Here is a 230686-nt window from a genome sequence, read left to right as displayed (position 1 = left end):
ACACCGTCAAAAATAATCGTGCAGTCTGTCTGGCTCATCAGGCTACCTCAAATAACGACCACCACCTATCATGTGCATCTTTGCCATGGCGGCCACTAAGATAGTGTTAAAGGTAGTCGTTAATGATTGATGCGCAATAGCCACACCGTTTGCAGATTGTTGCTAATTATTAACAGTAAGGATGCAGGTTATTAACATTTACCTGACGGCTACAGCCTGAACGTGCCGTCGATCACGGTGACCGATTGGCCGGCAATCCACGGCACGCCGTCGATAAAGCGCGCGCTGACCTGGCCGTCGCGCCCCAGGACCGTGCCCTGGCGGACGCGCCAGGACTCGGCAAACGCCGGATTATCAGGAAATCCCTGGGCGTGCAGCAGGCGCGCCAGGCAGGCATTGGCGCTGCCGGTGACCGGATCCTCCACCAGGGCGCCCTGTTCCACCAAAAAGGCCCTGACTTCATAATCCGCCGGGCCGTTTGCCTCGTGCAGGCCATATACCGCCAGGCCGTTCGCTTCGCAACGCTTGAGCAACCGCTCCAGGGCGACGGCGTCCGGTTGCATCCGCAAACAAGACAGCGCGCTGTCGGCCCGGGCCACCAGCCAGCGGATCCCCATGTCCACCACGACCGGCGGAGACCAGGTGACCGTCGTCGCGCCGCCCACGGCGGCGTTAAGCAGGGGGAAATAACTTTCGTTCACCGTATAGATTTTGGCCTCGGGCGCCTGGAACGCCAGCCATCCGGCGCGGGTGATATCAAGGGCGACCAGGCCCACCCCGCACTCCTGGATGAGTCTATCGGCCGCCTTGGCCCTAAAGCCGCTTTCCAGCATCGCATGGGCAGTGCCGAGCGTGGGATGGCCGGCAAAAGGCAATTCTCCTGCCGGGGAGAAAATACGCACATGATAATCGGCGCCGGCGGCCGAAGGCGGCAGGACAAACGTGGTTTCGGATAAATGAGTCCAGCGGGCCACGGCCAGCATCTGCCGATCGGATAAGCCATCGGCATCCAGGATCACCGCCAGGGGATTGCCCATCAACGCAGTGGCGGTAAACACATCGACCTGTTTAAATCGACGCAGCTCGGTCATAACCCATCCTTTTTAACAGTAAGGCGATTATTGCCGATTCTGGCGTGGTTGCAGGATAACTGCAAGGACGGTAAGAGGGATATTGCGCTTTGAGATAACCGCCAGGCCAGGGGAGCGGTTAACCCGCCGCCTCAGCGGACGGGCGGCAAAAAAAACTGCGCCGCCAACTGTCAATAAAAGCACCTGACAGTTGGGGCGCAGCTCTCAATGGGTTTTATACCAGAGGATCGCAACCCTTAGCCGCGGCCCGGTCCGCCGCCATGGTGATAACCGCCGCCGCCGCCATGACCGCCGCCGCCGCCCCAAGGAGGTGGCCACAGGCAACCGCTAAGCGCGGCGCTAAGAACAATAATTCCGACAAATGCTAAAATGCGACGCATTGTTTTGCTCCATATATTAATAATTACGTTACCGTTAGATGATTATCCATTCGTTAAAAGGGGTCAACGGCGGCAACCGTAAAGATATTTGGCACAGATGTTTCTATTTGCGTTTATTGCATGGAAGCGTAAATTTGGCGGAAAACGGCAGGGCTAATTTATTCATTAACATAGGAAAAAGCTTATTTAGGGCTTTTATTTATTTTAATAAAGATATAATTAAGAATATTCCTGACAGAGGATAGCAACGGGCAGGAGAAAAGAAAGCGTTATTTTGTTACAACGTAAAAAAAAGCGTTTGCGCGATGATATTACGCAAACGCTTTAGGGAAAATAATGAATGGGCCAAGCCCGGATTTTTTGATGACGCGCCGGTAAAGCGCTATTCATAAACGACCGACGTACTGTGCATATTATTGCGCCCCGACACCGACGTTACCGGATAGGCGCGGTTATCGACGCGTACGGCGCGTTCACTGCCATGACCGGGCAGGGTAGGCAACCCTGTCCTGGCGCCCACGGTCGTCAATACCACCTGGTGAGGCTCATACCGGGCGGTATTGATGGTGTCGGCGGCAACACTGCCGAACGACACCATGGCGGCCAGGGCAACGATACCAAGATTAACTTTGTTCATCATGGCGCCATCCTTATTGGTAAATTACCGCCGTGCCATGCAGGTTATTCTGGCCGGTGGTGGAGGTAATCACAAAAGACTTCGCGCCTTCGGCCGAAGCCTTGGCGGACAGCTGGCTTTCCAGCGAAGACAGGTTGGCGCCGCCGGTGGCGCTGATGACGCCTACCGGCTGCTGACCCGCCGGGGCGGAGGTCGCCAGTTCTGCGGCAAAACTACCGAAAGAGACGGCGCTCAGGGCGATGGCGGCGATGGCATATTTTACGTTTTTCATAATCTTATCTCTCTATGCATTCTGGTTGCAGGATTTGTGGGTCAACGCTATTTGTTAACGTTCGATAAGTAAATACTAGTCCTCCTGGCGGCGTTGATCAACTAAATTTTTAATGATCGTTAATATAATAGATAAGCCATTGTTAATAATAAAAATTTATTTTTATTGTCAACGCTCACTCACTTTGGGTTGGAGAGGCCGCCGCAAGGGAGGAACAGGCATGGCCGCCAAATTTAACATTCTTTGGGCAATGTGACGAAAGGCACTTGTAATTTTTGTAATGATCGTTAATTATATAGGTGCCGGCTGATATCCACAAGGACGTTGTGCAAGCGGCAAGATGCCAGGCATAAAAATGCGATAAGAGAGGATGTTATGAATACCGATCATGTTGCGCCCATACGGAAAGGACGCGGACGCCCAAAACAGTTCGACCGTGACGATGCGCTGGATAAAGCGCTGGAACTGTTCTGGCGCCACGGCTACGAAGCGACCTCGCTGACCGATCTGGTGGAGGCCACCGGGGCCAAGGCCCCGACGCTGTACGGCGAGTTCGGCAATAAGGAAGGCCTGTTCCGCGCGGCGGCCGAACGCTACGTGGCGAAATTCGCCGAACGGGGTAAGGTGCTGCTGGCCGACCCCGCCTGTACGGCGGCGCAGGCGGTTGAAAATTTCCTGCGCGATACCGCGGCGCTGTACACCGACAAAGATTTGCCCTCGGGCTGCTTTATTATCTGTACGTCCGCCGCGCTCTCGTCTTCATCCGACGCCGTGGCGAAACTGCTGCGCGCGCGGCACCATTTCCAGGAAAACATGCTGGCGGATTTCCTGCGCGCGCGCCAGGCCCAGGGAGAATTGCCGGCCGGCACTCATGTGCCCACCCTGGCGAAATATCTGACCTGTATCCTGCAGGGGATGTCGGTGCAGGCCCGTGACGGCGCTACCCGCGCGGATCTGGATACCATCGTTACCACGTTGATGAAAGTGTGGCCGACTCTGGCGCGCATCGGCGCGGCCGCCGCCCGGGATACGGCACAGGTTTAACGGCGCCGCGCCGACCCGGCGCGGCCGAAAAGACAGCGGCGCGACGCAGATAAAGTTGATTCTGCGCAGGGCGCCGGTGTCCTGCGCTACGTAATATGCGTTTATCAGGTCACGTCGTGGCAATTCCGGACTGGATAAATGAACCCATTGATTGCCGATACTCCCACCGCTATTCGTTTCCTGCAGGCCTCGCGGCAAAGCGAGATCGCGGCGTTGCGACGTTTGCTGCAAACCGGCGAACTGGTGGGGGCGGTCAGTCAATTGGTGCATATGCTGCAACGCGAACGTGGCGTAACCACCCTTTACCTGAGCTCGGGCTTGCACGCCGATACGCTTGAAAAACCGGCGCGCGATGCCGTTATTGCCGAGCGTGCCGTATTGCGGCTATTGGGCCGGGAGGAAGGCGTCAATCGGCCGGCGTCCGACAGCCAAAGGCTGGGGCGAATTGCCGCGGTATGTTATGCGCTGGGACGTTTGCCAGCGTTACGCCGCCGCATCCGGCGGGCCGGGATCGATCAGGCGCAGGCGGCGGCGGTATTCAACGCGGTGATCCGCAGCCTGCTGGCGCTGGTATTCGACGCGGCGGATACGGCGGCGGAGCCGGCTGTTTCCCGGGCGTTGATCGCCATGTTCAGCTTTATGCAGGGCAAAGAGCTGGCGGGGCAGGAACGGGCGCAGGGCGCGGCGGTGTTTGCCGCGCGCGCATTTAGCGCCGCCGCCCGCCAACAGTTGCTGGACCTGATTGAAGGCCAGGAGCGGTGTTTCGCCACCTTCGGCGAATTCAGCGATCCCCTTAACCTGCAGCGCTGGGGCGAGATGGCGCGTGACGGCGATTGCGATGTCGAGCGGCTGCGCCGCATCGTTCTCACGGGTAACATCGCCGCGGATCACAGCCTGCGTTGGTATGAGGCGACGACCCGCCGTATCGACCTGATGAAGGGGGTCGAGGACGGACTGGCGGCGGTATTGATGCAATTATGCCGGGCCGGCATCGACGCCGCGCAAGACGCCGCGGGCGACTGGCCGGGAGATGCCGCGCTGGAAGCCCTGCTGGCGCGTCAGATGGACCAACCGGTGGAGTATAGCGTATTCGTTGCCGCCGCCGGACCGGACGACGCCGCTGAGCCGCTGGGCAATAACGGCCTCAGCCCGCAGCTGGGACGATCGGTATTATCTCTCGTCGGGCAACAATCGCGCCGGCTGCGGGAACTAGCCGATGAGCTGGCGCAACTGCGCGCCACCCTTAATGACCGGCGGCAAGTCGAAGACGCCAAGCTGCTGCTGATGCGTCATCAGCGGTTAAGCGAGGAAGAGGCCTATAACGCCCTGCGGCGTATGGCAATGAACCAAAATAAAAAGCTGACGGAAGTGGCCGCGGCCATCCTGGCGGTGGAAGAGATATTGACCGGCCGGCCATAACGGCGGGCCGGGGGTAAACGACATCAGGATATGACTTCGTGTTAAGCCAATGGCGGCGTAGCGCGGGTCAAGGATAAAGGCGTCCAAAAGCATGCAGTCATTGCATGTTTTTGGACGCCTTTTTTTTATGTAAGGACTTTTGTTATGAACAAACCCGTATTAGCTGTCATCGGCCACGGCATGGTGGGCCAGTATTTTCTGGAACAGCTGGTAGCGCGCGAGCTGCACCGGCGTTACCGCATCATCGTCTTCGGCGCCGAGCGCCGCCCCGCTTACGATAGAGTACATTTGTCGGCGTATTTTTCCGGGCGCAGCGCGGGATCGCTGTCGCTGGTGCCCGACGGTTTTTTTGCATTGCATGACATCGAATTGCGCGGCGCCACCACCGTTACCGCCATCGATCGTCAGCGGCAATGCCTGACGGATAACCACGGCGGAACAACGCCCTACGATCGGCTGGTGCTGGCCACCGGATCCTATGCCTTTGTGCCGCCGATTCCCGGCTGCGATCTACCCGGCTGCCTGACGTACCGAACCCTGGACGATCTTGACGCCATCGCCGCGCGGGCGCGCCAGTCACGGCGCGGCGCGGTGATCGGCGGCGGCCTGCTGGGGCTGGAAGCCGCCAATGCCCTGCGGCAGCTGGGACTGGAAACCCATGTGATCGAGTTTGCCCCGCGGCTGATGGCGGTGCAGCTTGATGAAGGCGGCGCGGCCATGCTGCGGCGGAAAATCGACGCTTTGCAGGTAACCGTGCACACCGGCAAAAACACCCGCCGTATCACCCCTGCCGGCCAAGACGGCCTGCGGCTGGAATTTGCCGACGGCGGGTCGCTTGATACCGATCTTATCCTGTTTTCCGCCGGTATCCGTCCCATGGACCGGTTGGGCCATCAGTGCGGACTGACGCTCGGCGCGCACGGAGGACTGGCTATCGACGATCGGTGCGTGACCTCGGATGCCCATATTTTCGCTATCGGCGAATGCGCCGCGTGGCGCGACGCCTTGTTTGGGCTGGTGGCGCCCGGTTATCAGATGGCGCGCGCGCTGGCGTCATGTCTTGCCGGGGAGGAGGCGGTATTTAGCGGGGCGGATCTCAGTACCCGGCTGAAACTGCTGGGCGTCGAAGTCGGCTCGCTGGGGGACGCCCAGGGCGCCGCCCCGGGCTGCCAAAGCTATCTATGGACCGACGGCCCGCGGCAGATCTATAAAAAAATCGTGGTTTCCGGGGATAAAACCCGCCTGCTGGGCGCGGTGCTGGTGGGCGACAGCGCGGAGTTCAGTACCCTGCAGCAGATGATACTCAATGGCATGCCCCTGCCGGAACGACCGGAAAGCCTGATCCTGCCGGCCGGCTCGGGGGACGCGCCGAAGGCCGCGGGTGTGGCCTCCCTGCCTGACAGCGCCCAGGTTTGCTCCTGCCATAACGTCAGCAAAGGAGATATCCGCGCGGCGGTGGCGGCGGGGGCGCGCGATCTGGCGGCGGTGAAAACCTGCACCCGCGCCGGCACCGGCTGCGGCGGCTGCGTGCCGCTGGTCAGGCAGGTCATGGAATATGAGCTGTCGCAACAGGGCGTGGTGGTGAAAAAAGACGTGTGCGAACACTTTGCCTATTCACGCCAGGAGTTGTATCACCTGATTCGCGTCAACCGTATCCGTACCTTCAGCCAACTGCTGGCGCAATATGGCCATGGCCTGGGATGTGAAATCTGCAAACCGCTGGCCGGTTCCCTGCTGGCTTCCTGCTGGAACGACTTTTTATTGCAACCCGAACATCTGCCGTTGCAGGATACCAACGATCGTTTTTTCGCCAATATCCAGAAGGACGGTACCTATTCCGTCGTGCCGCGCATGCCCGCCGGGGAAGTCACCCCTGCGGGGCTGATTGCCGTGGGCCAGGTGGCTGCCCGTTATAATTTATACACCAAGGTGACCGGCGGCCAGCGCATCGCGCTGTTCGGCGCCAGGATGGAACAGCTGCCGGCCATTTGGCGGGAACTGGTGGCCGCCGGTTTTGAAACCGGGCATGCCTATGGTAAATCGCTGCGCACGGTAAAATCCTGCGTCGGCTCAACCTGGTGCCGCTTCGGCGTGCAGGATTCCACCGGGCTGGCCATCAGACTGGAAAACCGCTACAAGGGCCTGCGCGCGCCGCATAAATTCAAGCTGGGCGTTTCCGGTTGTACGCGTGAATGCGCGGAAGCGCAGGGCAAGGATATCGGCATTATCGCCACCGACAAAGGCTGGAACCTGTATATTTGCGGCAATGGCGGCATGAAACCGCGCCACGCGGATTTATTTGCCACCGATCTGGATGCCGACGGCCTTATCGTCATGATCGACCGCCTGCTGATGTTTTACATCCGCACCGCCGATCGGCTGCAGCGCACCAGCACCTGGCTGGATAATCTGGAAGGCGGCGTAAACTATCTGCAGCGGGTGATCGTCGATGACGCGCTCGGCATCTGCGCCGAGCTTGAACAGGAAATGCAGTCGGTAGTGGCGAGTTACCAGTGCGAATGGCAAACCACCCTGGCGGATGCCGGCCGGCTGGCGTTGTTCCGGGGATTTATCAACAGCGACCGGCCGGATGAAGCGGTGGTCATGATGGCGCAGCGATCCCAGATCCGGCCCGCACGGCCGGAAGAAAAACCGCGGGCGGGCGTAAGCGCGCCGCCCGAGGGCGATGCGCGCTATGAGGTGTCCATGGGGGCGTTGCCAGCCGCGGCAGGAAATGGCCCCGGGCCGTCGTCCGCCGTTGAGGAAACCGGCTGGCGGCCGGTGTGCATGCTCGGTGATATCCCGGCCCATGCCGGCATCGCCGCGCGTTTAGGGCAGCGGCAGATAGCCCTGTTTTACCTGCCGACGGCCGCGGGCACGGCCGGCGGGGAAGGCCGGGTGTATGCTTTATCCAATCATGAGGCGGGCAGCGGCGCCAACGTGTTGGCGCGCGGCTTGGTGGGCGATGTCGCAGGCGAGCCGGTGGTGATTTCGCCGCTGTATAAAAAGCATTTCCGCCTGCGCGACGGTTGCTGCCTGGAGGATGCAGGCCTATCGGTCAGCGCCTGGCCGGTGGAAATCCGCCAGGGGCGCGTCTGGGTGGCGGCCTGCGCATTGACGGCGCGCGCGCCGGCGCCGGCGGAATAAGGGCGACGTCCGTGGCGGCCTACCGACGGTCTTCGTCATGCCAGCCGCCGCCGAGGGCGACGATCAGCTGAACGCTGGCCACCCATTGGGTGCTGCGCAGCGACAGCAGGTTTTGCTGCTGCGACAGGCTGGTATTTTGGGTGGTGGCGACATCAAGATAATCAATCATCCCCGCCCGGTATTGGTTAAGCGTAACGCGGGCCGATTCCTGCGCGGACTCGGCGGCGCGCTGCTGCGCGGCGGTTTCCGCCTCCAGGGTCGACAGCTCCACCAAATAATTTTCCACTTCCTCAAACGCCGACAGCACGCTCTGGCGATAGCTGGCGACGCTGGCGTCGTAAGCGGCCCGCGCCTGCTCAACGGATGCCTTGGTGGCGCCGAAGTCCAGCAGCGTTCCGCTCAGTTCCGGTCCCAGCGACCATACCCGGTTCGGCATGGAAATCAGATTATGCAGCACCGAACTTTGGAAACCGCCGCTGGCGCTCAGGGTCAGGTCGGGGTAATAGGCGGCCTGCGCCACGCCGACGGCGGCGTTGGCCGCGGCGACGCTGCGCTCCGCATAGGCGATATCCGGCCGGCGTTGCAGCAGTTGTGACGGCAGCGCCACCGGGATAACGGGCAGGGTGGCGGTGAGCCTGGCGGCGGGCAGGCTGAACTGCGCCGGCGACCGGCCGATCAGCACCGCAATGGCGTGTTCAAGCTGCGCGCGCTGCCACTGTAAATCCAGCGCGGAAGCGCGGGCGCTCTCCAATTGGGTCTGCGCCTGCGCCAGGGTGCCGCGGGACTCGCTCCCGGCGCGGTATTTATTCTCGATAATGTTCAGGTAGCGCTGGTAGGCCTCGACGCTCTCTTGATACAGCGCTATCTGCTCATCCATGACCCGCAGCTGGAAATAATCCTGCGCCAGCTCTGATTGAGCGCTCAGGGTAATATTGGCCAGTTCGGCGGCGCTGGCCTGGGCATTGGCCTGGTTTTCCTCCACCGTGCGTCTGAGCTTACCCCACAGGTCCAGCTCCCAGCTGGCGCTGACCTGCGCCTCATGCGTCGTGGCGGCGGCGGTCCGGGTGCCGCTGCGCGTGGTGTCGGCGGTGCCGGTGACCGTCGGGTACAGATTGGCGCGCGAGGCGGCCGTCAGCGCCCGCGCCTGGCGGTACAGCGCTTCATACTGCGCCACGTTCTGGTTGGAAATTCGCACCTGGCCCAATAAGCCGGAAAGCGTCGGATCCCGGTACACCGCCCACCATTCCCCCTTGCCCGCCTCATCCCGCGGCGCGGCCTGCGTCCAGCCCTTCGCCTGTTTAAATTCAAGCGGCACCGTCATCGCCGGCCGCCGGTAGTCCGGACCCACCATACAGCCGGCCAGGATCAACGCCAGCGCCAGGGGCAGCAGCTTCAGGGCGGGATGTGGGAATATCGTTATCATAAAGTCACTGTTGTCCGAAATCATAAGTAAGAAGGGTGAGGCGCCATCGTCGGGTTACCGGCTTCAGGCCGCGCCGGTTTTGCCAAAACGCCGCCAGGCCCGCTTGCCGGAACGGCTTAGCCGGTCCATATACAGATACACCACCGGGGTGGTGAACAGGGTCAGCAGTTGGCTCAGCGCCAGGCCGCCGGCAATCGCCATGCCCAGCGGGCTGCGCAAATCCGCATCCCCGCCGCTGCCCAGCGCCAGCGGCAGGGCGCCAAAAAAGGCCGCCAGCGTGGTCATCATAATCGGCCGGAAACGCATCAGGCAGGCTTGGGTAATCGCCTGCTGCGGGCTGAGCCCCTGGGTCCGTTCCGCCGCCAGGGCAAAATCGATCATCATAATGGCGTTTTTCTTAACGATGCCTATCAATAACAAAATGCCGATCAGGGCGATCACCGTGAGCTGGGTGCCGGTGATAATCAACAGCAACAGGGCGCCAAGCCCGGCGGAGGGCAGAGTGGACAGGATGGTCAACGGATGGATATAACTCTCGTACAGCATGCCCAACACGATGTAGACCGCCGCCAGCGCGGCGAGTATCAGCCAGGGCATGCTGGAGGCCAGCGCCGTAAAGGCCTTGGCGGTGCCCTGGAAGCCGCCCTGGATGGTGGACGGCAGGCCAATCTGCGCCATGGCCGTCTTGATAAGCTGCTGCGCCTGCTCGAGGGACACGCCGTCCGCCAGGTTAAACGCCACGGTGCTGGTGGCGGATTGCCCTTGATGCGCCACGGATAACGAGGCGTTGGCGCCGCTGAAGCTGGCAAAGGCGGCAATAGGGATTTGCTGGCCCTGGCCATTGACCACCATCAGCTCGTTCAGGACCGCCGGATCGACGGTGAACGCGGCGTCCAGGGTCATCACCACATGGTACTGGTTAAGGGTTTTATAACGCGTGGCGATCTGCCGCTGGCTGAAGGCGTTATTGAGCAGGGTATCGAGCATCTGCACGTTCACGCCCAGCCGGGTGGCCTTATCCCGGTCGATATTCAGCATCACCTCCTGGCCGCCGGTCTGGGAATCGGCGTCCACCCCGGTAAGCTGCGGGATCTTTTCCAGCGCCGCCTTGACCTTCGGCGTCCAGAGCCGCAGGGTATCGAGGTCGTCGGCCTGCAGGCTGTACTGGTAAAGGGCGTTGGCGCTGCGGCCGCCGATATGCAAATCCTGCGCCGGCATCAGGAACAGCTGGACGCCGGGCTGGTTAAGACCTTTGGCGGTCAGGCGGTTGGCTACCTCGGCGGCGCTGGCGTCCCGCTGGCTGAAATCCTTCAGGTGCACGAAAAAGTTGGCGCTGTTGCGCGAGCCGAAGCCGCCGCTGCCCATGGAGGAGAGCACGCCGTCCACCGCCGGATCCTGCTGGATGATGCGCGAAAATTCCTGCAGCTTGGGTTTCATGGCCTGGAACGAGACGTTCTGGTCGGCGCGCAGCATGCCCATCAGCAGGCCGGTATCCTGGTTGGGGAAAAAGCCTTTCTGCACCACGGTATAGAGAAAAATATTCAGCATCACGGTCAGCACCAGGCTGAACAGCGTCAGGCGCTGGTGGCGCATGACCCAGGCCAGGGCAACGGCGTAGGCCGCCAGCAGCCGGGCCAGCCCGCGCTCGATCAGCACATAGATCCGCGGCGGCTTGCGGGTCACCGGCGGCTTGCGCTTGAGCAGCCGGGAACACAGCATCGGGGTGAGGCTCAGCGAGACCACCATCGAAATCAGCAGCGAGACGGTGAGCGTTATCGCGAACTCGCGAAACAGCCGGCCGACGATACTGCCCATCAGCAGGATGGGGATAAACACCGCCACCAGGGACAATGTCATCGCCAGCACGGTGAAACTGACCTCCTGCGCGCCGCGGATTGAAGCGCGCACCGGCCCCAGGCCCTGTTCGATATAACGGGTGATGTTCTCCAATACCACGATGGCGTCGTCCACCACGAACCCGGTGCAGATAATCAGCGCCATCAGCGACAGGTTGTCCAGGCTATAGCCCAGCAGGTACATGACCGCGCAGGTGCCGATCAGGGATACCGGCAGCGCCAGGGCCGGGATAATCACCGCCTGCAGGTTGCGCAGGAAGACAAACACCACCGCGATCACCAGTATGACGGCGATCAGCAGCGTTTCTTCGGTATCGCGCAGCGAGGAACGCACGTTAGGCGAGCGATCCACCACCATATGCAAACCGACGTCGCCGGGCAGAGTGGCGGACAGCGCCGGCAGCCGCGCCTTGATGGCGTCGATGGTTTCCAGCATATTGGCGCCCGCCTGCCGGGTCACGCCAATCATCACCGACGGGGTCTGGTTGTAGTATCCGACGTTGTATTTATCCTCCACCGAGTCGTAGACCGTGGCCACATCCCCCAGCCGCACGGCGGTGCCGTTTTGATAGCTGACGATAAGCGCCCGGTAATCGCGCGCCAGATCCAGCTGGCCGTTGCCGTCCACCACCCAGGATTGCCTGTCCCCCTGCAATATCCCCTTGGGTAAATTGCTGGTGCTGTTGGCGATGGCGCTGCGCACCGTATCCAGGGATAAGCCGAAGTGGGTGATCATCTGCGGGCTCAGCTCAATGCGTATCGCCGGCAGCGAGCTGCCCAACAGCGATACCTGGCCGACGCCCTCGACCTGGGCGATTTTTTGCTGGATTTCGCTGGAGGCCAGATCGTATAACTCCCCGCTGGTGCGGGTGGGGGAGGTCAGGGCCAGCACGACGATCGGCGCGTCGGACGGGTTGGCTTTGCGGTAGGTGGGCAGCGAGGGTATGCTGGAAGGCAGCAGGCTGCGCGCGGCATTGATCGCCGCCTGCACATCGCGCGCCGCGCCGTTGATATCCCGGTCCAGGTCAAACTGCAATATCACGTTGGTGGAGCCCTGCCCGCTGCTGGACGTCATTTCGCTGATGCCGGCGATTTGTCCCAGGGCGCGTTCCAGCGGCGTGGCCACCGTCGCGGCCATGGTTTCCGGACTGGCGCCGGGCAGGCTGGCGCTGACCATGATGGTCGGAAAATCCACCTGCGGCAGCGGCGCCACCGGCAGCAGCCGGTAGCCCAGCAGGCCGAGCAGCACAATGGCCAGCGTCAGCAACAGTGTCGCCACCGGGCGAAAAATAAACACGCGCGAGATATTCATCAGCGCTCCTGGCGGCCGTAACGGCGCCATGTCCGCTGCGCGCGCTGTGACAGGCCGTCAAACCACAGGTAGATCACCGGCGTGGAAAACAGCGTCAGCACCTGGCTGAATATCAGGCCGCCGACGATCACCAGCCCCAGCGGCCGGCGCAGCTCGGCGCCGGATCCGTGCGCCAGCATTAGCGGCAGCGCGCCCAGCAACGCCGCCATGGTGGTCATCAGAATCGGCCGGAAGCGCAGCAGACAGGCCTGGTGGATGGCCTCACGCGGCGTAAGATGCTGGTGGTGCTCCGCCTCCAGCGCAAAGTCGATCATCATAATGGCGTTTTTCTTGACGATGCCGATCAGCAGGATGACGCCGATAAGCGCTATCAGGCTGAACTCAGTATCGGCGAACAGCAGCGTCAGCAGGGCGCCCACCGCCGCCGAGGGCAGGGTGGACAAAATCGTCACCGGATGGATAAAACTTTCGTACAGGATGCCCAGCACCACATACATGGTTATCAGCGCCGCCAGGATAAGCCACAGGGTGTTATCGGTGGCGCTCTGAAACGCCGAGGTTTCGCCCTGGTAGCGCAGGGTAATACTGGACGGCAGTTTCAGCTCATCGGTCACGTTGGTTATCGCCTGCTGCGCGTCTTCCAGCGAATAGCCGGGTTGCAGGTTAAAGGAGAGGGTGACCGCCGGGAACTGATTGAGCCTGGCGTACAGCAGCGACCCGGTACGCAGGTGGATTGCGGCGATAGCGGTGAGTTTCACCATGCCGGCTGAGGAACTGGTGGTGGAGCCGCTCGATGCGCTTGATGTCGTCGTGGCGCCGGACGAACCCGAACTGCCCGAGGTGCTGGCCGTACTCGTGCCGTCGGTAAGATTGGTGGCCAGGTAGATATCGTCCAGCGACGCCGGCGACTGCTGGTACTTCGGCAGCACCTCGAGCACCACGCGATATTGATTGGACTGGGTAAAGATCGTCGACACCAGGCGCTGCCCGAAGGCGTTATATAATGCGGTATCCACATCGGCGGCGGTAATGCCGTAGCGCGCCGCCGCGTCGCGGTTCAGTTCCACGTAGGCCACCTGGCCCTGATCCTGTAGATTGCTCACCACCTCGCTGAACTCCGGCCGCCCCGCGAGCGCCGCCACCACTTTCGGCGTCCAGGCGACCAGGTTTTCGCTGTCCGCGTCGTCGAGGGTGAACTGGTACTGGCTGGGCGTGACCTGATCGTTAACCGTCAGGTCCTGCGCGGATTGCAGATACAACTGGATGCCGGCGATATCCGCGACGGCCTGCTTAAGCTGCGTGATAATCGCATCGGCGCGCAGGTCGCGATCCGCGAAGGGCTTAAGGTTTATCTGCAGCCGGCCGCTGTTCAGGCTGGTATTGTTGCCGTCGATGCCGATGGTCGAGGACACGCTCGCCACCGACGGGTTTTTGAGAATGACATCCGCCAGCCTTTGCTGTCGCGCCGCCATCTCGCTAAACGACACATCCTGCGAGGCCACGGTTACCCCCTGGATAAGGCCGGTATCCTGCGGCGGGAAAAAGCCTTTCGGCACCACCAGATACAGCAGTGCCGTAAGGGCCAGGGTCAATAGCGCCACCAACAGCATCAGGCGCTGGTGATCCAGCACCACCGTCAGCCAGCGATCGTAGCCGGCCACCAACTTGTCGAACAGCTGCCCGCCCTTGCGGTTGAACCGGCTCTGTTGTTCCGCCGGGATATGGCGCAACAGGTAGGCGCACAGCATCGGCGTCAGCGTCAGGGACACCACCATCGACACCAGAATCGCCACCGCCAGGGTAATGGCGAACTCGCGGAACAGGCGCCCGACCACATCGCCCATAAACAGCAGCGGGATCAGTACCGCAATCAGCGAAAAGGTCAGCGAAATAATGGTAAACCCAATCTGCGCCGAGCCGTTAAGCGCCGCCTGCATCGGGGTTTCGCCGTTTTCCAGGCGGCGCGAGATGTTTTCCACCACCACGATGGCGTCGTCGATAACAAAACCGGTGGCCACCGTCAGGGCCATCAGCGACAGGTTGTTCAGGCTGAATCCGGCCAGGTACATCACGCCGAAGGTGCCCACCAGCGACAGCGGCACGGCGATGCTGGGGATTAATGTCGCGGCCAGGTTGCGCAGGAACAGAAACGTCACCATCACCACCAGCGCAATGGACAGCAGCAGCTCGAACTGCACGTCGCTGATGGATGAGCGGATGGTCTGGGTCCGGTCCGATAAAATCGCGATCTTAACCCCGTCGGGCAGCGCCGCCTGCAGGGTCGGCAGCTGGGCCTTGATATTATCCACCACCGAGATCACGTTGGCGCCGGGCTGGCGCTGGACGCTGATGACGATGGCGGGCATGCGATTGGCCCAGGCGGACTGGAACGCGTTTTCCTCCGCTTCGTCGATTTGCGCGATATCGCGCAGGCGCAGCGCGGCGCCGTTCTGGTAGGTAATGATCAGGTTGCCGTACTCGGCCGCCGTGCGCAACTGGTCGTTGGCATCAATGGTAATGGAGTGGTATTTGCCGTCGAACCCGCCCTTGGAGCCGTTGACATTGCTGTTGCCAATCAGCGTATCGACATCGGCCAGCGTCAGGTTATGCGCCGCCAGGGCGCGGGGATCCATGCGCACCCGTATCGCCGGCTGATGGCCGCCGGCCAGCGTCACCATACCCACGCCGGAAATCTGCGACAGCTTCAGGGCGATGCGGGTATTGACCAAATCCTGCACCTTGATAAGCGGCAGGGTATCGGAGGTGGCGGCCAGGGTAATGACCGCCGTATCCGCCGGATTGACCTTTTTATAGGTCGGCGGGTTGGGCAGGTCGGTGGGCAGCAGGCTGTCGGCGGCGTTGATGGCCGCCTGCACTTCCTGCTCGGCCACATCCAGCGACAGCTCCAGCGAAAATTTCAGGGTGATAATCGACGCGCCGCCGGAGCTGGTGGAATACATCTGGCTCAGGCCGGCCATCTGTCCCAACTGGCGCTCAAGCGGGGCGGTGATGGACGACGCCATTACGCTTGGACTGGCGCCGGGATAAAGCGTCGTCACCTGGATGGTGGGATAATCCACCTGCGGCAGGGCGGAGGTGGACAGCATCCGATAGGCGAAAATGCCGGCGACCAGCACGCCGATCATCAGCAAAATCGTGGCGACCGGACGTTGGATAAACAGTCGTGAGGGATTCATTGCGCCGTCACGTCCTTGGTTTGCGCCGTATTCACCACCGTCACCTTACTGCCGGTATTGAGACGGTCTATGCCTTCGGTGACCACCTGGTCCCCCGGGGCGACGCCGGACAACACGGCCTGCAAATCGCTGCCGAACGCCGGCCCGGTTTTAACCGCTTTTCGCTCAACGGTGTTGTCGGCCTTGATCACATAAACAAAATCGCCGTCGCTGCTTAACTGCAGCGCCTGGGCGGGAATCACGGTCGCGCCGGCCAGCGTCCCGGTTTGCAGCCGGATGTTGACAAACTGGTTGGGGTAAAGGCTTTCGTCATCATTGGCAAAAATCGCCTTTAGCTTGATACTGCCTGTATCGCTATCGATTTCATTGCTGATAAAATTCAGCTTGCCCTGGCCGAGAGGGGTAATGCCGTCCTGATCGATGGCCGTGGCCGGCAGGGAATTGCCCTGGTGCAGCGATTTCAGCAGCGTGGGTAAATTAACCTGGGGCAGGCTGAAGGTCACCGCAATCGGCTGGGTCTGGGTAATAGTGACAATGCCGGTGGTATCGCTGCTGTGGACCATATTGCCGGGGTCCACCAGCCGCAGCCCCACCCGGCCGGACACCGGCGCGGTAATGCGCGCGTACTCCAGATCCAGCTTGGCGGCATTGATTTGCGCCTGATCGGCTTTGATCGTGCCCAGGTACTGGCCGACCGTGGCGGTTTGGGTTTCCAAATCCTGCCGCGACAGCGAGTCCTGCGCAAACAGGGTCTTGTAGCGCGCCAGGGTCAGCTGGGCGCTTTTCAGCAACGCCTGGTTTTGCGCCAGTTCGCCCTGATATTGCTCCAGGGTGGCCTGGTAGCTCCTGGGGTCGATTTGCGCCAGCAGCTGGCCTTTGGCCACTTTCTGGCCTTCGACGAAATAGACCTGCATCAACTGGCCGTCCACCCGGCTGGTCACCGTGACGCTGGCGTTGGCCACCACGGTGCCGAGCGCGGAAAGATATACTGGCACATCCGCCTGTTTCGCCGTCCCGCTGTGCACCGGCGTGGCCAGGCCGCCCATGCCGGCGCCCGCCCTTCCCGGCCCTCCCGCCCGGGGATCGGCATTCGTGCCGCCGCTATGCCTTGGCAGAAAATAGAACAGGGCGGCTGCAATTAACAGCACGACGATTAACAACAACAGAATATTGCGCCATTTGATTTTACGTTGTGAGCGGATTTTCATGCGATACGGGCGGCCATCAGTGGTCAGGGAATTATCATCGTACTAGGATAAAGTAATTCAGGCCGCGTTATTGTAAAAGTTTCGTCAAAAAGCATTTCACTTATACGGGGAAACAGGCATAACGATAAAGATTCTCCCCGCCATCAGCGCTGCTTTAACCACGCTTTTACCCGAGATAAAGACTCTGCTGAGCAGCACAATGAAGGATGAGAGTGATTGATTTAAAATAACATTAGGTAACCAGGTGCATTAAATATGCAGGCAAATGGCGCGTTGTCACCCCCGGTGTTTGTAAACTTGATAATATAATTGTCGGGTTTTTGCCCTGTTGGCCAATGATGCCGGTAACCGCTGGGAATCGCTGGCTTTTTAATCGCTGCTCACGGATTTTGCGGCATATTGACGGTTGTTTACCCCGGGCTATCATGTTTCACTCTGGTTAAAAATGTTAACGTTATGTTTTTAATGGTGGCGAATCCCCATTTTTATTCGCTATTTTGTACTGCAATTCACGTTTGTTATTGTTATTCCCTACCGCTTATGGAGATAACTTTACTTTTCCCCCGCCGGCTTATTTGACAGTAAGCGTGCTCACTATATAATCCGTTTTAATTTTACAGGGCGTCCCAGCAAAAAATAATTTATGCCTTGGGTGCATGATTGAATATATTCATTTTTTTAATACACAATATATGAAATGGAATTAATATTTTTTCGGCAACGATGCTCACTGTATTGTTAAAATAAAGAATAATTTATTAATTTTTTGATCTGCCCTGCAAATATGGATACCGTATCCTTGTAAGCTGGCGTTAAATGAACCGGGCCTTAATCCTCCAGCATAAATCGTGGTTTGCGGCAGACTTTAACGCTGGGTTGACGCTGGGTTTAAGCATAATCGCCCGGCGATGCATATATAACACCAAGGTGGATTAATGTAATTAACATAAACCCCATCTGGTTACATAAATAATAACTTCTCTCATTGTTAAAGTGGATCATTAATTTTTGTATAGTAGTTTTAATGTAAGGCTATTGTGGGCGGCAAAAGGCTATATGAATAAGAAATGATCGGTGTATTGATGAAATGTGCACAGGTCATGCCCTAGGCTTATCCAGGGGCGAACCGCCATTTTAATCCGTCGTCATTCTCGGGTAGGAAGAAAATATGAGTAATGTATTTAATCGACCGCGTGCCATGAATATTCCACCGACGCCTCTGCCGATCAAAGGGATCAGGAAAGAGGTGGTGAACCATTTTAAAGTCCAGTACAGCTTTGGTGATTTTATCCTTCACTCTACCCGCGTTCTGTTTCATAAAGATCGGAAAATCAGCGTGTCGCCAAAAGAGCTGGGGGTGCTTATCCTGCTGCTGGAATCCGCCGGCGAGGTGGTCAGCAAGGACCGGCTGATCAATGAAGTCTGGTCCGGCGGCAATGTCGGTGAAGAATCCCTGACGCGGTGTATCTATGTCCTGCGCCGTATTTTGCAGGAAGGCAAGCATAACCGGTTTATCGATACCGTTTATGGTAAAGGCTACCGTTTTACCCTGCCTGTTACCCGCGTCACGCCCCGTGAACGCATGACCACGGCCAGCTGCATTTTTGCGGTGCTGCCATTTCACCTGGACGCGCATCTGGATACACTGGAACTGCATGATGCAATAGTGCAGGAAATGACCGGCTACGCGGCGGCCGGGCTGCACGTTCTGCCTTCGTCGCTGACGCTTGGCTGCACATCACTGCAAACGACCCTGGAATTGATGGAAAAGATCAAGCCGGATTATTACCTGACCGGCTACCAGCTGAGCCAGACAAGCGGGCCGCTGATGCGTGTTGAACTGATGCGCGCGCAGGATCATCTGGTGCTGCACCGGGAGGCGATAAACCTTGACAGCCGGCTGACGGTGGCGTGCATAAACCGCCGTATCAAGCCGCTGCTGTTGAAGCATATTCCCTGTCTGCGCGAGGACGGTCAAACCCTAAACACGCCTTCGTCCACGCTTGATGCGCGGGCCGTTCACCGTGCGGGGCGCGACGCCTTCCTGGCCTACACGCCGGAAAGCCTGGGCAAGGCCCTGGACCTGCTGCAACAGGGGCGCCGGCAGGCCCCGGATGATATCGACCTGCAATACCATCTGGCGGAATGTTATTTCGCCCTCGGGCAAATGGGCATGATGGATTTTGATCATGCGTTGCGCGAATGCGGCGCGCTGATCGACGGCGTACTGGCGCGCACGGCGGATCACCCCGAGGCGCTGGCGTTAAGCGGGGTGCTGCAGGGATTGAATCGCGCTTTCAGCGAGGCGGCCGAACGGTTTAAACAAGCGCTGGCGATGTCCGGGGATAATCCTTCGGTTAATTATTATTATGCATGGCATCTGCTTATTGTCGGCGACACCGGCAGAGCGCTGTATTTCGCGCGCCAGGCCCGGAAAATGCTGCCCGAGATGATGGCTGTTCAGGTATTGATGATGTGGCTGGAATATTGCGACGGTAATGCGCAGGCGGCGCTGGATATCGCCGGGGGCCAATCACCGGAGGAGCGCGCTCATCCGGTGCTGCTCAGCATGCGGGCGGTCATCCTGTGCAGCGAGGGGCAACCCGGCCGGGCCGCGGAGCTGATCCCCCATCTGATGAACGGCAGCGAACAGGACGGCATTGTCTACCTGAACGCGCTTTATACACGCATGTTCTCGCAGTCGGCGGCGGTCAACGGCGAGCAGGTCGCCACGTTGATGCGGCGGGCCACGCATATGATGCCGTCGGCGCTGCTGCCGGTTATCCTCCAGTGCCAGGGATACCGGGCGGCAAAAAAATGGTATGACCAGCTTTCCAGCACCTCCTCGCCCTGCCTGATGTTATGGCGCAACGACCCCCGGGTTAAACCCCTGCGAGCCGAAGTCCCGGAGTGTTGAGCACCATGCCCGCAGGTAAATATTTCATCGCGCTCGGTTTGCTGTTAAGCGCCACCGCCGTGTCGGCGGACTGCTGGTCGCAGGCGGAACGTCATTTTTCCATCGAATCCAGGCTGCTGCAGGCCATTGCGCTGACGGAATCGAATATGAACCCGCGCGCCACGGGCAAAAACGCCAACGGCACCCGCGATATCGGCCTGATGCAGATCAACAGCCTCCATTTGCCCCGGCTGAGGACGTTGGGCATTGATGAGCAACGGCTGTATGAAGATAGCTGCGTCTCGGTAATGGTGGGCGCCTCGGTGCTCGCGGACATGATGAAGCGCTACGGTTATTCCTGGGAAGCGGTGGGTGCTTATAACGCGGGAACCGCCGCGGGCCGCAAACACCTGCGCATGCGTTATGCCCAACGCGTTTGGGAACACTATAAACGCCTGGATACGAGCAACGCGCCGGTGATGGCGCGACCGGCTGCATCCTGAATATGTGATTAATCAATATATGCAAATGTATATTAGTCCTGATTATTAATGTTTTGTTTAACGACTTTCGCTCTGGGCGGTTTTATACATCATTAAATTTAACTCGATGAATCAGATTCCCATCATGATTTATGGAAGACACAAAGGCATTATCATGAGTATCAAGGTTAATCAAAAACGCATGGGGTTAATAATGAACAAAGAGAATATCATATTGCCCCACAGGCCGCTCGCGGAAAATTATAAACAGGATATAACCGAACCCACATGCTGGCTGATGCAAACCCATAATCAGGCGTGCCGCATCCATTTCCAGTCGGGCCAGGAATCCTCCACCCTGAATCTGTCGCAGGATTGGCACGGTATTCTGGTCATGAATAAAATCAACCTGGAAATTATTTCCGGTGCGCCCATCCAGCAGGAGCTGCCTTTATTTGCGCTGGTGAAATTGCAGGTATTTATTGATGAATCACGCCGGGTGTCATTGAAATACGATCCCTTGCAGCCTTGGGACAGCATTAAACTTAACAGCGATCCGCTTATTGCCAACTGCGGCGATGTCGAGCGCTGGCTGTTGACGCAAAGCAACCTGCTGCCCACCGAAATGGGCATGCTGGCATCTTTTCTGCGCCGGACGGAATGGTATTGGCTCATCCGCTTTTTATTAAATGAATCGGTCAGCCACGGCAAAATACATGAGCTGGGCGCGCGTTATGGTTTGTCCTATTCGCATTTCCGGCGGTTATGCCGTAATGCCTTGGGCAATTCAGCTAAAAACGAGCTGCGCGGCTGGCGTATCGCCAGGGCCTTGCTCGATGTGGTCGAAGAGGGGCAAAGCCTGACGGAGGTGGCGATGCGGTACGGTTACGCGTCCTCATCCCATTTATCCAATGATATCAGGGATGCTTTTGGCGTTTCCCCCCGGGGATTGTGGAACATCATCAACAAGAAACTGGAAAAATGAAAGCGCAAAAATTTATACAGCAAAGCCTGATATGTTGGTGCCTGATCGGCGGAATGGTTCCCCTGCTGGCGCAGGCCAATCCACTCACCGGGGGAGCTATCGCCGCCGAAGGTTATGTCGCCAATAAAGACGGCTTAAAAATGTTTTTCGACGCGCTGTCGTCGCGTCTGGGCAAGCCGGTCATTGTCAGCAAGCTGGCGGCGCGCAAGCAAATCAGCGGCGAGTTTGACTTCAGCAATCCCCAGGATCTGCTGGAGAAAATTTCCCAGCAGCTGGGCCTGATTTGGTATCACGACGGCCAGGCGATTTACGTTTACGACGCCAGTGAAATGCGTAATTCGATGATGTCGCTGAATAATACGTCCTTTACGGCGCTGGACAACTTCCTGCGCAAATCCAAGCTGCTCGACAGCCGCTATCCGCTGCGCGGCGATGACAGCAGCGGCACGTTTTATATTTCCGGGCCGCCGTTCTATGTCGATCTGGTGATGAATACCGCCAAAAATATGGACGAGCAGTCCGCCACCGGCATCGGATCCGGTGATGAGAAAACGGCGGTTATCCATCTCAGCAATACCTTCGTCACCGATCGGGTCTATGAGCAGCGCGGAGAAAAAATTACCATCCCCGGCGTGGCCACGGTGATTAACGAACTGCTGAAGGGCGGCACGAAAACGGCCGGCACGGCGGTGCACTCGCTGATGCCGGACGCCATGCCGGCGCCGAAAATGCCCGAGTTCAATCTTGAGGCGCTGGGTGCCGGGACCACGGTCTACCAGCCCCGGTCGAGCCTGGCGGAAGCGCTGCGCGTCGAATCCGCCGCCAGTCCGATCAACGTGATTGCCAATCCCAATACCAACAGCCTGCTGGTCAAGGGTACCGCCAAACAGGTGCAGCTGATCACCAATCTGGTGGCGGCGCTGGATACGACAAAGCGGCATGTCGAGCTCTCCTTATGGATTGTCGACATACAACGGGACGATCTGGATCAGCTTGGCGTCAATTGGCAGGGGAGCGTGAATATCGGCAACCAGTTAGGCGTGTCCTTTAACGGCGGTTCCTATTCCACCCTCGACGGCGCGCGTTTTGTCGCCTCCATCCAGGCGCTGTCGCAGAAAAACCGCGCCAATATCGTCTCGCGTCCGGTGGTGCTGACCCAGGAAAATATCCCGGCGATCTTTGACAATAACCGCACTTTTTATACCCAGCTTATCGGCGAGCGTAACGTCGAGCTGCAGCATGTTACTTACGGCACCATGGTGAACGTCCTGCCGCGCTTTACCGCCGACGGGCAAATTGAAATGGTGCTCAATATCGAGGACGGCAACGAACTCAATGAGACCACGGTATCCGCCGGCAATATTCTTCCCAAGGTCGGGCGCACCAATATCAGCACCGTGGCCCGGGTGCCCCAGGGAAAAAGCCTGCTGATCGGCGGTTATACCCGTGATGAAATCTCCGGGCGTGAGGGCAGGATCCCGGGGTTGGGCAGCATCCCCCTTATCGGCGGCCTGTTTAACTATAAGCAGAATACCCAGTCCAATATGGTGCGTATTTTCCTCATAGAGCCGCGGGAAATCACCGAGCCCCTGCAATCCGACGCCAGCAACGTGGCGGACAGCCTGATTGCCGGCCGCCGATCCGCCCCCTTGCCGGACTGGTCGCGCAACCTGCTGGATAGCCAGAAATGGCGGTAAACGCCACCGGCGGCATCGGCAACGCCGGCGCGTTCAGCCTGCCTGACGCCAGGTTGCCCGGCCGGCAGCCCGGGCAGGATGTCGCCACCAAGGTTAAGGTAAAACGCAGCGCCGCCAGCCTGGTCAAACTGGCGGAACAATCCGGCAAAAGCGCGTCGTCGGCGGCGGCCCAATTCGCCAGCAGGCGGCAGTACGAGAAATACGCGCGGGATACGGAGATGAATTTCGCCCGTATCCTGGAAAACGATGCCATCCCCAAGGTGGATCAGCTGCTGCGTATGCTTAACAGCGGCAATCTGTTCCAGAAGAATGCGTTTTTGCTTTTTGCCCGCTCCCTGTTTCCTGATGATAGTGATTTGGTGGTGGTGCTGCGCGAACTGCTGCGGCGCCGTAAGTTGAACGAAACGGTGGGAAAAGAACTTGCGCAACTGCTGGACGAGGTGGAGGCGCAGGCCGACCCCCGGCTTGTCAACGCCGGCATTAACTGTGCGCTCAAGGCCAGGTTATTCGGGCAGGCCCATCTGGAACTGAATCCGGCGATGTTGCGGGGAAGCTACCGGCTGTTTTTACAACAGGAACGCCGGGCGCTGGAGGAGTACCAGGACTGGATCGCCTGTTATGGACACCAGTATCGCAACGTGATACTGGCGTTTATCGAGGCCGCCCTGATGGCCGATGTGTATGCGGTAACGCCCAGCTCGGCATCGGTATACGGCGATTTTATCGGTAAATTGGGCCAGCTCAGGTTGATACGCTCCGGGGATGATCTGTTTATGAAACAGCTATTATCAAATAAAGTGATTAATGGTTTAAATAAAAGTGAAACGGATTGGCTGATATTTTTATTCTCGCTATTGCAGTTCCCTGAAGATATAGATGATCATCTTCATTATTTAATTGGGGAAACGTTTTTATTGCGCCGCCATGACGAACGCTCCGCTATTTTGCAGCCTCTGTTTCGTGCATGTAAATTATTGCCACATGAATTATTTGTCTGCAATGAATCTGCGCAGCGTATGTTTATTGAGTTCGAATATCTTGCCGGCCTGGCGTATAAGCGCGAAGTCATTGAAAACAGATTAAATCGAAAATGACGGTGAAAGTTCATCGTCTTTGCATGGGATAACGACGTGTTGACAAAATTTCTGCATAATATGCATTCCCGCCCGGAGCTGCTTATCCTGGCGCTGGTGATCATGATCATCAGTATGTTGATTATTCCTTTGCCGACATACTTATTGGATTTTCTTATCGGGCTGAATATCGTTATCGCCGTGCTGGTGTTCATGGGCGCGTTTTACATTGATCGCATCCTGAGCTTTTCCACTTTTCCCTCCGTGCTGCTGATCACCACGTTGTTCCGGCTGGCCTTGACCATCAGCACCGCCCGTCTGATCCTGACCGACGCCGACGCCGGTGACATCATCGCCTCCTTCGGCCAGTTTGTTATCGGCGATAACCTGGTGGTGGGCTTTGTCATCTTCGCCATCGTCACGGTAGTGCAGTTTATTGTCATCACCAAGGGGTCGGAACGCGTGGCGGAGGTCGCGGCCCGTTTCTCACTTGACGGCATGCCCGGCAAGCAGATGAGCATCGACGCCGATCTGAAGGCCGGCACGATCGACGCGGACGGCGCGCGCGAACGGCGCAGCGTGCTGGAGCGGGAAAGCCAGCTGTACGGCTCGTTCGACGGCGCCATGAAATTTATCAAGGGCGACGCCATCGCCAGCATCCTGGTGACGTTCGTCAATCTTATCGGCGGCATGGCCGTAGGCATAAGCCAGCATCAGATGGATATGTCCACGGCGCTGGATACCTACACCATGCTGACCATTGGCGACGGGCTGGTCGGCCAGATCCCCGCCTTGCTTATTTCCATCAGCGCCGGGCTTATCGTTACGCGCGTCAACGGCGACGGCGACAACATGGGCCGCACGATCATGGAACAAATCATGGGCAACCCGTTTGCACTGGTGATTACCGCGTTCCTGGCCCTATCGATCGGCCTGCTGCCGGGGTTCCCCTTGCCGGTGTTTATCCTGCTGGCCGGCGCGCTGGCGGCCGTGTTCTATTTCCGCCATCGCAGGCAGCGCAGGGCGCAGGCGGCCGACGTGGATGGCCGTGCCGGAACACTCCCTCACCAGGATGCGCAAGGCGAGAGCGGCATGGACACCCGGCTGAACATTATCGACGATCTTGACAAGGTGGCCGCCGAGACCGTGGCGCTGATACTGGTGGTATCGCGCGCCAATTTTGCCTTATTGCAACAGGAGCGGCTGTGCGAACGCCTGCGCAGCCAGTTTTTTGTCGATTTCGGCGTAAAACTGCCGGAACCGATTCTGCGCGCCGCCGAAAATGTCGATGAATCCACCGTCATGGTCTTGATCAACGAAATTCGCGCCGACGCCTTCACCATTCATTTCGATATGCTGCGCGTGGTCAATGCCTCCGATGAGATTCAACATCTCGATATCGACATGCGCGTCGACAAAGATTGTATCTGGGTGGCGCGCGAGGCCAGGGAAACCCTGCTGCAGCTGGGCTTCCAGCTGCGTCCCGCCGTGGATGAGGTATACCACTGCTTTGCGGTATTGATGTCCCATCACGTCAGCGAGTTCCTCGGCGTACAGGAAACCAAACATATGCTGGACCTGATGGAGAATAAATATCCGGACTTATTGAAGGAGGTGCTGCGCCATGCCACGGTGCAACGTATTGCCGAGGTGTTGCAGCGCTTATTAATGGAGCGCATATCTACCCGCAATATGAAATTGATCATGGAGTCGCTGGCGCTGTGGGCGCCCAGGGAGAAAGACGTCATTACCCTGGTGGAGCATGTCAGGGGCGCGCTGGCGCGTTATATATGCCATAAATTCGCTATTAATAATGAGCTAAGAGTAATTATTCTGTCGGCGGAGGTGGAGGAAACGATCCGCGGCGGTATCAGAAATACGTCGTCCGGGGCATTTTTACACCTGGACCCGTCGGTCTCGGATGAATTAATGGATTTGTTTACCGTAGGTTTAGAAAGCATATTGATTGCTCAAAAAGATATGGTTTTATTAACCTCGGTGGATATCAGACGCTTCGTCAAAAAACTCATCGAGTCGCGTTTTCGCGATCTCGAGGTCATGTCTTTTGGGGAATTAACTGAAGCTGTAAATGTTAATGTTATTAAAAGTATCTAATTAACCTGGAGTATAATACATGTATGTTGATATTGCCGCTTTAGTGCGCGAAGCCTTATTGGGAAATGGTTGTGATCCCAAACTGTTGGCTAATTTTGATAGCCATTCAACTATTGCGCTCGATTTTCATGATTTGCCAAGTATCTACATCAGCAGCCAGGATGAGGATATCTGGTTTTGGTCGCGCATTGCCGAATACGATGAGGCGGCCTTGCAAAAATGCGGATATTCCTTATTGAAGGAACATATGGAAGGCGAAGCGTTTATCCGCAGCCAGCAGTTTCAGTTCGCCCAGAATGAAGGCTATCTGGAATTTAAAGCATTATTACATCCGGACTCTCTGCAAAGCGCGGAAAACTTTAGCAAGGCGTTGGAAGGTTATTTTGAGCGTCTGGAACGTATCATCGAGGTTATGCATTAATGACCGCCCGGATGAGGCTGCTGCGGCGCCAGGCCCAGCCTCTGCGTTTAGCGGGGCCGATTATCGAGGCGGAGCTGCCGGGCGTCGCGGTGGGCGAGATGTGCGAAGTGCGCCGCGACTGGCGCACGGCGGAGATTGTCGCTCGCGCCCAGGTACTGGGCTTTCAGGGCAATCGCACGGTGCTGAGCCTGATAGGCCATGGCCGTGGTTTATGCCGGGATGTGGTTTTGCATCCCACCGGCGCCCAGTTGGGCATTACCGTCGGCATGGACCTGCTGGGCACGGTCATTGATCCCATGGGGAATGTGGTCGAACGGCTGCATTCCCCGGCGCCCGGCCCGCAGCCGGAAATCCGCCCCATCGATATCGACGCGCCCCCGTATCTGGATCGCGCCGTTATCGACACGCCCTTTATTTCCGGGATCCGCGCCATCGACGGCCTGCTGACCTGCGGCACCGGGCAGCGGGTCGGCATATTCGCCTCGGCGGGATGCGGCAAGACGGTGTTGATGCATATGCTGATCGACCGGTCCGAGGCGGATGTATTTGTTATCGGACTGATAGGCGAACGCGGGCGGGAAGTGACGGAATTCACCGAATCCCTGCGCCGCTCAGGCCGGCAGGATAAATGCGTGCTGGTGTACGCCACCTCGGATTTCTCCTCCCTGGATCGCTGTAATGCGGCCAGGGTGGCCACCACGGTGGCGGAGTATTTCCGCGATCGTGGGAAAAAAGTGGTGCTGTTTTTAGATTCCATTACCCGCTATGCGCGCGCGTTGCGGGATGTGGCGCTGGCCTCGGGAGAACCCCCGGCCAGACGCGGCTACCCGGCCTCGGTGTTCGACGCCATGCCGCGTATTCTCGAGCGGCCCGGGAACACCCGTCACGGCAGTATTACCGCGTTTTATACCATCTTGCTGGAAAGCGACGACGAGCCGGACCCGATTGCCGACGAAATACGCTCCATTCTGGACGGACATTTTTACCTGAGCCGCAAGCTGGCGGCGCAAAATCATTATCCCGCCATCGATATATTGCGCAGCATCAGCCGGGTCGCCGGCCAGGTGACCGATGGGCAGCACCAATCCCTGGCGGGCGAAGTGCGCCGCCTGATGGCCCGGCTTGAGGAATTACAGATATTCCTGGATATGGGCGAGTACCGCCCCGGCGAGAACGCTGAAAACGATCGCGCCATGAATAAGCAGCAGGCACTCATGGCCTTGCTGCGTCAGTCCACGCAGGAAAGCACCGACTTCGCCACCACGCTGCGGATGATGCATGCCGTCGTTGCGTAATATCAAAGTCCTCATCGGCCGCTGCGACGCCGGCCTGCGGCGCTGTGATATGCGGCGCATCGCCGCCGAGCGCCAATTGCGGGAGAACGAGGCGCAAGCCGATGCGCTGGGCCAACAAAAAAGCGGCTTGCGGCAATTGATTGAGCAGGAGCGCCCCAGCGGCAGGCTGGACAAAGCTCGGATTTTTTTGTGTCAGCACCGTATCGCGGTATTCCGGCAAAAAATTAAAGAGCTGGAAGCACAGGAACACACATTGCTGCATAAGCGCGAGGAATTCACGCGGCAGCTCTCCGACCTCAAGGCGGAAAAGCAGCATTGGCAGCGTAAACATGAAAAGTACCTGACATGGGCCGAAAAGCAGAAAAAAGCGCTCAGGCTTGCCGGCTTACGTCAGGATGAAAATGAAACGCAGGAGATTATTACATGGTCGCCGTAACTAACTTCGGCCGCGGGCATAATTACCCGGTCAAATTCGTGCAGGATATCAAGGATATTGCCCGCCAGCGGCAAAGCGATGTGAATGAGCGCCAGCGTCTTAAGAAACCATTCTCGCCAACTGAGCACCAGCACCCCGCCGGCGCCTTCATCGCGCAGATGATAGCGCGCGAAGACGGTGTCTTTTCCAGCCTGGGCGCATTATCGGCGGTGGAAACAATGATGGGCATGCATTCGGCCCTGGTGTCTGATCAAGCCCATGCCGAGGGGGCGAATGCCGGCGCGGCCAGTGCCCGCCCGGCCCACGTCTCTGCGTTTCTGGCGCAGCGGAATCTGGGTTCGGCGCCATCAAACCTCATCGCCGGCGGCAGCGAATTACTGCCAGGCCAGGTGGAAGAACCTGGCGCCGCGCCTGCGGGCGATGTGAATAACAGCGCTCAGCCCGGAAAGGGGACGCGCGCCCTGGCTGCACACACGCCGGCGGTGTTAGCGGACGGGAATAAAATAATTGCGCCTGACGCGCACGTCGCAGGCAACCTTGCACCGACCGATGGCACCTTGGGCGAAGCCGCCGATGCGCGCCTGTTAGCCGATTTGCTATCAAGCGCGGCCGCGGGCGCGACAATCCCGGCGAATAATCATGCCGCCGAGGTTAGGGCCGGCCAGCCGGCCGTGGATCGGCCGGCGAACCACGGCCACGAGGCAACGATGCCTCAGCCAAACCAGGCTGCCAACACCGACCGCACCCTGACCTATGCCTTCAGTTCGGTGCCGGGCCATCATCACGTACAGGTATCGGCCGGTCAGAACATCACGCTATTGCCGTCGAGTCAGGAAGTGATTAAGCAAATGGCTACTCATCCTATGCCGGAAAATTACCAGCTGTTGCCCGTGCGGGATGAGCAACACGGGCAACAGCCGAACCAGGATCCGGAGCAGGAGGAGGACGAGTGAGTACACTTTCGCTGCGCAAGCTGCCAAAGGCGCAGGCGTCCTGGCACCCGGCTCTGGCGGGATGGCGGGCGGGCGGCGTCGCTGTCGCTCTGGCATTACCTCCGGCGGCGGGACCACTGATGATGGTCATCGCCGACGATGGCGAGTGGCGGGCGCTGCTGGATCCCCGTGAATGGCTGGCGCAGACCGCGCCGGCGCTGGCCGCCATGGCTGTCGCCGCCTGCGACGACCGGCAAATCATGGCGTTGTTTAACGCCATGCCCCGGCCGCTGACATTTGCCGACGGCGCGCTGGACTACCGACATATACAGGCGTGGGAGCCTGCTGCGTCTAGCCAGGGCCGCGACCTGCCATTGCCCCGGCTCAGCGCCCGGGAATGCCCGGTCTGGGTGACGGCGCTGGATCGCAGCAGGATCAGGCTGCCGGATCCATCCTCCCACGGCCTGCAGGACCTGCCGCTGGCGGTGGAATTTATTCTTGGCGCCAGCCGGCTGCCGGTGGCAATAGCGCGCGATGTGGCGGTTGGCGATGTGGTATTGATTGCCGCGCTTTCGCGCTATGTGAAATGCCAGGGACGGCGGATAGGACATTTTTGCCAACGAGAGGACATGATAATGATCGATGAAAGCCAAGATGGAATGTATGAAGAATATCCTTTGACGGAGAGTGACCCTGCGCCCTCATTGGATAACACGGCCTTGCCCGGCGTACTGACCGAGCTGCCGCTGAATGTGGAGTTTATTTTGCAGCGGCGCTTCCTGTCGATAGGCGAGGTCAACGCGCTGTTTGCCGGCAAAATTCTGGAGTTAGACCCGGCGTGCGAGCACAGGATCGAGCTGCGAAGCAACGGCCATTTGCTGGCGCGGGGCGAATTAGTGCAATTGGACGATCGCCTGGGGGTCGAAATAATGCAACTTTACCCGGATGATCCCCATGCCTAATGAAATCGGGATAATTGCCTCACTGGCGTTTTTATCATTATTGCCGTTTTTGATTGCCGCCGGTACCTGTTACGTTAAGTTTTCCATTGTATTCGTCATCGTGCGTAATGCCTTGGGGCTGCAACAGGTGCCTTCGAATATGACCTTAAACGGGGTGGCGCTGATATTGGCCATGTTTGTGATGTCCCCGGTGGCGCGGGATGCTTATAACGCTTTTACTGAAGAAAAAGTCCAGTTCAACAGCGTGGAGACGGTGGTCGACTTTGTCGAAAACGGCATGAGCGGCTATAAAGCCTATTTGCAGAAATATGCCGATCCCGACCTGGCGCAATTTTTTGAAAAAGCGCAGTCCCGGCAGGGCAGAGACGACCCCTCCTATGAAGATGAGGAAACAACGCCTTCAATGCTGGCTTTGCTGCCGGCCTACGCGTTAAGTGAAATCAAAAATGCCTTCAAAATCGGCTTTTATCTGTATCTGCCGTTTGTGGTGGTGGACTTGCTGATTTCCAGTATTTTGCTCTCATTGGGCATGATGATGATGAGTCCCATAACCATATCCGTACCTATTAAGCTCATTCTTTTTGTGGTGCTTGACGGCTGGACATTACTCTCCAAGGGATTGATTCTGCAATATATCGATCTCGCTACCTGAAAAAGTATTAATAGGGTATAAAAATGAATGACGTGGTATTTGCCGGTAATAAAGCCTTGTACCTGGTGCTTATTCTCTCCGCGGGGCCGGTATTGGTGGCAACGGTGGTAGGGCTAATGGTCGGGTTATTACAAACCGTATTACAGCTCCAGGAACAGACATTGCCCTTTGGTATCAAGTTACTGTCCGTTACGCTATGTCTTTTTATTTTGTCAGGCTGGTATGGCGAGACATTGCTCGGTTTTGGCCAGGAAGTGATCAGAATGGCGATGAGCCGCTAGCCTATGAACGATTTGTCTGCATGGCTTGATGTCCAGCATTGGCTCAGTGTCATGATTTTAACCTCCGCCAGGATTATGCCGGTGTTTCTATTATTGCCCTTTTTAACCGGCAATATCGTCAGCGTTAATATCCGCATGCCGGTGGCTATCTTTATCGGCGCTTCGCTGTGGCCTTATTCCCTTGAGCGGATGCCGGTGGAAGAAATCAATTTTTGGGGCGTGCTGGCGCAGGAACTGTTTATTGGTTTGATCCTGGGCGTCCTGTTCGCCCTGCCGTTCTGGATTATGCACGGCGTCGGTCTGCGTGATTGACCATCAGCGCGGGGCCACCGTCAGCAGCACCTTTGATCCCATGAGCGGGGTGGATACCTCTGAACTGGCGAATCTGTTTAATCTCTTCGCCGGCGCCCTGTTCCTGGCCGGCGGCGGCATGCTGCTGCTGATGGAAACATTCCAGCAAAGCTATCGGCTCTGCGATCCGCTGCAAACCTGCACCCCGGCGCTAAAACCGGTGCTTGGGATCCTGGGCCATTTAATGACCAGGATTATCATATTGGCGAGCCCGGTGCTGGTCTGCCTGCTGTTATCGGAGGTAATTTTGGGGTTGCTATCGCGTTTTGCGCCGCAAATGAACGCATTTTCCATTTCATTGACGATAAAAAGCCTTATCGCATTTGTGGTGCTGATTCTCTATTTCTCACCCTATTTACCCGACGCTTTCAAAACGCTGGCGCCGCATCCCGGCGTATTGGACATATGGCTGAAACCTGATTAACCATGGCAAACAAAACGGAAAAACCAACGCCGAAAAAGAAAAAAGACGCGGCGAAAAAAGGGCAGACCTTTAAATGCCGCGAGTTGATTATCGCTTGTCTGCTGTTAAGCGGTATCGTCTTCCTTACCAAGACCACCACGCTGGCGCCGTTGCTTGAGGCCTACAGAAATATCATTGCCGGCAACTTCCACATGGATATCAAGGCTTATAGTGCGGCCATTATGCTGCTGGGGCTAAAAATAACCCTGCCTATCGTACTGGTCTGTCTGCTGGCGTCCGCGCTGCCCACTTTGCTGCAAACCGGATTTATGCTGGCCACCAAGGCACTGAAAATCAATTTCGGCGCGTTAAATCCCATCAAAGGATTTAAAAAAATCTTCAGCATCAGGACTATTAAAGACGGCATAAAAGCCATCCTGCATCTGGGCTGTTTCATTGCGGCGGCCATCATCTTCTGGCACAACAATAAGCTGCTGATCTTCGCCCAGTTGCACGGCACCGTGGGCACTATGATCACTATCTGGCGGGAACTGCTGCTGTCGCTGGTCATCACCTGCCTGCTGTGCATTATCCTGGTGTCGATATTGGATGCCCTTGCGGACTATTTCCTGCATATCAAAGAATTAAAAATGGAAAAACACGAGGTTAAACGCGAGTACAAGGAGCAGGAGGGAAATCCGGAGATGAAGCACCGCCGCCGCCAATTGCACCGGGAAATCCTCTCGGAGCAAACCAAGGCCAATATCAAGGATTCCCAGTTTATCCTGGTGAATCCGACGCATATCGCCATCGGCGTGTATTACGATCCGGATGTGGTGCCAGCACCATTTATTTCGATTAAGGAGTCTAATCAGCGGGCATTGGCGGTGCGGGCTTATGCGGAAAAAATCGGCGTGCCGGTGGTGACGGACATCAAGCTGGCAAGGAAGATTTATAAGAGCAACAAGTTGTATTCCTATGTTCATCCAGAAGATTTTGAGAAATTTATCGATATCCTTGTTTGGCTGAAAGAAGTTGAGAACGCTTGGCGCGATGAAACCTTAGCGGTGGGCGCGGAACCTCTTCCCGGCGATATGGTGCCGCCATCCGCCACACCTGCGGCCGCAGTGCCAGGGATTGAGCGGCAACTTAACGAATCGGCGGCGAAAGGAACGGATCAATAAAGAACGCCATGGCACTGGCCCGTCAAGGATCGAACTGATTTGTGCATGGGGTTTTGCCGGTGGCGGAAATGCCACCGCGGCCAAGGCAATATTAATTAAGCGATAATTGAAAGTTTTCCATTCCCCTTAATGTTTCAATCAAATCACCATCATTGTCGGTGATAACAAATTCAGGAGTTATATATGAGTGTTGTTGATAACGTCAGTGAAGACCGCATCGCAGAATTGCTGTGGAATGCGGTAAATAGCGGTATTACGTTAAAAGAAGTGCATGATATACCTCAGGTAATGATGGAGGGTTTATACACGCATGCCTATGATTTTTACAACAAAGGGCAGTTGGATGAAGCGGCTACCTTCTTCCGTTTCCTGTGTATCTATGATTTCTATAATCCGGATTATTACATGGGGCTCGGCGCGGTATATCAGCTTAAAAAAGAATTTCAAAAAGCAGCGGATATTTATGCCGTGGCTTTTTCACTGGCGGAAAATGATTATCGCCCGGTGTTTTACAGTGGACAGTGTCAATTAATGTTGAGCAAGGCCAACAAAGCCAGGCAATGCTTTGAACTTGTTATTGAACAATCCCACGACGCGATGTTAAAAAAACGCGCCGAGGTTTATATAAATAACTTGAAATGCCCCATGGACGAACAAAAAGACCCCTCTCAAAGCGAGGATATAACATGACGCAATTCCACGGAATTTTAAATGGATTAAGTGCCATGCCTAATGTCAATAATCGTCTTGACGCCATCGAGAATACCGGTGCTCAAGATAATAATATTAATACACCCTTATCGCGGGAACAGACTCTGACGCTGAATGCTCAGTCACGCCAGGCGACGGAAGCGCTGTTAGCGACCATCAGCGCCAGCAGCGATTTGCAAGCGAATATGCCCGCCGCACAAGCGACCGCGGCTGACCTTCCATTAGCGGCCCCATCCGGTAACGTGCAAACCCCGAACAATAACCGGATATCTTTGCAAGAGATATTCAATACCGTTAAGGAATTATTGGTCGATGTATCGCTGGGGAAACTGGCCGATCGACTGACGCTATTGCTATCGCAAAAAGCGGCATTTGACCTTTTCAATTCTGCTCTGTCAGCGGAATATCAACAGGCAATCGAAGCGAGTCAAACTGCGCTGGATACTGCCGAAGCGGATAGGATTGCGCTGCAAAATGCTGAAAATGAACTGGCGGAAAAGCAACGGGCGCTAGATCGGGCAAACGTGGCGCTGAGTCAATTGTCACCTGAGGATGAAGGCTTCGCGACGGCACAGCAATCCGTGCGCGAGGCGCAGGATGAACTTAACCAGGCCTCTGCGCAACGGGACTTGGCGCAAAGTAAGATGGCTGCGTCTTATCAGGCCGCCAGGGAAAGCATTACAAAGCTGGACGATATATATAACCAAGGCAAAAACGCGAATGCGCTTCCATTGGATGCGACTGAAGTGGATAGCGCTATAAACCGCTTATTAGCGTTAATGAACACATTTAACAAGTTGGTGCAAAAGAACCGCCAGCGGGCATTGGAGGAGGATTCCGCGCTATTCAGGCGCATGCAGGAAAGCCTGCATGTCGAAATGAAACATAAAGCCGCTAAAGCCGCCGAGGATATGCGTAAGTCCGAAGCATTGAATAAGACCATGGGGTGCGTCGGTAAAATTCTCGGCGCGCTTATTACCGCCATCAGCGTAGTGGCGGCGGTTTTCACCGGCGGCGCCAGCCTGGCCCTGGCGGCGGTGGGATTGGCTTTGATAGCGGCGGACGCGATAGGCAAGGCTATCACCGGCGTATCCTTCCTGGAACAGGCTATGCGACCGCTGATGGAAGGGATTATCCAGCCGTTGATAAGCATGTTGTCCAAGGCTATTACCAACCTGCTCGCAAAGCTGGGCGTCGATGCCAACACCGCGGCCATGGTGGGAGCGATTGTCGGCGCTTTGGTTGCTGCGGCGCTCATCGTAGCCGTTATGGTGCTGGGTAAAGCCGCCGGCGGTAAAATCGCCTCTTCCGCGCTGGGTAAAATGATAGCCGAAGCCATCAAGAAATTGGTGCCCGATGTGTTGAAAAATCTGGGCAGGCAAACCAGTGCCGCCATTACCGATAGCTTTAAGCGATTGATGGATAAGCTGTCTTTAAAAACCGATCGGCTGTCGAAGGCGACCTTCGCCAATCGGCTGGAAAAGCTTAACAATACCGTGACCTATGGTTCAAGCATGTTTCAATCGGTCGGCTCGATACGCCAGGGCGTCATTCAAAAAAGATTGGCGGAAACATTGGCTGCCTACGGTCTGTTACTTGCGGAAGATAAGCAATGGAAAAAAATGCTGCTGGAAGCCATAGATTATTTTAAAGGGGATATGGAATTAGTCCAGCAACAATTCAGAGAGATGTCCAGCCGCCAGGCTCAAACATATTCAAATACCTTGAGTTTGTTTAGTAATAACAGTCTTTCGGCTTAATTAACAGGAGTAATGCCATGAACGATATAACCCATAACAGCGGAATCAATTTCCATCAGGAAAATATACTGAACACCTCGACGGTAACAGAGCCTGTTGAAGACCGTCGAAAAAACTCATCCGTCTCTTTGACGCCAGAGGCATTGGATATTGCCGCGAGTATTTTCGGTAATAAACTATTATCAGACGGATCACAAATTGTGAATTTACGCCGCCCCGATTCAACGGTCGAACCCGTGACCGTCGCAACAATGGAAAAGATGATTAAGACCGGATTAAATCTGATGCCCGCGACGCCGGAGAAAATAATCGCGTCAAGTCATGAGGGTAACAATGATGTCACTATCCATAAGCTGAGTGGTCAAAAACGGATTGAGGCATTACTCGTGGCTTTCAAAGCCCTAAGTGAAGGGAAAGCCGTTAGTAATGGTGAGGTGGCGAGATTGGCGCTACTGGAAAATGAATCGGTAAAAAGCGCCGCCGCAGCGAAGATTAAACAGGGTATGGACGCGTTTACAGGAGGGATGAGCCAAGGCGTAATCGGCGGCGTGATGGCGACAGGCGTGTATAGGAAACAAACCAAAGCGAATAATATGGATCTCGCGACCATAAAACATGATAAAACCGCTCTTATCAAAAAACAGGGAGACCTGAATATTGCCACGATGAAAAGCACGCAGGGCAATATCGATTTGCAGCAGAGGCAGGCAGGACAAATCAGCTCCCAGCATCAATCGCATTTAGATGAGGCAGCTAAGCGGCGTTTAGAACGCGATATTGCAGCCACACAGCATGATATCGAGCTTAAGGACAATAAGACCGCCGCCATCCGGAATGAAGCAAATATGGCTATGGCGGCAGGCCAGCAGTTGCCGGGCTTTATCAATGGCATGACCCAAATGAATCAAGCACACCATGGCGCCGAGGAGTTCCTAAACACGCACTATGCCCAATCGTTCTCCTCTATGTCTGAAACGGCCAGGGCCAATGTTAAAGAACTGGCGGATGCCATGCAGTCGATTCTGGAACAGGTCAAAAAAGTACTGCAAGACAATGTCGCCACACTTGGCCAATTGGCCAGCCGCGCTTAATCTTTCACAGGCGCCGTCTGTAAATTCAGCACGGCGCGAGGCAATCTCTATGACTAGCATCTCTCAATATACCTTACCTCCCCACGGTTTAAATAAGCCTGACTTATCGCCCGCCTCTTTAGATACCTCTCGGGAACACCTCATGAGGACCCAGGCAATAAATGACGGCGAAAGAAGCTCTGGCCCGCCACGAAGTTTAATGAATGTATTTCATTGTCTCGACAAAGTAACAGATAATACGGAGCAACTGGCAAAGCTCCTTGACGCGCCGAATGCACCAGCACACCAAACGTTGACTGAGCAATTACCCGCCGCGATGCTGCTTATGCGTGATGCCATGGCTAATATCAAGAGTAGCAGCGCCTTATTCGACAATGATCCGGAACTCAACACTCTTAAGAGAAACACTCCTGAACTGGCTGATTTATTGGATAAAGGCCACACGTTAACGTCTACCGAGGACAAGACCAATCCCTGGCTAAGCGGTATGGGGCTGGTGGAAGACTATGTTGCTTATTATCGTACCTATGAAACCGGGACAACGCGCAACACTAATTTTTTTAGCGCCTTCAATGAATTTTTGAAAGTGAAGAGCAAATACCTGGATGTCCGCACGGATGATAAAGGCAATCAATTCATGTACTTCAAACCTGGAATTGAAGCTGAATTGACAGCATTAATCGAAAAATATACCAAAACGGAAGCTGGGATTCTATTTCCTGTTTCCGGGGTCGCCAGTGAAGCGGAGGCGAAATCATGGGCGGAGGAATGGGGATTGGATCCCACATGCGTAAAGCCTAGCGGTAGCGGTTATGTCGTTAGGGTCGATATCTCGCCCCTGCAGTCCATACTTGCGCTTTTCAAAGAAAAAATAGACGAGGGCGGGGGTAAATTTAAAGAGTTGAACTCTATAGAATATAATGCATTTGACAGCGCTTTTAATGGGCTGGCGGAAAAATTAAAAAACCAGGTGCAAATATTCATGACCAAACTGAGTGATACCCTCGGGAGGGTTGAAACTTGGACAAAACAGGTCAATACCTGGATTGAACAGAAAAAAGATCTGCTAATGCGCCTTTTTTCTTAATAACAGCGGGATAACATTGATGATAACGAATTCAATAATTCATATCCCTAATTTGGGAATTACACAGTCAGGACCCGCGGGCAATAAAACGGCTAAACACCAACGTGTCCCGGTAAATTTACGGAATGTTCCTTTACGGATTAATTCCGCCGGCAGGCGGCGTAGCGGGTCTGGGCAGAACACTGCGCCGGAAGAGGCCACGGTCGAGAACTGCCTGAGTGCGCATGAGCGGGCATCGGTAAAGCCGTGTATCAATATTAACGATTTTGAGCGGCAATACCGGCAAAATAGTATGAATGCCCTATTTACCTGCGCCGGGGACCAACGTGAAACATTGGCGCAGCTGTTTCAGAATTCGCGTAGTTTACTGGTCCAAAGCCATCTGGAGCATATTGCCAACGCCCATTTTCTTGCCAGGCAGCTCGGCCCTACCGAAGAATCGGCCGCGAAACTTGACGGCATCATGCATGAATTGACCGACATGATGTTAAAAGATGGACTGGGTGAAAAGTCGGTATTCGGCGGCTACCGTCCTGAGCGGGAAGCGGCCTGGGTACGCCGCCAGAGCCTTGAGGAAGAGCTGGCCTCATTGCTCAACGCAATTCAGGGCGAAGGCGGCGCCGAAGCGGGGGCGCGGTTCATCAATGAAAAAATCAAGCCGTTTGTGGTCGACTATATCGTACAAGAAACGGGGAGCGATGGCGACGTGGTGCAAAAAGAACACATTGCGCAGCTCGTCGAGAAAAACGCCTATCAATGTTTTCAGAATATCCGCGCAGGTATTCAGACTTATCAGGCTTCATCGCTGGAAAAAATCTTTCGTGATACGGATATGATATTAATTCTGCCCAAGTTACTGGCCGATTTAAATCTCTATAAGGATCATCCGCCGCCATTAAGGACAGGACTGCGAAGCGATGCGGAACAGCAGACAGAAGCCACTCAGCAAAATGATCAGTCCGACAGTACCGATAAGACCGGCGCTACGCAAAAAAACCGGTTAATGCCCGGCGTCGAATTTAACATTAAATATGCGCCGAGAATAACTATTGACGCGTCGGTAAAAATAAACTGGCCGCCAGGAACAGAAAAGAAAGAGGCTGGTAAAACGCAGTCGGTTGATGTGCGGGATAACTTGCAGGATATTTTCGAGCAGCTTAATCAAGCGCGCGATGCCGAAAAGCGGGCCGACGTCGGCAGCCCGCCCTCTTTCGCCAAAACACATATGCCCGCAGCCCGGGGCAGTCATTACGCGCAGGCGGCATTACACGCCGAACTTATCAGCAGCCGAATCCACCCACCTGAGCATAAGCAGAGTATTTTTTCCCAGCCGTTATCGCCCGGCGTAGGACAAAATAACGATCGCTCGCCCGCGAAAAGGGGTGTGACCGTGCAGGAGCCTGCCAACGTCCTGATGAATCAGGGTGCCGAAAAGATATCTTTTACGGCGACGACAACCCAGACCCCGCCCAAGGGGACGGCGCATGGCATTTTCCCGGTCCAGGATACGGCGCAAGCCGATAAATCCGGCGCGCTATATGCTGCGGCGAAAGAGGTGGCCGAAGCGTTGGGGAATCTTTGGGAGTCTATCCCTGAGCCCGCGTCTTCCTTGTATGCCAATCCGGCACCGGGGAATGGCCGGCCTGATGAGGGCGCCATTTCTGACCTTTATGATAGGGCTCGCAAAAGGGGCGCGACGCAAAAGGTAACCACTCATGCTGTTTTCGCCGGCCAGGATGCGCCGCAATCCGCTGAGTCCTCAGCGAATAACCTGACCGCGGAAATTCTGCGCCATGCACGGGAAAATCTCACCCCCATTCCGGCCCCAGCCGCTCAATCCACTAAGTCTAGCCCTATGGCGGCCTACCTGATTGAGGCGCGCAACCAACTGAAAGCCACGGTAACCCGGTCCGCCTCCGCCTCCGTGCCGGCGCCGGAGAATGGCCGGATGAAAACAGACGCCCCATCGGTTATCCTGTCCCATCAGGGTGCCCGGCAAGCCAATCATCCCAAGAACGATCATCAGGCGGCGCAGTTTGCTCCGTTAAACCACGATCGCGTAAACCTGGCCGCCGCAAGGGCCGGTTTGAGCAGCACAGGTTATATGCCTCCTTTACGTCAGGCGCAAGTCAATGCTGGCCCCGGCTCATCCACCCCTGTCCCGGCGACCCGAATTAACAAGGGGAAATTTGCTGATGACGAATAATTTGATAACGGGTGTAGCCGTTCCCACCGGCGGTGAATCGCTGCAGCGCGAGCTTTACGCCATGCTGGCCTACCGTTTGGGCCGCAAAGAGTCTGATATTGCCGGCCACCTTAATTTGGCGGCGGAGCTGTATGTCGATTCGCTTGATCTCATGGAAATTGAGATTGGGATAGCGGAAACCTTCGGCGTTGAACTTACAGAAACTGAGTTATTATCAATACGGACGGTTGACGATCTTCAGCGTATCGTCGTCGCAGCGCTTTATGCGTAGCCTCTCACTAAAAACCCCGCGTTAATAAATGATTCATTAACGGGGGTATTTCCAGTAAATAAGACATGTTAACGGCCCTATTCTAATCCGGCGAGTAAAGACTGCTGGCGTTGTTGCGCGTGTAATGTAAATACTGTAAAGTTCTATTTTCGCCATGCCGTGAAATAAGCCATGCTTTTCCATCCCACAGTGTGATCGTAAATAATCAGGGATGGAATTATTTGAAATAATATAGTTAAATAATTCGTTAGGGAATAAATGATTAAATATCTCAGTTTTGATGGATAATTTATCATTTTTTCATCATGAAGTCACCGGCCGCGAGGCGGTAGACTCTTTAGCATGACGAACCCTAGAGTATAAAGAATATTTTACCATGCAAACAGAACAAGGTAAAACAGACCGCCCGGAGAGTGTGGCCATTGTCAGGCTGCTCAATGGTAGTTTGAAGGGTTGCGAATATCCTTTATCCGCGCGGAAAACATTATTTATCGCAGCGGACTGCGGCGCGCTGGAATACGCCGGCGCGTCCCCCTCATTCCCTGAAGACTGCGTGCTGGTCCCCACCGAAGGCGGCGGGGTGAATTTTGAAATTATCCGCACCGACGGCCCGGAACATGGCATTTTGCTGCGCAGGCTGGACAACGACGGCGCGGATGATGTTCCGCTGGCATCCAATCACCCCGTTACCGTGGGCGCGCTGGCGCTGGCGGTAAGGACCGCCGGTGAAACCTGGTCGGAAGACGTCCTGAACTACCGGGCGGGCACGCCGAACACGCCGTCCGCGGTCCCGGCGACAATAAGCAGCAGGCCCGGCAAGCGGGGCATGGCCCTTCTGGCCATCGCGGTTGCCGCCGCCCTGGCGCTGGCGTACCTCTTAACGACGCCGGATGCGCAGCAGCGTGAAATTATCGCCCTGACACAGCAATTTGGCGCTGAACCCGGCAAGTATCAAATATTCCCGGGCCGCGACGGCGTGATGTATGTGCTGGCGGATAATGAGCGCGATGCGGCCTGGGGACGTCAATCCCTGGTGCGTATAAAATCGTCGCAGGCGATAAAAATCAATAGTGAGGATGAGGAAAAACAGCGTATCGAGCGCTGGCTGGGGCAAAATTTCCCCGCTTTAAATCTTCATCAATTGCAATTTGACCGACCGGCGGCGCCGGTACTGTTAGTAAGCAAACAGCGCGGTCAATTGACTGAAACGCAGCGCGACGCTATCAGCAAGGGGTTAATGCGTCTTCTGCCCTATGCTGAAGCTGTCCATTTTGCCGACGTAGACGATGACACCGTGGCACGGCAGGCCGAGGAGGGGATAAAAAAACTGGCGGTGAACTACACCAGAATCGATAACCAGGATAGCGTAATCTTTGTTATTAATGGCGCCATCGACGACGGTGAGCTGCAACGCATCCGTTTCTTTGTCGAGCAATATGCCAGGCAATGGAATGGCAACTATGTCCAATTCGCCATTGAGCTAAAAGACGATTGGCTTAAGGGTAAATCATTCAAATACGGCCATCAGGGCTTTGTGAAAATGACACCCGGACACTGGTATTTCCCTAACATTAAATGAAGAGGATTTTTTTATGAGTACAATCACTGATATTTATTCACGTAATTCAACGGGAGTGAGTGACAAAATGTCAGCCGCGGCAACGGCTCAGCAAGACCTTGAAGCGAATCCCACTGACGAAGCGTTGATATTAAGAGCCAATGGCACCAAGGCGGATTTGTCGACCTTTGTGACCATGCTAAATCAAGCCATGACCCAAAAAAGGGATCTTATTATGGGATTATTAAATGGCGCCAAATAATCGCCGTCTGCATAACGGATTTTATGACCGGCTGGCCATTCTGGCTTGAAAAAGGGTAAGCAGGGATGCTTAGCATGTGAATTTTATTCTTATGCTGCACGATTTTCCGGTTTCACACTAAGCCTCATTGTATTTATTAAGCGTAATTATCAAATTAACCAAGGTGCAACATGAACGAAATTGCCAAAATCGGCCCGCCTCACAGCGTTATTCCGGTCATGCATGACGATGCGGTGGAATCCCTCTCTTTCCTGGCATCGAAAGCGGCCGCCACGGCGGTTGACGCCACACAGGCCCGCAACGAGCTGGATAAACCTTTTACCAAGGACATATCGGCGGAGGCGATGCTGCGAAGAAATGCGCTGAGCTCAGATTTTCAGTTGACGATGAACTGGGTCAGTTCACTGGTAAATAAAGGCGTCAACGTCGTGCGCAGCGTGTTGAGTGGACAATGATGTTAAGACCGATATTTTGTGCCGCCCTGCTGGCGCTCTCACTTACCGCCTGCAACGACGAGCCATTGCTTAAAGGCCTGGATCAACAGCAGGCCAATGAAGTGATAGCCACTTTGCAGCGCAATAATATCCAGGCCTCCAAGGCCGATAAAGGCAAGACCGGCTATAGCGTCGGCGTGGGCAAAGCCGATATTCCGGCGGCGGTGGATTTGCTGCGCAGGCATGATTTGCCGTCGCAGCCGCGCATGGAAATTTCCCGGCTGTTCCCCAGCGACTCGCTGGTGTCGTCGCCGCGGGCGGAAAAGGCGCGGCTTTACTCGGCCATCGAACAGCGTCTGGAACAATCATTGCAGACCATGGACGGCGTGCTGTCGGCCCGGGTGCATGTCAGTTACGACATCGACTCGGGCGACACCGGCAGGGCGCCGGCGCCGATGCACATTTCAACCCTGGTGGCCTATCAAAGCGACGTCGACCCAACCCTGATGATAAGCGATATCAAGCGGTTTTTGAAAAACAGCTTCAACCAGGTGGATTACGACAATATTTCCGTGGTGCTCTCCAAACAGGGGCCGCTGCAGCATTATGCGCCGGTAGCGGTCCAGGCGGACGGTTCCGGTCATTTTCTCCGCTTTGCTCCCGCCGCCGGCGTGGCGCTGGCGGTCGCCGTGGCGGGACTGGCCTGGTACCGGCGCCGTGAAAAAGCCTCAGTGAAGCAGGAGACAGACGCTCATGAAGAGCATCGCGCCGCTTGATGCCATACTCTACGATCCGCTGTCATGGCTGCATCCGCGGCGCCTGCCGCTGCCGCCGGCGTTAAACGGCGCCAGGGCGCGCTCGATAATCAACGGCATCCTTATCCAGGCCCATGATTGGTCGGTGGATTGCCCGCCGGCCGCCGTTGACGGACCGGCGGCGTTGTTTATCCGCCACTGGCGCCTTATGCCGCAGGCGGCATTGTTGATAGCCGCGCAGCGCCATCGGGCCTCCCTCGCCCGGCAGGGGGGGCTGTTACAGCTGCCGTCCTGGGTGCGGCAATTCGCCGGACTGGCGATTGTCGATTCTTATGGCGACGATATGCCGGTGGCGATACCGGCCGCCTTAATCGCGCGGGGAAGAGGCGAACTGCTGGCGTTCGGCGCGCAATTGCCGCTAGCCATCCGGCAGCGCATCTCCCTGTTATTCTCACCCGAGCTGGATCGGGAAACGGGCGGTGAACCCCGCCCCGCCCCGAGCCCGCTTTTGATAAAACTGGCTTTCCAACATGCCGAAAAATATTCCACTACGCCGGATGCCGCCGATGTCGGGCGGTGTATTGATCAAGAGCCGGCAGCTGGCGCGCCAACGCGAGGCGCTTGATATCGTCAGTGAAGCGCGCCGTCAGGCGCGCTCTCTGGTTAAGCAGGCGCAGGCCGAGGCCGGACAGCTGCGCCAGCAGGGATTCCGGGAAGGGTACCAGGACGGCATGGCGACCTCGGCCGCCGCGGTGGCCGACTATTTATCGCAGGCGCAACGTCTCGAGGCCGAATTGCAATGTCAGGTTAACGCGCGCGCGCGCCAGTTATTGTCCATGGCGCTGGATCACCCGGATACCGTGCTGGCGCTGGTGGATGAATGGCTGGCGTCATTGCCCGAGGCGACAGCGGCCGAACCGATGATCTTGCTGCTGCCGGAAGCGGCGCGAAGATCCCATGCCCTGCTTAGGCAGCGCATCGACGCGGCAGTTCCGGGCGCCGGCCAGATTGAATATCATCGGGAGAACCGCGTCGTGATGAAGTATGGCCATCAGGTAGCCGAGTTCGCCCCCGAAGCGTTTTTAACCGAGGGCGTGCGGCGACTGGGCGGTTTTAACGCTATGGCGCAAGAGTGCCGCCGCCTTACCCAGGCCGGCCTGCGGCGCCTGCATGAGGTATTTTTGCAGCATCATGCCGTGGGCGGCGCGCACCCGGAGAAAAGTGGCTGAACTGTGATCGGCGCGCTAAAGGTATTTGGCCGTTAGGTTACAATTTACCCTGTTTCGCTATCATCAAATAATGAGCATAAGATGAAACCAACAATAATGATAACGATGGTGCTGGCGCTGCTGGCCTCCGGCTGCGCCACCTCCCCCCGCCCAGGCGCGCCGGGCAAGTCGGCGCAGAGCGCCTATCTGGCGCAGGTAGCCAGCCCGGGCTGCCTGGGTGCCTCCGCCATCAATCCCACCCTTACGCCGCCGGTTTTGTATCAGGGGATGGTCAGCTGTATTAAAACGGGACGACAAGCCGACGCGGTATTTTTATTCGCCATGGCCGGCACCTACTCCTATTTCGACGCGCTGCGCCTCGACACCGACGCCGCCAGGCAGGCGCACTCCTCCATGCTGGGCGAGGCGTTGAAAATGATCAACGCCAACCAGCAGCAGCTGTTTTGGCAATCCGCCAACGGCACATTAGGCAACAGACAGCAGCTTGCCGCCCTGTGCCGGCAGGTCGACGCCATCGGCAAGCCGGTGTATTTCCCGCAGTACGTTATGCAGCCCACGGGCACGGGAGCGGGGGCGGCGATGCCGGCCAACACCGACCCCCTATGGAAAACCGCCATGAACGGTTATCTGCACTGCGCGACGGATGTGATGAGTATCCGTTAAGCGGCGGCCCTTGGCGCAGGCGCCTATGGCTATTGCCATGGCGGAGCATGTACTATATCCGCCATGATAATTAAACAGGGTTAATTTCCCCGCATGGATACACCGTTACCGTTTAATAACAACGAGCCGGTAAATCAACAAATTTATCGCCTGCTGCGCAAGGATATCGTCGAGTGTGTCATTGAGCCGGGCAAGCTGTTATCGGAAAAGGACATCGCCGCCCGTTTCACCGTGTCGCGCCAGCCGGTAAGGGAAGCGTTTATTAAACTGGCCGAAGCGGGGCTGGTGCAGATCCTGCCCCAGCGCGGCACTTTTGTGATGCGGATTTCCGCCAAACGGGTGGCGGACGCGCGTTTTCTCCGCCAGGCCATGGAATGCGCCATCGTACGCCGCGCCGCGCTTAATATTACCGAACGTCAAATCATGCTGCTTGAGCATAATTTGCATCGTCAGGAATTGGCGGCGCAAAATCAGCAGGCGCGGGAATTTTTCGGCCTCGACGATGATTTCCACCGGTTGCTGACGGAAATAGCCGATTGTCCGCTGGCCTGGGATATCATTGAATCCATTAAGGCCACCATGGATCGGGTGCGTTTTCTCAGCCTGGGCCAGGTCTCGCCGCCGCAGGGGTTAATCAGCCAGCATTACAAAATCTTCAACGGCGTCAAGGCGCGCGATGCCGATGCCGCCGAGCAGGCCATGCGCGACCATCTCCAGGAGCTGATCTTTTCCATTACGCCGATTTCGCGGCAGAACCGCGATTGGTTCGATGAGAAATGAGCATCAGAGATTATTTTTTCATCAAGGACTTTAAATTGGCAAAAGGATTGTGGGTTGCCACGCCCATGTCTTTTTGCGCATCCTCGCCCGCGATCACCGTCGAGCCATACAGATCCGCTTCGGTATATTTGGAATGCTCATGATCGTGGCAATACAGGCAGAGCATTTCCCAATTGCTGCCGTCCTCGGGATTATTGCTGTGATCGTGATCGATATGATGCACCGTCAGCTCGCGCAGGTTGGAATAGACAAACTCCCGCGAGCAGCGGCCGCAGACCCAGGGAAATAGCTTCAGCGCTTTTTCGCGATAGCCGGTTTCAAGCCTGGCGTAGTTTTTTGGAATAAAAGCCATAAGGAACCTGTTTTATCGGGATAGGGGACACAGGCTATTTTAAACCCAAAACGGTCTCCCGGGCTACGTATTAACCTACGGCGCGCCAAGAGGGCGGACGGGTCCCGTCAATCCTGGTCGTGGCAGGCGGCGATAAGGTCTATGCTTAAGAAACGTTACCTGAATCGACAGGATCGCCTGACATTTTTAAGCTGAAGGGACGCTGACGCCAATGGATATCACGCATTTTATTTCCGTCTACGGTTATTGGGCGCTGTTTATCGGTCTGCCTGGCGGAGGGCGAAACGGTCACGTTGCTGGGCGGCGTGGCGGCGCATGAGGGCCTGTTGCATTATCCGGCGGCGGTGGCGGTGGCCGCCCTGGGCGGCAGCGTGGGTGATCTGGCGTTGTATTTTATCGGTCGCCGGTTCGGTAAGCGGGTATTGCGCCGGTTTAAAAAAGCCCAGCCGAATATCGCCCGGGCCAATCAGTTAATTTTGAAATATCCGCTGTGGTTTGTGGTGGGCGTGCGTTTTATGTATGGCTTTCGCCTGATCGGACCGCTGATGATTGGGGCCAGCAGGCTCGATCCGAAAAAATTTATTCCCCTCAATATCCTCGGCTCTGTTCTCTGGGCGCTGATTTTTGTCAGCCTGGGTTATGCGGGCGGCAGGATTATCGCGCCATGGTTGCAGAAGGTGGATCATCACCTGAAATACCTGTTTTTGCTGGCGGCGCTGCTGGCGCTGTTTTGGCTGCTGCCGCGGTTGATTCGTTACCTGCGCCGGCGCCGGGGAGCCTAGCGCCGGACCGGCGGTGGGCGATTATGTGATTCATTTCTCATCAGGTTATTCACCTGCCCAAAAATTCCGCCGCGCCGTGGATAAATCCTGTGCGGCCGACAGCTGTCGCCGGAATAGGGGTTATTTATACTTATTTTCCATAAATAAAATAATCAATGGATTAATATAATAATGAAAATAACCTGTAACCGACGTACCCCATTCAGCCTGCTGCTGCTGGCGGCATTAACGACCACCTTGGCCGGCGCCGCCCATGCCGCGACCTATGCCTATGTTTCCAACGCCGACAGCGCCGATATCTCCGTCTTTAGCCTGAACGAGGCCGACGGCGCGCTCACGCCGGTGCAAACCCTGGCGGTGGGCGGCACCGTAATGCCCCTGGCATTGTCCCCCGATAAACAGCATCTGTATGCCGGGCTGCGCTCCAAACCCTATCAGGTACTGAGCCTGGCCATTAATCCGGCCGACGGCCGCCTGACCCAGCGCCAGGCGGCGCCGCTGGCGGAAAGCATGGCGTATATTGCCACCGACCGCACCGGCCGCTGGCTGTTTTCCGCGTCTTATGGCGGCAACCTGCTGGCGGTTAACGCCATCAATCAGGACGGCCTGGCGGGGGATGTCCGGCAGATTATCAAGACCGGTCCCATGGCGCACGCCATCAGGAGCGCGCCGGATAATCGCTATGTATTCGCCTCGGTGCTGGGCGCCGACGCCTGGCTGCGCCTGCGGCTGGACGCCAAGACCGGGCAGCTGACCCAGGACCAGGCGCCCGCCTATACGCTGCCGGCCAAATCCGGTCCCCGCCATTTTGTCTTTTCACCGGATAAACGGTTTACCTATCTTATCGATGAACTGGACGGCAAACTGCATGTGCTGGCGTTCAACCAGAACAACGACCGGGTGAAACCGGTGCAGACGATATCGATCCTGCCGGCGGATTTCAGCGGCGATAAACCCTGGGGCGCGGACCTGCATTTAACCCCCGACGGCCATTTCCTGTTTGCCTCCGAGCGGACGTCAAGCACCCTGGCGGCTTACCGCGTGGATAAAAAATCAGGCCGGCTCACCCGCATAGGAACCTGGCCTACCGAAAAGCAGCCGCGCGGGTTCAATATCGATCCCTCGGGTCAGTATTTGCTGGCGGTGGGGCAGTTGTCGCCGCAGATGAGCGTCTATCGCATTGATAAAGCGAGCGGCGCGCTGGAAAGCCTTGGCCGGTACCCGGTGGGCAAAGGGGCCAACTGGATTGAAATGGTGAAATACTGATCGGCGGGACATGACGCCGCCTGGGGGAACTCTCCCCCGGCAGGCGCGATAACAAAGACGTGCGCCGGCCCCACCCCTGGCCGGCGCATTTCCCGCTCACTTGCCGCCTTTTGGCGCCGGAAACGTCCCGGCGCCGGTAAGGAACATATTGACCGCGCAGCCAACCATTTGCTGGATGCGGGTCAGGCTTACCGGCTGTAAATGGCGTTGAAAGATGCGGTGCTGGATCTCGGCGGTAAGCAATGAAGTGAATTGCAGCGCTTTCACATAGGCGTCCCCGGGACGCAGCTCGCCCCGGTCCATGGCGGTGGACAGCAGGCCCGATAATTTTTCGATGCTCTCCCTCGGTCCGGAATCATTAAACAGCATACCGATATCGGAATGTCCCGCTTCGCCCACCACCATACGATACACCGCGATCGCGCTGCCGTCGTTGGTTAGCACGGCCAGCATTCGTTCGCCGAATCGCGTCAGTTTGGCTTTGAGCGGCTCATCGGGCCGTTCTTCCAGCATCAATGCTACGGTGGCATCGGACAGGTGCTGGGTGGCATAGGCGCGCACGACGGCGGTAAATAATTCCTCTTTAGAAGAAAAATACCCATAGAGCGTCGCTTTCGAACCGCCCAGGCGTTTTGCCAGTTCGTTCATTGATGCGCGCTCATAGCCCATCTCCTGAAAAAGCTGCGCGGCAGCCTCGACAATCGCTTCGCGGCGCTCGTTAGTGCGTACTTTCATTGTTACTCCCGCAATATAAATAAACCCGGTTGTACATTTTCTTGACAGATAAATGCTAATGATGCAAAACTGAACCGTACGGTACTCTTTAGGAGAGTGTCAGTACCGTACCTCCCGGGGCCGGCGTTGTAAAGCCCCGGCCGGTGGCACGCCAAACCGTACCCGTAAGGATCATACGGCCTATTAACCGCGCCTTCAGTCCGATTATCGGTGGCATTTTATACAGGATTACTGACATGTACACATTTTACCAGGCCTATCGTCCGGCAATGCTGACGCTAACCATGCTATTAGCCGGCTGCGCGGGAAACCCGCCTGTGCAGTACGCCGGTATCGATTCCTCATCACAGCTGCGGCCCAACACCGACGACAAGGCATACCGCATCCCTTACCGGTATTCGGTTCCGGTCGATTGGAATAAATATACCAATATCATTATCGAACCGGTGGTTGTCTACCAGGGCGCGGACGGCCAGTTTGACGATATGCCGCAGAAAGACCGTCTGGCGCTGGCCAACTATATGCAAGATAAATTCAGCGCAGCGCTCAGGCCGCGGTTTAGGGAAGTTATCACCCCGGCGGCCAATACCCTCAGGTTAAAACTGACGTTAACCGGGGCGGATACCACGACGCCGTTTATCGGCACCTTCACCAAATTCGATATCGGCGGAGGCCCCTATAACATAGTGCAGTCCATCCGGGGTAAGGAAGGCTTAATGAACGGTTCCGTGAATTACGCGGTGGAAATTTATGACGCCAACACCCATCAACTGCTGAACGCCTTTGTCGCCAGGCAATACCCGAACGCCATGAACGTCAGCGCCAGCATCGGGGCGCTGAGCGCCGCCGAAGTGGGGATTGATAAAGGCGCGGACGAACTGGCCGCCATGCTGCAATAAGCATGATCCAGGCATAAGGGCCGGCCCGGATCTGCGTTGCGACCGGGCACGGCCTTTATTTTTAGACTACCGGAGAAACGTTATGAACAACCTATTCTTGCTGGGCTTAATTGCCGCCACTTTTCTGTTGAGCGGCTGCATTTGCCTGGGATGATCTGGGCTGCGTCCTTGCCTGATAATGCGCCCGTAATGCCATGCGTTTGATGACAGGCTGGTATCAGAAGGTATAACTCAATTGCGCGACCGCGCCATAGGTGCGGTCTTCACCTACCAGGCCGGTCACATCCAGATGAACCACATTAAAGGGCGACAGGCCAAAGCCGGTGGTAAAGACATTATTATCGCTATGACGCATATCCGCGCGATAGCCGGCACGCAATTGCACCCATGTCCAGGCGTTGATTTCGGCGCCGACGCCGGCGTATTGGTTTTTCTCCCGCGCCGAGAAACCACTGGCAGGGGTCAGGTCGATATCAATGGCGCTGGTGAAAAAACCGTTGCTCCAGGAGGTGCCGGCGGTGATCTGCGGGCGTATGTTAAAACTGTCCCGCACTCCGTCTACCTCTTTGGTCTCGACGCTGCGCGCCACCAGGTTCTGCGCGGCCAGGCCGGCAATCCAGTCCGGTGTGATATTGGCGGACAATCCCAGGTCGATATTGGCCCCGTTTTCCGTGCGCCGGAACTCCTCGTTGCGAAAATCCGCTTTATCGTAGTGGTTGATGGCGACATTGTAATTATAGGTGGCGACGCGCTGCAGCTTCGGCGTAATGCCTACCGAGAAAGCATGATCGTTCAGGGTGAATGGCAGGGCCATGGCCACGCCGTATTCCGTCACCAGCGCGCCCATCCCTTCGGCGCGTGACGTCAGCTTGTCCAGATCCGCCGGCACCGGCCTGATCAAGCCCGCCTGGACGGCGTCAAGGTACGCCAGGTCGCGATTGCTGACATCGGCTTTGACGTTGGCCGTTGCCCAATCCCTGGCGACCAGGGCGAAGGGCAGGATCGGGTTGGGTACGGCAATCACGCCATTCACTCCGGCTTCGGCCTTGCCTTTATCGCCGGAGACCTCGCGCAGGGCGTTCTCAAATCTTTTTATCGAGGCGGGCGAGCCCGTGCCTTTGTTGGCGTCGTCTTTTAATCTATCCCAAGAGGACTGTACGTTATCGAACCCATCCTGCAGGTTATCCGGATCCGACACCCTGACGCCCACGGCCGGGAGGATGATACTGATAGCATCATCCTCGCCGTAGCCGGTCAACAGCGCCGGATTCACCAGCGCCGCCGCGCCGTAATGAGACGATGCCACTCCGGTGCCGCCCATGGCGTCATTACGCGCCTCGCTCCAGGTGCCGGCGGCCAGCGCCGGGGAAATGGACGCCAGCAGGCCTGCGGACAGCAATATATGGGTAATACCGTTACGACTCATCGTGATATGACCTTATCTATCAGAAAAATAAACTGCGGTAAAAGCCATCAATTCATTTCTCCCTTAAATAAATTTCCAGCCGGGTATTTTTTTATCGGCAGCGGAAGGGAATTCATTAATCGTTTGAAACAATCGCGGGCATTCTGACGAATATCAGGCAGGGTAATATATCTACTTAAGCAAAATAGGATGAGATGACGCGGGGGAATATTGCGCTTTGTTCAAGCAGAAGTAGGGCGGGTGGTTTGGAATGCGGCGTAAAACGTTTTTTGCAAGGGGTAATAAATGATTATTTATTCACAGATGAAATTTTTTTTTTATTATATTAATCATTGATAGGATATTGAAAGAACCCGAGGGTGATAAAAAGGCGGATCATCAAGACGCTTGCTGCGCGCAGATCGCTGACAATGATACTGGACAATTGGCGTCCGGCGGCTAGAATAAATACTGGGTATACATACAGGGTAAGCCGATGACAATCGATCTGTTCGAGGATGCGCCGCCGCCGCCGTGGCACGAAACAATCGCCCCCGGCGCGGTGGTACTGCACGGATTTGTCCGCGACCACGGCCCGGCGCTGCTGGCGGCGGTCAATAGCGTGGTGGCGCAGGTGCCGTGGCGGCATATGACCACGCCGGGCGGCCATGTGATGTCGGTGGCGATGAGCTGGTGCGGCAATGGCTGGACCAGCGACAGGCGCGGCTACCGTTATTCAGAGCGGGATTCCCGGACCGGCAAGCCCTGGCCGCCCATCCCGGCTATCTTGATGGCGCTGGCGGATGAAGCCGCCGTAGCGGCCGGTTTTGGCCGTTACGTGCCGGATTCCTGCCTGATGAACCGCTACGATCCGGGCAGCAAGCTCTCCCTGCACCAGGATAAAGACGAACATGACTTTGGCGCGCCCATCGTCTCGGTTTCGCTCGGCCTGCCCGCCGTCTTTCAATTCGGCGGCCTGCAGCGCAGCGACCGCGCCCAGCGTATCCCGCTGGCCCATGGCGATGTGGTGGTATGGGGCGGGCCGTCCCGGCTGAATTATCACGGCATCCTGCCGGTTAAGGAAGGTTTTCATCCGCTGGTGGGATCCCACCGCATCAATATTACGCTGCGCAAGGCGCTGTAATGCTAATTTCAGGCCGCGCGTTTGCCGCTTTTTTTTATCTTTGCAACGCGCGTACCTGGGGAGTTCTCCGCCTGTATTTTTCGCCATTACCCACATTGATTGCCATGCGTTATATTCACTTTCCGGTCGGGTCGATCGTATTTTTGTTTTAACCCCCTATGAAAATTAGCTGACAAAACCGCTCGAATATTCAGGCGGGCTGGTATAACATCTTTTCAGAGTTATCATACCTTTATAGTGGCTACATTGTTTCCGTTAAGGCAAAGGGCGTTTTATGGCTTTATCTGATTCAAATTCTGAAGATACGCCCAAACAGGACGCCGGTTCGTCACGTAACTCAGGAATGGCGCTCTTGGTTGCCAGCGCCTTTTTTATGGAATTTCTTGACGGAACCGTGATTGCAACCGCATTACCCGATATGGCGAAGGCATTCGGCGTATCGGCCATCGATCTTAATATCGGCATCAGTGCCTATCTCCTGACGCTGGCCGTGTTGATCCCCGCCAGCGGCTGGGTAGCCGAGCGCTTTGGCGCACGGAATGTTTTCAGCCTGGCGTTGCTTATCTTCACTGTCTCGTCGCTATTGTGCGGATTAACGCATACCGTCGCGCAATTTGTGCTGATGCGTATTTTACAGGGTATCGGCGGCGCCATGATGGTGCCTGTGGGGCGTCTGGTGGTATTGCGCACCACGCCCAAAGATCAGCTTATCAAAGCCATCGCTACCCTGACCTGGCCGGCGTTGGTGGCCCCCATCATCGGCCCGCCGCTCGGGGGATTTATCACCACCTATGCAAGCTGGCACTGGATCTTTTTCCTCAATGTGCCTCTGGGCGCCATCGCGATCACCCTGGCGTGGATCATGATGCCGAACAAGACGCCGGAAGAAAAGCAGCCTTTTGATGTTATAGGTTTTTTTTCATTAGGCATTACCATGCTGTGCCTGGTGGCCGGGCTGGAAATGTTCAGCCAGGAAAACATTAGCCCCGTTAATGCCGTTGCTTTAATCGTGACCGGCCTGTTAACGCTGGCCTGGGCTATCAGGCACCTGCTGCGCGCCAGGGCGCCTTTGATCCGGCTGCGGCCGCTGTCGGTGCCGACGTTTCGCATTACCATGCGGGGCGGCTTCGTGTTACGCGCCACTATCAGCTCGGCGCCCTTTATGCTGCCGCTGATGTTCCAGGTCGGCTTTGGCCTGGACGCGTTCCATGCCGGCTCGCTGGTACTGGCGGTATTTGCCGGCAACCTGGCGATGAAACCGGCCACCACGCCCCTGATTCGCTACTTCGGTTTCAAAAAACTGCTGCTGGGCAATGGCGTGATGTGCGTGCTGTCGCTACTGTTTTGCGCGTTCCTGACGCCCGAGTCGCCAAAGATGATGACCCTGGTTCTCTTGTTCTGGGGCGGGCTGAGCCGCTCAATGCAATTTACCGGCATCAGCTCGCTGGCTTTTGCGGATGTTCCGCCGCAGGAAATGAGCTCCGCCAATACGCTGTTCAGCACGTCGCTGCAGTTGGCAAGCGGTCTTGGCGTGACCCTCGGGGCGTTGAGTATACGGGTTGGCGCATGGTTAACGGAGATTCTGGCGTTACCGCCCGCGCCGGGCATGGCTTTCCGGCTGGGATTTGTGGTTATCGCGTTGATTACCGCCCTGGCATTATGGGATATCGCCAAACTCGAACCCCATGCGGGCAGGAATGTCTCCCAAAAGGCACGGTAGGCCGCATAACCCCCTCCTCCGGTCTCTCAACGGTTGCCCGTTTTAGAGGCCACCGCTTAACGGCCCGATCGCTCCCCCGTCCCTTGCCGCCGGCGTAGAAAGCCTGCTGCTTTTTTATCCTGGAGAGGCTGCTTAATAGTTTAAATCACAGGAGTTTAATACTTTTTTACAATTGTACCCGCTGCGTTCCTTTATTTTTTAAATAATAAACTATGCTTATAACTGTCACATTAATGATTTTAATCATTCAGTAAAATAGTAATAATGCTTTTATAAGCTCATGCTAATTAATAAATTCCAAGTATGTTGAAGTTAAACTTCGGCGCCGCCTCAGGAGCAGATATGGATAACAAAAATGCCCCGGACTCTGACCGCCAGGATAATGATAATAAGATTATTCCGCTGGCGGAAGAACATGCCGAATTAAACATTGCCAGAGTGGTGGACCGCCGGTTGCGCGTGACGCGCACCACCCACTCGGAAGAACAACTGCTGGCAGCGGAATTATATCAGGAACAAATAGATATAGAGCATATTGCTAAAAATGAAGAACTGGAAGAAGGCAGGTTCCCGCCGATCCGGCAGGAAGGCGATGTCATGATTATTCCTGTTATTGAGGAGCGGGTTGAAATTATCCGCCGCTATATTCTTAAAGAGGAAGTGCATATACGGAAACTGAAAAAGGAGACGCCTTTTCAGGAAAAGGTAAATGTACGCCGTCAGGAAATAAATATTATCAAAGATGATGAAGAAGAACGATAACCGTAAACCCAAGCAAGAGGAGGATTCTACTATGGCCCATGAAAAAATAGTGACCGCTTTTAAGGCGTTACAGCAGGCGCAAGTGGCGAAAGAGAAACTGATCGCAGAAGGTATTGCGGAACATAATATCGATATCATTTCTGGTGAAAGACTGCGGGTAAAAGACAAGGAAATTCGCCATCCCAGCTTCTGGCAGCGATTGTTTGGCGATGATGTCGATGATGATTATGCCACTGAATATACCCGGGCCGTGCAAACCGGCGGGGTTCTGCTGACGGTGCGTGTGCCGAAAGAAGATGCCGACCGGATAGAAACGCTGCTGGATCAGTTGGCGGATGATTACGTTTCTTCCGGCAACACGGATACCCCGGCCTACAATCGCGGGCTGCCAGGCGATACCGGCGCGGTTTATGGCCGTACGGCGAGCGCCGGCGTGGACACGGGCGCGGCCGGCACCATCCCCCCGGTGGCGACCGGCGGGGCGCTGGAAACGGAAAACCGCGAGTCCCTGAAGCTGGCCGAGGAGCAGGTGGAGATCGGTAAGCATCAGGTCAGCGACGGTACGGTACGCGTGCGCCGTTATACCATTGAAGATGAAGTGGCCGAGGATATCTCGTTATATGACCAGCATGCGGATGTTGTCCTGCGCGCGGTGGACGAACCGGTGTATCTGAGCGATGTCGACTGGTCGGAAAAAACCATTGATATCGAGGAATCCCATGAGGAGCCTGTGGTGAATAAAACGGCGCGGGTCAGGGAAGAGGCGGCGATTCGCAGCGAAGTGAACCAGCGCGTGGAAACGGTAAGGGATACGGTGCGCCGCCAGGAAGTCGATGTAGAAAAAAATGACGCGAACCGTTTTGCCAGCGATAAATCCCCCGGCTTGCATAAGTAAATTCCCATCAGCGGCGCTTCGCTGCCCGCGGCTGAGTCATCGGTCTGGCCCGGGTAGTTTGGCGCCCTGACGCCGAACCCGCCGCCCTGGCGGGGCGGCGTTAAAAACTTATGTATCCGCCGTCTGTAAACCTGGCGGCATTGTCCTTCATTACTGCCGGACGGGCTTAAAAATCAGCGCTATGGCTAACAAACCCGCGGTGTCGTCAGGCTGGATTATTTGGCCACATCGGCAACCGGTTCGTGTAATTCAAAGTAATCAATTGATTAATAACATGTATCCTGCACAAGGGGCGTGCGGCCATTTGACCGTGGACAGTAATTAACGCTGTTTTTATCAACAATTCCTGCTTTGGCTAAGTTATGTAAAGATTTGTTGGTGCATTTGCCATTATATGACTAACATTAAAAAAGCTAATGTTAGGTTGTCAAAAAAAGGCAATCATTGGCGGGCGAACGCAGGATTCTGCTCAATCTGAACTGCGATTACACCATGAGAAGTTTAGCGATAAAGGGAGATTTTCACATGAGCGAAAGACCAATCACTACATCCGATAATTACCATGAGACATGGGTTGAGCCGGTAACCGGTGTCCCGTTGAAACGTATTTCGTGGAGTGCCATTTTCGCTGGTGTCATTATTTCGATGGTGGTCTATTTACTGTTGGCCATACTGGGTACGGCCGTCGGCGCCAGCACCATAGATCCCTTGAAAGAAAATAACCCCTTTGACGGCCTGGGCACCGGCGCGGCCATCTGGACCGGAGCCAGCATGCTTATTGCTATCGCGGCGGGCGCCTATGCCAGCGGGCGTCTAGCCCAGCGCGAAGGGGCGCTGCATGGTTTATTGATGTTCGGTGTGAATACCTTGATTTGCGCCTGGTTCCTTCTGGTCGTGTTGAATAACGCCATGAGCGGCGCCATGAGTATTGCCGGCACCGGTTTGCAAACCATCGGCAGTGGAATATCCGCCGCCGCGCCTTCGGTAACACAAATGGCGAAAGATAAGCTGGCGGAAAATAATATTAATCTCGACAGCGTGCAAAATGAACTTGAAACGACACTGCGCCAGACGGGTAAACCGGAGCTTCAGCCGGAGAATCTGCAAAATAAAGCCCAGGGCGAGGCTAATAATGCCCAAAATCAGGCGTCTGATACCGCTAATCATCCGCAGACAGCCGATACGGATGTCGCTCAATTTATTCAGGGGCTGATCCAGCGCAATGAAACCACCTTCCAGGCCGCCGATCGCGATGCGCTGAAAAACATCATTAAAGCGCGAACCGGTAAAAGCGATCAAGAAGCGGAGCAGATTGTCGATCAGACGGAAAAAAGTTATCAGCAAGCCCGCGCAAAATATGAAGAGCTGAAACAGCAGGCGGAGCAAAAAGCCCGTGAAGCCGGTGATAAAGCGGCGGCCGCTACCGCTAAAGCCAGCTGGTTCACCTTCTTTATGTTAATTGTCGAAGCGGTTCTGGCCGGGGTCATGGGCATGGTAGGGCGCCGCACGCAGCCCCGGCCGGTGACCGAGCGTCAGCGTCCGCTGTAAGGGACCCATAGCGTAACGGCGGGTGAACGTTCTGCCCGCCGTTGATAATCTATAACATGCCAGCCGTTGTTTTCGCGCAAGCTGGGCTCGCCACAGAAAATCCTTATCATCCGGGCGGCCTGTTCATTTTTCTGCGCTGCCAAAGCCTCAGATACTGCAACCTATGGCCGGATGGCGCCAACGCGCTTTCGTTTCGGCCATCTGGTTACTGTTCAGCGGCCCAGAGTATGGCATCGGCGCCTGCCGGGATACGCATTGGGCTGGCGGGGTCGGTCGCCGCGCGCCATACCGCCTGCGCCACATCCTGTGCATAGGTGATTGGGCCGGACTCGCCGAACGACGCGAACAGGTTTTTCACCAGCTCGGCATAGGCCTCGTGGTCAAGGCCCTCCGTATGGGGCTGCGCGTTATCGGCGAAACGGGTTTCGGGCGATCGGCCCGGCAGCACCAGATGGGCGCGCACGCCAAATTGTTCGACCTCCGCGGCCAGCGACTCGGTGAACGCATTTACCGCCGCCTTGCTCGCCCGGTAAGCGCTGAGCAGCGGCAGCGCCTTATAAGTGACGCTCGACGTAACGTTGACGACGACGCCGCTCTTGCGTTGTCTGAATTGCGGCAGCACCGCCTGGGTCAAGGCCATCGTGCCGAAAGTGTTGGTCTCGAAGATTTCACGCACCGTCGCCATCGGCATGCTTTCCAGGGGCGCCGCCGCGCCGACGCCCGCATTATTGACCAGTACGTCAATCGGCCCGGCAGTCGCCACGGCCCCGCGAATACTCTCTGGATCGGTGACGTCAAGGGCAAGTACGCGCAGGTGTTCGGAAGGCGGCAGGATATCTTCGCGCGGTGTGCGCATGGTGGCGATAACCCGCCAGCCCTGGTCGAGGAAATGGCGGGCGATTTCGAGGCCGAAACCGGACGAACAACCGGTGATCAGGACTGTCTTCATAAAAACTCCTTACTGAGTGGGTGGCGATGTCCCGATAATAGACGCTGGGGATCGTACTCGCTACAATCAAAAGTCCATATTTCATTTGCAGGAGTCCGATATGATCGATCCGCTCGCCGAGGTCGTGACCTTGCTGCAGCCGGGCGCCGGGTTCGCGAAGGTGGTCGTCGGCGCCGGGCCCTGGGCCATCAGTCGTACGGCCGCCGGCGAGCCGTTCTATTGCGTGATCCTTGAGGGCGCGTGCCGCCTCGCGGTGGACGGGCATGCGCCGATCGCGCTGCAATCGGGCGACTTCGCCCTCATCCCCTCGGCCTACGGCGTGGCGATGTCCAGCGCCGTGCCGCCACCGGCCGGCACCGAGACGCTGCCCGTCGAGCTGGGCGCGGGCCGGTTCAGGATTGGCCGCGAGGAAGGCCCGGCCGACCTGCGCATGCTGGCGGGCCATTGCAGCTTTGGCTCGCCGGACGCGGCCTTGCTGGTTTCGCTGCTGCCGCAGCTGATGCACGTGCGCGGCGAGCCGCGGTTGGCCACCCTCGTGCAACTCGTGAGCGAGGAAACGCGCGAGCAGCGCCCGGCGCGCGAGGTGGTGCTGGCGCGCCTGATCGAGGTGCTGCTTATTGAAGCGCTGCGATCGACCGCGGGCACGGCGGCGTCTCCCGGCCTGGTGCATGGCCTGACCGACTGCCGCCTCGCGGTCTCGATCCGGGCGATGCATGAGCGCCCGACATATCCCTGGACGGTGGCGGAGCTGGCGAAGGCGGCGGCGCTTTCGCGCTCGGCGTTTTTTGAGCGGTTCAGCCGCGCCGTGGGCGTGACGCCGATGGAATATCTGCTTAACTGGCGCATGGCGATCGCCAAGGATCTGTTGCGCCGTGAGCAGGGCAGCATTGCCCAGATTGCGGAGCGCGTCGGCTACAGCTCCGCAAGTACTTTCAGCGTGGCGTTCACGCGCCACGTCGGGATGGCGCCGACACGCTATGCGCGGCTGTCATCCGCAGGGGAAGGTCAGCCTGGCATGCGTGGCGGAGGCGGCACGTAGCGTGCCCAGGCCGGACAGCACGACGACCACCATAACCAGCCCCGCGGCAACGGCCACGCTGAATCCTGCCCGCGCGCCATAGGCGTCGATGATCTGGCCGGCCAGCGTGCCGCCGAGCGCGACGCCGACGCTGATGCCCGTCGTCATCCAGGTCAGGCCTTCGGTGAGCCTGGACGGCGGCAAAATGATGGTGCCGAGATTCAGGACGATGACCATCGTCGGCGCGAAGGACATGCCCGCCACAAAGATCATTGCCATCATGATATAGACATCCGGGGAAAGAATGGGCAATACGGCCGTGAGCGCCGTCGCCAGTATTCCAATAAGGAATTGCCTGTCAATCGCTATGGCAGTCCTTAACGCGCCGAACGCCAGGCCGGCGGTCATCGAACCGAATGCGTAGGCCGCGAGGATGAAACTGGCGGCCGTCGGCCAGCCTTGCGCGTTGGCGAAGGCAACGACGGCCACATCGATGGAGCCGCCAATCACGCCCATCGCCAGCAGCGCCAGCACGATGATACGCAGGCCGGGGAAGCGCAGTGTCGAGATCCCGCTCTTGCCGTCGCTCTTCGTCGCCTTCGGCTCCGTGCGCCGCTGCAAAAGAAAGGCCGTCATGCCCACCGCCAGCAGCAAGACGGCGGCAAGAGGTCCGGCTTCGGCGAAAAGGCCGGTGCTCAGGCCGATGGCCAACGGCGGGCCGACAATATAGGCCAGTTCCGTTAGCACCGAATCAAGGGAAAAGGCGGTGTGTAATTGCGGTTTGCCGCGAAACAGCCCCGTCCAGCGCGCCCTTATCATGGCGGGCATGTTCGGCATCGTACCGGCCAGTGCGGCAAGGATAAACAGCAGCGGAGCGGGCGCCGCCATATGGGCGGCAATCATCAGCGCCAGCAGCATAGTGATACTGAAGGCGGTAACAATGGGCAGTACCCGGCTTTGGCCGTGTTGATCAATGCGTTTCGATACCTGGGGGCCGATAAGCGCGTTCGCCAGCGTAAAGGTGGCCGCCACCGAGCCGGCCAGCCAGTAAAGCCCCCGCTGCTGCACCAACATCGTAATGATACCGATGCCTACCATCGCCTGCGGCAGGCGGACAATGGAACCCGCGACGGCCAAGCCCACGACGCCGGGGGTGGCCAAAATGTCGCGATAGTGATTTGCCATGATTTCTCCAAAACGTCATCCAGCGCCGATTAGAATCCCGTAGTGCCGTTGAAAATGCAAGCTGGCGAATCAGGCCCTGCCTGATTCGCCGTTGCCGGGGTCACTTTCATAGAAGGGCTGGCTATTGATGGTTTTTATTTGCCGAGGGCATTGTTGCTCTTTTGCCGCTATCCGGGGCCTATTGCAGAATGTCTGTTTTCCCTAATGGTTCTCGCGCACATGGATAACCTTGCGCAACTGGGCCACATCCTTCAGGGGCGGCAGGCCGAAGATGCGGGCGTAATCCCTGTTGAACTGGGGAACGCTTTTGTAGCCCACTTCCTGCGCAACAAAGGTGACGCTCTGTTGCCTGCCTAATAACATCGTCCTGGCATGAAGCAGCCGCACGCGCTTTTGATACTGTAACGGACTCATGGCCGTGACGGCTTTAAAATGGCGATGAAAAGCCGAGACGCTCATCGCCTCCCGCTCGGCTAATGACGCAACGATAAACTCTTCGGCGAAATTATGCCTTAACCAGCGGATGGCATTGCCGATACGGGCCAGCATGGTGCCCGGCGAGGCGATGTCCCTCAGCATCCAGCCATGCGGTCCCTTAAGCACATGGTAAAGAATTTCCCGTTCATAGCCCGGGGCCAGCGCGGCAATGTCGTCAGGGGTGGTCATCAGGCGCAGCATTCTGACCCAGGCATCAAGAAGTTCCGCCGTCACGGAGGCGACGGAAAAACCGCCTTCCGGCCTGTTTTTCAGGGCCGAGGGCGGTAAATCATCCAGCAAGGCGGCGACACGCTGCGGTTCTATGGTCAGGCTCACGGCCAGATAGGGCTCCCCCGTCGCGGACGGATGAACCGCGCCCACCGCGGGTAAATCAACCGACATCACAAAATACGAGGCCGGGTCATAGTTAAAGACCCGTTCTCCCACCGTCATCGTTTTGCTTCCCCTGAGGATCAGGTTGACCATGGGCTCATATACCGCGGCAAGCGCCGCTGGCGGAACATTCCCCTGCACCATCGCCACGCGTGGAATGCCGGTTTCCGTGCGCCAGTGACTGGCATGTGCGGCCAGGCCGCACAGCTCGTCAAGCTGGGATTGCAACGCCATGTCCCACATCCTCGGCATCTGTGTTTAAAAAGAGCATAAAGCAGAAACAGGTAAGAATCGAGCAGGAACACGGAAGCGCTTGTGCCGTCCTTCCTTTACTCTCACGTCATGGCTGGCAAAGAGAGAGAAAACATCATGAAAGTTATTCTTATAACGGGCGGAAGCGGCGGTATCGGCGCCAGTACGGCAATCCAGTGCGCGGCGCGCGGCATGGGTGTGATACTCACCTGCCATCATCATGCCGACGCCGCCGGCTGCCACCCTATTTAATGGTTTGAGGAGATTTCATGCTCGATCATATCTTTTTATCGGTGAGCGACCTCGATCGTTCGGTGGCGTTTTACACCGCGGCATTGGCGCCGCTCGGCATTAGGACGCGAGTGGACTATGACGGCCGCGACGGACCGCCGGGGCATCCCGATCTCAAGGGTTTTGGCGCGAACGGGCGTATTTTTTTCTGGCTGCGCGCGGGGACCGCCGCCGGCGGTAGCACGCATGTCGGTTTCGTCGCCGAGAGTGAAGCCATGGTTGACGAGGCCTATGCTACGGCAATGCGCGCGGGAGCCGCCGACAACGGCGCGCCGGGCGCGCGCCTTTATTATGATCCCCGCTATTATGCCGCCGGTGTTATCGATCCCGACGGCTATACCCTGGAATTCGTCTACAAAAGTTGGCAGCACAACCCATCATGAAAACATTACTTATATACGGCGCCACCGGTTATACCGGGCGCATGATTGCCGAACAGGCAAAAGCAGCCGGTCTTGACGTTGTCATTGCCGGCAGAAATAAAGAAAAACTGGCTGAGTTGGCTCAGATATTAAACGTCGGCGCCGCCGCCTTTGCGTTACAACACGGCGAGGCCCTCTCCCGCAGCCTGGACGGCATAAGCGTGGTGCTGAACTGTGCCGGGCCCTTTGCCAGCACGGCGGAACCATTGATGAGGGCCTGTATACAACGCGGAATCCATTACCTGGACATCACCGCTGAAATCAATGTCTACCGGCTGGCGGAGTCACTGCATGACCTGGCTGCCGGGACCGGGAGCATGCTGATGCCCGGCGTGGGCTGGGATGTGGTGCCGACCGACTGTCTCGCGGCGACGCTTGCGGTAAAGGTCCGCGAACCGGTACGGCTGAGAATCGCGCTTCAGGTGGCGGGCGCCATGTCGCGCGGATCGGCGGTGAGCGCCGGGGAAATTATCAGCGCTGGCCTGCTGGCCAGGGTTAACGGGTCGCTGATGACCAAAACACAGGCGGAAACCGACTTTTTCGATTTTGGCGCGGGGAAAGTAGCATGCATGCCGTTTTCTTTCGGCGATCTTGTCACTGCCTGGCATTCAACCGGCATCCCCAACATTGAAATGTATGTCCACGTTAGCGGCGACGCCTTTCCTTCAGGGGATTTAACCCTCCTGCCCGATGGCCCCTCGCCGCAAGAGCGCGCAGCCAATCCCGCCCGCGCGGCGGTGGAAATCACGGGCGCCGGCGGCGATAGCCATTATGCCGTCATCGAGACGGTCAATGGCTATTCCTATACGCCGCTCGCTGCCGTCGAAGCCGCGAAACGGGTACTTACCGGCGCCGGCCAACCCGGATTTCAGACGCCGGCGAAAATCTTCGGTGCCGATTTTGCGCTCAGTATTCCGGGAACGCGTATTTTCACCCTCTGACCTTTGAAATCCGGTCCCTGGCGCACCGTTACGAAAACCCCTCCCGAATTAAGTTTAGCGCTGAAGGGGGCCTGTTTTTTCAGCGTGCCGCGAACGCGTAACCGCCTTCTATTTGTAATGAATTCGTCGCTGACAGGCAGATACGCGGCAGTACGGACCATCGCCCGTCGTGATAGCCAACATTTCGTCGGCAAGACAACGCTTTGGTTCCCCGTACCGCGGGTTTTACTGCGGCTGCCTTTTCCCTCAGAACGCGGATTTTCCCGTGGAAGCGCCGCCATCCACGTGCAGCGTTTGTCCGGTAATGAATCCGGCATCTTCCGACAACAGGAAGGCAATCGCGGCGGCGATTTCATCAGGCTTGCCGAAGCGGCCCATGGGAACCGCGGCAAGGTAACGGCGCTCGCCGTCGCTGCCGGGGGCATTGCCGGCGCGAAACAGCGCGGTTTCCGTCGGACCCGGCGCCACGGCATTCACGGTGATGCCGGTTGTGGCCGTTTCCAGTGCCCAGGTGCGCGTGAAGCTCACCAATGCCGCTTTTGCCGCGGCATAGGCAGTGCGTTCGACGGCGCCAAGGACGGTCAGGCTGGAAATGTTCACGACACGTCCCCAGCGGCGCGCCTTCATGCCCGCAAGCGCCGCTTGCGTGGCAATAATGGCCGGATAAAGGTTGACCCGCATCACCTCGGCAAGCTGTTCCAGCGTCACCTCGTCCAGGGGCTGCGGTCTGACCAATCCGACATTATTCACCACGCCGTCAATCTGGAATCGATCGGCAAGGCGGGCAAATTCCGTCCTCGCCGTTTCAGCCTTGCTGAGGTCCATGGCAACGAAGTGGCCGGGGAAACCTTCCGCCGGGGCGGTGCGGGCTACCCCTATCACCTGGTGGCCGTCCCTGGCCAGCCGTGCCGAGAGCGCCAGCCCAATACCTTTGCTGGCGCCGGTAATAAGAAATGTGCGTGACATCGTTTTTCTCCTGCCCCGCCTGGCGCGGGGGTGGTTTTGTTGGTGATCAGGCGCGGCCGTTTGCGCGGCGTATGGCGGGCAGCAGATCTCGCGGTTCGGGACGGCGGGTATAATCCGGATTGACCTCGGCATAGACGATAGTGCCGTCCGGCGCCACCACATAGCGTGCCGGCATGGGCAGGGTCCAGCCGGGATCGTCATTGAAGGCGGGCAGATCGTTTTTCAGCTTTTTGTACAGATCAATCAGATAACCGGGTAAAGCAAAGCGCAGGCCGAATGCCGCGGCTACGCTATTTTCACCATCGGACAGGATTGGAAATGCCAGTTTATTCTGGCGGACGGATTTGCGGCTGTTGGCCCGGGTTTGCGGGGAGATGGCCACCAGGCTGGCGCCCGCCGCGTAAAAATCGTCCAGCACGGCCTGCAATGCCTGTAATTCCATATTGCAGTAGGGGCACCAGACGCCGCGGTAAAAAGTGATGGCCAACGGCCCTTTTTTGAGCAGCTCAACGGAGGATATCCGGTTGCCGTCGGCATCGTCCAGGGTGAAGGCCGGCGCTTTATCGCCGGCCTGCAACGCCCGTTGCGCGGCGCCGGAAGCAATAAGCTCCGCGGTGGCGCGGTGCATGACGGCAATGTCGGTTGGCGGCATATTGTACGGCGGTTTTCCCGCCTCGAAATCAGCTTTGAACGCATCGAGTTTCATTTGCAGCGACATATTTTTTCCTTTTTGCATAAAAGTGATTATGCGGACCGCCTGGGGCCGTCCGCCGACGGCATGACCAGAACCGAAATCATCGCTATAAATAGCGGGGTCAGTTTTGCCGAGCCATGGCGAGCGCGACGTCCGCTGCGCTGATGCCTTCCAGCGCCAGGCCATACCCGGCCCCGTCATCGACAATGCGGCGCAGTTTTTGCGTTAGGGCGATGCGCGTATAGCGCCCGGTGAGCGGGGGCAGGGCGGCGAGCGATTCGGCTATCTCATGGGCACGGGCCAGCAGGTCGCCCGACGGCACCACTTCATTTACCACGCCCCAGTCCTTGGCGGTCTTGGCGTCCAGTTCCTGCCGGGTGAGCAGGAAATAGCGGGCGCGTATGCTGCCGATAACTTCCGGCCAGAGCAGATTGACGCCGTCCCCGGGCACGATGCCGAAGTCGAAATGGGGTTTGTCCTGGAATACCGTGGCGGGAGTGGCCAAGACAATATCCGCCAGCAGGACATATTCGGAATGCAGACGAACCGGGCCGTTAAGCGCCGCAATCATCGGTACCTCGATATCCAGAATATTCATCAGCACTTTTTTGCCTTCGCGGAATATTTTGTCGTAGCCGCGGGGTGTGAAAAAATCAAAGCCTTCGGCGCTGATGGTTGCCATAAACGCGTCGCCGGCGCCGGTAAGGATCACCACGCGGTTGTCCGGATCCGCGCCGATGTCATGAAAAAGATCGACAAATTGTTCATGGGTATGGCCGTTGAACTGCAGCGTATCGCCATCGGTATGCAGGGTCACTACCAGTACGCCGCTGGCGGAGCGTGTCAAACGGGCGTTGGGAAATGAATGGCGATAGTCTTCAAAATGCAACATGGTTTATTACTCCGGTAATGAGAAATCAGGCCTGAGGGACCAGCGCGTTGAGACTTGTAATGGCGCGGCGGACCGCCGGACGCTGGCTCATCTGGTCGTACCAGCGTGCGATATTGGGATAGCCATCCAGGGTGACGCCGGCGAATTCGCGCCGCCAGAACCAGCCGAAATGGGCAATGTCGGCGATGCTGTAGATGTCGCCCGCCACGAACCGGCGTTCATGCAACACCCTATCCATCAGGCCGGTAACCCGTTCGGCCTCGGTACTGAAGCGCAGCTCCGCCAGGGGTTGCGGCTCGCTTGCCAGGCGTTTGAAAAATCCCGCCTGGCCGAAGCTTGGGCTCAGCGCCGAGGCATGAAAGAACAGCTGCTCGAAGACCCTTGCGCGTTCGGCGCCGCCGTTCGGCAAGAGCCGGCCGTGCTTTTCAGCCAGATAAACCAGAATGGCCGAGGACTCGGTCAGCACCAGCGGTTCATTCCCTTCGGCGGCGGCTTCCACCAGTACCGGCACCTTACCGTTGGGGTTCAGTGCGAGGAACGTATCGCTCTTTTGGTCACCCTGTTTCACGTTGATGGGGCGCAGCTGATAGTCCTGAGCCAGTTCCTCCAGCATGATGACGGCCTTGACGCTGTTAGGCGTGGCGAAGGCGTAAAGGTGGTACATGGCAACTCTCCGTACGTTGTGGGCTAGCGTGTGGACAGAGTATCTGCTATTACTACGCAGGAATGGCAGATGGCACGAAGCGATAACGCTCATTCCCAGGGGGAATATATGGATCGGCTGCAGGCGATGATCGTATTTATTCGAGTGGTGGATGCCGGCTCTTTTTCCGGCGCGGCGAGAATATTAAATATCGGCCAGCCGGCGGTTTCGAAAACCATTGCGCAACTGGAGGCGCGGCTGCAGGTGCGTTTACTGCTGCGTTCAACCCACGGCCTGACGCCCACCGAGGCGGGATTACGCTATTACGAACATGCGCGCGTCGTTATTGAGGGGGCGGATGAAGCCGATATCGCTGCCAAGGGGGCCGCGGCGGGTCTGACTGGCAATTTACGGATTTCCGCCGCGCCGACGTTCGCCCGCCTGCATGTGATTCCCCATTTGCCGCAATTTATGGCGCAACATCCCGCCCTGAGCGTGGATCTCATTCTGGATGACCGGCCCATTGACCTGCTTGCCGAAGGTATCGACATCTCCCTGCGCATGGGCCGGCTTGCGGATTCGAACGCCGTGGCGCGCAGGCTGGCCACCTCCCGTCGTTCGGTGCTTGCCACGCCGGAATATCTTGCCCGGTTCGGGGAGCCGGAAAAGCCCGCCGATCTGGCGGAGCATGAGGCGATTGGTTTTAGCCAGACAAGCGATGTCTGGCGTTTTACCCGCGGCGGCAGCGACATTTCCGTCGCTATGCGGGGACGGGTGCGCCTCAGCGCCGCCGAAGGCATCCGCGCCGCCGTGCTTGCGCATATGGGGCTCACCATCGCCTCCGACTGGATGTTTGCCCGGGAATTGGCCAACGGCGGCGTCCGTCGGTTGCTGGAGGCATGGTCGCTGCCGGATATTGATGTGTGGGCGGTATTTCCCACAGGGCGGATGACCAGTGCGAAAGCCAGACAGTTTGCGCTTTTCGTGGAAGAGGTGTTAAGGCGATAACAGCCGGGACACAGCAAGGCGGCTGTCGCCGGAAGATCATCATGGGCTGGCTATTTCATCTCGATATACAATATAATATTATATTAATTTATAAATTGTTAACAACTATACCTTAAGGCGTCCGACAGCAGATGAACCACCGGAGCGAGCGGGAAAGGATGCGGTTAGCCGCCGCCAGAACCCTTGGCGTATTAAAATCACTGGCGAACGAAGATCGTCTGCTGCTGTTATGCCACCTCAGTCAGCATGAGTCTTCGGTCGGCGAGCTGGCAAGCGCGCTGGGGATAGTTCAGCCGACGTTATCCCAGCAACTGGGCGTCCTGCGCAGAAAAAAAATGGTTGCCACGCGCCGTGAAGGAAAACAGATTTTTTATCGGATAGGCGACCCGGACATCGTGGTATTACTCAAGACATTATATCAGCTTTACTGCCCGGGACCGGCAGAGGAGGGCGTGGGCAATGATCATTGATATGCAGCACTTCACCCCCGGGCAAAGTTTTGCCGGGGGCCTGCTGATCGGTGGGGCGGCGTGGGTTTTGATCCTGTTTTGCGGCCGTATCGCCGGAATAAGCGGCATCCTGGGCGGCTTATTATCGCTGAAAACCGCCGATCGCGCATGGCGGCTGGCCTTTCTGCTCGGCATGGTCGCATCCCCGCTGGTGTATAAACAATTTTCCCCACTGCCTGAAAGTACCGTCGACGCGTCCTGGCCTCTGCTGATCATTGCGGGACTGCTGGTCGGTATCGGTACCCGCTACGGGTCAGGTTGTACCAGTGGTCACGGGGTCTGCGGCCTCTCACGGTTATCGCCGCGATCGCTGGCGGCCACCGTTACGTTTATGTGTGTTGCTGCGGTGACCGTTTGGCTGAGAGGGTATTTACGGTGATTGCACCCATCCGGAGACGGCAATGAACGTGTTTTTCTCTTTGATCGCCGGGTTATTATTCGGCGTCGGGCTTCTCGTCAGCGGTATGGCGGATCCAGGCAAGGTCATTGGCTTCCTTGATATCACCCGGGTATGGGATCCGTCTTTGGCGTTTGTGATGGGGGGAGCCATCAGCGTCGGTTTTTTGGCGTTCCGTTCCGTAAAAAAACGTTCGCGCCCGGTCTTTGCCGAGACACTGTCTCTCCCCGACAACCGCCGGATTGATAAGCCGCTGATTGGCGGCGCGGCTTTATTTGGCATCGGCTGGGGCCTGGCGGGTATTTGTCCCGGACCGGCCTTGGTCTTACTGGGCACAGGATCACTCAAGGGGGCCATCTTTGCGGCGGCGATGATCGCCGGCATGGCTCTCTTCGCGCAACGGGAAAACCGCGGTTTAAAGCGCGTTTGAGCACTCCAGGACGTCTGGAAGCATTGCCTGAGCGGAATTGTAAAAATGAAAACAGCGGGGGGGTTGTGGACAAACACGCGGCAAAAAATATTCTTTCCCTCTACCAGCGCCATGCTGATGCCTTTGCCCGCCAGCGCTCGCGCACGCTCGTTGAAAAAAGCTGGCTGGATAAGTTCATCACCGCGATCGGCGGGGAGGGGCACATTCTCGATATCGGTTGCGGTAATGGTCAGCCCATTGCCGGGTATTTTATTCAACTGGGTTTTCAGCTCACCGGTATTGATGGCGCTACCGCGATGCTGGATCGCGCCCGCGCGCGTTTTCCCGCGCAGCGCTGGCTGGCGCTGGATATGCGCAAGCTGGCGCTCGGCGAAACCTTTGCTGACCTGATTGCGTGGGACAGTTTTTTCCATCTCACCCAGCGGGACCAACAAAAGATGTTCCCGATCTTTGCGCGGCACAGCCACCCGGGCAGCGCGCTGATGTTTACCAGCGGCCCAGGGAAGGGGATCGCAATGGGACAATTTGAGGGCGAGCCGCTGTTCCATGCGAGCCTGGCGCCGGAAGAATACCGCGCGCTACTGGATGCGCATGGCTACGATGTCATCGACATGGTGCCGGAAGATCCCCACTGTTCGGGGCATACGGTCTGGCTGGCGGCAAGACGATAAGGCGAAAGAGGTCAAACCCAGCCGGATAAAGATGATGAATACAGTCCATGGACTGTGGTCGCGAAGCGTCGCCGTGGATTGTTCTTGTTCCGGCCCGCGCCACAACGTCCAAGTCCGCACCCTCTCCATACGCGTGCTGGCCGTACGGAAAGCCGTGAATTTATAGCGTCACGCCGACGCTCGCCAGGAAGCCATCCATACGGTCATCAATCTCAGCCTTCGTCTCCGCCCACGCTGGGAACGACTGAAGAAGATTATCGTGCCAAGCGATGAGGTTCGGATATTCCTTGAACGGAAACTTTGCCCGATCGACTTGGGAGAAGGGCGCCGCAATATCGATATCAGCCAAGGTCAACGCTTGGCCAACCATGAACTTACGGCCTGCAAGATGCTGGTCGAGTACCTTCGCCGCGGCGCGGATCTTACCCTCGGCGAACGTAATAAGGGATTCGTCCTTCGGTAAGCCCATGACCGTTTTCCCGACCCGCTCATCGAAGAGGGTGGTGGTGAAGGTGCGCCACTGCTCACCCGACCAGAACATCCACTGAAGGACCTGAAAGCGCTCCTCATGCGTGGTTCCGGCCAGCGGCGAATCCACCTTGCCGGCCAGATACAGATTGATCGCTGAAGACTCCCAGAGAATGGTGTCTCCTTCTTCCAGAACCGGTGTCAAACCGTGGGGATTGAGGCGCGATTTGAACTCGGCGGTCTGGCTCTCGCCTTTGAACAGATCAACGTTAACGCGTTCGAGTTCAATGCCCATGATCTTCGCAGCCGTGTTCACGCGACGCAAGCTGCCCGAGCCTGCATCACCGTAGATCTTGATTGCCATAATTCTTCCTTTCAATTCTTTTCAATTCTGGACCCTGAGCGGGTGGACGAATGCAGATTCTCATATTCTTCTTGAGAATGAAATTGACGCTAAATGAATACCATCTATTCTTATTTGGAATTATTCGCTGTAGGGTGTTCACAGCGGGCCGTGGCCTAGTCGGCAAGCGCCATCGACATAAAGCGATTCTTTCGGCGATATTCATCGACGATCATGTGTTGATGGTGATGGGAGGGTTTGCGTCGGGAGTCAGAATTCCGCGGGCGGCCATAAAGATCTGCGTTTGCCTGCAGAGCTACGTCGTATAAACAATAAGGTAAGATCGGAACGGTAATGTCTTCTATTCTTCTGGGGAATGAAAATGGTGGATAAGTTGGACACGATGCGGATGTTCGTACGTGTCGTCGAAAGCGGAAGCTTTTCACAGGCAGCGCGGGACCTCAACGTCAGCCAGCCGACCGTCAGCAAACAGCTCGCAGCGCTTGAAGCGCGGCTCGGGACACAACTTATCGCGAGAAATTCCCGTGCCCTTGCCGTGACGCCCGCAGGACAGGACTATTACGAGGCCACCGTCCGCATCCTTCAGGATCTCGACGTTGTCGAAGAGAGAATCCTTGAAGGGCAGTCGGCCCCTTCAGGGCTGGTTCGCGTGACCCTCGCGCCAGCCTTCGGGAGGATGTTCGTTATTCCCCGGCTATTGGATTTCAGGAGTCGTTTTCCCGACGTCGCGATCGAGATGGAAGTTTCCGGGCGGCACGTTGACCTCATCGAGGAGGGAATAGACGTCGCGATCCGTATCGGTCGGCTTTCGGATTCAGCACTCGTCGCCCGGCGCATCGGCGACATGCGGATGATAACCCTGGCCTCCGCCAGCTATCTAGCCCAACACGGTACGCCGCAAACGTTAGACGAACTGCGTAACCACCAGCGTATCGGCTATGTCTACCAGGGCGATATTATTGGCTGGGGTTTCCACGTAGACGGCCGGCAGGTCACGGTCGACGGTGGGGGAGCGTTTCGCACCAATGACGCCGAGCATGTCCGCGGCGCGGTTCTCGCGGGCCTCGGCATCGCCCATCACGCGAGTTGGTTGTTTACGGATGTGCTGGCCTCCGGCGAGGTCGTACGAATTCTGGACCGGCATGCGCCGGCGCCCTTTCCGATCAACGCCGTTACCGCCGCCGGACGGCGCATGCCCTCCCGGGTGCGGCAATTTATCGATTTCCTCGCTGCGATTTGCGCCGCGGAGCCGGAATTAAGGGTCGGCGAGGGCTAAAGCGCCAGGGAGCGGAATGCTCCGGGTCGGCCTCGCTTGATCGTGGGCACAGCTTATGACAGACGGACACGCAGGGTATCTAACGGCTTCGGTTAAAAACAGACGGCGCTGGGCGTACGCTGATATGACTTTCCGTGTCAAACCAAAATCGCTGGTGTGGCCGTTTTTTTTCATAGGCTAAATTTCCTGAGGGCGACGTAGCAGTAAATCCGACGGTGGATCACGCTGATATTCGCGGGTTGGATACCGCATTACAGAGGTCCGTCATTTGAGCCTGCCACTTTCTTACGACGCGAATTAGCGTTGCCCTGTCGCCGCGAAGCGTAGCCGTGGGTTGCTGTTGTACCGGGCTACGCCGCCTTCAGGAAACGCTCTTCGATCATGCCGGTTCTCTCGTTTCTTGTTCTCTTATGCCATCAGTGTGTTATGTGGCTCCAGCGATAGCGACATCGCCAGACGGCCAATATCCCAGATAAAGCCGGCCAGCTCCCGGGCGACGGCCGCAATGGCAAGATTTGCATTCTTCCCTTTTGCAAAGAGCCTGCGGTATCTCCGGCACGTAAGGAGCGTAAAATCCATGATATTCATGTGCGCCATCCGTCGCCGGCCACTACCGAGGCCCTGAGCCGGATCGGTGAGCTGTACGCAATCGAAGCCGACATCCGGGGGCGTCCGGCCGAAGAACGAAGGCGGGCGAGCGAAACGCGCTCCCGGCCGATACTCATCGGTCTGGAGCGCTGGACTCGGGTAAAGCTCACTACACTGTCGCGTCAGGCCGATACGGCCAAGGCGTTCAACTATCTGATGAATCACTGGCCGGCACTGTATTACTACGCCGGTATCACTACGCCGGTGATGGCTGGGCGGAGATCGACAATAATATCGCTGAAAACGCGCTGCGGGGGTGAGCCTGTGCCGAAAAAATTATCTGTTCTTCGGCTCTGATAGTGGCGGCGAACGTGCGGCGCTGATGTATACGCTAATCGGCAGTTGCAAATTAAACGGCGTGGAGCCGGAAGCGTATCTGCGCCATATACTGGCGACTACCGCGGATCATCCCATCAATAAGATCACAGAACTCCTGCCGTGGAACCTCAGTATCCCTGCTGAATAAGCATCAATATGGCCCTGAATTGACGCTTACTGTGATAGTAAAATACAGGAAATTATTAATTAATCGAAAGTAAAAATTTAATTTGTACCTAGATTTTAAATATTCTGCTTAAATGCGATTACACAACCTTTTTGATTAGTTGGATAATGAATATATAGCTCGTTTTATAACAATCAAATATAATCATTTAATAATTGTATTTAATGATTATGCTTTGCTCTCGATAAGGATAAATTTTTCACGACTTATTGTTTAATCTGCGCTTAATGCTTATTCTTGGCATGTTTTCTATAAAAGGAATTTCGGGAGCAAAGAATGACAGTAAGGGAAGTATTAGGGATTGATCTTGGTACGACGAACAGTGCAGCCAGCCTATGGCTGGATGGGCGTCCGGTTCTGGTTCCCAACAGGCACGGTCATTTACTGACGCCATCAGTTGTTGGCCTTGATGACCATGGCAATATTCTTATAGGGCAGAGTGCATATGCCAGATTAATCAGTCATCCCCATATGACTAAGGCGAGCTTCAAGCGCCATATGGGTTCATCCACCAAAATTCAAATAGGTCATTTAAGCTTTCGAGCGGAAGAAATCTCCGCACTTCTTTTACGTCAGTTGAAAGAGGATGTGGAAACCTGGAATAAAGGATCATTTACTGATGCGGTAATAACCGTTCCGGCCTATTTCAATGATGTGCAGCGCAGGGCGGTTAAAACCGCGGGTCAGCTTGCTGGACTCAATGTTGTGCGTTTGCTTAACGAACCGACCGCTGCATCTTTAGCTTTCGGTCTTCTCGAAAATCATGAACAGAAATACCTGACCTTCGATTTAGGTGGTGGCACATTTGACGTCTCCATTATCGATATGTTTGAAGGCGTAGTGGAAGTTCGTGCCAGTTGTGGTGATGTGATGCTCGGCGGTGATGATTTCAGTGAGGCAATTTGCCGATGGATGTTAGAGGTTCATCCCGACCTTGAGCAATACATCCCCCAGATACATCCAAGCCTTCTGGCACAGGCGGAGGCCATGAAACGGAGCATATCTCTCAATAGTAATGGTAAAGCAGAGTTGACATGGGGCGGAAAAGAGTGGCTTTGGTCTTTAGATGAACACCAGTTTGCACAATCCTGTCAACCTTTACTTGAGAGATTACAGCAACCTATTATGCAGGCGCTCCACGATGCGCGTTTTTCACTATCCGATCTCGATCATATTCTGCTGGTCGGAGGTGCTACCCGCATGCCGTTGATTCGCCAAACAGTGGCGCGATTATTTGGCCGATTCCCCCGATATGATCTCAACCCTGATGAAGCTGTTGCTCTCGGTGCCGGCGTGCAGGCTGGCATGATTATGGCTGACAGTGCGGTAGAAGAAATTATTCTCACTGATGTCATGCCTTTTACACTAGGCATAGAAATTGCCAAGCAACATTCTGGACAGCTGGAGGAAGGGTTTTTCCTGCCTTTAATTGAGCGCAACACGTTCCTACCGGTAAGCATCATGAAACGTGTTTGCACTGTATTTGACAATCAAAAGGTTGTGCTGGTCAAAATCTTTCAAGGTGAGGCGCGTCGGGTAAAGGACAATGTCTTCCTGGGTGAAATGTCGGTAGAGGTACCGCCGAAAAAGGCAGAGGAGGTTTCCCTAGACGTGCGTTTCACCTACACCGTTGATGGCCTATTAGAAATTCAATGTAGCCATGATGATGCAACTGTGCCGATATGTATGGTCATCGAAAAAGTTCCTGGGCAAATGAGTGAAAAACAAATCGCAGAAAGTTTGCAGAGGCTATCTAATCTGAAACAAAACCCCCGAGACAATCCTATCAACCGCGCTCTTCTTGACCGTGGAGCTCGGCTCTTCAATGTCCTGCTTGGTGATGAGCGGCAGTGGGCTGACACGGTTATCACTGCTTTCGAGCAGGCGTTAGACAGCCAGGACCCGCGCCAAATTGCCCTTACGCGACAGCGAGTAGAGGCAGCCCTCGATCGCCTTGACGATGGAACGTCATAATGGATATCTGGACGATTCTGAACATTGCGCCCACTGAAGATCTGGCGCTGATTCGGCGCACCTATGCACACCAATTAAAATTGCATCGGCCTGACCGTGATCCCAAAGGCTATCAGCAGTTACGCGAAGCCTTTGAGCAGGCAAAGACATTAGCGGCTCAGCCCAATTTATCATTGATACCTTTAGACATTTCAGAGAAAAAAATAAAGCAACCAATAGTGAATTCGGTTGAACTGGAGATTTGTGGCAGCAATTGCGCAGGGACACCGTGGCTGCATGTTCCGGTGTCTCCAATGCCTTATACATTAGACGATGTCGCTCAAGTAGCCAAAGACGTCGTGCATAATGAAATGGTGGGATTGCCGGCATTGGATCGTTTGTGGACGCAAATTACTCGAAATGGAAACCTGGAGCAGCAACAGCAATTTCACCAACATTTCGCCATGGCGCTGGCTAATCAGCCAGGGATAATTGAAGGAGATATCGAAACAGTTTCTAAGAGGCTAGGGTGGGGCTGGGAAAAAAATAACACCTACCCAATGTTGCAGCCATTCGTGGTACAGGCAATTGAAACACAAATGCGGCAGACTGAGCTGGCGAGGGTCTGGAAACGCATACAGGTGGACAGTGAATCGGCAAGTTGTAGTGTGCGTCTTGCTAATCAGTTATTACTGAGTGAACGCCAATCATTGCCATTCTGGACGAGGTTGACGCCAAATCTAGTCGCTGATATGCACAAGCAAGCCTCTTTTTTTAAATACAAATATCCTGAATTAGTTACAAGACTTAATCCCGTTATTTTTAATTTTGTGTTGCAACCTCGGTTAGCATTAAATTGGTCTGGCTTGTTCCTTTTTGCTTTCTGGGGGTCTCTTCTTTTATGCATATTACCACATGCGAAGTTAAGCAAGGGGTCGACTTTCCTGGTCGGCCTGGTGGTAGTCTATTATCTATACGGTTGCAATATTGCTCAGATATCTCTAATGCGGCGACCAAGATTGCTTAACGCATACTTGCTGATAGAGTACCTAGTTTCAGTAGTCGCTGCCTTAATATTTTTTGGTACGCTATTTTGGCTAGTAATAAAAATGACTACGCCTTTGGGACGGTCTGCACCTTATACTTCAATGATTGGATGTTTTTTTATTATAGTTTTCTTTAGATTATCCTGGCCCAGACATATGCCGGAAATTTGTCGTCCAGGGGGTTTACTAAACCAAGTTTTTTCAAGTCCATGGCGCCTCATTAAGTCGCTTAAATTCTCAATCAAAGGATGGGTGAGTGAATTTGTATTTTACATAATCTGCGCATGTGTAACTCACGAATTGCTTGAATTGTTACCTTAGATTTTGCGTAAAACGGGGGCAGTCCAGTCAGTCAGAGCCATGTGAGGGTCACCCCATTCATCACACTGAATGACCCGCAATTTGACCCCACATTTTCCAGATACCTAGGGATAAATCAAAACGTATCGGAAAGGGTTTCTACGCCAACCTATTGAATTGCAATACCATAGGGATTCATAAGAAAGCATAAAAAAGAATAAGTGGTGCCCGGACTCGGACAAAAACGCCGGGAGCGTTTTTGCACAGCGCGTCAGCGCTGGCCCGCAGGGCGAGCCTCATGGATGAGGCGAGTCATCGAACGTCGTTCGATGGAGAGTCCAGACGCCAGAAAGCAAAAAACCAGCTGCTAAGCTGGATTCGCTACATCATGGTGCCCGACTCGGGGTCATCCAGTTTTCTATTAAGTTGAATTCCTTAATAAATTTTATCCCTGCCAGTTGTCAAGATCCGCAGGTTGACCCGTATTTTTGCTTGTAGATCATGAGAGTGGGTCGGTAGTACGGAAATAAGTCCGGTTCGTTCCTTCGGTTCGATTCCCCCTCAATATATATAAATCGTAATGACATTGGCGTTACGGGTTCTGTATAATTAATATCCATCTGGCCAGCCATTGTGCTGTTTAACAAAGCAGATGGGGTTTAGGCTTAGTAAGCAATCAATGCCAGGCGAGCTACGCTTACCACGTCTCGCGCCACGGCCTGACTTCCGTCTCAAAACTCCAACCTTTCCTGGGCTGAGTCGTCATAAAGTAGGCGGCCTCAGCTACTGCTTGCGGAGCAACAAATTCATCTTCAGGTCTGTCAGGCATGCTTTCACGTGTCTTAGGTAGATCAACAATACCGTCAATCACCACAACTGAAACATGAATGCCTTCTGGCCATAACTTACGTGCCATGGATTCAGCCAGACTATGCTGTGCTGCTTTAGCTGGCGCAAATGCCGCTGTATTAGCGCCGCCACGGCGGGATGCCGTCGCGCCAATGAAAACAATATCGCCCTTTTGATTAGCCTTCATTAGAGGAATAATTTGCTGCGCGCACAGCAACGCTCCATAGGCATTGACTCGCCATGCCGATTCAAACTGTTCCGGCGTGATGGATTCAACGTCGGCAAAAACACCGGAACCGGCGTTGAAGATTAACACTTCCGCATGCCCCAGCTCTTTATGAATGGCGCTAAATGCCGTAACTACAGATGTCTGGTCTCCTACATCACATGCATAGGCTTTGGCATTACTGATCTTATTCGCCAGTTCCTGAGTTTTTTCGAGGCTACGCGCTAGCAGGGCAACACTATATCCAGCGTCTGAAAAACGTTTTGCCAGAGCCTGTCCATTCCCGGCTCCTGCTCCGGCAATCACTGCGACTGGGCGGGCGTTCTTATCACTCATGGTTATTGCTCCATTGATAGTTGGCTATGGCTTACCTTTAAAATGCTAGAACATATTTTTATTTTTAGACGTTCATATTACGGAATTGTGTTTTCCATTTATGGCATAATAAAACCATCACTATATAAGATAGTATCTGCTCCGCAGCATTCCTGAATTTATTAGCCCGCTATGAAGGAAATATTAAAAATGAATCATTTGGGTCATTCATGTCAGTTTTTTGTCTGAATAAATTTTTTCATCAGGATGAACATTAACACCATGATAGTAGAAGATGACGTTTTAGGGTTGATTGTTGTGGCTTTTATAACCGGTTTTGTTGTGAGCATTATTGGCCCCACAGTTTCTTATTTTAAACATGTGGGGGTAAGCGACTCTGGTTACGGCATGACTTATTGTGACTGCAGCCGTTCTGGTCGCTCTCTATCATCAGGAAATAGGACGGTTTTTCATTCCCTTAATTTTACTTGCCTTTATACTCATCTCAATTTTACGACCTATCTCAGTATCTGTTAAAAGTGACAGGTACTTTCTCTCATCTTAATTTTTGCCGGGCGGCGTAAGATTGCAGCCCTAAATCATCCACCTTTCATTTTAAATGTTCACGTAGGTACTCGATAAATACCTGAACTTTGGCAGGTAACAAACGTGTTTCCGTCAATGCATAGATTGTCACCGCTTCAGCTTCATAGGGCGCTAATATCCTTGTTAAATCATTACGTTTAACATCATCTGCAACGATGAGTTCTGGCAACACCGCTACCCCTATCCCCATCGTCGCCAGGCGGCGCATCATCCCGATGCTGTTCATCTGGAAACGCCCGGAAGTCCGAACACTCACCTTTTCCTCGCCATGATAGAGATGCCAGCTCGCGGTTTTTTCCGGGCGCATGACAAGGCATTCATGTTCAGACAGGGCTTGTGGTGTGTCAGGAGTGCCTTTTGCCGCAATATATTGTGGAGAAGCATAAACATATCGAGGTAATGCACCCAGTTTACGCGCTATTAGTCCTGAGTCGGGCAGCGCCCCCATCCGGATGGCGAGGTCGAAGGGTTCCGACACCAGATCGACATTTCGGGGAGTAAGGTCGAAATCAAAGCTGATGCCAGGATAACGCTCAGAGAACTGGCAGATGATCGGTGTCAGAACCACGATGGCAAAATCAGCCGGCAGTGAGATTCTTAGCAAACCTTCAGGATTGGCCAACATGGTACCCAGTTGTTCATGCGCAAGTCGGGCTTCATCCACAATACGTCGGCAGCGCTCATAATAAATCTGGCCCGCTTCAGTCAGTTCTATCTTGCGCGTTGTTCGATGTAACAACCGCAGGCCAATGGTCTTTTCCAGCTCCCCAATCTTGCGAGAAAGCGTAGAGTTTGGCATGCCTAACGACTCCGCCGCGCCGCGAAAGCTTTTAGCTTTAACGACTTCAACGAAGTAAGACATGTGATTCAGAAGCTCCATATGCATTGTTCCATCAGTGGAATGTTTAATTCTAATTTTAGCTATTTATTCCAAAAATTGGCAGCCTATAATTTAGTCATTCGCACCGAATTAACAAAATCCTTGCGATGTGCTAACAAATGCACCTGCATAAAAACATTATTAAACAATAGGATAATACTGATGAGCTTTGAAAGATTTACCGCTGACAATTCCGCCATGCTGTTGATTGATCATCAGGTTGGTACGATGGGCTGGGCAAAATCGATGCCTTTCGACGAACTTAAACGTAATGCTCTGATGCTGGCAAAATCGGCTGCCATTCTGGATATGCCCGTCGTGTTGACCTCGAGCATGGAAGAATATGCGCAGGGGCCATTGCTTGAAGAACTGGAAACAATTATTCCAAAAGAATTCAAGGCGCGCATCAAACGCATGGGCATCGTCAACGCTATGGATGATGAGAAATTTGCCGCGGCGGTTAAGGCGACGGGAAGAAAGAAATTGATCATTGCTGGCGTCACTAATGATGTCTGCACCGTGTACCCAGCCCTAACGCTCGCCGCACAGGGTTTTGACATCCAGGTTGTTGCAGATGCAGGCGCATCTCCAACCAAAATGGCGGATGACATCGCGCTGCGCCGTATGGATAAGAACGGCATTACGCTTACCACCACTAATCAGCTCATTGCTGAGCTGGCTGGTAGCTGGGCCACGCCTGAAGGTGAAAAACTGGTTCAGGTCCTCATGGAGTCATTCCAGTAAGTTTGGGCGTGGACAATAAATTCAACTATTGCGATAGCAATTTAGCCTCGTTAACCACTTCCTGGCTGGTCGCGCCGTAATAAGGAATCATAATGGGCAATATGCAAAAAATTTTTCGTAGTAATAAACACCGTCATGGTTCAGGTGGTTTTGGTATCGAAATCCTCTGGCCGGGTATGGTGCAGCAATCTGATGATAGTGGTATTGGCGCCATAGGTCGTATTGACCATGCGAATATAAAGCCGGGTACAGTTATCTCTATGCATCCACATAAAGACGATGAAATCCTGACTTATGTGCGTAAAGGGGAAATGCTGCATCTCGACACCGTGGGTAATGAAGAAAAGATCTCAAATTCGCGTCTGATGCTGATGAATGCGGGCCATACTTTTCAACACGAAGAGCGCATCTTGGGTCAGCATGGCGATTCTATGCAGTGCCTGCAAATTTTTGTGCGCCCTGCTCAGAGCAATCTAAGGCCTCAGGTCCAGTTCCATGATTTTGGCACGCCGTACAGTGAACATGCCTGGAGATTGATCGCTGGGCCAGAAAATGCGCCATTGATCTTCCGGTCCCAAACCTGGTTGCAGGATGCTCGCCTGAGCCAGAATGAAGAGCTATCTTTGCCGAACATTCCCGTCCTTGGCGTTACGAGAATACTTTATGTTTTCGAGGGGCGAGCAAAAATTGGCGATATTGAACTCGAGAGTGGTGAAAGCGTCATCATCAGCGACAATGGGGCACATACTATAAAAGTGGAACAAAATACCGATCTGGTTTTATTTACCACTGATCCAGCCGCAAGGGTTTTCCGTGAAGGTATGTTCAGCGGCAATATCAGGTAAAAACCATTGAATTTGGCGAAACAATATAAGCCTGCCAAAATTAATGGGGTTGGCTTTTTCTAGGTCAGGTCAAATAGCATTGCACTATTTTTTTGAGAGTAGATGATGACATGACTTGCGTTCTGTCTTTAACCATCGTGCCCAGTATTTTCTCTCTGTTTCGCTGCAAGCAAGTTTTGCCGGAGCGGCGGGCATTTCTCTGCTTAACCTTGTAAACCCGTATATCCGCCAGCTCAGGATGCAGTAACAACAGAGTCAATTTATCAGCCGCTCTGCCGAACCCAGTCTGGAGCGCTCTGCCTGACATCCGGACTTTATAACCTTAGGGAACGTTTCAATTTTCCAGCGATGCTGTACCTTTCCAGCTTTTCCGTGGCCTCAGCCAGACTTGTCATCGGCAGGTCCGTCGGTAACCCAGTATGGCCGGTAAGACCAACGCCGTTCAGTCCATCACCCCCTAGATGGACGATGCCCTCACATCTCATCGGCGGGCCAGTCTGACCGTGGATGACCGGCCCATGACCTCGCCTCGCTTTGAGCCCGATGCCCATCTGCTGTGCGGGTACGGCCAGGCGCTGGCGCGGTGGCTGGTGGAACGTAGATTATCGCCGGACTCGAACAAAAACGCCGGGAGCGTTTTTGCACAGCGCTTTAGCGCTGGCCCGCAGGGCGAGCCTCAGGGATGAGGCGAGTCATCGAACGCCGTTCGATGGAGAGTCCAGACGCCAGAAAGCAAAAAACCAGCTGCTAAGCTGGTTTAATCAAAAATGGTGCCCGGACTCGGAATCGAACCAAGGACACGGGGATTTTCAATCCCCTGCTCTACCGACTGAGCTATCCGGGCAACGCGCCGCATTAAACCGTATTGACTGCTGTTCGTCAATGGATTTATTGAGGATTTATGCGTAACCCCACTCAATCGCTGACTTTTCAGGCAAAAGAGCGCGCAATTCAGCTCAACGCGCCGTTTTTACGGCACAACGCCAGCCGCAGGATATCCTCCGCCAAACGGCGCGCCACGGCCACATCCTGGAGCTGATGCTTCACCAGCAGCTTGCTCAGGCAACCCTCCAGGATCAGTTCCATTTGCTGCGCCACCATGGTGGGATCATCGGTTTCCAACTGGTCGAGCAGTTCGCGGGTGTAGGCGTAGGACGCCTGTTTTTGCCGTTCGGCCAACTGATGGATCGGATGGTCGGCGGCCGGATAAAAACTACAGGCGGCAACAAACAGGCAGCCGGGGTAACGCTGCTGGCGCACCTGCTCGTCCAGTACCTTATAGCGCGCCAGCAGCTTTTGCTGCGGGTCAAGGGTCGCATCCAGCAGCAGCTGGCTGCGCCAGCCGTCCACCTGCTCGCCGTGATAGCGCAGGCAGTCCAGTAGCAGCGCCTCCCGGTCCGGCCAGTACTGCTCAAGCTCGGCTTGCGCAATCGCCAGGCCGTCGGCAAGCATCTCCAGTGAAACGAGGGTAAAACCTTTTTGTTCCAAAAGGTTCAACGCATAATCCAGTACCTGTTCGCGTTGCACGTATGCCTCCTAAAAGCTTGCGGTTGCCAGTCCCTAGTGTCGGTTATGGGGCGACTTTCTGCAAATGGCGCTGAAAGTCATCGGCATCCAGGAAGCCGGTTACCCTTGAGCCAGGAATTTCCCGTCCCTGGCGGTCGAAAAAAAGGATGGTGGGCAGGCCTAAAACCCGCAACTCCTTGAGCAGGGCCTGTTGCTCCGGCGAATTGGCCGTGACATCCGCCTGTAATAACGTCAGCTTGGCAAGCTGACGTTTCACCCCATCGGCGGGGAAGGTGTATTTTTCAAATTCTTTACAGGCGACGCACCAGTCCGCATACAAATCCAGCATCACCGGCCGGTCGGGCGAGGCGTTCAGCGCCTGGTTAATCTGCGCGCTGGTGGCAACGCGCCTGAAGACGGGCGCCGCGCCGTCCATGGCGGCATTTACGCCCGCCGTGGGCGAAAATGCCCAGTCCTGCAGCGGCCTGGCCGCCACGACCATCAGCACCAGCAGGATCATTTGCAGCAGTCGGGCGCCGCGAAAACGGCCCTCCCGGCTGGCGAGCAGCGCCCAGGCGAAAAAAGCGACCGCCAGCCCGCTCCACAGCCGCAGTCCCCAGGTATCGCCAAACACGCGCTCCAGCAAAAACACCGGCAGCGCCAGGATAACAAAGCCCATGCCTTGTTTGATCTGCTGCATCCACGGGCCGCCGCGCGGCAGCAGGCGGTGGCCGAACACCGCCACCAGGATCAGCGGGATCCCCATGCCCAGGGCATACAGATAAAGCGTCACGCCGCCGACGGCCAGGTTACCGCTTTGAGCAATATACAGCAAAATAGCGCCGAGCGGCGCGGTGGTGCAGGGCGAGCAAAACAGCCCCGCCAGCGCGCCCATGATAAAGACGCCGGGCAAGGCGCCGCCCCGCTGCCGATTGCTCCAGAGCGTCAGGCGGGTTTGCAGCGCCACCGGCAGTTGCAGGGTAAATAACCCGAACATGGACAGCGCCAGGAGGATAAACAGCGCCGACAGGCCGATCAGCACCGCGGGCTGCTGCAATGCGGCCTGGAACCGCAGCCCGGCGGCGGCCACCGCCATGCCGAGCGCGGTATAGGTCATCGCCATGCCCTGAACATATACCCCGGCAAGCGCCAGTACCCGTCCGGTGCCGAGCCGCGCCGTGCCGACGCCGAGGATAATGCCGGAAATCAGCGGATACATGGGCAGCACGCAGGGCGTAAAGGCGATACCGATACCGATAAGCAGCGCCCATAGCGGGGAGAAGGGCAGGGCGACGGCGTCCGGCGGCCGGGACGACGTTATCGCCGCCGCCGGTGCGGAAGGGGCGCCGGTGCCGGCAACCGCCGATAACGGCACTACCCGGGTCTCGGGCGGATAGCAAAAACCGGCGTCGGCGCAGCCCTGGTAGGTAACCCGCACCGTCGCGCCGCCGGACGCGTCCAGCAGCGGCACGTTTAACCGCAGGCTGGTGCGGTAGATTTGCACGTCGCCGAAAAATTCATCGTGATGGTTCAGCCCTGTGGGCATGGCGGGGTCGCCCAGCCGGGCGCCGGCCGGTTCCAGCTTGATTTGTTGGCGGTAAAGATAATAACCGGGGCGGATCTGCCAGCTCAGCGCCAAATCGGCGCCCTGCTGGTGAAAATCAAAACTAAACGCCTGGTCGACCGGCACAAAGGTCGTGGCCGGCGAATTGCCGAACAGCGCGGCGGCGGCGGGCGGCGGCAGGCCGATGCCCAGCCATGCCAGCAGGATCAGTGTAAGGACGCGTTGAGCCATGATAGATAATCTGGATCGCCACCCTGGACGGGTAATACCAGTAACTCCGGAGTTTGATAAGGATGGTGTTTTTTAATGCAGGCAATCAGTTCTTGCTGATGGCGGACATGGCTTTTTATCAGCATCTGCACTTCGTCTTCCTGTTCCAGCTTGCCTTCCCAGAAATAAAACGAGGTCGCCCCCGGCAGCAGCGTGACGCAACCGGCCAGCTTCGCGCCGAGCAGGGTGCCCGCCAGCGCCTGCGCGGTGGTTTTATCCGGGGCGGTGCAAAGGATGATGATGATGCCGTTTTCAGCGGCGCCGCATGCGGTGGAGCTGTTTTCAGATGTTTGGGTTTCAGTCGTGTCCGCGGCGCCGGGATCGGCTGCCGGGATACGTTTACCTGCCGGGAATTTTGCTGCCATGACAACCTCGCGGTATAGCGCCGACCGGCAGTATAACCCGGCCGGCGCCACGGCGACAGCAATGAAAAACGCAAGAGGCTACCCGCGGCTACTCGTTGTCATCGGTATAGCGTACGGCTTTATAGGTCGGATGCATCAGGTTTTCCAGCGAAAAGATGTCATCCAGCTCGGCCGGCGTCAGCAACCCGCGCTCCAGCACCACCTCACGCACGCTTTTACCGGTTTCGGCACAGATTTTACCGACGATATCGCCGTTATGGTGGCCGATAAACGGGTTGAGGTAGGTGATGATGCCGATGGAGTTGAACACATAAGCTTCGCATACCGCCCGATTGGCGGTAATGCCGTTAATGCATTTATCCAGCAGGTTAAAGCAGGCGTTGGTCAGGATATGCACCGATTCAAACATCGCCTGCCCGATAACCGGCTCCATCACGTTCAGCTGCAACTGACCGGCTTCGGCCGCCATGGTAATGCAGGTATCGTTGCCGATAACCTTGAAGCACACCTGGTTGACCACCTCCGGCACCACCGGATTGACCTTGGCCGGCATGATGGACGAGCCCGCCTGCAGCTGCGGCAGGTTGATTTCGTTAAGACCGGTGCGCGGACCGGAGGACAACAGCCTGAGATCGTTACAGATCTTGGAAAGTTTTACCGCCAGGCGCTTTAACGCGCTGTGTACCATGACATAAGCGCCGCAGTCGGAGGTCGCCTCGATAAGATCTTCCGCCGGCAGCAAGGGCAGGTTGCTGATTTCCGCCAGTTTCTGCACCGCCAGCGCCTGGTAGCCGTCGGGCGTGTTCAGCCGGGTGCCGATGGCGGTGGCGCCCAGGTTCACTTCCAACAGCAGCTCGGCGGTGCGCAGCAGGTTTTTATTTTCTTCTTTCAGCAGCACGGTAAAGGCATGGAATTCCTGGCCGAGGGTCATCGGCACGGCATCCTGCAGCTGGGTGCGGCCCATTTTCAGGATAGTGGCGAATTCCTGCGCCTTGCGCTCGAACCCTTCTCCCAGCTGGCCCACCGCCTCGACCAGCTTGAGGATGGAAATATAGACCGCGATACGAAAGCCGGTAGGGTAGACATCGTTGGTCGACTGGCATTTATTCAAGTGATCGTTGGGGTTAAGGTATTGGTATTCCCCCTTTTGATGGCCCATCAGCTCCAGGCCGAGATTCGCCAGCACCTCATTGGTATTCATGTTCACCGACGTGCCGGCGCCGCCCTGGAAAACGTCGATGGGGAACTGATCCAGGCAGCGGCCTTTATCCAGTACTTCGTCACAGGCGGCGACTATCGTATCGGCAATGGCGCGCGGCAGGGTATGCAGCTCCTTGTTGGCCAGCGCGGCCGCCTTTTTCACCATCACCATGCCGCGAACGAATTCGGGAATGTCGCTGATTTTGGTGTTGCTGATATAGAAGTTTTCAATGGCGCGCAGCGTGTGGATGCCATAATAAGCTTCAGAAGGAACTTCACGTGTTCCCAACAGGTCTTCTTCTATACGAATGGTATTCGCCATGGGTACTTCCTTAATAAGCGATGTTTTTAACGATTGACGCTGGATAATTTCAGATTAATTTTATTATCCAGCGCGTTGCACTGACAATGCACTTGTGCTCATCATTATATGCTGCTTAAACACTGACGCTATTAAGTTGATCACGATTATCTAACAGAATTATTTTAATGGCTTGCCATTCGTCCGGCCTGGGTGCCGGCAGGGCGCGCGGCAAGTCCGCGTGATGTAAAGTGCGGTAAATAACCCGCGCCGACACCCGCGCTTCAGGATACCATAACCACAGGCACGTTTTTGTCATCAGCCCGCCGCCGTCCGCCAGCATCCAATGAGGCGCCCGCGCCGGGCCAGTCAACCCAAGGAGAATTCGGTGCGTTGGATACCCTTATTACTGATATTTCTCGTGGCCTATATAGAGATCACGATTTTTATACAAGTCGCGCATGTCATCGGCGTGCTTTTTACGCTGCTGCTGATTGTGCTGACCTCGTTTATCGGCGTGTCGCTGGTGCGTACCCAGGGGCTGAAGATCCTGGGCCAGATGCAGATCAAGATGGCCAACGGCGAAAGCCCGGCCGCTGAAATGATCAAAAGCGTCTCCATCCTGCTGGCGGGATTTCTGCTGCTGTTGCCCGGCTTTTTTACCGATTTTCTCGGCCTGTTGCTGTTGCTGCCGCCGGTGCAGAATTCACTGACCCTGAAACTGCTGCCCCACCTGCGGTTCCAGCGCGGCGCGGCCGGCGGTTTTGCCTCCCATGATGCGGGCGGCGATACCTTCGAGGGCGAGTACAAACGTAAGGATATTCCGCGCGACGCCATCGAACACCGGCCCGAAGATGATAAATAGATGTTAATTTTTTTGGCGCAGGCTGCTTTTTAACTCCATGAAAATCCTGAAATTTTATTTACGGCGGCTAAAAAACAGCCGCTCAGGCAAAAAAATTCTTTTTTTTCCCCTTGAAGCGTAACCGAACGCCCCCATCTTAATCACCACGAGGCAGGGCATGAAGGCATGCCCGGCATTCATCCCGAAACAGATACGGACTTTCTTAAGGAGAGCTTTCAATGAAAATTCGTCCATTACATGATCGCGTTATCGTCAAGCGTAAAGAAGTTGAATCAAAATCGGCTGGCGGCATCGTTCTGACCGGTTCCGCGGCGGGTAAATCCACCCGTGGCGAAGTACTGGCAATCGGCCATGGCCGCATCCTCGAAAACGGTGAAATCAAAGCACTGGATGTGAAAGTCGGCGATATCGTGATTTTCAACGACGGCTATGGCGTGAAAGTAGAAAAGATCGATAACGAAGAAGTCTTGATCATGTCCGAAAGCGACATTCTGGCCATCGTCGAGGCGTAATTCTCGCGTAATCATCTGAACTGAACGAATTTAAGGGAAATTCAAATGGCAGCTAAAGACGTAAAATTCGGTAACGAAGCCCGCATCAAAATGCTGCGCGGCGTGAACATTCTGGCAGACGCGGTCAAAGTCACCCTGGGTCCCAAGGGCCGCAACGTGGTGCTGGACAAATCCTTCGGCGCGCCTGTCATCACGAAAGATGGCGTGTCCGTGGCGCGTGAAATCGAACTGGAAGACAAGTTCGAGAACATGGGCGCCCAGATGTTGAAAGAAGTTGCCTCCAAAGCGAATGACGCTGCGGGCGACGGCACCACCACCGCCACCGTTCTGGCTCAATCCATCGTCAATGAAGGTCTGAAAGCCGTTGCCGCTGGCATGAACCCGATGGACCTGAAACGGGGTATCGACAAAGCGGTTATCGCCGCCGTCGAAGAATTGAAAAAACTGTCCGTACCTTGCTCTGACTCCAAAGCCATCGCCCAGGTAGGCACCATCTCCGCCAACTCCGACGAAACCGTGGGTAAACTTATCGCTGAAGCCATGGCGAAAGTAGGCAAAGAAGGCGTTATCACCGTTGAAGAAGGCTCAGGCCTGCAGGACGAGCTGGACGTGGTTGAAGGTATGCAGTTCGACCGTGGCTACCTCTCTCCTTATTTCATCAACAAACCGGAAACCGGCGCTATCGAACTCGAAAGCCCGTTCATCCTGTTGGCTGATAAAAAAATCTCCAATATCCGCGAAATGCTGCCGGTACTGGAAGCCGTTGCCAAAGCCGGCAAACCGCTGCTGATCATCGCTGAAGACGTTGAGGGCGAAGCCCTGGCGACCCTGGTGGTCAACACCATGCGCGGCATCGTTAAAGTTGCGGCTGTCAAAGCCCCGGGCTTCGGCGACCGTCGTAAAGCCATGCTGCAGGACATCGCCGTCCTGACCGCCGGTACCGTGATTTCTGAAGAAATCGGCCTGGAACTGGAAAAAGCCACCCTGGAAGATATGGGCCAGGCTAAACGTGTCGTCATCACCAAAGACACCACCACCATCATCGACGGTATCGGCGATAAAGCCGTCATCGAAAGCCGGGTTGCGCAAATCAACCAGCAGCGTGACGACGCCACGTCCGACTACGATCGTGAAAAACTGCAGGAACGTGTTGCTAAACTTGCCGGCGGTGTTGCCGTGATTAAAGTGGGCGCCGCGACTGAAGTTGAAATGAAAGAGAAAAAAGCCCGCGTGGAAGATGCCCTGCATGCGACCCGTGCGGCCGTGGAAGAAGGCGTGGTTGCCGGCGGCGGCGTAGCGCTGATTCGCGTAGCCAACAGCATCACCGATCTGCGTGGCGACAATGAAGACCAGAATGTCGGCATCAAGATTGCCCGTCGCGCCATGGAAGCGCCTTTGCGCCAAATCGTGGCCAACGCCGGTGAAGAACCGTCCGTGATTGCCAACAACGTTAAAGCCAGCAACGGTAACATGGGCTATAACGCGGCAACCGAAGAATACGGCAACATGATCGAAATGGGTATCCTGGATCCAACCAAGGTAACCCGTTCCGCGCTGCAGTATGCGGCCTCCATTGCCAGTCTGATGATCACCACCGAATGTATGATCACCGATCTGCCGCGTGAAGACAAAGCAGATCTGGGTGGCGCCGGTGGCGGCATGGGCGGTATGGGCGGCATGGGCGGCATGATGTAATGCCCCTGTTGCGCTGATAGCGTTAAAAAAACCCCGGCTTGCCGGGGTTTTTTTTTGGCAAAAAATTATCAACCGGACCGTTTTTAAGGTATAAACAGGTAGCGGTATGGGCAGGGTAAACAGCGGTTTATGCGCTGACGGTTGCCCAAGGGAAAATATGGCGCACAGCAAAATTTTTGCCGGACATATCACTATTCGAGGATAACGATGCGAATCAAATTTTTACTCTGTCTTGGTGCGGGCACTTTATTATTAGCGGGATGTGCCACTACTAATGAACTGTCCGCCGCGGGGCAGTCGGTGAAGTTCACCGAAGACCAGCCGGGCAGTAATTGCCAGGCGCTGGGCACGGTTACCGGCACGCAAAGCAACTGGTTGTCGGGGCAGGGCGGCGAAGGCAGCTCCATGCGCGGCGCGGCCAACGATCTGCGCAATAAAGCGGCGGCCATGGGCGGCAACGTTATTTATAAGGCCGCCAGCCCGGTCGGCTTTACGGAAACCTATCTCTCGAGTTTTGCCCCGCTGGACAGCAAGATCCAGGGCCAGGTCTATAAATGCCCGTAGCCGCTGGCTTCCTGATGCCGCCCGGCGGCGTCGGGAAGCACGGCTTAGCGCTGGCGTAGTTTTAAATCAAGCAGGGTTTTGCTGTTTTCCCCGCCGATCTCCCGCGCCAGCCGCGGCACCAGATAGCCCGAGACCTTCAACAGTAATTGCTGCATAATCTCCCGGGCTTCATGGTCATCCACCATAAAGTGCGCCGCGCCCTGTACCCGATCCAAAACATGCAGGTAATAAGGCAGTATGCCGGCGTCAAACAGCGTTTCGCTCAGGGTCGCCAGCGTATCGGCGTTATCATTTACCCCCCGCAGCAGCACGCTTTGGTTGAGCAGCGTCACCTGCGCCATGCGCAGGTGTGTCATACTCTCGCGCAGCGGCAGGTCAATCTCGTTGGCATGATTGATATGGGTGACCAGCACGACATTGAGACGGCTGCCGGCCAGGCGCCGGCAAAGAGCGGGGGTGATGCGCGCCGGGATAACCACCGGCAAACGGGTATGGATGCGCAGGGTGCGCAGATGGGGAATGGCTTCCAGCTGGCCGATAAGCTCGTCCAGCTCATGATCCTTGGCCATCAGCGGATCGCCGCCGGAAAAAATAATCTCGTTCAGCTGCGGGTGCTGCCGGATATACTCCAGCGCCCCTGACCAATTGGCCCGGTTGCCCTGGTTATCCTGATAGGGGAAATGGCGCCTGAAGCAATAGCGGCAGTTAACCGCGCAGCCGCCCTTGACCAGCAGCAAGGCGCGGTTACGGTATTTATGCAGCAGGCCCGGTACTACGGATTGCTGTTCTTCCAGCGGATCGGTGCTGAAACCGGGCACCTGCAGAAATTCCTCGCGTAGGGTGAGGACCTGCCGCAGCAGCGGGTCGGCCGGATTGCCCGGCTCCATGCGCGCCACGAACGCCCTGGGCACCCGTAACGGGAATAACCGCCGCGCCGCCGCGCCATCGCGCAGGTCCGGATGGTCGCTGAGTTGCAATTGTTGCAAAAGTTCGATGGGATCGGTAATGACATCGGCAAGTTGACGCAACCAATCTTCTCTAGTTGGGGTGTTTCGGGTTACAATATCTGCCATTTTTTTGGCTTAACGACCACGTAATATTAAGAGGACCACCATGGCGTCTTATAGTACCAATGAATTCCGTTCCGGTCTCAAAATCATGCAGGACGGCGAGCCGTGCGCGATCATTGATAATGAATTCGTAAAACCGGGCAAAGGCCAGGCGTTCAACCGCGTGCGCATCCGTAAACTGATTTCCGGCAAGGTGCTGGAAAAAACGTTTAAATCCGGTGATTCCGTCGAGGCGGCCGATGTCATGGATATGAACCTGACTTACCTGTACAACGATGGTGAGTTTTGGCATTTTATGAATAACGAGACTTTTGAGCAACTGGCCGCCGATAAGAAAGCGGTGAGCGACGCCGCCAAATGGCTGGTTGAGCAGGCCGAATGCGTGCTGACCCTGTGGAACGGCGAGCCCATCGCCGTCACGCCGCCCAACTTTGTCGAGCTGGAAATCATCGAGACCGACCCAGGCCTGAAGGGCGACACCGCCGGCACCGGCGGCAAGCCCGCCACCCTGACCACCGGCGCGGTGGTAAAAGTACCGCTGTTCGTGCAGATTGGCGAAGTGATCAAAGTGGATACCCGCTCCGGCGAATACGTATCCCGCATCAAATAACCGTTCAACCGGCATGCCCTGAGGCGTTATCAGGGTCAGGGCAGGCCGGGCGTTTTCAGGCGTGCGGGGAATCCGGCGATTATGTTAGGAAAAACAGTTAAACTGATCGTTATCTCATTAGTCATGTCAGCGACGCTGAGCGGTTGCAATACCGCGCGCGGCTTCGGTGAAGATGTGCAACACCTTGGCGGCGCTATTACGCGTGGTGCCAGCAAGTAGCTCGCAGACATCGTGCAGCCAACATCCAGGACATTTTCCAGTAAATAGTCCTAAAAGTGCGCAACCGGCCATATGTTTAGTATGTTTTGCCGGTTTTTTACTATGCTTAAAAGGCAAGCTTTTATCCACAGCAGTGCTATTTCATTTAGACAAAAAGTGATTCTACAAAAGGAAATCGTTATGTTGAAGAAAAGTATAATTGCCCTTTTATCTGTTCTGGTGTTGTCCTCATTAACGGCTTGTAATACCACCCGCGGCGCCGGTGAAGATATTTCGGCAGGCGGACAGGCCGTACAGCGGGCTGCACAGTAATATACACGGCTGTATTCAGCTAATGCCTCTGTATCCTGGTGAAATAGCCGCTGTCAGCGGGTTATCGGGGAATGAGAACCGATAGTGACAGCGGTGTCGGACTATGACGCGGTCATTTTGATTAAAATGACCGTTTCGTCACATTTAACTAATCGATTAATTAAATTCATTGGTCATTTTGCTAACGGCGGCATAAGATTATCCTTCCTTAGCAGGACGACCTGGTAAGCTGTCTTTTCTTCTGGGGACGACCCCATCGTTATGAGGTCGTCTCACATGTCATGGTTATTACTTATCCTCGCCGGCCTGCTGGAAACTGTCTGGGCCATCGGCCTGAAATATACCGAGGGATTTACCCGCCTGCTGCCAAGCGTGGTGACGCTTATCGCGATGATCATCAGCATCACGCTGCTGGGCCTGGCCATGCGCACGCTGCCGGTGGGTACCGCCTATGCCGTCTGGACCGGGATAGGCGTGGTCGGCACGGTTATCGTCGGCATGCTGTGGCTGGGTGAACCCGCACATTGGCTGCGCATCGCCAGCCTGGCGATGATTATGCTGGGGATCCTGTGCCTGAAGCTGTCGCATTAGGCCGTTTCAGGATTGATCCACCCAGATAAGCCGGTCCACCGCAAAACCCAGCCGGGCGGCGGTAGCGACCAGGTGGTCGCGCGTGGCCTGCGGCAGCGTTTTGGCGCGGGCCAGGATCCAGAGATAATCGCGGTTGGGGCCGCAGACCAGGGCGTAATCATAGCCTTCATCCAGCGCGATCACATGGTAGCCGCCATAAAAAGGGCCGAAAAACGAGACCTTAAGCGAGGCCCGCTGCGGCGAAGCCAGGAAATAGGCTTTGCCGTTGCTTTGCCGGAAGCGTTGCGTGGCCGGGGAATAGCCTTTATTGATGACGTCGAGGCCTCCGTCGTCCCGCAGGCTATACTGCGCCGTGACATGATCGAGTCCGGTTTCGAAACGGTGATCCAGCCGGGCGATTTCATACCAGGTGCCCAGGTAGCGGTTAACATCGAACTTCTCCACCGGCCGGACGCCCGACGGCGGGTTGACGCTGCACGATAGCGACAGTAAGGACGAGGCGACCAGCGCGACGGTTCTCCATAGGGACATACATACTCCATCAATAGCCTGCCTGAACGGTAAGTGTACACCCATTGGCGGTATGCAGGCGGTAAAGCGGCAACCCGCGGACGATGCAGGCGACCGGATTGAACTAGGTTTGTCTGCCTGAACGGATAAAGGTAGACTTCATCCCCTGTTTAACGGGAGAAAAAGTTATGAGCGAAATGGCAAGCTGGTTACCGAGCGCCCCCATCGCTAATCTATTAAAAAGAGCGGTGGTGATGACCCAGCTCCGGCGGTTTTTTACCGACCGCGGGTTACTCGAAGTGGAAACGCCGGCCATGAGCCAGGCCACCGTCACCGATATTCATCTGGTGCCCTTTCAGACGCATTATGTCGGGCCGGGCGCGGCGCAGGGGCTGCCGCTCTATTTGATGACCAGTCCTGAATACCATATGAAACGCCTGCTGGCGGCCGGCAGCGGGCCAATATTCCAGATAGGGCGCAGTTTTCGCAACGAGGAATCCGGCCGGCACCATAATCCCGAGTTCACCATGCTGGAATGGTATCGCCCCCACTACGATATGTACCGCCTGATGAACGAAGTGGACGATCTGCTTCAGCAAATCCTTGATTGCGACAGTGCGGAAACCCTGTCCTACCAGCAGGTGTTTATCCGTCATATCGGCATCGATCCCCTGTCGGCCGACAAGGCGCAGCTGTGCGAGGCCGCCGCCAAACTAGAGCTGTCCGGCATTGCCACGGTCGAGGAGGATCGCGATACCCTGCTGCAGTTATTGTTTGCCATGGGCGTGGAACCCCACATCGGGCGTGATAAACCGACGTTCGTTTACCATTTTCCCGCCACCCAGGCCGCGCTTGCGGAAATCAGTACCGAAGACCACCGGGTGGCCGATCGTTTTGAAGCCTATTTCAAAGGTATTGAACTGGCTAATGGTTTTCGCGAGCTCACCGACGCCGCGGAGCAACGCCAGCGGTTTACCCAGGATAACCGCAAGCGCGCCGCGCTGAACTTGCCGCAGCAGCCCATTGATGAAAACCTGCTGGCGGCGCTGGCGCACGGCATACCGGAATGCTCCGGGGTGGCCTTGGGGGTGGACCGGCTGGTGATGCTGGCGCTGAAGGCGGACAGCCTGTCCGAGGTTATCGCATTTCCGGTCGAGCGGGCCTGAGCGCCGTCCCCGGCTCAACAACGGGCATGGCGCGCCGCCGCCGCGCCCGTGCCGTCAGGCCGGCGGGAAAGAACCTGTCCCGCGCGGCTACAGGGACCCGGATCTGAACGTCGTCGCGCCTTTGGCGGTTTCCATGCGCACCTGGAAAGGCGGGAACGGCATTTCCAGGCCGTGTTCGCGGTAGCCTTCAAGAATCAATTGGTTCAGCTGATGGCGCAGCGGCATGCGGTGGCCCATTTCCGCCGCGTGCACCCGCAGATCGAATAGCATAATCCCCTGCTGTAAATCCACCAGATAGGCTTCCGGCGCCGGGTTATCCAGCACCAGCGGACAGCGCTGCGCCGCCTGGGTCAGGATGCGGGTGACTTCTTCGCTGTCGGCGTCCGGAGGCGCCGGGATGGTCAGCACGATACGGGTGACGGAATCCGACAGGGACCAATTGACAAACTGCTCGGTGACAAAAGCCTTATTCGGCATGATAATTTCTTTGCGATCCCAATCGGTGATGGTGGTGGCCCGGGTATTGATGCGGGTGATATTGCCGGTCAGGTCGCGGATGGTCACGGTATCGCCGATGCGGATCGGTTTTTCAAACAAGATGATCAGGCCGGAGATAAAATTGGCGAAAATTTCCTGCAGCCCGATGCCCAGGCCAACGGTGAGCGCCGCCACCAGCCACTGCAATTTCGCCCATTCGATGCCGATCCACGAAAAACCGATCAACGCGCCAATCAGCATCAGCATATATTTGGTGATGGTGGTAATCGCATAGCCGGTGCCCGGCGTCAGCACCAGATGCTGCAGCAGGGCCAGTTCCAACAGGGCCGGCAGATTCCTGACCAGCTGGGTGGTGATGATCAGCACCAGCACCGCGACCAGCACCGAGGCCAGCGAAATCGACTGGATCCCTTCCTCGCCCTTGATGGTGGAACTCACATCCCACAGCTGGATATTTTCCAGGAAGGCAAACGCCGAATGAATCTCCGACCATAACCAGATAACCGACACAAAAGCGATAAGCGTCAGGAGGGATCGCACCAGACGCAGCGACTGGGCGCTGATAACGTCCAGGTCGACTATCGGCTCATCCACTTCGGCGGCGGCTTCGGAAAGCTGCGACGGCGACAAATCCTCCTCGTGACGGGCGCGTTGCGCCAGCATTTCCGCGCGGCGCTGCTTGGCGCGCTCAAAGGCGATGCGTCGCCGCTGGATAAACATCCAGCGGCGGATGATATGGTAAATAACCAGCAGGAAAAACCAGATCGCCACCGAGGTTTCCAGCCGCGCCAGCAGGTCCTGCGCCGTGGCGAGATGGCCAAGCAGGGCGGCAATCGCCGCGACCAGCGGCGCGCACAGCATCAGGTTCCACAGGGTGCGGTTGACCACGTTGTCCCCGGTGCCGGATTTATCCAGGTAAAGCGGGATGCCGGCCCGTTTCAGGCTGCTGGTCACCAGGCTTAGGGCCGCGCACAGCAGGACAAAGCACAGGCGGCCCAGGGTACTGGAGAATTCGCGGTCATTAAGATTATCGAAGGTGATCAGGGCCATGATCAGCGGCACGATAAGGCCGATGGCCAGTGAATAATAACGCATCGCCCGCGCCACCCGTTTCTCCGGCCAGCCGAGATGCACGATAAACAGACCGCGCGCATGGGCAAAGTGGGCGCTGACCATAAACAGCCACAGCACCGGCACCGTGGCGATCACGCCGTCGCCGATGGCTACCGCCACCGGATAAGGCCACGCATGCTGCAGGCCATAGCCCAACGCCGCCCACAGCACCGGCAGGGGAAGGGCGGCGGCTATCGACCAGAACACGGTGCGCAGCGTCAGGTAAAAATAGTCTTGATTGACCTTGCCGACCTTACTGGCCGAGCGCTCGAGGAAGGCGTGGTAATGACGGCGGGAACTGATGCTGAAACCGACCAGCACGATGGCGCAGAACAGCGGGATCAGCGTCTCCTGGCTGGTCGCCATCATGACCATGGCGCCGCTGAGCTGGGTGGCGGTATCCAGCGAGACCAAACGCCTGAGATCCTGGGCCACGTGGAGCGGAAACGCGAGGGTGACCGGGCTGACGTCCGCCACCCAGAACAGATAGCGGTGCGCCGCTTCCCGGATTTCCGCCATGGCGTCCACCAGCTGGCTGTTGGCTACCTTGAGCTTCGTCATTTCCAGTATCTGGTTATCGTAGCCGGACAACAGGGAATTGAGCAGCTCGCGCTGGGTACGCAGCTGTGCGTCCAGGATGCGCCGTTGCTCGGGGGTCAGCGGCGAACCGTCGTCCTGCTTGCTTTGATCCAGCTGAGGGCGTTTGTTCATCAGGTCTTCATAATGCAGGCGGCTTACGCGCAGCTGGGCCATATCGCTGTCGAGCTGCTGCGGTTTGGGCAGATCCGGCAGGCGCGACACCTGGGCGCGCAGCGTCTCGCCTAGCGCCGGCGAATCCCCCAGCCATTGCGCCTGCTCGCGCAGGGTGCTCAGCGCTTGCCTGACCTGCAGCGCCTGCGCCGCGGCCTGGCGCTGCTGGGAGGCGATTAAATCCATACGCTGCGCCTGCTCGTTAAGCGCCACCGACAGTTCGCGGTTTATCTGCAGTTGGCTGGTGATGACGGCGGGCAAGTCGCCGCTTTGCTCCGCCAGCTGTTCTGTGCGCTCCAGCGCGCGCTCCGCCTCCTGCTGGCGGAGACTGTTGAGCCGAAAGCGCAGCGCCTGCAGGTCCATATCCACCCGGTCGTGACGTTTTTTCAGCATATCCATCCGCAGGCGCGACAGTTCCTGGCGGTTGTTGGCGCTCAGTTGCGCCAGTTCCAGTTCGTTGACCCGCGCCCGTCGCGCGGCGGCTTCCGCCTGGATCTGCATGAGGTGCGCCTGCGCCAGCGGCGTGGCGGCGCTGGCGTTCTGTGCCTGCAGCCGCTGTTCGCTATCGCTCAGGGCCCGGCGCGCTTCTGTTTGCTGTTGCGGCAACTGGCCCAGCGAGTCGCTGATTTCCCTGGCCTGTTCCTGCTCCTGTTGCAGTTGACGCGCCAGTTCCTGCAGGTCGCTGCTGGTCTGCAGCACGCGCTGCTCCAGTTCGCTTAGCGAGAGTTTGCCGCTGACGTCGGCGGCTTTGTCCGGTTCGCTGTCGCGTTGATCGCGCAGTTCCCGCGTCAGTTGAGGGAAATTGTCGATGGCGCTGCGATATTGTCCGGCGCGCGCGGCGGATACCTTGCCGTCGTTGATAGACGAAAGCGCGCCCTGGAGGGCGTCGATGATTTCCGCTTGATTCGCCGCGCCCTTATTCGCTTCCGCCTGCTGAAGTTCTTTTTTAACCTGGGCTTCGTCGGGAAAAGCGGCGGCGAATGACGGGGCGGCGAGCAGCCACCCCAGCAATAGGATGATAATCGGGCGCAATCGGGTTCTCTCTGGTTACTCCGGGCCGGTTAAGGCAACGGACTGTCCGCCTGGACGATGCCGGTGGCGAGACGTTCGCCGACGCGGGTTGCCGCGCGACTGTGAAGATGATCGCCCAGGGAAACGCCGCCTTTGGCAAACAGGTTGACCACCGTGGAGCCAAGCTTAAACCGCCCCATCTCCTGGCCTTTCAGGAATACCACCGCACCGTCTTCATCCGCCGTCGGATAGCGCCAGCGTTTGATAATGCCGTCGCGCGGCGGCGTCACCACGCCGGACCAGGTGGTCTCGATACTGCCGACAATGGTGGCGCCGACCAGGATTTGCGCCATCGGTCCAAAATCGGTGTCGAATACGCAGATCGCCCGTTCGTTGCGGGCGAACAGGTTCGGTATATTGGCCGCGGTCAGCGGATTGACCGAAAACAGCTCGCCCGGCACATAAATCATTTCCCGCAGGATGCCGTTGCAGGGCATATGCACCCGGTGATAATCGCGCGGCGCAAGATAGGTGGTGACAAACGCGCCGTCGCGAAAGAGCTCGACCAGACGCTCGTTGCCCGCCAGCAGCGCTTCCAGGCTATAGTGATGCCCCTTGGCCTGAAAAACCTGTTCGCCCGCTATCGGTCCCGATTGGGAAATGATACCGTCCGCCGGCATGACCAGCGTGTCGGGATCGCTGTCGATGGGACGCGCGTCATCGCGCAGCGGCCGGACAAAAAAAGCGTTGAAAGTAGGATAGGCCGACGTATCGGGCTGCTGCGCTTCCTGCATATCCACCCGGTAAACCCGCACGAACAGATCGATGACCAGTTTCGTCAGCCAACCTGCCTGCAGTTCGGCCCCCCAGCCGGCCAATTGGGTCAGCCAACGCTTGGGCAATAAATACTGCAATGCTATTTTGATCCTATCGAGCACAGAAACCTCGTACATGCGTGGGTGAAACAACAACGAACCGGGAGAAATTGTAGCGGCGCTCAGGATAAATGTCAGTGATCCGTTTCGGAAAAGGATTTACGTGTTTTTACCTGCGACATGCTGTCGAGTATCTGATGATAATTCTCGAAACGAATGGCGGAAATGTCGCCGCTCTCCACGGCGGCGCGGATGGCGCAGCCCGGATCGGTATCATGCCGGCAGTCGCGGAATTTACAGTTGCCCAGATACGGCCTGAATTCAATAAATCCCTGGGTGACCTGTTCTGGTTCCAGATGCCATAAGCCGAATTCCCGCACGCCGGGGGAGTCGATAACCTGGCCGCCGCTTTTGAAATGATACATGCGCGCCGTGGTGGTGGTGTGCTGGCCGAGTCCCGAGTTATCGGACACGGTATTGACCACGATCTGCGCGTGTTCAGGAGGCAGCAGGGCATTAAGCAAGCTGGATTTGCCCACCCCGGACTGCCCCGCGAAGATGCTGATGCGATCCGTCAATGCCGCCTCAAGCCCTGCCATCCCCTCGCGCGTCTGGCTCGATACCATCAGCACGCGATAGCCTATCCGGCTGTAGACTTCCATGGTGGCGTCCACCCAGGCCCGTTCCTTTGCGTCCAGCAGATCGATTTTATTGAGTACGATCAGCGGTTCAACCTCCACTGTCTCGCAGGCCACCAGATAGCGGTCGATAATGTTCACCGACAGCTCCGGCAAGATGGCCGATACAATCACGATTTGGTTCATATTGGCGGCGATGGGCTTGACGCCGTCGTAAAAATCCGGCCGCGTCAGCACCGAGGTCCGGGGATGAATCGCCTCAATGATGCCCTTGATGCCCGATGAGGCCTCGCTGCCGGGCCGCCAGACCACCCGATCGCCGGTCACCACCGAGCCAAGAGTGCGGCGCAGGTTGCAGCGGTGTATGATACCATCCGCGGCTTCCACGTCGGCGTGCATGCCGAAGCGGCTGACGACCGTGCCTTCCTGGGCCTGGCCTAAAAGCGAGTCATCCCAATCGACGCCGCGATCGGTTCTCAGGCGGCGCTGATGATTTGCCTGTACGCGCCGCTGCTGGCCTTTGGACAGTTTATTTTTAGTCACCGTGCCTCACTTGTAGCTCATGAATCGCCCGTGGCGATGAAAACGTCTATGATACACAGTATTCTAACAGAAACGCCGTGAAACCTTAGCAACGAGAAAATCATGCCGGTAAATGACAACAACCTGATTTGGATCGATCTGGAAATGACCGGGCTTGATCCCGAACGCGATCGCATTATTGAAATCGCCAGCCTGGTGACGGACGCCAACCTGAATATCCTGGCGGAAGGCCCGGTATTGGCCGTGCATCAGACGCAAGAGCAACTGGCCGTCATGGACGAGTGGAACGTGCGCACCCATACCGCCAGCGGCCTGGTGGAACGCGTCCGGGCCAGCCGTATCGACGAGGACAGTGCGGTGGCGTTAACGCTGGCGTTTCTGCGGGAATGGGTGCCCGCCGGGAAATCGCCCATCTGCGGCAACAGCATCGGCCAGGACCGTCGTTTCCTGTTCCGCTATATGCCGGAACTGGAGGCCTATTTCCACTATCGTTACCTGGATGTCAGCACGCTTAAGGAACTGGCCCGGCGCTGGAAACCGCAAATCCTGGAGGGGCTGACCAAAAACAGCAGCCACCAGGCCCTGGATGATATCCGCGAGTCGGTGGCGGAACTGGCCTATTACCGCGAGCATTTTATTCGTCTTTGATTATTTATCGCCGGCGCCGCGCCGCTCACTGGCCGCGCGGATAAGCCGCTGATGTTTCATTGATTGCCGGTAAAAACGCCATATTGCTGTTTTTATCGGCAGTTGAGCGAAAAGCGCAGATTTTTGCCCGTCGGGGCTTGCAGGGAAAATGTTTTCTCGTATAATGCGCTCCCCGTACCGGTGCAAAATATTGTCGTGGCCGCGTGCGTAATCGGAATATAGCGTCAGCGATAGACGTGGACTTTATCACTCGGTGATAGAGCATAAAAAGCGGGAATAGCTCAGTGGTAGAGCACAACCTTGCCAAGGTTGGGGTCGCGAGTTCGAGCCTCGTTTCCCGCTCCAAACATTGCAACATCGGGTTTCGTCGGCATGACAAAACGCGATGCATAAAGAAAAAATGCCTTCCGGCATAAAAAAGTGATTCAGAATAACAATGCGGGAATAGCTCAGTGGTAGAGCACAACCTTGCCAAGGTTGGGGTCGCGAGTTCGAGCCTCGTTTCCCGCTCCAATTAGTACGTCGCGGGCGCCCGTTCAGGGCGGTGACGGATAGATGCCACAGGGCGAAAGCCCTGTGGCATTTTTCATTGCAGTCCCGGCACGCCCCCCGACATCCCTCCCCGCAGGCAGGCCATACCACGGTCAGCGCCGTGAACGCCTCAGCGCAAAAAGCGTTTTTCAATAGCGCGCATATAAGCATCCCCTTGCCAGGTGATGATATCCTTGACCGCGGGAAGGGTGGCGTCGACATTCTGTATGCCGCCGTCACGGCGGATCTGCGCGAACACGGCGCGCATCGCGCCCGCGGCGGCGCGAATGGCGTGATTGCCGTAGATCACGATGCCCACCTTGCCGCTGGCGGCGATATCGGCCTCGGTAAGCTGTGGATACGCCGTGGGCACCAGCGCCAGGGGAACCCTGCCTGTCCAGGCGGCGATAAAGGCCAGGATCTCGTCGGGCGTCTTCTGCCTGGAGTGGATCAGGATGGCGTCCGCGCCGGCTTCCTCATAGGCTGCGGCGCGGCGCAGGGCCTCGTCCTGGCCCAGCCCCGCGATCAGCGCCTCCACGCGGGCGATAACGACAAAATCCTTGTGCCGCCGGGCGGCGACCGCGGCGCCGATCTTGCCCTGGAATTCCTCGATGCGCACCAGTTCCTGGCGGCCCTGCGCGCGCAGGCTGGTGTCCTTGGGAAAGGTCTTGTCTTCCATCACCACGGCCGCTGCGCCGGCGGCCTCGTATTGCGGAATGATGTAGCTGACGTTCACCGCATTGCCGAAGCCGGTGTCGATATCGGCGATAAGCGGCGTCGACACGGTGGCGGCGATGGCGCGCATCATCTCCAGATGGGTGCCCATCGACAGGATGTTGGCATCGGGCACCGCATAGCTCGCCGACAGTTCAAAGCCGCTGCCCCAGATACCGTCAAAACCCGCTTCCTCGGCAAGCCGCGCCGCCAGCGGATTGTGCGCGGCCATGGCGGTAAACAGGCGGCGGCTGTCGAGCGCCGCGCGCAGGGTGTTGGATGTGTGCATTGGTATAGTCCTGATAGCAGTTGACGTGGTTGGATGTTACAAAAAGCAAGGCAATTCGCCAAGGGAATAAGGCCGGCGGCCGGCCCGTCCCGGATAACGGTTCAGGTCGCCGGTCGCGCGCCGTAATGTAAACGCACCACCCGCCCTTCCGTTGCCGTAACGGGTAAAGCGCCGTCTACGGTTCGCCGGGGAGAGACAATAAATTTCCGCCGAGTTATTGACTCTCTTAGGGTATCAGTCCATAATCTCGTCCATTCCTGAGCGGGGATTTGTAAAAAAAGCTTTCTATTTCAAATGGTTGAAAGCAGCTGTTTCGAAAAGGCGCCTTTGCTCGGCAGATGTTTTTTATCGGCGGTCGACGTGATGACCCAGGGTCATTCCCGCAACAGACAGCCAGACGTTACTCAGTCACACATAAAGCGGGAATAGCTCAGTGGTAGAGCACAACCTTGCCAAGGTTGGGGTCGCGAGTTCGAGCCTCGTTTCCCGCTCCAACATCAAAATCCGCTTACATTCAATGGCTATCATGCATTTGCGCATCGCGGCGGTTACAGCGCGGGCCAAAATGTTTTGAACAGAGTTATCCACAGCGCAGCCTCGTAATAATAATTTTCCCTTACCAGTGTTCAGATCAAAAGAAAAGTTTAGTCCTTTGATATTTATCAATTAAAATTTATTTAAAAACGTCGGTGGCGCCTATTGCCTTTTTTAGCGTGCTTGATTGCCAACGGTTTTTTAATTTTATCCACAGGCGGGAATTTTTAAAACATTGCGCTATAATCAGCTGCCGCGGCTTACGCGTCGCGAACTAAACCCTTTTCAATCGCCCTTACCAGCCGCTTTTGCTGCGCGGTCTGTACGCTGACCGTCCCGGCGTCCCGCCGCAGCAGTTGCTGATCGATGGCCCAGCGTATATGCACGTCAAGCATGGCGTTTTCGCCCAGCCGTTCCCGCAGGGCGAGCACGACATTATCTTCATAAGGGGCATTGCCCAGGGCTACCGCCACGTTGCGCAGCCAGCGCAAATGGCCGATGCGCCTGATGGCCGACCCTTCGGTAACGCGCAGGAACCGCGCCTCGTCCCAGGCAAACAATGCCAGTAATTCCGGGGTATGCAGTACCGCCCGGGGGCTGAAGTCCGGCTCGTCGGTTAATTGGGAAAAACGGTTCCACGGGCAGATTAGCTGGCAATCGTCGCAACCGTAGATGCGGTTGCCAATCAGCGGACGCAGCGCCTCGGGGATCTCGCCGTCCAGTTCGATGGTAAGATAAGAAATGCAGCGGCGCGCATCCACCTGGTAGGGCGCGACAATGGCGCCGGTGGGGCAGGTGGTCATGCAGGCGACGCAGCGCCCGCATTGTTCCTCCTGGGGCTGGTCTACCGGCAGGGGCAAGTCGATGAGTAATTCCCCGAGGAAAAACCAGGAGCCGGCCTCGCGATTCAAGATTAGCGAGTGTTTACCAACCCAGCCGATGCCGGCCTTGGCGGCCAGGGGGCGCTCCATGATCGGCGCTGAGTCGACAAACGGCCGAAAGTTTACCCCTTGGCACCAATCCTGAATTTTGTTGCCCAACTGCTTAAGACGCCGACGTAAAACCTTGTGATAGTCGCGTCCCAGCGCATAGCGGCTAACATAACCCATACGGGGATTATTCAGGGTACGGGCAAAGGCGGCCCCGGCCGGCAGGTAATTCATCCTGACGCTGATGACCCGCAGGGTCCCGGGCAGCAATTCATGGGGGCGCGCGCGCAGCATGCCGTGACGGGACATCCAGGCCATTTCGCCGTGATATTGGTTGTCCAGCCAGGTTTGCAAGGCGGGCTCATGGGCGGCCAGATCGGTATCGCAGATGCCGACCTGTTGAAAACCCAGTTCCCGCCCCCATTGCTTGATAAGCCGGGCTAATTCCAAAAGATCAAAAGGGTATGACATGGCGGACCATAAAAAGAAAACAAGCTCTGCAAGTTTACCACATTCCGTCTACGGGGCGGAGTGGCTGCGGGGCTGGGAACCGGAGGCGGCGGATCTTGCCGGGGTAACGCTGTATGAATTAATGGAGCGCGCGGGGGCCGCCGCCTGGCGCGCCCTGAGCTGGCTTTATCCGTTTGCCGGCCATTACCTGATCCTGGCCGGCCACGGCAATAACGGCGGCGACGCCTACGTGGTGGCGCGCCTGGCCCGGTCGCAACGCAAGCAGGTAACGCTTATCGAGTGTAAGGGGATCCACTCGCTGCCGGAACAGGCCCGGCTGGCGCGCCAGGCGTGGCTGGATGTCGGCGGGACTGTCCTGGGGGCCGACGCCGTCTGGCCGGAGCGAACGGACGTGATTATCGACGGTTTGCTGGGCACCGGCCTGGCGGCGGCCCCGCGCGCGCCTTATAGCACCCTTATCGCGGCGGCTAACGGCCATGCCGCCCCGGTCGTCGCGCTGGATATTCCCTCCGGCCTGAATGCGCAAACCGGCGCGGTGGCGGGGGCGGTGATAAACGCGGCGCATACCCTGACTTTTATCGCCCTCAAGCCCGGTTTGCTGACCGGCAAAGCGCGCAGCGTGACCGGACGGCTACACTATGACGACCTGGGACTGGCGCCCTGGCTGGCGCGCCAGGCGCCGGTTATGGAACGGCTGACCGCTTCGCAGCTGACGCGCTGGCTCACGCCGCGCGATCCCTGTTCCCATAAAGGGGATAACGGGCGTTTGCTGATCGTCGGCGGCGATCGCGGCCTGTCCGGCGCCATTCGCATGACCGGAGAGGCGGCGCTGCGCGCCGGCGCCGGCCTGGTGCGGGTACTGACCCGTGAGGAAAATATCGCATCGTTGCTGACCGCCCGCCCGGAACTGATGGTCGAGCCCCTTAACGACGCGTCCCTGCGCCAGGGGCTCGAGTGGGCGGACGTCATTGTCATCGGCCCGGGACTGGGCCAGACGGAGTGGGGGAAAAATGCGCTGCGCGTTGTGGAAAACTGCACTAAACCTATGTTGTGGGATGCGGATGCGCTTAACCTGCTGGCATTCAACCCACAGAAACGTCACAATCGTATTATCACCCCGCATCCCGGGGAGGCCGCCCGCCTGCTGAATACTAAGGTAGGCGACATTGAAAGTGACCGCTTACTCGCGGCGAAAAATATCATTAAACGGTACGGCGGCGTGGTGGTCCTGAAAGGCGCCGGCACGCTTATTGCCGACGATGAAGGCCGCATGGCCGTCGCCGATGTCGGCAACGCCGGCATGGCCTCGGGCGGCATGGGCGATCTGCTGTCGGGCATTATCGGCGGTTTGCTGGCGCAGAAACTGCCGCTGTATGACGCGGCCTGCGCCGGCTGTGTCGTGCATGGCGCCACCGCCGACCAGCTGGCGGCGGAAAAAGGAACGCGGGGTATGCTGGCCACGGATTTGCTGCCCGCGTTATCTCAATTTGTTAATCCTGAACGTATCGCATAGAAATCAGACATGGACAAACGTGTATTACCTTTGCCGGACGAAACGGCGACCATAGCATTAGGCGCGGCGCTGGCCGCGGCCTGCCGACAATCCTGTGTGATTTATCTCTATGGCGATCTGGGCGCCGGCAAGACCACGTTTTGCCGCGGTTTTTTACGCGCCCTGGGCTACGCGGGCAATGTGAAAAGCCCGACATACACCCTGGTCGAACCTTATGAATTAACGCCGAGGACGGTCTATCATTTCGACCTGTACCGTCTGGCGGATGCTGAAGAACTGGAGTTTATGGGCGTGCGTGATTATTTCGATCAGGATGCCCTGTGCCTGGTGGAATGGCCCCAAAAAGGCCAGGGAATACTGCCTGACGCCGATATCGTCCTGTCGCTTGAGTATGTCGGCGCCGGGCGCCAGGCGCAGCTGGAGCCCCGATCCGATCGCGGCGCGCATATCCTGGCGCGGCTGGCGTCACGCCGGGAAAATCATTCATGATGCTGAAGATCAGGACGATTTTATTCATTGTGTTCGGGTGCCTGATGGGACAGGCGTTAGCGGCAAACCTCAGCGATATCAATGTGACCAACGGCGACGAGCGCTCGACGGTGACGCTGGGTTTTGCCGCGCAGCCGGTGTATGCCTTCTTTTCCCTGCACAATCCGGAACGGGTGGTGGTGGATATCCGCGATAGCGCCGTGGCCCAAGGGCTGCCGCTGAACTTTAACGGCCAGAACATCATCAGCCGCATTCGCAGCAGCCAGGCGCCCGACGCGCAGAGTATCCGGCTGGTGTTTGAACTGACGCGCAAATCGCGCGTGCAGGCCGCCGCCGCACAAGAGAACGGCCGCTATACCCTGGTCTTTACCTTGACCGGACAGCCCCGGCCGGCGCAGGCCAGGCCCGCGCAGGTTACCCCGTCGCCAAATCGCGCGCGCGTTACCCGCGCGGCGTCCGGCGAGGCGACGCCGGCGGCGCAGGACAATCCGTTTGACGGCGCGCCCGCCAACGCGGCGCCTGCCGCACGGGGACCGCGGCGCGCGGTGGCGTCCGGCGATCGGGTGGTGGTGGCCATCGATGCGGGGCACGGCGGGCAGGACCCCGGCGCCATCGGGCCAAACGGCCTGAAGGAGAAGAATGTCACCATCGCCATTGCCCGCAAACTGAAAGCGCTGCTGGATGCCGATCCGATGTTCAGGCCGGCGCTGACCCGCGACGGCGATTATTTTATCTCGGTCATGGGCCGCTCCGATGTGGCGCGTAAACAGGGCGCCAGCGTGCTGGTGTCGATACATGCCGATGCCGCGCCAAACCGCAGCGCCAACGGCGCGTCGGTCTGGGTCTTGTCCAACCGCCGCGCCAATAGCGAAATGGGCAACTGGCTGGAACAGCATGAAAAGCAATCGGAACTGCTCGGCGGCGCGGGGGATTTGCTGGCCAACAGCGCCGCCGATCCGTATCTCAGCCAGGCGGTGCTGGATTTGCAGTTCGGCCATTCACAGCGGGTAGGGTACGACGTCGCCACCCGGGTGCTGCGGCAGTTGCGCAACGTCGGCTCGCTGCATAAAGCGCGGCCGGAGCATGCAAGCCTTGGGGTATTGCGTTCACCGGATATTCCATCGCTTCTGGTGGAAACCGGTTTTATCAGCAATACCGGCGAAGAGCGGTTGTTGGGCAGCAGTGATTACCAGGATAAAATTGCCAACGCCATTTATCTCGGCCTGCGGGCGTATTTCGCGTCGCATCCGCAGCAAAACGGTCCGAAGCTGGAAAACCGGCCGCAGGGCGTCAGTTCGGCGATGGATGCCGGCGCCAGCGGCGTGCAGGCGGTGTCGCAATCCACCGCCGGCGCGGTACAGCCCGCGGGCGGCGCGGCGGCATCGGCATCGGCAACGGTGACCCGCCATACCGTGCAACGGGGCGAGACCCTGTCCGGCATCGCGGCGCAATATGGCGTCAGCATGGCCGCGCTGCGCGATCTGAATAAACTGAAACGGGATGTCGTCTGGGTAGGACAGCGGCTGAAAATTCCGGCGGGCGCCGTGCCGCAACAAACGCAGGCCGCCCGCGCGCGCCGTCATAAAGTGGCGGTGGGGGATTCGCTGACCGGCATTGCCGCAAAATATGGGGTGCGCAGCGATACCCTGAAACGCGTTAATAAGCTTAAATCCGATAATGTCATGTTAGGTCAGACGTTGATTATTCCACCCGCATAATGCCAGAGGTAATGCCGTCATGCCCATTCAGGTGCTGCCGCCACAGCTAGCCAACCAGATCGCCGCGGGCGAGGTGGTGGAACGCCCCGCGTCCGTGGTGAAGGAACTGGTGGAAAACAGCCTGGACGCCGGGGCCACCCGCATCGATATCGATATTGAAAAAGCCGGCGCCAGGCTTATCCGCATCCGCGATAACGGCTGCGGCATCGATAAAGACGAGCTGGTGCTGGCGTTGGCGCGCCACGCCACCAGTAAAATTGTTACGCTCGACGATCTCGAGGCGATCGTCAGCCTGGGTTTTCGCGGCGAAGCGCTGGCCAGCATCAGCTCTGTGTCGCGCCTGACCCTGACCTCGCGCACCGAGGCGCAGAGCGAAGCCTGGCAGGCCTATGCCGAAGGCCGCGATATGGACGTGACCCTGAAGCCGGCCGCGCATCCGGTGGGCTCGACGGTGGAAGTGCTGGACTTATTTTACAATACGCCGGCGCGGCGCAAATTTATGCGCACCGAAAAAACCGAGTTCGCCCATATCGACGAGGTGGTAAAACGCATCGCCCTGGCGCGTTTCGACGTGACCTTTACCCTTACGCATAACGGCAAGCCGGTGCGGCAATATCGCGCGGTGACCCAGGAAGCCCAGCATCTGCGCCGGCTGGGCAGTCTGTGCGGACCGGCTTTTGTGCAGCGCGCGCTGGCGGTGTCGTGGAGCCATGGCGATCTGACCATTCGCGGTTGGGTTGCCGACCCCCGCGGCGGCGGCGAGCTGCCGGAAATGCAATATTGTTACGTTAACCAGCGCATGATGCGCGATAAGCTGATTAACCATGCCATCCGCCAGGCCTATCTGGAGCAACTGACCGAAGGCCAGCAGCCGGCGTTTGTGCTGTATCTCGAGGTGGACCCGCATCAGGTGGATGTCAACGTCCATCCGGCCAAGCATGAGGTGCGTTTCCACCAGGCGCGCCTGGTGCATGACTTTATTTACCAGGCCATTATTTCGGTGCTGCAACAAAGCGCCGCGCCGGCGCTGCCCCTCAATGACGAGGCGCAATCCGCCGCGCACTGGTCGCCGGAAAATCGCCAGGCCGCGGGTAAAAATACCCTGACCGCCCCCGCCACGGCGCCGCTATTCCCCGCCGCCGAACGCCCGGGGCGCGCCGGTGGCCCGGCCCGGGGGGCCGTGTCTGCGGGGGCGTCCGGCAGGGGCGCCCTGCGCGAACCGGCGGCGGCTTATCCCGCCGGCCCCGGTTACCAGAAAAAAGAGGGCGAATTATACCGGCGGCTGATCCAGCCGGGCGCGCCGGCGCGGGAGGATCGCGCGGCAGGGGCGCGTGATGCGCGCCAAACCGCGGCGCTGCCGTCGACCGCCGCGCCGGATGATACCGGCGACGCGCAGAGTTTCGGCCGGGTATTGTCCATTTACCCGCCCTGTTATGCCCTGGTGGAATTTCGCCGGCGCCTGGCGCTTATCGCACTGCCGGTGGCGGAGCGCTGCCTCAAGCGCCGGCAACTGACGCCGGAGGGCGAAGGGCTGCGCGCGCAGCCGCTGTTGATTCCCTTGCGCATGGCGCTGCAAGAGCCCGAAGTGGCCGCCTACCATCGCCATCAGGCTTTATTGACTGAACTGGGGATTCAATTGCAGGTTCATCAGCTTCAGGCCACGCTTAATGGCGTACCTTTACCATTACGCCAACAAAATTTACAAAACTTGATTCCAGAACTGTTAGGCTATCTGTCGGGAAAGGAAGCGGTTTCCACCGACATTATCGCCGGCTGGATCGCCGGCCGGTTGAGCAGCGAGCAGCATGACTGGAGCCTTTCCCAGGCAATCCAACTGCTCGCCGAGGTAGAGCGGCTGTGTCCGCAATGGGTTAAAAATCCGCCCGGCGACCTGCTGGTGATGCTGGATCTCGAGGCCGCCGTAGAGGCCCTGAAGCATGAGTGACGTGATGAACGACGCGCACCGTCCCACGGCCCTGTTCCTGATGGGGCCGACCGCCTCGGGTAAAACCGCCTTGGCCATGGCGCTTTGCCGGCATTTGCCCGTAGAGATCATCAGCGTGGATTCGGCGCTGATCTATCGTGGCATGGATATCGGCACCGCAAAACCCGGACCGGAAGAACTGGCGCAGGCGCCGCATCGGCTCATCGACATTAAAGATCCGGCGCAAGCCTACTCGGCAGCGGATTTTAGCCGAGATGCGCTGCAGGCGATGTCAGAAATCACCGCATCCGGACGTATGCCGTTACTGGTTGGCGGTACAATGCTCTATTTCAAGGCGTTGCTCGAGGGATTATCCCCCTTGCCCCCGGCAAATCCTGAAATTAGGGAACGTATCGCCCTGGAAGCGGGTCTTAAGGGATGGGAGGCTATGCATCGTCAGTTGCAGACGATCGATCCGGTGGCGGCAACGCGTATTCATCCTAATGATCCCCAGAGACTGTCCAGAGCACTGGAAGTTTTTTTCGTTTCAGGTAAAACTCTAACGGAACTGACGAAAATATCTGGCGAAGCATTGCCTTATCGGGTTCATCAGTTTGCGATTGCGCCGCAAAACCGCGAAGAGTTGCATCAGCGTATCGAGCAACGTTTCCACCAGATGCTGGCCGCCGGTTTCGAGCAGGAGGCCAGGGCGCTTTACCTGCGCGGAGATTTGCACGCCGATCTGCCCTCCATCCGTTGTGTGGGTTATCGCCAGATGTGGTCATATCTCTCAGGTGAAATCGATTACGATGAAATGGTGTTTCGTGGGATTTGCGCAACCCGTCAGTTGGCCAAGCGCCAAATGACATGGTTGCGCGGTTGGCGGTCAGTGCACTGGCTCGATAGTGATAAGCCCCATTCAGCCTTAGATACGGTATTACAGGTTGTTAGTGCATAGGTCGGGTGATTGTGTACAATTGAAAAGTACTGAACGCGTTTTTTTTTTACATCGTTAATTTTAGAGCCACACATGGTTCTTGTTACAAACAACAAGCACATAAGGAAAAGATAGAATGGCTAAGGGGCAATCTTTGCAAGATCCGTTCTTGAACGCATTGCGTCGGGAAAGGGTTCCGGTTTCTATTTATTTGGTGAATGGTATCAAATTGCAGGGCCAGATTGAGTCATTTGACCAGTTTGTCATTTTGTTGAAAAACACGGTTAGTCAGATGGTTTATAAGCATGCCATTTCTACGGTAGTACCATCGCGTGCGGTGTCGCATCACAATAACAATCCGGCCAGTGGTGCCAGCAGCAGCAATTATCATCATGGCAGCAATCCTGCGGCGCCTGCACAGCCCCAGGAAAGTGATGACGTCGAATAAGGCGCATCCGGCTTAACCATACCGCGGTGCTTTAGCGTGTCGCTGACGCTAAGGCTCCGTTACAACTGCGGATTATCCGTTTGAGAGGTTGTACGCTTGTTTGACCGTTACGATACCGGTGAGCAGGCCATACTGGTTCACATTTTTTTCTCACAAGACAAAGACACGGAAGATCTACAGGAATTTGAGTCGCTGGTATCTTCCGCCGGGGTAGAAGCGTTGCACGTCATCACCGGGAGCCGCAAGGCACCCCACCCCAAATATTATGTCGGTGAGGGAAAGGCCGTTGAAATCGCCGAAGCGGTTAAAACCAGTGGTGCGTCTGTTGTATTATTCGACCATGCGTTGTCGCCGGCCCAGGAACGAAATCTTGAGAGCCTGTGCCAATGCCGTGTTATCGACCGAACCGGACTGATTCTGGATATCTTCGCGCAGCGCGCGCGTACCCATGAGGGTAAGCTGCAGGTTGAGTTGGCGCAATTGCGTCATCTTGCCACGCGCCTGGTGCGGGGATGGACCCACCTTGAGCGGCAAAAAGGCGGTATCGGTTTGCGCGGGCCGGGTGAAACCCAGCTTGAAACCGACCGCCGGTTATTACGCAACCGCATTACTCTGATACTCTCGCGCCTGGAGCGGGTGGAAAAAACGCGCGAGCAGGGGCGCCGCGCCCGCAACCGCGCCGATGTCCCCACGGTATCGCTGGTGGGATACACCAATGCCGGTAAATCCACCCTGTTTAACCGGCTGACCCAGGCGGGGGTGTATGTCGCAGACCAGTTATTCGCCACCCTTGACCCCACGCTCAGGCGTATAGAAGTCGACGATGTCGGCGATACGGTCCTGGCGGATACCGTCGGTTTTATCCGCCATTTGCCCCATGATCTGGTGGCGGCGTTTAAGGCCACGCTGCAGGAAACGCGCGAAGCCACTTTATTGCTGCATATCGTGGATGCGTCGGATGTGCGCAGCCAGGAAAATATCGCCGCCGTGGATGCGGTGCTGGCTGAAATAGACGCGGATGAAATACCGGAATTATTAGTCATGAATAAAATCGATATGCTGGACGATTTTGTGCCGCGTATCGATCGCAATGAGGAAAATGTGCCGGTACGGGTATGGTTGTCCTCCCAGACCGGCGAAGGAATTCCGTTGCTTTTTCAGGCGCTGACCGAGCGCCTGTCGGGCGAGATTGCTCAGCACGAGCTGCGCTTGCCTCCGCAGGCGGGACGTCTACGCAGCAGGTTCTACCAGCTTCAGGCAATTGAAAAAGAATGGATCGAAGACGACGGCAGCATGGGTTTGATAGTCCGGTTACCCATCATCGACTGGCGTCGTCTTTGCAAGCAGGAAAACGAGTTGGCGGACTATCTTGTCTGACCGTCCTTTGGGAACAAAAGCCTGAAGACTACTAATTAAGTAAAATGGAGCTAAAACATGGCGTGGAATCAGCCCGGTAATAACGGACATGACCGCGACCCGTGGGGGAGCAGCAATAATAATAGCGGCAACTCTGGCGGAAATAATAATAAAGGCGGACGTGAACAAGGACCTCCCGATTTGGACGATATCTTCCGTAAGCTCGGCAAGAAGCTGGGCGGGTTCGGCGGCAAGAAGTCACCGGATAGCACCGGCGGCGTCAGCGGTCCCGCGCGCGGCGGCCGTTATGTCGGTCTCGCTGTCCTGGCGGTGGTCATCATCTGGGCCGGCAGCGGTTTTTATACCATCAAGGAAGCGGAGCGCGGGGTTGTCACACGTTTTGGCAAATTCGATCGCCTGGTCCAGCCCGGCCTGAACTGGAAACCCACCTTTATTGATCAGGTGGTGGCCGTGAACGTCGAATCGGTACGGGAGCTGGCCGCCTCCGGCGTGATGCTGACCGCCGATGAAAACGTGGTGCGCGTGGAAATGAACGTGCAGTACCGGGTTACCGATCCCGAGCGCTATCTGTTCAGCGTCACCAATGCCGATGACAGCCTGCGCCAGGCAACCGACAGCGCCCTGCGCGGCGTGATCGGCAAATACACCATGGATCGTATCCTCACCGAGGGTCGTACCGTGGTCAGAAGCGATACGCAGCGTGTGCTGGAAGAAACCATCCGTCCTTACGACATGGGCATTACCCTGCTGGACGTCAACTTCCAGGCCGCCCGCCCGCCCGAGGAAGTCAAAGCCGCGTTTGACGATGCCATTGCCGCCCGCGAAAACGAGCAGCAGTATATTCGTGAAGCCGAAGCCTACGCCAATGAGGTGCAGCCACGCGCCAACGGCCAGGCCCAGCGCATCCTTGAGGAAGGCCGCGCCTACCGGACCCGCACCGTGCTGGAGGCACAAGGCGAGGTGCAGCGTTTCGCCAAGCTGTTGCCTGAATACAAAGCCGCGCCGGAAATTACCCGCGAGCGTCTTTACATCGACTCGATGGAGCGTTTATTGAGCCATACCCGTAAAATTCTGGTGAACGATAAAGGCGGCAACAATGTGATGGTGCTGCCGTTGGATCAACTGCTGCGCAATCCGCCGGCCCCCGACGCCAGCCGTAAGGATACCAGCGCCAGTACCCTGCTGCGCCTGCCGCCGCTGTCCGTCAACGCCGCTGGAGTGGCGGAGCCGGGCCAGAATGAAAACAGCGGTTCCGGTTCCGTCATGGACCAGCGCAGGGCCAACGCCCAGCGTGACACCACCACTCGCGTAGGGAGGGAATAACCGATGCGTAAGCCTTTAATCCTTATTGTTGTCGTGGCGCTGGTGGTGTTGTACGCCTCGTTGTTCGTGGTGCAAGAAGGCCAGCGCGGCATCGTGCTGCGCTTTGGCAAGGTATTGCGCGATAGCGAAAACAAGCCGGAAATCTTCTCGCCCGGCCTGCATTTCAAGATTCCGTTTATCGAAACGGTAAAAACCCTTGACGCGCGTATCCAGACCATGGAAAACCAGGCCGATCGTTTCGTCACCATGGAAAAGAAAGATCTGATTGTCGATTCCTATATCAAATGGCGTATCAGCGACTTCAGCCGGTATTACCTGGCGACGGGCGGGGGCGATGTGTCCCAGGCCGAGGTGCTGCTGAAACGTAAATTCAGCGACCGGTTGCGTTCCGAACTGGGCCGTCTGGACGTGAAAGGGATCGTTACCGATTCGCGTAACCGTCTGATGACCGATGTGCGCGAGGCGCTTAACAGCGGGACCGCGGGCGATGGCGAGGTGGAAACCACCGCGGCGGATAACGCTATCGCGTCGGCGGCGGCGCGTGTGGAACGGGAAACCAAGGGCGCGCAGCCGGCGGTGAACTCGAACAGCATGGCGGCGCTGGGTATCGAAGTGGTGGATGTGCGTATTAAGCAGATCAGCCTGCCGGCCGAAGTGTCGGACGCCATTTTCCAGCGGATGCGGGCGGAGCGTGAGGCGGTAGCCCGTCGCCATCGCTCGCAGGGACAGGAAGAGGCGGAAAAGCTGCGCGCCGCCGCGGACTATGAAGTGACCCGTACGCTGGCGGAGGCTGAGCGTACCGCGCTTATCACCCGCGGCGAGGCCGATGCGGAAACCGCCCGGCTGTTTGCCGACGCGTTTAGCCAGGATCCGGCGTTCTTCGCTTTTATCCGCAGCCTGCGGGCTTACGAGAACAGCTTTAGCAGCAATAACGACATCATGGTGCTGAGTCCGGATAGTGATTTCTTCCGATTTATGAAATCACCGGCCACGACCACCACGACGCCGTTGGGCCGTTGAGTTGCTAAACCCCAGGCACGGTCTCCCTTTAACACGCCTGCCTGGCGATGGGTGTTGGCGGGCCTACCCTGCCATGGGGTCTCGGTCGGGCGGGAAAGCCACGCCCGATTCGACCCCATCGGCATGGTCTCCCTTTAACACGCCTGCCTGGCGATGGGTGTTGGCGGGCCTACCCTGCCATGGGGTCTCGGTCGGGCGGGAAAACCACGCCCGATTCGACCCCATCGGCATGGTCTCCCTTTAACACGCCTGCCTGGCGATGGGTGTTGGCGCGGGCCTACCCTGCCATGGGGTCTCCCTTTAACACGCCTGCTTGGCGATGGGTGTTGGCGCGCTCCTGCCAGGGTTAACACGGTATTGTTATCAAGTACGGGCCCGTTTGCACGGGCCTTTTTTTTATGAGGTCGTCATGAATCCTACTGTATGGATGGCGTTGGGGCTGGTATTGGTGCTGGAAGGCCTCGGTCCTCTGCTGTTTCCGGGCGCCTGGCGCAAAATGATCGGCGCCATGACCACGCTGCCGGATAAATTATTACGTCGCTTCGGCGGCGGTCTAGTGGTGGCCGGCGGTGTAATCTACTACATGTTGCGAAGCAGAATGGGAGGATGATCGCACAGATAAAAAACAGTCCGGCCTGAGGTTAAAAAGTACTGAAAGCCCGGGACTGAGATGTTAGAATCCTTTTTTAAGCAATCTGGTGAATTGAGAGATGGGTAAGAACGTTGTCGTACTGGGCACCCAATGGGGTGACGAAGGTAAAGGCAAGGTCGTAGACCTGCTGACTGAACGGGCAAAATATGTGGTTCGCTACCAAGGCGGACACAATGCCGGTCATACTTTAGTTATCAACGGTGAAAAAACCGTACTTCATTTGATCCCCTCTGGTATTTTGCGTGAAAACGTAACCAGCATCATTGCCAACGGCGTCGTATTATCGCCGGAAGCCTTAATGAAAGAGATGGGCGAACTTGAAGCGCGCGGCGTACCGGTACGTGAACGTTTGCTGATCTCCGAAGCCTGCCCGCTGATCCTTTCCTACCATGTTGCTCTTGATATGGCGCGTGAGAAAGCCCGTGGCGACAAAGCCATCGGCACCACGGGACGCGGCATCGGCCCCGCCTACGAAGATAAAGTTGCGCGCCGCGGCCTGCGCGTCGGCGATCTGTTCAACAAAACCACCTTCGCCGCCAAGCTTAAGGAAATTGTTGAATACCATAACTTCCAACTAGTGAATTATTATAAAGTGGAAGCGGTGGACTACCAGACCATCCTTGACGACGTTCTCGCGGTTGCCGATATCCTCACCGGCCTGGTGGTTGATGTGTCCGAGCTGCTGGACACCGCCCGTAAAAACGGCGAGCTGATCATGTTTGAAGGCGCCCAGGGCACCTTGCTGGATATCGATCACGGTACCTATCCGTATGTCACCTCATCCAATACCACCGCGGGCGGCGTTGCCACCGGCTCGGGTATCGGCCCGCGTTATGTAGACTACGTGCTGGGCATTGTTAAAGCCTATTCCACGCGTGTCGGCGCAGGCCCCTTTCCCACCGAGCTGTTCGATGACGTCGGCGAATACCTTTGCACCAAAGGCAACGAATTCGGCGCGACCACCGGCCGCCGCCGCCGTACCGGCTGGCTGGACGCGGTTGCGGTGCGCCGCGCGGTGCTGATTAACTCCCTTTCCGGTTTCTGCATGACCAAGCTTGATGTGCTTGACGGCCTGAAGGAAGTGAAAATCTGCATTGCCTACCGCATGCCGGATGGCCGCGAACTTAAGACCACCCCGCTGGCGGCCGAAGGATGGGAAGGTATCGAACCTATCTATGAAAGCCTGCCGGGATGGAGCGAATCCACCTTTGGCGTAAAAGAGTTTGATAAGCTGCCGGAAGCGGCCAGGCGTTATATTCGCCGTGTCGAGGAAGTCACCGGCGTACCGGTTGATATTATCTCTACCGGTCCGGATCGCACGGAAACCATGATTTTACGTGATCCTTTTGACGCGTGATCGCGGTTAAATCGTAAAAGCCAAAAAATGTAACAAACCGGGCATTGCCCGGTTTTATATTTATTATTAATAAGTTAGCCCGTCGGTAGCCCCTGTCTCCTCCCCAGCAGTTGACAAGTCTTATAGCCTGATTGGTTCCTAAAGGTTACTCTTATTACCATCGTTTTCTTGTTATCTGTCCTCTTGTCGCCATGCCCGCTGTTAGGGATAGCAGAAGTGCGGTTAGCAGGACGTAAACCCCGATCAATAATATTGATCTGTTGTAGTGCGGATATAGCGTGGATGTTGTGCGGAACGTGGTCGAATCGTCCCAGCCAGCTGTTTAAAACAGGAAATCCGCCGCTCTACACATTATTGCTTGTTGAATGATATCGGCACAGCAACCTGTTTTGGACAATGGAGGTAGCGCATGTCACAAGATCCCTTTCTCGAACGAGAGGCAGAAAAATACGAATTTCCCATCCCCAGCCGGGAGTTTATCCTGGCGCACCTGGCCAAACGGGAAACGCCCGTCAGTCGCGAAGAGTTGGCGCAGGATTTGGGCATTACCGGCGAAGACCAGGTTGAAGGCCTGCGCCGCCGCCTGCGCGCCATGGAGCGCGACGGCCAGCTGATTTTTACCCGCCGGCAGTGCTATGCGCTGCCTGAACGCCTGGATTTGCTGCGTGGCACGGTTATCGGCCATCGCGATGGTTTTGGTTTTTTACGAGTGGAAGGCAGCAAAGACGATTTTTACCTGTCCGCGGAACAGATGAAAATGGCCATTCACGGCGACGTGGTAATGGCGCAGCCCCTGGTGTCCGATCGTAAAGGCCGGCGCGAAGCGCGCATTGTGCGCGTGCTGGTGCCCAAGACCAGCCAGATTGTCGGCCGCTATTTTACCGACGCCGGCAGCGCCTTTGTGGTGCCCGACGACAGCCGGTTGAGTTTTGATATCCTGATCCCGCCGGAAAGCACCGGCGGCGCGCGCATGGGTTTTGTGGTGGTGGTCGAACTGACCCAGCGCCCCACGCGGCGCACCAAGGCGGTCGGCAAGGTGGTGGAGGTGCTGGGCGACAATATGGGTACCAGCATGGCGGTGGATATCGCCTTGCGTACCCATGATATTCCCTATGTCTGGCCGCCGGAAGTGGAAAGCCAGGTCGCGGAGCTGAAGGAAGAGGTGCCCGAGGCGGCAAAACGCGGGCGGGTGGATCTCCGGAGCCTGCCGCTGATGACCATCGACGGCGAGGATGCCCGCGATTTCGATGACGCCGTGTTCGCCGAAAAGAAACGCGGCGGCGGATGGCGTCTGTGGGTGGCCATCGCCGACGTCAGTTATTACGTCCGTCCCAATACGCCGCTGGACAATGAGGCGCGCGGTCGCGGCACGTCGGTGTATTTTCCGTCGCAGGTCATCCCGATGCTGCCGGAAAAACTCTCCAACGGCCTGTGTTCCCTGAATCCGCAGGTGGACCGTTTATGCATGGTCTGCGAAATGACCATCTCCGCGCAGGGACGGCTCTCCTCCTATAAATTTTACGAGGCGGTGATGAATTCCCATGCGCGGCTGACCTATACCAAGGTATGGCAGATCCTGCAGGGCGATCGGGAACTGCGCGAGCACTACCATCCGCTGGTCAAGCCGATCCAAACGCTGCATGAAATGTACCAGACGCTGGAACAGGCCAGGGTACAGCGCGGCGGCATCTCGTTTGAAACCGACGAAGCCAAGTTTATCTTTAACGCCGAGCGCCGCATCGATCGCATCGAACCGGTGAAGCGCAACGACGCGCACAAACTGATTGAAGAATGCATGATCCTGGCCAATATCGCCGCCGCGCGTTTTGTCGAGAAAAACGACGAGCCGGCGCTGTACCGGGTGCATGACCGTCCCAGCAACGATCATATCACCGCGCTGCGCACCGTATTGGCCGAACTGGGCCTGACGCTGGGCGGCGGGATTAAACCGGAGCCGAAAGACTACGCCGAGATGATGAATATCGTCTCCACGCGTCCGGATCACGAGATGCTGCAAACCATGCTGCTGCGCTCGATGAAACAGGCGATTTACGACCCGGAAAACCGTGGTCACTTCGGTCTGGCGCTGCAGGCTTACGCGCACTTTACCTCGCCCATCCGCCGTTATCCGGATCTGTCTTTGCACCGCAGTATTAAATATCTGCTGGCGAAGCAGGAAGGCGAGGCCAAAGGCCGGTCCACCCCTACCGGCGGCTGGCATGCCGAAATGGCGGAAATGCTGCAGTTGGGCCAGCAAAGCTCCATGAACGAGCGGCGGGCCGACGAAGCGACCCGCGATGTGGCCGATTGGCTGAAATGTGACTTTATGCAGGATCACGTCGGCCAGACCTTCAGCGGCATTATCGCAAGCGTCACCGGCTTTGGCTTTTTTGTGCGTCTGAATGATTTGTTTATCGACGGCCTGGTGCACGTTTCAACCCTGGATAACGATTATTACCGCTATGACAATATCGGCCAGCGCTTGATTGGCGAGTCGGGCGGACGGGTCTATCGCCTCGGCGACGTGGTGGAAATCAAGGTTGAGGCGGTCCATATGGATGAGCGTAAAATCGATTTCTCCCTGATCTCCAGCAAGCGGCAGCCCAGAGGCGCGGGTAAAACCGAACGTGTGCGCACGCAGCAGGCCGCACGCGGCGCCACTGGCGGCACCGGTAGCGACGGTAAGCCGCCGCGCCGCCGCCGCTCCGGCCCAAAGGCGGGTAACTTCGAACCGGACAGCGCCTTTCGGCCGAACGATGGCAAAGGGAGCAAACCTAAAAGCGCGCCGTCCAGGGCGGCCAGCGCAGGCGCGTCGGACGCCGCCACCGGTGATAACCCGCCTAAAAAGCCGTCGGCCAGCAAACCACGGCGCAGCAGGAAAAAAAGCGGCGCGGAAAGCAAGCCGGACCAGCAATAAGTCCGGGCGCCAGCGTGCCGGCGACCGCCGGCAGACCTTAATCCATGGGCCGTTACGGCCCATTCGGTGATAAAAGAGCAACATGAGCGAAATCATTTACGGTATTCATGCCGTTAAAGCTTTACTGGAACGCGATCCGCAGCGTTTTCTCGATGTGTATATCATGAAGGGCCGCGACGATCGCCGCCTGCATGAGCTGGTGGTGGCGCTGGAAGCCAACGGTATCGTCATCCAGGTGGCCAATCGCCAATGGCTGGATGAGGCCGCGGAAGGGGCGGTGCACCAGGGTATAGTGGCAAGGGTGCAGGAAGGGCGCCAGCTGCAGGAAAATGATCTGGAGGGGCTGCTGGCACAGCATGCCGCGCCTTTCCTGCTGGTGCTGGACGGGATTACCGACCCGCATAACCTCGGCGCCTGCCTGCGCAGCGCCGATGCCGCCGGCGTACATGCGGTTATCGTGCCGCGCGATCGTTCGGCGCAGCTCAACGCCACCGCCAAGAAAGTGGCCAGCGGCGCGGCGGAAACCGTACCGCTGATTCGCGTCACCAACCTGGCGCGCACCCTGCGCATGTTGAAGGAACACAACGTCTGGATCGTCGGCACCGCGGGCGAGGCGGATCATCATCTGTATCAAAGCAAGCTGACCGGCCCGCTGGCGCTGGTCATGGGCGCGGAAGGCGAGGGCATGCGCCGCCTGACCCGCGAGCACTGCGATGAGCTGATCGGTATCCCGATGGCGGGCTCGGTCTCGTCGCTTAATGTTTCCGTGGCGGCGGGCGTTTGCCTGTTTGAGGCCGTGCGCCAGCGCCAGCTTCCCTGAATGGGCCTGCCGCCGCCGGCGCCGGACAACGTGGCTGGCGGCGAGCGTCCGGCGCCATGACCCTTCCCGCTTAACGATATAAAATGGCCTCGCCGCGCCAGATGCCGGCGATAACGTCTTCCGACAGCATAATGATCTGATAATAGCGGGCCTGGCGGGCATTGGCCTGCGCGCGCAGCGCAGCTTCGGCATCCATCGGGCTGCCGCGTTCCTCGACGGCGATCCGGCCTATTTTGGTCAAGGTGCCGGCCTGATTGCGGCTGATTTCCTGCGCCTGGGCGGTGGGCGCAGGCGGCGGGACTGGCTTGCCTTCAAGCACGCTGCAGCCCGCCGTCAGCATGCTCAGGAGCAGGATTATAGGGTAAAGTGGTTTCATCAATGTCGGCCATAAAAAAACAACGCAGTGAGATAGAGATAGTATAAAAGAATAATGTGAAGGGGGGGCAATATGGTTGAAATGCATCAGGAGTCCGTCGGCGGTATCGACGTCATCCATGCGGTGCCGGCGGGGGGATACCCGCTGCCGCTGCCGACAATTTTCTTTTACCACGGCTATACCTCGTCAAAAGAGGTATACAGCTATTTTGGTTATGCCCTGGCAAAGGCCGGATTTCGCGTTATCCTCCCGGATGCCGCCATGCACGGCGCGCGGTTTGACGGCGACGAGCAGCGGCGCCTGGCCCATTTTTGGGCAATTCTACGCGCTAATATCGACGAGATGCCCGCCATGAAAACACATTACCAGCAGCGGGGGCTTATCGATGACGGGCGCATCGGCGTATGCGGCGCGTCCATGGGCGGCATGACCGCGCTGGGCGCTATGGCGCGCTATGACTGGCTGCGCGTGGCGGCGGACTTTATGGGCTCGGGAGATTATCTGCGGCTGGCGAAAACCCTGTTCCCGCCCGTGGCGCTAACGTCAAGCGCCGGGCAAAAAGAGTTTGAGCGCCAGATGGCCCCCCTGGCCGGCTACGAAGTCTTCCACCAGCTCGAGAAGCTGGCAAACCGGCCGCTGTTGATTTGGCATGGCGAAGCCGACCCACTGGTCCCGGCCACGGAAAGCCGCCGCCTGTACCAGGCGCTGGAGGCGCGTGGGCCTCATCAGGCGACATACCTCACCGAACCCGGCATCGGCCATAAAATTACGGTAACCGCGCTGTCCGCCGCCGTGACGTTTTTCGGGCGGCACCTTTAACCCGGCATCCGGCGTCGACGGCCAATAAAAAAGCCCCACAGGGGGGCTAAAATAAACTTACTTTATAATTATTGATGATTCCCTGGTGTTGGGGATTCTATCGCCGCCTTATCCCGGCGGCGCCGGCGACTGTTCACCGTCGCCAGTGATTTATTATTAAACAGTATATGCCAGCGCGCAGGGGAGGGAAATAACACTTTATTGATTGAATAAATCAGTTTTTTTGAACAAAAAACATACATATTGAATAGTTTTTTTGCTAATTAATGCTTTTCTATATAACTGTGCCCGTTCACCGCCGCTTTCCCTGCGCATCGGTCCTTGTATTTGCCGCCGCATAAATGTAAGATTGCGCGTCATTTTTCAGCCGCACAATTATCACGTTCCTTGCTTCCATGGGCCGCGGTTGACCCTGACAGGAGGCTGAATAATCCGTAAGGAGCAATTCTGTATGCGTCATTACGAAATCGTTTTTATGGTTCATCCTGACCAAAGCGAACAGGTTCCAGGAATGATCGAGCGTTATACCGGTGTTATCACCAACGCGCAGGGCATCATTCATCGTCTGGAAGACTGGGGCCGCCGTCAACTGGCTTACCCGATCAATAAACTGCACAAAGCCCACTATGTTCTGTTGAACGTAGAAGCCTCGCAGGAAGTGATCGATGAGCTGGAAACAAACTTCCGCTTCAACGACGCCGTTATTCGCAGCATGATCATGCGCGTTAAACATCCGGTTTCCGAAGCCTCCCCGATGGTCAAAGCAAAAGATGAACGCCGCGATCGCCGTGAAGATTTCGCCACCGAAGCCAACGATGACAATGATGCTGGGGATTCTGAAGAGTAATCGATGATGACGGCGAACCGTCTGATGCTGTCCGGCACCGTGTGCAAGGCACCCATTCGAAAGGTCAGTCCGTCGGGTATTCCTCACTGCCAGTTTGTGCTTGAGCACCGCTCGCAGCAACAGGAAGCCGGTTTTTCACGGCAAGCATGGTGCCGTATGCCCGTGGTGGTCAGTGGAAAACAATCGCAAGAGATTACTCGCAGTATAACGGTCGGTACGCAGCTCACCATCCACGGTTTCATTTGCAGCCATCAAGGCCGCAATGGGCTGAATAAAATGGTCCTGCATGCCGAGCAGATTGAATTGATAGATTCTGGAGACTAGCCAAATGGCACGTTATTTCCGTCGTCGCAAATTCTGCCGTTTCACCGCGGAAGGCGTTATTGAGATTGACTATAAAGACATCGCTACGCTGAAAAACTACATCACCGAAAGCGGTAAAATTGTCCCGAGCCGTATCACCGGTACTCGTGCCAAATACCAACGCCAGTTGGCCCGTGCGATCAAACGCGCGCGCTACCTGTCTCTGTTGCCGTACACTGATCGTCATCAGTAATCGGTCACTGTCCACTAAGACTTTGAGAGGATAAGGTAATGCAAGTTATTCTGCTTGATAAAGTTGCCAACCTGGGTAGCTTAGGCGAACAAGTTAACGTTAAAGCGGGTTATGCCCGTAACTACTTGGTACCGCAAGGTAAAGCCGTTCCGGCCACCAAGAAAAACGTTGAGTATTTTGAAGAGCGTCGTGCTGAGCTGGAAGCCAAGCTGTCTGAAGTTCAGGCCGCGGCCCAGGCTCGCGCCGATAAAATCACTGAACTGGGAAGTGTTACCGTTGCGTCTAAAGCAGGCGACGAAGGTAAACTGTTCGGTTCTATCGGTACGCGCGACATCGCCGACGCCATCACCGCTGCCGGCGTCAACGTCGCCAAAAGTGAAGTGCGCCTGCCTAACGGTGTGCTGCGCACCATCGGCGACCATGATGTCAGCATCCAGGTTCACAGCGAAGTTTTCGCTACCCTGAATGTTATCGTGGTGGCTGAAGCCTAATCGAAAGATTAAGCGATTGATAAAACGCCGGCTTATGCCGGCGTTTTGCTGTCTGGCGCCCGGAGAACGCGCCATGGGCGGTCAACTGCCGGGGGCGAATTTCTGCGCGTTCATGGGGAAGGGTAGCCTGGCCGGGGTTAAGGCCCGCGTTTAATGACGCAGGTAACTGCCGTCGGCCTGCCTGACAAAACGTATGCGGCTGTTGGCGCCGGTTTCAATCGTCAGCGTCTGCACGACACCCTGGGCATTCTGCTGGATTTCCACCTGCTGACCCGCCTGCAAGCTGCTAAGCGGTTTGTCGTCGCCTTCCGCCTGCGCCATCGCGAATACATCCCCTACCGGCAGGTTATGCTCGCGAAACAATTGCGCCAGCGTCTGGCCCTCGACGATGCGATAGCGATGCAACTGGCCGTCGCCGGCGGCGGGCGCCGGGGCCGGGGCGGCGGACCGGTTATTGTCCACCAGCTCCGCCTGGATAACCGTTCCCTGGCCATTGGCCGCGGTTTTCGCACCGGGGGCGGGCGTGGTATCCGTCGAGGGCGAATAGGGCCAAAGTATCGCCGCCGCGATAATCAACGCGGCAATCAGCACCAGACGGCGATGCAGCGGCGGTAACGGACCCATCCACTGGAAACCGTCGGGTAAGTGCCATACTCTTTTCAGCAGGGTCAGCATTGGCCGGCCTGATGCGTTGGAATCATCATCGGGCAGCAGACGCAGAGGCCACTTCCATTTGAATCCGCCGTAACCCAACGGGGAAAAACGTGGGGTTTTGTTTTTCCCGGGCGAAATTCTGCCCATGATAACCTCTCTTGCAATGGTTTACCTGTTGTAACCCTCGCGAGTATAAAGCGGCGCACAGGGAACCTCCATAGCTTAATTGACCGGTAAGCAAGAAGCCTGCCTGCCCGATGCAGGACTCATATTCATCATAGAGGATTTTACCCCAAACGCCTGCGCTGTTATGCTGCGCCTTTCGCTTTTTACCATTTCAAGGAAAAAACATGAGCGTACCTTCTTTAGACAGCGTGGAAGCCCAGGCCAGTTACGGCATTGGTTTACAAGTGGGCCAGCAGTTGCAGGAGTCGGGACTGGAAGGCCTGCTGCCCGAGGCCCTGCTGGCCGGGCTGAGCGATGCGCTGGCCGGCAATTCCCCGGCGGTGCCGGTTGACGCCATCCACCGCGCCCTGCGCATTATCCATGAACGCGCGGACGCGGTTCGCCTCGATCGCCAGCAGCATCTGGCGGTGGCGGGACAGCAATTCCTGGACGCCAATGCCAAGGAAGAGGGCGTGCGCCAGACGGAGTCCGGTTTGCAGTTTAAGGTCCTGGCGCAGGGCGACGGCGCCATACCGAGCCGCCAGGACCGCGTGAGCGTCCATTATACCGGGCGTTTGCTGGACGGCACGGTATTCGACAGTTCGGTACAGCGCGGCCAGCCGGCGGAGTTTCCGGTTAACGGGGTTATTCCCGGCTGGATAGAAGCCCTGACGCTGATGCCGGTCGGCTCGAAGTGGGAATTGTACATTCCGCACAACCTGGCCTATGGCGAGCGCGGCGCCGGCGCGTCCATACCGCCGTTCAGCGCGCTGATCTTCGAAGTCGAGCTGCTGGAAATCCTCTGATCCCCGCGGGGCGCGTTTGGCGCGCCCCGCCGCCGACACCCGCCGCTAGATTATTCCGATGGCTATTTTGTGAAAAAAAGCTAGTCTGGTGAATATGATGTAATGATCCAGAGGTGAGACATGATTGAACAGATTAGCCGGCTCTCGCGTGAGGCGGGCGCTGCGATTATGCGGGTCTACGATGGCGGTGCGCCCGTCGAGCTGACCCATAAAACCGACGATTCACCGCTCACCGCCGCCGATCTGGCGGCGCATCGGGTTATTGTCGCCGGACTGAAGGCGCTGGCGCCCGATATTCCCATTCTGTCCGAAGAGGACCCGCCGGCGTGGGACGTGCGCCGCGGCTGGACCCGCTTCTGGCTGGTGGACCCGTTGGACGGCACCAAGGAGTTTTTGCGGCGCAACGGCGAGTTCACGGTGAATATTGCCTTGATCGAAGACGGCCAGCCGGTAATGGGCGTGGTGTATGCCCCGGCCACCGATATTCTTTACGCCGCCGACGCCGGCAATGCCTGGAAGATAACGCCTGACGGCGAACGGCTGGTCATCCACTGCAAGGAGGCCCGGCCCCCGCTGGTGGTCATCAGCCGTTCGCACAGCGACGATAGCGAATTACAGGATTATCTGGCCCAACTGGGCGAGCATCAAACGGTGACCATCGGCTCCTCGCTGAAATTTTGCCTGGTGGCGGAAGGCAGCGCGCAGCTTTATCCCCGCTTCGGACCGACCAGCGTCTGGGATACCGCCGCCGGCCATGCGGTGGCCGCCGCCGCCGGCGCGCTGGTCAACGACTGGACCGGACGCACGTTGGATTACCATCCCCGCGAATCCTTTCTGAATCCGGGTTTCAGGGTGTCGTTGTTCTGAACCGGCCTTAATGCGCGCCGCCTGGCAACAGGCGGCGCAGCAGCGTGGTGACCTGCTGTATCTCGGCAAACGACAGCGCGCCCTCCTTGGCATACCGTACCCGCCCCTGGGCATCCAATACCATGACCGCCGAGCTTTTCGGCTGCAGATGCCACGCCTGCAGTACATTGCCATGGGCATCCAGAATAAACTGGGAACCGGGATAAATGGTCTTGTGATTTTCCACCCAGTTGCGGGCGAACGAGGGCCCGCTGCCGAAGACGGCGTCGTTTTCGTTGATGATTGTCGTCGTTTGGTAATATTTTGCCGGTAAGTTGGTTTTCTTGAGCGCCTCAATCATCGCGGCGTTCATCTCGCTGGCGGAGGATTGGGCGGCAATATGTTGCACCAGTCTGATTTTTCCCGCGAGCTGCGAGCTATCCCAGAATTTATAGCTAAACTTCTCTTTCTGGAGCAGCAATTCGCCTTGTTCGGCGACCGCCACCTTAGGTAGGGTCTTGCCGATAACCAGGCTATGGGCAAGGGCGCCGCAGGATAGCGGCCATGCCAGGAGTAATACGATTAACGGGCAGCGCATGATGCGGCTCCTTTAAGCGAAGGGAGGCCCGGATCGGCGCCGGGCGAGGGGGTTACCACCCCGATCGTCGTATTGCGCCGGATGACCAAGCTAATGCGTTTTCAGCATATTAGTACTGCTGTAATAGATAGGGCTTTTATAGCATTCTGTCAAATTGTGTAAAAGCAGCTCAGTGTTCTGTTGTTGCGTGAACTTAAGCACATATGAAGACTCTTATAAAGTGCTAGTGTGAGTTCCCTTGCCGGGTTTAACAACGCAACGGCAGGACGAGAAAAATAACGGGAGTTGAGTAAAAAAATGAGAATCTTCCATCGCTATAACGCTATCAAGGTAGCAACCTACGTTAAGACTTTATTCCGCGGTCGTATTTATATCAAAGGCTTCGGCGCCTTCGAATTTGATAAAGGCAAGATTTTGCTGCCGAAGGTGCGCGACAAGCAGCATTTCCACGTCATGTCGGAAGTCAACCGGCAGGTCATGCGGCTCCAGTCCGACATGGGCTGACCGGCCCTTTTCCTGATTACCTTGTCCGCAATACGATAATGACCTGCCCCCCGGCGACTGCGCGCCCGGGGGCAGGATAAATCGCGCCTAACGGCGGGACGTGGACCGGACTTTCGCCTCAGGCAACGTGCGAGGTGTCCGTCGTCTTGGCCAGCACCAGCGTGGATTTTTCCTCAATACGGGTCACCAGCAGCTGATCGATTTTATAGCTGTCGATGTCCACCACTTCGAATTTATAGCCGCCATAGCGCACAAAATCAGTACGTTTAGGTATCTTGCGCAGCATGAACATCATAAACCCGCCGATGGTTTCATAATTTCCCGCCTGCGGGAACTCATCGATATGCAGCACCCGCATCACGTCGTCGATGGGCGTGCCGCCCTCGATAAGCCACGAATTCTCGTCACGGGTAACGATCTGCTCTTCCAGCCCCTGTCCCACCAGGTCGCCCATCAGGGTGGTCATCACGTCGTTAAGGGTAATGATGCCCACCACCAGCGCGTATTCGTTAAGGATCACCGCAAAGTCCTCGCCCGCGGTCTTGAAGCTTTCCAGCGCTTCCGACAGGGTCAGGGTATCCGGTACGATCAGCGCCGAGCGGATCTGGACGCCGCTGTTCAACGCCAGGCTTTGGTTGCCCAGCACGCGGTTAAGCAAATCTTTCGAATCCACATAACCGACAATATGGTCAATGTTGGCGTCGCAGACCAAAAACTTTGAGTGAGGATGCGTTGAGATTTTTTCTTTTATACTGTCCTCGGTCTCGCGCAAATCGAAATAGATGATGCTTTCGCGCGACGTCATGGACGAGGGCACCGTGCGGGACTCCAGCTCAAACACATTCTCGATGAGCTCATGCTCTTGCTTGCGCAGCACGCCCGCCAGCGCGCCGGCCTCCACCACCGCGTAGATATCATCGGAGGTAATGTCGTCCTTGCGCACCATCGGCAGCTTCAGCATGCGGAAAATGACGTTGGCCAAACCGTTAAACAGCCAGACCAGCGGGCGGAAAACCAGCAGGCAGAAGCGCATCGGGTTGATAATCCGGATGGCGCAAGCCTCCGGTGAAATCATACCGATGCGTTTCGGGGTTAAATCGGCGAACAGGATAAACAGGCTGGTGACCAGCGTAAATGAACAGATAAAACTGATTTGATCGGCCATCTCCGGCGACATAAAACGAATAAGAATGGAGGCGAAGGAAGGTGAGAACGCCGCATCGCCCACGATACCGCCGAGGATAGCCACCGCGTTCAGGCCGATTTGGATGACGGTAAAGAAGATGCCGGGCGTCTCCTGGAGCTTAAGCACGCGTTTGGCGTTGATATTCCCTTCATCCGCCATCAGCTTGAGTTTAATTTTGCGCGAAGCGGCGAGGGAGATTTCCGATACGGAAAAAAATGCGCTCACCGCGATTAATAGCAGGATAAGCAGGATACTGTTTAGCATAATTCGACCACTTCGGGCTGACAGTTATGCCAGCGCGCCTTTGAAGGGCAACGTGTTGGTTAAAGATAACATATTTCAGTCTGTTACGGGGAGCCGAAACGTCATTTACGGCTGCGGGCAGCCTGCAGCGACAATGGTCAGCCCGTTGCGGATACGCGACGTCATCAACTGCCCGACCGACAGTGGGCACAGTATAACAGCAGCCCCCTGGGGGCTGCTAAGATTAATAACGTGATGGTTTCCGGCGTCTTGGCCAGAGCCGGTTTATCAACAGGCCCCGCTGGCGAGATTACGCCTGCGGCGGCATGCATACCCCGATGCCGCCGAGATTACAGTACCCCTGCGGATTTTTGTGCAGATATTGCTGGTGCTCGTCCTCGGCATAGTAGAACGGCGTGGCCGGTTCGATGGCGGTGGTGATGGCGCGCCGATCGCCGGCCTGCTCCATCGCCTGCTGGAAACGCTGTTTGCTGGCCTGCGCCTCGCGTTCCTGCTCCGGGGTCAGCACAAAAATCGCGGAGCGATATTGCGAACCGATATCGCCGCCCTGGCGCATACCCTGCGCCGGATCGTGATTTTCCCAGAAATACTGCAACAGCTCGCGATAGCTGATGATTGCCGGGTCAAACACCACCCGCACCGCTTCCGCATGGCCGGTCTGGCCGGTACAGACTTCGCGATAGGTGGGGTTCGGCGTATAGCCGCCGGCAAACCCCGCCGCCGTGCTGTAAACCCCCGGGATCTGCCAGAACAAACGCTCCACGCCCCAATAACATCCCATGGCGAACAGCGCCACCTCCATATGATCGGGAACGTGAGTCATGGAATGGCCGTTAACCACATGGGTGGTCGCCACCGGCATCGGCGTCAGGCGGCCCGGCAGGGCTTCGCTTTGTGATACAAGCTGGGTTTTATCAAAATTCTGCGCCACGATAGACTCCTGTTGAGACGATTATCGAAATAATGGGCTATTGCCTGTTGTCTTGTACACTTTCTTTACAGACAATAAACGCCAATATTACGTTAAGCTGTAAGCCTATGACTGTATTTTAGGGTAAAAGGACTAAAAACAACCCCAGGGTCGTTTAATAATAAATATGACGGCGATTGTGCGCGTAAGGAATCCACCCGCGGGAAAGTAAGAAAATTCAGGAGCCAGCGTGCCAAATAATCGCCTTCTTTGCCTGTTTTGCATTCTACTGGCTACGCCATGGTCCTACGCCGCCAACGTGCGATTGCAGGTGGAAGGACTGGAGGGAGAATTGCAGCGTAATGTCCGCGCGCGCCTGTCCACCATCGGCGCGGATGAAATCACGGCCGATGCGCGATTCCAGGCGCGCGTCGACGGCGTGGTGCGGGAAGGGCTGCGCGCCCTGGGCTACTACTCGCCGCAAATCGATTTTGAGTTCCGCCCGGCGGTCAACGGCGGACGGCCCGTGCTGCTGGCCAAGGTCGCGCCCGGCCAGCCGGTGAAAATCGCCGGCGTGAACATCAGTCTGCGCGGCGACGCGCGCACCGATAGGGATTACCTGGGCCTGGTGCGGCGCAGCCGGCCGGCCATCGGCAGCGTGCTCAACCATGGCGATTACACCAACTTTATCAGCGGCATGACCGGCCTGGCGGTACGCAACGGTTATTTTGACGCGGATTTCCCCAAGCGGCAGCTTGGCGTATCGCCGGAACGCCACGAAGCGTTCTGGGATGTGATCTTTGACAGCGGCCAGCGTTACCGCTTCGGCAAGGTGCGTTTTCACGGCGCGCAAATCCGCGAGGACTACCTGCAGAATATTCCCGCTATCCGCGAGGGCGACGAGTACAGCGCCGTCTCGCTGGCGGAGCTTAACCGCCAGCTTGCCGCCACCAACTGGTTTAACTCGGTGGTGGTCTCGCCCGATTTCAGCGCCGGGAAAACCAATAAGGTCCTGCCGCTGGACGCGGTGGTAACGCCGCGCAGCCGCAATATTATCGAAACCGGGGTCGGATTTGCCTCCGACGTCGGGCCCCGGGTCAGAACCACCTGGAACCGGCCCTGGCTCAACGACCGGGGCCATAGCCTGCAGACCACGCTGAGCGTATCCGCTCCCGAGCAGGCGCTGGATTTCAGTTATAAAATCCCGCTGCAAAAAAGCCCGCTGGAGCAATATTATGTGGTGCAAAGCGGGTTTAAGCGCGAAGACCTTAACGATACCAAATCCGATGCCACCACGGTCAACGTGGCGCGCTTCTGGGATTCTTCTTCCGGCTGGCAGCGCTCGGTCAACCTGCGCTGGAGCCTGGACCATTTTACCCAGGCCAATGTCACCGATACCACCATGCTGCTCTATCCCGGCTTCACGGTTAACCGTACCCGGCAGCGCGGCGGGCTGATGCCCACCTGGGGCGACTCCCAGCGTTATTCCATCGACGTGTCCGATACCACCTGGGGCTCGGATGTGGATTTTTTCATTCTGCAGGCGCAAAACGTCTGGGTACGCACCCTGGCGGATAAACACCGTTTCGTGGCGCGCTATAACCTGGGCTGGATCGAAACCAATAATTTTGATCGCGTGCCGCCGTCCCTGCGTTTTTTCGCCGGCGGCGATCGCAGCATCCGCGGCTACCGGTTCCGGGCCATATCTCCCCGCGACGAGGATGGCAAGCTCACCGGCGCCTCGAAGCTGGCCACCGGTTCCCTGGAGTATCAATACAATGTGACCGGCAGGTGGTGGGGAGCCACCTTTATCGATACCGGCCAGGCGGTGAATGATTTCCGGCAGACCAGCCTGAAAACCGGCGCCGGCGTCGGGGTAAGATGGCAGTCGCCGGTAGGCCCGATCAAACTGGACGTGGCCGCGCCCGTAGGCGATCCCGAGGAACATGGATTGCAGTTCTACATAGGATTAGGGACAGAACTATGAGTCTTGCAAAAAAAATCGGCCTCGGCATCCTGACCGTTATCGTACTGCTGCTCGGCGCGCTGGCGTATCTGATCGGCACCACCAGCGGCCTGCATCTGCTGCTGAACGGCGCCGCGCGCTGGGTGCCGGGACTGGACATCGTCAGCGTCAGCGGCGGCTGGCGCGATCTGACGCTGAAGGGGGTGCGCTATCAGCAGCCGGGCATGACGGTAAACGCGAACGAGCTGCATCTCGCGCTTGATTTCTCCTGCTTTCGGCACAGTGCGCTGTGCGTCAACGATCTTGCCTTGAGCGGGGTGGATGTGGCGATTGACACCGCCGCGCTGGCGCCGGGCCAGCCGGACGCCCCGGCCGCGGCGCAGGACACCACGGCGATAAGTACCCCCTATCCGCTGATCCTGCGTAATCTCAGCGTCAACGGGGTGCGGGTGCAAATCGACCATACGGTCATCGCCCTGGACAGGTTCCACACCGGCATGGATTTTCGCGGCAATACGCTTATCGTCACGCCCACGGAGATTAATGGCCTGCTGGTGGCCCTGCCGAAAGCGGCGGCGGTGCTGGCCGACCAGGCAATCGACGCCGTGGCCCAGACCGATGAGCAACGACGCGCCGCCGCCCGCCTGGCGGCCGAAAAGGCGGCGGCACAGGCGCCGCCCTTGGCGGAAACCTTAAAGGCGCTCTTCGCCGCCCCCGTGTTGCCCGGATTGCCGGATATCCAGGTGCCGCTCAATATCCAACTGCAGGAACTGCGCGGTACGGACCTGCGGCTTACCGGCGATACCGATATCCAGGTAACAAGCTTCCTGATGCAGGGGCGGACGCTGGATCGGGAGATCACCCTGGAACGCCTGCGCATCGACGCCGTGCAGGGTTTGCTGAGCGCCAGCGGCAAGGCGCGCCTGGAGGGACAATGGCCGCTGGAATTAACCGTTAACACCCAACTGAATATCGATCCGGTCAAGGGCGAGAGGATCAGGCTGACGGTCGGCGGCAGTTTACGCGATCGCCTGGATACCGCCCTGAATTTTTCGGGGCCGGTCAAGGCGCAAATCAATGCCGGCCTGCGCCTGGCCGACAGCGGCCTGCCGCTGGAGGTGACGTTCGCCAGTCCTGGCGCGCAGTGGCCGTTGACCGGCGAACCGCAATATCGCCTGCGCGATCTGGCGCTGAAGGTTGATGGCAAGGCGGTGGATTATACGCTTGCCATGCAGGGCGCCGTCAGCGGCGAGGGCCTGCCGCCGGCGGATCTGTCCCTTGAGGGGAAAGGCAATCCCACGCAGTTTACCTTGACGCGCCTGCGCGTGGCGGCTCTGGAGGGAACGACCGATCTGACGGCGGTGATTGACTGGAGCGACGCGGTGAGCTGGCGGAGCGAACTGACGCTCAGCGGCATCAATACCGCCCGGCAATGGCCCGATTGGCCGGCCCGGCTCGCGGGCAAGATTTCCACCCGGGGCAGCATCCATGGCGGCAGCTGGCAGCTGCGTATCCCCGAACTGACGCTTAACGGCAATATCAAACAAAACCCGGTGACCGCCCGCGGTTCCCTGAGCGGCAACGCCGCCGGGCAGTGGCATATTCCCGATCTCCGGCTGGCGCTGGGGCGCAACAGCCTGGATATCAAGGGTGATTTAAACCAGCAACTGGCTCTCGACGCCGTGCTCGATGCGCCGAACCTGAACGGCGTCCTGCCCGGCCTGGCCGGCACCGCCCGCGGCCGGTTCACGGTACGGGGCGAGCGGCAGACGCCGCAGGTCAACATGGATCTGAACGCCGTCGGGCTGCGCTGGCAGTCCCTGGCCGTGCGTCGCATCGCCCTGGCCGGCAATCTCCGCGTTAGCGATATCGTGCGCGGCGACCTGAACCTGCGCCTGGATCAACTCCAGCAGGATAACCTGCTGGTGCGCCAGCTTAGCCTGGCGGTAACCGGCGACGAGCGCCGCCACCAGCTGCGCCTGAATTTGCAGGGCGATCCGATTGCCGGCGAGTTATCGCTTAACGGCGGGTATGATCGGCAGCGGCAGCGCTGGCAAGGCGCCCTGACCCAGACGCGTATCGGCACGCCGGTGGGCGACTGGCGGTTAACCCGCGCCATGACGCTGGATTATCAGCATAGCTCGCAGCGCGTCGTTATCGGCCCCCACTGCTGGCAGAATCCCAACGCCCGGCTTTGTGTTCCCGCCGCCATCGACGCCGGCGCCGGCGGCCGGGCCGCGGTGGTGCTCGAGCGTTTCGATCTGGCGATGATCCGTCCCTTCCTGCCGGCGGACACCGCGCTGAGCGGCCTGTTTACCGGCCGGGCGGAGGTGAGCTGGCAACCGGGCGGCGGATTGCCCCAGGCGCGAATCGCCCTGGTGGGCAGGGGGGTAAAGGTGGTACAAAATGTCCAGGGCAATGCGTTGCCGGTAGCCTTCGAGACGTTAAATCTCAACGCCGGCCTGGATCACGACCGCGCGCGTCTGGACTGGCAGGTGGGCATTGCCGGCAACGGCCAGTTTACCGGCCAGGTGGCGGTGGCCGATCCCCAGGGGCGGCGCACGCTTTCCGGCGACGTTACTATCAGCCGGCTGTCGCTGTCTGTCCTTAACCCCATTTTGTCGCGGGGAGAAAGCGCCGCCGGCATCCTGGACGCCCGTCTGCGCGTCGGCGGCAGCGTCGCCCGGCCGCAGCTGTATGGGCAATTGGGCCTGGACCGGCTGCTGATGCGCGGCAACTGGATGCCGTTTGCCATGAATGAGAGCCGTCTGGCGATGGTGTTCAACGGCACCAGTTCGACACTGCAAGGGGTTATCCATACCACCCATGGACAGCTTAACCTTGGCGGCAGCGCCGACTGGAGCAATATCAGCGCCTGGCGCGCGCGGATCGCCGCCCAGGGCTCCGGGATAAGAATTACCGTGCCGCCCATGGTGCGCATGGATGTCTCACCTGATATTGTGTTGGAGGCCGCGCCGCAGGTCTTTACCCTTAACGGCCGGGTCGATATACCCTGGGCGCGGATCGAGGTGAAGGAATTGCCGCCGAGCGCGGTGGGCGTGTCGCCCGACGAAGTGATCCTCGATAAGCAGCTGCGCCCGGTGGAACAGGCAAAGGTCAACACGGTTATCAACAGCAACCTGGTTATCCATGTCGGCCGCGATGTGCGGCTGGATGCCTTCGGACTGAAGGCGCGGCTGGAGGGCGATCTGAAAATGATCCAGGATAAGCAGGGCCTGGGCCTGAACGGCCAGATCAATATCCCGTACGGCCGTTTCCGGGCCTATGGGCAGGATTTGAGCGTCCGGCGCGGGCAATTGATGTTCGCCGGTCCGCCGGATCAGCCGCTGCTGAACGTTGAGGCCATTCGTAACCCGGATAACACGGCGGACGGTGTGATCGCCGGCGTCAGGGTGACCGGCATGGCGGATCAGCCACGGCTTGAGGTGTTCACTGAACCGGTGAAATCGCAGCAGGAGGCGCTGTCTTACCTGCTGCGGGGCCAGGGGCTTAATACGCCCGGCGCCGACAGCAGCGCGATGACGTCGATGTTAATCGGGATGGGGGTTGCGCAAAGTGGGCAACTTGTGGGTAAAATCGGCGCAGCGTTCGGGGTAAGTAATTTAACCCTGGATACGCAAGGTGTCGGCGACGAGTCCCAGGTCGTGGTCAGTGGTTATGTTGCACCCGGCTTGCAAGTTAAATATGGGGTCGGTATTTTTGATTCATTGGCAACGTTAACGTTACGTTACCGTTTAATGCCGAGACTTTATCTGGAAGCCGTGTCTGGTCTCGATCAGGCATTGGACTTGCTCTATCAGTTTGAGTTTTAACAATGCGAATAATTGTCTACGGTAGTCTGCGACGCAATCAAGGCAACAGTCATTGGATGACGAACGGCCAGTGGTTAGGCGATCACGTGATCTCCGGCTTTGAATTATACGATCTCGGTCATTATCCGGCGGTCGTCCCCGGCACGGGAACGGTATATTGTGAGGTATATCGCATTGATTCCTCGACGTTGGCCGAGTTGGATGCCCTGCGCACCAAAAGCGGCGAGTATAAACGGGCCCTGATCGCGACGCCTTACGGCGGCGCCTGGATGTATGTCTACCAGCGGCCGGTGGAGGGATTGCGGCGGTTGTTGAGTGGGGACTGGGTAAAACGCGCCGAAGAATCCTGAACCCTGAGGGATGGCAAGGAAATGCGCAAACCAGGCTTTGCGCATTTCCTGGACAGGGACAGGCGTAACTTATTTCTTAGCGCGTTCGAAGGAGGCGATAATTTCCGCTTTTGCGGCTTCGGCGTTTTCCCAGCCCGACACTTTCACCCATTTGCCTGCTTCCAGATCTTTATAATGTTCGAAGAAATGGGTGATTTGCGCCCGCAGCAGCGGAGACAAGTCTTCCACGTCTTTCACATTGTCGTACTCTTTCGTCATTTTGGTGTGCGGCACCGCCACCAGCTTGGCGTCTTCGCCGGCTTCGTCGGTCATCTTGAGCACGCCTACCGGGCGGCAGCGAATAACGGAACCGGGTTGCAGCGGGTACGGCGTCGGCACCAATACATCGACCGGATCCCCGTCGAGCGAGAGGGTATGGTTGATGTAACCGTAGTTGCAAGGGTAAAACATCGCGGTGGACATGAAACGATCGACAAACAGCGCACCGGTTGCTTTATCAACTTCGTATTTGATCGGGGAAGCGTTGGCCGGGATTTCAATCACGACGTAAATATCCTCGGGAAGATCTTTTCCTGCCGGTACCAGATTCAAGCTCATGTCAGTTTCCTTAACCTTTCCAATAATAATGGCCTAGCGCCTATTATAACCAAAAAATGCGGTAGTTCACCGCCGAATACTTGCCTGCGGCGAATTAACCGACCCAATCCGGCCTGTGAGGTGACTCACATAACGGATATATAACGGATTGATCCCCGCTGAATCGATAAAGTCTTCGCCGGTGCCACCGATAACCGATGCAGGGCGGAGTGTACAGCCTCTGCCGGGTGATTTGTATTCATCAACATCTGAAAATGCAGGGGCGGAGCTATGTTGAAAACCATGAGCGTCAAGGTTGGATTACTGACCTGGCTGATCGTGATGACCATTATTTTATTTATTGTCGGTGGTATCGGCATTCGTACCATTCAGCAAAGTTCACGTTCCCTGCAAGCCATTAACCAGGTTCAGGGCGAGGAGCTGGGCCTGTTATCCCGCAGCTATAACGCTTCGCTCAGGGCGCGCACAGAGGCGTCACTGGCGGTAAGGCAGTATGAGACCGGCCTTATCAACGAAGCCCAGGCATCGACGGCCAATGTCAAGGCGTTGGCCAAGCTGGCCGACCAAGATATGGCGGCGTTTCTGGCGACCGGTTCGGTGACCGCCGAGGGCGCCAGGCGCGCCCAGCAGCTGAACCTGGTGTATCAGCGTTATAATGAACAGGGCGTTAAGCCTGTCATGGTCGCCCTGAATAATGCGAATCCGGACGGGTATTATCAGGTGCTGGAGACGCAGCTTACTCCGCTCAGCCTGGAGATGGATAAGGCGCTGGACACTTTTCAGCACTATGCGCTGCAGACCGGGCAGCAGATCCAGCGTGACGCCGCCGATGCCGCCCGTATCCAGTTGATGCTGACGATTGTCGCCTGTGTGCTGGCCCTGGTGTTGTCGGTGATAGCCTGGCTGGCGGTGCGCAGATTTATCCTGCGTCCGCTGGATGGCGCCATTGTCCATCTGGAACATATTGCCGCCGGCTCGCTGTATTATCCGGTGAGCGCCAGTAAAGCCACCGAGCTGGCGCGTCTGAACAATGCGCTGTCGTTGATGCAGGATGCGCTGGCCGGCACCGTGAGCGAGGTGCGTGTGGCGGGCGGCCAAATCGATACCGGCACGCGGGAATTGGCCCAGGGCAATACCCATCTTTCCCAGCGGACAGAAGCCTCCGCCGCGGCGCTTGAACAGACGGCGGCGAGTATGGAGCAGCTGACCCAGACGGTGAAACTGAATGCCGAGCATGCCCGTCAGGCCCATGAGCTGGCCAGGGCGGTGTCCGATACCGCCGACAAGGGGAGCGAGGTGGTCTGTTACGTGATTGAAAAGATGCAGGCGATTACCGCGAGTTCGCGTCGTATCGCCGATATCCTGGGCGTGATTGACGGTATTGCGTTCCAGACCAATATCCTGGCGCTGAACGCGGCGGTGGAAGCGGCGCGCGCCGGCGAGCAGGGCAGGGGATTTGCGGTGGTGGCCGGGGAGGTGCGTAACCTGGCCCATCGCAGCGCGGAGGCGGCGAAGGAGATCAAGGGGTTGATCCAAGAGTCGCAGGGGCGGGTTAACGAGGGGTCGGAGATGGCCCATACCGCCGGCGAGACCATGGATGAAATTTCCGAGGAAGTGATGCGGGTGACCAAGCTGATGCGTGAGATTTCCAATGCCACCGATGAGCAGAGCCGCGGCATTGAACAGATTAGCCTGGCGGTGTCGCAGATGGACGCGGTGGCGCAGCAGAACGCCTCGTTGGTGGAGGAATCAAGCGCGGCGACGCGTTCGCTGCAGGCGCAGTCGCAGCAGTTGGCGAAGAGTATGGCGGTGTTTCAGCTTGAGGAGGTGGCGGCAGTGGCGGAAGAAGTGAGTGACGTGGAGGCGGCGGCCTGAAGGTGTAGTACCGCTGATCTGGCGTTGGCGCGTGCTCCCTTGGACATATCTGTGTTGAGTTCGGCGTTGGCGGGCAGATATGGTCCGGCCATCATATTGGGCACCCGTGAATATGGATGTCGCCACGGCGGGGGGGTGTAGCTTGCGGCGGGGGTTATGTCGTTGCGGTAAGGTTTATGATGCCGCGGTGCAGGTTTCGCTTGCAGTGCGTTCGGTTGTTATATGCAGTGCCGGCCGCGCGGAGGTCAAAGAGGCCGTACCGCGACGGCCTCTTTGACCTCCGCGCGGCCGGCAGATCGTGCGCCGCTGCGCGGTTCCCGGCAGCGCTGCATCCCGGCTTTTTGGACCGCCCGATATGCGCTCCCAGCGCAATCCGGGCTTTCGCCGCTCCCGGCGGCTCATCCAGCCGCGATGCGCGCCGCCGGCGCACTCTATGCCGGCATCACGTCAACACCATCGCCTGTGAGCAAATCGGCGTTTTGGGGTTCTTAGCGGTATGCGCTTACCGGGAAAACTATCAGTATTCATTTTTTTAGTGGCTGATGGCTGAAAGCGTATTTTTTACTGCTAAAACTTAACGCTGAATGATGAATGTTTTACTGTTCGACTGCATAACGATAACGGGTAAGGGCATGTCTGAATAACCGGTTTTTCGCTGCGCCAGCTGTATTCCCTACTCGTTGCATCCCATATTAGTTAATCCTATGCCGACGCCTGACCTTATCCTAAGCAACAGCGCCGCTATCGCTTCATAACATGCAGTACGAACAGCGACATGTGGACCGGCATAAAGCGCGCTGACGGCGCCTGTGCCCCCGGCATGAGCCGCCGGGAGCGGCGAAAGGCCCGGTGGCGCCGGGAGCGCTAACCGGGCCGGTGCATCACGGGGGCATGGGCGGCGGAAGGCATCGCGCAGCGACGCGCGACCTGCCGGGCGCGCGGAGGTCAAGGAGGCCGTCGCGGTACGGCCTCCTTGTCGCTTGCCGGCACCGGGCACGCCATATAACCACCGAACGCACGGCAAGCGAAACCCGCACTGCGGCAACATAAGCCCCCCGCAAGCGCCAGCGAAATCCCAGCCAAAGCTGGCCGCTTTCCATTTAAATGCAGGCAAATGCAGGCGAAAAGGTTCGTCTATCTCTGTTACGGCGTGCTGTATACGCAGCAGCCCTAATGGGCGCGCTCTCCCTTGAACACGTCTGCTTTGAGATGAGTGTTGGCGGGCCTAGCGCGCCATGGGGCGCTCGGTCGGGCGGGAAAAGCACGCCCGATTCGACCCCATTGGCACGCTCTCCCTTGAACACGTCTGCTTTGAGATGAGTGTTGGCGGGCCTACCGCGCCATGGGGCCTCGGTCGGGCGGGAACACCACGCCCGATTCGACCCCATTGGCACGCTCTCCCTTGAACACGTCTGCTTTGAGATGAGTGTTGGCGGGCCTACCGCGCCATGGGGCCTCGGTCGGGCGGGAACACCACGCCCGATTCGACCCCATTGGCACGCTCTCCCTTTAACACGTTTGCTTTGAGATGAGCGTTGGCGGGCCTACTGCGCCATGGGGCCTCGGTCGGGCGGGAACACCACGCCCGATTCGACCCCATTGGCACGGTCTCCCTTGAACACGTCTGCTTTGAGATGAGTGTTGGCGGGCCTACCGCGCCATGGGGCCTCGGTCGGGCGGGAACACCACGCCCGATTCGACCCCATCGGCACGCTCTCCCTTTAACACGTCTGCGTTGAGTTCAGCGTTAGCGGACCTGCCGTGCCGCGAGGCGTGGTTATTATTCGTCGGGGAAATCGCGCATAAAGCGCTCAGCGTCGTTGACCATGGATTCGGTGCCGACAAAGAACGGCGAACGCTGGTGGAGCTGTTGCGGCACGATATCCAGGATGCGGTTTTTGCCGTCGCTGGCCTTGCCGCCGGCCTGTTCGGCCAGGAACGCGACCGGGTTGCATTCATACAGCAGGCGCAGTTTGCCCTGCGGATGCGTGGCGGTGCTGGGATAAAGGTAGATGCCGCCCTTGAGCAAATTGCGGTGGAAGTCGGATACCAGCGAGCCGATGTAGCGGGAAGTGTAGGGGCGGTGAGTGGCCTCGTCCATCTCCTGGCAGTATTTGATGTATTTTTTAACGCCGTTGGGGAACTTGATGTAGTTGCCTTCGTTAATGGAATACATATTGCCGGTGGCCGGGAAGCGTACGCTTTCGTGGGAGAGGCAAAATACGCCGATGGAAGGATCGTAGGTAAAAGCGTGGACCCCGCAGCCGGTGGTATAAACCAGCATGGTGGACGAGCCGTATACTACGTAACCCGCTGCGACCTGCTTGCTGCCGGGCTGGAGGAAATCCTCGAGCGTCACCGGCGTGCCCACCGGCGTGACCCGGCGGTAGATGGAAAATATCGTGCCTACCGAGACGTTGACATCGATATTGGATGAGCCGTCCAGCGGGTCCATCAGCACGACATATTTGCCGCTGGTGGAGCGCTCGCCGTCAAAAATAACGATTTCGTCTTCTTCTTCGGAAGCAATGCCCGCTACCTGTCCGCGCGCCTTCAGCGCCGCTTTTAATTTTTCATTGGCAAACAGGTCGAGTTTCATCTGCACTTCGCCCTGGATATTGGATACGCCGCTGGTGCCGAGGATATCCACCAAACCCGCTGTATTAATATCGCGGTGAATGATCTTCGCCCCTAATTTTATCGCGGAGAGTAACGCGGTAAGTTCACCGGTGGCATGTGGAAATTCGTGCTGTTTCTCTACGATAAATTCGCCTAACGTTTTCATATCACTTTCCCTGGATCCAAAGAATGACCATGTTGCTAAGGATGAAAAGCGGTACAATCGATTTTCACTGACCAATTTCACTGACCGATTTCACTGACCGAGTAACAGTCCGGTTAACCTGACAGAGCTAACACTCATCGATTTGCCGCTTACGTATGTAATGCAGTTTAGCTTAAACGAATGCGAGTACATCATCAAATCCGTTTATATCAGTCGGCCGCAGCGGTAGAATGAGCCGCAGTTCGTGTTAAAAAATGGAAAAATTATGCGCATACACATTCTCGGGATCTGCGGCACATTTATGGGTGGGCTGGCGATGCTGGCGCGCGCGTTGGGGCATGAAGTGACCGGGTCCGATGATAACGTCTATCCCCCGATGAGCACGCTGCTGCAGGATCAGGGCATTGTGCTGATCAAGGGTTACGATCCGGCGCAGCTGACGCCCGAGCCGGAACTGGTCATTATCGGTAATGCGATGAGCCGCGGCAATCCCTGTGTGGAAGCGGTACTGGAGCGGGGTATTCCTTACATGTCCGGCCCGCAGTGGCTGCACGATCGCGTGCTGCAGCAGCGTTGGGTGATAGCGGTGGCCGGCACCCATGGCAAAACCACCACCGCCGGCATGGTAACCTGGATCCTGGAGGAGTGCGGCTATCAGCCGGGGTTCGTGATAGGCGGCGTGCCGGGGAATTTTACCGTTTCCGCACGTTTAGGAGACGGCGCGTTTTTTGTGGTGGAAGCGGATGAATACGATTGTGCGTTTTTTGATAAGCGTTCCAAATTTGTCCATTATTGCCCGCGCACCCTGATTCTTAATAACCTTGAGTTCGATCATGCGGATATTTTTGACGATCTGAAAGCCATCCAAAAACAGTTCCACCATCTGGTCAGGCTGGTGCCCGGCAAAGGGAAAATCATCCTGCCCGATAACGACCCGCATCTGAAGCAGGTGATGGCGATGGGCTGCTGGAGCGAGCAGGAATATGTCGGTGAGGAAGGCAGCTGGCGGGCGAAAAAAAGCGCGGCGGACGCCAGCCGGTTCCAGGTCTTCCTGCAAGGCGAGCTGATGGGCGACGTGCAGTGGGATCTGGTGGGCGAGCACAATATGCATAATGGCCTGATGGCGATTGCCGCCGCCCGTCACGTGGGGGTGCAGCCGGCCGATGCCTGCCGGGCGTTGGGATCCTTTATCAATGCCCGCCGTCGTCTTGAGCTTAAAGGGACTGCCAACGGCGTGAAACTCTATGATGATTTCGCTCACCATCCCACGGCAATCCTGGCGACCCTAGCCGCGTTGCGCAGTAAAGTTGGCGGTACCGCGCGTATTCTGGCGGTGCTGGAACCGCGCTCCAACACCATGAAAATGGGCTTGAATAAAAATGAGCTGGCGCCTTCGCTGGGCCGCGCCGACGAGGTATTTTTATTCCAGCCCCAGCATATTCCCTGGCAGGTGAGCGAGGTGGCGGAGGCGTGCGTACAGCCGGCGCATTGGAGCGCCGATGTCGATACGCTGGTGGAAATGATTGTCAAGACGTCGCAACCGGGCGATTACATTCTGGTGATGAGCAACGGCGGCTTCGGCGGCATTCATGAAAAACTGCTGGCGCAGTTAAACCTGAAAGCCGGCCTGGCGGTGTAGGCGCCGTGCGCAAGCCAAAAAAAACCCCCGCAAGCGGGGGAAAAGGTTCGCCGGATAGGACGACGAGAGGGAATCGGCTGTCCGCGTCTTGGGTTATTACTGGACACAGGAATAACTGAGGGCGACGACGGCATAACCGCTTTGACTTCTGGAGTAAACTCTTACTGCACTGCGTTATTGATTATTTTTTCAAGCCTTGACGAACCCGCCGGCTTTCAGCAATTCAGCCCAGGGCGCGGCGGCAAGTCGCTGCCGGTGCCCTCCATCCATGTGCTTATTTATACAACTCGGCCGTGGCGTGCCAGGTATCATTTTCACGGGCTTCCGTGATGTGGTATGCCGTTGCGCCTTTGGCTTCAGCAGCTTGATTCAGCGCCTGATGGATGTCGGAAGGCGCGCCTGCGATCCCGCCTACGCTTACGGTGCCGAACGAATGCAAGCCGCTGGCCTGATCCTGCGAGATTGATTCTGCGGCGAAGGCGCCGAAAGATAAGGCTGACATTACGGTCATCAGTGATACTGCGGTTTTAATTTTCATGTTTTATACCTCTACTATTCTTTTGACTGACGTTCTTCATGCTGTTCTTTATTGCTGACAACAGGATGTAAAACGTGATGTTCATCACGAAACAAAGTATACACTAGTAACGGCAGGTATTAGTAGTTTGCTCATAATTTATTATGAAACTTTATTTCTGTACTTTCGCATGATATAAGAAAAAGCTATTAAAAGTGGTTGAATAATATACAATTCATGTTAAATAATTGTAATTTCAATCAGATAGCGGTTTTTAGCCAAACGTGCTGTCTGGCCGGCTTCCGGCGGTGGAAACCGCCGCGGTGAAACCATAGAGAGAATATTAGCGGGGCTTAGGGCCACAAAGGCAGCATCATTTGTGGCGTGATTACGCTTTTGCAGCGGCATAAAAGAGATGAAAAGCACGAATGTTAGGCGCTGGCGTTATAAAGCGCCCGATCGTCGGCTTAGAGTTCCTGTTCAAACAGAATAAGGATGGCTTCGTAAAGCTGCTTTACGCTAAAACCCTTGGCGGGGGTGGTAAAGATCGTATCGTCCCCGGCTATGGTGCCCAGGATGCCTTCGGATTTACCCAGGGAATCCAGCAGCCGCGCGATAAGCTGGGCGGCGCCGGGACTGGTATGGATAACGATAACCGCGTCGTTGTGATCGACATCCAGCACCAGGTTTTTCAGCGGACTGCTGGTGGTGGGCACGCCCAGTTCCGCCGGCAGGCAATAGACCATTTCCATCTTCGCGTTGCGGGTCCTTACCGCGCCGAATTTAGTCAGCATCCTTGATACCTTGGACTGGTTAATATTTTCAAATCCCTGTTCTTGCAATGCAAAAACGATTTCACCTTGGGAGCTGAATTTCTCTTCCTTAAGCAAGGCCTTAAAAGCTTTCACCAGTTCTTCTTGTTTAAAGTGGTTGCGCATATTTTCCCAAACCAGTAGCCAGTATTGTACGACGAATTATGCATAAATTTGCATTTTTATGCAATAACAATGCGCAGCCACCGCCAGGATGGCCAAATTAAGTCGGCAAAACAATCAGCTTAGCAATATCTATTCAAACCGACCATGACCGGGCTCCCATATTTCATGGCCGTTAAAAGTAAAGAGAATGTTATTAATTTGATGTTGTTTTAACCATTGCTGTCGGTGTAGTGTGGACGCTAACCACGGGTATTGAACGGCGGCGACAGGCATTATCCGGTGAGGTCATCCGGCATGGGAATTCGGGCGGCTAATAGGGATAAAAAAGGGAAGTTAATGCGTCAATTCTCAAATTTGCGATCGCTGATTTGTTTTTACCCGTTTATGTCTCTATGATCATAACCAGATGATTTGACGGCATTTAATTTTTCCTATAATAATAAGGAGATTAGAATGAAAGTCGCAGTTCTCGGCGCAGCGGGTGGCATAGGCCAGGCCCTTGCCCTGTTGCTCAAAACCCAGCTCCCTCCAGGTTCAGAACTCTCTCTTTATGACATCGCCCCCGTAACGCCCGGCGTGGCGGTCGATCTCAGCCATATTCCCACCGCGGTCAAGATTAAGGGCTTTAGCGGCGAGGACGCAACCCCCGCCTTGGCAGGGGCGGACATCGTTCTTATTTCCGCCGGCGTGGCGCGTAAGCCCGGCATGGATCGCGCCGATCTGTTTAACGTCAATGCGGGCATTGTACGCAACCTGATCAACCAGGTGGCGAAAGCCTGTCCCACGGCGTTAATCGGCATTATCACCAATCCCGTCAATACCACCGTGGCGATTGCCGCTGAAGCGCTGAAGAAAGCCGGGGTGTATGACAAACGCAAGCTTTTCGGCGTCACTACCCTGGATATCATCCGTTCCAATACTTTTGTCGCCGAGCTGAAAGGCTTGCGGCCCGAGGACGTGGAAGTGCGTGTGATTGGCGGCCATTCCGGCGTCACTATCCTGCCTTTATTGTCACAGGTGAAAGGGGTGAGCTTCAGCGAGCAGGAAATCGCCGATCTCACCCGCCGTATCCAGAATGCCGGCACCGAGGTCGTGGAAGCAAAAGCCGGCGGCGGTTCGGCCACGTTATCAATGGGCCAGGCGGCGGCGCGGTTCGGCTTGTCGTTGGTGCGCGCCATGCAGGGTGAAGCCGGCGTGGTGGAATGCGCGTACGTTGAAGGGGACGGCGAATTTACCCGTTTCTTTGCCCAACCGCTGTTGTTGGGCAGACAAGGGCTGGAAGAACGTCAATCCATCGGTACCTTGAGCGCGTTCGAACAGCAGGCGCTGGAACAGATGAAGGATGTGCTGAAGAAAGATATCGAACTGGGCGAAAAATTCATCAATCAGTAGCCTGTACGCCGCGACCCGGAACCCTGGGCCGCGGCTGTTAGCGATCGCCATCGCACGTGCCGGCGGTGGGACGCGCCGGTCATCTGCCGGCCTCCGACCCTTTCCCCTTCATTTGGTCCCTTCCTCATCAGGTTAAACGTATTTTACCCCAGCTTATGTGGACATGTTTTTCATCATTTACCAGCATGTCTTATCGGCGATTTCTGCAATTAAAAACGCGTTTTACCTGCCGCTAGGTTAATTACCTTACTTAATTATTCTATTGATAAATAGTGTTTATTTTCAGTTTATGGGATAAAAACCAACCACGATCTCATTTTTACATCCGTTGTAGCGCTTACTGCTTTTTTTGTGTTGTAATTGACGTAACGGCAAGCCGTAATGGCTAAACTGCAAAAGCGAACCTATAACGGAACCGTGCCTGGGTAAGACCGCTGCGTTAAAAGGGTTTTACAGGTATTGCGGAATGGAGATAACGAGAGTTATTACCAGACAAGGAGGGAAACGATGGCACTAAAAAAGGAATGGATAGCCACGCATGAACTGATAGGCGTCGGTGGGTTGCCTAAAACGCGCCAAGGCCTGAACCGGCGGGCGCGCGAAGAAGGCTGGCATAAAAGGCGACGCGAAGGGGCACGCGGCAAGGCTGTGGAATATGCATGGCAAAGCCTGCCCGACACGGTAAAAAAAACGCTGTCGCTCCGTTCCGGTACTGCTGAATATAAGGTCTCGCAGCAGGAACCTTCTTCCACCTGGCTGGAAATTCACCGACAGTCTCTCCTGCGCGGAACGCGACTTCGTGGTGTCGTTTATTTTAAGGGAGGGCGTTTTAAACCTGTTAAAACGCCTGGATTATCCCGATGAATCCCTGGCGGGACTCGATCGGGAGTAGGAGGGTAAGACCGGCGCGCCCGGGGGCGTATTCCGGCCTGGTTTACTGTCAGCGGGAGCGTATCAGGCTTTTTCTGTCAACCAACTGATTCGTCTTTGGATCAATGTAACGGCTGGGCCAGATTTCCAGTGGGTGTATGCCCAAGGCATTCCCTATAAGCCATTCGCCTTTCGGCCATGGGCGGGTCATGGCGTTCGCCAGGGTTGACGAACTCAAGCCTGCATCCCGAGAGACGGCCGCAAGCGTGGTGCCGCGTTTACGTAACGCTGCAATGATATCGGCGGAGTGCCAATCTTTTATCCTTTCACACATATTCAATCCCTTGCTGCTCACTGAGGGTAGGTAAATGCACTAATTAGCATAAGTAAGTAACCCGTAGTTGATTTCACTATGCCACCGGAAAATTTATAGCACATTTTTTCCTAAAGTTTTTCCACCATTTTCTCAATGATGTCAAATTTTGCTATGGACGTCCCTTTTTGGAATGCAAAAGATATGAAAAAAGCCTGGTTTAAGACCTGTGAACTCATTGGTGTAGCCAAGCTTCCGGGTACCCGGCAAGGCATTACCGCGCGGGCACGGCGGGAAAACTGGATCCGCCGTCCGGTCGTGGGCGTGCAGGGAAAAGGCCTGGAATTCGCCATTGAGAGTTTACCAGCCGAAGTGCAACAAGAGCTCACCAGCCGGCAAATGCAGGAAACGCCCGTTGCCGAATACCTGATCAATCCCGCGCGCAAGGCGCCGGAAAAAGACCCTCTCGGGGCCTGGATGGCTATATATCAGCAATTTCAACCGGAGGAACGGGATGAGGTCATCAGCCTGGTGTTGCGCGAGGGGATTACGGGGTTTCTGACGCGCCTGGGCATGACGCCCAAGCGCTGATAATCACCGGGAACGGATTTGCCGGCGGGTTTCCCGCTATCGGCCGCCGGTTTCCTAAAATTGCCGTTGCACCGCCAGGTGCGCCAGGCTTTCCAGCGCCTGGCGAAAAGGGGTCGGCTCCAGGCAGGCGAGGCAGGTGATGGCGTTATCCGCTTCCGCTTCCGCACGCTGCCGGGTGTACTCGAGGGAACCGCACTGATGCATGGTTTCCAGTACCGCGTCGAGCAGGTGGCGGCCGTTGCCCTGGATAATGGCCTCGCGGATCATCGCCGCCTGCCGCGCGTCCCCGTGGCGCATGGCATGCAGCAGCGGCAGGGTGGGCTTGCCTTCATTCAGGTCGTCGCCGGTGTTTTTGCCCAGGGTCTTGCCGTCGGCGCCGTAATCCAGCAGATCATCGATTAGCTGGAAGGCGGTGCCCAGGTAACGGCCGTAATCCCGCAGGGCGTTTTCCTGCTCGGGGGTGGCGCCGGCCAAAATGGCGGAAGATTGCGCCGCCGCCTCGAACAGGCGGGCCGTCTTGCTGTAAATCACCCGCATGTAGCTCTCGATGCTGATATCGGGATCGTTGCAGTTCATTAACTGTAATACTTCGCCTTCGGCAATGACGTTAACCGCCTCCGACATCAGCGCCAGGACCCGCAGCGATTCCAGGCCGGTCATCATCTGGAAGGCGCGCGTGTAGATAAAATCCCCCACCAGGACGCTGGCGGCATTGCCGAACGCCGCGTTGGCCGTGGCCTTGCCCCGGCGCATATCGGATTCGTCAACCACGTCGTCATGCAATAAGGTGGCGGTATGGATAAATTCAATCAGCGCTGCCACGGTCACATGCTTTTTGCCGTCGTAATGCAAGGCCCTGGCCGCCAGCACGGCTATCATCGGGCGGATGCGCTTGCCCCCGCCGCTGATGATGTAGTGGCCAAGCTGATTGATAAGCGCGACTTCGGAGTTCAACTGCTCGAGGATAATCGCGTTGACGTCCGCCATATCATGTGCGGTAAGTTCTGTAATTTGATCAAGGTTCATTATTGTCTTTAGGCTTTATTTTAACCGTTAGATAGTAACGCTGCTCATGGGGCCAGATGGTAGAAACTGTGTTACTGATTGTACTTGAAAAATGCCAGAGATAAATGCCGGTGAAGAAACTGCGCTTTTTTCGTCTCCTGTATGTATTCTGCACTTGTCATAGGGCGCTTTTTTGCGTAGAATTCGCGCCCTATTGTGAATATTTATAGCGCACTGTGGACGAATCTAAGTTGAGTGCGCGGAAAGCGGAGTTTTTTATGTACGCGGTTTTCCAAAGTGGTGGTAAACAACACCGGGTCAGCGAAGGTCAGACTGTTCGCCTTGAAAAGCTGGACATCGCAACGGGTGAAACCGTTGAATTCGACCAGGTGATGATGATTGCCAACGGTGATGACATTCAGATCGGCGTTCCTTTCGTCAATGGCGGAAAGATTCAAGCTGAAGTAGTTGCCCATGGTCGTGGCGATAAAGTGACGATTGTTAAATTTCGTCGCCGTAAGCACTATCGTAAGCAACAAGGCCATCGTCAGTGGTTCACTGACGTGAAAATTACCGGTATCGGCGCCTAACAGGGGAGCACACTCATGGCACACAAAAAGGCTGGCGGCTCGACTCGTAACGGTCGCGACTCAGAAAGTAAACGCCTGGGCGTCAAACGCTTCGGCGGCGAAGCTGTTTTAGCAGGCAGCATCATCGTTCGCCAGCGTGGAACTAAATTCCACCCCGGCACCAACGTTGGTTGCGGTAAAGACCACACTCTGTTTGCTTTGGCTACTGGTAAAATCCAGTTCGAAGTTAAAGGACCGAAAAACCGCAAGTTTGTCAGCATCGTAGCAGCTGAATAAATTTTCCGTTTTTTGCTGGCCGCGGCTCCGATAGCCCGGCCCAGGCAACACGTCCCGATAACAGAGCAAAGCCCCGCAATTCTTGCGGGGCTTTTTACTTTTCTTTCCGGCCACGTTTCGCGTTAAACACTCATGAAGACAAATCAGCAGGCGGGACAGCAGGCAGGGGTGGGCATCATGCTGGCGCTCACCACCGCAATGTGCTGGGGGGCGTTGCCCATCGCCATGAAACAGGTGCTCACCGACATGGAGCCGTATACCGTGGTCTGGTACCGTTTCATCATGGCGGGTATCGGTCTGGCCGTCATCCTGGCGCCGCGTCGCCAACTGCCGTCATTAACGCTGTTTTTGCGCTGGCGCTGGCTGATGATGCTGGTTATCGCCACCGCGGGCTTGCTGGGCAACTTTATTTTCTTCAGTTCGTCGCTGCAATACCTTAGCCCGACCGCGTCGCAGGTCATCGGCCAGCTTTCGCCGGTGGGCATGATGTTCGCCAGCGTGCTGATCCTTAAGGAACGCATGCGCGGCACCCAGATTATCGGGGCGTTGATGCTGATAAGCGGCCTGGTGATGTTTTTTAATACCAGCCTGCTGGAGATCTTTACCCGGCTGACCGACTACACCCTGGGGGTGATCCTAGGGGTTTGCGCGGCGACGGTCTGGGTCTGTTACGGCGTGGCGCAAAAGGTTCTGCTGCGCCGGCTGGCCTCGCAACAGATCCTGTTTTTACTGTATGTTTTGTGTACAATAGCCTTATCCGTCGTGGCCAAGCCCGCGGCGGTGATGCACCTAAGCTTGTGGCAGGTTGCCTGCCTGGTATTTTGCGGTGCCAATACATTGGTTGGTTACGGCGCGCTGGCGGAAGCCATGGCGCGCTGGCAGGCGGCGCAGGTCAGCGCTATCGTCACGCTGACGCCCCTGTTCACCTTACTTTTTTCGGATTTGCTGTCACTGGCCTGGCCGGATTATTTCGCTGCTCCGGCGCTGAATATTGTCGGTTATCTGGGCGCGTTTGTCGTGGTGGCGGGTGCGATGTTTTCTGCGGCGGGCCATCGGTTCCTGCCCGTGCGGGCCAAAACAGGACCGGTGCTGCCCATCAAGCCGCCCGGCAAATGAATTACGGAGAGTTTCCATGAAGTTTGTAGATGAGGCCGCCATCGTGGTGGTCGCGGGCGACGGCGGCAACGGTTGCGTCAGTTTCCGGCGGGAAAAATATATTCCTAACGGCGGTCCTGACGGCGGCGACGGCGGGGACGGCGGCGATGTCTATCTGCTGGCGGACCGGAACCTGAACACCCTGATCGATTATCGCTTCGAAAAATCCTTCCGCGCTGAACGCGGTCAAAACGGCCAAAGCCGGGACTGCACCGGCAAACGCGGCAAGGACATTACCATCAAAGTCCCGGTGGGCACCCGTATCCTCGACCAGGGCACCGGTGAAACCATGGCCGACATGACCCGCCATGAGCAACGCGTCATGGTGGCGAAAGGCGGTTTCCACGGCTTGGGCAACGCGCGCTTTAAATCTTCCATTAACCGCGCCCCGCGCCAGAAAACCGACGGCACCAAGGGCGAAAACCGCGAACTGCAGCTCGAACTGCTGCTGCTGGCCGATGTCGGCATGCTCGGGCTGCCCAATGCCGGCAAATCAACATTTATCCGCGCGGTGTCCGCCGCCAAACCCAAGGTGGCCGACTATCCCTTCACCACCCTGGTGCCGAGCCTTGGCGTGGTGCGCATGGATAATGAGCAGAGCTTTGTGGTCGCCGATATCCCCGGCCTGATTGAAGGCGCGTCCGAAGGCGCCGGCCTGGGCATTCGTTTCCTGAAACACCTTGAGCGCTGCCGGGTGCTGCTGCACCTGATCGATCTCGCCCCCATCGATGAATCGGATCCCATCGAAAACGCCCGGATCATCGTCAAGGAGCTTGCGCGCTACAGTGAAAAGCTGGCCGCCAAGCCGCGCTGGCTGGTATTTAATAAGATCGACCTGCTCGACCCCGAAGAAGCGGATCGCCGGGCCAAGGCCATAGCCGCGGCGCTCGGCTGGCAGGAACAGTTTTATATTATTTCCGCCGCCAGCCAGCAGGGCGTTAAAGCGCTGTGCTGGGACGTGATGGCCTTCATTAACAGCCATCCCCACGATCTGCCGGCTGAAGAGGCCGCCGCCCCGGTCAAGGTTGAGTTTATGTGGGATGACTATCACCGCGAACAGCTGGAAAAAACCGAGATCGTCGCTGAAGAGGACGATCTGGACGATGACGATTGGGACGAAGATGATGAAGAAGGCGTGGAATTTATCTATCACCGCTGACGGTTCTGGATTTGCCGCGATCCTGCACGGGTTGCATTAATACGCGCCCGGGCGGCCTCACCGCCGCTACAACGCCCCTACCGCTGTTTGCGGGGGGGCGTTTTTTTATGGACGAGGGGGGCGCCAATCAGTTGTTTTGATAGATATCTTTATATAACCGGCTTTCGAAACGTACCAGGGGAATGCGCCTGGCCTTTTGATCCTCGGGCGGCACCGCGTATCCCGAGAGATACTGCACAAAAGCCATGCGCTGGCCGCTGACGGTGGTGATAAAGCCCGCCAGGTTATAAACCCCCTGCAACGAGCCGGTTTTGGCCGAGACTTTACCGTCCACGCCCGCCTCGTGCAGCCCGGCGCGATACATCAGCGTGCCGTCATATCCCGCCAGCGGCAGCATGGAGATGAAATCCAGGGTTTGGTCATGCTGGCCGATATATTGCAGCACCTGCATCATGGTGGCCGGTGAAATCAGATCGTGGCGCGATAAGCCGGAACCGTCGACGATAATGGTATTGCCCAGATCGATGCCGGCCTGCTGGCGCAGGATTTGCCGTACCGCGTCCGAACCGGCGCGCCAGGTGCCGGGCACCTTGAAACGCTCGCGGCCGATGGTGCGAAATACCGTATCGGCAATCATGTTATCGGATTTCTTCAGCATCACCCGCAGCAAATCATGCAGGGGCGCGGAATACGTCTGCGCCAGTATCTTGCTCGGCGCGCCGGGAACGGTTTGACGCAGCAGGGTGCCCGCCACCTCGATACCCGCTTCTTTCAGTTCGCTTTTCAGGATGGCTCCCGCATAGCTTGCGCCATCCTGGATGGCAAACGCCAGCGGCAGGGGTTCGGCGCGCTGGGGCAGGCAGCCGGTCAGGGTAAAGCGGTTCAGCTCGCCCGGCACCACGTCCAGCTCGCAATATTGTGCCTCGGGGGACCCTTTCGCCAGGGTGCGTACCTGGCTGTACATCTGCACCGGGTAATACGAGGCCACGCGGATAAACGCATTATCGCCGGCCTTGGGTGCGCTGTAGAGCGAAACGGAGAAGCAGTTGCGATCGACGATGGCCGCGCCCGGCGGCGCGCTGAAGCATTGGGTCAAGTCATTCCACGGCCATCCCGGGGCTTTATCGTGGCTGGCGAAGGCGGAGGTGTCGATGAGCAGATTGCCCGAAACCTGGCGGATGCCCTGCTTGCGCAGTTCGGCGACCATATTGCGCAACTGCTGGCGCCCCAGGGTCGGATCGCCGCTAAAACGGGCGATCAGGTTGCCGCGCAGCACGCCGTTGCCGACCGTGCCGTCGCTTTCCAGGGTGGTGCTGAAACGATAGGCCGGTCCCAGTTGCAACAATGCCGCCAGCGCGGTGATCACTTTCTGGGTACTGGCCGGCAGGGCCATCTGCTGGCTGTGATAATCAATGGCCGGCGTGGGGGCGCCGATTTTTTGTGCAATCAATGCCAGGTTGGCGCCGTCGGGTAACAGTTCCGTATAATTTTCCACCGGCGCGCCGTGCGCGGACAGCATAATAACGCCGGTCAATCCTGTGAGTATTCCTACAAAACGCATAATATTGTGCAACGGCAAAGTAACGTGGTGCCATACTACGGTGCAAACAGGGTTAAAGTAAACGATGACCCATCGGGAACTCTGGGTTAAAATACGTATCAAAATGCAAACCAAGACTGACCAGGCTCGTTGCGCCAGGTGCGGTTTTTTTTGCTTTTCGCTTAGGTGGTAGCGCAAACGGCTACGCCGTGACAACATTCAGTACCGTCAGGACGGCGACTATTTTAGCAGGATGTATTCATTTAGAGGTATTGCCATGACACCAATTCCGATGACTTTGCGTGGTGCCGATAAGCTGCGGGAAGAGCTCGAGTTTTTGAAAAGCGTCCGCCGCCCGGAAATTATCAAGGCCATCGCCGAGGCTCGCGCGCACGGCGATCTGAAGGAAAACGCGGAATACCATGCCGCGCGCGATCAGCAAGGGTTCTGCGAAGGCCGTATCCAGGAAATCGAAGCGAAGCTGTCCAACGCGCAGATTATCGATGTCACCAAGATGTCGGCCGGCGGCCGGGTGATTTTTGGCGCGACGGTCACTATCCAGAACCTGGAAAACGAAGACGAGCAGACCTATCGCATCGTTGGCGACGACGAGGCCGATTTTAAACAAAATCTTATTTCCATCAATTCCCCCATGGCGCGGGGTCTGGTCGGCAAGGAAGTCGGCGATATCGCCCTGATCCGGACACCCGGCGGCGATGTGGAATATGAGATTTTGCAGATAGAATATCTTTAATACGCTGAAAAAGCGGAATGAGATGATTTGTAAAGAAAGGAAAAAGGCCGTAAGCGGCCTTTTCCTCTATCGGGGAACATGGCACCTTTTCAGCAGAAAAGGTGTATTCAGCGCGGTAAAGTGATTTTATGGTCTTTACCCGGCCGGTACAGAACCAGGACGCCGCCGATGGCCTGCACGTTAACGGCGCCGGTTTCACGCACGATGGCATCCGCGATAAGCGTTTTGGTCTCGCGTTCTTCCGCGGCAATTTTCACTTTGATAAGCTCATGATGTTCAAGAGCCTGTTCAATTTCTGCCAGCACGCCTTCGGTCAGGCCGTTATTGCCCAGCATGACGACCGGTTTTAGCGGATGAGCCAGGCTTTTCAGGTGCTGTTTTTGCTTATTATTAAGATTCATTTGTCTTTTTTGCTTACGTTGGGATTGAAAACGGTACATTCTACCGCCATCTCATGGTTATCACCAAATCGGTCGTGATTGTATCTGGCGCACGAGTGCCCGCATCCCATCACAAATGCACTCTTTCAGGATAGTTGGGAAACACGATGACCACCAAAAAGCGTTCTGGAAGCTCCAGTCGATGGCTACAGGAACACTTTAGCGATAAATATGTTCTCGAGGCACAAAAAAAAGGACTGCGTTCGCGTGCCTGGTTTAAACTTGAAGAAATACAGCAGGGCGACAAACTGTTCAAACCGGATATGGCTGTCGTGGATCTCGGCGCCGCGCCCGGCGGCTGGTCGCAGTATGTCGCCACGCAAATTGGCAAGAAAGGGCGTATCATCGCCTGTGATATTCTCCCCATGGATCCCATCGTGGGCGTCGATTTCCTGCAAGGCGACTTTCGCGACCCGCTGGTGCTGCAGGCCTTGCTTGAAAGGGTAGGCGAAAGCAAAGTACAGGTGGTCATGAGCGATATGGCCCCTAATATGAGTGGCACGCCGGCCGTTGATATTCCCAAGGCCATGTATTTAGTCGAATTGGCCTTGGAGATGTGCCGGGATGTACTGGCACCTGGCGGCAGTTTTCTGGTTAAAGTCTTTCAGGGAGAAGGTTTTGATGAATACCTGCGGGAAATTCGCTCCCTATTTACGAAGGTAAAGATTCGTAAGCCAGACGCTTCGCGCGCACGATCGCGGGAAGTGTACATTGTGGCGACAGGGCGCAAATTATAGTACCCTACGCTAATTGTTAACACCGTTGTAATATGAGGTTAATCCCTTGAGTGACATGGCGAAAAACCTGATTCTCTGGTTGGTCATCGCAGTAGTGCTGATGTCTGTATTTCAGAGCTTCGGGCCCAGCGAGTCCAATAGCCGTAAGGTGGATTACTCTACCTTTATGTCTGAATTAAATCAGGATCAGATTCGGGAAGCGCGTATTAACGGACGTGAAATTAACGTTACCAAGAAAGACAGTAACCGCTATACCACGTTTATCCCGGTCAATGATCCCAAGTTGTTGGATATCCTGCTGACCCGGAACGTTAAAGTCGTCGGTGAACCGCCGGAAGAACCAAGCCTGCTGGCCTCGATCTTTATTTCCTGGTTCCCGATGCTGTTGCTGATAGGCGTCTGGATCTTTTTTATGCGTCAAATGCAGGGCGGCGGCGGCAAGGGGGCGATGTCCTTCGGCAAGAGCAAGGCCCGGATGCTGACTGAAGATCAGATCAAAACCACCTTTGCCGACGTTGCGGGCTGCGACGAAGCAAAAGAAGAAGTCAGCGAACTGGTCGATTACCTGCGTGAACCGAGCCGCTTTCAGAAGCTGGGCGGGAAAATCCCTAAAGGCGTGCTGATGGTCGGGCCGCCCGGGACCGGTAAAACCCTGCTGGCCAAGGCCATTGCCGGTGAAGCCAAAGTCCCGTTCTTCACCATTTCCGGCTCGGATTTCGTGGAAATGTTTGTCGGCGTCGGCGCGTCGCGTGTGCGCGACATGTTTGAACAGGCAAAGAAAGCCGCGCCATGCATCATCTTTATCGATGAAATCGATGCGGTGGGGCGCCAGCGCGGCGCGGGCCTGGGCGGCGGTCATGACGAACGCGAACAGACCCTGAACCAAATGCTGGTGGAAATGGATGGCTTCGAAGGCAATGAAGGCATCATCGTTATCGCGGCGACCAACCGTCCCGACGTGCTGGACCCGGCGTTGCTGCGTCCCGGCCGTTTTGACCGCCAGGTGGTCGTCGGCCTGCCGGATGTGCGCGGCCGTGAGCAGATCCTGAAAGTCCATATGCGCCGGGTACCGTTGTCCACTGATATGGACCCGTCGGTTATTGCCCGCGGCACCCCCGGTTTCTCGGGCGCCGATTTGGCCAACCTGGTCAATGAGGCCGCGTTGTTTGCCGCCCGCGGCAGCAAACGCGTGGTCTCGATGGTGGAATTTGAAAAGGCCAAGGATAAAATCATGATGGGCGCCGAACGCCGCTCCATGGTGATGACCGAAGCGCAAAAGGAATCCACCGCCTACCACGAGGCGGGCCACGCCATTATCGGTCGCCTGGTGCCCGAGCATGATCCGGTGCATAAGGTGACGATTATTCCGCGCGGCCGCGCGCTGGGCGTGACGTTCTTCCTGCCGGAAGGCGACGCCATCAGCGCCAGCCGCCAGAAGCTGGAAAGCCAGATCTCCACGCTGTACGGCGGCCGTCTTGCCGAGGAAATCATTTACGGCGTGCAGAAGGTTTCCACCGGCGCGTCCAACGATATCAAGGTGGCAACGTCCATTGCGCGCAATATGGTGACCCAGTGGGGCTTCTCCGAAAAGCTGGGGCCGCTGCTTTACGCCGAGGAAGAAGGCGAAGTGTTCCTGGGCCGCTCGGTGGCTAAGGCCAAGCATATGTCCGATGAGACGGCGCGTATTATCGACCAGGAGGTGAAATCCCTGATTGAACGCAACTATGCCCGGGCGCGCACTCTGCTGATGGAAAATATGGATATCCTGCATTCGATGAAGGATGCCCTGATGAAATATGAAACCATCGACGCCCCGCAAATCGACGATTTAATGGGCCGTAAAGCAGTGCGTCCGCCCGCGGGCTGGGATGATTCGCCGAGCAATCACTCCTCCGACAACGGCGGCACGCCTAAGGCGCCGACGCCGGTGGATGAACCCAACACCCCGACCGGCAACACCATGTCGGAGCAGTTCGGCAACAACTAAGCGCCTAAACAAAGCGTGGTGCCCGTACTCTCCTCCAACAGCCCCGGCTCAGCAGCCGGGGCTTTTTTATGCCTGGCCGGCCGGCGCGCGTCCCTGGTCGCGTTGTGCTCCTGCCGGTGTCCTAATGCGCATCGCAATGCTAAGATATGCCCGCGGCCGTATTCCGGCCTCTTCCCATTACGTTTTTAACGACGATGACGCCAGGACGCCGATTCGCACCACGTATTGCTCAAAGGAGAAAATCGTATGCAACTTCAGCTTGGCCAGCGCGTACTCGATCTGGGTTCCCCGCAGGTGATGGGGATCCTGAACGTCACGCCGGACTCCTTTTCCGACGGCGGCAAGTATCGCCGGCTTGACGCGGCGCTGGCCCATGCGCAGGCCATGGTTGCGGCCGGCGCGACGCTGATTGATATCGGCGGGGAATCCACCCGGCCCGGCGCCGCCCCGGTAAGCGACCAGGAAGAGGCTGACCGCGTGCTGCCGGTCGTCAGCGCGCTGGCGCAGCGGCTGGATGTGGCAATCTCGGTGGATACCTCGCGCGCGCTGGTGATGCGCGAGAGCGCGGCGGCGGGCGCCCATTTGATAAACGATATCCGCGCCCTGCGCGATCCTGGCGCCCTGGAGGTGGCCCGCGACAGCGGACTGCCGGTTTGCCTGATGCACATGCAGGGTGAACCGCGATCCATGCAGCAGGCGCCGCATTATGACGATGTCCTGGCGGAGGTAGATCGCTTTTTCGCCGGGCGTATCGCCGACTGCGTGGCGGCGGGAATCCCGAAAAACAAGCTATTGCTCGATCCGGGTTTCGGTTTCGGCAAGGATTTGGCGCATAATTACCGCCTTCTGGCCCGGGTGGGGGATTACCATCATTTCGGCCTGCCGCTCCTGGTGGGGATGTCGCGCAAATCCATGATAGGCCAACTTACCCAGGCGCCCGCGGAACAACGCGTTATCGGCAGCGTGGCCTGCGCGGTGATTGCCGCCATGCAGGGCGCGCAGATAATTCGCGTCCACGATGTCAAGGCAACCGTCGAGGCGATGCAAATCGTCACCGCGACTCTTTTAGCGAAGGAATCACTATTTGTATGAGTAACCATAAATACTTTGGCACCGACGGTATTCGCGGCAAGGTCGGCGAAAGCCCCATTACCCCTGATTTTGTGCTGAAGCTGGGATGGGCGGCGGGCAAGGTACTGGCGCGACATGGTTCGCGTAAAATCATTATCGGCAAGGACACGCGCATTTCGGGATATATGCTGGAGTCGGCGCTGGAGGCGGGACTGGCCGCGGCGGGATTGTCCGCCGCCTTTACCGGGCCGATGCCCACCCCGGCCATTGCCTACCTGACCCGTACCTTCCGGGCGGAAGCGGGCATTGTCATTTCCGCCTCCCATAATCCCTATTACGACAACGGCATCAAATTTTTCTCCATCGACGGCACCAAGCTGCCGGATGCGGTGGAGGAGGCCATCGAAGCCGAGCTGGAAAAAAACCTGACCTGTGTGGAAAGCGCCGAGCTGGGCAAGGCAAGCCGCATTGTCGACGCGGCGGGCCGCTATATCGAGTTCTGCAAAGGCACGTTTCCCAGCAACAGCAGCCTGAAGGGATTAAAAATCGTGGTGGATTGCGCCAACGGCGCCACTTACCACATCGCCCCCAGCGTGCTGCGCGAACTGGGGGCGCAGGTGGTGGCCATAGGCTGCCAGCCGGACGGCATGAATATCAACCAGGAGTGCGGCGCCACCGACGTGCGCCTGTTGCAGCGGCGCGTGCTGGAAGACAAGGCCGATCTTGGCATTGCTTATGACGGCGACGGCGATCGGGTGATTATGATCGACCACCTGGGCAACAAGGTGGACGGGGATCAGATCCTCTATATCATCGCCCGGGAAAAACTGCGCCAGGGCCAGCTCAGCGGCGGCGTGGTGGGTACGCTGATGAGCAATATGGGGCTGGAACTGGCGCTTAGGCAGTTGGGTATCCCGTTTGTGCGCGCCAAGGTAGGCGACCGTTACGTGCTGGAGAAAATGCAGGAGAAGGGCTGGCGCATCGGCGCGGAAAATTCCGGCCACGTGATCCTGCTGGATAAGACCACCACCGGCGACGGCATTATCGCCGGATTGCAGGTTCTCTCCGCCATGGTGGGCAATCATATGACCCTGCACGATCTGTGCAGCGGCATGCGTCTGCTGCCGCAAATCCTGGTGAATGTGCGCTTTGCCGGCATCGGCGACCCGCTGGAATCGGCGGCGGTAAAACAGGCGCAGGCGGACGTCGAAATAGCCCTGGCGGGGCGGGGCCGGGTGCTGCTGCGTAAATCCGGTACCGAACCCCTGATCCGGGTTATGGTGGAGGGGGAGGACGCGGAACAGGTTAACCGCCTGGCGCATCTTATTGCCGATGCGGTAAAAGCGGCGGATTAAGCGGCATGGCGCGCGGGCAAGCGCGCTTCCCGCTGCGCGGATGACGTTTTTTTCCGCAATCAGCGCGTTAGCCGCAATTTGCCCTTGCACGACTTAACGGCTTTAGTTAGTATTCACACCCGCTCCAGTCGGAGATTGTGACAACCGGATTGGGGCCATAGCCTAACGCGCGGTTTAACCCGCAAGGATACTGAAAAGATTATGTACGAAGCTCTGTTAGTCATATTCCTGTTGATAGCTGTCGGGCTGGTTGCGCTGATTATGCTGCAACAAGGTAAAGGTGCTGATATGGGGGCCTCTTTCGGCGCAGGCGCTTCCGCGACCCTGTTCGGTTCGAGCGGTTCCGGTAACTTCATGACCCGTGTGACGGCCGTGCTGGCAACGCTGTTTTTTATCCTCAGTCTGGTGTTGGGCAACCTTAGCGGCAGCCACAGCCAGAAAGGCAGCGAGTGGGATAATTTGAACCAGGCTCCGCAAGCGCAAAAGGCACCGTCCGAAGCGCCGGCGAAACCGAATAACGATATCCCGCAGTAATAGGTACCGTTTTATCTGAAGCGACGGGCGAAAAGAAACACGCCGGAGTGAGCAAATGCTGGTATGCCCAAGTGCGGGTGTCCAGAGATGTCGGTGTGCAGAAATGCCGGTATCTCACAATAGCGTCCCGGCGTTAAGTAATACCTGAAAATAACCGGTAACCAGCCGGATAAAAAGATAACTGGTTGCGCAATGCAGCGGATGTGAAAAAATCAGTGCCGAGGTGGTGGAATTGGTAGACACGCTACCTTGAGGTGGTAGTGCCCGATTGGGCTTACGGGTTCAAGTCCCGTCCTCGGTACCAAGTTTAAATAGAAGACGTCGCTGGACGTCTTTTTGCTTTTTAAGCACCGTCAAACCGGCGGGCAAACAGGCTTACCCTTCTTCAATTCGATGTTACCCTAATCTTCCCCCTTGAATGACACCCCTCTTTCCCGTGCCGGCATTCCTTTGACCATAAGCGATTTATACAATTATACGCCCATGCGATATGAGAAATTAGCAGCGAAATAATTTTACATGGCCGGCTTTGGGCCGGGATGGCGGATCGCGCCAAGAGTATTGTCGCCAAAATGCATCCGAGCATTTAATGAAAAAGTGGGGGAGTAAAATGACAACAGTATCCTTTACGCCAGGGCAACAGCCCCCGGAATACAGGGGTTGGCAAGAGCGGTTAACGCGCACTGAGCAAGATAAAATCGACACCGCCGCCGCCGGGCGGGCGCTAAAAAACATGGGTTCCGCGTTTGTCGGTAAACTCTCCGGGGCAAAGAATTCACTGCTGACGCTGCGCTCCGGTATTAAACAAACATCCTGGGCGGTTGGACATGGCATGGCGCGTCTGTTGGATAAACTCGCCATCGCCGGCAAGAGGATAGCCGCCGCCGCGCGCCGCTCTTCCCATGCAAGCGTTAGGGATATGCTCACCAAGCCGGTCTATAGGACCGTGCGGCCTGACCATGTTATCGGCCCCTTGCTGAATGACGGCGATTCACTGGCAGTCAATGGTAAAGAAATCAGGGACTATTTAATCAATAACCCCGGCAGTCCCCTTTTTGCCTCCGGCAATATCAAGATTACCGGACACACCATTAGCTTCATACAGCCGGAGACTATCCCGGGTACCGCGATGACCATTACCGGGCTGACCCTGGATAGCCGGGATAGCCACAGCGGCGAGGTACTCGGCGCGCTAAGGGAGGTTTTGCAGGATCCCAAAGCAATCTTCGGCAGCCTGGCTGAGTTATGCGCAATAATGACCGTGAACGACAAGCTCAACGTCGTGAAGATGCGCACCGCGCAGCTTATCGCTGACCAGTTGAACCAACCGTCGGTGAGGAAGGCATTGGTAACGCCGAAGTACGAATCGGCGATCAATAGCCTGGTGGCATATGACCCCAGAACGGATACCTATAAGCCCTGGTTTACCCCTGCGGCGCTTAACCGGAACGTCACGCCGCCCGGCGAACCGGCTTTTGCGGCGCGCGCGCCTGAAAAGCCGGTGGTCCCGCCGCGTCCGCCATGGCTTAGCAACGCCAGGTCAGTGGCGGTTCCAGACCGGACGGCGGGTACTGAGTCCACCATTGCCGGGGGCGTTAATAACGGCGCCGTTAATGCGCCGGTTGGGCGCGCGGGACCAACGGTCCACGATGCCGGCAAGAGCGTGGCAGAGCTGCGCAAGCTATTTGATAAGCCATGACTCTCGCGGTATTGCCTGTGATGGTTGGCCGGGAAAAGCATAGCCGCGCGCGCTGTGCTTTTCGCCCGCGGGTTGACGCTCTCTTCCCATCACCGGATGTCGGCGCGCGCTGAAAGAAGGCTTGCCCGACCGCCGGTGTTATGAAATACTCTGCCTCCCCAATCGCTAACGTCAGCCGCGTGCGGTTTCTACCAGGCGTTGCAGTATCGGTGGTTTGCCGGCGTCATTTTCCGCTAGGAAAAAAACGCTATGGCCCTTAAAAGGCCGTAAATACATGAGATTGGCGGGATCTTTTGCTCAACGTTACCGTTTGTTATGTAATGATAACTTGCTTTTTTATGGTTATCGGCGTAATATTTGCAACGTTTTCAGACGCGGGGTGGAGCAGCCTGGTAGCTCGTCGGGCTCATAACCCGAAGGTCGTCGGTTCAAATCCGGCCCCCGCAACCACTTTCCCTTAGAGTTCTTTTTCAAATATACTGCCCAGTACGTTATACTGTTTGATATCGCAGCGGCGTTTGAAAAAAGATTCTATGGAATGTTGTAAAGCCGCTTTGCGGCTTACAGGGTCCCAGTCGCAAAAAGCCCCGAATTTTCGGGGTTTTTTGTTATTAAACTACAGAAATACTGGGCTTTTTAGCCCTTTTTTTATGTCTTGGGGGTGGGCTTGTCCACATTAGAACAAAAATTGACTGAGATGATCGCCGCACCGGTGGAAGCCTTGGGCTATGAGCTGGTAGGCATAGAATTCATCCGGGGCCGGCAGTCAACGTTACGCATCTATATTGATAGTGACAAGGGTATCACCGTCGATGATTGTGCTGATGTCAGCCGCCAGGTCAGCGCGGTGCTCGACGTCGAGGATCCGATCCAAGTGGCCTACAGCCTCGAGGTGTCTTCTCCGGGCCTCGATCGTCCGTTATTCGCCGCCGCGCATTATACGCAGTTCATCGGTGAAGAAGTCAGCGTGGTTTTGCGCATTGCGGTGCAAAACCGTCGCAAATGGCAGGGAATCATTAAAACGGTTGACGGCGAAATGATCACGGTGACGGTGGAAGGAAAAGATGAAGTGTTCGCTTTAAGCAACATCCAGAAAGCGAACCTGGTACCCCACTTTTAACGTTTTAATGAGGCAACTAGGATGAATAAAGAAATTCTGGCTGTTGTTGAAGCAGTTTCCAATGAGAAAGCGGTTCCGCGCGAAAAAATTTTTGAAGCGCTGGAAACTGCACTGGCTACGGCAACAAAGAAAAAATACGAGCAAGAGATTGAGGTTCGTGTCAATATCGATCGGAAAACCGGCGATTTCGAAACCTTTCGCCGTTGGGTCATCGTGAATGAAGTCACGCAGCCGACGCGCGAAATCACCTTTGACGCGGCGCAGTTTGAAGATCCGGCGGCCGTATTAGGCGGTTACGTCGAGGACGAAATTGAATCCGTGGTATTTGACCGCATCACGACCCAAACCGCTAAACAGGTTATCGTCCAGAAAGTGCGTGAAGCCGAACGCGCCATGGTCGTGGATCAGTTCCGCCAGCATGAAGGCGAAATCGTCACCGGCGTAGTGAAAAAAGTCAATCGCGACAATATCAGCCTCGATTTGGGCAGCAACGCCGAAGCGGTGATTGGCCGTGAAGATATGCTGCCGCGCGAGAACTTCCGCCCCGGCGATCGTATCCGCGGTGTTCTTTATTCAGTACGTCCGGAAGCACGCGGCGCCCAGCTGTTTGTGAGCCGTTCCCGCCCAGAAATGCTGATAGAATTATTCCGTATCGAAGTACCGGAAATCGGCGAAGAGGTCATTGAGATCAAGGCCGCCGCCCGCGATCCGGGTTCACGGGCTAAAATCGCCGTGAAAACCAACGACAAGCGTATCGATCCGGTCGGCGCCTGTGTCGGTATGCGCGGCGCGCGCGTACAGGCGGTGTCCAGCGAATTGGGCGGCGAACGTATCGATATCATCCTCTGGGATGATAATCCGGCGCAGTTTGTCATCAACGCCATGGCCCCGGCCGACGTGGCCTCCATCGTGGTCGATGAAGACAAGCACCAGATGGATATCGCGGTGGAATCCGGCAACCTGGCCCAGGCCATCGGCCGTAACGGGCAGAACGTCCGCCTGGCCTCGCAGCTAAGCGGCTGGGAGCTGAACGTGATGACCGTCGAGGATCTGCAGGAGAAACATCAGGCCGAAGCCCATGCCGCCATCGATATCTTCACCAAGTATCTGGACATTGATGAAGAATTCGCCACGGTACTGGTTGAAGAAGGCTTTTCCTCATTGGAAGAACTCGCGTATGTCCCAATGAAGGAACTGCTGGAAATCGAAGGGCTTGATGAAGAAATGGTAGAAGCGTTGCGTGAGCGGGCGAAAAACGCCCTGACCACGCTCGCCCTGGCGCAGGAAGAGAATCGCGGCGGGGGCAAGCCGGCTGAAGACCTGTTAAGTCTACCGGAGCTTGAGCGCGAAATGGCGTTCAAGCTGGCGGAGCGCGGTGTTTGTACGCTGGAAGATCTTGCCGAACAGGGTGTCGATGACCTGTCAGATATTGAAGGGCTGAGTAGTGAAAAAGCCGGTGAGCTGATTATGGCCGCGCGCAATATCTGTTGGTTTGGCGACAACGCGTAATAAACTGTAGCAGGAAAGGAACAGCATGACAGATGTAACCGTAAAATCGCTCGCCGCAGAAATTCAGACTCCGGTCGATCGCCTGGTACAGCAGTTTGCTGATGCTGGTATCGACAAGACCGAAGCCGATTCTGTGACCCAGCATGAAAAACAAACGTTATTAGCGCACCTGAACCGTGAGCGGGGCAGCGCGCCGAATAAACTCACTTTACAGCGTAAAACCCGCAGTACCTTGAATATTCCGAGTACAGGCGGTAAAAGTAAATCGGTGCAAATAGAAGTCCGCAAGAAACGCACGTACGTGCAACGCGATCCCCAGTCCGCCGAACAGGCGGAAGCGGAAGAGCTGGCTAAACGTGAAGCGGAAGAACTGGCCCTTCGTGAGGCTGAAGAGCGTGCTGCGCATGAAGCCGCTGAAAAAGCCAAGCATGAAGCCGAAGAAAAAGCAAAACGTGCGGCCGACGATAAAGCCAAACGTGAGGCCGCTGATACAGCGAAGCGTGTGGCAGCGGAAAGTGAAAAATTGACCAACCAGCAGACCAATAATATGACTAAGTCACCACAGGCGGTCGAAAAAGCCCGCCGTGAAGCCGAGGCCGCTGAGCTTAGACGTAAAGCGGAAGAGGAAACGCGTCGCAAGGTTGAAGAAAGTGCACGCCTCGCCGTCGAAGAAGCCAAGCGGATGGCGGAAGAAAACGGCGGCACCTGGGTTGCCACGCCGGAACCGACGGAAGAAGATGCCAGTGACTATCACGTCACCACCTCTCATCACGCCCGCGAGGCGGAAGATGAAAACGACCGTAAGGTCGAAGGTGAGCGTCGCGCCCGCACGCGCGGCGGCAAGGCGACCAAACAGAAAAAGACCAGCCGTCTGTCCGAATCCAAGGCCGACCGTGAAGAAGCGCGCGCCGTGGGCCGTAAAGGCAAGCGCAAGCCAAGCACGCTGCAGCAGAGCTTTAATAAGCCCGCCCAGATCGTTAACCGCGATGTGGTGATTGGCGAAACCGTCACCGTTGCCGAACTGGCCAATAAAATGGCGGTGAAAGGTTCCCAGGTTATCAAGGCGATGATGAAACTCGGCGCCATGGCGACCATCAACCAGGTTATCGATCAGGAAACCGCGCAGCTGGTGGCCGAGGAAATGGGCCATAAAGTTATCCTGCGCCGCGAGAATGAACTCGAAGAAATGGTGATGAGCGACCGCGATATCGACGCGGCGGCCGAACCCCGCGCGCCGGTGGTGACCATTATGGGTCACGTCGACCATGGTAAGACCTCGTTGCTCGACTATATCCGCTCCACGAAAGTGGCGGCAGGCGAAGCCGGCGGCATCACCCAGCATATCGGCGCCTACCATGTGGAAACCGAGAATGGCATGATCACTTTCCTGGATACCCCCGGACATGCGGCGTTTACCGCCATGCGTGCGCGCGGCGCCCAGGCGACGGATATCGTGGTGCTGGTCGTGGCCGCTGACGACGGCGTGATGCCGCAGACCATCGAGGCCATTCAGCACGCCAAGGCGGCGAAGGTGCCGGTCGTGGTGGCGGTGAATAAAATCGACAAACCCGAAGCCGATCCGGATCGGGTGAAGAACGAGTTAACCCAGTACGGCGTGATCCCGGAAGAATGGGGCGGCGAAAGCCAGTTCGTCAACGTGTCGGCGAAATCCGGCGTCGGTATCGACGAACTGCTTGACGCTATCCTGCTGCAGGCCGAAGTGCTGGAGCTTAAAGCCATCCGCAACGGCATGGCCAGCGGCGCGGTGATTGAATCCTTCCTGGATAAGGGCCGCGGCCCGGTTGCGACCGTACTGGTGCGCGAAGGCACGCTCAATAAAGGCGATATCGTCCTGTGCGGCTTTGAGTACGGCCGTGTGCGCGCGATGCGCGACGAGTTGGGACGTGAAGTCTCCTCGGCCGGCCCCTCCATCCCGGTAGAGATCCTCGGCCTGTCCGGCGTGCCCGCCGCGGGTGATGAAGCCACGGTGGTGCGTGACGAGAAGAAAGCGCGGGAAGTGGCCTTATACCGTCAGGGCAAATTCCGCGAAGTCAAACTGGCGCGCCAGCAGAAGTCCAAGCTGGAGAATATGTTCGCCAATATGACCGAAGGCGAAGTCTCCGAGCTGAATATCGTGCTGAAAGCCGACGTTCAGGGCTCCACCGAAGCGATTTGCGATGCTCTCGAAGCCTTGTCCACCGCTGAGGTTAAGGTCAAGATTGTCGGCTCCGGCGTCGGCGGCATCACCGAAACCGATGCCACCCTGGCCGCGGCGTCCAACGCCATCATCCTGGGCTTCAACGTTCGTGCCGATGCCTCCGCCCGCCGGGTGGTTGAAGCGGAAAGCCTGGACCTGCGCTACTACTCGGTTATCTATGACCTGATTGATGAAGTCAAACAGGCCATGAGCGGTATGCTGGCCCCGGAATATCGCCAGGAAATCATCGGCCTGGCCGAAGTGCGCGATGTGTTCCGCTCGCCGAAGTTCGGCGCCATCGCCGGTTGTATGGTGACGGAAGGCGTGGTGAAGCGTCACAACCGTATCCGCGTGCTGCGCGACAACGTCGTGATCTACGAAGGCGAGCTGGAATCCCTGCGCCGCTTCAAGGATGACGTCAACGAAGTGCGCAACGGCATGGAATGTGGTATCGGCGTGAAGAACTACAACGATGTCCGTCCGGGTGATGTGATTGAAGTCTTCGAAACCATCGAGATTCAACGCACCATCGAGTAAACCGCCGCGAACATTTATTGATGCAAGGGGGCTTATGCCCCCTGTTTTGTCTGGAGAAATTATAATGGCAAAAGAATATAGCCGAACCCAGCGCGTCGCCCAGGAAATGCAAAAAGAAATTGCCATCATCCTGCAGCGCGAAATCAAGGACCCCCGCGTCGGCATGGCCACCGTCTCCGGCGTGGAAGTGTCGCGCGACCTGGCCTACGCCAAGGTGTTCGTGACCTTCCTTAATGATAACGAACCACAGCAGATAAAAATCGGCATCACCGCGCTGCAGGACGCCTCCGGGTTTATCCGCAGCCTGCTGGGCAAGGCCATGCGCCTGCGCGTCGTGCCGGAACTGACCTTCTCCTACGATAACTCGCTGGTGGAAGGCATGCGCATGTCCAACCTGGTCAGCCAGGTGGTGCAAAAAGATCGCGCCCGCCGCAGCGAAGCCGAACCCGACGAGGGCGGCGAGGGCAAGGAAGACTGATGGGCCGCCCAAGTCGTCGCGGCCGCGATATTGACGGCATCGTATTGCTGGACAAGGGGATGGGCCTCTCCTCCAACGATTTGCTGCAAAAAGTTAAGCGGCTGTTCCACGCCAATAAAGCCGGGCACACCGGCGCGCTGGATCCGCTCGCCACCGGTATGCTGCCCATTTGCCTGGGGGAAGCGACTAAATTCTCCCAGCATCTGCTTGATGCGGACAAGCGCTACCGGGTGGTGGCCCGGCTGGGCCAGCGCACCGATACCTCCGATGCCGAGGGCACTATCATCAGCGAGCGCCCGGTGGCAATCGATCAGGTCCGGCTGGAGCAGGCCCTGGCGCGCTTTCGCGGCGAAACGCCGCAAACGCCCTCGATGTATTCGGCGCTGAAATACCAGGGCAAACCGCTGTATGAATATGCGCGCCAGGGAATAGATGTACCCCGTCCCACGCGTTTGATTACCCTGTATGCGCTGGAGTTGATCCGCTGGGATCAGGATAGCGTCGAGCTGGAAATCCATTGCTCGAAAGGCACCTATATCCGCACGATCGTCGACGATCTGGGCGAAATGCTGGGCTGCGGCGCCCATGTGATTGTCCTGCGCCGCCTGGCGGTGGCGCGTTATCCCGCGGAGCGCATGGTCACGCTGGAACAGTTGCAGGCGCTGGCCGCCGCCGATCCGCTGGCGCCGGCCACCCTCGCCGCGCTTGACAGCCTGCTGCTGCCGATGGACAGCGCGGTGGATGATATGCCCGAGCTCAATTTGCCGCCGGCCGCCGCCGGCCTGGTCAGAATGGGCCAAACGGTCGCCACGGCCGATGCGGCGCGGACGGGTATGGTCCGGTTGACCGAAGGGGTGGAACGGCGCTTTTTCGGCGTGGGGGAAATCACCGAAACCGGCCTGGTCGCCCCCCGGCGGCTGGTGGCCGAACCGCGCGTTTGATTGAGTGCGCGCCTTGCGATCGGGGTGCGCTAAGAGTAGAATAGCGCGGCTTATGAATGGGGTTGCTGAATTAGAGATCGGCGCCTGTGTATTTCACAATAAATCTGGAGTGTTATAATGTCTCTAAGTGTTGAAGCGAAAGCTAAAATTGTTACTGATTTCGGCCGTGATGCCAACGATAGCGGTTCCACCGAAGTACAGGTTGCTCTTTTGACCGCTCAAATCAGCCATTTGCAAGGCCATTTTGCGGAACATAAAAAAGATCACCACAGCCGTCGTGGCCTGCTGCGTATGGTTTCACAGCGTCGTAAGCTGCTTGACTACCTGAAAGGTAAAGATGTCGCACGTTACACCGGCCTGATCGAGCGCCTGGGCCTGCGTCGCTAAGCCAGACAGTTTCGGTAGAAAGGGGCCTTATGTGGCCCCTTTCTTCTAGGGAGCAATAACCTTTCCCGGTAATGCGTTGTTGCTTAAGTAGATTCTTCAATTGCTGACATACGCGCGGCTAATGAGAGACTTTATCCGCAGGGTAAGGATTGTCATTAGTCGCGAGGATGCGATAAGAAGATGGGTTAGTCATCGGTGAGTTTTTCTGATTATGCTCACCCTGAAAAAGGATATCATTTTGCTAAATCCGATCGTGCGCAAGTTTCAATACGGCCAACATACCGTCACCCTCGAAACCGGTATGATGGCTCGCCAGGCGACCGCCGCCGTGATGGTCAGCATGGACGACACCGCGGTATTCGTTACCGTGGTCGGGGCCAAGCAGGCCAAGCCGGGACAGAGTTTTTTCCCGCTGACCGTGAACTACCAGGAAAGAACGTATGCCGCCGGGCGTTTCCCGGGTGGCTTCTTCCGTCGCGAAGGCCGTCCCAGCGAAGGCGAAACCCTGATTTCCCGTCTGATTGACCGTCCGATTCGCCCGCTGTTCCCGGAAGGCTTCCTCAATGAAATCCAGGTGATTGCCACCGTGGTATCGGTCAATCCCCAGGTAAGCCCGGATATCGTGGCGATGATTGGCGCTTCCGCCGCCCTCAGTCTGTCCGGCATTCCGTTCAGCGGCCCGATCGGCGCGGCGCGTGTCGGTTATATCGATAGCCAGTACGTCCTGAACCCGACCATGGCCGAACTGGCCGTAAGCCGTCTGGACCTGGTGGTCGCCGGCACCGCGAACGCCGTGCTGATGGTTGAGTCCGAAGCGCAGCTGCTAAGCGAAGACGAAATGCTGGGCGCGGTGGTGTTCGGCCACGAACAACAGCAGATTGTCATCGACAATATCAATGCCCTGGTTGCCGAAGCCGGCAAACCGAAATGGGAATGGCATGCCCCGGAAGTTAACGCCGCGCTGCAAAGCCGCGTTGCCGCACTGGCTGAAGGCCGCCTGGGCGATGCTTACCATATTACGGAAAAACTTGAGCGCTACGCCCAGGTCAACGCCATCAAGGCCGATGTGGTCGCCGCGCTGCAGGCCGAGGACGACACCCTCGACGAAGGCGACATCAAGGAACTGCTGGGCAGCCTGGAAAAAACCGTGGTCCGTAGCCGCGTATTGCGTGGCGAACCGCGTATCGACGGTCGCGAAAAAGACATGATCCGCGGCCTGGATATCCGTACCGGCGTACTGCCGCGCACCCATGGCTCCGCCCTGTTTACCCGCGGCGAAACCCAGGCGCTGGTGACCGCCACCCTCGGCACCGAACGCGACGCCCAGAACATTGATGAGCTGACCGGCGAGCGTACCGACCGTTTCCTGCTACACTATAACTTTCCTCCGTACTGCGTTGGCGAAACCGGTATGGTCGGCTCGCCGAAACGTCGCGAAATCGGCCATGGCCGCCTGGCGAAACGCGGTGTGCTGGCGGTAATGCCTAAAGCGAGTGAATTCCCGTATACCGTGCGTGTGGTATCGGAAATTACGGAATCCAACGGTTCTTCGTCCATGGCCTCCGTTTGCGGCGCGTCATTGGCCTTGATGGACGCAGGGGTGCCTATCAAGGCGGCCGTTGCCGGCATCGCGATGGGCCTGGTGAAGGAAGGCGACAATTTTGTGGTCCTGTCCGATATCCTGGGCGACGAAGATCATCTTGGCGACATGGATTTCAAGGTGGCCGGCAGCCGTGAAGGCGTGACCGCGCTGCAAATGGATATTAAGATTGAAGGCATCACCCGCGAAATCATGCAGGTGGCGTTAAACCAGGCCAAAGGCGCCCGGTTGCATATCCTGGGCGTGATGGAACAGGCTATCAGCCTTCCGCGCGGCGATATCTCCCAGTTCGCGCCGCGTATCCATACCATTAAAATCAGTCCCGACAAGATCAAGGACGTGATTGGTAAAGGCGGCTCGGTTATCCGCGCGCTGACCGAAGAAACCGGCACCACCATCGAAATCGAAGATGACGGTACGGTGAAGGTGGCGGCGACCGATGGTGAAAAAGCCCGTCATGCCATTCGTCGTATCGAAGAGATTACCGCTGAAATCGAAGTGGGCCGCATCTATAATGGTAAAGTGACCCGTATCGTTGATTTTGGCGCGTTTGTGGCCATCGGCGGCGGCAAGGAAGGTCTGGTGCATATCTCGCAAATCGCCGACAAGCGCGTGGAGAAAGTGTCCGACTTCCTGCAGATGGGTCAGGAAGTCCCGGTTAAGGTCCTGGAAGTCGATCGCCAGGGGCGTGTGCGCCTGAGCATCAAGGAAGCGACCGCGCCCGGGCAGGATCAGGTTGTGCCGGAAGTAGAATAATCAGCACGGAATTAGAGTAGAATAACTGTTAGCGCATTTTACAGCTCCTTACCGGGTAGGGGGCTGTTCGTATCACAAGGGCGGGACGCCTTGTGTTAAGCCGATGGGGGACAGGACGTTCATCCAATGTTTTTCTTCGGGAGTGGGAAATGAGGCCTTACTTGCGCTGGTGGTTCGTTGCGATGGCGTTTATGCTGGCAGGATGCAGCAACATTGATTGGCGTAAAGATGACGTTTTAGCTGTGCCATTACAGCCGACGTTACAACAGGAAGTCATCCTGGCACGCATGGAACAAATCCTGGCGAGCCGGGCACTAACCGATGATGAACGAGCACAGCTATTATATGAGCGCGGAGTGCTGTATGATAGTCTCGGGTTGAGAGCGCTGGCGCGAAATGATTTTTCACAAGCGTTGGCTATCCGGCCTGATATGCCTGAGGTTTTTAACTATCTCGGCATTTATTTGACGCAGGCAGGCAATTTTGATGCTGCCTATGAAGCGTTTGATTCTGTACTAGAGCTTGATCCAACTTACAACTACGCGTATTTAAACCGTGGCATTGCCTTGTATTATGGAGGCCGCTACCGTTTGGCGCAGGATGATCTGCAGGCGTTTTATCGCGACGACCCAAATGATCCTTTCCGTTCGCTGTGGCTTTATCTGGTTGAGAAACAAATCGATACCAACAAAGCCAAAGACGCGCTGACTCAGCGCTATAAAAAAGCGAACAGGGGGCAATGGGGATGGAATATTGTCGAGTTCTACCTGGGGGACATCAGTGAAACTACGCTGATGGAGCGCCTTAAGGCGGACGCAACGGATAACACTTCGCTCGCCGAGCATCTCAGTGAAACTGACTTCTATTTAGGTAAGCATTACCTAAGTCTGGGGGACAAGAACTCCGCTTCGGCGCTGTTCAAACTGACGGTCGCTAACAACGTACATAACTTTGTTGAGCACCGCTATGCATTGTTGGAATTGGCGCTCTTAGGCCAAGGGCAAGACGACCTATCAGAATCGGACCAGCAATAGCTGACGAACTAAACTATTCAGCCCATTACCTTTTTTATCATCTGCAAGGGTGAGGGCTTGTTTGTTCGTTTTAAATCCAATTTGAGCCGGTTCACACTTTTGATGAAAATGAATGAATGTTTTCACGACGAGGTATGTAGACTGGCCGCCATGATGAAATGAGGCACGTGTACATGTCTGAAGTTGAAACCAAAGCAGAAATTAATTTTGCCGATCTGGGGCTTTCCACCCCCATCCTGAACGCCCTGACCGACCTGGGTTATGAAAAACCATCGCCGATCCAGTTAGAATGTATTCCGCAGCTGCTCGCGGGACGCGACGTCTTGGGTATGGCGCAAACCGGGAGCGGCAAGACCGCCGCGTTTGCCCTGCCTTTATTACACAATATCAATGCCGAACTGGCTGTACCGCAGGTGCTGGTGCTGGCGCCGACCCGTGAGCTGGCTGTGCAGGTCGCGGAAGCGATTTCCGATTTTGCCAAGCACATGAAAGGCATTAACGTGGTGGCGCTGTACGGCGGCCAGCGTTATGACGTGCAGCTGCGCGCCCTGCGCCAGGGTCCGCAGGTGGTGGTGGGCACGCCCGGTCGTTTGCTCGACCATTTGAAACGCGGCACCCTCGACCTGTCCAAATTAAGCGGACTGGTGCTGGACGAAGCCGATGAAATGCTGCGCATGGGCTTTATCGAAGATGTCGAAACCATTATGGCGCAGATCCCGGCCAAACATCAGACCGCCTTGTTCTCGGCCACCATGCCGGAAGCGATTCGCCGCATTACCCGTCGTTTTATGAACGACCCGCAGGAAGTGCGCATTCAATCAAGCGTCACCACCCGTCCGGACATCAGCCAGAGCTACTGGACGGTGCAGGGCATGCGTAAGAATGAAGCGCTGGTCCGTTTCCTGGAAGCGGAAGACTTTGACGCCGCCATCATCTTCGTGCGCACCAAAAATGCCACGCTGGAAGTGGCGGAAGCGCTGGAGCACAGCGGCTACAACAGCGCGGCGCTGAACGGCGATATGAACCAGGCGTTGCGTGAGCAAACGCTGGACCGCCTGAAGGACGGCCGCCTCGATATCCTGATTGCCACCGATGTAGCTGCGCGCGGCCTGGATGTTGATCGCATCAGCCTGGTCGTGAACTACGATATCCCGATGGATTCTGAGTCCTACGTTCACCGTATCGGCCGTACCGGCCGTGCGGGCCGCGCCGGCCGTGCGCTGCTGTTTGTTGAAAACCGCGAACGCCGCCTGCTGCGTAATATCGAACGCATCATGAAGCTGACCATTCCGGAAGTGGAAATCCCGACCGGTGACGTCCTGAGCCAGCGTCGCCTGGCTAAATTCGCCGCCAAGGTCCAGGCCCAGTTGGAAAGCAGCGATTTGGATATGTACCGCGCGCTGCTGGCTAAATTACAGCCGGCGGAAGAGCTGGATATGGAAACGCTGGCCGCCGCGTTGCTGAAAATGGCCCAGGGCGAACGCCCGCTGATCCTGCCGCCTGATCCGGTCATTAATCGTCGTCCGCGCAGCGAGTTCCGCGATCGTGACGAACGTCGCCCTGAAGGCGCCGATCGCGGTGGCGAACGTCCGGCCCGCCGTGAACGTCGCGACGTTGGCGAAATGGATCTGTACCGCATTGAAGTGGGCCGTGATGACGGCGTTGAAGTACGTCATATCGTGGGCGCCATTGCCAACGAAGGCGATATCAGCAGCCGCTATATCGGTAATATCAAGCTGTTTGCTTCCCACTCCACCATTGAGCTGCCGAAAGGCATGCCGGGCGATATGCTGTCGCATTTCACCCGTACGCGCATCCTGAATAAACCGATGAACATGCAGTTTGTCGGCGAAGCAGTGGCCGCGCCGCGCGGTGAACGCCGTGGCGGCGGTGCCGGTGCCGGTGCGCCGCGTGGCGCCTTTGGCGGCGAACGTCGTGAAGGCGGCAACGGTGCTCCCGCCGGTCGTCGCAGCTTCAGCGGCAGCCGTGAAGGCGGCGCGCCGGCGGAACGTCGTTTCAGCGGCAGCCGTGACGGCCAGCGCGGGCCGCGTCGCGAAGGCGATGCCGCGCCGACCACGCGTCGCCGTGATGCATAATCGCTGAATGATAAAAAAACCCGCTGCGGCGGGTTTTTTTATGGCGGAAGGCAACCCGGCTCGGGGGACAGGGTCAGGTGGGATTTAACAAGCGATTACGCCGTCAGTGCCGACCGCGCCGCCATCGCCAGCTCAAACGAACGCAGCCGGGCCTGGTGATCAAAAATCTGGCCGTTGATCATCAGCTCATCCGCGCCGGTTTTATCGATAATCGCCTGCAGCCCGGCGCGCACCTGATCGCGATCGCCCACCACCGACATGCGCAGCGCCTGTTCCACGCCATATTGCTCGCCTTGCGACCATAACGCGTCGAGGTCCTGCACCGGCGCCGGCAGCGGGCCGGGCCGGCCGCGGCGCAGGTTAATGAACTGCTGCTGCATGGAGGTAAACAGGAAACGCGCGTCGCGTTCGCTGTCGGCGGCCACCACATTGATGCACACCATGGCGTAAGGCTGTTCGAGGGAGGCGGACGGTTTGAAATTCCGGCGGTAGAGATCCAATGCCTGCCACAACAGGTCCGGCGCGAAATGCGAGGCGAAGGCAAACGGCAGCCCCAATGCCGCCGCCAGCTGGGCGCTGTACAGACTGGAGCCCAGCAGCCAGATTGGCACATGCAATCCCTGTCCCGGCACGGCCTGCACCGGCTGGCCCGGCTTCGCGTCGTCGAAATAGCCCAACAGCTCCTGCACGTCGCGCGGGAAATTATCCACCTCGCCGGCCAAATGGCGGCGCAGGGCAATCATGGTACGCTGATCGGTGCCCGGGGCGCGTCCCAGGCCCAGATCGATACGTTTGGGGTAAAGGGTTGCCAGCGTGCCGAACTGTTCGGCAATCACCAACGGCGAATGGTTCGGCAGCATTACGCCGCCGGAGCCTATCCGCAGCGTGGTGGTGCCGCCGGCGATATAGCCCAGCAGCACCGCGGTGGCGGCACTGGCGATACCGGTCATATTGTGGTGCTCGGCCGCCCAGTAACGATGATAGCCCCATGCCTCGGCGTGGCGGGCGAGATCAAGCGAGCATTCAAACGCCTGCCGGGGCGTGGAGCCCTGGGGTACCGGCGCCAGGTCGAGCAGCGAAAAAGCGATAGGTTGTTGTTTAATCATAAGTAAACTCACAGTCAGTCGTCGCCCATAGCTTTGCGGGCTAATGATAACTATGAGTATTACCCAATTTTCCGCTTTCCGATACTACTAATATTTGTAGGGTTATCGACCGCCGAATCCGCGGCGCACGCCTTGGGGACGCCCGCTACTCCACCAGTTCCAGCCCGGCGATACGCCGCCAGTAGCCGTTGCAGTCCCTGTCGCGCGCCAGCGCCAGGGGCTGCTGTCCCTGCTGGTTGGCCCTAAAACGCTCCAGCATGGCGAGGGTATCCATTCCCTGCGGCGACAGCCGTACCACATCCACCATACCTTGCATGGAGGTCTGTTCGTTAATCAGGTTATAGCAATAGCCGCTTTGGGTCTGGATGCCGTTGAGGACGAATACCCGCTGCTGTTCCTGCGACAAGACCTCGCGCCCCTGCGGATACTTAATGCAGCAGGTTTCACATTCGTCTTTCGGCCGGTTTTCCGAACGCGCGGTAAAACAGCGGGCGGAATAGGCCAGGGGAAGGTGGCCGTAGCTGAACAGTTCCACTTCAAACCCGCCGCGAAAACCGAGCTCGTCGCATTGCGCCAGAATATTGCCCAGCCATTCCCTGGACAGCTCCACCGGCATACACCAGCGCACCATGCCCTGGCGGTGCAGGATGCGCAGGGTATAGGCGTTATAGCAATTCAAGGCGGGACCGGCGACAAACGGCAGCCGGTGTTCCGCCGCGAGGTGCGCCAGGCCGATATCGTTCGCCTCCAGCAGAAACTCGCCGTTGTCCAGATAACGTTTCAGCTCGCTTAATTCCGATGGCGCCTGAATCAGCGCCAGCGTGGAAATCACCACCTGCTTGCCGGCGGACGCCACCGCTTTGGCAAGCGACAGCCAATCGCCGGTTTTCATGGCGCGGCGTTTACTGCAAATGGTCTCGCCCAGATAAATGATATCGGCGCTGCTGTCGCACGCCGCCTGGTAAAAGGCTTCGATATCCGGTTTCGGCCAGTAATAGAGTACCGGCCCCAATGCATATTTCATGTCGGGTCTCCTGTTACTGCCAGCGGCGATGATAGGCGCCAAGCGTGGTTTGCGTTCCTTCGGACACCGCGCCCAGCGCCTCGGTCCATGCGGGCAGCGGCGCAAAATCCTGGGGATTGGCGATACAGTTGTCGATAGCCTGGCGCCAGACCTTGGTCACCTGGCTGACGTAAGCGGGGCTGCGCTGCCGTCCTTCGATTTTCACCGAGGCGATATTGGCCGCCAGCAGTTCGGGAAGCAAAGACAGCGTATTGAGGCTGGTCGGCTCCTCCAGCGTATGATACTTCTGTCCGTCCACGTAATAGCGGCCCTTGCACAACGTCGGGTAGCCGGCGTATTCGTCCGGGCCGTAGCTGTCGATAAGGACGTTGTTCAGACGCGATTCCATGGCGGAGCCGGTTTGCGTCCAGCGCACGAAACGCGCCGGTGAACAGGCGCCGACGGTATTGGGCGATTCGCCCGTGAGGTAGGAGGAGAGATAGCAGCGCCCCTCCGCCATGATGCACAGGCTGCCGAAGGCGAACACTTCCAGCGGTACCGGGCTGATAAGCGCCAGCTGTTTCACCTGATGCATCGACAGCACGCGCGGCAGCACCACCCGCGCCACGTCAAAATGCTGTTGGTAGAAGCGGATGGCCGCCTCGTTGGTGGCGGACGCCTGCACCGAGACATGGCGTTCAATCTGCGGATAACGCGCGGCGGCGTATTCCAGCATGGCGGGATCCGCCAGGATCAGCGCGTCCGCCCCCGCCTGGGCCGCCATATCCACGGCGCGTTGCCAGCGCGCGTAACCGTCAGGGTGGGCAAATGTATTAATGGCGATATGCAGTTTTCGTCCGTGGCGATGCACGTACTCCTGCGCTTCCTGCAGACGTTTGTCGGTAAAATTCAGGCCGGCGAAATGGCGGGCGTTGGTATCGTCCTTCAGGCCGATATACACCGCGTCGGCGCCGTTATCGACGGCAGCCTTGAGGGCCGGAAGGTTCCCGGCGGGACAGAGCAGCTCCATAAAGCTCCCGAATAGTGTGTTGGCATGGGCGCAGAGCGTGTCATGCCGTAAAGGATCATTAGCCAACGGGTTGTTTTAGCAGCAAATGATGCATAGTCGTTATGGCAATTCTAAATAAGGTTGGCGCGGGAAAGATTGATTTGAGGCAGCTTATGGCGTAATGACAGCATTTAAAGCTGCGACGGCTATGCTTAAATAAGCAATCTTTCTTTATGAATAATTGATGTAGACCCCGACTGGTTTTAACCACTGTGGCAAAATAGGCGCAGATTCGTTTAGAGGAGTAGAAACAGTGTTGGAAAAACTACGAGCACACTTGGTGCGCCGGGGGCCGTCGCTGTTGCGCTTGCCGATCACACTGACACCGTTCGCGTTGCAGCGTCAGGTGTTGGAACAGGCGCTGCGCTGGCAGTTTCGCGCAGCGCTGGCCGAGGGTGAACTGGCTTTTCTGGAGGGGCGCTGGCTTAGGATCGAGGTCGAGGATATCGCGCTGGTATGGTATATGACCGTCGAAAATGAGCAACTGAAGGTCAGCCGCCAGGCGCGGGCCGATGTCAGCTTCAGCGGCAATGCCAACGATCTGATCCTTATCGCCGCCCGTAAGGAGGACCCCGACACGTTGTTTTTCCAGCGCCGGCTGCGCATCGAAGGCGATACCGAGCTTGGCCTGTACGTGAAAAATCTCATGGATTCGATTGATCTGGCCACCATGCCGCCCTTGCTGCGCGCGGCGCTGATGCAGATTGCCGCCTTTATTCAGGCCGGCTTGCAGGAGGGCGTGGATGCCGAGGGCATCCACGTATCCCAGCCGTGCTGATACGCGTGGAAATACCGGTGGATGCGCCGGGAATCGACAGCCTGCTGCGGCGGGCCTTCGGGCGCGACGCCGAGGCGGAGCTGGTCCATCGCCTGCGTGAGGATGGGCTGCTGACCCTGGGTATCGTGGCCACGGACGACGAAGGCGGGGTTATCGGCTACGCGGCGTTCAGCCCGGTGTGGATTGGCGGCGAGGATTGTCAGTGGGTCGGCCTGGCGCCGCTGGCGGTGGAGGCCGCTTTCCGCCGCCAGGGCATCGCCCGGCAGCTGATCTATGAGGGGCTGGACACCCTTAACGAGTTCGGTTATCGCGCCGTGGTGGTCCTGGGCGCGCCCGACTATTATTCGCGCTTCGGTTTCATTCCCGCCGCGCGTTCACAGCTGCATTGCCGCTGGCCCGGCGCGGAAGCCGCCTTCCAGCTGTTTACCCTGGCGGAGGATGCGCTGGAGGGCGTCAGCGGCCGGGTGGAATACGCCGAGCCGTTTAATCAGCTGGCGCTTTGACGGCCGGCTGCCCGCTATTTCCCGGATAGTCGCCGGTACGCCGTTGCGGCTGCAGGCTCGGCCAGATCGCCTCAAGCGTTGAAGCCTGGCTCGCGACCAGCCGCTCCTTTTGCGCCCGCGTCAGCTGCTTGATGCGATACTCCCATCGCAATGCCCCCCCCCGATCGCCGGCCGGGCAGTGGTAAACCAGAAGCAACGGACCTTTGCCGCGCAGGGCCTTGGCGCCGCTGCCGCGTTGGTGCTGCGCCAGCCGCCGGGCCACATCGGTGGTCACGCCGGTATAGAGGGCGCCGCCGGCGGTGCGAATCAGGTAAATATGCCAGCAAGGGGTCATGGAATTGCGCCTTAAGCAGCCAAACGAAATCTAGTGGGAAATGGCCTCTTGGGCAAAGAGTCCATGGGTAATATTTCCAGAAACAGCTATGATGGTACCTACTTTAACCGTCAGGCGTAAAGGACGATATTAAGCCCTTAATACGCTGTGCAAGGTTTGCAAAAGTTGCGCATAATTAATTGGACATGCAAGAACGCGTGGCGATATGCTGGTTATAACCTTATAAAGGATAAGAGATTATCGTGCGAACGGACGACCCCCTGAAAGCCATCGTAGCTTACCTGAAAAAGCAGCATGTTTTAACGCTTTGCACCGGCGACGCGCAGACCTTATGGTGCGCCAATTGCTTCTATGTGCTGAACGAACCCGATCTGTCGTTATATATGTTAACGGATCATACCACCCGCCACGGCATCCTGCTGGCGGAGAATCAACATGTCGCCGGCACCATCAGCGATCAGACCGTTACCATCAGTCTTATCAAGGGCATACAGTATAGCGGCGAGGTTAATCAGATCACCGGCGACGCGGCCCAGACGGCGCGCAAGCAGTATACCGCGCGCTTCCCGCTGGCCAAGCTCGCGACCTCGCCCATATGGCGTTTGCGTCTGGATGAAATTAAGCTGACCAACAATAAGCTGGGGTTCGGCACCAAGCTGAGCTGGAAGCGCGAAGACGATGAAGCTGATACAGGCCTGGCCAGTCGCCAGGCCTGAGACCCCGGGCGGATGCCCTGGGTTATTTCTTATTGAGAATACGCAGCGATTCCCGGTTAAACGCCGGTAAATCATCCGGTGTGCGGCTGGTTACCAGGGTATCGTTATCAATGACCACTTCTTTATCAAAAAAGTCGGCGCCGGCATTTTTTAAATCCACCGCCACCGCTTTTACCGTGGTCATTTTTTTACCGCGTACCGCATCGGCGCTTATCAGCAACTGCGGGCCATGGCAAATGGCGAAAATCGGTTTGCCGCTTTGCGCGAAGGCCCGCGTGAAATCAACAAAACGGTCGTCGCCGCGCAAGGAATCAGGCGAGTGGCCGCCGGGCAACAACAGGGCGTCGAATTGGTCCACATTGACCTCGTCGATGGACTTATCAATGGTCACCTTGGCCTCGCCGCGCTTGCCGGTGACGGTTTGGCCCGCTTTTTTATCGATGGTGATGACCTGGTGTCCGGCCTGCTGATAGGTCTGGGCCGGCGAGGTAAACTCCGCATCTTCGAATTCATCAGTAATTAAGACTGCGATTTTTTTGCTCATCCTGTCCTCCGTCAGATGAATAATGAACTGTCCTAAGCCTAGTGCCGGATTGGCCCGTCAGCAAGTTTGTTTATTAACTGTATATAATATAATCGGTTAGCGTTAATTGACGGCGGGATATTGGGGTAGGCGCGGGTGCGGATTATTAAGATAATACTGAGGAATATTTTGCTGAAATATAAATGTCTCTCCCGGCGGCCTTATAAATAATGGCGGGCCGCGGCATTAAACGCGGCCCGGGCATTCATATCAGGATTCAGCCGTTTGGGTATTTTGCCTAAAAGAATTTAACGGGGCGATTTCGACCGAATTCCTGCCGCGTTTTTTTGCCAAATATAGGGCGCCATCGGCAGCGGTAAGCGAAGCTTCTATATCGCTGTCGGCCATAATGGCAATTCCGGCGCTAAGGGTCACGGAGGTGGAAACCTGATCGTTAAATAAATGCGGGATTTTTAAATCCAGCACGGCCTGCCTGACATTTTCAGCACAGGTCAGGGCATATCCGTCATCGACGTCTATCAGCAGTATCAGGAACTCCTCGCCGCCGTAGCGCACCACGATGTCCCGGGAGCGCACCGCATCGCGAATAGCCACCGCTACGGCGACCAAGGCCTTGTCGCCCATGGTGTGGCCGTAATTGTCGTTGTAGGCTTTGAAATGGTCGATATCCAGCAGCAGAATATAATGGCTGGTGGGGCCGTTGCCCGTCAGGTTGCTGAGCTTGTTTTGCAGGCCCCGGCGGTTAAACAGGCCGGTAAGGGGATCTATCATGCTGAGATCGCTGAATTTTTCCCGTTCTTCGCTGAGCCGGTTGACCAGTTCCGCCGTAAAGGCTTCGCTGCGTTTTTGCATCAGGCTGTGCAGCGTAAAGCTTATCAGCGGCAGCGCAATGGTGAACAGCAAGACCAGGATATGGTTGAACTGATCCAGCACGATAACTATCAGCGCCGGCGGCAGGCTGTGCAGGCAAAACGCCACGAAATAATCGGCCAGCGAAATAGCGCTGATGAAAAATACCATCATCAGGCTGAAGAGCAGGAAATTATTCTCAGCGGGCTGAAGCTGGTTATAGCGCACGGCGATATGCCAGGCCCAGAGTAAGCCAATAATAATTGCAAAAACATTCAGTTGATGAGCATAATTTCTCATTTTGTAATTACTCATCATTAAAGTAATTACACAAACGATCGCCACCAGTATGGATGGCGGCGTGGGAGAATGGGTATTATTCAGGGCGGTGGCGACATAAAAAACCGAAAAAGCGATATTAAGCAGCAAAAACAATAGCAACGACAGGCGAAGCCTACTCCTGCGGAGTTCTTCATAGCTGTAGGTATTTATCATGTCTTAACTTTTTAGCCCCGGCTGTCCACTATGGCAATAACAGACGACAAGAATTCTGAATAAACTATGATTATTAATAATTTGGTATCGTTATTATGAAAGTTTGGCTTAGAAAATTAATAGAATAATTTAACAGCTTTACACGTGGCTGTCACTCGCCGATGGAGCGTGATGCGAAAACAGGGGAAAAGAAGCCGCAGAGGCTGGAGGGGCGCAGCGTAGCTGCATGCCTGACCGACGCGACGGACTGACGAAGGGTCAGCGGCGCTGCGGTATCTACCGTGAAAAAAACGAGCATGAATATGGTGCGAAGGGAGGGACTTGAACCCTCACGTCCGTAAGGACACTAACACCTGAAGCTAGCGCGTCTACCAATTCCGCCACCATCGCAGGCTATTCATCTCATACTTACACGTAAAACTTTTTATTCAGAACAGGCCGCCTGTACCGGGGTACGGCGTGCTTTCGTTCTGGTTACCGATTGGTGCGAAGGGAGGGACTTGAACCCTCACGTCCGTAAGGACACTAACACCTGAAGCTAGCGCGTCTACCAATTCCGCCACCATCGCGTGCAATCCGGCAACATCTTTTTATGCTAATAACATCGTGGTTGTATTTGGTGCGAAGGGAGGGACTTGAACCCTCACGTCCGAAAGGACACTAACACCTGAAGCTAGCGCGTCTACCAATTCCGCCACCATCGCCCGGCACCGGCAAGGCATAAGCCCTGCCACCACGGAGGCGAATTCTAGAGGTTTTAGCGTCAACGTCAATAATTATTTAAACCAAAGCGGGTATTTAGCGCAAAAAAATAGCCGCCGCCGCATCGGCGCGCGCCGCGGCGGCGGGAGGGTTGCCCGTTAGCCGCGTTTACCGGCTTTATCTTTATCCTTGCCGCGCGAGACGGTATGGACCGCCTGGAAAACCTTGAAGCGGCCATTTTGCGCCAGCACGGCATGGCTGCCGAAAATGGAATCCAGCAAGGCCGGATAGGGCAAAAACGCATTGGCGACGATGCGCAACTGCCCGCCGATGCGCAAATGGGTTAACGCGCCGCGGATCAGGTTTTCGGCCGCCTGCAGATTGGTATGCATGCCGTCGTGGAACGGCGGGTTGGAAATAATCAGGTCAAAACGTCCCGGCATCGCTGAATACACATCGCTGACGACCACGTTGCCGGTCAGGCCGTTCGCCTCGAGCGTGGCCTGGCTTGCGGCCAGCGCCGGCGCGTGTACATCCCCGAGGGTCAGCTTGATGCCCGGCGAGCGTTTCGCCAGGACGGCGGCCAGGACGCCGGTACCGCAGCCGATGTCGGCCACCTCGCCGCTGAGCGGCTGATCAAAGGTGGACAACAGCAGTTGGCTGCCGCTGTCGAGCCCGTCGCGGCTGAATACGCCCGGCAGCGTTTTCACCGTCAACCCGTTGAGCTGATATTCGTTCCAGTAAGACTCGAGGTCGAAGCGCGGCGCTGTTTCCAGCCGGCCGTGATACAGGCCGCAGCGGCGGGCGCTGTCGATTTTCACCAGGGGACAGTAGGGCGCCAGGAACGGCTCGGCGCTGCGTACGCCGCTGCGGTTTTCCCCCACCACGAAGACATCGCTGCCCACCGGCAGCAGCGCGAGGAGGTTGGTGAGCTGGAACTGTGCTTCCGGCTTATTTTTCGGCCAGAAATAGAGTAAAGTATCGCATTCGCGGACAAATTCCGCGTCGGCGACCAGGCCGTACTGCACGGACCCATCGTCCATTTTATCGCGCAGTGCCAGACAGTGGTGATACCAGGCGGTGTGGACACATACGTTTTGGGCGTCCAGTTCCGCCGGCAGGAGATCCTGCACATCGCCGGCGAACAGTACGCGTTTATCTGAAAAAATGTCCTCGTGACGGAGTATGACTTCACTGGCTGGTGTTAATACTGACATGCGACAAAGGCTCCTCATTAATCTGAGCGGGGAGTATAGTGCTTTATTGTTCGATGTTCGATGGACTTTATCGCCTGATGTGCGATGGATTGATATGCAACGACCGCGAATAGGATCAGTATGGCGTCGAGACGAGACTGGCAGTTACAGCAATTGGGCATCACGCAATGGGCGTTGCGACGCCCCGCGTCCCTGCAGGGAGAAGTGGCGGTCGTCCTGCCCGCCGATGTCCGCCTGCTGCTGATAGCCAGCCCCTTGCCGCCCATCGACCATCCCCTGGTGGGCGATGTGGCGCGCAGCCTGGATCTTGCGCCCGGTCAGCTGTATCCGCTCACGCCGGAACAGGTGGCGATGCTGCCGGAAGACACCCGCTGCCATAGCTGGTGGCTCGGGCGCGACGCGACGCGTCCCCTGTCCGGTGTCTCCCTTTTCACCCCGCCGCTGGCTGAACTGCTGGGCAACGCAGCAGCCAAGCGCGATCTTTGGCGGCAGATTTGTCATCATGAACCAGATTTCCGCGCTGACGGTCTCTGACCTGGCCGCCGCCTGGCATATAGAGCAGGCCAGCCACGCGTTCCCCTGGACGGCGAAAACCTTTGCCAGCAACCAGGGCGAGCGTTACCTGAATCTCAAGCTGACCGTGGCGGATACCCTGGCGGCGTTCGCCATCACCCAGACCGTGCTGGACGAGGCGACGCTGTTCAACATTGCCGTGCATCCGGATTTCCAGCGCCGCGGCCTGGGCCGATCGTTGCTGGAACATCTCATCGCCCAATTGGAACAGCGAGATATCCTGACGCTGTGGCTGGAGGTGCGGCAATCCAACCGGCCCGCCATCGCGCTGTACCGGTCCCTTGGCTTTAACGATGTCACGGTGCGCCGTGATTACTACCCGTCCGCCGTCGGGCGCGAGGATGCCATCATCATGGCGCTGCCGCTGGGGTGAACCGCACCGCCGCGCGCCAGTGCGCACACTATCAATGCGCACTTTCTCCATGTAGAATCTAGCACCAGCGATCCAGCCCATAATTTGTATGTACCCATCGAGAAACAGAAGATGAAGAATGCCACTTACGCCGCGGAAGTTGCGGCTCGGCGCACTTTTGCGATTATTTCGCACCCCGACGCCGGTAAAACCACCATCACCGAAAAAGTGCTGTTATTCGGGCACGCCATTCTTACCGCCGGTACGGTAAAGGGCCGCGGCTCAAGCCATCATGCCAAATCCGACTGGATGGAAATGGAAAAGCAGCGCGGCATTTCCATTACCACCTCGGTGATGCAATTCCCTTACCGGGACGCCCTGGTCAACCTGCTCGATACGCCGGGGCATGAAGATTTCTCCGAAGATACGTACCGCACGCTGACGGCGGTGGACTGCTGCCTGATGGTCATCGACTCCGCGAAAGGCGTCGAAGATCGTACCCGTAAACTGATGGAGGTGACGCGCCTGCGCGATACGCCGATCCTGACCTTTATGAACAAGGTCGATCGCGATATCCGCGATCCGACGGAACTGCTCGACGAGGTCGAACACGAGCTGCGCATCGCCTGCGCGCCCATCACCTGGCCCATTGGCTGCGGCAAGCTGTTTAAAGGGGTTTATCATCTCTACAAGGATGAGACCTATCTTTACCAGACCGGTAAAGGCCATACCATCCAGGAAGTGCGCACGGTCAAGGGGTTGCATAATCCGGATCTTGACGCGGCCATCGGCGAGGATCTGGCGGCGCAGCTGCGCGAGGAGCTGGAGCTGGTGCAGGGCGCCTCGCACGAGTTCGAAGAGCAGGCTTTCCTGCGCGGCGAGCTGACCCCGGTGTTTTTCGGCACCGCCTTGGGCAACTTTGGCGTCGATCATATGCTGGACGGCCTGGTTGAATGGGCGCCGCCGCCGATGCCGCGCAAGACCAATACCCGCGTCGTCACCGCCGATGAAGAAAAATTTACCGGCTTTGTGTTTAAGATCCAGGCGAATATGGACCCGAAACACCGTGACCGCGTGGCGTTTATGCGCGTGGTGTCGGGACGCTATGAAACCGGCATGAAGCTGCGCCAGGTCCGCACGGGCAAGGATGTGGTGATTGCCGATGCGCTGACGTTCATGGCCGGCGACCGCTCGCATATCGAAGAGGCGTATCCCGGCGATATCATCGGCCTGCACAACCACGGCACCATCCAGATTGGCGATACCTTCACCCAGGGCGAGGACATGAAGTTTACCGGCATCCCCAACTTCGCGCCGGAAATGTTCCGCCGTATCCGCCTGCGCGACCCGCTCAAGCAAAAGCAATTGCTGAAAGGGCTGGTCCAGCTGTCGGAAGAGGGCGCGGTTCAGGTATTCCGCCCGCTGACCAACAACGACCTGATTGTCGGCGCGGTCGGGGTGTTGCAGTTTGAAGTGGTGGTGGCCCGCCTGAAAAGCGAATACAACGTCGAGGCGCTGTATGAGTCGGTCAATGTGTCCACCGCCCGCTGGGTCGAATGCGCCGATGTGAAAAAACTCGAGGAGTTCAAGCGCAAGAACGAACTGAACCTGGCCCTGGACGGCGGCGATAACCTTTCTTATATTGCTCCGAGCATGGTTAACCTCAACCTGACCCAGGAACGCTATCCCGACATCCATTTCCACAAAACCCGCGAGCATTGATCCTCCCGGCGCGAGTTTTTCGCCCGTCCCCGCGCGCCCGCCTTTTTTAGCCGCGGCGTGGGGACGGAATCCACCGCCTTTCCTGTCGCGCCGCGCCTTGCGGCCGGAATGGTTATGTCCGCGCCGGGGTGCGGAATGTTCCTAAATCCTTGCTTAATCATTGGATTTAAGCTTTTTTTCCCGGATAACAATGCAATTTGTTATTTCTAGTCTATAGTTAAATTGTCTCTGACGGAGCGGTTAAATAAGCTAATAAAACCGTGCAAATCAGTATGATACGCTGCTCTTTATCACGAGAGCGGTATTTCTGCATTTTTGGATGCTTCCCCAGCCGAACGCGGGAGGCAGTTAGACCGGCCGCTATTTGTGGCGAAAACACCCTGATTCGGGTGGCAAGTTAAAAAGGAAACATCAATGAATAAGATCACGATGACAAAAACGCTCACGGCTATGGTTTTAGGTTCCATCCTGGCGGCTTCCACCGCGATGGCTAACGATACCATCAAGACAGAGGCGAACAGCACCGGCGCCAAAATCGATAATACGATGAAGACCGCCTCAAACTATATGGGCGACAGCGCGGTAACCGCCAAGGTGAAAAGCGCGTTGGTCGGCGATAAAGGTATCAACAGCACCGACATTTCCGTGGTGACCAATAACGGCGTAGTGACCCTGAGCGGCTTTGTGACCAACCAGGCCCAGGCTGAACGCGCCGTTACCGCCGCCAAATCCGTTGAAGGCGTGACCTCGGTCAGCGACAAGCTGCACGTGAAGGAAACGACCAACGCTTCGGTGAAAACCTATGCCGGCGACACGGCGATTACCAGCGAAGTGAAAGCCAAGCTGCTTGCCGATAGCATCGTCCCGTCCCGCAACGTGAAAGTGGAAACGTCCGACGGCATCGTGCAACTGAGCGGCCACGTTAAAAATGCCCGTGAAGCCTCGCGCGCCGAAAGCGTCGCCAAAGCAGTTGACGGCGTGAAAAGTGTCAAAAACGATCTTAAGTACTAATCTCTAAAGAACCAACGGTCAATGTCGCTTTGCGTTGCCGGTGCGCAGCGCAGGGCGATACCGTGTACGGCAAAACCAATAGTATTAAGCCGGTCCGGGGCGTTTAACGTCCGTGTTTCCCGGTAACACGAGAATTGTATTTCCATCATTTGGGTAAGGAGAAGCTTATGTTTCGTTGGGGCATTATTTTTCTGGTCATTGCCTTGATTGCGGCAGCATTAGGGTTCGGTGGTTTGGCAGGCACGGCGGCATGGGCGGCTAAAATCGTCTTCGTCGTGGGTATTATCCTGTTCCTGATAAGCCTGTTTACCGGCCGTCGCCGTATGTAGCCTTATCAGCGGGCCCCCGGTCCGTTAAGCAGTAACCGATAGATAGGGTTATTATCCGGAGAGGGAGTCAATACGCATCATGTTGACGACCTCTCCGGAGCGTTTTTCAGGTCCCCGCGCACCACCCCTCCCAGCCGTTAATGCGTGGTTCCCTTTCCTCTCCGCGCACGTGCTAAAGATGCTACTATTTACTTTTCCTCCTCCCTTTTGGGTGCGCCAGGCACGCGCAGGTAATACGCCATGATAAATCCGGTCTTTATCGATACCCATTGCCATTTTGATTTTGCCCCCTTCAGCGGTCACGAAACCGACAGCCTCGCCCTGGCCGCCGCGGCCGGCGTGCAGCGCATTATCGTGCCGGCGGTGGAGGCGGAGCGCTTTGCCGCCGTGCTGGCATTGGCCGACGCCCATGAGGCGCTGTATGCCGCCCTGGGCTTGCACCCCATCGCCATCACCCGCCATGATGACGCCGGGCTGTCGGCCCTGGCGCATCATTTGCGCCGGCCTCATCCACGACTGGTGGCGGTGGGGGAAATCGGCCTGGACAATTATATGGCGGAGCCCATGATGCCGCGCCAGGAAGCGTTATTGGCGGCCCAACTCCAGTTAGCCGGCCGCCATGATCTGCCGGTGATCCTGCATTCCCGGCGCACCCACGATCGCCTGGCGCAGATTTTGCGGCGCCATGATTTACCGCGCACCGGGGTGGTGCACGGGTTCGCCGGCAGCTACGAGCAGGCGGTGGCGTTTACCAAATTGGGTTATTATATCGGCGTCGGCGGCACCATTACCTATGAGCGCGCCAATAAAACACGCCAGGTGATGGCCAGGCTGCCCCTGGACCGCTTGCTGCTGGAAACCGACGCGCCCGATATGCCGGTGTCCGGCTTTCAGGGGCAGGCCAATCGTCCCGAACGCCTGCGCGTGACCTTTGCGTCGTTATGCGCGCTCAGGCCGGAGCCGCCGGAGCAGATTGCCGAAATAATATACCGCAATACCCTGGATTTATTCGGTTTGCCCTGTCAATAGCAAAATTTTCCGGCTGATAATCGGGATCGCACGCATAAATCTCAATCCTTAAGCAGCTTATTATCGTCGATTGTGGAAAAATAGAGCCAGCGCGTAAGGCAGGATGCGTTTACCCTGCGTCTTTGATTCAGGCTTATGCGGTGAGAGGGATCTTTAACGCCCGGAAATCAGCATGGTTCCGGGTCTTTCTTCATGGAACCAAGTCCGCTCGCCAACGTTACGGCGCGTTATCGCGATAGCCATGACGCCCCTTTTACAGATTCGGTTGCTACGTCGCCACACCGAAAAGTTGGAGAGTATTATGATTGATTTAACCGTTGCGGCCCGCCGTGCGTTGGGTCTGATGGATCTTACCACCCTGAATGATGACGATACCGCCGACAGCGTCGTCAGCCTGTGCCGACAGGCGAAAAGCCCGGCCGGCAATACCGCCGCCGTTTGCATCTACCCCCGCTTTATTCCCGTCGCCAGGCGCGCCTTGCAGCGCCAGGGCACGCCGGATATTCGGATTGCCACGGTCGCCAATTTCCCCCATGGCGATGACGATGCCGCCATTGCGCTGGCGGAAACACGCGCTTCGGTAGCCTACGGCGCGGATGAAGTCGATGTGGTGTTTCCCTACCGGGCGCTGATGGCCGGCAATGAACAACTGGGATTTGATCTGGTCGCCGGCTGCAAGGCGCTGTGCGCCGACAGCGGCGTGCTGCTGAAGGTGATCCTGGAAACCGGCGAGCTGCGCCGTCCGGAGCTTATCCGGCGCGCCGCCGAAATCGCCATCGACGCCGGCGCTGATTTTATTAAAACCTCCACCGGCAAGGTGCCGGTCAATGCCACGCTTTCAAGCGTTGAAATCATGCTGTCGGTTATCCATGACAAAGGCGTCGGCGCGCACGTGGGCGTAAAACCGGCGGGCGGCGTGCGCACCGCGGCGGAAGCGGCGGCCTACCTGGCGCTGGCGGACCGGATCATGGGGCCGCTGTGGGCTGACGCCCGGCATTTCCGCTTCGGCGCATCAAGCCTGCTGGCCAGCCTGCTCACCGTATTGGGCCAGGATATGAAGGTCACGGATAACGGTTATTGATCCCCTGATTGAGCATTGGAGAAGGCAATGACAAACCCGCCCGTTTCCGGGCGATAGCCATTTTTGTTTTGCAGGGGGTAACCGTGTTCCTGGCACAAGAAATTATTCGTAAAAAACGCGACGGCGAGCCGCTGAGTGAAGAAGAGATTCGGTTTTTCATCAATGGGGTCCGCGATAATACGGTTTCGGAAGGGCAGATCGCCGCCCTGGCGATGACCGTTTTTTTCCGCGACATGGATATTCGGGAACGGGTGGCGCTGACGCTGGCGATGCGCGACTCGGGCCATGTGCTTAACTGGCAGAACAGCGCCCTGGGCGGGCCGGTGCTGGATAAGCATTCGACCGGCGGCGTGGGTGATGTCACCTCGCTGATGCTGGGGCCGATGATTGCCGCCTGCGGCGGCTACGTGCCGATGGTTTCCGGCCGCGGACTGGGCCATACCGGCGGCACGCTCGATAAGCTCGAATCGATCCCGGGGCTGAATATTTTCCCTGACGATCAGGCGTTCCGCGCGATGATAAAACAGGTCGGCGTGGCGATCATCGGCCAGACCAACTCCCTGGCGCCGGCGGATAAACGGTTTTACGCCGTCCGCGACATCACGGCCACGGTGGATTCCATTGCGCTGATTACCGCCTCGATATTGGCCAAAAAACTGGCCGAGGGCCTGGATGCGCTGGTGATGGATGTGAAAGTCGGATCCGGGGCGTTGATGCCCGATTACCCGCAGTCCGAAGCGCTGGCGCGCGCTATCGTCGGCGTCGCCAACGGCGCCGGGTGCAAGACCACGGCGCTGTTGACCGATATGAACCAGGTCCTGGCGTCCAGCGCCGGCAATGCCCTGGAAGTGCGCGAGGCGGTGCGCTTCCTTACCGGCGAACAGCGTAATCCCAGACTGTATGAGGTCACCATGGCCTTGTGCAGCGAAATGATGGTGTCGTCGGGATTGGCGGCCACCGAACCGCTGGCGATGGCGCGGCTGCAGCAGGTACTGGACAACGGGGAAGCGGCGGAGCGTTTTGGCCGCATGATCGCGGCACAGGGCGGTCCGCATGATTTTATCAGCCGTTATGAGCACTATTTGCCCAAAGCCACGCTGAGCAAGCCGGTGCTCGCCGAACAAGCGGGTTTTATCGGCGCCATGGACACCCGCGCCCTGGGCCTGGCCGTGGTGGCTATGGGCGGCGGGCGCCGGCGCGCCGGCGATGCCATCGACTATAGCGTCGGTTTAACCGACATGGCGCGCCTGGGCGATGCGGTGCAGCCCGGACAGCCGCTGGCGAATATCCACGCCGCCAGCGAAGCCGGCTGGATGCAGGCGGCGGAGACGGTGCGCGCGGCCATTACCCTCACGCCGCAGCCGCCTGAAGCCCTGCCGGTGATTTACCGGCGTATCGCGGCGGATGACTGACGGCGCGGGGACGCTTCCGGCGACGATATCGTTCGCCGGGATACATGCGATTTTTTCTGATCCGCCGGGCCGGGGCCCTTATCCGGCGGGCGGATCAATCAGTTGGAGAAGACAATGAAACGTACCTATATCATGGTGCTCGACTCGTTCGGCATCGGTGCCGCCGCGGATGCGGAAAAATTCGGCGACAGCGGCTCGGATACCCTGGGCCATATTGCCGAACGATGCCAGCGCGGCGAGGCCAACCAGGGCCGCAGCGGACCGCTGCGGCTGCCCAACCTGTCGCGCCTGGGACTGGGAAAGGCCGCCGAGGAATCCACCGGGCATTTTCCCCCGGGGCTTGACCGCGACGCGGACATTATCGGCGCCTATGCCTACGCCAGCGAAATCTCCTCGGGCAAGGATACCCCGTCCGGACATTGGGAAATCGCCGGGGTACCGGTGATGTTTGACTGGGGCTATTTCCCCGATCCCCAGAACAGCTTCCCGCAGGAACTGCTGGACCGGCTGGTCGCCGATGCCGGGCTGCCGGGATATCTGGGCAACTGTCACTCTTCCGGCACGGTGATCCTGGATCAACTGGGCGAGGAGCATATGCGTACCGGCAAGCCGATTTTCTATACCTCCGCCGATTCGGTTTTCCAGATAGCCTGTCATGAAGAACGGTTCGGCCTGCAACGTTTGTACGACCTCTGCGAGCTGGCCCGGGAGATGCTGACCGCCGGCGGCTACAATATCGGCCGGGTGATCGCCCGGCCGTTTACCGGCGATAAAAGCGGTCATTTCCAGCGCACCGGCAACCGCCATGATCTGGCGGTGGAGCCGCCCTCCGCCACGGTATTGCAAAAGCTGGTGGAAGAAAAGGGCGGGCAGGTGGTGTCGGTGGGCAAGATCGCCGATATCTACGCCCAGGTGGGCATCACTAAAAAAATCAAGGCCACCGGCCTGGATGCGCTGTTCGACGCTACTTTGCGTGAAATGGAACTCGCGGGCGATAACACCATCGTCTTTACCAACTTTGTCGATTTTGATTCATCCTATGGCCACCGCCGCGACGTGGCCGGCTATGCGGCGGCGCTGGAGCTGTTCGACCGCCGCCTGCCGGAACTGCTCGCGCGGGTGACCGGCGAGGATATGATCATTCTGACCGCCGATCACGGCTGCGATCCCACCTGGCGCGGCACCGATCATACCCGCGAGCACGTGCCGGTGTTACTCTACGGCCCCGCCATCCGGCCGGGGTCCTATGGGCACCGCCGGACCTTCGCCGATATCGGCCAGACGGTGGCGGATTATTTTGGCCTGACACCCATGGATTATGGTAAATCCATCCTCCAGGCATGAAGGTAGTCAGGATTTTGCCTGTCCCGGCGCGGGCCGGGACAACGTTATTTTTTATTATTGAGTATAAGGAAAACCAACATGGCGACGCCGCATATTAACGCTGAACGAGGTGATTTTGCCGATGTGGTCCTGATGCCCGGCGATCCGCTGCGGGCGCAGCACATCGCCAATAACTTTCTCACGCAACCGCGCGAAGTTAATAACGTCCGCGGCATGCTGGGTTATACCGGCAGCTACAAAGGCCGGGCCATTTCAGTTATGGGTCACGGCATGGGCATCCCGTCCTGCTCCATTTACACCAAGGAGCTGATTACCGAGTTCGGGGTTGAACAGATCATCCGGGTCGGGTCCTGCGGCGCGCTGCGCGGCGATGTCAATGTGCGCGACGTGGTGATCGGCATGGGCGCCTGCACCGATTCCAAGGTTAACCGCATGCGTTTTAAGGATCATGACTTTGCGGCCATTGCCGATTATGACCTGCTGCGCCACGCGGTGGACGCGGCCAAGGCGGCGGGGGTCAATGTGCGCGTCGGCAATCTGTTCTCGGCGGATCTGTTTTACACCCCCGATCCGCAGATGTTCGACGTCATGGAAAAATACGGCGTCCTGGGCGTGGAAATGGAAGCCGCCGGTATCTACGGCGTGGCCGCGGAATTCGGCGCCAGGGCGCTGGCCATCTGCACCGTGTCCGACCATATCCGTACCGGCGAGGCCTTAAGCGCGGCGGATCGCCAGACCACGTTTAACGAGATGATCGAAATCGCGCTGGAGTCGGTGCTGCGCGGCGACGCGGCATAAAGACCACGCGGCCGGCGGCAAGGCGTCAACGCGCTGTTCCGCCGGTCAAGACGCGCAGGTTGGCAACGGCGCAAGGCGTGCCTGATGCGCGCGCTTAGTCGGTTTTGGTCCGCGCAGGATCATCGGGCGTGGCCGCAGCCGGGGCCGGCGCGTCGTTTTCGTCCCCTTTGCGTTCCGCCAACGGCGTGCTGGCGGTCAGCAGGTACGGGGACTGCTGCCAGCGGCTGCGGCGGTTTTGCAGCAGGGTGCGGGCCAGGATAATACCGATGGCCAGCGCCAGCAGAATCATCAGGCGCAGCAGGTTGGTGGTGTTATCCACCTGTTTGGCTTCGGTTTCCAGCACATGGGTATCAAGGGTCAGGCGGATAAAACCGCTGGGCCCGTCCTTATCGATAATGGTACGCACCAGCTGATGGTTAAAATAGCTGCCGGCGCGCTGGTGTTCGATAGCCAGCCGGTCGCGCACGCTGATGGTCTCCCCGGCGCGGGCTATCAGGCTCCCGTCCATGCTGTATACGCTGGCATCCAGGATACGGCTGCCCTTGGTCAGCGTATCCAGTATCGACTGGATGGGGGCATTGTTTTCCTCGCTGTCGGCCATCAGCGGCGCCAGTTGCCCCGCCAGCTGTCCTATCAGGGTGCCGGCCAGCTCATCCACCTGCGCCGAGCGGGCCATTTGATGGCTCAGGCTGAACCAGGACGCGCCCTGCATCAGGAAGACCAGCAGCGTCACGCAGATAAGCACGATGGCGGTGCGGTGTAAACGAAACGAGTGTCTGGCCCGGAGCATGGGATTCCTTTACTATTCTGAACGCTTTATGTTGCCAGAAGCGTCGACGATAGGATAGCTTGATGCGCGATGTTTTATCATGACGGTTATCCATGACTACAGGAGTGATTGATGCCTATTAGTTTGACGTACTGCGATCTCCCCGCCGGGATTTCACAGTGGCCGGGTCTCCCGTTATCATTAAGCGGCGACGAGGTCATGCCGCTGGATTACCGGGCCGGTCATACCGGCTGGCTGCTGTACGGCAAGGCGTTGGATAAATTTTCCCTTACCCGTTTCCAGCGTCGCCTGGGCGCGGCGATGGTTATCGTCTCCGCCTGGCATGTTGAAGACTACCAGGTGGTCAGGCTGGCCGGTCCGCTGACCGGGCTGGCCGCGCAGCTGGCCGCGGAGATGGAGCTGGATGTCGCGCCGTTTGGCAAAACGCCGCATCTGCATGCCCCCGGACTGCTGGTCATGGACATGGATTCCACCGCCATCCAGATAGAATGCATTGATGAAATCGCCAAACTGGCGGGCACGGGCGAGGAAGTCGCCGCCGTTACCGAACGCGCCATGCGCGGCGAGCTGGATTTCGCGGCCAGCCTGCGCCAGCGCGTGGCGACCCTGAAGGGCGCCGACGCCGATATCCTGCGCCAGGTGCGGGACGGTTTGCCGCTGACGCCGGGCCTGGGCTCCCTGGTGACCAAATTGCAAAGCCTGGGCTGGCAGATAGCCATCGCTTCCGGCGGATTTACTTATTTCGCCGACTACCTGCGCGATCGGTTTCACCTGGTCGCCGTGGCGGCCAATGAACTGGGCATCCGCGACGGTAAGTTCACCGGCGAGGTGGTGGGGCCCATCGTCGATGCCGCCTATAAAGCCCGCATGCTGACCACCCTGGCGGAGCGGCTGGAAATCCCGCTGCACCAGACGGTGGCCATCGGCGACGGCGCCAATGACCTGTTGATGCTACAATCTGCTGGCCTGGGTATCGCATATCATGCCAAGCCCAAGGTGAATAAGCAGAGTAAGGTCATTATCCGCCATGCGGATCTGCTGGGCGTGCTGTGTATCCTGACCGGCAATCTCAAGAATGAAGAGCGCTAGGCGGCCGCCATGTGTTCCCTAGGCGGGTCTTCATTGTTTTCTCATTTCCGAGGTCATTGTGGCTAAAGCGGCGAAACGGGCATTTGTCTGTAATGAATGCGGGGCGGAATATCCGCGCTGGCAGGGCCAGTGCAGCGCCTGTGAAGCCTGGAATACCATTACCGAGGTCCGGGTGGCGTCTACCCCCGCCGCCGTGCGTAACGACCGCTTCAGCGGCTATTCCGGCGAAGCCGGCGTCAGCCGGGTGCGCAGGCTGGCGGATATCAGTCCCGAGGAACTGCCCCGTTTTTCCACGGGGTTCAAGGAGTTCGACCGGGTGCTGGGCGGCGGCGTGGTGCCGGGCAGCGCCATTTTGATCGGCGGCAGCCCCGGCGCCGGTAAAAGCACCCTGCTGCTGCAAACCCTGTGTAAACTGTCCGAACAGATGAAAACGCTGTATGTCACCGGCGAGGAGTCGTTGCAGCAGGTCGCCATGCGCGCGCACCGGCTGGCGCTGCCCACGGGCGGCCTGAACATGCTCTCGGAGACCAGTATCGAGCAAATTTGCCTGATTGCCGCCGAGGAAAAGCCGCGCCTGATGGTGATCGATTCCATCCAGGTGATGCATATGGCGGACATCCAGTCGTCGCCGGGCAGCGTTTCGCAGGTGCGGGAAACCGCCGCCTACCTGACCCGGTTCGCCAAAACCCAGGGCGTGGCGATCCTGATGGTCGGCCACGTGACCAAGGATGGCTCCCTGGCCGGCCCCAAAGTACTGGAACACTGTATCGACTGTTCCATCATGCTCGACGGTGATTCGGACTCCCGTTTCCGCACCCTGCGCAGTCATAAAAACCGCTTTGGGGCGGTGAACGAGCTGGGGGTGTTCGCCATGACCGAACAGGGATTGCGGGAAGTCAGCAATCCGTCGGCCATTTTTCTCAGCCGCGGCGAGGAGATGACGCCCGGCAGCAGCGTGATGGTGGTTTGGGAAGGCACCCGTCCCCTGCTGGTGGAAATCCAGGCGCTGGTGGATCACTCCATGCTGGCCAATCCACGCCGGGTGGCGGTGGGCCTGGAGCAAAACCGGCTGGCGATCCTGCTGGCGGTGCTGCATCGCCACGGCGGCTTGCAAATGGCAGATCAGGATGTCTTTGTCAATGTGGTCGGCGGCGTCAAGGTGACGGAAACCAGTGCCGACCTGGCGCTGATGCTGGCGATGGTGTCCAGCCTGCGCGATCGTCCGTTGCCGCGGGATTTGGTGGTATTTGGCGAAGTGGGGCTGGCCGGCGAGATCCGCCCGGTGCCCAGCGGCCAGGAGCGCATTGCGGAGGCGGCCAAGCACGGTTTTCGCCGCGCCATCGTGCCCTTTGCCAATGTGCCGAAAAAAGCGCAGGACAATATGCAGATTTTTGGCGTGAAAAAGCTGGCCGACGCGCTGGACATCCTTGCCGAGCTTGAATGACCGGCGCGTTTACCGGCTGACGCCATGCGGATTTTTGCTTAAGCCATCAGAGGGAGGCGTATGTCGTCATTCGATTACCTGAAGAGTGCGATTAAACAACAGGGATGTACCCTACAGCAGGTCGCCGAGGCCAGCGGCATGACCAAAGGCTACCTCAGCCAGTTGCTGAACGCCAAAATCAAAAGCCCCAGCGCGCAGAAGCTGGAGGCCATCCACCGTTTCCTCGGGCTGGAGTTTCCGCGGCGGGAAAGGAAAATCGGCGTTATTTTCGGCAAGTTCTATCCCCTGCATACCGGCCATATCTACCTGATCCAGCGGGCGTGCAGCCAGGTGGACGAGCTGCACGTGATCCTCGGCTACGACGAGCCGCGCGATCGCAAATTATTTGAAGACAGCGCCATGTCGCAGCAGCCCACCGTCAGCGACAGGCTGCGCTGGCTGCTGCAAACCTTTAAATACCAGAAGAATATCCATATCCACGCCTTTAACGAGCAAGGCATGGAGCCTTATCCGCACGGCTGGGATGTCTGGAGCCGCGGCATTACCTCCTTTATGAAAGAGAAGGGCATCGCGCCGGGGTTTATCTATTCAAGCGAAGCGCGGGATGTGTCGCGCTACCGCGAGCATTTGGGCATCGAGACCATACTGGTCGACCCCAACCGGTCGTTTATGTCGATCAGCGGCGAGCAAATCCGCCAGGATCCGTTCCGTTATTGGGAATATATCCCGACCGAGGTCAAGCCGTTCTTTGTACGCACCGTGGCGTTAATCGGCGGCGAGTCCAGCGGTAAATCCACCATGGTCAATAAACTGGCCAATATCTTTAATACCAGCAGCGCCTGGGAGTACGGCCGTGAATACATTTTCTCCCATCTGGGCGGCGATGAAATGGCGCTGCAGTATTCCGACTACGACAAGATCGCCCTGGGCCAGGCGCAATATATCGACTTCGCGGTGAAATACGCCAATAAAGTGGCGTTTATCGACACGGATTTCGTTACCAGCCAGGCGTTCTGCAAACGCTATCATGGCCGCGAGCATCCCTTTGTCCAGGCGATGATTGACGAGTACCGTTTTGATTTGGTTATTTTATTAAAGAATAATACGCCCTGGGTGGCCGACGGGTTGCGCAGCCTGGGCAATCCGGTGGATCGCGACGGTTTCCAGCGGCTGCTGGAGGACCTGCTTAACGCGAATAATATTCCCTTTGTGCGCATCGACGCGCCGGACTATGACCAGCGCTTTTTGCAATGCATCGATCTGGTGCGGGACCTGCTGGGGCAACGGTAAGCCTGGCGCCAGCCGCAAGCGAAACCCCCGCCAAGGTTGCCTGCGTCAATGAAGAAAAAATTCGCCGGTCCAGGGCGCCTCATTGGCATGAGGCGCCCATCGCTGGCGCTATCAGGACATTTTTTTATATTTAATCCGGTGCGGCTGTAGCGCTTCCGCGCCCAGCGTGCGTTTTTTCCACTCTTCGTATTCGGTAAAGTTGCCTTCAAAGAATTCGATCTTGCCTTCATCCTGATAGTCAATGATATGGGTGGCGATGCGGTCGAGGAACCAGCGGTCATGGGAGATCACCATGGCGCAGCCGGGGAACTCCAGCAGGGCGTTTTCCAGCGCGCGCAGGGTTTCCACATCCAGGTCATTGGTCGGTTCATCGAGCAGCAGCATATTGCCGCCCACCTGCAGCAGTTTGGCCAGATGCAGCCGCCCGCGCTCGCCGCCGGACAGTTCGCCGACGCGTTTGCCCTGATCGACGCCCTTGAAGTTAAAACGGCCGACATAAGCGCGGCTCGGCATTTCAAAGTTGCCGATGCGCATAATATCCTGGCCGCCGGACACTTCTTCCCAGACGGTTTTACTGTTATCCATGCTATCGCGGAACTGGTCAACCGAGGCCAGCTGCACCGTATCGCCCAGCGTTACCGTACCGCTGTCCGCCTGTTCCTTGCCGGACAGGATACGGAACAGGGTCGACTTGCCGGCGCCGTTCGGGCCGATAATGCCGACGATCGCCCCTTTGGGGATCGAGAACGACAGGTTGTCTATCAGCAGCCGGTCGCCATAGGATTTCCTGAGGTTTTCCACCTCCAGCACTTTGTCGCCCAGGCGCGGTCCGGGTGGAATAAACAGCTCGCTGGTCTCGTTGCGCTTTTGGTATTCCACATTGTTAAGCTCTTCAAAGCGCGCCAGACGGGCCTTGCCTTTGGACTGGCGTCCCTTGGGATTCTGGCGCACCCATTCCAGTTCCTTCTCGATGGATTTGCGCCGAGCCGTTTCCGATGAGGCTTCCAGCGCCAGGCGCTGATCTTTTTGCTCCAGCCAGGAAGAATAGTTGCCTTCCCAGGGAATGCCCTCGCCGCGGTCCAGTTCCAGGATCCAGCCGGCCACGTTATCCAGGAAATAGCGGTCATGGGTAATGGCCACCACGGTGCCTTCGTAATCCAGCAGGAACCGCTCCAGCCAGGCGACCGACTCCGCATCCAGATGGTTGGTCGGCTCATCGAGCAGCAGCATGTCCGGTTTTTCCAGCAGCAGGCGGCAAATCGCCACGCGGCGGCGTTCCCCGCCCGACAGGGTGGCTATCTTCGCATCCCAGGGCGGCAGGCGCAGCGCATCGGCGGCGCGTTCCAGCTGGTTCTCCAGGTTATGGCCGTCATGGGCCTGGATAATGGCTTCCAGTTCGCCCTGTTCCCTGGCGAGCTTATCGAAGTCCGCATCCGGTTCGGCATAGGCGGCATAGACCGCGTCCAGGCGCGTCAGCGCCTGTTTGACTTCCCCAACCGCCTCTTCAATCGCCTCGCGCACGGTTTGCTCTAAATTCAGCTGCGGCTCCTGGGACAGATAACCGATTTTGATACCCGCCTGCGGCCGCGCCTCGCCCTCAATTTCCGTGTCGATGCCGGCCATGATGCGCAGCAGGGTGGACTTACCGGCGCCGTTGAGCCCCAGCACGCCGATCTTGGCGCCGGGAAAAAAGCTGAGCGAGATATCTTTCAGGATATGACGTTTCGGCGGCACGATTTTGCCGACGCGATGCATGGTATAGACGTATTGAGCCACGTTGTTAAGAGCCTCTTTCTATCTGGTTTTAGCTATGCCCCGCGGCCTGCGCGGAGCATGTACGGGCAGTGCGCCAAGTGTCGCAATGGATAAGCGCCCAGTTTAGCCCGTTTTCGCATGCGATCCCAGCCATCACCGGACGATGTTGGTATCGTGCGCCGGCAGCGCGGAGGCCCGTATGCGCCGGCGGGTAAAATACAGCACCGTCACCAGCAAAGACAGCAGGCTGGTGACCGCGGGGATAATCACAATAGAGCGATGATAGGCTAACGTGACGCTGTGCTCGCCGTCGGTCAGGGCAACGCCGACCAGCCCGCTGTCCAGCCGGACGGTGTCCCGCCGTTTGCCGTCCACCAGCAGGTAATAGCCGGCATACATAATATAGGGCAGGGTAACGGTTTGCGTCCCCTGCGCCCGTATGATCATCGCCGGATAGCCCTGGCGATAGGTAGTGCCGATAATGGCGGCTGCGGGGTTGGCGAAGAAAGCGAAGTCGTTGATTTTCAGATGATCGAAGTTCTCGGGGCGCACGTTGTGGTTATTGAGGTAATCATCATAAAGAGAGGACGTATCCACATTCAGATAACGTACGCTTAAGGCCTTATGGATAAGTGGATACATCCCCGCGATGCACAGGCAGGCCAGTAGCATGACCAGCGCTTTTTTCCGCGCCATCATCGCCGCCAGCATGCCCGACGCATGCAAAGCGATGATGGCGGTGGCGCAGGACAGCAGCCGCCACGGGAACTGGATTAATTTTAACACCGGCACGCTATCGGGAATTTTATTCCAGGGTATCAAGTGGGTAGTGGCAATGATAAACAATAAAGCTATTAGGATCATTTTCTTCGACGCGCCGGATTTACCCCATTTCAGATAGGCCACGGCGAGCAGCAGCTGGATAACGCCCACCGATAAAAACATGCCCGGTTCGGATACGCCGTAGGTAGAAGACAGCGACAGCAGGGTTTCCGTCAGGCCGCTGCTGAACTTTAACAGGTCGTCGTACTTAAGCAGCTTGCCGCTGGTGGCGAAAATATCTGAATTATGGATATGATAAAACAAAGGCGCCCAATAAAATGCGCTAATCGAGACGACAATGAGAAACGACATCAGAAAAAAAGTTATATTGGCTTTAATAAAAACTGCCCGGGCGTTGAGCAGGCAAAATAAAACAAAAAACACTAAAAGCACCACCATGCTCGGGATATTGGCTAAAAATACGCCTAAGGCGCTAAACGGCAGCAGCCAGATATCCCGGCGATCGCGGATAAGGGAACTGCAGCCCCTGATAAACAGCGGCATCAGCGACATGGCCAAACTTTCGCCCAAGGCAAAGCGAACATAGATATTGGTCAGGAAATATCCGGAAGTGATAAATAATATGGCGCAGAGCAACCCGGCCTGGGAAGACGAATGCTCTCGTTTAGCGGCATAATAGGTCGAAAAAAAGGCAATGATGAAGAGGAGGAAATACACCATTTTCATCTGGCTAATGATATCAGCGGTATTAAATGTCAGCGCTTTCGCCGCCAAAAACAGCAAGGATGTCAGCGGCGGATAAAACAGCTGCCATGAGTAGCCGAATTGCCCGGGCGACCAATAATCAAACAAGGGGGGGAACTGATTGTGCGCCAATTCGTTATTCAACGAAATCATTCTCTGGAAATGAGCGATCCAATCATGCCCGTTCCAAATGCCAATTTCTTTTAACGTTACCAGGAGTATGCATAAAACCAAGAAACTCAGAAAGATAAGCATCAGGTTGTTTTTCAATTTCACTTTCCATCACCTTAAAGCATGTTTGTTGCAAACATCATTCGGTAGTTGCAATTCTTTTAGACCGGGGCAAACAGGCACGGGCCACAGCCCACGGTTGACATGCCCGTGGTAAATAGACGGTTACGCGTTGCGTGCTCAGTTGCGCAGCGTAACCCAACCCCAGAACCGGGTATAGGGGCAACCCGCGTTCGCTACCGTTAAAAATCAGTAATGTGATCCAGCGCGCTGCCGTCGCCGGCCCGCTTTGCGCTTATTATCGCCGCTAAAAAAAATAACCGCGAAAATAATGACGATTGTCGCCGCTGCCGCTGGCATACGCCCGGTTGCTTAGCTAGCATGGTGACAGCAACCGGATTTATGGCAAACTGAACGAATGCGCCGGCGTCCGGAAAAGGACGCGGCAAAAAGACATTACGCTGAGGATAGAGTGGATATGGTCAAGGTGGACGGATGGCGGTATGTGGGCGCGGGTTTTATCTGCGCGCTGGCAAGCCTGGTGGCCGCAACCGGCAGCGCGCACGCGGACTCAATCGATGCGCAGCGCCAGCGCTATCAGCAGGTTAAGCAGGCGTGGGATAGCAACCAAATGGATGTGGTGTCGCAGCTGATGCCCACCCTGCGTGATTATCCCCTGTATCCCTATCTGGAGTACCGCGCCTTGTCGCAGGATCTTTCCCAGGCGAGCACGGCGCAGGTTAAGGCCTTTATGGATGCCAACCCGACGCTTATGCCTGCGCGCTCGCTGTCGGCCCGCTTTGTCAATGAGCTGGCCCAGCGCCAGGACTGGCAGGGGCTGCTGGCCTTCAGTCCGCAGCCGCCGAAACCGGTCTCCGCGCGCTGTAACTTTTATTACGCCAAATGGGCCACCGGGGCGCAGCAGGCGGCCTGGGACGGCGCCAAGGAGATCTGGCTCAACGGCCATTCCCTGCCGGAAAGCTGCAACAAATTATTCAGCGTCTGGGATCAGGCCGGGCAGCGCGGGCCATTGGCGATCCTCGAGCGGATGCGCCTGGCGATGAAAGAGGACAATACCAACCTGGTGAACGCGCTGTCGAAACAATTGCCGATTGAATACCAGACCATGGGCAGCGCGCTGGCGGCATTACAGGATAATCCCGCGACCCTGGAAGGCTTTGCCAGAAGCGTGGGACCGACGGATTTAACCCGCCAGGCCACGATTATCTCCTTTGCGCGCCTGGCCCGCGACGATGTGGAAAATGCCCGCGCCATGCTGCCGACCCTGGTGCGGCTGCAGAAAATGGACGACGGCGATCGCCTCGATCTCGAGGAAAGCGTCGCCTGGCGCCTGATGGGCACCGACGCCACGCCGGAACAGGCCGCCTGGCGCGACAACGTTATTTTACGCGGCCATTCCACCGCATTGCTCGAGCGGCGTATCCGCATGTCGCTGGGACAAGGCGATATGCGCGCGGTGGCCGCCTGGCTGGACCGCCTGCCGGAGGACGCCCGCCAGAAAGAGGAGTGGCGCTACTGGCGCGCGGTATTGCTTATCAACCAGGGGCGCAAAAGCGACGGCGAGCCGATACTGCGTGATTTGATGCAGGGACGGGGTTTTTACCCGATGGTCGCAGCACAGGAACTGGGCGTCAATTATGCCGTCAATGTGGCGCGCGCGGTCGCGCCGGCCCCCGAGCTTATCAAAAGGCCGGAAATCGCCCGCGTGCGCGAGCTGATGTACTGGAATATGGATAACCTGGCCAGGAACGAATGGAGCTCCCTCGTGGCCAGCCTGAGCCGGACGGAACAGGAAGGTCTGGCGCGTTACGCCTTTGAACAGCAATGGCCCGACCTGAGCGTGCAGGCGACGATTACCGGCAAGCTGTGGGATCATCTGGAAGAGCGTTTTCCCCTGGCCTGGCATAATGAATTTCGCCGCGCCACCGACGATAAAGGGATAAGCCAGAGTTACGCCATGGCGATAGCCCGCCAGGAAAGCGCCTGGAATCCTAAAGCACTGTCGCCGGTCGGCGCGGCCGGCCTGATGCAGCTGATGCCCGCCACGGCCAAGCATACCGCCGAAATGTTTAATATCAGCAGTTATATGAACACCAGCCAGCTGTTGGATCCGCAAACCAACATCGAGCTGGGCACCACTTACCTGGAATATGTGTACCAGATGTTCGGCCGCAACCGGATCTTATCAAGCGTGGCCTATAACGCCGGCCCTGGGCGGGTGAACACCTGGCTTGGCAACAGCGCGGGGCGTATCGACGCGGTGGCTTTTATTGAGAGCATTCCGTTTTCGGAAACCCGCGGTTACGTGAAAAATGTCCTGGCCTATGACGTCTTTTACCGTTATTTCCTGCGTCAGCCCGCAAAAGTGCTGACGGACGCAGAGTGGCAACGGCGTTACTGAACCGGCGGGGAAAATAGGGTAGACTGCTGTACTCGTTAACAGGTATGGCGGGCGCTTATGAATGACATTACCACCTCCGTTGCCGGCGATGTGCCGCGGCATGAGCAGGAGTGGCGGCATTTTGCCGTGCTGTTGGGGCAGGCTTTTGCCGACGGTATGCATGTGCCGTTGCTGCAACTGATGTTGACCGCCGATGAGCGCGAAGCCATCGGCACGCGCATCCGCATTATCCGGGCGCTGCTGGACGGCGAGATGAGCCAGCGCGAATTAAAGAATTCGCTTGGCACCGGCATTGCCACCATCACCCGTGGTTCCAATAGCCTCAAGGCCGCATCGCCTGAATTAAAACAGTGGCTGGAGCATCATCTGCGGCATTTGCCGGATTAACCGCCGTGGCCGCGGCTGGTCTGGTAGATGGCGTTATTAAACGGCACCAGCGCCAATAGCAGGGCCTGATAATAGACGCTGCTGCGGGTCAGCCTGCCGGCGGTAAACACGCCGATGGCGCCGCCCTGGCGTTTAATATCCGTAATTCCGGTCAATCTGGCCATTTCCTGGCCTAATTCCCGCCCTTCAATGATTCCCTGTAATATACTTTCTGGTAATATTAAGCTGGCGGAGCGAGATTCACCGCGCAGGTGCGTATTTTCAATAACCATCCAGGCAAAGGTCATATTATCTGCAATACCCGCCTCGACACCGACCCAGAAATCCGCCTCGGGACAAACCTGACGCGCGGCCATGACCCGATTCCGCGCCCCGCTGCGGGTTTCGACATCGCCCATGGGCTGCGACGGCACGCCGCTGTCGACATCTATGCCTTCAACGCGGCAGCTGTCGGGCCCGTAGGTGTCGTTAAAGGCCTGGAGAATGGCATTGATTTTAGCCGGGTTAGTCGTTGCAGCCACCACATAATACATAATGTTTTTATCACTCCAGTCATTTTCACGCAGTATAACGGAAAAAAACCATGTTACAGGTCTATCTTGTTCGCCATGGCGAAACAGAATGGAATGCCTTGCGCCGTATCCAGGGACAATCCGACAGCGCGTTAACCGCCAAAGGCCAGCGCCAGGCGCAACAGGTCGCTGAACGCGTGCAGCGTATGGGTATTACCCATATCATCAGCAGCGACCTCGCACGCACGCGCCATACCGCCGATATCATCGCCCGGGCCTGCGGCTGCGATGTTCGCCCGGACCCCCGGCTGCGCGAGCTGGACATGGGCGTGCTGGAAATGCGCGATATCGATACCCTGACGCCGGAAGAAGAAAGCTGGCGCAAGCAATTGGTTAACGGAACGCCCGACGGGCGCATTCCCAAGGGGGAATCGATGACCGAACTGGCGCAGCGCATGCACGCGGCGCTGGACAGCTGCCGTGAACTGCCCGCCGGCAGCAGGCCCCTGTTGGTGAGCCATGGCATGGCGCTGGGGTGCCTCATCAGTACCGTCCTGGGCTTGCCGCCCTATGCCGAGCGCCGGCTACGGTTACGCAACTGCTCTATTTCCCGCATGGACTTCCAGCAAAGCCCTTGGCTGGCGCCCGGCTGGGTGGTGGAGACCGCGGGCGACACCTCGCATCTGGATATGCCGGCGTTGGATGAAATCCAGCGTTAGCGCCGCACCGGTATCAGATATTCACAGCGGATGGTATGCGGCACGGGCGCATCGGGCGCTCTTTCCTGCGGATAGAAACGCTCGATATCATGTCCCCGGCGGCGGGTCATTTTCATCATCGGCAGGCAGGTGCCATACAACGTTAAAATAAAGCTCTGCAAACCGTCGGACGCGCCGTTATAGATAAACTGCGCGTAGTCGCCGCCGTCCAGCGCGATCGGCTGGCCGTTTTGTACATTATCGGGCACGTCCTGGGGTTCGATGGCGGTGGTATACAGGATCTCCTGTTCGTCATCCTTTTCCTGGCTGGGCCGCGAGTGGTTCAGGCCGTACAGTACCGGCGGAATGGTTTTTGCCTCGCCCAGGTATTGGCGCCAGAACTGAATGCGCAACTCACTACGGAACGTGGTGATCTGCTCCAGGGTGCAGGAATAGCTTTGCGTCAGGCCCACCAGCTGCATCGGCGGCAGGACGATAAATTGCGGCTGCGGCATTTCCCATTTTTCCAGCCGGATCGGCGGCCGGATGCCGCTGGAGTCCCATTCTTCCGCCCGGCGGTATAACGCGGGCGTCTGGGTGAACTGTTTTTTGAACGCGCGCGTAAAGGTTTGTTGCGAGTCGAACCGGTATTGCAGGGCAATATCCAGGATCGGCCGACTGGTCAGACGCAATGCCACGGCCGCTTTGGATAACCTGCGGGCCCTGATATACGCACCGATGGCATGACCTGTTACCTCTTTGAACATCCGCTGCAAATGCCATTTGGAGTAACCGGCTTTTGCGGCGACATTGTCCAGGGACAGCGGCTGGTCAAGATGTCCTTCCAGCCAGCTTAACAGATCACGAATTATACCGGCTTGATCCATAGATCATCCTCAAAAAAGCATTTAGGGCACAATGAAAAAAGTTGACGCATGATAGCAATTTTTTTGCAGTTCGACCGTCAAAGATTTATTAGCTAATTAATACCTGCCATGATAGCAGCAATTCACCACCGGTAGTGAAGCCCGTACGCGGTCTTCGCCCCGCCGCCGATCCGTCCATTGAAAAGAAGTCTATCTCTATGAATAAACTGTTTTTTTCCGCATTGCTGCTCAGTTTGACAGCCACCGGCGTCGCCCGGTCCGAGGAAGTCGGCTCCGTTGACACTGTTTTCAAACTCTTTGGCCCCGATCACAAGATTGTCGTGGAGGCATTTGACGACCCTGATGTGCAGAATGTCACCTGCTACCTCAGCCGGGCCAAGACCGGCGGCATCAAGGGAGGATTGGGCCTGGCCGAGGATACCTCGGACGCGGCCATCTCCTGCCAGCAGGTCGGTCCCATTACCCTGACGGATAAAATCAAGAACGGTAAACAGACCGGCAGCGTTGTATTCCAAAAACGCACATCGCTGGTTTTTAAGCGGCTACAGGTGGTTCGTTTTTATGACGCGAAGCGTAATGCGCTGGTATACCTGTCCTACTCGGACCGGGTGGTGGAAGGATCGCCGAAAAATGCCCTGAGCGCGGTGCCGATTATTCCCTGGACCACACAGCATGAATAAAGCCGGTCAATAATAACATCGGGCGCCCATGCGGACGCCCGATGTGGTGATGCCATGGGGCGATTATTCTTCCAGATCGCCGCAGAAACGATAGCCTTCGCCATGGATGGTAGCGATGATTTCCGGCGTGTCGGGGGTGGATTCAAAATGCTTGCGGATGCGGCGGATGGTGACATCCACGGTACGATCGTGCGCTTTGAGTTCGCGCCCGGTCATTTTTTTCAGCAGTTCGGCGCGGGATTGAATTTTGCCCGGATTTTCGCAAAAGTGCAGCATGGCGCGAAATTCGCTGCGCGGTAGCTTGTAATGATCGCCGGTGGGGCTTAACAATGAGCGGCTGTTGATATCCAGTTCCCAACCGTTGAATTTATAGCTTTCCACCAGTTTGCGCTCTTCGCCGCCACCGCCGAGATTCATGGTGCGCGACAACAGGTTGCGCGCGCGGATGGTAAGCTCGCGGGGATTGAACGGCTTGGTAATATAATCGTCGGCGCCGATTTCCAGGCCGAGGATTTTATCGACTTCATTATCGCGGCCAGTCAAAAACATCAGCGCAACGCTTGCATGCTCACGTAATTCACGCGCCAGCAGTAAACCATTTTTACCCGGCAGGTTAATATCCATAATTACCAGGTTGATGTCGTTTTCCGACAAAATCTGATGCATTTCAGCGCCATCGGTGGCTTCATGAACCATATAGCCCTCGGCCTCGAAAATGCTTTTGAGGGTATTGCGGGTAACTGACTCGTCTTCAACGATAAGTATGTGCGGGGTCTGCATGTTTGCTACCTAAAATTACTAACAAAATTGGAAGAGGAAGTACAAAAGCCGCGGTTATCTACAACATTGCCCGGGGCATAATGCCGCATCCCCAACGCCATGAGGCTAAAGTACATAAACGTGCTCCAGATGACGAACGACGGATAACCTTGGCACCGCTAACCTGATTTTGGTCCGCTTTTTCTCAAGCTCAAATGCCGTATAGCTTACCCTTATTAACAACACTATAACAGCGCGAAACGAAATTGCCACGCAAGAAAATTTCATTTTGCTGACATATATCAAATTACCGTCCACGACAGCGCGCATTTCCGGAAAATCCCTTAAATACCAGCATATTTAAGCATTTTTGCCAAGAGCGCCAATTCGATTCAGCTTTAACGACGCGGTCTGAAATAGCGGTGGAATGATGATAATATCGGCGTCATTCGCCGCGATTTAAGAGACTCACCATGCAATTGCATATTATCCTGGTATCCCCGGCGCGTCCGGAGAATGTCGGCGCCGCGGCCCGGGCCATGAAAACCATGGGGTTCGGCTCGCTGCGTATCGTCGACAGCCGCGCGCACCTTCAGCCCGCCGCCGCCCGGGTCGCCCACGGCGCGACCGAGGTGTTGGAACGGGCCGTTCATTTCGACACGCTGGCGGCCGCCCTGGCGGATGTGGATTTTACGGTGGCCACCACCGCGCGTCACCGGGCCCGGTTCCACTATTACTGCACCGCCGCGCAATTGCTGCCGCAAATGCAGGAAAAACAACAGTGGATAACGCAGGCGGCGCTGGTATTCGGACGGGAAGATACCGGCCTGACCAACGAGGAACTGGCGCTGGCCGATATCCTGACCGGCGTGCCGATGCAGGCCGGCTATCCGTCCCTGAATCTCGGGCAGGCGGTGATGGTTTACTGTTATCAGCTGGCGGCGCTGAACCGGATTGCGCCTCAGGAGCACCCGCCGGCCATACCCGGGCAACTGGCTGCGCTGCATCAGCGCTTCGATCGGCTGTTCACGCAATTAAGCGTCGGCGATGATCATAAATTAACCGATTGGCTGCATCAGCGGCTTGGACTGGCGACCCAGCGGGACATCGCGATGTTGCACCAACTGCTGCAGGATATAGAAAAAGTATTGCCAGTAAATAATACCACGGCGTAGCGATAACCTGGCGTTTAAAACTATATGAATACGTTTCAGCCACATTATTATATGATTATTGGGCATTGCGAACAGTAAAATTCCGACCGCTGCGCTGAGTGATAAATAGCCAAACGCAAATTAACATTGACTTTTTACGGCAATTGCTTTACCAGTAAGCCATTAAAAAATAATATAGATTGCTTAAGACATGCGTTTTATCAGCCTGAACACCATTATTATTACCACCACCGATACCACAAGTAGCGGTGCGGGCTGACGCATACAGGATAAACAGAAAAAAGCCCGCACCTAACCAGTGCGGGCTTTTTTTTAAGCTTCAATCCAGGAGAGAGAAAAGAAATGCGCGTACTGAAATTCGGGGGTACCTCGGTCGCCAATGCGGAACGTTTTATTCGCGTTGCCGATATCATTGAAAGTAATACAGGTCAGGGACAGGTCGCCGCCGTGCTCTCCGCACCCGCAAAGATCACTAATCACCTGGTGTCGATGATCGACAAGACGCTCGGCGGGCTGGATATCCAGCCCGCCATGAACGACGCCGAGCGTATTTTCTCCGAGCTGCTGCAGGGCTTGTCCCAGGCCCAGCCCGGTTTTGACTTCGCCGCCCTGCGCAAGCTGGTGGATCAGGAGTTCGGCCAGCTTAAGCAGTTGCTGCACGGCATTACCTTGCTCAGGCAATGTCCGGACAGTATCAACGCCGCCATTATCTGCCGTGGGGAAAAGCTCTCCATCGCCATTATGGAAGCGGTGTTCGTCGCCCGCGGTTATGCCGTGACGGTAATAAATCCGGTGGAAAAACTGCTGGCGCAGGGCAGCTATCTGGAGTCCACCGTGGATATCGTGGAATCCACGCGGCGCATTAACGACGCCGCCATTCCCGCCGACCATATTATCCTGATGGCGGGGTTCACCGCCGGTAATGAGAAAGGCGAGCTGGTGGTGCTGGGTCGTAACGGCTCCGATTATTCGGCGGCGGTATTGGCCGCCTGCCTGCGCGCCGACTGCTGTGAAATCTGGACCGACGTGGATGGGGTATACACCTGCGATCCCCGCCAGGTGCCGGACGCGCGGTTATTGAAATCCATGTCCTACCAGGAGGCTATGGAATTATCGTACTTCGGCGCCAAAGTGCTGCATCCGCGCACCATCGCCCCGATTGCCCAGTTCCAGATACCCTGCCTGATAAAAAATACCGAAAACCCGCAGGCGCCCGGCACGCTTATCGGCCAGAGCGATCCCGACAGCGATAATCCGGTTAAGGGCATCACCCATTTAAACAATATGGCGATGATCAATGTTTCCGGCCCCGGCATGAAGGGGATGATCGGCATGGCGGCGCGGGTTTTCGCCGCCATGTCCCGGGCCGGCAGTTCGGTGGTATTGATTACCCAATCCTCATCGGAATACAGCATCAGCTTTTGCGTGCCGCATCATGAGCTGAACGGCGCGCGCAAGGCGCTGGAAGACGAATTTTACCTGGAACTGAAGGACGGCCTGCTGGAACCGCTCGACGTCATGACCCAACTGGCGATTATTTCGGTCATCGGCGACGGTATGCGCACCCAGCGCGGCCTGTCCGCCAAGCTGTTCGCGGCCCTGGCGCGCGCCAATATCAATATTGTCGCCATCGCCCAGGGATCGTCCGAGCGGTCGATTTCGGTGGTGGTGGATAACGACGCCACCACCACCGGGGTGCGTGTCGCGCACCAGATGCTGTTTAACACCGACCAGGTGATCGAGGTGTTTGTCATCGGCGCCGGCGGCGTGGGCGGCGCGCTTATCGAGCAGATCCATCGCCAGCATCAGTGGCTGAAAGCGAAGCATATCGATTTGCGCGTCTGCGGCATCGCCAACTCGCGGGCGCTGCTGACCAGCGTGCACGGCATCTCGCTTGAAACCTGGCGCGAGGAGCTGGCGCAGGCCAAGGAGCCGTTTAACCTGGGACGCTTGATCCGTCTGGTAAAGGAGTATCATCTGCTTAATCCGGTGATCGTCGATTGCACCAGCAGCGCGGCGGTGGCCGACCAGTACGCGGACTTCCTGGCCGACGGCTTCCACGTGGTGACGCCTAATAAGAAAGCCAATACCGCCTCGATGCATTATTACCGGCAGATGCGCACCGCCGCCGCCAGGTCGCGGCGTAAATTCCTTTACGACACCAACGTGGGCGCGGGCCTGCCGGTTATCGAAAATTTGCAGAACCTGCTTAACGCCGGTGATGAACTGGTACGTTTTTCCGGTATTCTTTCCGGGTCGCTGTCGTTTATCTTCGGCAAGCTGGACGAGGGCATGTCGCTGTCGGCGGCGACGCTGGCGGCAAGGGCGCTCGGTTATACCGAACCGGACCCGCGCGATGACTTGTCAGGGATGGACGTCGCGCGTAAGTTATTGATTCTGGCGCGCGAGGCGGGTTATCAGCTTGAATTGGAGTCCATCGACGTCGAGCCGGTGCTGCCCGCGGATTTTGACAGCGCCGGCGATACCGACAGTTTCCTGGCGCGGCTGCCGGGTCTTGACGACGCCTTTGCCTCTAAAGTCGCCATGGCGCGGGAACAGGGCCAGGTGCTGCGTTATGTCGGCAGCATCCGGGATGGCCGCTGCCAGGTTAAGATAGCGGCGGTGGATGGCAACGATCCGTTGTACAAAGTGAAGGATGGCGAAAACGCGCTGGCGTTCTATACCCGTTATTACCAGCCGTTGCCGTTGGTGTTGCGCGGCTACGGCGCCGGCAATGATGTGACGGCCGCGGGCGTATTCGCGGATCTTCTGCGTACGTTGTCATGGAAGCTGGGAGTCTAAAATGGTTAAGGTGTATGCGCCGGCCTCGATCGGCAATGTCAGTGTCGGCTTTGATGTGCTGGGCGCCGCGGTATCGCCCGTGGACGGTACGTTGCTCGGGGACTGCGTGACGGTGGAGGACGCGGCGGCGTTCAGCCTGTGCAACGAAGGGCGTTTCGCCGGCAAGCTGCCGGCCGAAACCGAGCAGAATATTGTTTATCAATGCTGGGAACGTTTTTGCCAGGCGGTGGGTAAAACCGTCCCGGTGGCCATGCGGCTGGAAAAAAACATGCCCATCGGATCGGGGCTGGGATCCAGCGCCTGTTCGGTGGTGGCGGCGCTGGTGGCGATGAACGCCCATTGCGGTTATCCGCTGGATGAAAACCAGATGCTGACGCTGATGGGCGAAATGGAAGGCCGTATTTCCGGCAGCGTTCATTATGATAACGTGGCGCCCTGTTTCCTGGGCGGCATCCAGCTGATGCTGGAGGAAAACAGTATCATCAGCCAGCAGGTGCCCGGTTTCAGCGAATGGCTGTGGGTCATGGCCTATCCGGGCATCAAGGTCTCCACCGCCGAGGCGCGGGCAATCCTGCCCGCCCAATATCGCCGGCAGGATTGCATCAGCCACGGGCGTTTCCTGGCGGGTTTTATCCACGCCAGCCATACCCAGCAGCCGGCTCTGGCGGCAAAACTGATGAAGGATGTGATTGCCGAGCCTTACCGCACTAAACTGCTGCCGGGATTTACCGAAGCGCGCCAGGCCTGCGCCAGTATCGGCGCCCTGGCTTGCGGCATCTCCGGCTCGGGACCGACGCTGTTTGCGGTCTGCGATCGGGAAGATACCGCGCAGCGCCTGGCCGGCTGGCTGGAGCAGCACTACCTGCAAAATGATGAGGGTTTTGTTCATATATGCCGCCTGGATACCACCGGCGCGCGAGTGATGGGATAACGTATGAAACTGTATAATATTAAAGATCATAACGAGCAGGTCAGCTTCGCGCAGGCGATAAAGCAGGGGCTGGGACGCCAGCAGGGGCTGTTTTTCCCCGTCGATCTCCCGGAGTTCGCCTCGACGGAAATCGACGCCCTGCTGGATCTCGATCTGGTGACCCGCAGCGCGCGCATCCTGTCGGCCTATATCGGCGACGAGCTGCCGTTGGACGTTATCCATAAACGGGTGCAGGCCGCCTTCGAGTTCCCGGCCCCCGTGGTCAAGGTGAGCGAGGATATATCGGTCCTGGAGCTATTCCACGGCCCGACCCTGGCGTTCAAGGATTTCGGCGGCCGCTTTATGGCGCAGATGCTGACCGAAGTCGCCCGGGGCCAGCCGGTCACCATCCTCACCGCCACCTCCGGCGATACCGGCGCCGCGGTGGCGCACGCCTTCTACGGGCTGGAAAATGTCCGGGTGGTGATCCTGTACCCCCACGGCAAGATAAGCCCGCTGCAGGAAAAACTGTTCTGCACCCTGGGCGGCAATATCCATACCGTGGCGATTGACGGCGACTTTGACGCCTGCCAGGCGCTGGTCAAACATGCGTTCGACGACGAGCAACTCAAGCACGAACTGGGGCTGAACTCCGCCAACTCGATTAATATCAGCCGCCTGCTGGCGCAGATTTGCTATTACTTCGAAGCGGCGGCGCAGCTCTCGCAGGAGCAACGCAATCAATTGGTGGTTTCGGTGCCCAGCGGCAATTTTGGCGATCTGACCGCCGGCCTATTGGCAAAATCCCTCGGCCTGCCGATTAAACGCTTTATTGCCGCCACCAACGCCAACGATACCGTGCCGCGCTTTCTCGCCGACGGGAAATGGTTGCCCAACGCCACCGTGGCGACGCTATCCAATGCCATGGATGTCAGCCAGCCGAACAACTGGCCGCGCGTGGAGGAATTGTTCCGGCGTAAGAACTGGCGCCTTGATACCCTGGCCTACGGCTGCGTGAATGACGATGTTACCCGCGACACGATGCGCGAACTGGCGGGACTGGGGTATATATCGGAACCTCATGCGGCTATTGCCTACCGGTTACTGCGCGACCAGCTCCAGCCAGGGGAGTCCGGCCTGTTCCTGGGCACCGCGCATCCGGCGAAGTTTAAGGAAACCGTGGACGCGGTGCTGGGCCAATCGCTGCCGCTGCCCAAGGCGCTGGCGCTGCGGGCGACCCTGCCGCTGCTGTCAAGCCGGCTGCCGGCGGACTTTGGTCAGCTGCGCGCCCTGCTGATGGCCTTGCCGCAGTAATCCGCCACGACCGCCGCCGGTTCAGCCGCCGGCCGGCGCGGTGGTACAGCCGCCATGACCGTACCACCGCGCCGGTTTCACCGCGGGGCATTCGGGCCCGCGCCGCCGTGCGATAGGACGGACGCGTTATCGCGCATCACGCCCGCCGTCCTAGCGTGCCGGTCGTTTAAAGACCATCTCCGACTCGCTGGATTCCTCCGGCGCATAGGCATAACCGCCGTCATTGAACGCGGCCAGCTGTTCCGGCTGCGTCAGCCGCCGGGTGATGATAAACCGGCTCATCATGCCGCGCGCTTTTTTTGCGTGGAAACTGATCACTTTATACTTGCCGTTTTTTTCATCCAGGAACACCGGCTTGATCACCCGCGCGGCCAACTGGTCCTTTATCACCGCCTTAAAATACTCCCCGGACGCCAGGTTAATCAGCACGTTGTCGCCTTGCGCCGTCAGCGCCTCGTTGAGCTTTTGAGTCAGGGTATTTCCCCAGAAATGGTATAAGTCCGGCCCGGCCGGGTTCGCCAGCCTGATACCCATTTCCAGGCGATAGGGCTGCATCAGGTCCAGGGGGCGCAGTATGCCGTACAGGCCGGACAGCATGCGCAAATGGGTTTGGGCGAAGTCGAAATCCGCCTCGCTGAAACTTTCCGCCGCCAGGCCGGCATAGACATCGCCTTTAAACGCCAGGATCGCCTGCCGGGCGTTGTCGGGTGAAAAATCCGCCCGCCAAGACTGAAAGCGCCCCGCGTTAAGCTGGGCCAGCTTATCACTGATGCCCATCAGGCCGGATAACTGCGCCGGGGTCAGTTTGCGGCACACGCGCATCAGTTTTTCGGCGCGGGCCAGCAGCTCGGGCTGGGTATAACGCCGGGTCGCCAGCGGGCTGGTGTAATCCAGCGTTTTGGCCGGGGAGATAACGATTAGCATGTCGTACGGTTCCTGTCTCTTAAGGGCTGGAGGTCAGCGGGATGATAAGCGGCGGTCATGTTGATTTGCGCGCCGCCGGGCGGTCCCAACTGCCGGGCGCCAGCTGCGCCGCGATAGCGGGGAAATTCGCGGCGTAGAACGTCGGCAGTTTGCCGACCGCGCGCTGGCTATTGTAATCGCGCGCCAGCATCAGGGCGATGCGCGACAGCAGCAGCAGCGCAATCAGGTTGGTCAGGGTCATCAGGCCCATCGCCAGGTCCGCCAGCCGCCATAATACCGGTACTTCCGCCAGACAGCCCAACATCACCGTCGCCAATGCCACGACGCGCAATATCTGCACCGGCCGTTTGGAGCGATGGCGGAAAAAACGCAGACTGCTTTCCGCGTAGGCGTAATTAGCGATAATCGAGGTAAAGGAAAAAATAAATACCACCATCACCATAAACGGCGTGCCCCACTGTCCCGTCGCCGCCAGCAATGACCGCTGGATCAGGGCGATGCCGCCGAGATCGGGCGCGGCCTGTTCCAGCGCGCCCGACGTCAGGATAATGGCCGCGGTGGCGCTGCAGATGACGATGGTATCGATAAACACCGCCAGCATCTGGATATATCCCTGCGACGCGGGGTGGGGCGGCCAGGGCGTGGCGGCGCCGGCGATATTGGGCGCCGAGCCCATGCCGGCCTCGTTGGAAAACAGCCCGCGCTGCACGCCCTGGAAAATGGCCTGGGAAAAACCATAGCCCAGGATTCCCGACGCGGCCTGCGGCAGGCCGAACGCGCTGTTGAACACCAGCTCCGCCACCGCCCCCAGGCGTCCGGCATGCTGCGCCATCACCCAGGCCGCCAGCAGCACATAGCACAAGGCCATCAGCGGGACCAGCCATTGGGAAAGCCTGGCGATAAGACGCAGGCCGCCGCACATGGCCAGTCCGCTTAACGCCGCCAGGCCCAGCCCCGTCTGGTAAGGCGCGAATCCGCAGGCGTCATGCAGCGACTGCGTAATGGCGCTGGCCTGCACCGCGCTGAATATACCGCCGTAGCCTATGAGTAGAAAGCAGGTAAAGAGTACGCCCATCCAGCGCAGGCCCAGGCCCTTTTCCATATACCAGGCGGGGCCGCCCCGGTAATGGCCGCGGCCGTCGCGCACCTTATATAATTGCGCCAGGGTGCTTTCGAAGAAGGCGGTGGCCATGCCGATAAACGCGGCCAGCCACATCCAGAATATCGCTCCCGGCCCGCCGATGACCAGGGACAACGCCACGCCGGTCAGGTTGCCGCAGCCGATGCGCGCCGCAAGCGTCGTGCATAATGCCTGAAACGGTGAAATGCCCGCGCCGTCGGCGCGGCCCGATCCCTTCAAGATGGAAAACACGTGGCCGAAGTAATGGAACTGAATAAAACCGGAGCGGAAAGTAAACCAAAGACCGGTGCCAATCAGCAGGTAAATTAACACTGAATTCCATAACAAATCGTCGATAAAGTTGAAGAGTTCAGCCATTTATTCCTCGTCTTCCCTGATAAGCGGCGCTTATGCCGATCCGCGGCCGGCAGCGGCCGATTTTATCCTGCCATGGCCGCATAATGCGCTGCCGCCGGGGCGGTGCCATTACGCTGGCGCCTCGCTTGCACCCATGCTTGCGCGTGGTATTATCAAAAAAGGCAGTGCAACGCCATAAGATATGCACACCCTTCACAATGAGATATTCCACCATGACAGATAAACTTAGTGCCCTACGCAAGATGACCTCCGTTGTCGCTGATACCGGTGATATCACCGCCATTAAACTGTATCAGCCCCAGGATGCAACCACCAACCCTTCATTGATCCTGAACGCGGCGCAGATTCCCGAATACCGCGGCTATATCGACCAGGCGGTTGCCTGGGCGCGTGATCAAAGCCGGGACGCGGCGGAACAGGTCAAATACGCCACCGATAAACTGGCGGTCAACATCGGGCTGGAAATTCTTAAGCTGGTGCCGGGGCGCGTTTCCACGGAAGTCGACGCCCGACTGTCCTATGACACCGAGGCAAGCGTCGCCAAAGCCAAAAGCCTGATTAAACTCTACAACGACGCCGGCATCGGCAACGATCGCATCCTGATTAAGCTGGCCTCGACCTGGCAGGGTATCCGCGCTGCCGAGCAACTGGAAAAGGCCGGCATCAACTGTAACCTGACGCTGCTGTTTTCCTTCGCCCAGGCCCGCGCCTGCGCCGAGGCCGGGGCCTACCTGATTTCGCCTTTCGTCGGCCGCATCCTTGACTGGCACAAAGCCAACGGCGAACGCAAGGAGTTTTCCCCGGAGCAGGATCCGGGCGTGATTTCCGTGACGGAAATCTACCGTTACTACAAAGAACACGGTTATGACACCGTGGTAATGGGCGCCAGCTTCCGCAACGTGGGCGAGATTATTGAACTCGCCGGTTGCGATCGCCTGACCATCGCGCCGCCGCTGCTGAAAGAGCTGGCCGCCACCGAAGGCACCCTTGAGCGTAAACTTTCCTATACGGGCGAGATCAAGCCGCGTCCGGCCAAACTGACCGAGGCTGAATTCCTCTGGCAGCACAACTTGGATCCTATGGCGGTGGACAAACTGGCGGACGGGATCCGCAAGTTCGCCGTCGACCAGGAAAAGCTGGAAGCGATGATTAAAGACCTGCTGTAATCACCGTGGCCCCGGCCGGGCAGGCAAGCCGGCGCGGGACCCGTTTATCAGCGCCATGGCGGCCCGTAGGTAACGGGCCGTTTTTATTTGTGCGCACGGCGCTTCGCCGTTAAATTGCTATTATGGAAAAATCATGTCGACCGGAGGACGTTCTATGCAAATTTGCCGTATTGGCCTGGTATCCATATCCGATCGCGCGGCCAACGGCGTCTACCAGGATCAGGGCATCCCCGCGCTGGAATCCTGGTTACGGCAGGCGCTGATTTCACCTTTTACGCTGGAAACACGGCTGGTGCCCGACGAGCAGCCGCTGATTGAGCAAACTCTGCGCGAGCTGGTGGATGAAATGGGTTGCCATCTGGTGCTGACCACCGGCGGCACCGGCCCGGCGCGGCGTGATGTCACGCCGGATGCCACGCGGGCGATAGCGGATCGCGAAATGCCCGGGTTTGGCGAGCAAATGCGCCAGATCAGCCTGCATTTTGTGCCCACGGCTATCCTGTCCCGGCAAATGGGGGTGATCCGCAAACAGGCGCTGATCCTGAATCTGCCGGGCCAGCCCAGGGCTATCCAGGAAACGCTGGCGGGCGTCAGGGACGCGCAGGGGAACGTGGTGGTGCACGGCATCTTCGCCAGCATCCCTTATTGCATTCAACTGCTGGAAGGGCCTTATATCGAGACCGATCCCGCGATCGTGGCGGCGTTTCGTCCCAAAAACGCCCGGCGCCCCGACCCGGAGTAACCGCGGCGCGCGGCGGCGGCGGTAAACGCCGCCCCAGGGTGTGAAATTATATTTCCGCGCAGTAAGATTACCTTTACGTTGTATGCTATATTTTTTTCTTTTTTCTCTCTGGCCCGACGCGAATGACTATGCCTGCCGACCCGCAACGCCGATTAAACCGACAGGATTACAAAACCCTGTCGCTTGCCGCCCTGGGCGGCGCGCTGGAATTTTACGACTTTATTATCTTCGTGTTCTTTGCCGGGGTGATGGGAAAACTGTTCTTCCCGCCGGATTTGCCGGAGTGGCTGCGGCAATTGCAGACCTTCGGTATTTTTGCCGCCGGTTACCTGGCCCGGCCGCTGGGCGGCATTATCATGGCGCATTTCGGCGATAAAGCCGGCCGGAAAAAAATGTTCAGCCTGTCCATTCTGCTGATGGCGCTGCCGACGCTGATGATGGGCCTGCTGCCCACTTATGAAACCCTCGGCATCACCGCGCCGCTGCTGTTACTGGCGCTGCGCATCCTGCAGGGCGCGGCCATCGGCGGCGAAGTGCCGGGCGCCTGGGTCTTCGTCGCCGAACATGTGCCCCACAAGCGCATCGGGTTCGCCTGCGGCACGTTAACCGCCGGCCTGACCATCGGCATTTTATTAGGATCCTTTGTCGCCACCTTATTAAACACCTTCATGACGCCGCAGGGCGTGCTCCAGGGGGGCTGGCGCATTCCTTTTTTCCTCGGCGGCTTCTTCGGACTGGTCGCCATGTACCTGCGGCGCTGGCTGCGTGAGACCCCGGTGTTTATCGAGATGCAGATCCGCAAAGCGCTGGCGCAGGAACTGCCGCTGAAATCCGTGGTGATGAACCATAAAAAAGCGGTGCTGATTTCCATGCTGCTGACCTGGCTGCTCTCCGCCGGCATCGTGGTGGTGATCCTGATGGCGCCCCTGTGGCTGCAGCAGCAAATGGGCGCTACCCCGTCCCTGGCGCTCAAGGCCAACTGCGCGGCGATTATCGCGCTGGCCGTGGGCTGCGTGATAACCGGCGCCGTCATCGACCGCGTGGGCGCGGGCAAAACCTTTATCACCGGCTGCGTGATGCTGGGCGTCTTCAGCTGGCTGTTTTACCACACCGGCGCGGATCGGCCGTTGCCGCTGTACATCACCTATGCGCTGGCCGGCCTGAGCGTCGGCGTGGTGGGCGGCGTGCCTTATGTTATGGTCCATGCGTTTCCCTCGCCGGTGCGGTTCAGCGGTATTTCGTTTTCCTATAATGTGGCGTACGCCATTTTTGGCGGACTGACCCCGGTGATGGTCACCATGCTGATGCGCATCTCGCCGATGGCGCCTTCCTGGTATGTGCTCGGGCTATCGGTAATGGGGGTGTTGCTCGGCATTTGCCTGCCGTCCGGACTGCGGCATAAGCCGCCGCTAACCGGTGGATTGAATTCCATCGCCTGATTTTACGTGCGGCGTGAAATAAATAGGTTCCTGTTTGTCATGGCACTTTTGGGAACGATTTAGTCATTTTTATAAAAATGCCCTTTATATCAAAGGACTGCGCGCCAGCCGCTCAGCGATGCGCGGCGCCCGGGGCCGGCGGGAGCGCGCAGAACGCTTTTTTTTTCCTGCTCCCCCTTGATGCGCGGCGCGGTGACCCCATCTTATTTGCAACCAACGTTGTTTAACCTGCTGACAAAAACGTGTCGCTAGCTTGAAAAAAAGTTAACCGGCCACATATCAGGTTTACGACCACAACGAATATGACTTTTTAGTGGAGATGTTTAGATGGGTAAAATTATTGGTATCGACTTGGGTACGACCAACTCTTGTATCGCAATTATTGAAGGCTCCAAACCTCGGGTGCTTGAAAACAGCGAAGGCGATCGTACTACCCCTTCCATTATTGCTTACACGCAGGACGGTGAAATTCTGGTTGGCCAGCCAGCTAAACGTCAGTCCGTTACGAACCCGCAGAACACGTTGTTCGCCATCAAGCGTTTGATCGGACGTCGTTTTGAGGATGAAGAAGTACAGCGTGATAAAAATATCATGCCGTATAAAATTATCGCTTCCGACAACGGCGACGCCTGGCTGGACGTGAAAGGCCAGAAAATGGCCCCGCCGCAGGTGTCCGCTGAAATCCTGAAAAAGATGAAGAAGACCGCGGAAGATTATCTGGGTGAGCCGGTTACCGAAGCGGTTATTACCGTGCCGGCCTACTTTAACGACGCCCAGCGCCAGGCGACCAAAGACGCCGGCCGTATCGCGGGCCTTGAAGTTAAACGTATTATTAACGAACCTACCGCCGCGGCGCTGGCTTACGGCCTGGATAAAGAAACGGGCAACCGCACCATCGCGGTCTATGACCTGGGCGGCGGTACCTTCGATATTTCCATCATCGAAATCGATGACGTGGACGGTGAAAAAACCTTTGAAGTGCTGGCGACCAACGGCGACACCCATTTGGGTGGCGAAGACTTCGACAGCCGCCTGATCAATTACCTGGTGGATGAGTTCAAGAAAGACCAGGGCATCGATCTGCGCAACGATCCGCTGGCCATGCAGCGTCTGAAGGAATCCGCTGAAAAGGCCAAGATCGAGCTGTCCTCCGCGCAGCAGACCGACGTGAACCTGCCGTACATCACGGCGGACGCCACCGGTCCGAAACATATGAACATCAAGGTGACCCGCGCCAAACTGGAATCGCTGGTTGAAGACCTGGTAAAACGCACCATGGACCCGCTGAAGATGGCGCTGAAAGACGCCGGACTGTCGGTCGGCGATATCAAGGACGTTATCCTGGTGGGCGGCCAGACCCGTATGCCGCTGGTGCAGAAGACCGTTACCGATTTCTTCGGTAAGGAACCGCGTAAAGACGTTAACCCGGATGAAGCCGTGGCTATCGGCGCCGCGGTGCAGGGCGGGGTGCTGGCCGGCGACGTGAAGGACGTGCTGTTGCTGGACGTCAGCCCGCTGTCGCTGGGCATTGAAACCATGGGTGGGGTCATGACGCCGCTGATCGCCAAGAACACCACCGTACCGACCAAGCATAGCCAGGTGTTCTCCACGGCGGAAGACAACCAGTCCGCGGTGACCATCCACGTGCTGCAGGGTGAACGTAAACGCGCCGCGGATAATAAATCCCTGGGCCAGTTCAACCTGGACGGGATTGCCCCCGCCATGCGCGGTACGCCGCAAATCGAAGTCACCTTCGATATCGACGCCGACGGCATCCTGCATGTGTCCGCCAAGGATAAGAACAGCGGCCGTGAACAGAAAATCACCATTAAGGCGTCGTCCGGTTTGACCGAGGATGAAATCCAGAAAATGGTGCGTGAAGCGGAAGCCAACGCAGAATCCGACCGCAAGTTCGAGGAACTGGTGCAGACCCGTAACCAGGCCGACCATCAGCTGCACAGCACCCGCAAGCAGTTGGAAGAAGCCGGCGACAAACTGCCCGCCGATGACAAAACGGCCATCGAATCCGCGCTGAGCGCGTTGGAAACCGCGCTGAAAGGCGAGGATAAGGCTGAGATCGAAGCCAAGATGCAGGCGCTGATCCAGGTTTCCGGCAAGCTGCTGGAAGTGGCGCAGCAGCAGGCGGCTCAGGCCGGCGCGGCGGAAGCTGGCGCTGAAGCCAATGCGGGCAAAAAGGATGACGACGTTGTCGACGCCGAATTTGAAGAAGTTAAAGATAAAAAATAATCGCCCTTGAGCGGGCACAGCCACGGTGAGTAATGCCGTGGCTGGCAACAGGCACGGGCGTCGGGGAAACCTTACGCCCGTGCAAGCATGTTGAGGGCAGGAAGAGACAATGGCGAAAAAAGACTATTACGAGATTTTAGGCCTTTCCAAAGATGCGGAAGAGCGTGAAATCAAAAAGGCCTACAAACGCCTGGCAATGAAATTCCACCCGGATCGTAACCCAGGGAATGCTGACGCCGAAGCAAAGTTCAAAGAAGCGAAAGAAGCCTATGAAATCCTGACCGACGCGCAAAAGCGCGCCGCGTATGATCAATACGGCCACGCCGCCTTCGAACAGGGCGGCATGGGCGGTGGTTATGGCGGCGGCGCCGCCGGCGGCGCGGACTTTACCGATATCTTCGGCGACGTCTTCGGCGATATCTTTGGCGGCGGGCGCCGCCAGCGCGCCAGCCGTGGGTCGGATCTTCGCTACAATATGGAGCTTACCCTCGAGGAAGCGGTCCGTGGCGTAACCAAGGAAATCCGCATCCCGACGCTTGAGGAATGCGACGTCTGCCATGGCAGCGGCGCCAAGCCCGGCACTTCCCCCGTTACCTGTCCTACCTGCCATGGCGCAGGCCAGGTGCAGATGCGCCAGGGTTTTTTTGCGGTGCAGCAGGCCTGTCCCACCTGTCAGGGACACGGCAAGATTATCAAGGAACCGTGCCACAAATGCCACGGCCACGGTCGTATTGAAAAGGCCAAGACGCTGTCGGTGAAAATTCCGGCGGGCGTCGATACCGGCGATCGCATCCGTCTGTCGGGCGAAGGCGAAGCGGGCGAGCAGGGCGCGCCGGCGGGGGATCTGTACGTACAGGTTCAGGTGCGTCAGCACCCCATCTTTGAACGTGAAGACAATAACCTGTTTTGCGAAGTGCCGATTAACTTCGCCATGGCGGCGCTGGGCGGCGAGATCGAAGTTCCCACGCTTGACGGCCGGGTGAAGCTGAAGGTGCCTGCGGAAACGCAAACCGGCAAGCTGTTCCGTATGCGCGGCAAAGGGGTGAAATCGGTACGCGGCGGCAACCAGGGCGATTTGCTGTGCCGCGTGGTGGTCGAAACGCCGGTGAAGCTTAACGAAAAACAGAAACAGCTGCTGCGTGAACTGGAAGAGAGTTTTGGCGGCCCGAGCGGCGATCAGAACAGCCCGCGTTCCAAAAGCTTTCTGGACGGCGTGAAGAAGTTTTTTGACGACCTGACGCGCTGAATTTTTGCGCCATCGGCGGTGTCTTTCGATCCCCGGCCCAGCGGCCGGGGATTTTTTTTGGCCTTTGCCTGTCCACCCGAGGCTTTCTCCTGCTTAAGCGCTGTTGCCGGTACGACATCGATAATGGCCGCTATAATTTAGGGGGAATAATTCTCTGGAGATAGACGCCATGGCCCGTGCCGCACTCCGCCCGGCAGTCCCCTTCACGCCGTCCGTAGAGACGTACCGACCCGACGAAGAGCAGACCCATCGGCAAATCGCCGACGTATTTAAGCACATCATCGGCAAGACACACCGTGATTTGGGCCATGCCCAGCGCGGCGTCCATGCCAAAAGCCACGCCCTGCTGCAAGGCCGGCTGGTTGTGCACAGCTCCCTGGCGCCTGAGCTGGCCCAGGGTATTTTTGCCAGGCCGCGTAGCTATGACGTGCTGCTGCGTATTTCGACCATCCCCGGCGACGTGTTGCGCGACGGGGTTTCCCTGCCGCGTGGCCTGGCGATCAAGGTGCTGGATGTAGCAGGGGAACGGTTGCCCGGGTCGGAAAACGACCTGACCCAGGATTTTTTACTGGCTACGGGACCCGCCTTTACCGCAGCGGACAGCCGGGCGTTCCTGAAAAACCTGAAACTGCTGGCCGCGACCACCGGTCGGGCGGAGTGGGCCAAAGCAGCCTTATCCGCCGTCCTGCGCCCGCTGGTGCGCGCCCTGAAGACGCTGGACGTCAACACCGGATTGCTGCAAGCCCTGGGCGGCTATCCGCTCACCAATCCGCTGGGGGATCGCTACTTTACCCAGGTAGCCAGCCGCTTCGGTGATTATATCGCCAAACTGGACGTGGTGCCGGAATCGGCCAATTTCCTGGCGCTGGCGGGCAAGGCGTTCGCGCTGGCCGGACGGCGGGACGCGCTGCGGGAGGAGGTGGTGCGCATCCTGGCGCGGGAGGGCGGCGCCTGGACCCTCAGGGCGCAGCTGTGCCGGGATTTGGCGGAAAATCCCGTTGAAGATGCCTCGGTGGCCTGGCCCGAGCAGGATAATCCCTACCTGCCGTTGGCGTCGATTATTGTCGAGCCGCAGCAAAGCTGGTCGCCCGGGCGCTCCCGTGCCATGGACGACGGTCTTTCCTTCCAGCCCTGGCATGGCGTCACCGCCCATCGGCCGCTGGGCGACATTATGCGGGCGCGCCGGCTGGCGTACCCGGTGTCGGTGGCGCAGCGCAGCGACCTGAATCAATGTCCGGTGCACGAGCCGCGCCAGCCCCCGGCGTGCTAAACATCCGCATTACCGGCGCGCCGCGGCGGCGGGTAAACCGGCGGTCAATCCTCCAGCCCGGCCGCCGGGGTATTTTTGCGAGCCGCGCTAAATAACGCGCCGGCGATGTTGGGTTTTTATTTACCTGGCTCCCGCCATCCCGCACAATAAATCAATTATGCGCACTTCAAGGATATATTGTGTCTTCTCTTATTCACCGCTGGTTAAATCACGAAGCCTCGGGCGGCGTATTGTTGATTTTAGCCGCGTTAATTGCGCTGATCATGGCCAACACGCCGGCGCAGGCGGCCTATGAAGCGCTGATTTATTTTCCCCAGGGCGCCTCCGCCGGCCACGCCTCGCCATTGACGCTGCTTTTTTTGATCAACGACGGCTTGATGGCGATTTTCTTTTTGATGATCGGGCTGGAGGTGAAGCGCGAACTGATGGAAGGCGCGCTCGCCAGCCGCAGCCAGGCGGCGTTCCCCGCCATTGCCGCGCTGGGCGGCATGATAGCCCCGGCGATTATCTATACGCTGATTAACTGGAACACGCCGGCCAATCATGCCGGCTGGGCTATTCCCACCGCCACGGATATCGCGTTTGCGGTAGGCGTGATGGCGCTGTTGGGAAAACGGGTGCCCGCCAGTTTAAAGGCTTTTTTACTGGCGCTGGCAATTATTGACGATTTAGGCGCCATCGTAATTATCGCGGTATTCTACAATCACGATTTGTCGTTAATCGCCCTGGCGGGCGTGGCGGCGACGATTGCGGTGCTGGTGATGATGAACCGCAGCAATGTGCATCATATCGGACTTTATCTGCTGGCCGGCGCGGTGCTGTGGGGCTGCGTGCTGTTATCGGGCATTCATGCCACTCTCGCCGGGGTGATACTCGGCGCCCTGATCCCCCTGCGTTTGCCGTCACGGCCTGGGGCCCCGGCCTCAGCGCCGCAGACCCAGGCGTATTCTCCCGCCCTGGTGCTTGAGCACTATATTCAGCCCTGGGTGGTTTATCTTATCCTGCCGCTGTTTGCCTTCGCCAACGCCGGCGTCGGTCTGCATGGGCTAACCCCCGCCAGCCTGTTGTCGGTGCTGCCGGCCGGCATTGCCGTGGGGCTGGTGCTGGGTAAGCCGCTGGGCATCCTGCTGTTTTGTTTTGCATCCATCAGGCTGGGATTGGCCCGGCTGCCCGACGGCGTGGTCTTTAACCAGATTGCCGCCGCCGCGGTGCTGTGCGGTATCGGCTTTACCATGTCGATCTTTATCGCCGGGCTGGCGTTCGGCGCGCCGGGGGTGAGTCCGGACAGTATAACCTATGCCAAGCTCGGCATTCTGTCCGGTTCGGTGGTGGCGGCGATCTTGGGCTATATATCGCTGCGCCTGGCGCTGCCGATGCATAAGCCCGCCCCGGCCCGCTCCTGACCAAACAGGTCAGCGCCGCGCAACGCTACGCCATCAACGCCAAGCGCGGCGCTGAAGAACCGGAGGCAAACGCCAGATGCAAAAAAACCGGCCGAAGCCGGTTTTTTTAACAAAACACCAACGTAAGAACAGATCTTACTGCATTGCGTTGATACGCGCGGTCAGATTAGATTTATGACGCGCTGCTTTGTTTTTGTGGATCAAACCTTTACTGGCCTGACGGTCCACAATGGGTTGCATGGCAGAAAAAGCATTCTGCGCTGCATCTTTATCACCTGCATCGATAGCCGCGTATACTTTTTTGATAAAAGTACGCATCATAGAGCGACGGCTGGCATTGTGCTGACGACGCTTCTCAGACTGTACGGCGCGTTTCTTAGCTGATTTGATATTAGCCAAGGTCCAACTCCCAAACATGTTCTATGAGACAATTCAAAGGCCGAGGAATATGCCCTTTCGGCCTTCTTTTGTCAATGGATTTGTGCAAATAAGCGCCGCTTGACTACGCAACGCCTGTTACAATGTGATGGCGCAGGATTCTACCAGTTTCAGCGCGCGGAATACAGCCTTAGACGATAAAAAAGCGATTATCTGTAATAAACAAACCAATTCGCGGCGCGGCGCCCGTCGGCCGGGCGGGGAAATGTCCTGTCCGGCAGAATAACCTGCGAAAAAACCCTGGTCGGGCAAAATAAGCATGACTTTCACCGTCGTTACTGTCAAAGATTGGATTCGCGGGTTAACCTTAGCGGCTGTACAAGGTATAATCCGCCGATTTCCTCAGTCTTGAGCCTGCTATGAAGCTTATTCGCGGTTTACATAACCTGCAGGCGCGTCCCCAAGGGTGCGTGCTCACTATTGGCAATTTTGATGGTTTCCATCGTGGGCATCAGGCGTTGATTGCACAATTGCAGACCGAAGGCCGCAAACGCGGCTTGCCGGTAATGGTAATGATATTCGAGCCCCAGCCGCAGGAACATTTTGCCGGCCGGGACGCACCGGCGCGGTTGACCCGCCTGCGGGATAAAGTGAAGTACCTGGCCCAGGCCGGGGTAGACGTAGTATTGTGCGTAACCTTCGATACGCGGTTCGCGGCCATCGGCGCCGAGTCGTTTGTCGCGGAGCTGCTGGTGAAAAAGCTCGGCGTCAGGTTTCTTTGCGTCGGCGACGATTTTCGCTTCGGCGCCGGGCGGCGGGGCAATTTCGCCTTTTTGCAGCAGGCGGGTATCGCGGCGGGCTTTGATGTCATGAGCACCGCCACGTATACGGAGGGCGGTAAGCGTATCAGCAGCACGGCGGTACGGGAGGCGCTTTGCAACGACCAGTTGGTTGTCGCCGAGATGCTCCTTGGCCATCCTTACCGTATTTCCGGGCGCGTGGAGCACGGCGACGAGCTGGGCCGCACCCTTGGCTTCCCCACGGCCAACGTCTCCTTAAAGGGCCGTCCAGCGCCCATTAACGGGGTCTATGCGGTGGAGGTCGGCGGACTGGCGGCGCAGCCGTTGCCCGGTGTGGCCAATATCGGCACCCGCCCGACGGTGGCGGGGCTTCGTCCGCGGCTTGAAGTGCATTTAATGGATATGGCGCAGGATCTTTATGGCCGCCATATAGAAGTGGTGATACGCGCAAAACTGCGCAATGAACAACGGTTTGCCTCCCTTGATGAGCTAAAGCGGCAAATCGCGAATGATGTGGTGAACGGCCGGGAATTCTTCGGACTGACGGCACCCCTCTAAACGCTCTAACCGAAAACGGAACCGAGAATCGAATGAGTGATTACAAAAACACCCTGAATTTGCCGGACACAGGGTTCCCGATGCGCGGCGATCTGGCCAAGCGCGAGCCTGGCATGCTGCAACGCTGGTATGAACAGGACCTGTACGGGATTATCCGTAACGCTAAAAAAGGCAAGAAAACCTTTATCCTGCATGACGGCCCTCCGTATGCCAACGGCAGTATCCATATCGGTCACTCGGTTAACAAGATTCTCAAAGACATTATTATCAAGTCCAAAGGCTTGATGGGCTATGACTCCCCCTATGTGCCGGGCTGGGATTGCCACGGCCTGCCGATTGAGCTGAAAGTTGAACAGATGATCGGCAAGCCGGGCGAAAAGGTCAGCGCCGCGGAATTCCGCGCCGCCTGCCGCAAATATGCCGCCGAGCAAGTGGAAGGCCAGAAAAAAGATTTTATCCGCCTGGGCGTGCTGGGCGAATGGGATCATCCTTACCTGACGATGGATTTCGGCACCGAAGCCAATATTATCCGTTCGCTCGGCAAAATCATCGCCAACGGCCATCTGCATAAAGGCGCCAAGCCGGTGCATTGGTGTATCGACTGCCGTTCCGCGCTGGCTGAGGCGGAAGTCGAGTATTACGATCGCACCTCGCCCTCCATCGACGTGGCTTTCCAGGCGGTCGACGCCGACGCCGTGGCGGCAAAATTCGGCGTGAGCGGGGTTGCCGGGCCGGTGTCGCTGGTGATCTGGACCACCACGCCCTGGACCCTGCCGGCCAACCGGGCGATTTCGGTCCATCCGGACTTCGAGTATCAGCTGGTCGCGGTGGACGGGCAAAACTGGATACTGGCCGCCGACCTGGTGGCAAGCGTAATGCAGCGTGCGGGTATCGCCCAATGGACCGTGCTGGGCAGTTGTAAAGGCGGCGCGCTGGAACTGCTGCGCTTTCGCCACCCGTTTATGGGCTTCGACGTGCCGGCGATCCTGGGTCAGCATGTGACGCTGGAAGCCGGTACCGGCGCGGTGCATACCGCGCCCGGCCATGGCCCGGACGATTATGTCATCGGCCAGCAATACGGCCTGGAGGTCGCCAATCCGGTGGGGCCGGACGGGTGCTACCTGCCGGGGACCTATCCGGATCTCGACGGGCTGCAGGTGTTCAAGGCCAACGATGTGGTGGTCGAATTATTGCGCGCGCACGGCGCGCTGGTGCATGTGGAAAAGCTGGTGCACAGCTATCCGCACTGCTGGCGTCATAAGACCCCCATCATTTTCCGCGCCACGCCGCAGTGGTTTATCAGCATGGATCAGAAAGGGCTGCGCAAACGTTCCCTGGAAGAAATCAGGGAAGTGCAGTGGATCCCGGGCTGGGGACAGGCGCGCATCGAAAATATGGTGGCCAATCGTCCCGACTGGTGTATCTCGCGCCAGCGCACCTGGGGCGTGCCGATGTCGCTGTTTGTCCATAAGGATACCGAGGAGCTCCATCCGCGCACGCTGGAGTTGATGGAAGAAGTGGCCAAACGGGTCGAGAAAGACGGCATCCAGGCCTGGTGGGATCTGGATCCCGCCGCTATCCTCGGGGCTGAGGCGGCCGAGTATACCAAAGTGCCGGATACCCTGGACGTGTGGTTCGACTCCGGTTCGACGCACTCGTCCGTGGTAGCGGTCCGTCCGGAATTCGGCGGCCACGAGCCGGATATGTACCTGGAAGGTTCCGACCAGCATCGCGGCTGGTTTATGTCGTCGCTGATGATTTCCACCGCCATCAAAGGCCAGGCGCCCTATCGCCAGGTGCTGACCCACGGTTTTACCGTCGACGGGCAGGGGCGTAAAATGTCCAAATCCATCGGCAACGTGGTCAGCCCGCAGCAGGTGATGGATAAACTCGGCGGGGACATCCTGCGTCTGTGGGTGGCTTCCACCGATTATACCGGTGAAATGGCGGTCTCCGACGAGATCCTTAAGCGCTCCGCCGACGCGTACCGGCGTATTCGCAATACCGCGCGGTTCCTGCTGGCCAACCTGAATGGGTTCGACCCGGCGCTGCACAGCGTCAAGCCGCAGGAGATGGTGGTGCTGGATCGCTGGGCCGTGGGCCGGGCGCAGGCGGCGCAGGCGGAAATCATCGCCGCCTACGACAGCTATGACTTCCATAACGTCGTGCAGCGCATGATGCAGTTCTGCTCGGTGGAAATGGGGTCTTTTTACCTGGATATCATCAAAGATCGCCAGTACACCACCCAGGCCGACAGTATCGCCCGCCGCAGTTGCCAGACCGCGCTGTACCATATCGCCGAAGCGCTGGTGCGCTGGATGGCGCCGATCCTGTCTTTTACCGCCGATGAGATCTGGGGCTTCATGCCGGGTGAACGCGCCCAGTATGTCTTCATCGAAGAGTGGTATGAAGGGTTGTTCGGACTGGACGCCGGTGAAACCATGAACGACGCTTACTGGGAACAGGTGTTGAAGGTGCGCGGCGAAGTGAACAAAGTGCTTGAGCAGGCCCGCGCCGATAAAATCATCGGCGGGTCGCTGGAGGCCCGGGTCACCCTGTATGCCGAACCGGCCCTGGCGAAAACGCTGGGGGCGCTGGGTGAAGAGTTGTATTTTGCCCTGCTGACTTCGCGCGCCGATGTGGCTGATTACAGCGCGGCGGGAGAGGATGCCCAGCAGTGCGAAGGATTGAAGGGCCTTAAAATCGCCCTGGCTAAGGCCGATGGTGAAAAATGCCCGCGTTGCTGGCATTTTGAAACCGATATCGGCGCTGACGCCGGGCATCCCGAAATTTGCGGGCGTTGCGTCACTAACGTGGCCGGCCCGGGCGAAGAGCGTAAATTTGTCTGATGAGTAAATCCTTAGCATCCACCGGTCTGCGCTGGCTTTGGCTGGCGCTGGTCGTACTGATTATCGACCTGGGCAGCAAGCAGTTGATCATGCAGCATTTTATGTTGCATGAGACGTTGCCGCTGATCCCGTTTTTTAACATTTTTTATGCCCACAACTATGGCGCGGCGTTCAGTTTTCTGGCCGATAAAGGGGGATGGCAGCGTTGGATGTTTGCCATTATCGCCCTGGTCATCGCCGTGGCGTTGATGATATTAATGTACCGTTCAGACAGCCGCCAAAGAATGACCAATTGCGCCTACGCCTTGATTATCGGCGGCGCGCTGGGCAATCTCTTTGACCGCCTGGTGCATGGCGTGGTCATCGATTTCATTGATTTTTATGTCGGTGACTGGCACTTCCCCACCTTCAACGTGGCGGATTCGGCCATTTGTATCGGCGCACTCCTGATCGTGCTGGAAGGGTTTATGCATCCGGCCGATAAAACGGCTAAGCAGAAAGGTTAAGCGGCATGTCCGAACAGGTGCAGTCCGACAGCGCGGTGCTGGTGCATTTCGACCTTAAACTCGAGGATGGCACCATTGCCGAATCCACCCGGCGCGAAAATAAACCGGCGCTGTTCCGTCTTGGCGATGATAGCCTTTCACCGGCCCTTGAACAGTCGTTGCTCGGGCTGCGCGTGGGGGATAAAAAATCGTTTTCCCTGGCGCCGGAGTCGGCGTTCGGGCCGGTTAATCCGGATTTGATCCAGTTTTTTTCCCGCCGGGATTTTATCGAAACCGGCGTGCCCGACGTGGGCACCATTATGCTGTTTACCGCCATCAGCGGTAATGAAATGCCCGGATTGATTCGTGACGTGGCCGAGGAGTCGATCACCGTGGATTTTAACCATCCG

At 57.3% G+C, this 230686-nt stretch carries 212 protein-coding genes, 9 tRNA genes, 2 pseudogenes and 1 other annotated feature (2 of these 224 only partly in view); of the genes and pseudogenes, 157 read left to right on the top strand and 66 right to left on the bottom strand.

From position 1 onward, the window contains the following. From fdhF to bhsA, 4 genes are all read right to left on the bottom strand, one after another. A protein-coding gene (gene fdhF, locus ACL2XF_RS17275; RefSeq protein WP_413722036.1) for a formate dehydrogenase subunit alpha crosses the window boundary here: on the bottom strand, window positions 1-38 show its 5' end (the start). It extends 2935 nt beyond the left edge of the window; 38 of the gene's 2973 nt are visible here — the first part of the coding sequence; the start codon lies at window positions 36-38; the stop codon falls past the left edge of the window. A 171-nt stretch (window positions 39-209) separates the two neighbouring features. Beyond that, window positions 210-1091, bottom strand: coding sequence for a PhzF family phenazine biosynthesis protein (locus tag ACL2XF_RS17270; RefSeq protein WP_410012249.1), 882 nt, complete (start codon window positions 1089-1091; stop codon window positions 210-212). Window positions 1092-1853: 762 nt separating this feature from the next. After that, window positions 1854-2111: a hypothetical protein gene (locus tag ACL2XF_RS17265; RefSeq protein ID WP_410012248.1), complete on the bottom strand. Its 258-nt coding sequence runs from the start codon at window positions 2109-2111 to the stop codon at window positions 1854-1856. Between the two features lie 10 nt (window positions 2112-2121). Further along, complete coding sequence (gene bhsA, locus ACL2XF_RS17260; RefSeq protein WP_410012247.1) at window positions 2122-2379, bottom strand: multiple stress resistance protein BhsA; 258 nt, start codon at window positions 2377-2379, stop codon at window positions 2122-2124. Window positions 2380-2754: 375 nt separating this feature from the next. Between bhsA and ACL2XF_RS17255 the strand changes: the two genes are divergently transcribed. The 3 genes from ACL2XF_RS17255 to nirB all read left to right on the top strand — a co-directional run bounded on the left by ACL2XF_RS17255 (window position 2755) and on the right by nirB (window position 7989). Further along, window positions 2755-3423, top strand: a complete 669-nt coding sequence (locus ACL2XF_RS17255) for a TetR/AcrR family transcriptional regulator (protein WP_410012246.1) — start codon at window positions 2755-2757, stop codon at window positions 3421-3423. Window positions 3424-3570: 147 nt separating this feature from the next. Further along, entirely contained in the window at window positions 3571-4842 is a 1272-nt protein-coding gene (locus tag ACL2XF_RS17250) for a nitrate- and nitrite sensing domain-containing protein (RefSeq protein ID WP_413728826.1), read from the top strand. Between the two features lie 144 nt (window positions 4843-4986). Continuing rightward, window positions 4987-7989, top strand: a complete 3003-nt coding sequence (gene nirB, locus ACL2XF_RS17245) for a nitrite reductase large subunit NirB (RefSeq protein ID WP_413727228.1) — start codon at window positions 4987-4989, stop codon at window positions 7987-7989. Between the two features lie 19 nt (window positions 7990-8008). Here the strand turns inward: nirB and ACL2XF_RS17240 are convergent, their stop codons facing one another. The 4 genes from ACL2XF_RS17240 to ACL2XF_RS17225 all read right to left on the bottom strand — a co-directional run bounded on the left by ACL2XF_RS17240 (window position 8009) and on the right by ACL2XF_RS17225 (window position 16985). Continuing rightward, complete coding sequence (locus ACL2XF_RS17240; RefSeq protein ID WP_410012244.1) at window positions 8009-9412, bottom strand: efflux transporter outer membrane subunit; 1404 nt, start codon at window positions 9410-9412, stop codon at window positions 8009-8011. Window positions 9413-9475: 63 nt separating this feature from the next. After that, window positions 9476-12580 carry an efflux RND transporter permease subunit gene (locus ACL2XF_RS17235; protein WP_413727227.1) on the bottom strand — a complete coding sequence of 1035 codons (3105 nt, stop codon included), beginning with the start codon at window positions 12578-12580 and terminating at the stop codon, window positions 9476-9478. Next, window positions 12580-15777: an efflux RND transporter permease subunit gene (locus tag ACL2XF_RS17230; protein WP_413722040.1), complete on the bottom strand. Its 3198-nt coding sequence runs from the start codon at window positions 15775-15777 to the stop codon at window positions 12580-12582. The genes ACL2XF_RS17235 and ACL2XF_RS17230 overlap by 1 nt, the downstream gene beginning before the upstream one ends. Further along, the gene (locus tag ACL2XF_RS17225) at window positions 15774-16985 is read right to left on the bottom strand and encodes an MdtA/MuxA family multidrug efflux RND transporter periplasmic adaptor subunit (RefSeq protein ID WP_410012241.1); all 1212 of its coding nucleotides are present in this window, start codon (window positions 16983-16985) and stop codon (window positions 15774-15776) included. The genes ACL2XF_RS17230 and ACL2XF_RS17225 overlap by 4 nt, the downstream gene beginning before the upstream one ends. A 1168-nt stretch (window positions 16986-18153) precedes the next feature. On the opposite strand from ACL2XF_RS17225, the gene ACL2XF_RS17220 reads away from it, so the two are divergent. The 30 genes from ACL2XF_RS17220 (at window position 18154) to ACL2XF_RS17075 (ending at window position 45957) form a co-directional block, all read left to right on the top strand. After that, window positions 18154-19902 carry a winged helix-turn-helix domain-containing protein gene (locus ACL2XF_RS17220; protein ID WP_413727226.1) on the top strand — a complete coding sequence of 583 codons (1749 nt, stop codon included), beginning with the start codon at window positions 18154-18156 and terminating at the stop codon, window positions 19900-19902. A gap of 5 nt (window positions 19903-19907) precedes the next feature. Beyond that, window positions 19908-20384, top strand: coding sequence for a type III secretion system invasion protein IagB (iagB, locus tag ACL2XF_RS17215; protein ID WP_410012239.1), 477 nt, complete (start codon window positions 19908-19910; stop codon window positions 20382-20384). Window positions 20385-20538: 154 nt separating this feature from the next. Beyond that, the gene (locus tag ACL2XF_RS17210; protein WP_410012238.1) at window positions 20539-21348 is read left to right on the top strand and encodes a helix-turn-helix domain-containing protein; all 810 of its coding nucleotides are present in this window, start codon (window positions 20539-20541) and stop codon (window positions 21346-21348) included. Then, window positions 21345-23045, top strand: coding sequence for a type III secretion system outer membrane ring subunit SctC (sctC, locus tag ACL2XF_RS17205; RefSeq protein WP_410012237.1), 1701 nt, complete (start codon window positions 21345-21347; stop codon window positions 23043-23045). Before ACL2XF_RS17210 ends, sctC begins: the two co-directional genes overlap by 4 nt. Beyond that, window positions 23036-24139 (top strand): type III secretion system gatekeeper subunit SctW, encoded by a 1104-nt coding sequence (gene sctW, locus ACL2XF_RS17200; RefSeq protein WP_413722041.1) that lies wholly within the window; start codon window positions 23036-23038, stop codon window positions 24137-24139. Before sctC ends, sctW begins: the two co-directional genes overlap by 10 nt. Before the next feature lie 60 nt (window positions 24140-24199). Further along, entirely contained in the window at window positions 24200-26233 is a 2034-nt protein-coding gene (locus ACL2XF_RS17195) for an EscV/YscV/HrcV family type III secretion system export apparatus protein (RefSeq protein WP_413728825.1), read from the top strand. Between the two features lie 19 nt (window positions 26234-26252). Continuing rightward, window positions 26253-26654: an SPI-1 type III secretion system chaperone SpaK gene (spaK, locus tag ACL2XF_RS17190; protein WP_410012235.1), complete on the top strand. Its 402-nt coding sequence runs from the start codon at window positions 26253-26255 to the stop codon at window positions 26652-26654. Continuing rightward, window positions 26654-27949 (top strand): type III secretion system ATPase SctN, encoded by a 1296-nt coding sequence (gene sctN / locus ACL2XF_RS17185; protein WP_410012234.1) that lies wholly within the window; start codon window positions 26654-26656, stop codon window positions 27947-27949. Before spaK ends, sctN begins: the two co-directional genes overlap by 1 nt. Next, entirely contained in the window at window positions 27933-28385 is a 453-nt protein-coding gene (locus ACL2XF_RS17180) for a hypothetical protein (RefSeq protein ID WP_410012233.1), read from the top strand. The genes sctN and ACL2XF_RS17180 overlap by 17 nt, the downstream gene beginning before the upstream one ends. After that, window positions 28373-29338: a hypothetical protein gene (locus ACL2XF_RS17175; RefSeq protein WP_413727225.1), complete on the top strand. Its 966-nt coding sequence runs from the start codon at window positions 28373-28375 to the stop codon at window positions 29336-29338. The genes ACL2XF_RS17180 and ACL2XF_RS17175 overlap by 13 nt, the downstream gene beginning before the upstream one ends. Next, the gene (sctQ, locus tag ACL2XF_RS17170) at window positions 29335-30279 is read left to right on the top strand and encodes a type III secretion system cytoplasmic ring protein SctQ (RefSeq protein ID WP_413727224.1); all 945 of its coding nucleotides are present in this window, start codon (window positions 29335-29337) and stop codon (window positions 30277-30279) included. The genes ACL2XF_RS17175 and sctQ overlap by 4 nt, the downstream gene beginning before the upstream one ends. Continuing rightward, window positions 30272-30931 (top strand): EscR/YscR/HrcR family type III secretion system export apparatus protein, encoded by a 660-nt coding sequence (locus tag ACL2XF_RS17165; protein WP_410012230.1) that lies wholly within the window; start codon window positions 30272-30274, stop codon window positions 30929-30931. Before sctQ ends, ACL2XF_RS17165 begins: the two co-directional genes overlap by 8 nt. A gap of 23 nt (window positions 30932-30954) precedes the next feature. After that, window positions 30955-31212 (top strand): EscS/YscS/HrcS family type III secretion system export apparatus protein, encoded by a 258-nt coding sequence (locus ACL2XF_RS17160; RefSeq protein ID WP_410012229.1) that lies wholly within the window; start codon window positions 30955-30957, stop codon window positions 31210-31212. A 3-nt stretch (window positions 31213-31215) separates the two neighbouring features. Continuing rightward, the gene (locus ACL2XF_RS17155; RefSeq protein ID WP_413727223.1) at window positions 31216-31524 is read left to right on the top strand and encodes a flagellar biosynthetic protein FliR; all 309 of its coding nucleotides are present in this window, start codon (window positions 31216-31218) and stop codon (window positions 31522-31524) included. After that, complete coding sequence (gene sctT / locus ACL2XF_RS17150) at window positions 31517-31987, top strand: type III secretion system export apparatus subunit SctT (RefSeq protein WP_413727222.1); 471 nt, start codon at window positions 31517-31519, stop codon at window positions 31985-31987. The genes ACL2XF_RS17155 and sctT overlap by 8 nt, the downstream gene beginning before the upstream one ends. A gap of 2 nt (window positions 31988-31989) precedes the next feature. Then, entirely contained in the window at window positions 31990-33150 is a 1161-nt protein-coding gene (locus tag ACL2XF_RS17145) for an EscU/YscU/HrcU family type III secretion system export apparatus switch protein (protein ID WP_413727221.1), read from the top strand. A 183-nt stretch (window positions 33151-33333) separates the two neighbouring features. Continuing rightward, window positions 33334-33840: a type III secretion system translocator chaperone SicA gene (gene sicA / locus ACL2XF_RS17140; RefSeq protein WP_410012226.1), complete on the top strand. Its 507-nt coding sequence runs from the start codon at window positions 33334-33336 to the stop codon at window positions 33838-33840. Continuing rightward, window positions 33837-35621: a type III secretion system translocon subunit SctE gene (gene sctE / locus ACL2XF_RS17135; protein WP_413727220.1), complete on the top strand. Its 1785-nt coding sequence runs from the start codon at window positions 33837-33839 to the stop codon at window positions 35619-35621. Before sicA ends, sctE begins: the two co-directional genes overlap by 4 nt. Window positions 35622-35638: 17 nt before the next feature. Continuing rightward, window positions 35639-36712: a hypothetical protein gene (locus tag ACL2XF_RS17130; protein WP_413727219.1), complete on the top strand. Its 1074-nt coding sequence runs from the start codon at window positions 35639-35641 to the stop codon at window positions 36710-36712. Window positions 36713-36761: 49 nt separating this feature from the next. Next, complete coding sequence (locus tag ACL2XF_RS17125) at window positions 36762-37799, top strand: IpaD/SipD/SspD family type III secretion system needle tip protein (protein WP_413722047.1); 1038 nt, start codon at window positions 36762-36764, stop codon at window positions 37797-37799. 19 nt (window positions 37800-37818) lie between these two features. Next, complete coding sequence (locus tag ACL2XF_RS17120; RefSeq protein WP_413728824.1) at window positions 37819-40005, top strand: hypothetical protein; 2187 nt, start codon at window positions 37819-37821, stop codon at window positions 40003-40005. Next, a complete protein-coding gene (locus ACL2XF_RS17115; RefSeq protein ID WP_410012221.1) occupies window positions 39995-40276 on the top strand; it encodes an acyl carrier protein in 282 nt (93 codons plus the stop codon). The genes ACL2XF_RS17120 and ACL2XF_RS17115 overlap by 11 nt, the downstream gene beginning before the upstream one ends. 376 nt (window positions 40277-40652) lie before the next feature. Further along, window positions 40653-41855, top strand: a complete 1203-nt coding sequence (locus ACL2XF_RS17110) for a PrgH/EprH family type III secretion apparatus protein (protein ID WP_413727218.1) — start codon at window positions 40653-40655, stop codon at window positions 41853-41855. 13 nt (window positions 41856-41868) lie between these two features. Then, window positions 41869-42096 carry a hypothetical protein gene (locus ACL2XF_RS17105; protein WP_410012219.1) on the top strand — a complete coding sequence of 76 codons (228 nt, stop codon included), beginning with the start codon at window positions 41869-41871 and terminating at the stop codon, window positions 42094-42096. Window positions 42097-42266: 170 nt separating this feature from the next. Continuing rightward, entirely contained in the window at window positions 42267-42551 is a 285-nt protein-coding gene (locus tag ACL2XF_RS17100; RefSeq protein WP_410012218.1) for a hypothetical protein, read from the top strand. After that, window positions 42548-43306: an EscJ/YscJ/HrcJ family type III secretion inner membrane ring protein gene (locus tag ACL2XF_RS17095; protein ID WP_410012217.1), complete on the top strand. Its 759-nt coding sequence runs from the start codon at window positions 42548-42550 to the stop codon at window positions 43304-43306. The genes ACL2XF_RS17100 and ACL2XF_RS17095 overlap by 4 nt, the downstream gene beginning before the upstream one ends. Continuing rightward, entirely contained in the window at window positions 43284-43910 is a 627-nt protein-coding gene (locus ACL2XF_RS17090; RefSeq protein WP_410012216.1) for a type III secretion apparatus protein OrgA/MxiK, read from the top strand. The genes ACL2XF_RS17095 and ACL2XF_RS17090 overlap by 23 nt, the downstream gene beginning before the upstream one ends. Further along, window positions 43852-44514 (top strand): hypothetical protein, encoded by a 663-nt coding sequence (locus ACL2XF_RS17085; protein ID WP_413722049.1) that lies wholly within the window; start codon window positions 43852-43854, stop codon window positions 44512-44514. The genes ACL2XF_RS17090 and ACL2XF_RS17085 overlap by 59 nt, the downstream gene beginning before the upstream one ends. Window positions 44515-44595: 81 nt before the next feature. After that, complete coding sequence (locus ACL2XF_RS17080; RefSeq protein WP_413727217.1) at window positions 44596-45177, top strand: hypothetical protein; 582 nt, start codon at window positions 44596-44598, stop codon at window positions 45175-45177. A 93-nt stretch (window positions 45178-45270) separates the two neighbouring features. After that, window positions 45271-45957, top strand: coding sequence for a GntR family transcriptional regulator (locus tag ACL2XF_RS17075; RefSeq protein WP_410012213.1), 687 nt, complete (start codon window positions 45271-45273; stop codon window positions 45955-45957). 10 nt (window positions 45958-45967) lie between these two features. Here ACL2XF_RS17075 and yajD read toward each other — a convergent pair whose 3' ends face one another. Beyond that, window positions 45968-46309, bottom strand: a complete 342-nt coding sequence (gene yajD / locus ACL2XF_RS17070; protein WP_410012212.1) for an HNH nuclease YajD — start codon at window positions 46307-46309, stop codon at window positions 45968-45970. 211 nt (window positions 46310-46520) lie between these two features. Between yajD and ACL2XF_RS17065 the strand changes: the two are divergent. Next, window positions 46521-47091 (top strand): annotated as a pseudogene (locus ACL2XF_RS17065) (DedA family protein). A 171-nt stretch (window positions 47092-47262) separates the two neighbouring features. Then, window positions 47263-48357: a lactonase family protein gene (locus tag ACL2XF_RS17060; RefSeq protein WP_410012210.1), complete on the top strand. Its 1095-nt coding sequence runs from the start codon at window positions 47263-47265 to the stop codon at window positions 48355-48357. A gap of 96 nt (window positions 48358-48453) precedes the next feature. Here ACL2XF_RS17060 and ACL2XF_RS17055 read toward each other — a convergent pair whose 3' ends face one another. Next, window positions 48454-49092, bottom strand: coding sequence for a TetR/AcrR family transcriptional regulator (locus ACL2XF_RS17055; RefSeq protein WP_410012209.1), 639 nt, complete (start codon window positions 49090-49092; stop codon window positions 48454-48456). Between the two features lie 236 nt (window positions 49093-49328). Here ACL2XF_RS17055 and ACL2XF_RS17050 point away from each other — a divergent pair, with 236 nt between their 5' ends. Next, window positions 49329-49991, top strand: coding sequence for a DUF3313 domain-containing protein (locus ACL2XF_RS17050; protein WP_410012208.1), 663 nt, complete (start codon window positions 49329-49331; stop codon window positions 49989-49991). Window positions 49992-50208: 217 nt separating this feature from the next. Here the strand turns inward: ACL2XF_RS17050 and ACL2XF_RS17045 are convergent, their stop codons facing one another. Next, window positions 50209-51417, bottom strand: a complete 1209-nt coding sequence (locus ACL2XF_RS17045) for a conjugal transfer protein TraF (RefSeq protein WP_410012207.1) — start codon at window positions 51415-51417, stop codon at window positions 50209-50211. Window positions 51418-51892: 475 nt separating this feature from the next. On the opposite strand from ACL2XF_RS17045, the gene alkB reads away from it, so the two are divergent. The 5 genes from alkB to ACL2XF_RS17020 all read left to right on the top strand — a co-directional run bounded on the left by alkB (window position 51893) and on the right by ACL2XF_RS17020 (window position 57465). Then, window positions 51893-52540 (top strand): DNA oxidative demethylase AlkB, encoded by a 648-nt coding sequence (gene alkB, locus ACL2XF_RS17040; RefSeq protein WP_410012206.1) that lies wholly within the window; start codon window positions 51893-51895, stop codon window positions 52538-52540. A 274-nt stretch (window positions 52541-52814) separates the two neighbouring features. Continuing rightward, window positions 52815-54260: an MFS transporter gene (locus tag ACL2XF_RS17035; protein WP_413727216.1), complete on the top strand. Its 1446-nt coding sequence runs from the start codon at window positions 52815-52817 to the stop codon at window positions 54258-54260. Between the two features lie 342 nt (window positions 54261-54602). Beyond that, complete coding sequence (locus ACL2XF_RS17030; protein WP_410012204.1) at window positions 54603-55022, top strand: DUF2382 domain-containing protein; 420 nt, start codon at window positions 54603-54605, stop codon at window positions 55020-55022. A 31-nt stretch (window positions 55023-55053) separates the two neighbouring features. Continuing rightward, window positions 55054-55917, top strand: coding sequence for a YsnF/AvaK domain-containing protein (locus ACL2XF_RS17025; protein ID WP_413727215.1), 864 nt, complete (start codon window positions 55054-55056; stop codon window positions 55915-55917). 525 nt (window positions 55918-56442) lie between these two features. Further along, window positions 56443-57465 carry a hypothetical protein gene (locus ACL2XF_RS17020; protein ID WP_410012202.1) on the top strand — a complete coding sequence of 341 codons (1023 nt, stop codon included), beginning with the start codon at window positions 56443-56445 and terminating at the stop codon, window positions 57463-57465. A 205-nt stretch (window positions 57466-57670) separates the two neighbouring features. On the opposite strand, the gene ACL2XF_RS17015 is transcribed toward ACL2XF_RS17020, so the two are convergent. Further along, window positions 57671-58414, bottom strand: coding sequence for an SDR family oxidoreductase (locus tag ACL2XF_RS17015; protein WP_410012201.1), 744 nt, complete (start codon window positions 58412-58414; stop codon window positions 57671-57673). 100 nt (window positions 58415-58514) lie between these two features. Here ACL2XF_RS17015 and ACL2XF_RS17010 point away from each other — a divergent pair, with 100 nt between their 5' ends. Next, a complete protein-coding gene (locus tag ACL2XF_RS17010) occupies window positions 58515-59453 on the top strand; it encodes an AraC family transcriptional regulator (protein WP_413727214.1) in 939 nt (312 codons plus the stop codon). Here the strand turns inward: ACL2XF_RS17010 and ACL2XF_RS17005 are convergent. Both ACL2XF_RS17005 and ACL2XF_RS17000 read right to left on the bottom strand, forming a co-directional pair. Further along, window positions 59403-60617, bottom strand: a complete 1215-nt coding sequence (locus tag ACL2XF_RS17005) for an MFS transporter (RefSeq protein WP_413727213.1) — start codon at window positions 60615-60617, stop codon at window positions 59403-59405. The genes ACL2XF_RS17010 and ACL2XF_RS17005 overlap by 51 nt on opposite strands. Before the next feature lie 201 nt (window positions 60618-60818). Then, a complete protein-coding gene (locus tag ACL2XF_RS17000; RefSeq protein WP_410012198.1) occupies window positions 60819-61721 on the bottom strand; it encodes an AraC family transcriptional regulator N-terminal domain-containing protein in 903 nt (300 codons plus the stop codon). Between the two features lie 135 nt (window positions 61722-61856). On the opposite strand from ACL2XF_RS17000, the gene ACL2XF_RS16995 reads away from it, so the two are divergent. From ACL2XF_RS16995 to ACL2XF_RS16985, 3 genes are read left to right on the top strand one after another with little or no spacing between them, the layout of a single operon-like run. Continuing rightward, window positions 61857-61991 (top strand): SDR family NAD(P)-dependent oxidoreductase, encoded by a 135-nt coding sequence (locus ACL2XF_RS16995; protein WP_413727212.1) that lies wholly within the window; start codon window positions 61857-61859, stop codon window positions 61989-61991. 17 nt (window positions 61992-62008) lie between these two features. Next, window positions 62009-62413 (top strand): VOC family protein, encoded by a 405-nt coding sequence (locus tag ACL2XF_RS16990; RefSeq protein ID WP_410012196.1) that lies wholly within the window; start codon window positions 62009-62011, stop codon window positions 62411-62413. Next, the gene (locus tag ACL2XF_RS16985) at window positions 62410-63393 is read left to right on the top strand and encodes a saccharopine dehydrogenase family protein (protein ID WP_413727211.1); all 984 of its coding nucleotides are present in this window, start codon (window positions 62410-62412) and stop codon (window positions 63391-63393) included. Before ACL2XF_RS16990 ends, ACL2XF_RS16985 begins: the two co-directional genes overlap by 4 nt. Window positions 63394-63639: 246 nt before the next feature. On the opposite strand, the gene ACL2XF_RS16980 is transcribed toward ACL2XF_RS16985, so the two are convergent. From ACL2XF_RS16980 to ACL2XF_RS16965, 4 genes are all read right to left on the bottom strand, one after another. Beyond that, window positions 63640-64359 (bottom strand): SDR family oxidoreductase, encoded by a 720-nt coding sequence (locus ACL2XF_RS16980; protein ID WP_413727210.1) that lies wholly within the window; start codon window positions 64357-64359, stop codon window positions 63640-63642. Window positions 64360-64405: 46 nt separating this feature from the next. Then, a complete protein-coding gene (locus ACL2XF_RS16975; RefSeq protein ID WP_413727209.1) occupies window positions 64406-65077 on the bottom strand; it encodes a peroxiredoxin-like family protein in 672 nt (223 codons plus the stop codon). Between the two features lie 97 nt (window positions 65078-65174). Further along, complete coding sequence (locus tag ACL2XF_RS16970; protein WP_413727208.1) at window positions 65175-65945, bottom strand: enoyl-CoA hydratase/isomerase family protein; 771 nt, start codon at window positions 65943-65945, stop codon at window positions 65175-65177. A 25-nt stretch (window positions 65946-65970) separates the two neighbouring features. Further along, a complete protein-coding gene (locus ACL2XF_RS16965; protein WP_413727207.1) occupies window positions 65971-66609 on the bottom strand; it encodes a glutathione S-transferase family protein in 639 nt (212 codons plus the stop codon). Window positions 66610-66678: 69 nt separating this feature from the next. Between ACL2XF_RS16965 and ACL2XF_RS16960 the strand changes: the two genes are divergently transcribed. From ACL2XF_RS16960 to ACL2XF_RS16940, 5 genes are all read left to right on the top strand, one after another. Further along, entirely contained in the window at window positions 66679-67596 is a 918-nt protein-coding gene (locus ACL2XF_RS16960; protein WP_413727206.1) for a LysR substrate-binding domain-containing protein, read from the top strand. A 131-nt stretch (window positions 67597-67727) separates the two neighbouring features. Then, window positions 67728-68066, top strand: a complete 339-nt coding sequence (locus ACL2XF_RS16955) for a metalloregulator ArsR/SmtB family transcription factor (protein ID WP_410012189.1) — start codon at window positions 67728-67730, stop codon at window positions 68064-68066. Further along, on the top strand, window positions 68056-68484 hold the full coding sequence (locus ACL2XF_RS16950) for a YeeE/YedE family protein (RefSeq protein WP_410012188.1): 429 nt from the start codon (window positions 68056-68058) through the stop codon (window positions 68482-68484). Before ACL2XF_RS16955 ends, ACL2XF_RS16950 begins: the two co-directional genes overlap by 11 nt. 22 nt (window positions 68485-68506) lie before the next feature. Continuing rightward, window positions 68507-68932: a DUF6691 family protein gene (locus ACL2XF_RS16945; RefSeq protein ID WP_410012187.1), complete on the top strand. Its 426-nt coding sequence runs from the start codon at window positions 68507-68509 to the stop codon at window positions 68930-68932. Window positions 68933-68997: 65 nt separating this feature from the next. Beyond that, entirely contained in the window at window positions 68998-69603 is a 606-nt protein-coding gene (locus ACL2XF_RS16940; protein ID WP_413727205.1) for a class I SAM-dependent DNA methyltransferase, read from the top strand. A gap of 160 nt (window positions 69604-69763) precedes the next feature. On the opposite strand, the gene ACL2XF_RS16935 is transcribed toward ACL2XF_RS16940, so the two are convergent. Beyond that, window positions 69764-70435 carry a glutathione S-transferase family protein gene (locus tag ACL2XF_RS16935; RefSeq protein WP_413727204.1) on the bottom strand — a complete coding sequence of 224 codons (672 nt, stop codon included), beginning with the start codon at window positions 70433-70435 and terminating at the stop codon, window positions 69764-69766. Between the two features lie 361 nt (window positions 70436-70796). Between ACL2XF_RS16935 and ACL2XF_RS16930 the strand changes: the two genes are divergently transcribed. Then, a complete protein-coding gene (locus ACL2XF_RS16930; RefSeq protein ID WP_413727203.1) occupies window positions 70797-71711 on the top strand; it encodes a LysR substrate-binding domain-containing protein in 915 nt (304 codons plus the stop codon). Window positions 71712-72119: 408 nt separating this feature from the next. Here the strand turns inward: ACL2XF_RS16930 and ACL2XF_RS16925 are convergent, their stop codons facing one another. Beyond that, on the bottom strand, window positions 72120-72299 hold the full coding sequence (locus tag ACL2XF_RS16925; RefSeq protein ID WP_413723550.1) for a hypothetical protein: 180 nt from the start codon (window positions 72297-72299) through the stop codon (window positions 72120-72122). Between ACL2XF_RS16925 and ACL2XF_RS16920 the strand changes: the two are divergent. The 3 genes and pseudogenes from ACL2XF_RS16920 to ACL2XF_RS16910 all read left to right on the top strand — a co-directional run. Continuing rightward, window positions 72267-72825, top strand: a pseudogene (locus ACL2XF_RS16920) (IS66 family transposase); the annotation flags it as partial. The gene ACL2XF_RS16925 and the pseudogene ACL2XF_RS16920 overlap by 33 nt on opposite strands. Before the next feature lie 315 nt (window positions 72826-73140). After that, window positions 73141-74838, top strand: a complete 1698-nt coding sequence (locus ACL2XF_RS16915) for an Hsp70 family protein (RefSeq protein ID WP_413722066.1) — start codon at window positions 73141-73143, stop codon at window positions 74836-74838. Beyond that, entirely contained in the window at window positions 74838-76184 is a 1347-nt protein-coding gene (locus tag ACL2XF_RS16910; RefSeq protein WP_413727202.1) for a hypothetical protein, read from the top strand. Before ACL2XF_RS16915 ends, ACL2XF_RS16910 begins: the two co-directional genes overlap by 1 nt. Window positions 76185-76860: 676 nt before the next feature. On the opposite strand, the gene ACL2XF_RS16905 is transcribed toward ACL2XF_RS16910, so the two are convergent. Together ACL2XF_RS16905 and ACL2XF_RS16900 are read right to left on the bottom strand one after the other, a co-directional pair. Beyond that, the gene (locus tag ACL2XF_RS16905) at window positions 76861-77574 is read right to left on the bottom strand and encodes an SDR family NAD(P)-dependent oxidoreductase (RefSeq protein WP_413722068.1); all 714 of its coding nucleotides are present in this window, start codon (window positions 77572-77574) and stop codon (window positions 76861-76863) included. Window positions 77575-78163: 589 nt separating this feature from the next. Then, entirely contained in the window at window positions 78164-79039 is an 876-nt protein-coding gene (locus tag ACL2XF_RS16900; RefSeq protein ID WP_413727201.1) for a LysR family transcriptional regulator, read from the bottom strand. Window positions 79040-79201: 162 nt separating this feature from the next. Between ACL2XF_RS16900 and ACL2XF_RS16895 the strand changes: the two genes are divergently transcribed. The 3 genes from ACL2XF_RS16895 to ACL2XF_RS16885 all read left to right on the top strand — a co-directional run bounded on the left by ACL2XF_RS16895 (window position 79202) and on the right by ACL2XF_RS16885 (window position 81314). Then, a complete protein-coding gene (locus ACL2XF_RS16895; protein WP_413727200.1) occupies window positions 79202-79783 on the top strand; it encodes an isochorismatase family protein in 582 nt (193 codons plus the stop codon). Window positions 79784-79875: 92 nt separating this feature from the next. Beyond that, window positions 79876-80628, top strand: coding sequence for a pirin family protein (locus ACL2XF_RS16890; RefSeq protein WP_413722071.1), 753 nt, complete (start codon window positions 79876-79878; stop codon window positions 80626-80628). Between the two features lie 518 nt (window positions 80629-81146). Further along, a complete protein-coding gene (locus ACL2XF_RS16885) occupies window positions 81147-81314 on the top strand; it encodes a hypothetical protein (RefSeq protein WP_413727199.1) in 168 nt (55 codons plus the stop codon). 82 nt (window positions 81315-81396) lie between these two features. On the opposite strand, the gene ACL2XF_RS16880 is transcribed toward ACL2XF_RS16885, so the two are convergent. From ACL2XF_RS16880 to aspA, 5 genes are all read right to left on the bottom strand, one after another. Beyond that, window positions 81397-81472 (bottom strand) — tRNA-Phe (locus tag ACL2XF_RS16880). A 107-nt stretch (window positions 81473-81579) separates the two neighbouring features. Continuing rightward, window positions 81580-82155 carry a division control transcriptional repressor DicD gene (dicD, locus tag ACL2XF_RS16875; protein WP_413727198.1) on the bottom strand — a complete coding sequence of 192 codons (576 nt, stop codon included), beginning with the start codon at window positions 82153-82155 and terminating at the stop codon, window positions 81580-81582. Between the two features lie 43 nt (window positions 82156-82198). Beyond that, the gene (locus tag ACL2XF_RS16870) at window positions 82199-83929 is read right to left on the bottom strand and encodes a protein-disulfide reductase DsbD (RefSeq protein ID WP_413727197.1); all 1731 of its coding nucleotides are present in this window, start codon (window positions 83927-83929) and stop codon (window positions 82199-82201) included. Next, window positions 83905-84213, bottom strand: a complete 309-nt coding sequence (gene cutA, locus ACL2XF_RS16865) for a divalent cation tolerance protein CutA (RefSeq protein WP_410016632.1) — start codon at window positions 84211-84213, stop codon at window positions 83905-83907. Before cutA ends, ACL2XF_RS16870 begins: the two co-directional genes overlap by 25 nt. Before the next feature lie 208 nt (window positions 84214-84421). Next, on the bottom strand, window positions 84422-85855 hold the full coding sequence (gene aspA, locus ACL2XF_RS16860) for an aspartate ammonia-lyase (RefSeq protein ID WP_410012177.1): 1434 nt from the start codon (window positions 85853-85855) through the stop codon (window positions 84422-84424). Between the two features lie 367 nt (window positions 85856-86222). On the opposite strand from aspA, the gene ACL2XF_RS16855 reads away from it, so the two are divergent. From ACL2XF_RS16855 to ACL2XF_RS16840, 4 genes are all read left to right on the top strand, one after another. After that, on the top strand, window positions 86223-86699 hold the full coding sequence (locus tag ACL2XF_RS16855; protein ID WP_410012176.1) for an FxsA family protein: 477 nt from the start codon (window positions 86223-86225) through the stop codon (window positions 86697-86699). A gap of 218 nt (window positions 86700-86917) precedes the next feature. After that, on the top strand, window positions 86918-87211 hold the full coding sequence (locus tag ACL2XF_RS16850) for a co-chaperone GroES (protein WP_132925602.1): 294 nt from the start codon (window positions 86918-86920) through the stop codon (window positions 87209-87211). A 45-nt stretch (window positions 87212-87256) separates the two neighbouring features. Further along, the gene (gene groL / locus ACL2XF_RS16845; RefSeq protein ID WP_413727196.1) at window positions 87257-88906 is read left to right on the top strand and encodes a chaperonin GroEL; all 1650 of its coding nucleotides are present in this window, start codon (window positions 87257-87259) and stop codon (window positions 88904-88906) included. Window positions 88907-89113: 207 nt separating this feature from the next. Beyond that, window positions 89114-89470, top strand: coding sequence for a DUF4156 domain-containing protein (locus ACL2XF_RS16840; RefSeq protein ID WP_410012174.1), 357 nt, complete (start codon window positions 89114-89116; stop codon window positions 89468-89470). Between the two features lie 44 nt (window positions 89471-89514). On the opposite strand, the gene epmB is transcribed toward ACL2XF_RS16840, so the two are convergent. Next, window positions 89515-90543 carry an EF-P beta-lysylation protein EpmB gene (gene epmB, locus ACL2XF_RS16835; RefSeq protein WP_410012173.1) on the bottom strand — a complete coding sequence of 343 codons (1029 nt, stop codon included), beginning with the start codon at window positions 90541-90543 and terminating at the stop codon, window positions 89515-89517. A 40-nt stretch (window positions 90544-90583) separates the two neighbouring features. On the opposite strand from epmB, the gene efp reads away from it, so the two are divergent. From efp to sugE, 4 genes are all read left to right on the top strand, one after another. Further along, window positions 90584-91150: an elongation factor P gene (gene efp, locus ACL2XF_RS16830; RefSeq protein WP_410012172.1), complete on the top strand. Its 567-nt coding sequence runs from the start codon at window positions 90584-90586 to the stop codon at window positions 91148-91150. Between the two features lie 81 nt (window positions 91151-91231). Continuing rightward, complete coding sequence (locus ACL2XF_RS16825) at window positions 91232-91369, top strand: entericidin A/B family lipoprotein (protein ID WP_410012171.1); 138 nt, start codon at window positions 91232-91234, stop codon at window positions 91367-91369. 180 nt (window positions 91370-91549) lie between these two features. After that, a complete protein-coding gene (locus ACL2XF_RS16820) occupies window positions 91550-91681 on the top strand; it encodes an entericidin A/B family lipoprotein (protein ID WP_162364129.1) in 132 nt (43 codons plus the stop codon). A gap of 276 nt (window positions 91682-91957) precedes the next feature. Further along, window positions 91958-92272, top strand: a complete 315-nt coding sequence (gene sugE / locus ACL2XF_RS16815) for a quaternary ammonium compound efflux SMR transporter SugE (protein ID WP_410012170.1) — start codon at window positions 91958-91960, stop codon at window positions 92270-92272. A 6-nt stretch (window positions 92273-92278) separates the two neighbouring features. Here sugE and blc read toward each other — a convergent pair whose 3' ends face one another. Beyond that, window positions 92279-92803 (bottom strand): outer membrane lipoprotein Blc, encoded by a 525-nt coding sequence (blc, locus tag ACL2XF_RS16810; RefSeq protein WP_413722074.1) that lies wholly within the window; start codon window positions 92801-92803, stop codon window positions 92279-92281. Window positions 92804-92970: 167 nt separating this feature from the next. Between blc and epmA the strand changes: the two genes are divergently transcribed. Then, complete coding sequence (gene epmA, locus ACL2XF_RS16805; RefSeq protein WP_410012167.1) at window positions 92971-93948, top strand: elongation factor P--(R)-beta-lysine ligase; 978 nt, start codon at window positions 92971-92973, stop codon at window positions 93946-93948. An 87-nt stretch (window positions 93949-94035) separates the two neighbouring features. On the opposite strand, the gene mscM is transcribed toward epmA, so the two are convergent. From mscM to rsgA, 3 genes are all read right to left on the bottom strand, one after another. Continuing rightward, window positions 94036-97341 (bottom strand): miniconductance mechanosensitive channel MscM, encoded by a 3306-nt coding sequence (gene mscM / locus ACL2XF_RS16800; RefSeq protein ID WP_413727195.1) that lies wholly within the window; start codon window positions 97339-97341, stop codon window positions 94036-94038. A gap of 29 nt (window positions 97342-97370) precedes the next feature. Further along, window positions 97371-98258, bottom strand: coding sequence for an archaetidylserine decarboxylase (gene asd, locus ACL2XF_RS16795; protein WP_410012165.1), 888 nt, complete (start codon window positions 98256-98258; stop codon window positions 97371-97373). A gap of 71 nt (window positions 98259-98329) precedes the next feature. Further along, the gene (gene rsgA / locus ACL2XF_RS16790) at window positions 98330-99376 is read right to left on the bottom strand and encodes a small ribosomal subunit biogenesis GTPase RsgA (protein ID WP_413722077.1); all 1047 of its coding nucleotides are present in this window, start codon (window positions 99374-99376) and stop codon (window positions 98330-98332) included. Window positions 99377-99478: 102 nt separating this feature from the next. Here rsgA and orn point away from each other — a divergent pair, with 102 nt between their 5' ends. The 3 genes from orn to ACL2XF_RS16775 all read left to right on the top strand — a co-directional run bounded on the left by orn (window position 99479) and on the right by ACL2XF_RS16775 (window position 100537). Continuing rightward, entirely contained in the window at window positions 99479-100024 is a 546-nt protein-coding gene (gene orn, locus ACL2XF_RS16785) for an oligoribonuclease (protein ID WP_413722078.1), read from the top strand. A gap of 270 nt (window positions 100025-100294) precedes the next feature. Then, window positions 100295-100369, top strand: a tRNA-Gly gene (locus ACL2XF_RS16780). Window positions 100370-100462: 93 nt separating this feature from the next. Further along, window positions 100463-100537 (top strand) — tRNA-Gly (locus tag ACL2XF_RS16775). A 148-nt stretch (window positions 100538-100685) separates the two neighbouring features. Here ACL2XF_RS16775 and ACL2XF_RS16770 read toward each other — a convergent pair. After that, entirely contained in the window at window positions 100686-101558 is an 873-nt protein-coding gene (locus ACL2XF_RS16770) for a phosphonopyruvate hydrolase (protein ID WP_413727194.1), read from the bottom strand. Between the two features lie 419 nt (window positions 101559-101977). On the opposite strand from ACL2XF_RS16770, the gene ACL2XF_RS16765 reads away from it, so the two are divergent. Next, window positions 101978-102052, top strand: a tRNA-Gly gene (locus ACL2XF_RS16765). Between the two features lie 300 nt (window positions 102053-102352). Here the strand turns inward: ACL2XF_RS16765 and queG are convergent. After that, window positions 102353-103492 (bottom strand): tRNA epoxyqueuosine(34) reductase QueG, encoded by a 1140-nt coding sequence (gene queG, locus ACL2XF_RS16760; protein ID WP_410012161.1) that lies wholly within the window; start codon window positions 103490-103492, stop codon window positions 102353-102355. Here queG and nnr point away from each other — a divergent pair. The 13 genes from nnr (at window position 103491) to rlmB (ending at window position 119987) form a co-directional block, all read left to right on the top strand. Beyond that, on the top strand, window positions 103491-105005 hold the full coding sequence (nnr, locus tag ACL2XF_RS16755; RefSeq protein ID WP_413727193.1) for a bifunctional ADP-dependent NAD(P)H-hydrate dehydratase/NAD(P)H-hydrate epimerase: 1515 nt from the start codon (window positions 103491-103493) through the stop codon (window positions 105003-105005). The genes queG and nnr overlap by 2 nt on opposite strands. 9 nt (window positions 105006-105014) lie before the next feature. Further along, on the top strand, window positions 105015-105494 hold the full coding sequence (tsaE, locus tag ACL2XF_RS16750) for a tRNA (adenosine(37)-N6)-threonylcarbamoyltransferase complex ATPase subunit type 1 TsaE (protein WP_410012159.1): 480 nt from the start codon (window positions 105015-105017) through the stop codon (window positions 105492-105494). Continuing rightward, the gene (gene amiB / locus ACL2XF_RS16745; protein ID WP_413727192.1) at window positions 105491-107212 is read left to right on the top strand and encodes an N-acetylmuramoyl-L-alanine amidase AmiB; all 1722 of its coding nucleotides are present in this window, start codon (window positions 105491-105493) and stop codon (window positions 107210-107212) included. The genes tsaE and amiB overlap by 4 nt, the downstream gene beginning before the upstream one ends. A gap of 19 nt (window positions 107213-107231) precedes the next feature. Then, complete coding sequence (gene mutL, locus ACL2XF_RS16740; protein WP_413727191.1) at window positions 107232-109157, top strand: DNA mismatch repair endonuclease MutL; 1926 nt, start codon at window positions 107232-107234, stop codon at window positions 109155-109157. Window positions 109158-109161: 4 nt separating this feature from the next. After that, window positions 109162-110094 carry a tRNA (adenosine(37)-N6)-dimethylallyltransferase MiaA gene (miaA, locus tag ACL2XF_RS16735; protein ID WP_410016631.1) on the top strand — a complete coding sequence of 311 codons (933 nt, stop codon included), beginning with the start codon at window positions 109162-109164 and terminating at the stop codon, window positions 110092-110094. Window positions 110095-110209: 115 nt separating this feature from the next. Beyond that, the gene (gene hfq, locus ACL2XF_RS16730; RefSeq protein WP_331121869.1) at window positions 110210-110521 is read left to right on the top strand and encodes an RNA chaperone Hfq; all 312 of its coding nucleotides are present in this window, start codon (window positions 110210-110212) and stop codon (window positions 110519-110521) included. A 96-nt stretch (window positions 110522-110617) separates the two neighbouring features. Next, complete coding sequence (hflX, locus tag ACL2XF_RS16725; protein WP_410012156.1) at window positions 110618-111898, top strand: ribosome rescue GTPase HflX; 1281 nt, start codon at window positions 110618-110620, stop codon at window positions 111896-111898. 57 nt (window positions 111899-111955) lie between these two features. After that, a complete protein-coding gene (gene hflK, locus ACL2XF_RS16720) occupies window positions 111956-113221 on the top strand; it encodes an FtsH protease activity modulator HflK (protein WP_410012154.1) in 1266 nt (421 codons plus the stop codon). 3 nt (window positions 113222-113224) lie between these two features. After that, a complete protein-coding gene (gene hflC, locus ACL2XF_RS16715; RefSeq protein ID WP_410012153.1) occupies window positions 113225-114241 on the top strand; it encodes a protease modulator HflC in 1017 nt (338 codons plus the stop codon). Between the two features lie 409 nt (window positions 114242-114650). After that, a complete protein-coding gene (locus tag ACL2XF_RS16710; protein ID WP_410012152.1) occupies window positions 114651-114851 on the top strand; it encodes a DUF2065 family protein in 201 nt (66 codons plus the stop codon). Window positions 114852-114951: 100 nt separating this feature from the next. Then, window positions 114952-116250, top strand: a complete 1299-nt coding sequence (locus ACL2XF_RS16705) for an adenylosuccinate synthase (RefSeq protein WP_410012151.1) — start codon at window positions 114952-114954, stop codon at window positions 116248-116250. A 409-nt stretch (window positions 116251-116659) separates the two neighbouring features. Beyond that, window positions 116660-119167, top strand: coding sequence for a ribonuclease R (gene rnr / locus ACL2XF_RS16700; protein ID WP_410016547.1), 2508 nt, complete (start codon window positions 116660-116662; stop codon window positions 119165-119167). A gap of 82 nt (window positions 119168-119249) precedes the next feature. Then, on the top strand, window positions 119250-119987 hold the full coding sequence (gene rlmB, locus ACL2XF_RS16695) for a 23S rRNA (guanosine(2251)-2'-O)-methyltransferase RlmB (RefSeq protein WP_410016546.1): 738 nt from the start codon (window positions 119250-119252) through the stop codon (window positions 119985-119987). A gap of 70 nt (window positions 119988-120057) precedes the next feature. Here the strand turns inward: rlmB and bsmA are convergent, their stop codons facing one another. Next, window positions 120058-120363 carry a biofilm peroxide resistance protein BsmA gene (bsmA, locus tag ACL2XF_RS16690; protein WP_413727190.1) on the bottom strand — a complete coding sequence of 102 codons (306 nt, stop codon included), beginning with the start codon at window positions 120361-120363 and terminating at the stop codon, window positions 120058-120060. Between the two features lie 72 nt (window positions 120364-120435). Here bsmA and yjfP point away from each other — a divergent pair, with 72 nt between their 5' ends. From yjfP to rplI, 5 genes are all read left to right on the top strand, one after another. Next, window positions 120436-121182, top strand: a complete 747-nt coding sequence (gene yjfP / locus ACL2XF_RS16685) for an esterase (RefSeq protein WP_413727189.1) — start codon at window positions 120436-120438, stop codon at window positions 121180-121182. A 451-nt stretch (window positions 121183-121633) separates the two neighbouring features. Continuing rightward, window positions 121634-122029 (top strand): 30S ribosomal protein S6, encoded by a 396-nt coding sequence (rpsF, locus tag ACL2XF_RS16680; protein ID WP_162364108.1) that lies wholly within the window; start codon window positions 121634-121636, stop codon window positions 122027-122029. A 6-nt stretch (window positions 122030-122035) separates the two neighbouring features. Further along, entirely contained in the window at window positions 122036-122353 is a 318-nt protein-coding gene (priB, locus tag ACL2XF_RS16675; RefSeq protein WP_331120002.1) for a primosomal replication protein N, read from the top strand. 4 nt (window positions 122354-122357) lie between these two features. Further along, complete coding sequence (gene rpsR / locus ACL2XF_RS16670) at window positions 122358-122585, top strand: 30S ribosomal protein S18 (protein WP_048637617.1); 228 nt, start codon at window positions 122358-122360, stop codon at window positions 122583-122585. A 38-nt stretch (window positions 122586-122623) separates the two neighbouring features. Beyond that, a complete protein-coding gene (gene rplI / locus ACL2XF_RS16665) occupies window positions 122624-123076 on the top strand; it encodes a 50S ribosomal protein L9 (RefSeq protein WP_410016543.1) in 453 nt (150 codons plus the stop codon). Between the two features lie 150 nt (window positions 123077-123226). On the opposite strand, the gene ACL2XF_RS16660 is transcribed toward rplI, so the two are convergent. After that, complete coding sequence (locus ACL2XF_RS16660) at window positions 123227-123877, bottom strand: LysM-like peptidoglycan-binding domain-containing protein (RefSeq protein ID WP_410016542.1); 651 nt, start codon at window positions 123875-123877, stop codon at window positions 123227-123229. 203 nt (window positions 123878-124080) lie between these two features. On the opposite strand from ACL2XF_RS16660, the gene ACL2XF_RS16655 reads away from it, so the two are divergent. Both ACL2XF_RS16655 and cysQ read left to right on the top strand, forming a co-directional pair. Then, on the top strand, window positions 124081-124701 hold the full coding sequence (locus tag ACL2XF_RS16655; protein WP_410016541.1) for a peptidylprolyl isomerase: 621 nt from the start codon (window positions 124081-124083) through the stop codon (window positions 124699-124701). A 120-nt stretch (window positions 124702-124821) separates the two neighbouring features. Then, entirely contained in the window at window positions 124822-125568 is a 747-nt protein-coding gene (cysQ, locus tag ACL2XF_RS16650) for a 3'(2'),5'-bisphosphate nucleotidase CysQ (protein WP_413727188.1), read from the top strand. Window positions 125569-125575: 7 nt separating this feature from the next. On the opposite strand, the gene ACL2XF_RS16645 is transcribed toward cysQ, so the two are convergent. Further along, window positions 125576-126145 (bottom strand): YtfJ family protein, encoded by a 570-nt coding sequence (locus tag ACL2XF_RS16645; RefSeq protein WP_410016539.1) that lies wholly within the window; start codon window positions 126143-126145, stop codon window positions 125576-125578. A gap of 297 nt (window positions 126146-126442) precedes the next feature. Between ACL2XF_RS16645 and ACL2XF_RS16640 the strand changes: the two genes are divergently transcribed. Further along, window positions 126443-126649: a DUF1107 domain-containing protein gene (locus ACL2XF_RS16640; RefSeq protein WP_162364102.1), complete on the top strand. Its 207-nt coding sequence runs from the start codon at window positions 126443-126445 to the stop codon at window positions 126647-126649. Window positions 126650-126767: 118 nt separating this feature from the next. Here ACL2XF_RS16640 and ACL2XF_RS16635 read toward each other — a convergent pair whose 3' ends face one another. Next, entirely contained in the window at window positions 126768-128099 is a 1332-nt protein-coding gene (locus tag ACL2XF_RS16635) for a hemolysin family protein (RefSeq protein WP_410016538.1), read from the bottom strand. Window positions 128100-128388: 289 nt separating this feature from the next. Continuing rightward, window positions 128389-129030, bottom strand: a complete 642-nt coding sequence (msrA, locus tag ACL2XF_RS16630; RefSeq protein ID WP_410016537.1) for a peptide-methionine (S)-S-oxide reductase MsrA — start codon at window positions 129028-129030, stop codon at window positions 128389-128391. Between the two features lie 229 nt (window positions 129031-129259). Here msrA and tamA point away from each other — a divergent pair, with 229 nt between their 5' ends. Genes tamA through ACL2XF_RS16615 form a run of 3 tightly spaced genes read left to right on the top strand, consistent with a single transcriptional unit; the run spans window position 129260 to window position 135158 of the window. After that, window positions 129260-130996 carry an autotransporter assembly complex protein TamA gene (gene tamA / locus ACL2XF_RS16625; RefSeq protein ID WP_410016536.1) on the top strand — a complete coding sequence of 579 codons (1737 nt, stop codon included), beginning with the start codon at window positions 129260-129262 and terminating at the stop codon, window positions 130994-130996. After that, window positions 130993-134808, top strand: a complete 3816-nt coding sequence (gene tamB / locus ACL2XF_RS16620) for an autotransporter assembly complex protein TamB (RefSeq protein WP_413727187.1) — start codon at window positions 130993-130995, stop codon at window positions 134806-134808. Before tamA ends, tamB begins: the two co-directional genes overlap by 4 nt. A gap of 2 nt (window positions 134809-134810) precedes the next feature. Then, complete coding sequence (locus ACL2XF_RS16615) at window positions 134811-135158, top strand: gamma-glutamylcyclotransferase (protein ID WP_410016534.1); 348 nt, start codon at window positions 134811-134813, stop codon at window positions 135156-135158. 69 nt (window positions 135159-135227) lie between these two features. Here ACL2XF_RS16615 and ppa read toward each other — a convergent pair whose 3' ends face one another. After that, the gene (gene ppa, locus ACL2XF_RS16610) at window positions 135228-135755 is read right to left on the bottom strand and encodes an inorganic diphosphatase (protein WP_410016533.1); all 528 of its coding nucleotides are present in this window, start codon (window positions 135753-135755) and stop codon (window positions 135228-135230) included. A gap of 270 nt (window positions 135756-136025) precedes the next feature. Between ppa and ACL2XF_RS16605 the strand changes: the two genes are divergently transcribed. Further along, window positions 136026-137630, top strand: coding sequence for a methyl-accepting chemotaxis protein (locus ACL2XF_RS16605; RefSeq protein ID WP_410016532.1), 1605 nt, complete (start codon window positions 136026-136028; stop codon window positions 137628-137630). A gap of 1780 nt (window positions 137631-139410) precedes the next feature. On the opposite strand, the gene fbp is transcribed toward ACL2XF_RS16605, so the two are convergent. After that, complete coding sequence (fbp, locus tag ACL2XF_RS16600; protein ID WP_410016531.1) at window positions 139411-140415, bottom strand: class 1 fructose-bisphosphatase; 1005 nt, start codon at window positions 140413-140415, stop codon at window positions 139411-139413. 265 nt (window positions 140416-140680) lie between these two features. On the opposite strand from fbp, the gene mpl reads away from it, so the two are divergent. After that, window positions 140681-142054 (top strand): UDP-N-acetylmuramate:L-alanyl-gamma-D-glutamyl-meso-diaminopimelate ligase, encoded by a 1374-nt coding sequence (mpl, locus tag ACL2XF_RS16595; protein WP_410016530.1) that lies wholly within the window; start codon window positions 140681-140683, stop codon window positions 142052-142054. A 274-nt stretch (window positions 142055-142328) separates the two neighbouring features. Here mpl and yhcN read toward each other — a convergent pair whose 3' ends face one another. Together yhcN and argR are read right to left on the bottom strand one after the other, a co-directional pair. Further along, window positions 142329-142592, bottom strand: a complete 264-nt coding sequence (gene yhcN / locus ACL2XF_RS16590; RefSeq protein WP_410016529.1) for a peroxide/acid stress response protein YhcN — start codon at window positions 142590-142592, stop codon at window positions 142329-142331. Between the two features lie 446 nt (window positions 142593-143038). Next, window positions 143039-143509 (bottom strand): transcriptional regulator ArgR, encoded by a 471-nt coding sequence (gene argR, locus ACL2XF_RS16585; RefSeq protein WP_410016528.1) that lies wholly within the window; start codon window positions 143507-143509, stop codon window positions 143039-143041. Between the two features lie 453 nt (window positions 143510-143962). Here argR and mdh point away from each other — a divergent pair, with 453 nt between their 5' ends. Both mdh and ACL2XF_RS16575 read left to right on the top strand, forming a co-directional pair. Further along, on the top strand, window positions 143963-144901 hold the full coding sequence (mdh, locus tag ACL2XF_RS16580; RefSeq protein WP_413722089.1) for a malate dehydrogenase: 939 nt from the start codon (window positions 143963-143965) through the stop codon (window positions 144899-144901). A 507-nt stretch (window positions 144902-145408) separates the two neighbouring features. After that, entirely contained in the window at window positions 145409-145765 is a 357-nt protein-coding gene (locus ACL2XF_RS16575) for a DNA-binding protein (RefSeq protein ID WP_413727186.1), read from the top strand. A 76-nt stretch (window positions 145766-145841) separates the two neighbouring features. On the opposite strand, the gene ACL2XF_RS16570 is transcribed toward ACL2XF_RS16575, so the two are convergent. Further along, a complete protein-coding gene (locus tag ACL2XF_RS16570; protein WP_410016525.1) occupies window positions 145842-146105 on the bottom strand; it encodes a helix-turn-helix domain-containing protein in 264 nt (87 codons plus the stop codon). Window positions 146106-146288: 183 nt separating this feature from the next. On the opposite strand from ACL2XF_RS16570, the gene ACL2XF_RS16565 reads away from it, so the two are divergent. After that, on the top strand, window positions 146289-146675 hold the full coding sequence (locus ACL2XF_RS16565) for a DNA-binding protein (protein ID WP_410016524.1): 387 nt from the start codon (window positions 146289-146291) through the stop codon (window positions 146673-146675). A 54-nt stretch (window positions 146676-146729) separates the two neighbouring features. Here ACL2XF_RS16565 and ispB read toward each other — a convergent pair whose 3' ends face one another. After that, window positions 146730-147701, bottom strand: a complete 972-nt coding sequence (gene ispB, locus ACL2XF_RS16560) for an octaprenyl diphosphate synthase (RefSeq protein WP_410016523.1) — start codon at window positions 147699-147701, stop codon at window positions 146730-146732. Between the two features lie 257 nt (window positions 147702-147958). On the opposite strand from ispB, the gene rplU reads away from it, so the two are divergent. The 4 genes from rplU (at window position 147959) to cgtA (ending at window position 150860) form a co-directional block, all read left to right on the top strand. Further along, window positions 147959-148270, top strand: a complete 312-nt coding sequence (rplU, locus tag ACL2XF_RS16555; protein ID WP_162364085.1) for a 50S ribosomal protein L21 — start codon at window positions 147959-147961, stop codon at window positions 148268-148270. A gap of 15 nt (window positions 148271-148285) precedes the next feature. Continuing rightward, window positions 148286-148546, top strand: coding sequence for a 50S ribosomal protein L27 (rpmA, locus tag ACL2XF_RS16550; protein ID WP_162364084.1), 261 nt, complete (start codon window positions 148286-148288; stop codon window positions 148544-148546). A 132-nt stretch (window positions 148547-148678) separates the two neighbouring features. Then, entirely contained in the window at window positions 148679-149662 is a 984-nt protein-coding gene (locus ACL2XF_RS16545; protein WP_413727185.1) for a DMT family transporter, read from the top strand. Between the two features lie 16 nt (window positions 149663-149678). Continuing rightward, complete coding sequence (gene cgtA / locus ACL2XF_RS16540; RefSeq protein WP_413727184.1) at window positions 149679-150860, top strand: Obg family GTPase CgtA; 1182 nt, start codon at window positions 149679-149681, stop codon at window positions 150858-150860. Between the two features lie 127 nt (window positions 150861-150987). Here the strand turns inward: cgtA and dacB are convergent, their stop codons facing one another. Beyond that, the gene (gene dacB / locus ACL2XF_RS16535) at window positions 150988-152421 is read right to left on the bottom strand and encodes a serine-type D-Ala-D-Ala carboxypeptidase (protein ID WP_413727183.1); all 1434 of its coding nucleotides are present in this window, start codon (window positions 152419-152421) and stop codon (window positions 150988-150990) included. Between the two features lie 256 nt (window positions 152422-152677). Between dacB and greA the strand changes: the two genes are divergently transcribed. Beyond that, the gene (greA, locus tag ACL2XF_RS16530) at window positions 152678-153154 is read left to right on the top strand and encodes a transcription elongation factor GreA (protein ID WP_410016519.1); all 477 of its coding nucleotides are present in this window, start codon (window positions 152678-152680) and stop codon (window positions 153152-153154) included. Between the two features lie 107 nt (window positions 153155-153261). Here greA and yhbY read toward each other — a convergent pair whose 3' ends face one another. Continuing rightward, window positions 153262-153555 (bottom strand): ribosome assembly RNA-binding protein YhbY, encoded by a 294-nt coding sequence (yhbY, locus tag ACL2XF_RS16525; protein ID WP_162364080.1) that lies wholly within the window; start codon window positions 153553-153555, stop codon window positions 153262-153264. A 146-nt stretch (window positions 153556-153701) separates the two neighbouring features. Here yhbY and rlmE point away from each other — a divergent pair, with 146 nt between their 5' ends. The 17 genes from rlmE (at window position 153702) to ACL2XF_RS16440 (ending at window position 173632) form a co-directional block, all read left to right on the top strand. Beyond that, the gene (gene rlmE / locus ACL2XF_RS16520) at window positions 153702-154331 is read left to right on the top strand and encodes a 23S rRNA (uridine(2552)-2'-O)-methyltransferase RlmE (protein ID WP_162364079.1); all 630 of its coding nucleotides are present in this window, start codon (window positions 153702-153704) and stop codon (window positions 154329-154331) included. A 55-nt stretch (window positions 154332-154386) separates the two neighbouring features. After that, on the top strand, window positions 154387-156318 hold the full coding sequence (ftsH, locus tag ACL2XF_RS16515; RefSeq protein WP_410016518.1) for an ATP-dependent zinc metalloprotease FtsH: 1932 nt from the start codon (window positions 154387-154389) through the stop codon (window positions 156316-156318). Window positions 156319-156564: 246 nt separating this feature from the next. Beyond that, window positions 156565-157410, top strand: a complete 846-nt coding sequence (folP, locus tag ACL2XF_RS16510) for a dihydropteroate synthase (RefSeq protein WP_413727182.1) — start codon at window positions 156565-156567, stop codon at window positions 157408-157410. Next, the gene (gene glmM, locus ACL2XF_RS16505) at window positions 157407-158744 is read left to right on the top strand and encodes a phosphoglucosamine mutase (RefSeq protein WP_410016516.1); all 1338 of its coding nucleotides are present in this window, start codon (window positions 157407-157409) and stop codon (window positions 158742-158744) included. Before folP ends, glmM begins: the two co-directional genes overlap by 4 nt. A gap of 201 nt (window positions 158745-158945) precedes the next feature. After that, window positions 158946-159278 carry a preprotein translocase subunit SecG gene (gene secG, locus ACL2XF_RS16500; protein ID WP_410016515.1) on the top strand — a complete coding sequence of 111 codons (333 nt, stop codon included), beginning with the start codon at window positions 158946-158948 and terminating at the stop codon, window positions 159276-159278. A gap of 217 nt (window positions 159279-159495) precedes the next feature. Further along, a tRNA-Leu gene (locus ACL2XF_RS16495) sits at window positions 159496-159582 on the top strand. A gap of 306 nt (window positions 159583-159888) precedes the next feature. Next, entirely contained in the window at window positions 159889-160977 is a 1089-nt protein-coding gene (locus ACL2XF_RS16490) for a hypothetical protein (RefSeq protein ID WP_413727181.1), read from the top strand. Window positions 160978-161350: 373 nt separating this feature from the next. After that, a tRNA-Met gene (locus ACL2XF_RS16485) sits at window positions 161351-161427 on the top strand. 217 nt (window positions 161428-161644) lie between these two features. After that, entirely contained in the window at window positions 161645-162097 is a 453-nt protein-coding gene (gene rimP, locus ACL2XF_RS16480) for a ribosome maturation factor RimP (protein ID WP_410016512.1), read from the top strand. A 21-nt stretch (window positions 162098-162118) separates the two neighbouring features. Further along, window positions 162119-163606, top strand: coding sequence for a transcription termination factor NusA (gene nusA / locus ACL2XF_RS16475; RefSeq protein WP_410016511.1), 1488 nt, complete (start codon window positions 162119-162121; stop codon window positions 163604-163606). 25 nt (window positions 163607-163631) lie between these two features. Next, a complete protein-coding gene (gene infB / locus ACL2XF_RS16470) occupies window positions 163632-166340 on the top strand; it encodes a translation initiation factor IF-2 (RefSeq protein ID WP_410016510.1) in 2709 nt (902 codons plus the stop codon). Window positions 166341-166404: 64 nt separating this feature from the next. Further along, complete coding sequence (gene rbfA, locus ACL2XF_RS16465; protein WP_410016509.1) at window positions 166405-166818, top strand: 30S ribosome-binding factor RbfA; 414 nt, start codon at window positions 166405-166407, stop codon at window positions 166816-166818. Beyond that, window positions 166818-167759: a tRNA pseudouridine(55) synthase TruB gene (gene truB / locus ACL2XF_RS16460; RefSeq protein ID WP_413722094.1), complete on the top strand. Its 942-nt coding sequence runs from the start codon at window positions 166818-166820 to the stop codon at window positions 167757-167759. The genes rbfA and truB overlap by 1 nt, the downstream gene beginning before the upstream one ends. Window positions 167760-167876: 117 nt before the next feature. Continuing rightward, on the top strand, window positions 167877-168146 hold the full coding sequence (gene rpsO / locus ACL2XF_RS16455) for a 30S ribosomal protein S15 (protein ID WP_331123068.1): 270 nt from the start codon (window positions 167877-167879) through the stop codon (window positions 168144-168146). A 238-nt stretch (window positions 168147-168384) separates the two neighbouring features. Beyond that, on the top strand, window positions 168385-170502 hold the full coding sequence (pnp, locus tag ACL2XF_RS16450) for a polyribonucleotide nucleotidyltransferase (RefSeq protein ID WP_410016507.1): 2118 nt from the start codon (window positions 168385-168387) through the stop codon (window positions 170500-170502). A 149-nt stretch (window positions 170503-170651) separates the two neighbouring features. Beyond that, complete coding sequence (nlpI, locus tag ACL2XF_RS16445; protein ID WP_410016506.1) at window positions 170652-171536, top strand: lipoprotein NlpI; 885 nt, start codon at window positions 170652-170654, stop codon at window positions 171534-171536. 173 nt (window positions 171537-171709) lie between these two features. Continuing rightward, a complete protein-coding gene (locus tag ACL2XF_RS16440; RefSeq protein ID WP_413727180.1) occupies window positions 171710-173632 on the top strand; it encodes a DEAD/DEAH family ATP-dependent RNA helicase in 1923 nt (640 codons plus the stop codon). Window positions 173633-173727: 95 nt separating this feature from the next. Here ACL2XF_RS16440 and ACL2XF_RS16435 read toward each other — a convergent pair whose 3' ends face one another. The 3 genes from ACL2XF_RS16435 to ubiU all read right to left on the bottom strand — a co-directional run bounded on the left by ACL2XF_RS16435 (window position 173728) and on the right by ubiU (window position 176771). After that, window positions 173728-174738: a luciferase-like monooxygenase gene (locus ACL2XF_RS16435; RefSeq protein ID WP_410016504.1), complete on the bottom strand. Its 1011-nt coding sequence runs from the start codon at window positions 174736-174738 to the stop codon at window positions 173728-173730. Between the two features lie 145 nt (window positions 174739-174883). After that, window positions 174884-175762 carry a U32 family peptidase gene (locus ACL2XF_RS16430; RefSeq protein ID WP_410016503.1) on the bottom strand — a complete coding sequence of 293 codons (879 nt, stop codon included), beginning with the start codon at window positions 175760-175762 and terminating at the stop codon, window positions 174884-174886. A 13-nt stretch (window positions 175763-175775) separates the two neighbouring features. After that, complete coding sequence (gene ubiU / locus ACL2XF_RS16425) at window positions 175776-176771, bottom strand: ubiquinone anaerobic biosynthesis protein UbiU (protein WP_413727178.1); 996 nt, start codon at window positions 176769-176771, stop codon at window positions 175776-175778. Window positions 176772-177063: 292 nt separating this feature from the next. On the opposite strand from ubiU, the gene ubiT reads away from it, so the two are divergent. Both ubiT and ACL2XF_RS16415 read left to right on the top strand, forming a co-directional pair. Next, window positions 177064-177588: a ubiquinone anaerobic biosynthesis accessory factor UbiT gene (gene ubiT, locus ACL2XF_RS16420; protein ID WP_410016501.1), complete on the top strand. Its 525-nt coding sequence runs from the start codon at window positions 177064-177066 to the stop codon at window positions 177586-177588. After that, window positions 177582-178091, top strand: coding sequence for a GNAT family N-acetyltransferase (locus tag ACL2XF_RS16415; RefSeq protein WP_410016500.1), 510 nt, complete (start codon window positions 177582-177584; stop codon window positions 178089-178091). Before ubiT ends, ACL2XF_RS16415 begins: the two co-directional genes overlap by 7 nt. Here ACL2XF_RS16415 and ACL2XF_RS16410 read toward each other — a convergent pair. Next, window positions 178072-178425: a GIY-YIG nuclease family protein gene (locus ACL2XF_RS16410; protein WP_410016499.1), complete on the bottom strand. Its 354-nt coding sequence runs from the start codon at window positions 178423-178425 to the stop codon at window positions 178072-178074. The genes ACL2XF_RS16415 and ACL2XF_RS16410 overlap by 20 nt on opposite strands. Window positions 178426-178667: 242 nt before the next feature. Between ACL2XF_RS16410 and ACL2XF_RS16405 the strand changes: the two genes are divergently transcribed. Next, window positions 178668-179141 carry a YhbP family protein gene (locus ACL2XF_RS16405; protein WP_410016498.1) on the top strand — a complete coding sequence of 158 codons (474 nt, stop codon included), beginning with the start codon at window positions 178668-178670 and terminating at the stop codon, window positions 179139-179141. 22 nt (window positions 179142-179163) lie between these two features. Here ACL2XF_RS16405 and ACL2XF_RS16400 read toward each other — a convergent pair whose 3' ends face one another. The 6 genes from ACL2XF_RS16400 to rsmC all read right to left on the bottom strand — a co-directional run bounded on the left by ACL2XF_RS16400 (window position 179164) and on the right by rsmC (window position 182948). Continuing rightward, window positions 179164-179685, bottom strand: coding sequence for a type 1 glutamine amidotransferase domain-containing protein (locus ACL2XF_RS16400; protein ID WP_410016497.1), 522 nt, complete (start codon window positions 179683-179685; stop codon window positions 179164-179166). 249 nt (window positions 179686-179934) lie between these two features. Further along, complete coding sequence (locus ACL2XF_RS16395; protein WP_413727177.1) at window positions 179935-181029, bottom strand: GGDEF domain-containing protein; 1095 nt, start codon at window positions 181027-181029, stop codon at window positions 179935-179937. Between the two features lie 303 nt (window positions 181030-181332). After that, a tRNA-Leu gene (locus tag ACL2XF_RS16390) sits at window positions 181333-181419 on the bottom strand. Between the two features lie 92 nt (window positions 181420-181511). Then, window positions 181512-181598, bottom strand: a tRNA-Leu gene (locus ACL2XF_RS16385). A gap of 48 nt (window positions 181599-181646) precedes the next feature. Then, window positions 181647-181733, bottom strand: a tRNA-Leu gene (locus tag ACL2XF_RS16380). A gap of 156 nt (window positions 181734-181889) precedes the next feature. Further along, a complete protein-coding gene (gene rsmC, locus ACL2XF_RS16375; RefSeq protein ID WP_410016495.1) occupies window positions 181890-182948 on the bottom strand; it encodes a 16S rRNA (guanine(1207)-N(2))-methyltransferase RsmC in 1059 nt (352 codons plus the stop codon). Between the two features lie 120 nt (window positions 182949-183068). Here rsmC and ACL2XF_RS16370 point away from each other — a divergent pair, with 120 nt between their 5' ends. The 10 genes from ACL2XF_RS16370 to deoD all read left to right on the top strand — a co-directional run bounded on the left by ACL2XF_RS16370 (window position 183069) and on the right by deoD (window position 192599). Beyond that, a complete protein-coding gene (locus tag ACL2XF_RS16370; RefSeq protein WP_413727176.1) occupies window positions 183069-183482 on the top strand; it encodes a DNA polymerase III subunit psi in 414 nt (137 codons plus the stop codon). Beyond that, window positions 183451-183894 carry a ribosomal protein S18-alanine N-acetyltransferase gene (gene rimI, locus ACL2XF_RS16365; RefSeq protein WP_410016493.1) on the top strand — a complete coding sequence of 148 codons (444 nt, stop codon included), beginning with the start codon at window positions 183451-183453 and terminating at the stop codon, window positions 183892-183894. The genes ACL2XF_RS16370 and rimI overlap by 32 nt, the downstream gene beginning before the upstream one ends. Before the next feature lie 111 nt (window positions 183895-184005). Then, window positions 184006-185595, top strand: coding sequence for a peptide chain release factor 3 (gene prfC / locus ACL2XF_RS16360; protein WP_410016492.1), 1590 nt, complete (start codon window positions 184006-184008; stop codon window positions 185593-185595). 414 nt (window positions 185596-186009) lie between these two features. Next, window positions 186010-186606: a molecular chaperone OsmY gene (gene osmY, locus ACL2XF_RS16355; protein WP_410016491.1), complete on the top strand. Its 597-nt coding sequence runs from the start codon at window positions 186010-186012 to the stop codon at window positions 186604-186606. A gap of 167 nt (window positions 186607-186773) precedes the next feature. Further along, entirely contained in the window at window positions 186774-186935 is a 162-nt protein-coding gene (locus ACL2XF_RS16350) for a DUF1328 domain-containing protein (protein ID WP_162364050.1), read from the top strand. A gap of 240 nt (window positions 186936-187175) precedes the next feature. Then, on the top strand, window positions 187176-187964 hold the full coding sequence (locus tag ACL2XF_RS16345; RefSeq protein WP_410016490.1) for a TatD family hydrolase: 789 nt from the start codon (window positions 187176-187178) through the stop codon (window positions 187962-187964). A 301-nt stretch (window positions 187965-188265) separates the two neighbouring features. Then, window positions 188266-189045: a deoxyribose-phosphate aldolase gene (deoC, locus tag ACL2XF_RS16340; RefSeq protein WP_413727175.1), complete on the top strand. Its 780-nt coding sequence runs from the start codon at window positions 188266-188268 to the stop codon at window positions 189043-189045. 83 nt (window positions 189046-189128) lie between these two features. After that, window positions 189129-190457, top strand: coding sequence for a thymidine phosphorylase (deoA, locus tag ACL2XF_RS16335; RefSeq protein ID WP_410016630.1), 1329 nt, complete (start codon window positions 189129-189131; stop codon window positions 190455-190457). 114 nt (window positions 190458-190571) lie between these two features. Then, entirely contained in the window at window positions 190572-191801 is a 1230-nt protein-coding gene (gene deoB, locus ACL2XF_RS16330; protein ID WP_410016488.1) for a phosphopentomutase, read from the top strand. A 78-nt stretch (window positions 191802-191879) separates the two neighbouring features. Beyond that, complete coding sequence (gene deoD, locus ACL2XF_RS16325) at window positions 191880-192599, top strand: purine-nucleoside phosphorylase (RefSeq protein ID WP_413722103.1); 720 nt, start codon at window positions 191880-191882, stop codon at window positions 192597-192599. Window positions 192600-192693: 94 nt separating this feature from the next. On the opposite strand, the gene ACL2XF_RS16320 is transcribed toward deoD, so the two are convergent. Then, the gene (locus ACL2XF_RS16320) at window positions 192694-193389 is read right to left on the bottom strand and encodes a YtjB family periplasmic protein (RefSeq protein WP_413727174.1); all 696 of its coding nucleotides are present in this window, start codon (window positions 193387-193389) and stop codon (window positions 192694-192696) included. 111 nt (window positions 193390-193500) lie between these two features. Between ACL2XF_RS16320 and serB the strand changes: the two genes are divergently transcribed. From serB to nadR, 3 genes are read left to right on the top strand one after another with little or no spacing between them, the layout of a single operon-like run. Then, on the top strand, window positions 193501-194478 hold the full coding sequence (serB, locus tag ACL2XF_RS16315) for a phosphoserine phosphatase (RefSeq protein WP_410016485.1): 978 nt from the start codon (window positions 193501-193503) through the stop codon (window positions 194476-194478). A gap of 58 nt (window positions 194479-194536) precedes the next feature. Continuing rightward, on the top strand, window positions 194537-195922 hold the full coding sequence (gene radA / locus ACL2XF_RS16310; protein ID WP_410016484.1) for a DNA repair protein RadA: 1386 nt from the start codon (window positions 194537-194539) through the stop codon (window positions 195920-195922). 60 nt (window positions 195923-195982) lie between these two features. Beyond that, window positions 195983-197212 carry a multifunctional transcriptional regulator/nicotinamide-nucleotide adenylyltransferase/ribosylnicotinamide kinase NadR gene (gene nadR / locus ACL2XF_RS16305; protein ID WP_410016483.1) on the top strand — a complete coding sequence of 410 codons (1230 nt, stop codon included), beginning with the start codon at window positions 195983-195985 and terminating at the stop codon, window positions 197210-197212. Window positions 197213-197323: 111 nt separating this feature from the next. On the opposite strand, the gene ettA is transcribed toward nadR, so the two are convergent. Both ettA and ACL2XF_RS16295 read right to left on the bottom strand, forming a co-directional pair. Continuing rightward, window positions 197324-198988 carry an energy-dependent translational throttle protein EttA gene (gene ettA, locus ACL2XF_RS16300; protein WP_410016482.1) on the bottom strand — a complete coding sequence of 555 codons (1665 nt, stop codon included), beginning with the start codon at window positions 198986-198988 and terminating at the stop codon, window positions 197324-197326. A 132-nt stretch (window positions 198989-199120) separates the two neighbouring features. Next, window positions 199121-200638, bottom strand: coding sequence for a hypothetical protein (locus tag ACL2XF_RS16295; protein ID WP_413727173.1), 1518 nt, complete (start codon window positions 200636-200638; stop codon window positions 199121-199123). A 574-nt stretch (window positions 200639-201212) separates the two neighbouring features. Between ACL2XF_RS16295 and sltY the strand changes: the two genes are divergently transcribed. Continuing rightward, window positions 201213-203147, top strand: a complete 1935-nt coding sequence (gene sltY / locus ACL2XF_RS16290; RefSeq protein WP_410016629.1) for a murein transglycosylase — start codon at window positions 201213-201215, stop codon at window positions 203145-203147. 57 nt (window positions 203148-203204) lie between these two features. Beyond that, the gene (trpR, locus tag ACL2XF_RS16285) at window positions 203205-203534 is read left to right on the top strand and encodes a trp operon repressor (protein WP_410016480.1); all 330 of its coding nucleotides are present in this window, start codon (window positions 203205-203207) and stop codon (window positions 203532-203534) included. On the opposite strand, the gene yjjX is transcribed toward trpR, so the two are convergent. After that, a complete protein-coding gene (yjjX, locus tag ACL2XF_RS16280; protein WP_410016479.1) occupies window positions 203531-204067 on the bottom strand; it encodes an inosine/xanthosine triphosphatase in 537 nt (178 codons plus the stop codon). The two genes, trpR and yjjX, sit on opposite strands and share 4 nt — an antisense overlap. Window positions 204068-204117: 50 nt before the next feature. Between yjjX and gpmB the strand changes: the two genes are divergently transcribed. Further along, window positions 204118-204765: a 2,3-diphosphoglycerate-dependent phosphoglycerate mutase GpmB gene (gene gpmB, locus ACL2XF_RS16275; RefSeq protein ID WP_413727172.1), complete on the top strand. Its 648-nt coding sequence runs from the start codon at window positions 204118-204120 to the stop codon at window positions 204763-204765. Here gpmB and robA read toward each other — a convergent pair. Next, window positions 204762-205631, bottom strand: a complete 870-nt coding sequence (gene robA / locus ACL2XF_RS16270) for an MDR efflux pump AcrAB transcriptional activator RobA (protein ID WP_410016477.1) — start codon at window positions 205629-205631, stop codon at window positions 204762-204764. The genes gpmB and robA overlap by 4 nt on opposite strands. A 197-nt stretch (window positions 205632-205828) precedes the next feature. On the opposite strand from robA, the gene creA reads away from it, so the two are divergent. Beyond that, window positions 205829-206311 carry a protein CreA gene (gene creA, locus ACL2XF_RS16265; RefSeq protein WP_413727171.1) on the top strand — a complete coding sequence of 161 codons (483 nt, stop codon included), beginning with the start codon at window positions 205829-205831 and terminating at the stop codon, window positions 206309-206311. Between the two features lie 63 nt (window positions 206312-206374). On the opposite strand, the gene arcA is transcribed toward creA, so the two are convergent. Further along, the gene (gene arcA, locus ACL2XF_RS16260; protein ID WP_162364033.1) at window positions 206375-207091 is read right to left on the bottom strand and encodes a two-component system response regulator ArcA; all 717 of its coding nucleotides are present in this window, start codon (window positions 207089-207091) and stop codon (window positions 206375-206377) included. Between the two features lie 452 nt (window positions 207092-207543). Here arcA and ACL2XF_RS16255 point away from each other — a divergent pair, with 452 nt between their 5' ends. From ACL2XF_RS16255 to thrC, 5 genes are all read left to right on the top strand, one after another. Next, window positions 207544-208245: a tRNA/rRNA methyltransferase gene (locus ACL2XF_RS16255; protein WP_410016475.1), complete on the top strand. Its 702-nt coding sequence runs from the start codon at window positions 207544-207546 to the stop codon at window positions 208243-208245. A gap of 190 nt (window positions 208246-208435) precedes the next feature. Continuing rightward, the gene (gene thrL / locus ACL2XF_RS16250; protein ID WP_410016628.1) at window positions 208436-208504 is read left to right on the top strand and encodes a thr operon leader peptide; all 69 of its coding nucleotides are present in this window, start codon (window positions 208436-208438) and stop codon (window positions 208502-208504) included. Beyond that, window positions 208443-208560, top strand: a sequence feature (Thr leader region). Its footprint overlaps the gene before it by 62 nt. Before the next feature lie 27 nt (window positions 208561-208587). Then, window positions 208588-211047: a bifunctional aspartate kinase/homoserine dehydrogenase I gene (gene thrA, locus ACL2XF_RS16245; protein WP_413727170.1), complete on the top strand. Its 2460-nt coding sequence runs from the start codon at window positions 208588-208590 to the stop codon at window positions 211045-211047. A 1-nt stretch (window position 211048) separates the two neighbouring features. After that, window positions 211049-211978, top strand: coding sequence for a homoserine kinase (gene thrB / locus ACL2XF_RS16240; RefSeq protein WP_413722111.1), 930 nt, complete (start codon window positions 211049-211051; stop codon window positions 211976-211978). 3 nt (window positions 211979-211981) lie between these two features. Then, window positions 211982-213271 carry a threonine synthase gene (gene thrC / locus ACL2XF_RS16235; RefSeq protein ID WP_413722112.1) on the top strand — a complete coding sequence of 430 codons (1290 nt, stop codon included), beginning with the start codon at window positions 211982-211984 and terminating at the stop codon, window positions 213269-213271. Window positions 213272-213421: 150 nt separating this feature from the next. Here the strand turns inward: thrC and yaaA are convergent, their stop codons facing one another. Then, window positions 213422-214195 (bottom strand): peroxide stress protein YaaA, encoded by a 774-nt coding sequence (gene yaaA / locus ACL2XF_RS16230; protein ID WP_413727169.1) that lies wholly within the window; start codon window positions 214193-214195, stop codon window positions 213422-213424. Window positions 214196-214250: 55 nt separating this feature from the next. Further along, window positions 214251-215693, bottom strand: a complete 1443-nt coding sequence (locus ACL2XF_RS16225; RefSeq protein WP_413727168.1) for an alanine/glycine:cation symporter family protein — start codon at window positions 215691-215693, stop codon at window positions 214251-214253. 212 nt (window positions 215694-215905) lie between these two features. On the opposite strand from ACL2XF_RS16225, the gene tal reads away from it, so the two are divergent. The 7 genes from tal (at window position 215906) to nhaA (ending at window position 225206) form a co-directional block, all read left to right on the top strand. After that, complete coding sequence (tal, locus tag ACL2XF_RS16220; RefSeq protein WP_410016470.1) at window positions 215906-216859, top strand: transaldolase; 954 nt, start codon at window positions 215906-215908, stop codon at window positions 216857-216859. A 154-nt stretch (window positions 216860-217013) separates the two neighbouring features. Continuing rightward, complete coding sequence (gene mog, locus ACL2XF_RS16215) at window positions 217014-217601, top strand: molybdopterin adenylyltransferase (RefSeq protein ID WP_410016469.1); 588 nt, start codon at window positions 217014-217016, stop codon at window positions 217599-217601. A 128-nt stretch (window positions 217602-217729) separates the two neighbouring features. After that, a complete protein-coding gene (locus ACL2XF_RS16210; RefSeq protein ID WP_413728823.1) occupies window positions 217730-219040 on the top strand; it encodes an MFS transporter in 1311 nt (436 codons plus the stop codon). Between the two features lie 327 nt (window positions 219041-219367). Then, complete coding sequence (dnaK, locus tag ACL2XF_RS16205) at window positions 219368-221287, top strand: molecular chaperone DnaK (RefSeq protein WP_410016468.1); 1920 nt, start codon at window positions 219368-219370, stop codon at window positions 221285-221287. Window positions 221288-221396: 109 nt separating this feature from the next. Next, on the top strand, window positions 221397-222533 hold the full coding sequence (dnaJ, locus tag ACL2XF_RS16200; RefSeq protein WP_413722114.1) for a molecular chaperone DnaJ: 1137 nt from the start codon (window positions 221397-221399) through the stop codon (window positions 222531-222533). A 169-nt stretch (window positions 222534-222702) separates the two neighbouring features. Then, complete coding sequence (locus tag ACL2XF_RS16195) at window positions 222703-223803, top strand: catalase family protein (protein WP_413727167.1); 1101 nt, start codon at window positions 222703-222705, stop codon at window positions 223801-223803. A gap of 179 nt (window positions 223804-223982) precedes the next feature. After that, window positions 223983-225206, top strand: coding sequence for a Na+/H+ antiporter NhaA (gene nhaA / locus ACL2XF_RS16190; protein WP_413727166.1), 1224 nt, complete (start codon window positions 223983-223985; stop codon window positions 225204-225206). A gap of 135 nt (window positions 225207-225341) precedes the next feature. Here nhaA and rpsT read toward each other — a convergent pair whose 3' ends face one another. Then, entirely contained in the window at window positions 225342-225605 is a 264-nt protein-coding gene (gene rpsT / locus ACL2XF_RS16185) for a 30S ribosomal protein S20 (protein WP_162364018.1), read from the bottom strand. A 398-nt stretch (window positions 225606-226003) separates the two neighbouring features. On the opposite strand from rpsT, the gene ribF reads away from it, so the two are divergent. The 4 genes in view from ribF to fkpB are tightly spaced (at most 32 nt apart) and all read left to right on the top strand, a layout consistent with a single transcriptional unit that may run on beyond the window. Next, window positions 226004-226942 carry a bifunctional riboflavin kinase/FAD synthetase gene (ribF, locus tag ACL2XF_RS16180; protein ID WP_413727165.1) on the top strand — a complete coding sequence of 313 codons (939 nt, stop codon included), beginning with the start codon at window positions 226004-226006 and terminating at the stop codon, window positions 226940-226942. 32 nt (window positions 226943-226974) lie between these two features. Further along, complete coding sequence (gene ileS, locus ACL2XF_RS16175) at window positions 226975-229791, top strand: isoleucine--tRNA ligase (protein ID WP_413727164.1); 2817 nt, start codon at window positions 226975-226977, stop codon at window positions 229789-229791. Continuing rightward, window positions 229791-230297: a signal peptidase II gene (gene lspA, locus ACL2XF_RS16170; RefSeq protein WP_410016462.1), complete on the top strand. Its 507-nt coding sequence runs from the start codon at window positions 229791-229793 to the stop codon at window positions 230295-230297. The genes ileS and lspA overlap by 1 nt, the downstream gene beginning before the upstream one ends. A 5-nt stretch (window positions 230298-230302) precedes the next feature. Next, a protein-coding gene (fkpB, locus tag ACL2XF_RS16165) for an FKBP-type peptidyl-prolyl cis-trans isomerase (protein WP_410016461.1) crosses the window boundary here: on the top strand, window positions 230303-230686 show its 5' portion. It continues 87 nt past the right edge of the window; only the first 384 of its 471 coding nucleotides appear in the window; it begins with the start codon at window positions 230303-230305; the stop codon falls past the right edge of the window.

Origin of the sequence: Sodalis sp. RH19 (assembly GCF_047324215.1) — a bacterium.
Lineage (GTDB): Bacteria > Pseudomonadota > Gammaproteobacteria > Enterobacterales > Enterobacteriaceae > Acerihabitans.
Note: the sequence above shows the minus strand (reverse complement) of the source record. Positions and strands in the feature narration are given on the sequence as shown.

Excerpts from the sequence above, each read along its gene's own strand:
- ACL2XF_RS16870 (WP_413727197.1), bottom strand. The coding sequence starts at position 83,929 with ATGGCTCAACGCGTCCTTACACTGATCCTGCTGGCATGGCTGGGCATC.
- sicA (WP_410012226.1), top strand. The coding sequence starts at position 33,334 with ATGAGTGTTGTTGATAACGTCAGTGAAGACCGCATCGCAGAATTGCTG.
- ACL2XF_RS17060 (WP_410012210.1), top strand. The coding sequence starts at position 47,263 with ATGAAAATAACCTGTAACCGACGTACCCCATTCAGCCTGCTGCTGCTG.
- cgtA (WP_413727184.1), top strand. The coding sequence starts at position 149,679 with ATGAAGTTTGTAGATGAGGCCGCCATCGTGGTGGTCGCGGGCGACGGC.
- ACL2XF_RS16970 (WP_413727208.1), bottom strand. The coding sequence starts at position 65,945 with ATGTTGCATTTTGAAGACTATCGCCATTCATTTCCCAACGCCCGTTTG.
- ACL2XF_RS16850 (WP_132925602.1), top strand. The coding sequence starts at position 86,918 with ATGAAAATTCGTCCATTACATGATCGCGTTATCGTCAAGCGTAAAGAA.
- yajD (WP_410012212.1), bottom strand. The coding sequence starts at position 46,309 with ATGGCTTTTATTCCAAAAAACTACGCCAGGCTTGAAACCGGCTATCGC.
- ACL2XF_RS16935 (WP_413727204.1), bottom strand. The coding sequence starts at position 70,435 with ATGGCAATCAAGATCTACGGTGATGCAGGCTCGGGCAGCTTGCGTCGC.
- alkB (WP_410012206.1), top strand. The coding sequence starts at position 51,893 with ATGACAATCGATCTGTTCGAGGATGCGCCGCCGCCGCCGTGGCACGAA.
- sugE (WP_410012170.1), top strand. The coding sequence starts at position 91,958 with ATGTCATGGTTATTACTTATCCTCGCCGGCCTGCTGGAAACTGTCTGG.
- folP (WP_413727182.1), top strand. The coding sequence starts at position 156,565 with ATGCAACTTCAGCTTGGCCAGCGCGTACTCGATCTGGGTTCCCCGCAG.
- rimI (WP_410016493.1), top strand. The coding sequence starts at position 183,451 with ATGAACCAGATTTCCGCGCTGACGGTCTCTGACCTGGCCGCCGCCTGG.
- ACL2XF_RS16905 (WP_413722068.1), bottom strand. The coding sequence starts at position 77,574 with ATGAGTGATAAGAACGCCCGCCCAGTCGCAGTGATTGCCGGAGCAGGA.
- ubiU (WP_413727178.1), bottom strand. The coding sequence starts at position 176,771 with ATGGAGCTGCTCTGTCCCGCCGGGAACCTTCCGGCCCTCAAGGCTGCC.
- rpsO (WP_331123068.1), top strand. The coding sequence starts at position 167,877 with ATGTCTCTAAGTGTTGAAGCGAAAGCTAAAATTGTTACTGATTTCGGC.
- ACL2XF_RS16570 (WP_410016525.1), bottom strand. The coding sequence starts at position 146,105 with ATGTGTGAAAGGATAAAAGATTGGCACTCCGCCGATATCATTGCAGCG.
- ACL2XF_RS16435 (WP_410016504.1), bottom strand. The coding sequence starts at position 174,738 with ATGATTAAACAACAACCTATCGCTTTTTCGCTGCTCGACCTGGCGCCG.
- rpsR (WP_048637617.1), top strand. The coding sequence starts at position 122,358 with ATGGCACGTTATTTCCGTCGTCGCAAATTCTGCCGTTTCACCGCGGAA.
- ACL2XF_RS17080 (WP_413727217.1), top strand. The coding sequence starts at position 44,596 with ATGAAACCAACAATAATGATAACGATGGTGCTGGCGCTGCTGGCCTCC.
- rpmA (WP_162364084.1), top strand. The coding sequence starts at position 148,286 with ATGGCACACAAAAAGGCTGGCGGCTCGACTCGTAACGGTCGCGACTCA.
- ACL2XF_RS16655 (WP_410016541.1), top strand. The coding sequence starts at position 124,081 with ATGAGCGTACCTTCTTTAGACAGCGTGGAAGCCCAGGCCAGTTACGGC.
- truB (WP_413722094.1), top strand. The coding sequence starts at position 166,818 with ATGGGCCGCCCAAGTCGTCGCGGCCGCGATATTGACGGCATCGTATTG.
- ACL2XF_RS16605 (WP_410016532.1), top strand. The coding sequence starts at position 136,026 with ATGTTGAAAACCATGAGCGTCAAGGTTGGATTACTGACCTGGCTGATC.
- ACL2XF_RS16255 (WP_410016475.1), top strand. The coding sequence starts at position 207,544 with ATGCAATTGCATATTATCCTGGTATCCCCGGCGCGTCCGGAGAATGTC.
- tsaE (WP_410012159.1), top strand. The coding sequence starts at position 105,015 with ATGGACAAACGTGTATTACCTTTGCCGGACGAAACGGCGACCATAGCA.
- dnaJ (WP_413722114.1), top strand. The coding sequence starts at position 221,397 with ATGGCGAAAAAAGACTATTACGAGATTTTAGGCCTTTCCAAAGATGCG.
- thrA (WP_413727170.1), top strand. The coding sequence starts at position 208,588 with ATGCGCGTACTGAAATTCGGGGGTACCTCGGTCGCCAATGCGGAACGT.
- ACL2XF_RS16225 (WP_413727168.1), bottom strand. The coding sequence starts at position 215,693 with ATGGCTGAACTCTTCAACTTTATCGACGATTTGTTATGGAATTCAGTG.
- greA (WP_410016519.1), top strand. The coding sequence starts at position 152,678 with ATGACACCAATTCCGATGACTTTGCGTGGTGCCGATAAGCTGCGGGAA.
- rplI (WP_410016543.1), top strand. The coding sequence starts at position 122,624 with ATGCAAGTTATTCTGCTTGATAAAGTTGCCAACCTGGGTAGCTTAGGC.
- cysQ (WP_413727188.1), top strand. The coding sequence starts at position 124,822 with ATGATTGAACAGATTAGCCGGCTCTCGCGTGAGGCGGGCGCTGCGATT.
- ACL2XF_RS17255 (WP_410012246.1), top strand. The coding sequence starts at position 2,755 with ATGAATACCGATCATGTTGCGCCCATACGGAAAGGACGCGGACGCCCA.
- rlmE (WP_162364079.1), top strand. The coding sequence starts at position 153,702 with ATGACCACCAAAAAGCGTTCTGGAAGCTCCAGTCGATGGCTACAGGAA.
- prfC (WP_410016492.1), top strand. The coding sequence starts at position 184,006 with ATGAAGAATGCCACTTACGCCGCGGAAGTTGCGGCTCGGCGCACTTTT.
- ACL2XF_RS17020 (WP_410012202.1), top strand. The coding sequence starts at position 56,443 with ATGAGCGAAAGACCAATCACTACATCCGATAATTACCATGAGACATGG.
- ACL2XF_RS17090 (WP_410012216.1), top strand. The coding sequence starts at position 43,284 with ATGAAGAGCATCGCGCCGCTTGATGCCATACTCTACGATCCGCTGTCA.
- orn (WP_413722078.1), top strand. The coding sequence starts at position 99,479 with ATGCCGGTAAATGACAACAACCTGATTTGGATCGATCTGGAAATGACC.
- ACL2XF_RS17030 (WP_410012204.1), top strand. The coding sequence starts at position 54,603 with ATGGATAACAAAAATGCCCCGGACTCTGACCGCCAGGATAATGATAAT.
- dacB (WP_413727183.1), bottom strand. The coding sequence starts at position 152,421 with ATGCGTTTTGTAGGAATACTCACAGGATTGACCGGCGTTATTATGCTG.
- miaA (WP_410016631.1), top strand. The coding sequence starts at position 109,162 with ATGAACGACGCGCACCGTCCCACGGCCCTGTTCCTGATGGGGCCGACC.
- ACL2XF_RS17045 (WP_410012207.1), bottom strand. The coding sequence starts at position 51,417 with ATGAGTCGTAACGGTATTACCCATATATTGCTGTCCGCAGGCCTGCTG.
- bhsA (WP_410012247.1), bottom strand. The coding sequence starts at position 2,379 with ATGAAAAACGTAAAATATGCCATCGCCGCCATCGCCCTGAGCGCCGTC.
- ftsH (WP_410016518.1), top strand. The coding sequence starts at position 154,387 with ATGGCGAAAAACCTGATTCTCTGGTTGGTCATCGCAGTAGTGCTGATG.
- ACL2XF_RS16770 (WP_413727194.1), bottom strand. The coding sequence starts at position 101,558 with ATGCACACATCCAACACCCTGCGCGCGGCGCTCGACAGCCGCCGCCTG.
- secG (WP_410016515.1), top strand. The coding sequence starts at position 158,946 with ATGTACGAAGCTCTGTTAGTCATATTCCTGTTGATAGCTGTCGGGCTG.
- mpl (WP_410016530.1), top strand. The coding sequence starts at position 140,681 with ATGCGCATACACATTCTCGGGATCTGCGGCACATTTATGGGTGGGCTG.
- ACL2XF_RS17005 (WP_413727213.1), bottom strand. The coding sequence starts at position 60,617 with ATGGCAAATCACTATCGCGACATTTTGGCCACCCCCGGCGTCGTGGGC.
- ACL2XF_RS16430 (WP_410016503.1), bottom strand. The coding sequence starts at position 175,762 with ATGAAATATGCATTGGGGCCGGTACTCTATTACTGGCCGAAACCGGAT.
- ACL2XF_RS16950 (WP_410012188.1), top strand. The coding sequence starts at position 68,056 with ATGATCATTGATATGCAGCACTTCACCCCCGGGCAAAGTTTTGCCGGG.
- ACL2XF_RS16410 (WP_410016499.1), bottom strand. The coding sequence starts at position 178,425 with ATGACCCCTTGCTGGCATATTTACCTGATTCGCACCGCCGGCGGCGCC.
- ACL2XF_RS16975 (WP_413727209.1), bottom strand. The coding sequence starts at position 65,077 with ATGTCGCTGCAAATGAAACTCGATGCGTTCAAAGCTGATTTCGAGGCG.
- ACL2XF_RS16660 (WP_410016542.1), bottom strand. The coding sequence starts at position 123,877 with ATGGGCAGAATTTCGCCCGGGAAAAACAAAACCCCACGTTTTTCCCCG.
- sctE (WP_413727220.1), top strand. The coding sequence starts at position 33,837 with ATGACGCAATTCCACGGAATTTTAAATGGATTAAGTGCCATGCCTAAT.
- aspA (WP_410012177.1), bottom strand. The coding sequence starts at position 85,855 with ATGGCGAATACCATTCGTATAGAAGAAGACCTGTTGGGAACACGTGAA.
- ACL2XF_RS17000 (WP_410012198.1), bottom strand. The coding sequence starts at position 61,721 with ATGGCGTTGCAATCCCAGCTTGACGAGCTGTGCGGCCTGGCCGCACAT.
- epmB (WP_410012173.1), bottom strand. The coding sequence starts at position 90,543 with ATGGCAGATATTGTAACCCGAAACACCCCAACTAGAGAAGATTGGTTG.
- argR (WP_410016528.1), bottom strand. The coding sequence starts at position 143,509 with ATGCGCAACCACTTTAAACAAGAAGAACTGGTGAAAGCTTTTAAGGCC.
- ACL2XF_RS17085 (WP_413722049.1), top strand. The coding sequence starts at position 43,852 with ATGTCGGGCGGTGTATTGATCAAGAGCCGGCAGCTGGCGCGCCAACGC.
- bsmA (WP_413727190.1), bottom strand. The coding sequence starts at position 120,363 with ATGAAACCACTTTACCCTATAATCCTGCTCCTGAGCATGCTGACGGCG.
- ACL2XF_RS17165 (WP_410012230.1), top strand. The coding sequence starts at position 30,272 with ATGCCTAATGAAATCGGGATAATTGCCTCACTGGCGTTTTTATCATTA.
- lspA (WP_410016462.1), top strand. The coding sequence starts at position 229,791 with ATGAGTAAATCCTTAGCATCCACCGGTCTGCGCTGGCTTTGGCTGGCG.
- ACL2XF_RS17235 (WP_413727227.1), bottom strand. The coding sequence starts at position 12,580 with ATGAATATCTCGCGCGTGTTTATTTTTCGCCCGGTGGCGACACTGTTG.
- priB (WP_331120002.1), top strand. The coding sequence starts at position 122,036 with ATGACGGCGAACCGTCTGATGCTGTCCGGCACCGTGTGCAAGGCACCC.
- ACL2XF_RS16575 (WP_413727186.1), top strand. The coding sequence starts at position 145,409 with ATGGCACTAAAAAAGGAATGGATAGCCACGCATGAACTGATAGGCGTC.
- queG (WP_410012161.1), bottom strand. The coding sequence starts at position 103,492 with ATGTCATACCCTTTTGATCTTTTGGAATTAGCCCGGCTTATCAAGCAA.
- ACL2XF_RS17225 (WP_410012241.1), bottom strand. The coding sequence starts at position 16,985 with ATGAAAATCCGCTCACAACGTAAAATCAAATGGCGCAATATTCTGTTG.
- ACL2XF_RS16930 (WP_413727203.1), top strand. The coding sequence starts at position 70,797 with ATGGTGGATAAGTTGGACACGATGCGGATGTTCGTACGTGTCGTCGAA.
- rpsF (WP_162364108.1), top strand. The coding sequence starts at position 121,634 with ATGCGTCATTACGAAATCGTTTTTATGGTTCATCCTGACCAAAGCGAA.
- osmY (WP_410016491.1), top strand. The coding sequence starts at position 186,010 with ATGAATAAGATCACGATGACAAAAACGCTCACGGCTATGGTTTTAGGT.
- thrC (WP_413722112.1), top strand. The coding sequence starts at position 211,982 with ATGAAACTGTATAATATTAAAGATCATAACGAGCAGGTCAGCTTCGCG.
- ACL2XF_RS17015 (WP_410012201.1), bottom strand. The coding sequence starts at position 58,414 with ATGAAGACAGTCCTGATCACCGGTTGTTCGTCCGGTTTCGGCCTCGAA.
- arcA (WP_162364033.1), bottom strand. The coding sequence starts at position 207,091 with ATGCAGACCCCGCACATACTTATCGTTGAAGACGAGTCAGTTACCCGC.
- serB (WP_410016485.1), top strand. The coding sequence starts at position 193,501 with ATGCCTATTAGTTTGACGTACTGCGATCTCCCCGCCGGGATTTCACAG.
- ppa (WP_410016533.1), bottom strand. The coding sequence starts at position 135,755 with ATGAGCTTGAATCTGGTACCGGCAGGAAAAGATCTTCCCGAGGATATT.
- nusA (WP_410016511.1), top strand. The coding sequence starts at position 162,119 with ATGAATAAAGAAATTCTGGCTGTTGTTGAAGCAGTTTCCAATGAGAAA.
- ACL2XF_RS16900 (WP_413727201.1), bottom strand. The coding sequence starts at position 79,039 with ATGGAGCTTCTGAATCACATGTCTTACTTCGTTGAAGTCGTTAAAGCT.
- rlmB (WP_410016546.1), top strand. The coding sequence starts at position 119,250 with ATGAGCGAAATCATTTACGGTATTCATGCCGTTAAAGCTTTACTGGAA.
- ACL2XF_RS16370 (WP_413727176.1), top strand. The coding sequence starts at position 183,069 with ATGGCGTCGAGACGAGACTGGCAGTTACAGCAATTGGGCATCACGCAA.
- ACL2XF_RS17145 (WP_413727221.1), top strand. The coding sequence starts at position 31,990 with ATGGCAAACAAAACGGAAAAACCAACGCCGAAAAAGAAAAAAGACGCG.
- ileS (WP_413727164.1), top strand. The coding sequence starts at position 226,975 with ATGAGTGATTACAAAAACACCCTGAATTTGCCGGACACAGGGTTCCCG.
- ACL2XF_RS17105 (WP_410012219.1), top strand. The coding sequence starts at position 41,869 with ATGAGTACAATCACTGATATTTATTCACGTAATTCAACGGGAGTGAGT.
- ACL2XF_RS17115 (WP_410012221.1), top strand. The coding sequence starts at position 39,995 with ATGACGAATAATTTGATAACGGGTGTAGCCGTTCCCACCGGCGGTGAA.
- ACL2XF_RS17055 (WP_410012209.1), bottom strand. The coding sequence starts at position 49,092 with ATGAAAGTACGCACTAACGAGCGCCGCGAAGCGATTGTCGAGGCTGCC.
- ACL2XF_RS17180 (WP_410012233.1), top strand. The coding sequence starts at position 27,933 with ATGCCGTCGTTGCGTAATATCAAAGTCCTCATCGGCCGCTGCGACGCC.
- ACL2XF_RS17265 (WP_410012248.1), bottom strand. The coding sequence starts at position 2,111 with ATGATGAACAAAGTTAATCTTGGTATCGTTGCCCTGGCCGCCATGGTG.
- fbp (WP_410016531.1), bottom strand. The coding sequence starts at position 140,415 with ATGAAAACGTTAGGCGAATTTATCGTAGAGAAACAGCACGAATTTCCA.
- rbfA (WP_410016509.1), top strand. The coding sequence starts at position 166,405 with ATGGCAAAAGAATATAGCCGAACCCAGCGCGTCGCCCAGGAAATGCAA.
- ACL2XF_RS16895 (WP_413727200.1), top strand. The coding sequence starts at position 79,202 with ATGAGCTTTGAAAGATTTACCGCTGACAATTCCGCCATGCTGTTGATT.
- mog (WP_410016469.1), top strand. The coding sequence starts at position 217,014 with ATGCAAATTTGCCGTATTGGCCTGGTATCCATATCCGATCGCGCGGCC.
- ACL2XF_RS16910 (WP_413727202.1), top strand. The coding sequence starts at position 74,838 with ATGGATATCTGGACGATTCTGAACATTGCGCCCACTGAAGATCTGGCG.
- tal (WP_410016470.1), top strand. The coding sequence starts at position 215,906 with ATGACAGATAAACTTAGTGCCCTACGCAAGATGACCTCCGTTGTCGCT.
- yaaA (WP_413727169.1), bottom strand. The coding sequence starts at position 214,195 with ATGCTAATCGTTATCTCCCCGGCCAAAACGCTGGATTACACCAGCCCG.
- tamB (WP_413727187.1), top strand. The coding sequence starts at position 130,993 with ATGAGTCTTGCAAAAAAAATCGGCCTCGGCATCCTGACCGTTATCGTA.
- nadR (WP_410016483.1), top strand. The coding sequence starts at position 195,983 with ATGTCGTCATTCGATTACCTGAAGAGTGCGATTAAACAACAGGGATGT.
- ACL2XF_RS16985 (WP_413727211.1), top strand. The coding sequence starts at position 62,410 with ATGAAAACATTACTTATATACGGCGCCACCGGTTATACCGGGCGCATG.
- nlpI (WP_410016506.1), top strand. The coding sequence starts at position 170,652 with ATGAGGCCTTACTTGCGCTGGTGGTTCGTTGCGATGGCGTTTATGCTG.
- ACL2XF_RS17075 (WP_410012213.1), top strand. The coding sequence starts at position 45,271 with ATGGATACACCGTTACCGTTTAATAACAACGAGCCGGTAAATCAACAA.
- ACL2XF_RS16915 (WP_413722066.1), top strand. The coding sequence starts at position 73,141 with ATGACAGTAAGGGAAGTATTAGGGATTGATCTTGGTACGACGAACAGT.
- ACL2XF_RS17035 (WP_413727216.1), top strand. The coding sequence starts at position 52,815 with ATGGCTTTATCTGATTCAAATTCTGAAGATACGCCCAAACAGGACGCC.
- deoB (WP_410016488.1), top strand. The coding sequence starts at position 190,572 with ATGAAACGTACCTATATCATGGTGCTCGACTCGTTCGGCATCGGTGCC.
- ACL2XF_RS17160 (WP_410012229.1), top strand. The coding sequence starts at position 30,955 with ATGAATGACGTGGTATTTGCCGGTAATAAAGCCTTGTACCTGGTGCTT.
- hfq (WP_331121869.1), top strand. The coding sequence starts at position 110,210 with ATGGCTAAGGGGCAATCTTTGCAAGATCCGTTCTTGAACGCATTGCGT.
- ACL2XF_RS17230 (WP_413722040.1), bottom strand. The coding sequence starts at position 15,777 with ATGAATCCCTCACGACTGTTTATCCAACGTCCGGTCGCCACGATTTTG.
- spaK (WP_410012235.1), top strand. The coding sequence starts at position 26,253 with ATGTATGTTGATATTGCCGCTTTAGTGCGCGAAGCCTTATTGGGAAAT.
- rsmC (WP_410016495.1), bottom strand. The coding sequence starts at position 182,948 with ATGTCAGTATTAACACCAGCCAGTGAAGTCATACTCCGTCACGAGGAC.
- ACL2XF_RS16825 (WP_410012171.1), top strand. The coding sequence starts at position 91,232 with ATGTTAGGAAAAACAGTTAAACTGATCGTTATCTCATTAGTCATGTCA.
- ACL2XF_RS16990 (WP_410012196.1), top strand. The coding sequence starts at position 62,009 with ATGCTCGATCATATCTTTTTATCGGTGAGCGACCTCGATCGTTCGGTG.
- ACL2XF_RS17050 (WP_410012208.1), top strand. The coding sequence starts at position 49,329 with ATGTACACATTTTACCAGGCCTATCGTCCGGCAATGCTGACGCTAACC.
- ACL2XF_RS16490 (WP_413727181.1), top strand. The coding sequence starts at position 159,889 with ATGACAACAGTATCCTTTACGCCAGGGCAACAGCCCCCGGAATACAGG.
- yhbY (WP_162364080.1), bottom strand. The coding sequence starts at position 153,555 with ATGAATCTTAATAATAAGCAAAAACAGCACCTGAAAAGCCTGGCTCAT.
- ribF (WP_413727165.1), top strand. The coding sequence starts at position 226,004 with ATGAAGCTTATTCGCGGTTTACATAACCTGCAGGCGCGTCCCCAAGGG.
- ACL2XF_RS17175 (WP_413727225.1), top strand. The coding sequence starts at position 28,373 with ATGGTCGCCGTAACTAACTTCGGCCGCGGGCATAATTACCCGGTCAAA.
- ACL2XF_RS16645 (WP_410016539.1), bottom strand. The coding sequence starts at position 126,145 with ATGCGCTGCCCGTTAATCGTATTACTCCTGGCATGGCCGCTATCCTGC.
- glmM (WP_410016516.1), top strand. The coding sequence starts at position 157,407 with ATGAGTAACCATAAATACTTTGGCACCGACGGTATTCGCGGCAAGGTC.
- ACL2XF_RS16925 (WP_413723550.1), bottom strand. The coding sequence starts at position 72,299 with ATGAATATCATGGATTTTACGCTCCTTACGTGCCGGAGATACCGCAGG.
- ACL2XF_RS17195 (WP_413728825.1), top strand. The coding sequence starts at position 24,200 with ATGCATTCCCGCCCGGAGCTGCTTATCCTGGCGCTGGTGATCATGATC.
- creA (WP_413727171.1), top strand. The coding sequence starts at position 205,829 with ATGAATAAACTGTTTTTTTCCGCATTGCTGCTCAGTTTGACAGCCACC.
- ACL2XF_RS17130 (WP_413727219.1), top strand. The coding sequence starts at position 35,639 with ATGAACGATATAACCCATAACAGCGGAATCAATTTCCATCAGGAAAAT.
- ACL2XF_RS16350 (WP_162364050.1), top strand. The coding sequence starts at position 186,774 with ATGTTTCGTTGGGGCATTATTTTTCTGGTCATTGCCTTGATTGCGGCA.
- ACL2XF_RS17210 (WP_410012238.1), top strand. The coding sequence starts at position 20,539 with ATGAGTATCAAGGTTAATCAAAAACGCATGGGGTTAATAATGAACAAA.
- hflK (WP_410012154.1), top strand. The coding sequence starts at position 111,956 with ATGGCGTGGAATCAGCCCGGTAATAACGGACATGACCGCGACCCGTGG.
- ACL2XF_RS17095 (WP_410012217.1), top strand. The coding sequence starts at position 42,548 with ATGATGTTAAGACCGATATTTTGTGCCGCCCTGCTGGCGCTCTCACTT.
- ACL2XF_RS16885 (WP_413727199.1), top strand. The coding sequence starts at position 81,147 with ATGACCTCGCCTCGCTTTGAGCCCGATGCCCATCTGCTGTGCGGGTAC.
- robA (WP_410016477.1), bottom strand. The coding sequence starts at position 205,631 with ATGGATCAAGCCGGTATAATTCGTGATCTGTTAAGCTGGCTGGAAGGA.
- deoC (WP_413727175.1), top strand. The coding sequence starts at position 188,266 with ATGATTGATTTAACCGTTGCGGCCCGCCGTGCGTTGGGTCTGATGGAT.
- ACL2XF_RS16705 (WP_410012151.1), top strand. The coding sequence starts at position 114,952 with ATGGGTAAGAACGTTGTCGTACTGGGCACCCAATGGGGTGACGAAGGT.
- ACL2XF_RS16640 (WP_162364102.1), top strand. The coding sequence starts at position 126,443 with ATGAGAATCTTCCATCGCTATAACGCTATCAAGGTAGCAACCTACGTT.
- ACL2XF_RS16545 (WP_413727185.1), top strand. The coding sequence starts at position 148,679 with ATGAAGACAAATCAGCAGGCGGGACAGCAGGCAGGGGTGGGCATCATG.
- sctN (WP_410012234.1), top strand. The coding sequence starts at position 26,654 with ATGACCGCCCGGATGAGGCTGCTGCGGCGCCAGGCCCAGCCTCTGCGT.
- yjjX (WP_410016479.1), bottom strand. The coding sequence starts at position 204,067 with ATGTATTATGTGGTGGCTGCAACGACTAACCCGGCTAAAATCAATGCC.
- rnr (WP_410016547.1), top strand. The coding sequence starts at position 116,660 with ATGTCACAAGATCCCTTTCTCGAACGAGAGGCAGAAAAATACGAATTT.
- ACL2XF_RS16710 (WP_410012152.1), top strand. The coding sequence starts at position 114,651 with ATGAATCCTACTGTATGGATGGCGTTGGGGCTGGTATTGGTGCTGGAA.
- ACL2XF_RS17270 (WP_410012249.1), bottom strand. The coding sequence starts at position 1,091 with ATGACCGAGCTGCGTCGATTTAAACAGGTCGATGTGTTTACCGCCACT.
- iagB (WP_410012239.1), top strand. The coding sequence starts at position 19,908 with ATGCCCGCAGGTAAATATTTCATCGCGCTCGGTTTGCTGTTAAGCGCC.
- ACL2XF_RS16565 (WP_410016524.1), top strand. The coding sequence starts at position 146,289 with ATGAAAAAAGCCTGGTTTAAGACCTGTGAACTCATTGGTGTAGCCAAG.
- ACL2XF_RS16945 (WP_410012187.1), top strand. The coding sequence starts at position 68,507 with ATGAACGTGTTTTTCTCTTTGATCGCCGGGTTATTATTCGGCGTCGGG.
- epmA (WP_410012167.1), top strand. The coding sequence starts at position 92,971 with ATGAGCGAAATGGCAAGCTGGTTACCGAGCGCCCCCATCGCTAATCTA.
- gpmB (WP_413727172.1), top strand. The coding sequence starts at position 204,118 with ATGTTACAGGTCTATCTTGTTCGCCATGGCGAAACAGAATGGAATGCC.
- hflC (WP_410012153.1), top strand. The coding sequence starts at position 113,225 with ATGCGTAAGCCTTTAATCCTTATTGTTGTCGTGGCGCTGGTGGTGTTG.
- ACL2XF_RS16615 (WP_410016534.1), top strand. The coding sequence starts at position 134,811 with ATGCGAATAATTGTCTACGGTAGTCTGCGACGCAATCAAGGCAACAGT.
- ACL2XF_RS16995 (WP_413727212.1), top strand. The coding sequence starts at position 61,857 with ATGAAAGTTATTCTTATAACGGGCGGAAGCGGCGGTATCGGCGCCAGT.
- yjfP (WP_413727189.1), top strand. The coding sequence starts at position 120,436 with ATGGTTGAAATGCATCAGGAGTCCGTCGGCGGTATCGACGTCATCCAT.
- ACL2XF_RS17025 (WP_413727215.1), top strand. The coding sequence starts at position 55,054 with ATGGCCCATGAAAAAATAGTGACCGCTTTTAAGGCGTTACAGCAGGCG.
- nnr (WP_413727193.1), top strand. The coding sequence starts at position 103,491 with ATGGCGGACCATAAAAAGAAAACAAGCTCTGCAAGTTTACCACATTCC.
- rplU (WP_162364085.1), top strand. The coding sequence starts at position 147,959 with ATGTACGCGGTTTTCCAAAGTGGTGGTAAACAACACCGGGTCAGCGAA.
- ACL2XF_RS16400 (WP_410016497.1), bottom strand. The coding sequence starts at position 179,685 with ATGAGCAAAAAAATCGCAGTCTTAATTACTGATGAATTCGAAGATGCG.
- blc (WP_413722074.1), bottom strand. The coding sequence starts at position 92,803 with ATGTCCCTATGGAGAACCGTCGCGCTGGTCGCCTCGTCCTTACTGTCG.
- mdh (WP_413722089.1), top strand. The coding sequence starts at position 143,963 with ATGAAAGTCGCAGTTCTCGGCGCAGCGGGTGGCATAGGCCAGGCCCTT.
- mutL (WP_413727191.1), top strand. The coding sequence starts at position 107,232 with ATGCCCATTCAGGTGCTGCCGCCACAGCTAGCCAACCAGATCGCCGCG.
- dnaK (WP_410016468.1), top strand. The coding sequence starts at position 219,368 with ATGGGTAAAATTATTGGTATCGACTTGGGTACGACCAACTCTTGTATC.
- ACL2XF_RS16320 (WP_413727174.1), bottom strand. The coding sequence starts at position 193,389 with ATGCTCCGGGCCAGACACTCGTTTCGTTTACACCGCACCGCCATCGTG.
- ACL2XF_RS17220 (WP_413727226.1), top strand. The coding sequence starts at position 18,154 with ATGAGTAATGTATTTAATCGACCGCGTGCCATGAATATTCCACCGACG.
- ACL2XF_RS16635 (WP_410016538.1), bottom strand. The coding sequence starts at position 128,099 with ATGCTAAACAGTATCCTGCTTATCCTGCTATTAATCGCGGTGAGCGCA.
- ACL2XF_RS16820 (WP_162364129.1), top strand. The coding sequence starts at position 91,550 with ATGTTGAAGAAAAGTATAATTGCCCTTTTATCTGTTCTGGTGTTGTCC.
- trpR (WP_410016480.1), top strand. The coding sequence starts at position 203,205 with ATGAATGACATTACCACCTCCGTTGCCGGCGATGTGCCGCGGCATGAG.
- ACL2XF_RS17110 (WP_413727218.1), top strand. The coding sequence starts at position 40,653 with ATGCAAACAGAACAAGGTAAAACAGACCGCCCGGAGAGTGTGGCCATT.
- ACL2XF_RS17125 (WP_413722047.1), top strand. The coding sequence starts at position 36,762 with ATGACTAGCATCTCTCAATATACCTTACCTCCCCACGGTTTAAATAAG.
- ACL2XF_RS16960 (WP_413727206.1), top strand. The coding sequence starts at position 66,679 with ATGGCACGAAGCGATAACGCTCATTCCCAGGGGGAATATATGGATCGG.
- ACL2XF_RS17155 (WP_413727223.1), top strand. The coding sequence starts at position 31,216 with ATGAACGATTTGTCTGCATGGCTTGATGTCCAGCATTGGCTCAGTGTC.
- ispB (WP_410016523.1), bottom strand. The coding sequence starts at position 147,701 with ATGAACCTTGATCAAATTACAGAACTTACCGCACATGATATGGCGGAC.
- sctC (WP_410012237.1), top strand. The coding sequence starts at position 21,345 with ATGAAAGCGCAAAAATTTATACAGCAAAGCCTGATATGTTGGTGCCTG.
- amiB (WP_413727192.1), top strand. The coding sequence starts at position 105,491 with ATGATGCTGAAGATCAGGACGATTTTATTCATTGTGTTCGGGTGCCTG.
- deoD (WP_413722103.1), top strand. The coding sequence starts at position 191,880 with ATGGCGACGCCGCATATTAACGCTGAACGAGGTGATTTTGCCGATGTG.
- efp (WP_410012172.1), top strand. The coding sequence starts at position 90,584 with ATGGCGTCTTATAGTACCAATGAATTCCGTTCCGGTCTCAAAATCATG.
- ACL2XF_RS17100 (WP_410012218.1), top strand. The coding sequence starts at position 42,267 with ATGAACGAAATTGCCAAAATCGGCCCGCCTCACAGCGTTATTCCGGTC.
- groL (WP_413727196.1), top strand. The coding sequence starts at position 87,257 with ATGGCAGCTAAAGACGTAAAATTCGGTAACGAAGCCCGCATCAAAATG.
- ACL2XF_RS16440 (WP_413727180.1), top strand. The coding sequence starts at position 171,710 with ATGTCTGAAGTTGAAACCAAAGCAGAAATTAATTTTGCCGATCTGGGG.
- ACL2XF_RS17010 (WP_413727214.1), top strand. The coding sequence starts at position 58,515 with ATGATCGATCCGCTCGCCGAGGTCGTGACCTTGCTGCAGCCGGGCGCC.
- sctW (WP_413722041.1), top strand. The coding sequence starts at position 23,036 with ATGGCGGTAAACGCCACCGGCGGCATCGGCAACGCCGGCGCGTTCAGC.
- ACL2XF_RS16195 (WP_413727167.1), top strand. The coding sequence starts at position 222,703 with ATGGCCCGTGCCGCACTCCGCCCGGCAGTCCCCTTCACGCCGTCCGTA.
- ACL2XF_RS16965 (WP_413727207.1), bottom strand. The coding sequence starts at position 66,609 with ATGTACCACCTTTACGCCTTCGCCACGCCTAACAGCGTCAAGGCCGTC.
- infB (WP_410016510.1), top strand. The coding sequence starts at position 163,632 with ATGACAGATGTAACCGTAAAATCGCTCGCCGCAGAAATTCAGACTCCG.
- ACL2XF_RS16980 (WP_413727210.1), bottom strand. The coding sequence starts at position 64,359 with ATGTCACGCACATTTCTTATTACCGGCGCCAGCAAAGGTATTGGGCTG.
- ACL2XF_RS16210 (WP_413728823.1), top strand. The coding sequence starts at position 217,730 with ATGCCTGCCGACCCGCAACGCCGATTAAACCGACAGGATTACAAAACC.
- ACL2XF_RS17120 (WP_413728824.1), top strand. The coding sequence starts at position 37,819 with ATGATAACGAATTCAATAATTCATATCCCTAATTTGGGAATTACACAG.
- ACL2XF_RS16840 (WP_410012174.1), top strand. The coding sequence starts at position 89,114 with ATGCGAATCAAATTTTTACTCTGTCTTGGTGCGGGCACTTTATTATTA.
- ACL2XF_RS16395 (WP_413727177.1), bottom strand. The coding sequence starts at position 181,029 with ATGATAAATACCTACAGCTATGAAGAACTCCGCAGGAGTAGGCTTCGC.
- ACL2XF_RS16890 (WP_413722071.1), top strand. The coding sequence starts at position 79,876 with ATGGGCAATATGCAAAAAATTTTTCGTAGTAATAAACACCGTCATGGT.
- thrB (WP_413722111.1), top strand. The coding sequence starts at position 211,049 with ATGGTTAAGGTGTATGCGCCGGCCTCGATCGGCAATGTCAGTGTCGGC.
- nirB (WP_413727228.1), top strand. The coding sequence starts at position 4,987 with ATGAACAAACCCGTATTAGCTGTCATCGGCCACGGCATGGTGGGCCAG.
- ACL2XF_RS16955 (WP_410012189.1), top strand. The coding sequence starts at position 67,728 with ATGAACCACCGGAGCGAGCGGGAAAGGATGCGGTTAGCCGCCGCCAGA.
- ACL2XF_RS16345 (WP_410016490.1), top strand. The coding sequence starts at position 187,176 with ATGATAAATCCGGTCTTTATCGATACCCATTGCCATTTTGATTTTGCC.
- yhcN (WP_410016529.1), bottom strand. The coding sequence starts at position 142,592 with ATGAAAATTAAAACCGCAGTATCACTGATGACCGTAATGTCAGCCTTA.
- ACL2XF_RS17240 (WP_410012244.1), bottom strand. The coding sequence starts at position 9,412 with ATGATAACGATATTCCCACATCCCGCCCTGAAGCTGCTGCCCCTGGCG.